Genomic DNA, 230,686 nt, shown 5'->3' on the forward strand with positions numbered 1-230,686 from the left:
GGGAACAGGCGTGTGGATCGAAGCAACCTCTCCGATCATCGCCAACAACACCTTTATTAACTGCGGACGGGAGGGCGTGTTTGCGACGGGCAACGCCACTCCAGAAGTCAGCGACAACGTTTTTCAGCAAAATGCAGCTAGCGGCATCTCCGTTGTTCGGAATGCGAAAGGTGAAATTCGCCGCAATGTTTTTCAGAAGACAGGCTACGGCATCGCCATCAGTGACAACGCAGCGCCATTGATTGTAGACAATCAGGTGTTTGAAAACCGTTCTGGCATCGTTCTCACGGGCAACTCTCGCCCGGTGCTGCGAAACAACCTGGTCGAGAGGAATACAAGCGACGGATTAGCAGTGGCTAACACAGCGCTACCTGACCTGGGCAAAGGGCAAGATCCGGGTGGCAATATCCTCCGCAGTAACGGTGAGTTTGACCTGCGTAATGCAACTTCAGTCAAGCTAACCTCCGTGGGCAATCAGCTCAATCCAATTCGGGTAAACGGGGCTGTAGATTTTGTGGCAAGTCAAGTTATTGCTCCAGCGCCATTACCGGCACCTTCACCCACGCCCGTTCCGCCTCGACCAACCACATCTACTCCGTCACCTGCACCTACGCCTACCCCTCGACCTACGCCGACACCTACACCCACGCCCGTGACTGGGGCAGTGAACCTGCCAGACATCCGGGGATATTGGGCAGAAGCCTTTATCCGGGGCTTAGTTGAGCGAGACATTATCAGCGGCTTCCCAGACGGCACCTTTAAGCCGGAGTTGAATATTACTCGCGCTCAGTATGCGGCGGCGATCGCCAAAGCCTTCAACGTGCCTATCAAACGGGCAAACCAAGCATTTGTCGATGTGGCAGCTAACTTTTGGGCAGCAGGTGCGATCGCCAAAGCTTACCAGATGGGCTTCTTGGCAGGCTTTCCCGATCGCACCTTTCGTCCCAACCAAAACCTGACGCGGATTCAGGCGATCGTTTCGCTGATTAACGGGCTGGAGCTGACGGGTGGCAATCCTAACTCGCTGGGCGTGTATCGCGATCGCGCCCAAATTCCCAGCTATGCCACAAACGCAGTCGCTACCGCTACTCAAAAGCGAATTGTGGTTAACCATCCCCAGGTTAGTCAGCTAGAGCCAATGGTTGATATCACCAGGGCTGAAGTTGCAGCGCTGATTTACCAAACGCTCGTCTCGGCAGGGCAGGCAAGGGCGATCGATTCTCCGTTCATTGTCAATCCTGATATCTCGGTGCCTTCCTTTGCTGACATTCAGCCGCACTGGTCATCCGACTTTGTCCGGGGGTTAGCTAGTCAGGGTGTGATCACGGGCTTTGCCGACGGCACCTTCAAACCTGACACAACCATGAATCGCGCTCAGTATGCAGCGCTTTTAGACAACACCTTTAACCCCATTGCCAAGCGAGCAGCAGCCGGTTTTAGTGATGTGTCTGCTGACTTTTGGGCGGCTGAGTCCATTCAGCGCGTTTACCGGGGGGGGCTAATGGCTGGCTTCCAAAACGGCACCTTCCTACCCAGCCAAAACGTCACGCGAATTCAGGTGTTGCTGGCTTTGACCAATGCCTTAGGACTGCCTGCCGGAAACACAGAGTTGTTGAATCGCTATGAGGATGCCGCAGCAATTCCGGCTCAGATGCAGGGGGCGATCGCCAGCGCTACCCAGGCTCAGCTTGTGGTGAACTATCCCCAGGTGAATCGGCTCAACCCCAACCGCGAAGCCACTCGTGGGGAAGTCGCAGCAATGGTTTATCAGGCAATGGTGCAGGCAGCGCGATCGCCCGCGATCGCCTCGTCCTACATCGTCGACCCCAATTCCAACGCCCCTGCGGGAGAGCAAGTCCCTATCGTTTCACCCACCCCTCCGGCTGCTTCTCCGACGCCAGCACCTACTCCAGCACCCACGCCGTTACCGGTGGTTTCCGTACGACCCACCCCCACCCCTTCTCCTGCGCCCGTTCCCGTCGCTACACCAAGACCCACCCCTTCTCCTGCGCCTATTCCCATTCCCGTTCCACTGCCTGTCATCCCCACGCCGCCTGTCGTTGCGCCTAGCCCATCTCCCGCACCCCCTGTTGCTGCACCCAGTCCAACTCCCACACCGCCCGTCGCTGCGCCAAGTCCAACGCCTGCACCGATTTCCATTCCGGTTCCGCCACCTGTTACTCCAACGCCTCCTGCCTCCCCATCTCCCGCTCCGACCCCAACCGCCGCCGCGATCCTCGTGGTGGTTGATCCGGGGCATGGCGGCAACGATCCGGGAGCGATCGGAATTGACGGTTTGCGCGAAAAAGATATTAACCTGTCGGTTGCTCAACAAATTGCTGAATTGTTGCAGCAGCAAGGCATCAGGGTTGTCATGACTCGCCCTGACGATCGCACGATAGAACTAGCACCCAGAGTTAACATTGCCGAACAAGCCAGGGCAAATCTATTTCTCAGCATTCATGCCAACGCGATTAGCCTTAGCCGACCGGAGGTGAACGGGTTAGAAACCTATCATTACCCCGGTTCTACGAGCGGTTCTCGCCTCGCCTCAGCAATTCACAGCAGCATCTTGGAGAGCATCACGGTTAAAGACCGGGGAGTGCGACAAGCCAACTTCTATGTGTTGAGGTATACCTCAATGCCCGCCACGCTGGTTGAGTTGGGCTTTGTGACAGGACAAGAAGATGCCGCAAAACTGGCTGACCCTGATCATCGCAGTCAATTAGCAAGGGCGATCGCCAGCGGCGCTCTGCAATACATTCGCCAGTACATTCAGCCAACTTTGACAAGCACTTGATTAGGTCGTGGGTGAGCCTGGAGCAGATCGGGAATGATTTTGGGGCGATCGCAAATGATCCCGAAGTGGTTAAGAGCGATTCCATTATGGTCGGGAATAATGCAGCGATAGTCGGCAACGATTCAGCGATGGTCGGGAATGGTTCAGCAACGGGCAGGAACGATTCGGCAACGGGCGGGAACAGTTCAGTGACAGTCGGGAACGATTCGGCAATGCCTGAGAGTGTTTCCGCTAGAAACCAAGACGATTTTTAAGCACGGTGCCGTTAGAGAAGAATGGTCGGTCGTATCCATGACAGAAAAACCTCTTTCAGAGCTCTGTTAATTTTTCCTCGATCGCAGCAAATGCAGATCTAGGAGGATTCCGACTACTCTAGAAGGAAGTGTAAATAAATCTTTTCCTTTGGCGTTGCCTTTACCTGAAGCGAAAAGCTGCCAATGCCTACCCATTTTTTCTCTAGCTAATGTCCGATTCCCTATCTCTGCGCGATCGCTATTTAGAACTGATTGATAAGATTGTTCAAGCTACGCTCAAGGGGCAAATTCGCTCCAAAGAGCAGGTTTACAAAATGCTAGTTGAGGGCGTGAGTCCAGGAACGGGCGAGATTTTTGAGCGATGTTTGGGCGATCGCATTGCTACGACTCAGCGCCAAACTGAAACGCAGGGGGATGAATTTAAGCAGGCAAAAGCGGTTCGTAGCTTACGAGCGTTGCAGACCATTCGGGGAGAATGGGAGCGTTGGCAAGAACAAAACCAGGCAACGGAAGCACTAACCCGGGCAATTCAGCAGATTGTCACCGCTGAAACAGGCGATCGCCTGCACACGTTCCTTAAGCTGACTGACCCCAATCGCGCTCAGGCGCTTACTCTGTCACAACTTCAGCGACTCGCAAAAACACTACAGCAGCAGAGCGCACAACCCGAAGCCACAACAGATGCCAACGCCCAGCAAGAATTGCAGCAGCTTTCTCAGGGTTTGACCCAGGGTTTAACCTCGTGGCAGCGATTGGAAGACCACCTGGTTAGCTGGATTTATGAGCAGGGACGGGGACAGCTTGGTTTTGAAGGAGTTCCCGGACAGCGTGGACCTTGGGCGCTTTGGGCAAAGCAAGTGAATAGCCCGATGCCTCAATCTCTGTTTCAAGCCCTGTCTCTGGAAAAATCGGTCGTGGAGTGGGCCGCGTCCCAGTCCACCAATCTAGATTTAAGTGCGCTGGTTGAGCTAGTCGTCGTCTTGCGGTGCCTTCAGCAAGGCTTAGTTAACTGGTTTGACAAGCTAGTTTATGACTCTAAAGTTGGGGCAAAGCTCTCAATTTCAACATTCCTAGCATTTGCGGTGATCTGGTCGCAGCTTGCAACGGGCATTCGTCAAGCTGCGATCGCTATTTCTCAGACCAATTTGGGCGATGGCTGTTCGCAGCTCACGCTTCAGATTTTGCGAACCTTTGCTCAGCGAGACTATTTCCCGCTCTATGGCGGCATTTTTGCTTCATTTTCAGGTGAGTATCTGCGAAATGCGTTGGACTATCTAGATGAGCCTCTGCGCCGAGCCGAAGGAACCCAGGAAAAGGCGAGAATTTTAACGCTGTTAGGCTATTCCTTCCGCGCTCAAGGTCGGGTCGAGCAGTCCGTCGCGTTTCACCAGCAAGCGCTCGAAGTGGCTCGTGAAGCAGGCGATCGCCCCTGTGAAGTTGCTAACCTCAACCATCTCAGTCGCACCTGTATAGCCCAAACCAGCTACGCCGAAGCGATTAACTACAGCCAGCGAGCAGTCATTCTCAGTCGGCAAGCAGGCGATCGCCTGGGAGAAGCAAACGCCCTGGCAAATCTGGGTTACAGCGAAGTATTTCAGGCACAGCAGCTTGAACAAGCCGAGCCAGAGGTTTACGAATCCGCGATCGATCGTCTCCAGCAAGGGCTACAACTTTCTGAGAAATTGGGCGATCGCCAGAGTCAAGCCCTTTGCCTTAGCAGTTTAGGAATTGTCCAAGTGGCACTAGATCAGGCTCAGGCAGCGATCGCCTACCTGGAAGGCGGCATCCAGGCAGCCCAATTTTCTGGCGACCTGTATCTGCAAGGTATCAACCTGGCTTATCTGGCAGAAGCTTACCATCGGCTGCAAAATCCGGCTCAAGCCATCCACGCCGGATGCTTAGGAATGTACCTGTTAGAGCAAATTGCCTCCAACACTTGGCGACAAACCGCAGGCTTGCTCACCGTGATTCGAGGACAACTGGGAGACGAAGCCTTTCAAACTAACCTGCAACAGCAGCGACCCGCCATCATCAGCGTCATTGGCGTAGATGGGTACGATCACCTCCCCACCTTGCTGGAGCGCTACAAAACCGAGTAGTTCTTGTACAGATGCAAAGATACAGATTTAGAATTTCACCAGGAAATTCTTGTAGGGGCGATTCGCGAATCGCCCCCACAAGGGGTTAAGGAATTCGTAGGTTGGGTTTCGCTACGCTCCACCCAACCTACGCCGCTAAACTCCAGCTAGAAGCGATCGCCAACATTAAAGATCACTTCACTATCCCCCTGATCATTCAGTCCAAACTCCAGCCGCACTGGTCCAAAGGGCGTTCGGGCGCGTAAACCTACTCCATAACCCAAACCGTCTCCCGGCTTGTCTCGAACTTCTGCGGGTTCACCCGGTACGTTGTCCCCCGTCCCTAAATCAGTTGCGTAGTCCACAAACAGCGTGCCACCGACATCAATATCTTCGTCAAAGGCAGTGAATCCAAAGATCGGAAAACGATATTCAGCCGTTCCCTGAAGGAAACTGCGACCCGTGCCAATTTCACCGCCACCATAACCCCGCACCGAGCCAGCCCCGCCCAGACTAAATGCTTCATAGGGCGGCAAGTCGCCGATAAATGTACCTCCCTGTACGTTCAGCACTAATGTGCGCGGACCTTCGGTGAAGCCAAACAGCGACAAGGGAATGAATCGGGTGTAGCTAGCAGCCAGACGGTTGAATAAGATATTGCCCTCGCCAATCGGAATTGATTGGTCAACGCCAACCCGTAATCGGTCGCCCTGAGTAGGATAGAGGCGCTCGTCCCGGCGATCGCGCACCGCCGAAAAGTTAAGCGTTAGCAAATCATCCTGTCCATCTTCGTTAAAGGTAAGCCGATTGCCCAACTCATCTTCAGGAGCAATGTCAGAGCTGAACGCCTCATCCCGCACCGAAATCCGCTGGTAAGACACTCCTAGCGCCGCCACAAAATCTGGCGCAAGCGGACGGAAAAATTCAACTCCACCGCCCAGCCGATGCACCCACGGATCTTCGCCATTGGGCAAATCAACCTCGCGATCGCCCTCATCAAATTCCGGTTCGATTCCCCGCTGATTAAACAGATTTATGGCATAACCCGTGCGGGATGAACTGCCCGCAATCCAGGGATCTCTAAAGTCCAAGTCAAACCCCAAGGTGTTTTCACCCGCTTCAACCCCTAGCGACAGCGTCTGATTATTACCCCCAATGTTTCGCAACCCAAACCGCACGCCACCTGCCGTCCCACCTGCCCGATTCGACAAAGGCAAAACGGTGACAGGACGGGCAGGGCCCTGAAGCGCAGTCGGCGCTGCCAGCGTTAACCCCGGCACGACGAAGAAGCGATCGCTTTCCAGCACATTCACAACCATGATCACCTGTCCATCTTCGGCAGGTTCTAACTCCAGCGTTGCCTGTCGCACAATACTCAGCCCGGTGACCCGCTCCAGCCCTTGTTGCGCTAAGTCTTGGCTGTAAGCGTCTCCTGGCTGCAAGTTAAACTCTCGCGTGATGATGAAAGGTCGCGTCGTTCCTTCAGTTGGCTGTCCGTCCTCATCTACAAATTGCACTTGAATATCCGCAATGGTGGCTCCTTCAACCGGTGGCGCAACTGTTTCACCTTCAGGTGGCAATTCTTCGGCTGGCTCTGGTTCTGTTTGCGGCGACAGTGGTTCTTCTGGAGGAAGAGTATCGATTGATTGAGTTAGTAAGGTTGAGGGAGAAGGGGGAATAGGCAATCGCCGCATCAACAAATCCTCTGCTCCAGCAGCAGCGGGTTGCAGAAGTGGTTGACTTGATTCACCTTCCAGCTCACCAACCGTTTGTGCCTGACTCATTTCAATAAACAATAGATTCGCAAATACGACTCCTCCCGCCACAAGCCCAAGAAACTTTAGATCCAATAACCGGCAGCACTGCACTCTGTTTCTTTCCATAAACTCCTCATCGACTCACACAACGACTGCGAACCAACGAACCCATCAAATTACGAAACCTGGCAAGTTAGACATTAAGCGCCATCACTTGCACCGATACGCAGATGTAATAAATCTCCTGCCTGCTACAAAACTGGGCAAAGTGTTGAACTCTCCTCTAAACTTTACAATCCTTGCTCCACGCCTCATACCTTAGAGGGATAAAAGTCTGATGTCTATTGAAATAGGTACAAGGTTCAATATTTCATGGAATATATCTACGACTGAATACAGATGGATCTAGCCAAGGGGTTTCGGAAGATGGTAGTGAATATTACATAGATAAATTCCATGCACGGTAATCAGGTTACACTTCCAAACCCTGACCTAGAGGCAAGCTGGAGAACAACCGCCCAGCTAACTAAAGCGGATTACGCTCAGGCGGAGCAACACTTTACTCATTTATTAGAAGTAGAAGATTTGGATCAAAATCTAGACCGCCATGTCGAGCGCGTTAATGCTTTTGAGCAAGTCTTAGATTTAGCGATTTCCGCAGCCTACCAGTCAGCAAACTGCTCTAACTTGGCCCGTCTATTTACACAGCGAATTTTGTATCGGATCAATCGCCTAAAGCTGTTTTGGTTTGATGATCTGCGAAATTACTGCAACGAACGCTCCGTTTATCTACAAGACGTGCGGGATCAGATTGAACTGTCCTGGCAGCAGTGGGAAGCCTCACAGCTATCGCTGGAAACGTTGCAAAATCTGGATGTTACCCAAGCACTAACCGACCGAGCCGCTGAGGATCTGGAGCCAGAGCTATCAGAAAATGGCAGATATTTTCAAGAGGAAATGCAAGAAGCAGGGTATCGTCGGTTGCTGGCGATCGCCTCTCTTGACGGCTTGGTAGAAGCCAGTCAACTATCCCGCACCTTGGGCGGCGTTAGCAACGAGATTCAATCTGTTCTAACTCGCCTGCTGGTAGAAGAATACGGAGCAGGTCGGCTCAACCGCAAACATTCCTCCTACTTCACCCGAATGCTAGAGGAATTAGACATGGAAACTGAGCCAGAAGCCTACTTCGGTCTGGTACCCTGGGAAGTTTTGGCAACAATCAACCACAGTTTCTTGCTATCTGAGCGCAAGCGGTACTTTTTGCGCTACGTAGGTGGATTGCTACACACAGAAATCTCGGTCCCTGCTGCCTTCAGCGTTTATAGCAACGCCGCCCAGCGGTTGGGGCTTTCAGAAAACGCTACGGGCTACTGGGATTTGCACATCAAAGTCGATAAATTGCATGGACGCTGGATGCTCGACGAGGTTGCTTTGCCACTGATTAACCAGTACCCCAATGATGCTTGGGAACTAGTGTTTGGCTATGACCAGCAAAAGCTAATGGGCGATCGCGCTGGAGCAGCAGTTGCGGCACTCTGCCGTGAAGCTGACCAAAATGCTTCTAAACGGTTCACCTAACCTGAAGCCAGCTTGTGAGCAAAGCGAGTTGTTTCAGGCAGCCGATACTTTGGAGTACAGGCAAGCACATATTCAATCGATGTTTCCAGACTGATTCGGTGTCCAGGCGAAATGTAAAGCGGTTTTGTGTTGGGACGCGTCCGCAAGACCGCTCCGATTGTTTCGCCTTTGTGTAGCAGGGCTACCCAACTTCCTTTTTGATCTGGCACCTCGCCATGTTTACCAAACAGCCGGGACTTTGCCACTCCGACAGTAGGCAAGTCTACCAACAGCCCTATGTGAGAGGCAATGCCCAATCGACGCGGATGGGCAATTCCCTGTCCGTCACAGAGCAGCAAGTCCGGTGTGATTGTGAGCTGCTCCAAGGCATCCAAAACGGCAGGCACTTCTCGGAAAGACAACAACCCAGGAATATAGGGAAACGAAGTGGGGCGGCGGGCGATCGCCTGCTCTTTCAACTCCAATTCAGGAAAACTCAAAACTGCTACCGCAGCACGAGTAGTGTCTCCATTATCCTCAAACCCCACATCAACTCCTGCGACAAAGTCCACAATACCGAGACAGTCGGTAGTGATCACCCGCTCTTTCAGGGATTGTTGGAGGGCGATCGCCTCCTCAGCCGTTTTTGCCCAATCATATTCTTGGTTAATCTTCATGGCGACCACCCTTCTCGTAGCCTTGCCCTCATTCAGGCACATAAAAAATAGGGGCAAGCGACTGCACTTAACCCCTACCAAACGTTATCCTAATTTGTCAGAACTCGGCCAAAAGCAATATTGAGTAAGCAGCAGACGACAATGGGCTTAAGCCCATTGTTTCGCGACAGACAACCTCCGTATTGGCTTAGCGACCGACCCCTACATAGCGGAAACCAACCGCTTCCAATGTTTCTTGATCCAGGAAGTTACGACCGTCAATCATCACTGGGTTGTTCATCAGCTTAGACATTTTGGCGTAGTCAAGCGTACGGAACTGTGCCCAGTCCGTTACGAGAACTAGTGCATCACAACCATCAGCCAAACGCTCTGGATCAGTTTCCACAATTACATTCGACAGCCCGTGACGCATTCCTGTTTGTGAAACCAGCGGGTCAAAAGCCTTAACCTTGGTGCCCAAACGGGACAAGTTTTCAATCAGGTCAAGTGCGGGTGCGTCTCGCATGTCGTCAGTGTCAGGCTTAAAGGTCAAGCCTAACAGTCCCACGGTCTTGCCTTTGAGAATTTTCAGGACTTGCTGAAGCTTCTCAATCGTGATCAGTCGTTGGCGCTGGTTGACACTGACAGCTGCCTTAAGCAGCTGTGCCTCGTAGCCGTAGTCATCTGCCGTATGAATTAGCGCTGAGACATCTTTGGGGAAACAAGATCCACCCCAGCCAATGCCTGCTTGCAAAAATTTGCTGCCGATGCGGGAATCCAAACCGATGCCTTTGGCGACTTGAGTGACATCCGCACCTACGCGATCGCAAATATTTGCGACTTCGTTGATGAAGCTAATCTTGGTCGCCAGGAAAGCATTTGAGGCATACTTCACCATTTCAGCCGAGCTGATGTCGGTGACAACTACAGGCACCGTTGGAAGAGATTGGTCTGCGGCGAACTGACGAGACACAATCGGAGCATACAGCTCTTTCATCATGGCGACCGCCTTCTGACTGTTGCTGCCCAAAACAATCCGGTCAGGATTGAAGGTATCGAATACCGCTGAACCTTCCCGCAGAAATTCTGGGTTGCTCACCACATCAAAGTCAGCTTCAACCTCAGATGGAGGCAATTCTTCTACAATCCCGCCAGCAGGAACCAGAGACTTTTGCCGCTCAGCAATGCCATCTAGTACAATCATTCGCACCCAGTCACCAGAACCAATGGGTACAGTTGACTTGTTTACAATTACTTTATAGCCGCCATTCAGGTTAGAGCCAATTCCACGGGCAACCGCCTCTACATAACGGGTGTCGCTCTCTCCAGTAGGCAAAGGAGGCGTGCCAACTGCAATAAATAAAACCTCGCCATGAGATACACCAGCAGCCAAATCGCTAGTAAACAAAATGCGCTGATCCTGAATTGCACTCTGCATCAGTTCTGATAAGCCAGGTTCAAAAATAGGGGATTGCCCTGACTGCATTAGTTTGACTTTCTCTTCATTGTTGTCAACGCAAATTACCTCGTGCCCGATGTGCGCTAAACAAACTCCGGTGACCAAGCCAACATATCCTGTACCAATGACACAAACACGCATAGGGGTGCATCCTCGCGAAAGAGCAGATTAGTGAAACAATGAGTGTGGAAAGAGCGGTAACTAATCCCTACCTAAAGATAGAAATTGTTATGTCTGAAGGTAAGGAATTGTCAGTAAACCTGACAATTCCTCAAAGGGATTACTTTGAAATTGGCTGAGGACTGCGATCGCCAATTCGAGTCCTAAAGTCTTCTACAGTTAATTGCAAACCCTCCTTCAAGGGAACTGTAGGCTGCCAGCCTAACCAGGTTTTGGCTCTGGTAATGTCTGGCTTGCGGCGACGGGGATCATCCTGTGGCAGAGTTTCAAATTTAATCTCTACATCAGGATTGACCATTTGCTGCACTGCTTGAGCCAACTGTAAAATCGTGTACTCATCCGGGTTGCCCAAGTTAACTGGACCCGTATGGTCACCATTCATCAACCGCATCAACCCTTCCACCAAGTCGGAGACGTAGCAGAAGCTGCGGGTTTGCGAACCTTCCCCATAGACCGTCAAAGGTTGATTTCTTAATGCTTGCACCACAAAATTGCTAACGACACGACCATCGTTTTCTAGCATTCTGGGTCCATAGGTGTTGAAAATTCGAGCAACGCGAATTTCTACGTCATTCTGGCGGTGGTAGTCGAATGCCAAGGTTTCCGCAACTCGCTTGCCCTCGTCGTAGCAACTGCGAATACCGATGGGATTAACGTTGCCACGATACTCTTCTGTCTGCGGATGAACCTCTGGATCACCATAGACTTCAGAAGTGGACGCTAATAAAAATCTAGCCTTGACTCGTTTTGCGAGTCCCAGCATATTCAGCGTTCCCATCACATTCGTTTTGATGGTTTTAACTGGGTTGTACTGATAATGTACCGGAGAAGCTGGGCAAGCCAGATGATAAATCTGATCCGCTTCTAACCGAATCGGCTCAGTGATGTCGTGACGAATCAACTCGAAGTAGGGATGATTCAACCAGCGGAGCAAGTTCCGCTTGTGACCTGTGTAGAAATTGTCTAAACAGATTACCTCATGCTCATCTTCGAGCAGGCGATCGATGAGGTGGGAGCCAATAAAACCCGCACCACCCGTGACTAGGATTCGCATAATTTTGCAGCTACAGTTATTTGAAGTAGGAGGGCTGAATTGTTCAAAATGGTCGCTAGACCTGCACCCTCGCCAGCCAGGATTTAAGCTTCAAGCTAACCTGGAATCAAAGTATCGTCCAGTCCTGACAATGTTGTTAGCGCTTTGTAAGCAACTTAACAGAGATTTAAGGTCTGATGAGGACATAGGGTGTATGGTTCACCAAATCTTCAACGCTCTATTAATCGTTGTTGAAGAATTTTACAAACTCAAGTTCCCCATGTCCGTTACAAATATGTAAGTGTCGAAAGGCTGATTTTGAAATCGAAAACAAAAATGGAGGATAGGCGATACTATCCTCCATTTTTTTCATTAACCTTCGTAGCTATAGCTACATATCTCAAGGCATCTAAAGCAGGAAGGGAATAAACCACTAAAGTTTTAGCACTGCCATAAATGCTTCTTGAGGTACGTCTACTGTCCCAATTGATTTCAAGCGTTTCTTACCCTTCGCCTGCTTTTGCAATAGTTTTTTCTTACGACTGATATCACCGCCATAACATTTAGCTAGTACATCTTTACGTAAAGCCGGAATGCTTTCACTGGCAATAACTCGACTGCCGATAGAGGCTTGAATCGGAATTTTAAACTGATGACGCGGGATCAGTTCTTTGAGCTTCTCGACCAATGCTTTGCCGACGTAATAAGCCTTGTCGCGGTGAACGATGGTCGCTAAGGGATCAACTGGATCACCATTGATTAGGATGTCCAGCTTGGCTAAGGGGTTCTCTCGGTAGCCAATCAGATGATATTCCATGCTGGCGTAACCTCGCGACCGCGACTTCATCTGGTCAAAAAAGTCAGTCACGACTTCTGCCAGAGGCAATTCGTAGGTTAGGGTAGTGCGTCCCTGAGCCAGATATTTCATGTCTTTAAAGTCACCGCGCCGATTTTGGCTTAGCTCCATCAAAGCTCCAACGAACTCCTCCGGCGTGATCATATCGACTTTGACGTAGGGTTCCTCAATTTTTTCACGCTGTTGAGGATCGGGCAGGAGACTGGGGTTGTCGATCATGACAACTTCACCATCAAGTTTAGTGACCTGATAGATCACAGATGGCGCTGTTGTGATTAGATCCAGCCCATATTCGCGCTCCAAGCGTTCCTGGACGATTTCCATGTGTAGCAGACCCAGGAAGCCACAGCGAAAGCCAAAGCCCATTGCGCTGGAGGTTTCCGGCTCATACTGCAAAGCGGCATCGCTGAGACGCAGCTTTTCGAGAGCTTCGCGTAAATCTTCAAACTGGTCTGCATCAGTGGGAAACAGCCCACAAAATACCATTGGCTTTGCTTCGGTATAGCCGGGCAGCATAGCCGAGGCAGGATTTTTTGCCTGGGTGATAGTATCACCGACGCGGGCATCTTCAACCGATTTGATGGCAGCGGCAATGTAGCCCACTTCGCCAGCGTGCAGCTCTTCGACCTGAAGTTGGGTTGGGGAAAGCACGCCCAATTCGTCAATTTCGTACTCTTTCTTGGATGCCATGAGCCGGATGCGATCGCCCTTCCTCACCGTTCCATCCATCACCCGGAAATAGACAATCACGCCCCGATAGCTGTCGTAATAGCTGTCAAAAATCAGGGCACGGAGCGGTTCCTCTACCGTATCTTGAGGTGGCGGCACCAGGTAGACAATTGACTCCAGAATTTCGTTAATTCCGATTCCTTCTTTGGCAGAGGCGAGAATTGCGCCGCTGCAATCGAGTCCAATAATCTCTTCAATTTCTGATTTGACTCGCTCGGGGTCAGCGCCAGGCAAATCAATTTTGTTTAACACTGGAATAATTTCCAGATTATGTTCTAACGCCAGGTAGACGTTTGCCAAGGTTTGCGCTTCTACCCCTTGGGAGGCATCAACCACGAGCAAGGCCCCTTCGCAAGCGGCAAGCGATCGCGACACCTCATAGGAAAAGTCAACGTGACCAGGGGTATCAATCAGATTTAGAACGTATTGCTGCCCATCTCTGGCGGTGTAGTTCATCCGAGCAGCTTGCAATTTGATGGTGATGCCCCGTTCTCGCTCCAACTCCATGTTGTCGAGAAACTGCTGCTTCATCTCGCGATCGCTCACAGTACCAGTTACCTGGAGCAAACGATCTGCCAGAGTAGACTTGCCGTGATCAATGTGGGCAATGATAGAAAAATTACGGATACGAGAGACGGGTACGTCAGTCATAGACCTCAGCAAACGAGCAAAAAATAAGAGTAGTAGATAAAGCAGGCTGCCACTTAAAAACTTTGGGACAAGTGTCTGCCTTTTAATCTTGCAACACAGATGAGGTAGCTTGCCCCTAATATCTGCCTGCAAAGCCTGTACTGACCTCGCCTAAATACCAAAGTTACTTAAAGTATTGTAATGCTTCCCTATCAATCAAGCATGTTTTAGCTTTTTATCAAGATTTTTAGCTAAGGGAGAACATGCAGAGTAAGCTTCTGACCTAATACTTCTCCCTAGCAAGGGTAAGATTGTGATCAGGGCCGACTAAGGCAGCTTAATTAGAATCCGTGATTCCATCCTAATTTGTAGTCTTGCCGAAGAGTGCAGCGTAGAATAACGAATTAGTGGAACTTGAAGTGTCCCGCGTCAAAAAGAGGACTTCTTTATTTTATGAATGAACCTGCTGCCAATTCTGAGCAGTTATCGAACAAAGTAAAGCTCTCAATCCAAATGGATGCTGAACTCCTGGACCAGATCAGCCATCTGACTAACGACCCCAGTAAGGTGATTGAGGTCGCTGTCAGGCAATGGTTGCGTGGGGGTGCGCGGCGAGATGACGACCTGACTCGGACACTACAACGTAATCCACCTGTTCCGCCACGGGGTGAGTGGAATGACTAAAAGCTATGTAAACTCAACTCAAACCAACCTGTGTTTGTAGGAAAGTTAGCTAGATTAGTGACTAGAAGTGACTAGAATTTGGTTAACAAAGTGGGTGACACTTCTCCAAATGCGGGTAAATTGGGTGAGGGTAAAAATCTAAATCCCGTTTCAAAGTTTTGATTTGGGTACAGGTATCTGCTGGTTGCATCTATCTTCAGCTAATTTAGGCAAATGCTTAATCCTTACATCTTGTAGTTTCCAGTTCTGCGCTGATGACTCCGCACAGTGATTCTATGCTTCCCCTGACTGAGTCTACAGACTTGATAGCTGGCAAAAAGCATGACGGCTGCTTAAATACTCCTGGCATTGACCTGGTTTTTACTCAGGATGTTACAGGTCAATATTTGTCGTTTTATTGGCGAGACGCATCTCACTACCATTTAGATTTAAGCCAAGTTGTTGGGCACCGAATTGGAGAAGCGTTTAGCCCAGTGGCGATCGCCCCTTATCTCAATCGAGTGCGGCACGTCCTAGAACACCTGACCCCTGAAAAATTTAACTACCCCTTCCGCTGCGCTGATCAACATCTGGTGTTTGACCTGACCATCAGCCCGATTTTGATGCCTCACGGCACAGCAACTAGTATCATCGTGACTGGGCGTTTACTCTACACTTGCCCAGAAAATCAGGCACTAGAGCTAATTGATTCTTTAGTTCATCCCGTTGCTATTGCGAACCCGGAACGATATCAAAAACTGCTGACCCAAGTTGCCTGGAACGTTCGCCGCACCCTCGACCTACAACTCATCTGGCAGCAGACTGTAAGCGGTCTGGGTGAAGCCCTTGCCGTGAGCCGCTGTCTGGTCTGCTCCTATCAACCGCTCGATACCGAAGTAGAAGTCGTTGCTGAATATTGCCAATCTGACGTTGAGTCAATGCTAGGTGCAAGGCTACAGCTAACCGAAGAACTTCATCTCGGTCAAGCCTTGGCAACGCTAAAGCCAGTTTTTTTGACCTGTACCGATCAGTCAATCAATCAAAACTACTCAGTCTTGACAGTTGCAACCTGCTACAAAGACCAGCCCAACGGGTTAATCATTCTGCACCAGTTTGACCAAAACCAGGCTTTAAGCGAAGTAGAAATCAGGCTGGTGCAGGAGCTTGCCGATCAGGTTGGCACAGATATTGCCCATGCCACCCTGTTTGCAGAAAGCCAAACACTTGCCGTTGAGTTGCAAGAGGCAAATGCCAGACTGTTGCAAAAGCATCGAGAACTGGAAGAAGCCCGCCATCAGGCAGAAGAAGCCTCTCGGCTGAAAAGCGAGTTCTTGGCCAACACCTCTCATGAACTGCGAACTCCCCTGAACGGCATGATCGGCTTTTTGAAGCTGATTATGGACGGCATGGCAGACGACCCAGCCGAGCAAAGCGAATTTATTCAGGAGGCTTACCATTCAGCCGTTCACTTGCTCAGCATTATCAATGACATTCTTGATATCGCCAAGATTGAAGCAGGTAAGATGGAGCTAGACCTGAATCCGGTCAAGCTAGACGATCTGCTCAGTGACGTAGAGAACTTTACTCGAACCCAAGCTCAACAGAAAAACTTGAGCTTTGAGATTCGCACCCCGGCAACCCGCGATGAAGTGATTTTGATGGGCAACTATCAGCGGTTGTTGCAAGTGATGCTCAACCTGGTTGGCAATGCTATCAAGTTTACCCATCAGGGCGGTGTGACGATTAGTGCTGAAGTAATCCACAAAAAAGTTGTTGTCCAAAACCAGGAGAAACCTGGCATGGTCAAGATTAGCGTTGCCGATACAGGCATTGGCGTTTCTCTGGAAAAGCAGGACAAACTGTTTCAATCTTTTAGCCAACTAGACGGCTCTCGCACACGCCAATATGGCGGCACAGGTTTAGGGTTAGCCATTTCGCAGAAACTTGTAGAAGCGATGAGCGGGGTGGTGAACTTCTACAGCATGGGCGAAGGGTTGGGTTCTACGGTCACGTTTACGGTGCCGCTCTATCAAGATCCTGTGATGACCTCCGCCCAGATTGGCAATGCAGCTGATTTATTGCTCTAGTAAATTATTGAATTTTGGGTGTGGATTTGAGGGCTGGAGCAATACCTTCGCGCTCAGATTTATCTTTGGTTTAGGTTATCCATTCAGCCAAAGCGCTATAGTGAGGGATTGCACGGAAGTTCAGAGTGTGTCAGAGTTTTAGCCATGACTATGGGAAAGCGAACACAAGCGGCAGAGCTAGAAGTCCGTCTGTTGCGAGAAGGAATTATTGAATCAAGGCATCACGTTCATGCGGTTGTGTGTGATGACCGGGGGCGGGTTTTGTCAGTGGCAGGGAACTCGGAGACGGCTGCTTTTGTTCGTTCGGCGTTGAAGCCTTTTCAAGCCCTGGCAGTGACGACGACGGGCACGATGGAGCGCTATAACCTGAGCGATCGCGACTTAGCAATTATCTGTAGCTCTCATAAAGGCACGATTGAGCAGGTCAGGCAGGTTTTTAACATTCTTTGGCGTGCTGACATCGATCCGTCAATGCTGCAATGCCCGATTCCTGAAGGAAAGCATAGCCCTTTGCAATACAACTGCTCTGGAAAACACGCTGGGATGTTAGCAGTTTGTCAGCAACGCAGCTGGTCGTTTAATAGTTATCTTCAGCGCAACCACCCAGTTCAGCGATTGATTCTGGGCAAAGTTGCTGAGTTGCTGCGAATGCCTGCAGAGGAATTTATCAGTGCTCACGATGACTGTGGCGCACCCACCTACTTTATGCAGCTAGGGCAAATGGCAACTTTGTATGCCCTGCTGGCTTCAAGAGACAACCTGGATATGGAACGCATTGTCCGAGCAATGACCCATCACCCAACGATGGTGGCAGGGGATGGCGAATTTGACACGGAGTTGATGCGTTTGTCAGAAGGGGAACTGGTAAGCAAGTCCGGTTCTGAAGGAATTCAGTGTATTGCCAGATTGGGCGAAGGGTTGGGGCTGGCGATCAAGGTGCTGGACGGGGCAAAGCGAGCCAAATACGCAGTAGCAATTCACATTTTGAAACAGATGGGCTGGATCAGTCCGACGATCGCTGAAACCCTATCAGAAACCTACATGACCCAGGGTAACTTTAAGCGATTAGATGTCGTTGGCGAGCTTTCTTTGCTCTGACCTGCAAAAAAAACAAAAAAAGAACACCACATTTGCAAATAACCTGCTATATTTAGAAAGGCGATGCGGGGTAGAGCAGCCTGGTAGCTCGTCGGGCTCATAACCCGAAGGTCAGTGGTTCAAATCCGCTCCCCGCCACCAAATAAACGAAAGCCCTGTAACTAAGAAGTTGCAGGGCTTTTGTGTATGAAAAATCATTAGCGATTTTGACCATTCCTCCAGAAGCAGGGCTGGGACTCAGTAGAATGAAAGTACTAGCGAAGGCAAACGCAGGATTGAGAGGCAAAGGTTAAATGGATTTTAAGCTGCGGAAACCCATTTTGGTGGGAGGGTTGGGGTTGACGGCTGGGGTTTGGTTACTGCACGGACTCAACCCTGGAGTTGCTGATTTTAGCGGTACTGCCATTTGGGGGGCACTTACTGTCAGTTCTGGCTTTTGGTGGCTACGCAAGCGATCGATCAAACCGCTCGACCTGACGGTTCCAGCGATACCTGTTGATCGGACTGCTGTAGAAAAAGCACTGTCCGCAGTTGAAACCTTAGTGAAGCAACTGGCAGCAGAAACTAACACAGGAACTCAGACTGCCGCTCTCACCAGCTTTCAGGAGAAACTGACCCAACTAACCGCCGAACTAGAACGCAATGAAATTCGTTTGGCGATCGCAGGCGGTCAATCTGTCGGTAAGACGGCTCTAACTCAATATCTGACTGAGAACTGGGTACCTCAATCCCAAAAGATTTCTATCAGCGACACCGTTGGACTGTTTGCTGAACCTGGAGAAGCTGGGGAAACGCTCGCACCAGAAGTTGATTCAGCCGATTTAGTGCTGTTCATCACGGCTAGCGATTTGACCAGCCCAGAGTATCAGACGATCCAGCAGTTGCTAACGCGACAGCAGCGAGTTTTGCTGCTGTTCAATAAACAGGATCAGTATTTGCCCGATGAGCGCCCGTTGGTGCTGCAACAGATTCGGGCACGGGTGCAAGGACAACTGGCTACAGAAGACGTGATGGCGATCGCCACTGCTCCTGCACCGGTTAAAGTGCGGCAATACCAGTCTGGAAGCGTTCAAGAGCGACTGGAGCAGCCTGCCGCTGATGTAGCTGGGTTAAGCGATCGCCTGACTCAAGTTTTGGCAGAAGAAGGTCAGCGATTAATCTTATCTACCGTGCTGCGTCAGGTCAATCTACTCCGACTTGATGTCCAGAATGCATTGAATCAGGTGAGACGCGATCGCGCCCTACCTCTAATTGAGCAGTCTCAGTGGATTGCTGCTGCTGCTGCCTTTGCCAACCCTGTCCCAAGTTTAGATTTGCTGGCGACTGCTGCAGTCAATACTCAACTGATTGTTGACTTGGGCGAGATTTATCAGCAAAAGTTCTCCTTGCAGCAGGCAAAAACAGCTACAGGTACGCTAGCTGACCTGATGGTTAAGCTGGGCTTGGTCGAGCTATCTGCTCAAGCGATCAGTCCTTTGCTCAAGAGCCATGCCGTCACCTTTGTAGCGGGTGGTTTGATGGAGGGACTGAGCGCTGCCTATCTGACTCGCTTAGCAGGGCTTAGCTTGATTGAGTATTTCCAGGAGCAAAGCTACGTCCTTGACCCCAATGCAGCCCCTTTCCAGGTTGATCGTTTGACTCAAAAACTGAAAGCCGTATTTCAGGACAACCAACGAACAGCTTTCCTCCAGGCTTTGGTGCAGCAGGGAATTAGCCGTCTTGCCCCAGCGCCAACGCCAGTGCTTCCTGGCAGTGCAGCTAAGTAACTGATGGCATTTCATAGAGTACGGCAGGCTAGTCAGCGATTGTTGATTAGCCTGCTGCTCGTTGAAGCGCTAATTTTGCTGGTTTATCTAAGCAGCATTCGGGCGACGGGCACGGCTTATCCGCCATTTGATTTTAATGGTCAGGCTACGGTGCCATCTTTGCTGCAAGCGCTGCATTTTTTGGCGATCGCTCTAATCATCCTATGGATATTAGGACAGCGATATTTTCACCGAGTTTCTCTTCAAAGATCAAACGGTTTTGCTCCAGGGAAACTATTTAGCCGCTCCCAAAAATCGCCTGCTCAAATTCCTTCTCTAGCTTTCCTCATTACCTTTGCAGTATTAGTTTTTTATGCCGCAATTGATGAAGTTTTCAAAATTCATTTGCAGCTTCATCGACTGCTAGCAGGTCAGAACTGGAAATGGCTTTATCTCGGTCTGTTTGCAGGCATCATGGTATGGCACTGTCGGAGTTTCATTCAACTTTGGCGGCACTCTCAAAGAGAAACTTACCTGGTCCTGCTGGGCATTGCGATTTTTGTCCTGGGTGGATATGGGTCTGAAATTCTTAAAGATTTTCTGCTTGATGCTGGCTCTTATCAGAGCATTGAACACGAAACATTTTGGGGATTACCAGTCGAAAACTTGAGAATTGCCTACGAAGAATTATCAGAATTGATTGGCGAGAATTTGATCCTTTACGCTTGTCTTCAGTTTGTTGGAAAGCGCCTAGAACTGGGGAAAGTCGTTTAATAGAGTTCTTGACAGTAAAACCTTGCTTTTTCCAGCAAAAGTGCTGCACTTTCTGCGTCTGACAAACCCGTGACATCAACACTATAAATCGGCACTTTCCGCTTTTCTAAATCGTATTGATAGGTTTTGTCGTAGTACTCCAAAATCAGGTCAAATGCTTCAGTAAGCTGACGCTGTTGGAGCAGGGCGATCGCCTGCTGAGTCCGCAATCCACCTAAACGCTTGCGAATTCGTTCCGTTGCACTAATCAACTCCTCGGTATCTGCTGAGCCGTACACCTCCACTAACAGCCCTAATCGCTCAGCACGCGGGCGAACCACCTGAATAATCGGAGCCTGCAGCATCTGCTGGAATAGCGGATCAGGCACACGGCACATGCCGATTCGACAGCTTTCGGCTTCAATCCAAATGGGTTGGGCTGGGTCAAAGTTAGACCAAGCGATCGCCACTCGATTCTCAAAATGCTCATTCGAGGGCTGCGGCGGCAGACCCAAACTACCAAAACTGCTGCCTCGATGACTTGCTAGTTGCTCCAGATCCAGGGTTTGTGCACCCTGGGCTGCCAAGGCGGTGAGAATGTTAGTTTTGCCAGTTCCCGTCATGCCGCCCAAGGTAATGATTGGCTTAGGCGTTTGGCAGGCGTTCAGCGCCCAATTGCGAAAAGTTTTATAGCCACCTTTTAGCGTAGAAACTTGGAATCCAGCCATCTCCAGCACCCAAGCGACGGCTCCGCTCCGCATTCCGCCACGCCAGCAGTGAATCCGAACCTGTTTGTCGGGTGCCAAGGCTTTTGCCTGGGTGATGAAGTTAACGAATTTTGGACCCGCGATCGCAAACCCCAACTCCACTGCCTGATCCCTTCCCTGCTGCTTATAACAAGTCCCCACCTGCGCCCGTTGTTCATCCGTAAACAGGGGAAAGCTTTCAGCCATGGGAATGTGCCCCTGAGCATACTCGCTAGGACTTCGCACGTCCAGGATGATGCCCTGTGCGTTCAGGAAATCGGAAATCGGGAGGGAGTGGGGCATGGAGGGGCTGGGGACTAAGGGTTAGGATTCTATAGAACGGCATCTGGCCCGCTCGCTAGTTCTACGTTAGGAGAACTTCAGAGATTACCCTATCTATTGACTATCGTAATGGGGAGTTTGCTCTGAGCGGAGGGAAGGACATTCCCGATAATGTGGCTATGAGGGTATCCCGCAGATTGCAGGCAGGCGAGACAGTCGCTAGCGCGATCGCCAGGAACAGCAGCCAGCAACCCACCCGATGTTTGGGGATCAAACAGCAGGGGAAATAGGGGATGACTACTTACCTGGTCGAGATTCTGAATTTGACGGGAGGCTTGAAGATTTTGAGCATAGAGAGAACTGACAATACCTTGCTGGAGCGTATTTTCTGCACCATCCATAACTGGGATCGCTTCCAGGTTTAATTCAACGGAAGCTTGGGAGGAGCGGAGCATTTCTGCCAGGTGTCCTATGAGCCCAAAACCAGTGATATCAGTGCAGGCGATCGCTCCACATTCCCGTAAACAGGCTGACGCGGCTTGATTAGAAAGCAACATAGACTGAATTGCAGCTTCGATCCAGCGTCCTTTTGCCTTCAGTTGCATATCAGCAGCAAACAGCGTCCCCGTACCCAGCGCTTTGGTCAGAATCAGGACATGTCCAGGCTTCATACCGCTCTTTCGTAACAGGCGATCGGGGTGAGCCAATCCATTGCATGACAGTCCAAACGCCAGATCTGGACCTTCACTGGTGTGTCCACCAACCAGGACAGCCTGAGCTTGATTGAGTGTTTTTACTGCACCTGAAAGCAGTTGATATAAAGTTTCTTCGAGTTTGGCTGGGGTGGCGTAGGGAAGAGTGGCGATCGCCAGCGCACTCTGTGGCTCAGCTCCCATTGCAAAGATGTCGCTTAAACAATGATTAGTGCTGATCTGCCCAAATAAGAAGGGATCGTCGATCAGCGCGCGAAAATAGTCCACCGTTTGCACCATTGCCTGCCCCACTGGCACCTGCACGACAGCAGCATCCTCAGCGGAATCCAGTCCAATCAATACGTCTTTTCGACTTGTCCAGGCTTGCTCCTGCTGAATGCGCTTTAGAGACTTCTCTAAGGTCGAACTGCCCACTTTGGAGCCACAGCCTGCACACGGCATAGAGGACGGGGAGTTGGAGATTGGGGAGTAGGGAGTAGGGATTGGGGGTTGGGGGTTAGGGACTGGCTCTCCCATTGGCTTGAGGTGAGTGAACTGGCGCATGAATTTGCGATCGATATGGTCTTTCCAGCGCCAGAGAAGGGGGGAGGGTCCGAAAGCAAAGGGACCACGGGAAGCGAGAGCGGCACGATCGCCCGTTCCTACTAGAATCAAGTACTTCTTCTGCGGAATAAATGGCTTGAGCGGTTTGTTTAGCAGCGCATTGCGGAGATTTTGAAATAGCGGTTTGCCCTGACGGACAGCAAACACACCTGCCTTGGGGCGTGAGTGGCTCACCATTGTAGCGACATCTCCAGCGGCAAACACCTGAGAATGAGAGACAGATTGCAGCGCGTCGTTGACCTGAATGAAGCCTTGGGCATCGGTTGCTAAGCCTGACTTGCTCAGCCAGGGAGCGGCGGCAGCTTGTGTCACCCAGAAAACGCGATCGCACTCCACGTCTAGCCCTGATTCACACCTGACCAAGCCTGGCTTGACTTCAGAAACGCTCTCTTGCAAGTGCAGCTTTAGTCCGCGATCGCTCAAAATCTTGCCTAACTGCTGACCCACCCAGGGATTGCGATCGGGCAACAGGCGACTACCCCGATGAAACAGGTGCAATTCCAAGTTGGTCAAAGGCTGTTCAGCAGCCTGATAAATCCGCTGTAGATGCGCCTGCACTGACAGTGCCAGTTCTACCCCACCTGCTCCCCCTCCGACGATGCCTAACCTAAGAGGCTGATGGGGAGTTTGGGTGACCGCTTCTACCAGTTGTTCCCAGTAATGCAGAAATTGGGAAATGGGTTTAACTGGGGTGGCGTGTTCTAAGGCTCCTGGAACAGGTGATGCAGTTGGCGTGCTGCCAATGTCGATGGAGAGCAGGTCAAAAGCTATCGGCGGACGGTTGGCACACAGCACTCGATTTTGCTCTAGATCTAAACCGATCGCTCGATCAATGACCATTTGCGCCTGAGCAAATTGGCTCAAAGGGCGCAGATCAATGTGGCAATCATCAAAGCTGTAAAGCCCTGCTACATAGCCAGGCAACATTCCTGAATAGGGCGTGTGGGCAACATCGGTTATTAGCGTCAACCGCACACCGGGCAGCGGCTTCATGCCAATTTTTTTGAGGGCGATCGCATGACTGTGCCCGCCTCCAACCAATACTAAATCTCGAACGATTGGCTGCGATCGCTGCTTTCCTGCTTCCACCAAACACTACCTCATTGGAGTTAAAAAGTTACTGAGTAATAAAACCTTTTCAAGGTTTCAGTAGTTTCACGCGTCGTTTTCATAAATTTTCTTCAAATAGCTTTAATCTTAGTACTTTTCTTCCGTATAAGTACGAGTTTTTGTGAGTAGAAATGAATTTTAATCGGCAGCAAAACAATGAAAATATTTTTTGAAAGATAAAACTTTCTTAGTATTTGTTATTAGGTATAATCAAAACTCATGTCATCGTTTGAACAATTTATAGCTAGATGCAATAAACTCAACAAAGACATGCCAAACTAACTCGAAGTGATCACACGATTCATAAAAGGCAGAGCTTTCAAGCTCTTATACGAGTTTAGGAGTAGTATTTAGGACAGATTTTTTATCGAAAAGAGGCCATTACATAGCTATGGGAATTGATACTTACTCTACAGTTTTAAAATATCTGGACTACTCGGCTCAATTTACTAGGTCGAACGGTCAACATAATTGATAACTGCGCCCAAAGATCCATTTTGGACATTTCTTACAATTAGGTTCTGATGGACAAAAAAATCATTTTGATCGCAGATGATGAACCTCAACTGAGGCTCTTGGTACGAACAACACTTGAGGACGAAGATTACGACATCTATGAAGCTGAAGATGGACAACAAGCCTTGGAAATTGCAGCTCAGATTAGCCCCGACCTATTTCTGCTGGACAACATGATGCCCGTGTTGGATGGGATTTCGGTGTGTAAAGCGCTTCGCGAAAACCCAACCTTTCGAGATCGCCCAATCATCATGCTGACTGCCAAATCACAGCAGCAAGACATTGCCATCGGTAAAGCTGCGGGAGTCAGTCACTATTTCACTAAACCCTTCAGCCCACTGGAGCTTCTGACATTGATCGAAGAAATTCTTGCTTGATAAGCGATACCCAATTAATGCCCATGATTGAGCAACTTTTTAGGTTCTGGTCTAGGCTGTCAATCCGTAGCAAAGGCACAGTCGTAATTGCTCTCCCCATCCTGTGCCTAGCGATCGCCATAGTAATCTCCAGCTTGCTCAGCCGACGAGTAGAACTAGCCGAACAGGAAGTTAAGCACACTCAAGAAGTGCAGCTACACTCCGAACAAATCCTGCGGCTCCTGGTAGACGCAGAAACAGGGGTGCGGGGCTATTTGCTAACTGGAAACTCAGAGTTTCTCGAACCTTACTCCAATGCTCAAGACAAGCTGCTAGATGCTGTTGAACAACTAGAGTCGCTCAGCCAACAAAACCCCAACCAGTTGAACCGAGTAGAGGTAATCTCTAAACTCGTTGATCAAAGGCTCGTCTCGCTTCAGCGTAATATAGCGCTGCTCAGTCCCTCTAGGGGTACTGCCGTGCTGGCAGCCGAGGGAGAACGCTTGCAGACGTTGATTCGAGGAAAGTCTGCAATGGACATGCTGCGTAAGAAGCTAGGGGAATTTATTGCTGTCGAAGAAAACCGGCTAGCAGAACGACAACAGATTTTAGAACAAGAAAGAGAACTGAGCAGAGCAGCGCTTTGGCTAGCTGGAATCATTGGCATCGTGGGGGGCTTGGGAGCCAATTATCTCTATACCGTTAGTGTTGTTCGCCGAATTCACCGACTCCAGCACAATGCCCTTGCGGTCGCAGCCGGAGAGGCTTTAGCTGAACCGATCCCAGGAGAGGACGAAATTAGCCAGTTGGATCAGGCACTTTATGCTACAGCCGATCAAATTTCCCAGAAACAGGATCGGCTGCAAGCTGCCAACCGTCAAATTGCTGAAGCAGCTCGAAAAGAAAAAGCATTGCTCGATAATTCGCTAGATGTGATTTGTTCAATCGATGGGGAAGGCCGCTTTGTAGAAGTCAGTCCAGCTTCTCTTAAGACTTGGGGCTATCTCCCCCATGAGCTAATTGGTCGGTTTTACGAAGAGTTTGTGGTGCCTGACGATCTGGAAAAAACGCGGGCGATCGCCACCGAAGCTCTTGCAGGTAAATCCATCTCAGGTTTTGAAAATCGCTACGTTCGCAAAGACGGCTCTTGGATAGACATTGTTTGGTCTGCCAGCTGGTCTACCACTGAACAACTGCTATTTTGCGTCGCCCGCAACAACACAGAGCGTAAAGAAGTCGAGCGACTGAAAAATGAATTTGTCTCTACAGTCAGCCATGAGCTGCGGACTCCGCTAACCAGTTTGCGCGGCTTTAGTGAAATCCTGTTGCGTAAAGCTTGCTCTCCTGAAAAGCAGCGGCAGTATCTCACCATCATCCAAAACGAAAGCAAGCGTTTGACCAATCTGATTAATGACTTTCTCGACCTTCAGCGGATTGAATCAGGCAAACAAAACTACGACTTTGCCCCAATTGACGTGGTACCTCTGCTACATGAGACAGTAGACCTATTTGCTGGAACAGATAAACTACACGTAATTCGAGTTGAAGCTCCAGATAGTTTGCCAGACGTAAAAGCAGATAGCGATCGCATCCGTCAGGTACTTTCCAACTTAGTCTCCAACGCCATCAAATACTCTCCAGATGGCGGAGAAGTCGTAATTTCTGCGGTTCAACAAGATGCCCTCGTCCAGATCAGCATCACCGACCGGGGAATGGGCATGGCACCCGAAGCAATGGCACGCCTTTTCACCAAGTTTTATCGCGTAGACAACGCCAACACCCGCAAGATTGGTGGAACGGGATTGGGGTTAGCGCTGGTCAAAGAGATTATCGAAGCTCATGACGGACAAGTCTGGGTAGAGAGCGAACTGGGACAAGGCAGCACCTTCTTCTTCACCTTGCCCCAAGCCATTCAGGGAGCCAAAGCCATTACAAATGGAAACCATTCCTCGGGGGCGATCGATATTTTGCTAGTCGAAGACGATACCTCTTTTACCGAACTTTTGCGAGAAGAATTTAGCCACACAGGTTTACACATCGTTTCCACCGCATTTGCAGAACAAGCTCTGGAACTGATTCAGCAACATTTACCCCGTTTGATATTTCTCGACATTTTGTTGGCTGGAGAAATGGACGGGTGGGACTTTCTCGTTGCCATTAAGGGCGATCGCCAACTTGCATCACTACCCGTTATGGTGATTACCATGACAGAACCAAACACTAAAGGACTTGTCTTTAAAGGTGCTGAATATTTGCCTAAAACGGCTGCTCCTGAAATGTTGCAGCAGGCAGTCGAACATTACTTACCGCAGTCCTCTAGCAAAGTTCTGTTAGTTGTGGATGATGATCCAAACTTCCGCCAGCAGGTGATTGATTCCCTCGATGAGACGGCAGACGTACACTTTATCGAAGCTGAAAACGGCAAACAGGCGCTTGAGTACATTCAGCAGCAGTTACCTGACCTGCTGATTCTCGATTTGCTGATGCCACAGATCAACGGGTTTGAAGTGCTGCAGTTCCTGCGTTCAGACCGAAATACACTCACGCTTCCAGTGTTAGTTATGACTGGGGCTGACCTGACTTCAGCCGAAAAAGCCTACCTCAAACAAGGGTTGGCAACCCTGGTTAGCAAACAGGCGGTCGGCACAGAAGCCTTGATTCAAATTGTTGAGCAAACACTAAGCGTTGTGGGGAGAGCGCGCGGGTGAGGGTCAACTGAGTTTACAGCTAGTCAATTAGTCTATAGATTATGGATATCTTGTTTGAGCAACAGGAATTCTAGCTGGTTTGTCATTTGTCGCTCGTCGCTTGTTTGCGTCTGCCAAGGACCAACGACTGATGACCAATGACGAATAACCAATGACCCCTTTAGTCAGGCAACGCAAGCTCTCATGGAAAAAACAGGAACCCCCATCGGCAGCTACGCTCCTGATTTTGAACTGCCGGGAATCGACGGCATGGTGCATCATCTAGCTCGCTACCTGGAGAAAGCTCCAGCAGTGGGCGTGATTTTTATGTGTAACCACTGCCCCTATGTGCAGCTATATCTGAGCCGTTTAAAGCAGATTCAGACCGATTTTCAGAGCCAGGGATTTACGTTAATTGGGATCAATGCCAATGACGATAAGCGCTATCCCGATGACAGTTTTGAGAATATGAAACAGTTTGCAGCAGCACAGCAGCTTAATTTTCCTTACTTACGTGACATCACCCAGGATGTTGCCAAAACCTTTGGAGCAGAGAGAACACCAGAAGCATTTTTGATCGACCGGTCAGGTATTCTCCGCTACAGTGGGCTGATTGATGACAGCCCTCAAGATCCAGATGCAGTTCGGGTGAGTTATTTACGGGATGCGATTGCCCAACTCTTAGCTCACGGCTCAGTTACAGTACCTTCCACCAATTCGGTCGGCTGCTCCGTGAAATGGCGGCAGTAAAAGTGGCTACCTAAATTTCACGGAATTACACCTGTGCTGTTATCTTAGGTGGAGCAACCTGAGTTAAAAATTGTCACTGCATGGGGATAACTTACCAGCGGGTTTTGTTGAAGCTGAGCGGTGAAGCACTGATGGGCGACCTTTCCTATGGGATCGACCCAAAAGTTGTGCAAGACATCGCTCAAGAGGTCGCAGCCGTCGTCGCAAACGGAGTGCAAGTCGCAATCGTCGTCGGTGGCGGCAACATCTTTCGTGGAGTCAAGGGCGCGGCAGCCGGAATGGATCGGGCAACGGCTGACTATATCGGCATGATTGCCACAGTGATGAACGCAATGACGCTGCAAGATGCACTAGAGCAAATTGGCGTTCCGACACGCGTCCAAACGGCGATTGAGATGCAGGAAGTAGCTGAACCCTACATTCGCCGTCGGGCAATTCGCCACTTGGAAAAGGGCAGGGTCGTAATCTTTGGAGCAGGGTCGGGCAACCCATTCTTCACCACAGATACGACAGCGGCACTGAGAGCGGCTGAGATCAACGCCGAGGTTGTCTTTAAGGCAACTAAGGTCGATGGAGTCTATGACTCTGATCCGAGAAAAAATCCAAATGCTCGCCGCTTTCAAACCCTGACCTACGGGCATGTGTTAACCCAAGACCTCCGCGTGATGGATGGCACGGCGATCGCTCTGTGCAAAGATAACGATATACCTATCATCGTGTTCGACCTTTCCGTTTCGGGGAATATTCGCCGAGCCGTGATGGGAGAACCGATTGGAACAATTGTGAGAGGTTCTTGTGAAATTAGCTGAAATTGAAAGCCAGATGCAGAAATCGATTGAAGCGACTCAGCGCTCCTTCAACACGATTCGTACTGGGCGAGCAAACGCAGCGATTTTAGATCGGGTGATGGTGGAATATTACGGCAGCCCCACGCCGCTCAAATCTCTGGCTGGTATCAACACCCCTGACGCTAGCACGATTACGATTCAACCTTACGACCGGGGTGCTTTGAATCTGATTGAGAAGGCCATTTCGCTGTCAGATATTGGCTTAACGCCGAATAATGATGGCTCCACCATTCGGTTAAACATTCCGCCATTGACGAGCGATCGCCGTAAAGAATTAGTCAAAGTTGCTGCTAAGTTTGCAGAAGAAGGCAAAGTCGCGATTCGGAACATTCGCCGAGATGCGATCGACGCAGTTCGCAAGCAAGAAAAAAGTAGCGAAATTTCGGAAGACGAGGCTCGTGATATCCAGGACAATATCCAGAAACTGACTGATAAGTACATTGCCAAAGTAGACACCCTTCTGGCTGAAAAAGAAGCCGATATCCTGAAGGTTTAACGACTCAAATCTTTATGCAACTTGCACCTGTGCATGACGCACCACGTAAGCGACATGCAGAGGATAGCCATGTGCATAAATTGCATCTACGCATTTGAGCGCAGCATCACGATTTTTGTAGGAGCGCAGAACCCGCTCTCTGCCGTTGGCGTATTGAATGCAAAGTTGCCAAATCATAGTCCTATCCTCGTGAATCACAACAGGCTTGGAATAAATGCTGTGGGCGATGGTTTCGCCACAGCCCACAGCATGAAGAAGGTCTAATCCTGGAAGTACCCTTTTGACTCAAGGTGACTTCATCAATCTTTCATACACAATCGTATAGGCTTCATCAGGACTTTGTACTCCGTGCAAATGTCCAATTTGATCTAAATCACAAGCACAATGCCTACCCCGTCACATACAAGGATTCACTGTCCGGCATTGCTTAGCACTGTCCGGATTTCTGGGTAAACAAAACGCATTGAAGATAAAGAACTGCATCAACTTCCTCGGAATCGAAGCATCGAAGCTGATTCTTCAACTCTCCTTCATGGAAGTTTCAGAAAACTTTTCGCTAAAAACGTGATCACAGCCAGCCTGGATTCTAGACTGTGAACTACGTAGTTTTGGGGTTGAGTAGCAGAATGCCCAGTGTAACTACCAGATCAATTTGGTGTACTAGGAGCTAGATTCAAAGCTTATGTTTGATTGCATTATTGTGGGCGCAGGGCCAGCCGGTGGCACTGCGGCATATCATCTGGCAAAGCGCGGACGCTCAGTCTTAGTGCTAGAAAAAGCTTCCCTGCCCCGCTATAAGCCTTGTGGCGGTGGCGTATCGCCACAAGTAGCTGAGTGGTTTGACTTCGACTTTAGCCCTGCGATTTCAATCAAGGTCAATGCGATTCGCTATACCTGGAAAATGGGCGATCCAGTCGAGGCAAAGCTAAAGGACTCAGAACCCATTTGGATGGTGCGGCGGGATGTATTTGACCATTTCCTCGTGCAGCAGGCGCAGAAGCAAGGCGCAGAACTCCGTGACAATACCGAAGTTACAGGAATTGAGTTTAAGAGTGACCACTGGCAAGTTAATACTGCAAATGGGCCCGTCACCGGACGCTACGTGATTGCAGCGGATGGAGCTAAAGGGTCAATGGCAAAATGGCTTGGTTTCAAAGACCGCAAACGCCGTTTTGCGGGAGCGCTAGAAGCCGAAGCAGCAGCCAATGTGAAAGACCCCGAATCTGCTCATTTTGAGTTTGGTATGGTCAAGAATGGCTATATCTGGAACTTCCCTAAGGCAGATGGCTACTCGATTGGTGTAGGCACCTTCCGGGGTGGTGAGCAGCAAGATTTCAAAGCAATCTTGACCGAATACGCTACCCTGTTTGGCATTGACCTTAAGACCACGCAGCAATATGGACATCCGCTTTGCTTGTGGGATGGCAACCAAAAGCTGCATACGCAAAACGCGCTACTAGCGGGTGAAGCTGCCTGTGTTGTTGATCCGTTTACTGCTGAAGGGATTCGTCCTTCTATCTTTACTGGGGTAAAGGCAGCAGAGGCAATTGATGGGGCGATCGCTGGGGACAAAAATGCCCTAGAACGCTATACCCAAGTCATTAGCGATGAATGGGGCGCTGATATGGTTTGGGCTCAACGCCTTGCCGGGATCTTTTACCGGGCACCTGGCATTGGCTATCGGGTAGGAGTCAAGCGCCCTTCCGCAACTGAGCGGATGGTCAAAATCTTGTGTGGCGAACTGCGTTATGCAGACGTTGCTAATCGAGCGATGAAGCGGCTAGGTGCGGGGCTAATTCCGGGTATGGGATAGGTTGCTACAGTTACCCTTCCACTACCGCAGTCCTTGAGGGCGTAGCATTCGGGCAGAAATTCTCAGTATGGTTCAGAGTTTATCTGCGGAATGCTACGCCCCTAGGCGAAGCTTAAATTTCAAACCTTTCAAGGTTGCTTAGAGGCTTCTAGTGCCAGAATCGCTTTCACTTCTTCAAGCAGTTGATCTTGTTGCAGGCGAATTGCTTCTAGTTGGTTCAGCAGATCGGCTAGCCGCTGGTTTTTGTCTGGTTCAGGAGCGGACTTAGGCAAGGTAGCAACCGTAAACAAACTAATGATGCTGCACCAGACCCAGTGAATCAGCCTCAGCGGGGCGTGAAGTAAAGCAACCCAGGCTTGCTGCACTAGGTTGGCGATCGCCCCAATCAGTCCCCACAGCAGCACCAACAGCAACAGCCCGATCACCAAAGCATAGAGCGGGTGCGTAATCAGCCACGCCAACATCGGGTGAGTTGTCAGCCAGTCTTGAAAGGAACCTAAGACAACGTTCTGCATTCCTTCTCCAAAAGCATTTCCCATACGTCCACCGCGCTGCATTGTTCCACCAATCATTCCATCCAGGGAGGTCCTAGCACTTGCTGCCGTTTCAGTTAGGGTTGCTTTAGTTTGATGAATAGGCTGGGCAATCGTCTGGGTTGCCTGCTCAGAAAAACTAGCAGCAGCGTTCTGAGCTTCTCCAAACATTGCTGTCAGCCGATCTGTGACCTGACTTTTGACCTTTGTCACCAAATTAATGCCCTGCTCCATAATTCCCCAACCTCCCTACTGCCATTATGCTAAGTAGTGCCCAATCCGCTCAATCTGGAATTTGTCTACTTCGTATTCCTTAAAGATTGCAAGTTAAACAAAACCCGATTTTGAAAGACGGTAGTGGCAAGATGAGGATTGATAGCTCTACCGTAAAATGTATTGAATGTTACAAAATATCACTTCCTAGCGGTGGTAGAAACATTCATGCTAGTAAGCGCATTAGTGAACCGAGTAAGGAGTGAAGGGATACATGAAAAAGGTTGAAGCAATTATTCGCCCTTTTAAGCTAGATGAAGTCAAGATTGCACTGGTAAATGCAGGCATTGTCGGCATGACCGTTTCTGAAGTTCGAGGATTTGGACGGCAAAAAGGACAGACCGAGCGCTATCGCGGTTCAGAGTATACAGTTGAATTTTTACAAAAACTGAAAGTCGAGATCGTTGTAGAGAATGATCAGGTTGACATGGTCGTCGAAAAAATTATCGTCGCTGCCCGCACTGGCGAAATTGGCGATGGCAAAATTTTCATCACGCCCGTGGACGAAATCATCCGCATTCGTACAGGCGAGAAAAACTTAGAAGCCATCTAAACACTAAAAGCCCTTTAAACAACACACTGCCCTTCCAGGGCATACTCTATTCCCTCTTGCCGAGACAGCGAGTTATCACATCTCGACAAGAGGGAAAATTGTGCCTGATTTTTTGGAGCGAGGCTTTCAGGCAGAAATTTTGTGTACCCGAATCGAAATTTGACTTGAAGGTTCTGCCCTACCAACTGAACTTGAACAGGCAAGGCGATTAGCCTTTAAAACAATTTCTACAAATGGAGAATTGCTATAGTTCAGTTCATATTCCATTGGTAGAACTTGATGCTGTTTGACTCTGCTCCTGATTTGGCAGCAATTGAGTTACGATTGCGGCAGCTTTTGCCTGCTAGCTTATATGCAGAAATTTGGGTTGAGCCGTTGCCCAATAGCTTAATGCGGGTGTTTGAGCATTTGCGAACGCTTCAACATGTTTTACACGGCTATATGCCCCGGCAGGTTCTAGAATTGCCGCCCTGTCCAGGTGAGGTGCGTTATTCCTGGCAAGAGGGCACGCTGTTATTCACTGACCTAGCAGGTTTTACCCCTCTAATGGAGGCAAACGCAGCCCACGGTCAGCAAGGCGCGCTGCTGCTGCTGGACATACTCAATCGCTATTTCTCCGAGATGGTCGAGATCGTAAGCAAATCAGGTGGCGATCTGCTTGAGTTCACAGGGGATGCAATACTGGTACAGTTTCTAGCTGACTCATATGAGAGTGATGCTGCTCAGGCAGTGCGAGCAGGCTTGCGAATGCAGCGGGCAATGGCTCATTTTAAGGATATAGAAACGCCTCAAGGCAAATTTTGTCTTGAAATGCGGGTGGGGATTCATACCGGACGCTTTCTTACAGCAGACATCGGCACACCGATGAGAATGGCGCATGTGCTATTGGGTAGTACGGTACAGCAAGCAAAATATGCGGAGGGGGCAGGTGAGGTAGGCAGAGTTTGTCTAACGGATAAGGTGGGCGATCGCCTTCGGAGCAAATTTCGGCTTGAGTCTCTGAATGCAGATCTCAATGCAGATCATGTCTTGGTCAAGGATGACCTCATGCTGGAGCAGCTAGGGGAATATGACATCACACCCAGTCGTCGCCGCCTTTCCAGCTCCCTCTTACTCGATCGCAGCCCACAAGGATTGATTGCTGAAATTCAAGAAGCAGTAAAGCGAATTGAGCCGCTTGCCAGCTATTTGTCCACGCCAATCCTCAATTTGTTAGTTGAAAGTGCTGCAAAACGCCAAATTTCACCAAATTTTCCAGAAGCTACCGTCGTTTTTGTTAATTTGGTTGGCTTTCCGGAGTCGATAGATAAAGCGACCTCAGATGAGGTTAAGGATGTAGTCGGCAGCTTTTCGCGCACGTTTGCCTTAGTTCATGCGGCAGTGCGATCGCATGGCGGCATTCTACAAAAAGTCACCTATCATCTGGTTGGGTCAGACGTTTTAATCTATTTTGGCGTTTTGGATGCTCACACGGATGACGCTGTGCGGGCAGCTAGAGCAGCTACAGCAATACAGGAAATCGTGATGAAACTGTCTACGCTGATGGTTGAAGGTCAACCTGCAGAAGTCACCTGCCGGATTGGAATTGCGTCTGGCTTTGTATTTGCTGCCGAGATTGGTGAACCCAGAGGCAGGCGAGAATTTAATATTCTCGGTGATCCCGTGAATACGGCAGCGCGATTGGCCATGCAGGCAACCCCCAATCAGATTTTGGTGACGGAGCAGGTTTATGGAGCGATCGCCCCCCAGTTCAGCGGTGAGCCATTAGGGAAGATCGCCCTCAAGGGCAAAGTTTTACCAACCGCTATCTTTGCCTTGCAAAGCCAGCTATAGAAGTACCGAAAAAGACGAGAAGGAGTGCGCCTTCTGCTCTAAAATCACGTCTAGAGTGACAGTCGAGGATCAGCGTTTGCTCATAATTTGCTGAGCGATCGCTTCCACAATTCGACTCAAGGGATGCTGAGGATATTTCACCGAAAATATGCCTGCGCTAGCCAGCACCATCATTTCATCAGAATGAGGCAAAACTCCAGCGACTACAGCACTATAAGCCTCCTCAACCTTTTGCTTGAGTAAATCAAAATCAAAGACGGTGGGCGCTTTGTTAACCACCATTAACAGCTTAGGAACTTCTAGCTTACGAGCCACATCCACCGTAACGGCCGTTCCTTGATAGTCCTGCTGATCGGGTCTCAAAATTAGCACCAGCACATCAGAAATGGTGATCGACAGCAACGTTTCCTCATTGAGTCCCGGATGCGTATCAATTAGCAGGTAGTCCAACCTCAACGCTTTAACCAGGTCTTGAAAGCCATCATTGAGCAATCCTACGTCATAGCCTTCTCGCAGCACCTTGGCAATTTCTCCAGCTTTGGCACTAGAAGGTACTAAGAAGAGCTTGCTGCGTTCAGTGCCTTTTCCCTCTAAGACTGAGGTGACATCATAGGCAACCTCCTGGATAGTACGGCGACCCCAAAGATAGTCATTGAGCGAGCGGTCAATCTGGTCTTCATCAAAACCAAAGAGAACATGAATTCCAGGAGATTGAATATCAGTATCGACCACACCAACCCGATAGCCATGACGGGCAATCGTTGCAGCCAGATTAGCGGTTGAATTGGACTTACCCGTTCCGCCACGGTAGGAATGGATCGAAACGATCATAGACATGGGTTTACCTCTAGCCGAAGGAAGTTGGAGACAACCGAATGCAGCTTACTGTGGCTAAAACAACCTATCTTCAATTTGGATCTGCTGCTAGCTCAACCTCAACATTCAAGTCAGTTCACCCTGATTCAGCCTAATCTGGTTTGATTCCCGAAAATCATTTTGAGAGTAGGTATTCCCAATTCAGAAAATTTTTCTGCAAGTCTCTACCTTGGTTGCGTGTAGCATCATAACGCCAATGTAATGCAAATTGGTAGACGTTACCCCTGCCCTTTTCTACCTTTAAGGACGTTAATCAGAAGGACTTTCAGCCAGGCGAATTGTTTGCCCTGAGTGATCTGTGTGCACAACATAAGCTCCATTAGGAGTGTTGAACACGATGCGGTATCCGGGTGTGATCATCTCAGCACAGAACTCTTCTGGACTGGGAACTCCTATGCAAGCGTTATTCCAATCTACTGGTTCAAACTGTTGTAGGGCGATCGCCTCACTGGTGATCGCCGTCTCCGCTGCCAAAAATGATTTTAGGCGCTCTGTTAATGCAGCAGGCAAAACCGTTACTGGGTTAGGAGATGTAGTTGTTGCCGTTGGAGATGGGACATCTGCCTCCAATGGAGCTGTCTCCGGGTCAACCGCATCTGAATTCAGTGCTGGACTACAGGCACTTACTAGTACCAACAGCACGAGCGTTAAGCAGACGACAATAATCTGGCGCATGGGAAACTTTGCCCTTTAGCTAAGGTGCATGTAAGCCAACGACTTACACCTACACCCTAAACCTTTGAGCCATTGCTTTAGGGAGGAATTTTAGAGGTAGAAACAATCCTTCTACCTCTAAAATTCCTCCCTAACCAAGCTGCTGATCAGCGCTGTCCAAAGTAGGTTTTGTAGATTTCGTGTGCAATCGGGACAGCCGTTACCCCACCGAAACCACCATTTTCAACGACTACTGCGATCGCAATCTGGGGATCATCCACTGGTCCATAGCCTACGAATACCGCATTGTCTTTTTGACCCGGTACTTCTGCAGTGCCCGTTTTGCCAGCCGTCAAAGGAATAGAACCATCATTTAGCCGACGAGCAGTTCCTTCCTGCACGGCTGCGACCAGTCCCACTCGAATAGCTTCAATGTTCTCTGGAGACAGCCCCGTTTCAACCCGTTCGTTGGCCATTGTTTCAGTTTGATTGCTCAGCAGATGAGGTTTGACCCGCCAGCCACCATTAGCGATCGCCGACACAAGAACTGTCATCTCAAGTGGTGTAACCTGCACCAAACCTTGACCGATAGACATACTTACTGTGTCGCCCGTATACCAGGGTTCGCCATACAGCTCCTCCTTTTGCTCTGGAGTAGGCACAGATCCTCGGCTGCCCCCATCTAGCCCCAAATCGGTGATCCCAACTCCTAAAGCTTCTGCCCAATGCGCGATTTGCTCTGGTCCAGCAGCAATGCCAACCTGGTAGAAAAAGGTATTGCTACTAACTGCCATCGCCTTGCGAAACCCAATCGGACCATAACCGCCGCTATGCTCGTTAAAAACAGTGCCGCCAACGTTAATCGAAGCGTAGGTATTCACGATAGAGTCTGGGGAAAATTTGCCCGACTGCAATCCCGCCGCCGCTGTAACAATTTTGAAGGTGCTGCCAGGAGGGTAACCCTGTAAAGCCCGATTCAAAAACGGCTGGCTTTCTCCGTTGAGTTGTTGCCACTCTGACTCTGTAACGCGACGGGTAAAGATATTGGGATCAAAGCTAGGACCGCTAGCGATCGCCAGCACTGCCCCCGTTTTTACATCCATTACCACCACTGCCCCTCGTCGTTGAGCAAGCGCTCGCTCAGCCGTCTGCTGTAAATCCAAATCCAGCGTTAGCCGCACCTGATTACCTGCCACAGCAGGGTCCGTACCCATCCAGCGTAATTCTTGCCCTCGTGCATTCACCTCAACCTTACGACTGCCCCAGCGACCGTCTAGCTCAGCGTTGGCTAACCGCTCGATCCCCATTTGCCCCACGATCATGCCATAGGGATAATCCGGGTTCTCCTTCAAGTCCTCCTCAGTCGCCTCGCCAATGTAGCCCAGCACGTGAGCTGCCAAATCGCCATGAGGATAATAGCGACTCGACTCGGCGATCGTTTCTACACCAGGAAACTGAGCCGACTGCTCAGCCAAAGCGACAAACGCACTTTGATTGAGTTGCTGAGTAATGCGGACAGGCATCGGTGAGTTGTAGCCCGCCTTCTCCAGTTGCTCAATGATTTCTGCGGCTGGCGTATTTAATAACGGGCTGAGGCGAGAAGCCGTCACCTGCCACTGTTCGGGTGACTGTTGACGCGGCCAAAGATATACCGAACGGGCCAACCGGTTGGCTGCAAACAGTTTCCCGTCGCGATCAGTAATATTGCCTCGATCAGAAGGAATCGGGATCAGTCGAACTCGATTTTGTTCTGCAAGGCGCTGGTTAAACTCGCCCTGAACTAACTGCAAATGGGTGAGACGCACCACAAATGCGCTCATGATTGCAGTCGTAAAAAGCATTAAAAATACTCCACGCCATACCAACTTATCCCGGCTGGCTGATCGCAGCAGGGAAGTTTTGGCAGAGCGTCTATCGGATGCATAAGAAATTCCACTAGCCATCTGCACTGCGTCCGCAAAATTTAGTGTACGGTGTCTTGGGATTTCACAAATTTCTCGGTTTGCGGTTAAATTTGCAGTTCCCTCGGGCACTTATATAGAAATTTTTAAGCCCCTTGCTTTGTTACCATCCCTCAATGAGTGATCCAAATCCGGATTTTTAGCGGTTAAGACACTGATGGGGGTTGCAAGTAGAGTACAAGACGAAGATTAAAACTTCGCTAAAACTTTTATCTTTGTCAGCTTGAGCTGGGCTTGCACCAATAAAACAGCACCCAGCAATTTTTAGGATAGGAAAGCACTAACTTCAAGGCGACAGGACTACTGTTGTTTCCCAATTCATAGCAGGTGTTTTACCCCAACGTCACCTGTTTTGCAGTTTCTGTTTCAGTTTTTCATGCATGGCTATCGCGTTCTCACACGTTAGAGCTAGAGGCAATGTGGGCAGTATGAAGAGGTAGTAGCCCTCATCCAACGCCGCACTTGGACATAAGCCATGAAAACTATCAAAGTGATACAGCCTGCTGGCATCCTAGACAGCACAAAAGCAACCGAAATTCGACGCGAGGTTGCTGATGTAGTGGAACAAAACGCAGGAATTGTATTGATCGACCTGAAAGACGTAACGTTTGTTGATAGTTCAGGCTTAGGTGCGCTGGTTGTCGCACTTAAAACAGTTCGAGCAGCAGGCGGCAAGCTCTACATCTGCTCAATCAATGATCAGGTGAAAATGCTATTTGAACTCACCAGTATGGATCGAGTGTTTGAGGTATTTACAGATCGAGCAGAGTTTAACCAGCAAGTCTTAACGACTTGTACTAATTCACTTTAGGCAGATTAATCAAAACGAACTCTAAGTAGGGATAAATCGTCATTAAAGGCTGCTTCGTTGCTGAGCAAATGAACTGTTTCTAACAGTTCATCCAGGTTAGAAGTATTTCCCTGCTTGGTTAGCAAATCAATGAACGGCTCTAGTCCCCAGATTTCTTCATTGGTTTGACGTATTTCATAAACGCCGTCACTAAACACATATAGATTACCGCCTACTGGAATCTCGCAACGGCTACTTGTAAAGGAAACGTCCGTTAACATGCCGACCGGTAGCGCTGGAGTTTTGAGCAACTGAACTTCTAACGCTCCATTTTCAGTGTTAGATGCCAAAACTGCGGGTGGATGTCCAGCACTCGCGTAGGTCATCTGACGTTTAGCCTGATTATAAACGCCGTACCAAATCGTGAAGTATTTCTCGTTCTGGCTATTCATTTGAAAGGTTTCGTTTAACCCTCGAAGAACATCATGGGGTTGGTAGAAGTTGACATCGGGTAAGGACTGCGATCGCAACAAATTTAATACTGCGATTGACGGTAAAGCTGCTCCTAATCCATGTCCTGAAACATCGAGTAGATAAATGACTAGATAGTCTGGGTCGAGCCAAAAATAGTCAAAACAATCTCCCCCCAACTGGCGAGAGGGGATGAACCGGGCATCGATAGAAATCTTGCCGACCAAGGGAGCAGGAAGCAGCGATCGCACGTATTCGGCTGCCTCTGCTAATTCTGCCTCTAGAAGTTGTTTTTGGGTTTGCAGGTCACGGGTAAGCTGGTGTAATCGCAGTCCAGCCCGCACTCTTGCCTGTAGCTCGGTCAGCTCAATTGGTTTAGCGAGAAAATCATCCGCGCCTGTATCCAAACCTTGAACACGGTCAGCTGTTGCACCGCGGGCGGTTAGTAGGATAAAAAATGTTGTGGAAAGCTCTAAGTTGGACTTGACCTGCCGACAAACTTCCAGTCCATCAATTCCGGGCATCATCCAGTCACAAATAATTAATGCTGGGTGGAGGTTTTGTGCCTGCTCTAACCCAGCTTCACCATTGTCCACTGTTGTAACAGTATGCCCTTGACCTTGGAGTGATTTTCTTAAAATTAATCTAATAATAGGATCGTCATCAATGACTAATATTTGTGCCATATAGCAGTCCTAAATCAAGTGTGAGATAAGTGATTTGTGAGAAGCGCGTTTCTCAGAGGTGTGCCTCTCACAATCCATTTAGGATTGCTATAGATCATTAACGTATAGCGCTCCGAGTTGATGTTTAAGGTTTGATTTTGCAAGACTATACACATTACGAAATGCCACGTTGTCAGCATTAGACATTTTTTTATATCAGGATGTTTTCAGTTGGAAGTCGTTAAACAGGCACATCTTCAAGTTAATACAGATCTTGGTGCGCTGACTCAAATTCTGTCTTGGTTTGATCAGTTTAACAGCGCTATTATTCCACCCTCGATCTGGCTACAGTGCCAGTTAGCTCTAGCAGAAGGTTTTACAAATGCAGTGCGCCATGCCCATAAAAACGCTCCTCAAGAGACACCGATCGATATAGAAATTACCTTGTTTGACCAACTACTGGAGATTCGTATCTGGGATGTTGGATCAGGGTTTGATTTAAACCAACAATTAAACCAGATGCCGCTAGAAGCCGATTCTGATGCAGAAGGAGGACGAGGCTTAAAGTTGATGCAACAACTATCAGATTCACTTACCTATACCCAAACTGGCGATCGCCGAAACTGTTTGCTTATTGCGAAGAAGTTTAGTGCCCCTGCTTAAGGGGTAATGACCCAACTCCAGTTCAGATTTTGGCTTCGACGAAGGCTCGAATTTTGTCAAGAGACAGTTCAATTTCTGCTAGAAAACGCTCAGGGGTTTGAAGCTGTTTTTGGCGAGCCTGCTGCTCTAGATGCTCCGCAGCAGCCTGCATGATTTTGGCACCCACGTTAGCACTGGCTCCCTTAATGTGATGGGCAGCCTGTTCAGCTTGCCACAGGTCTTGATTAGCGATCGCCCCTTTCAATGTTTCAAGGTGAATTTGGCTGTCTTCAACAAAAATTTGTAGTAGCTCCAGTTCAAATTCGCGGTTGCCGTCAGAGATTTGATGCAGATGCTTCCAGTTGAGTTGAGTGTTAAGGGCATCACGCGCCGCATCGGGCGTCGTTGACTGATCTTGCAGGGCAGCTGAATCTGTCAGAATGGCTTTTCCCCAACGATCTAACATGGCGGCTAATACATCCTTACGTACAGGTTTGCTCAAGTAATCGTCCATCCCAGCGGCGATCGCTCTCTCCTGGTCTTCTTGAAGCGCATTAGCAGTAACTGCAATAATCACAGTTTGACGTTGAGTTAGCCTTTCCTGCTCCATTTTACGAATCAGGCGAGTTGCTTCGTATCCATCCAGTATGGGCATTTGGCAATCCATCAAAACGATATCGTAATCGATCTGAGCGATCGCCTCTATAGCTGTTTGACCATTAGCAGCTAAATCTGCCTTAAATCCCAAACTGTTGAGTTGTTTTAACGTTACCTTCTGATTAACAACATTGTCTTCGACTAACAAAATTTTGAGGTTAGATTCAGCAGGCAATACAGCGACTGGACGCTCTGGCGGGACCTCCTGGGTAACTTCCTGTGGATTTTCGGTGCTGGCAAGACTGTCAGAGGCAAGAGATAGAAAACATTCCAAAAGCCGTGATTGTCTCACGGGTTTTACTAGATAGGCAGAAAAATCGAGTTCTAATGCCCGATGAACACCGGATGCCAAATCAACGGAGGTCATCATCATAACCAAGTGGGTATCTGCCAAAGTAGCGTCAGCTTTAATTTGTTGCGCTAGTGATTTTGCATCTATTTCTGGCATCTGAATGTCTAAGAGTGCCAGATTGTAGGGAGCATCAGACAGAGCACCTTGACGCAACTGTTGCAGAGCGATCGCCGCACTCTCAGCCTCAGTCACTTGCATTCCCCAAACCATTGCTTGATAGCGCAAAATTTTGCGATAGGTCGCATTGTCATCAACAATCAGCAGCCTTAACCCACTCAACACTTGAATCGTTTCTTTAGCGACAGGCGGAACAGGGGGAACTGTTTGCTTATCAAACGTAAGTGAAACCCAAAACTTTGACCCTTGCCCTAAGGTACTTTCCAGTCCAATTTGTCCACCCATCAATTCCACAAGCTGCCTAGAAATTGCCAATCCCAGTCCCGTTCCGCCATATTTGCGAGTCGTTGAAGCATCGACTTGAGAAAAGGGCTGAAACAGCCTTGCCTGAGATTCTGGCGCAATGCCAATGCCACTATCAAAGACGGAAAACATGACAGTTGCCGAAGACGGTGTTTCTGTTACTAATGCCGCTTGAATAACGACCTCTCCAACATCTGTAAATTTGATTGCATTGTTAACCAAATTGGTCAAAATCTGCCGCAGGCGGTTGGCATCACCGCGTAGATAAGTTGGCACATTGCGATAAATTAAAGTTGCAACTTCAACTCCTTTTTCGTGTGCCTTGGTTGCCAAAAGTTCAGCAACTTCTTCAACACAGTTCTTTAAATCAAAATCTAAAACTTCTAACTCCATTTCTCCAGCTTCTAATTTGGAGAAATCTAGAATTTGATTAATTAACATCAGCAGACTGTCACCGCTCATTTGAATCGTTTCTACGAAATCTTGCTGTTCAGGGTTGAGCTGAGAATCTAGCAACAAACCGGTCATGCCTAGAACAGCATTCATGGGTGTACGAATTTCATGACTGACGATCGCCAGAAATGCACTTTTCATTTGAGAGGCTTGCTCTGCTTCTTTGCGAGCTTGCTCTAGCGCCAGGTTTTGTTGTGCAAGCTGCTGCCGCTGCTGCACCTCTTGAGCCAGCAACCGTGCCTGAACAATTGCGATGCCTACATGGTTAGCAAGCTGTCCTAAAAATTCCACTTCAAAGCTCTGCCATTGGCGAGGTTGACCACACTGATGAGCAATCAGCAAGCCCCAAAGCTGATGACTAGCAAGAATTGGCACCACTAGGTTTGCCCGTACCTGAAAGCGGTCTAGCAAGGCGAAGTGGCAAGGGGTCAGGTTTGCCTGCTGGATGTCGTCAGCAGCCCAAATTCGCCCTTGATGGTATTGCTCGCCCTGCCCCTCTTTAAAGCAGGTATCTTCAATCAATTCGCCTAGCGCAGCTGTCCACGGCGGTTCTACTGATTCAACCACGACCCTGCCCATCCAATCAGGCTCAAAGCGATACATCAGTACCCGGTCAGCCCGAAGGAAGCGTCTGACCTCGGCTACAGTAGTGGTCAAAATCTTTTCCAGGTTAAGCGATTGACGAATACGGAGGGCGATGTCTGCGAGGAGCTGCGATCGCTGATTCTGACGCTGCAGTTCTGCTTCTGCTCGTCGTCGCTCTAAAACGCCGCCAATTCCTCCTGCCAACGCTAGCAGAGTAGATTCTTCGGCTTCAGACCATTGACGCTCAGAATGGCAATCGTCTAAGCCAATAAACCCATTGAAATTGCCGTTGACTAGAATGGGCACCACTAGAATAGACAAAACGCCCTGTGCTTTCAGTAGGGACTGTTCAGGGAATGGTAAATCTCTAACCAGAGTGGCGATCGTCTCGCCTCGGTGCAGTGTGTTGTACCAATAGCAGGACTCTTTGTAGGGCAAATTTTGTAGAGCCGGGTTGCCTAACTGAGCCAAGCTAGGATCTTGCGTCCATTCATGGCGAAGGCTGGTATGTAGCGATGATTTACCCGGTACCAGGTGGTTTTCAAAAATGCAAATCCGGTCAACCTCAGCAGCTTGTCCAAGAATCTGCAAGGCTTCGTCGAGCGCCAGGCTATAGTTTGTGCTGGTTAGAAGCTGGTTAGTGGCTCGCGCAACGCCCTGAAGCAGTTGACTCCATCGCCTCATTTCTAGTTCTGCCTGTTGGTGCTGCGTCATGCGATTAGCAAACAATTAGCAAAGTAGGCAAAAGCAACCCTTCTATACCGATAAGCTTTTTTCGAACGGGTACGAGCGTGGTTTTGCTGCTGCTTACATCAGTGATTAGGAGATTTAGATACAGATGAATTGCAATATAACGGGTCTATCCAAACCAAAACTTCACCTTTAAATCACTACTCTGATTCACCCATGCACCATGCAGCAACAACAAAGACAACACTCCAAATGAGCCACCTAGGAGGCTGAAACAAAGTTAGCAAATTTAGTGGTAAATAAGCTATTACATCTAATACCAGTAATCCCAAGAACAAGCTAAAAGCGAGCATGATTAGAGACATACAGGTTTAGCCTTCGTATTCAGTGTCAATTTCAATCTCTAGGGTGTCTTCATCGATGCGAACATAAAGAATATTGGGGCGACAACACACCTGACAGTCTTCGACATAGGACTGTTGGCTACCTGCACTTAAATCAATGAAAGTGAGGTTAGTCTCACCACAGTAGGCGCATCCATACTCTGCTGTATTCTGCATAAGGAATGATTTGATTTACCCAGAAGAATCAATTACCCGGGAAGAACGGGATCAAAAGTAACTAGTTTCAGATGATCAGGGTTCGCAATTAGTTCTTTGGCAAGTAGGTAACCAGCAATCGTCCAGGTTTGATATTTTCGTGCCTCTTTGCCGATTAGCCGTCCATCTGGTCCGTCGTAGTATTCGGGCCATTGGTCTAACACGAGTCGACGTTCTGCAATGGCGATCGCATGATGAGCCAATTCACCTCGGTCCATCTTTTTAGCTGCCGCCGTCAGCATCCAGAGCAGCACGGGCCAACTTCCGCCATTGTGGTAGGACCAGGGGCGATTTTTAGGATCAGCACCCGTAACTATTTTCCAATCTGTGTCTTCTAACGCTGGGTAGCAGAGCTTCATCGGCATGTGGCTGACCAAATCACTCCAGCGCAACTCAATCAAATTCAAAATTCTGTGAGATTGCTGCTCATCCACTAATGAAGTGATCACGGCTAGTAGATTTCCCAAAGAGAAAAAACGGCAGTCGAGTTGAGAAGGTCCCAGGTTACCTGCCAGATAGCCCCCTGCTTCCGGTAGCCAGTTTGCCAGCCGATAAAACGGAATGGAGTCGGAGTAAATGTTGAACTGGTTGAGTGCTTCTTCGCCATATTCCTCTACCTGAAAGCGGTAGATAACGTTGAGGCGATCGGAGTCGAGCCAGTAATTCTCCCGAATTTGTCTGAGCAAAGGTACCAGACGACTTTGGATCGCCTGAATCATAAATTGGTTTTCCGGGCTAGGAATCAAAAGCTCTAGGCTGGCTTGCAAGGCTGCATAAAACAGCGCTTGAATATCTAGAGGATGTCCGTAAAGCCCCATACGGCGATCGATCATGCCTGCACCGTCGGGAACTAGCACCATCGGGTACATGTCGAACCGAGTGACCAGGCAAAGCTCCAAGCTGAGGCGAATTCCTTCTTGAAAATCGGCTTGATGGGCTAGGTCGGTGTCTTGACTAGCAATGACATAGGCTCGGAGCAGGACAATCCACCACAGACAAGAATCTGCCGGTGCAACTCGACCGATCGCATGGTTACCAAAGTCTGCTTTTACGTATTCTTTGCCGCCTTGGGAAGCAATTTTGAAGCTGGCTGGCATCAATCCGCGACTGGGCTTTGAGCAGTCCAGCTGTCCTGTTTTGGGCTGCAATTTCAAAGTTTCTTCTAAGAAATTGCGAACGATGTCGGTTCTTCCTTTGATTAGAAAGACTAGCGCCGAGGAAACAAAATCTCGAATAAAGCACTGGTCGTAGTTCAATGCTGAGATGTCTGGATCGCAAGCGGCGATCGTGCCAACAGGACGACCCTGGTAATAAATAATTGAATGTTCAAGCGCGTCCCAGGCTTGTTCTACGATTAAACGATCGCTCAAGCGTTAGTCCTCTCTAAGCTACACACCAAGAAGTGTAGGCAATGCCTACTCTACAGATATACGACAAACTAAGAAGCTCATAGGTTTATGGTAAGGCGATCGCCCATTCAAATCGTTACAGACCCGGTTTAAACTGCTACGAACCAAACCTGCTATTTGTCAGGCAGGCGGCAGCGATCTTGAGTATTGCATTCAAGCCGCTTTTGGCGATCGACAACAAGGGTAGCTAAGTCTGCTCGTCCAGTCAAAGCCAATCGTTTGTCTGCCCAGATTTCATACAGCCAGTCAACCAAACGACCGACAATAGGCAACTTGGTGACCGCGTAAATCCAGCCGATTCCCAGAACTTCGTAGACTCGACGAAACACCTCAACGTTTTTGATCACCGTGCCGTCGGGCAACACAGCGTGAATGCGCCCCATTGCGGTTTCAAAGTCCACACCGCCATTGGCTTCGGGGGCATAATCATCAGCAGCAATATCAACAAACGCGACTCGACCGCGACCCGCATCTCGCTTTTGTAAAAAGTTCACTTCTCGTAAGCACAGCGGACACTCACCGTCATACAGCAGCTTAATCTGCCACGTCGGACCAGAGGATGCAGGAGGTGCTGTGGTCACTGTTGATTTTCGGGAGTTTGACGGAGACATAAGCAGACTTGGGGCTAACTGTTTCAATCAGGACGATAAGTATCTTTCTATAGTCTAACCTCACAAAACTTAACATTCAGCTCTAAGCAGTGCTGTTCATAACAGCGATCGCTAGCAAATTGACGAGCGCGAACCTACAGCCACTCCTTACCGTATGGAGACTGCTTCAACCAACCTAAGAATTGCGTTCGATCTTTTGCTGACATGTCTTGCAAGGCATCCATGACTCGTTCTGTGAAGGTTGCATTACCAAAATGCTCTTTCCCGATTCGGTGCAGTTCTCGCAGCAGCGTGTTTAGATGATGTTCTTGCCAGGAAGGAATTTGTAGCGATGCTAGTGGGTCAATCGTCAATAGCTGGTTAATTGCGGCAGGCGATTCGGTCTGAGGGAAGCGCCCCTGTTGAAAGACTGCTGTGATCTCTTTCTGAAATAAGCCGACTTGTCTGGCTCCCAGCAAATCTTCGATGTCGATGTACATCGCCTGCAACAATAACAAACACGCCTGGATGAAATGCGGTGTAGTTTCATCATCGGATTGAGCATCAGGATCAACCCCAAGCTGCTCCAGACGCACTTTGCCCCACACGCTATAGCGTTCAGGTTCTTCTAATAGGACGCAGGCTTTGCCCCGATTGTCGGTTAAATCTCGCCAAAAAGCTTTGGCTTCCTCTTCCTGGGAAGCGTTAAAGACGCTAATCAGACGAAAAGTTTGCCCCTGATATTGCAGGATTGGAATTTGCTGATCCCTTTTTGGATGCTGAACGCTTGAGATTTCAACATCCTGCCTCTTTAGGATAAACATGACGCTGCCAATTTACTCCTGTCAAGACTAGGGATACGGGGTAGACGCAAAACTCATTCAGGCAAGCCCTCCAGATGGAAAGTGCCGTCTAAATTGAGCTGATCGTGAACAGCGATCGCCTCAGTTAACTTTACTATCCCATCTAAAACTGATTTGAGTTGGTTTTCAGTGTACATCTGTTGTTGAACTATTCTGCAACTAACTCCTGTGTTAGAAGCTGAGATATTAGCTGAACCAATATAACGTTTGTTTTGATACTATATATTGGTTCGCGAAAAGGTTAGTACAGAGAAGTTTGGTTTCCCGATGTGTTCAGGGCAGCCATTGCAGCACCTTGGCACCAGTGAGCCTTCTTAGCCTGATTCGCTTCAATACATGCTCCAGTAGCTCAGGTGGATAGAGCAACTGCCTTCTAAGCAGTTGGTCGCTGGTTCGAGTCCAGCCTGGGGCGTTAGATTTGGGCGTGAAGGGTAATTCCTTTACCCCAATTTTCCTTACCTCATTCCCAAATTTGGCTAAACAGCGACTCGATACTCTTTTAGTGGAACTGAATCTCGCAGACTCCCGCCAGCAGGCCCAGCGGCTGATTCGGGCAGGGGAGGTGATGGTAAATCAGCAACTTGTTGACAAACCCGGAACTGAAGTGGAGGTTGCGGCTCAGATTCAGGTGAAGCAGCGATCGCCTTTTGTCTCTAGAGGCGGTGAAAAACTCGCAAGGGCACTCCAGGTTTTCCAGCTTCCAATTGCAGAGCGAATTTGCCTGGATGCAGGAATTTCTACAGGAGGCTTTACAGATTGTCTGCTCCAAGCTGGTGCAAAGCAGGTATATGGTGTAGACGTCGGCTATGGACAAGTCGCTTGGAGCCTGCGTCAGGATCAACGTGTGGTGCTGCGAGAGCGAACCAATCTGCGAAACCTGAAACCCGAAGAGCTTTATATTGCCGAGCAGCCCTATCCTGATCTGGGCGTTGCAGATGTTTCGTTTATTTCTTTAACTAAAATTTTGCCTGCACTGTGGCACCTGCTTCAGGCTCCACGAGAAGTGGTGCTGCTGGTCAAACCTCAATTTGAGGTTGGGCGAGAAAAGGTTGGGAAAAAAGGTGTTGTGCGAGACTTGCAGGATCAGGCAGGGGCGATCGCCCAAGTCCTAGATTCAGCTCAAGATTTGGGTTGGCAGTATCGTGGGTTAACCTGGTCACCGCTGTTAGGACCAGCCGGCAATATTGAATATCTGTTGTGGTTGCACATGGAAAGTTCAGCAGTAGCACCTACGCTAGCAGAAATTGAGCAGGTCACTAAAATCGCTCAGCAAGAGTTGAGAAAGTAGGGCGAGAAGATACTTAAGAAATGGCGAATGATCTTACGTGGCAATAGCAAGTAATGAATAAGCAATCACAAAATCTAGAATGCTGTATTTTCTTAAAAGGGCAAACGTAGCGCTAGACTAGGAGGCGATCGCAACTTTACACGAACTTTTTAAAATGTAGAGAACCCAATTCATGCTCTACACAATTTTGTTAGTGGGAGTTAAGCGATTCAGCCGATTAGTTTTAGAACAATTGTACAGAGAATTATAGATGTAACGGATTACTCAGACATTCAGCAATGACTCCACAAGAATTCAGAGAAGCCTATTTAGAATCGCAAAACGATCTGGGCAATCATCTCCAAACTCTCACAGATTTAACCTCGCAGTTTGAAGAATTAATTTCGCTTATTTCCGCAGACTACTCAAGGATGAACGAAGTAGTTGATGAATTTATTAGTCGCCAAGAGAGCCAGCAACAAGATGGAGGTCAGGCTTAGAGCTAGCAATTTCAGCATCAATTGCTTGGGTCAACGTGTTTAGATTGATTGGTTTATTCAAATATCGGCGTGCGCCTAAGTGCAAGGCTCTCAGCTTTTCTCTGCGGAACGTGAATGCAGAAACCACGATTACTGGAACGTTGTTCCATCCCGAATGGAGCAACTCTTCCAGTAACGCAAATCCATCTTTGTCAGGCAGCTTGAGATCGAGCAAAATAACGTGGGGTCTAAAACTTGCAATTGATTGTAGAAAGTTTGCCCCATTAGGAGAACTAAATACGGTGTATCCGTAATGCTCAAGCATATCTTGAGTCAAGAAACGATGATCATCGTTATCTTCAATAAAAAGAATGCGTTTCTCCATAACCCGATCTCAAGTGCTATGCCTTCACCCTAATTTACAGGTGAAACAAATAAATGGGCAAGTTGACTGATGTAATTAAGTGATCAGGCTGATGTATTGCCGAATACTTTAAACAATTCCGACGATCAAAAGAGAAACACATTCTTAATTTATCAAACTAAAGCGATCAAATCTGATCGTAATGAACTTATACCAATTCTTTGAGGACGCATATCTTGAAACGTGCCCCGCGTATGCAGGATACGTTCCAAGATATGCATCTTCATGTAGAAACGGTATTAATAGCTCTGGTTTTCTAAATCTCTTCGTTCCAAAGTCGCTCTAATTGATATTGCCAGGCTGCTAATATTTGTTCTCGTTGGGTTGCACTTTGGTCAATTTCTCCCATTACGCCTTCCTGATAAAACCGATCTAGCGTTTGCAAGGTCGTCTCCAAGGATTGCCCTTGAAGTTTGGCTGCTTGAACAATCTGACGAATTTGCGTTTCGGCAAGTCGATTAAAACTGGCTGATAGTCCTTGTTGTTGCAGTGTCAACAAGCGGGCGATCGCAGCCTTAAAATCTTCTGGCGTTAAGCTCGCTCGACTGTGTTGAAATACTCCCCAAAGTACGTTCTGGTGAAGGGCGTAACGCGTCTCCTGAGTTTCGTCAAAGTTGGCTTCGAGCAATTGCTCCAGGTAGGGAAGCGCTTCTTGAGCCGGGGCAATCGAGACAAGCGATCGCAGCCAGGATTGATCCTCGGACAGCAAAACCAGCAGGCGGACATTGTCTAACTGTACCTGCCAAGATTCAGGTTCAGAGATTTCAACTGCATGACCAAATAGCGCTTTTAGAGTATCGGTGATTTCTTGAGAAGTCATTTATCTTAATTTTTATCCTGCACTTTCATCTTATAAAGAGCGCGGGTAGACGGGTTAAACCGCCAGAAGGAGGACTTGATCCCTGCTCCCCTGGATTAGCCTCAACCATAGTGGTCAAAATGGTCTGCTGCGTGAATCGTTGCACAGTTCCAAAACAGCATTCATGCAGGAGCATGAATGCAGGAGCCCAAACAAAAAGCAAAGGGTGAGAGGTAATCCCTCCCACCCTCTGTTGTCATATATGGCTAAATAAACCTATACCAGCCATTCCTGAACGGCTTCCGCTTTGGTGTTCGTGTTGCGCTCTGGAGTCTCACGAGTAAACTTCATGTGAACTGAGCGGGTCTGCTCACCGTCAGCAGCGACTGCCATAATTGGGTAATCAATCAGCCCATCCTGGAAAGACATTTGGAAACGGAAAGTGCCATCGGGGTTGAGCTTGATGGGGCGACCACCAATGGTAACGGTTGCATCAGGCTCCGTTGCACCGTAGACGATAAGCTCCGCATCAGCAACCAACCAGAACTGGCGTGGGCGAATTGGAGGAGCCGAAGCAGAGAAGCCTACACCGGACATACCCACGCCAGACATATTCAACCCTGATGTAGTCGGAACAGCCCACATGCCAACACCCGACGGGAAGACGTAAGAGCTAATCGCCTGCTCAGGCACCTGCTGCATTGAGCCAAATAGCGATCCGGCAACTCGTTGAGCTTCGGCAGACTCAGCCATGCCAAAAATCTCATCGTAAATTGCGTTGCCATTAGTCATTACCCCTGCTGCTGCTGCTGCTGTTGCTGCCTGCTTGCTGGGAGGAGCAAGCTCGACGAATTGCTTGCCGCGCAGTTCCTCTTCCCAGGATACGCTGATGAACTGGTCGTCAATCCAGTCGGAGGGATAAACGGGAGGAATTCGCACGGGTGCAGAACGAGCCAGAATGAGCCAGCGGCCGTCACCTGCAATGTAGCCAATCTCAGCAACGTAGTCGCGATCGCTTACAGGGATGGGCAAATACCACTCCCGTGCCAGTTCATCACACTCGTACTGCTGCAGGCTGTGGGGTCTCTGGTAGTCCAGGTTGACATCGGTTACGTCATAAAAGCGTAATGCCAACCGATATCCACCCTGCCGACGTAGCTCCTCTTTGTGGCTACTGGGCACATCCCAATAGGTGTAAGCCCACTGGGGATCACGAGGCATCAGCACAATCCGGCTTTCGCCATAACCCTCTGGAAGATCAGCAAGTCCTTCATCTACGACTGCCAGCGAACCACCTGTGCGATCGGTCTGCCCTACGTCAAACTTTGCTGCTTCCACTTCTTCTTGTGCCTCCAAAATGCGGGGTGAACTTGGGGGATATTTAGCTTTTTGCGCTTCTTGAATTGAGGTCAACAACTGCTCTTTACGCATTCGACTGTAGCGAGATATGCCATATTCGCTAGCAATCTTGCGAAGTTGCCTTAGCGTCATTTCCTCTAGTGGTAGGCGTTCATTTGCCATGATTCGATCTCCGGTAGTTTCTATATCGGGTTGATTTGACCCTGAGTTATCCGTTCTGGCGGTGAACCACCTCATAGCCTTATGAATTCATAGACAACCGGATGCCAGGACTTTAAGTCTCAATAGGATAAGACAGGATTTTCTTCGGGATCAGGGGATCAGCCGTTAGGTTTATCTTGCAGAAAAATAATCAGGAGATCAAGGGGGGGCGATCGCCTGATTCTGGCTTGATCCACGGTTTTATCAGCCTGCACGGGATCAAAATGTCAGAATTTCATAACATTTACTCAAACGGGGGATCGTAGACGGGATCGAAAAATGTCATAAGAAATTGACTTTTGCTGTAAAGCTCCTCCAATAACAAGGGGATCACTGCTGATGCAGAAGTTGTGCAGAGAACCATTCCCTGCTGTAAGCTGCTCTAAAGCACATCAATCAACATCTGAATCTTTGAGTGAGAAGGCACAGCAAGGTAAGAACTCGGCTCCACCTAGGCATCGCATGATTAGTAGCGTTTTGTCCCCGGCGGTGCGCTTGTGGTTGCGATCGCAAGTCGAGCAGGTAGACCAGCTAGAGGTTGAAATTGAGGGGGGCGATCGCCAACTGCTCACCGGGCACATTCCTCAAGTCTCAATTTCGGCTCAGGGCGTAATTTATCAAGGGTTGCACCTTAGCTGCATTGATTTAACGGGGACAGGCATCCGAGTCAATTTGGGTCAAGTCATCAAAGGAAAACCGCTACGGCTTCTGGAAGTTGTGCCCGTTTGGGGGGAACTGTTGATGCGAGAAGCAGAGCTAAATGCCTCCTTGAAAGCTCCACTCCTGGCAAATGCAGTAACCGAATTTTTGGTGAATTTGCTGCGATCCAGTGATGCGTCCGGTTTAGCGGAGGGAGGCGAAGAGCAATCCCTGGATCTGCAAAATCTCAGTATTTTAATTGGCGCAAACCAGCTAACGTTAAGCGCAGACTTAATTTCTGTTAGCAGTGAAACAACGCTTCTGGTAATTCGTACCGGATTGGAGCAAGTCAGCGAACACGAGTTACAGCTTACTCATCCTCAATGGCTGCCTCACTTGCAGGCAAAGCGAGGATTACCCTTAAACGATCTGCATGGCTTCCTAATTGACCTGGGATCAGAAGTGGATATTGAAACGCTAACTTTAGAGCCTGGACAAATTTTTTGCCAGGGCAAAATCAACGTTATTCCTTAGCGAGACATCTACCCCAAAGTTCATTCTCAATTGGGCAGCAGAGGCAGCAGCAAAGTCACGAAATAGTAGACCAGTGGAGCCGTAAAAACATAGCTGTCTGCTCGGTCAAGAATGCCACCATGACCGGGGATCAACTGACCTGAGTCCTTCACACCAGCATCTCGCTTCATCATCGATTCGGTTAAGTCGCCCAACAAACTGGCAATACCAATCAGTAAGCCGAGCGCCATGCCAGAGAGCGGCCATCCCGTCCAACCCAGATACCATGCTCCTACAACCGCGACACCAACACTGCCCGCTACCCCGAACACGGCTCCTTCAACTGTCTTTTTAGGGCTGATGTCGGAAAGCCGGGTTTTTCCAAACAGCTTGCCAAAGACATAGGCTCCGATGTCTGCTGCCCAGATGCAGCCAAAGGCCAGCAGGGTCGTGGTTAGCCCAATGGGAAGATCGTTTAGGCTTTCGAGTGAGGTGGGAAAGTAGCCACCTAGAGGTAAATTGCTGACTTCAGCGTTACCTAGCGATCGCAACCGGACCCAGTAGCTAGGCAAATAGCCGCCATAGAACAATCCCAAAATTGAAGCAGAGATATCGGCGATCGTGGCAAACTTGGGCTGAAACAGTAGATAGAAACAAATGAAAGTTCCAGCAACGGGCAAAACCGCATCAGCCAGCGTTGTGGGATAGAACGTCGAAATAATCAAGAGTGCCTGACTGACTGCCAAAGTCGTCTTTGCGGCTGGAGCGATCCCCTTAGCCCGGACGAGTTGAAAATATTCCAGCTGCCCCAGGTAGATGATGATGCCAAAACCGAGGGTAAAGTACCATCCACCCAAAACAATCATCCCCAGAGCGAGGGCGATCGCAACAATAGCACTGAGGACACGAGACAGCGGCATAAGGGTTTTCTAATTAAGACAGTTTAAGTCCTAGCCTGATAAGACTTAACCTAACAACCATGATGAAGAGAAATTCAAAACAGATTCAAGTTAAGCCTGAGAAAACTCGGATTTGTGTTGTAACTTACATCTAAATCCAAGTTCTACAAGGCGAATTATTCCTTCTTATTAAGCCTAGATTAAACTGCTTTTGGCAATCCTTAACCGATTTCTCACTTCTAACTCTTAAACGGAGAGGGGGGGATTCGAACCCCCGTAAGGTTTCCCTTAAACAGATTTCGAGTCTGCCGCATTCAACCGCTCTGCCACCTCTCCAGGTGCATGGTTATTTTGTTGTCCAAGCCTTAACTATATTATCCGGTCTATCGTATTCTCGTCACAATCGATTCTGTAGTTTTGGCAAATATGGCGATCGCTATAGCTGTTATCAGAATTTCCATCTGCAGCAAGTTGAGCATCAAAGCCACTATTCATTAAGATGAGAACGGATGACAGCATAAGGGCATTCAGAAGCTAAGCCGTCGAGATTCACGTAAGGACTCACTTCACAATGGCAGAAGAAGCTAAATCAAACGCTGGAGAAAACAATTCCGAAGCAAAAACCACTGAACTTCCCGCCGATGGGAAGTCTGAAGCAGCTTTGACCGACGCAGCCGAAAAGCCAGCGGTGTCTGAAACGGCTCAGCGAGAAGAAGTTGCAAACCCTGCTGCGGGCAATGCTCACACTCCTGAAGTGGCAGAAGACAACGCACCCAGCTCAGATGAGCCAGAGGCAACTTCGCTTCCTTCTGCAAACAAGCCCGACGACGACCCAACTGGTCCAGAGCGCAAGCCGACCCCAGAGGATGCGAAAGAGAAAGCACCTGCCGATGAACCTGCTGCTAAAGCGGCTGGGGATAAACCCTCACCTGAAGAGAGAAAAGCCAAAGCAGCAGCAGCAAAGGCAGCTAAAGAAAAAGCCGCAGACGGAGATGGGGACGCCAAACCTGCTGCTAAGGCAAAGAAAGAAAAGCCGCCTGCCTTAGAAGACAAACCTTTTGCTGAGTTTATTAATCAGCACTTTTTGCCGACCCTAAAAGAGAATCTGACCAAGCAAGGGGTTCAAGACCTAGACCTGAAGTTTGAGAAACAGAAGATACCCGTTCCTGGGCTAGATGAAAATCCTGAGTGCTGGCAGGTGATTGGACGCTTACAGAGTGGCAAGCGCCAGTTCAATGTTGGCTTTTTGAAGGAAGATATTCAGGCTTCTAAGGTGTTTACCTATTCCGATAATGGCGGCAAGGCCAGTACGCTAGAGTCCTTTATGATTGACGAGCGAAGAGTTAATTTAGACTTGTTGGTGCTGTACACAGTGCAGCGACTCAACGCTCAGAAGTGGCTAGTCGGAAACTAAATCTTAGGACTAGATCCGGTGGATTAAGTAAAGACCCCAATTTTCAATGAATTGGGGTCTTTATTTATTGGAGTGGCGATCGCCCCACGTACCCATCTAAAGTTCAACAAAGTCGTAAAGCACAACTCCCGTAGTAGGGTCGTTTTCGATCGCCACATAGCCAGTTTTCGCCATTGCCCGCAGCGTGTTCTCCACGTCGGCAAAGTTGCATTCGGTATCTAGTACAGCTTGGGTCACCGACAGTTTGCCCCCTCTTGCCTCAGCCGCTTTCAGCAATTTGAGCATTAGCTGATCTTGGGTCAACAGCAAAGGTTTGGAATCAGGTGCCGATTGAACCAACGTTTCAATTGTTGGCTGGTAAGGCACCCCCATTGGCGACAAACCCAACTTGATTCTGGCTTTGGTGTTGTGCTCGTCAACCATATTGGGAATCAGAAAAAGATCCACGAGTTGCCCCACGCCAAATAAACCCCACGTACACATCCACAGAACGCCTGTGAAGATCTTTTTGTTATAGAGCCGATGGATTCCTGCTAGTCCAAATAGCCAGATCAGCCACAGCATATAACTGGTGCCCTTGTCATTCATGCTTTCAGCCCAGATAGGTTATCAGTTCCTTCAGTTTTAATGATAGAAACAACCCAATATTTTGTGCCCAATTCCTTGCTTTAGAGTTACAAACTGAATATAGCTGTCCTAAATTCTTTGCGAAATTACCGGAAATTCTACCTGGACTGGAGAGCGATGAAACCAATCTGGAGTTTTCTAATTGCCTGTAGTAGCGCAGCCCTGCTGTGCCCTACAGTGCAGGCAGCCCTTCCTGAGAAGCTTCTGGTTGAGCACCAATCCGCCGACGCGACCGTTACGCAACTCATCGACCCCATTGAGTTAGAACCGATCGCTGAGTCTACGCTACCTTCAACCGAGGCTCAAGTCGTAGAAGTTAATCCAGAACACCCTGCAATCAGCGATGGCGAACCGGAAATAAGCGATCTCCCATCCTCAGCAAGCAATCCTGAGATTCCAACTAACGAAGATGCCGTAGCACCTGACTCAGAGGTAGAAAACCCTGAACTAGAGCAAGCTGAATCTGTTGAGGCTGAGCCAAAACCCGATTTAGAGAACGGTGAGGCTCCTTCATCTACAGGTGAAGACGAGGATGCGATCGCTCCTGATTCCCCTACTGATGATCCGAATTCACCCAGCGAGGCAGAACCTGCAACTACTCTGGCTAACGAAGGTCGGCAACAGCTTTTGATCGAAGCCGATCGACTCTATCTGCAAGGGCAGTATGAACAGGCAGAATTTCTTTATCGCAAAGCAAAAGAGCCGTTTATCGCCGAGGCAGTGCGCGATCGCCCCGCTGCAATTTCTGATCCGGCGCTGTTGTCTCCTGCGGGTCAGGTCTATTGGCGGGAAGCTAACGCCGGACGAGAAGCAGAGCTATACACCCGATTGATGGTTCCCCTAGAGCTTTTGGTGGAGGAATACCCCGAGTTTATTCCCGGTCATCTGCTCCACGCCGAAGTTTTAGCCGAGCAAGACAAGCCCGAAGAGTCTCTGGCAGTCCTGGAGCGGGCAACAACGCTTTATCCAAATGAGCCAGAGTTGATTCAGGCACGAGTTGAAGCGCTGGCAGACAATGAGCGCTGGCTGGAAGCGTCGATCGCTGCCCGACAATTTGCGCTGCTCAATCCTGAGCGCCCAGATGTAGCTGAGTTTCAGACATTAGCCGATCAGCATTTAGAAGAGTTTCAAGAGCGAACACGGAGTCGGTTGAGGGGAAATGCGATCGCCAACTTCGTCACGGGGGCAGCCAGCTTCGTTCTCACCGGCAATCTATTTGGTCCTTTGTCGGCAATTGAAACAACCGTCTTGATGCTGCGCGGCGAGTCTGCGGTAGGTGAAAGCATCGCTAATCAAGCTACACGTCAGCTAGAGCTAGTTGAAGATGAAGCCATCGTTGCTTACGTGAATGAACTGGGACAACGGCTAGCAGAGGTTAGCGGTCGAGATGACTTTGAGTATGAATTTTACGTCGTTCAAGACGAAACGCTAAACGCTTTTGCGCTTCCTGGTGGCAAAATTTTCGTCAATGCTGGAGCTATTTTAGAAGCCAATTCTGAAGCAGAACTAGCTGGTTTGCTGGCTCATGAACTGTCTCACGCCGTTCTTTCACACGGTTTTCAGCTTGTCACCAGCGGTAACTTGACCGCCAATCTGCTGCAATTCATTCCCTATGGCGGCTATGCCGCAAACCTGGCAGTACTGAGCTACAGCCGCGACATGGAGCGTCAAGCCGATGCCCTTGGCACTCGCATCCTGGCGACTTCGGGCTATGCGGCTGACGGATTACGCAACCTGATGATCACGCTGGAAGAAGCAGAAGAAGAAAGCCTGCCGTTTATCTGGCTCTCGTCTCACCCTGATGCCGACGAACGAATTGAAAATATCGAAACGCAGATTGAACTCAACGGCTACAACCGCTACACCTATGAGGGCGTGGAGCGGCATCAGGCAATGCAGCAACGGGTTGAACAACTGCTCCTAGCACCCGATGAGGCTAAATAAATGAAATTTGTCTTGCCCGACCCTTCTGATTTATTAGAAACCGACAAAACTAGACTGAAAAGCTTAGGAGAAGTCACCTTCTACGAAGAGATGCCTGCAACCGAAGAAGAGGTGATTCAAAGAATCGACGGTGCAGAATTGATTGCCTTAAGCTGGATTGACATCACCGAAAATATCATCAAGAGCAATCCCAACTTAAAGTACATCGTGGTTTTAGCAGTTGGCTATGACCAGATTGATCTTCAAGCCGCAAGCGCAGCAAATATTAAAGTCATCAACTGTCCAACTCACAATGCTCTAGCAGTCGCAGAATATACGATTGGGCTAATCTTTACTGTGACGCGTAGAATCCTGGAAGCAAATTTATTTTTGCGAGAAGGAAGCTGGAGTCAGCAGCGATTTCGCGGGGTAGAGTTGCGGGGCAAAAAGCTAGGGCTAATCGGTTACGGAAACAGCGGTCGAGAAGTGGAAAAGCTAGCGATCGCCCTCGGCATGGAAGTTGAGCACGCCACCTCCAAAACTTCTTCAGGCGATCTCGACCAGCTAATTGCAACCTCTGACATTCTCAGCCTGCATCTGCCGTTAACGGAACAGTCCAGACATTTGATTGACGAAAGGCGGCTCAATTTGTTGAAGCCCTCAGCCTATTTGATTAACACCGCTAGAGGGGCGATCGTCGATCAGCAAGCGTTGATTAAAATCTTGAATCAGAAGCGCATCGCTGGAGCTGCACTCGACGTATTTGAAGATGAGCCAGTTTCAGGACTGCCAACTCGAGAAATGCTGGAGCTAATCAGACTCGGTAATGTTGTTGCCACGCCTCACATTGCTTACAACAGTGAAGAAATGGCAGCAAGATTGGGAGCAGAATTAATCGCAAATATTCAGGCTTGCATCGAAGGCAAGCCGGTTAATGTGGTGAATTAATATCACCTAACTCTAAACTTGTAGGTTGGGTGAAGCATAGCGGAACCCAACAACTGTGCTTGCCTAAATTGTGTTGGGTTCCGCATTCGCTCCACCCAACCTACGCAATGACGAAGATGATGCAATTCTGAGAGGGCGTAGCATTCGGGCAAGGATTGGGTTGAAAACCACAAATATAGCTGCCGAATGCCACGCCCCTACGAGATATTACACGCCCTAACCTTACTTCAATACTCTACGACTGGGCGTGATTTGCTGTTTCAATCCTTTTTTCGTGAGCGATTTGAGCAAACTTGCCATTTACATGACCGTTGTTATTTCGCGGCTGAATTACTCCATATCCTCCATGATTCCGCTCATAGATCACATTAATCTCGCCTGTTTCTAAGTTGCGGAACATGTAAAAATCGTGGTCTACCAGTTCTAATTGCTCCAACGCTTCATCAAGCGTCATTGGAGGCATTGCAAAGTATTTGGTGCGAACCACTTCACCCGGAAGCTCAGGAGTGCGATCTTTGATTAAATCGGCTTCAACAGGTTGCTCGCTCACTACGTCTGCTGTCTTCAGGGGAGCGTGAACTTTTGCTTGCCGTTTCTCCTTATATTTCCGCAGTTGCCGAGCAATTTTGTTTGCAACCAGATCAATGCTGGCGTAAAGGTTTTCGCTGCTTTCTTCGGCTCGAACGACTGTACCGTTTGCGTAAATCGTGACTTCAGCGGTTTGTTTGGGGTTTATCCGAGGGTTGCGGGCTACCGATAAATGCACATCAACTTCAGTGGTTAAACTTTGAAAATGATTGACTGCCTTTTCAATCTTCTGATGTACATACTCATGAATCGAATCGGTGATTTCGATGTTTTTGCCCTGGATAACAAGCTTCATGGAGTCGCCTCCCCTAAGTGTTTAGGTTATGTTTTCACCCTAGCACTTTGTATTCTGGAGAACAGTGTCGTTTAAAATGTTTTGCATCCGTTGATAATTCTTGATTGAATCAGCGTCATTTTTAGTTGAATTTGTGTCAATTCACCCTTGATTTCAAAAATGGACTTGGGTACACTTGCGATCGCTTCATTAACTGATACTCGTTCCCGTCGGTGTTTGCTCTACAAACCGGGACTTGTACCCTACTCAACGGCTTTGTCATGGCAGCGATCGCTTGTAGCAGAGCGACGTAACCAACCTGACCTAGATGACGTACTGCTACTGCTAGAACATCCGCCTGTCTACACGCTGGGTCAAGGCGCTACTCTAGATTTTTTGAAGTTTGACCCAGACACATCAGATATAGAAGTTTGTCGGGTCGAGCGTGGTGGTGAAGTGACTTACCATTGCCCCGGTCAAATCGTTGGCTATCCAGTTTTGAACCTGCGCTACTACCAGCAAGACTTGCACTGGTATCTACGCCAGCTAGAGGAAGTGTTGCTCCGAGTACTTGCAGCCTACGGTCTACAGGGTGAACGAGTGCCAGGGTTAACCGGAGTATGGTTGGAAGGACGTAAAGTTGGGGCGATTGGCATTAAAGTTAGCCGTTGGATTACAATGCACGGCTTCGCGCTGAATGTTTATCCTGACTTGCAAGGGTTTAATCAAATTGTCCCCTGCGGTATTGCCGATAAACCCGTTGGCAGCTTGGCACAGTTTCTTCCTACTGTTGACCTCGATCAGGTTCACCAGCAGGTTGCTGCCTCCTTTGCAGAGGTATTCAACGTTCAGTTTCAGGAAATGCGGATGAAAGGACTTGAACCTTCACTTCTTGCGAAACTAGAACCTAAATCTAGCGCGTCTACCAATTCCGCCACATCCGCATGAATCTAGCTTAGATATCTTAGCAAAAGAAAGCCAACGTTGCTGAACCTAAAAGGTGAATTTGGGTATGGCAACAGTTTTACTTCTTTACTTCCATGCTCAGATTGGAATTCTGGGCAGTATTTAGATTAGGAAGACGGGGAGCGCAGAATTACTTTGAGAAGCCATTAAAAAAGGGAGAGCCATTAAAACGACTCTCCCTACCATCAGGGTGCATCTACTTAGCGTATTATGGCACTAAAGGGGTGGGGGGTGTCACCCCCCAAAACGAGTTTTTCAGGAAAAGTTTTGTAAAGATCAGAAAAACCGCTGCATGGGGTGAGGGGTTTGACCCCTCATTTTAGATTTTGCCCAAAAAATTCCAGGGATGGTGGTAGTTTCCCTGGAATTTCACTAAATCTTGAGTTTACTTGAGTTTGAACAATCTAACCGTTTAATTTCTGGGTGAGAAGCTGGTTGGTCAGCTTTGGATCAGCTCTTCCACCCGTTTGTTTCATCACCTGCCCGACAAAGAAGCCCAGCAGCTTAGTCTTACCACCCCGATATTTAGCCAGTTCGTCGGGATTGGCAGCAATCACAGCATCAATCGCTGCTTCGAGAGCACCTGTGTCCGAGATTTGGGTTAGCCCTTTGCTTTCTACCAACTTTTTAGCAGAGCCGCCATTCACCAACAGTTCAGGCAGAATGTCTTTGCCAATTTTGTTGCTGATTGTGTTGCTTTCGATCAGTTCAACCAGTTCTGCCAAGGTTTCGGGCTGGAGGGGAATTTCGCTAATGCTGAGCCGCTTTTCATTCAGGTAGGCGCTGATGTCGCCCATGATCCAATTAGCAGCGAGCTTGGGATTAGCTTTGGCAGCAGTGGCAGCTTCAAAGTATTCGGCGATCGCCCGATCATCCGTCAGCACTCGCGCATCATAGGCAGATAATCCTAACTCGCTCTGATAGCGTTCGCGCTTTTTGGCAGGCAATTCAGGAAGTTGCGATCGCCATTCTTCCAACTGCTCAGCGGTCACCTCAATCGGCCCTAAATCTGGCTCAGGGAAATAACGGTAGTCGCTTGATCCTTCCTTAATCCTCATGCTGATCGTGCGTTGGGAGCCTTCTTCCCACAGCCGCGTTTCTTGCAAAATCCGTTCGCCAGATTCGATCGCCTCGATTTGCCGCTCAATCTCGTAGTTGATCGCCCGTTCGATTGCGTTGAACGAGTTCATGTTCTTGATTTCGACCTTGGTGCCAAATTCTTCCTGTCCGACGGGACGCACTGAGATATTCACGTCGCAACGCAATGAGCCTTCCTGCATGTTGCCGTCGCTCACACCCAGGTAGCGCAAAATTCGCCGCAACTCTTGAGCATACTCAGCCGCCTCTTGCCCAGAGCGCATGTCCGGCTCGGAGACGATTTCGACCAGCGGTACGCCCGTGCGGTTGTAGTCTACGAGGGAATGGGTAGAACCAGAGAGGCGATCGCTGCCTCCATGCACCAGTTTGCCTGCGTCTTCTTCCATGTGCAGGCGCGTGATGCCGATGCGCTTGCGGACTAGAGTGCCATCTTTATCTTCAACATCAACCTCTAGCCAACCGTGTTCGGCGATCGGCAGGTCATACTGCGAAATTTGGTAGTTTTTGGGCAGGTCAGGGTAGAAGTACTGCTTTCGGTCAAATTTGCTGTAGGGCGCGATCTGGCAATTCAATGCCAAACCCGCTTTGACGGCATATTCCAACACCCTTTGATTGAGCACAGGCAGCACTCCCGGCATTCCCATACAAATCGGACAAACATTGGTGTTGGGAGGCGTGCCAAATTCGGTAGAACAGTTACAGAAAATTTTCGTGTCAGTTTTGAGTTGACAGTGGGTTTCTAACCCAATAACTGCTTCATATTGGGTCTTAACCGGAGCAGCAGTTGTCATGATTACTTTTTAGCTAGGCAGTGATTGGGTCTATTTTAGCCCGTAAGGGGAAGAGGGAGGGGCTAAAGAGGGGCTGGGGGCTAGGGGCTGGGGACTAGGGAAAAAGGCAAGTGACTGAAAGGGAAGGAGAAATGATGCGATGTGCAACTAAATTCCTGGAAGCTCTAGTTTCTTGTGGAGCAGGCATCTTGCCTGCTTGGATTTGGACGGGCAAGATGCCCATCCCACAACCCTAGCCCCTAGCCCCTAACTTAGTTTCAATTTCTGAAAATTTACCGACAGATCTTGTAGGGACAGTTAGGCTATCGATTAACCTCTTGTCCTGCCCTTTACATTCCGTGATCTTATGGCGAAGGAACTGGCAATTCGTACTCGCGGGCTGACCAAACAGTTTGACCGTCAGGTTGCCGTAAATGACATCGATTTAGAAATTGAGGCTGGAGAAGTTTATGGACTAATCGGACCGAATGGCGCAGGGAAAACGACTCTGATTCGGATGTTGGCAACGGCAGAGGAGCCAACGACAGGAGAGATTTTGATTAATGGCGATCGCCTCCTGCGCGATAAAACCAACGCTCACATCAAGCAACGGATTGGTTACCTGCCAGATGACTTCCCGCTTTATGATGACCTGACCGTTTGGGATTATCTAGACTATTTTGCGCGAATGTATAAGCTGCGGCAGCCCCACCGCAATCGTCGTTTGCATGAAGTGCTAAACCTGGTGCAGCTTGCGCCAAAGCGAAATAGCCTGATTGCAACCCTGTCGCGAGGCATGAAACAGCGCCTTAGCCTGGCCCGCACGATTATCCACGAACCGATTTTGCTGTTGCTGGATGAGCCAGTTTCGGGGCTTGACCCGATCGCCCGGATGCAGTTTCGCGAAATCATCAAAGTGCTGCAAGAGGCGGGGATGACAATCTTGATTTCGTCCCACGTGCTGAGCGACCTGGCAGAACTTTGTACCTCGATCGGGATTATGGAGTTAGGCTATCTGGTAGAAAGCGCGCCCCTGCAAGAACTCTACCGTCGCTTGAGCCGTCAGCAAATTCTCATTTCAACGCTCGGCAAGCTGGATGCACTCCGGCAAAACTTGAGAAGCCATCCCCAGGTGGAGAACGTAGAAGTTTTGCCTGGAACCCAAACCGTCAGAGTGCAATTTTCGGGAGAGCCAAAGGAATCTGCACTGTTGCTGCGATCGCTCGTCGGCGCAGGCATTCCAATCAATGACTTTCACTGTGTTCGCGAAGATTTAGAAACTATCTTCCTCAAGCTGGGGCATCAACAAGCATCGTGACATCATAAGCGACGAGAATTTTCTGCATTCACCCATGACTTAACGACGATTTAACAACCAGCTCAAGTGTCTATCCCTCATCCTTCATCTCTCATCCTTAACCTATGCGTCTTAATCTGCTAGACCAAATCGGCGACTGGAATCCTCAGCTATTTCGAGAACTTAAGGGTCGGCTCAAGTCCCGCAATGTTTTGATTGCGATCGGCTTGTCGCTGATGGCTCAGTTTCTTCTACTCAACTTTTTCAACAATCAGCTTCCTAATCTCAGTAGGACTTACAGCAAATACTGCACTGAGTATGACCCCGCCAGCTATGGATGTCTCAAACAGGGCGGGGACTATTTAATTGATTGGATGATGTGGTGGAGAGACATCTTCATCGCCTTAAACTGGGGCATCATCCTGGTGTTAATGCTGGCTGGGGTCTATCTGCTAATCAATGACCTCGACCAGGAAGAACGGCGCGGAACGCTGAATTTTATTCGTCTCAGTCCCCAGCGGAGCCGTAGCCTACTGACAGGCAAACTGTTAGGAGTTCCGGTGTTGCTTTACCTGGCAGTCGGCGCAATTGTGCCACTGCATCTATTTGTGGGAATGCAAGCGGATGTACCGACCGTTTTTACGGCGAGCTATTACCTGATGCTGTTTGCAGGTTGTTATTTTCTGTATAGCGCTGCGCTGCTGGGTGGCTTTATGGGTAAGCTGCAAGGCGGCATTGGTGGAATTCAGATTACGACTGGAACGGCTTTCCTGGGCGTATTTCTGACCGCCTTTTTATTCATCCCAAACTACTTTCTCTGGAATGTGTTAACCGTCTGGAGCCGCTTTTCTCAATATGTTATTGGCAGCAGCACGGGAACAAGCTCAGTGCAGTGGTTTTACATTCCGCTGGAGCAGAGTTTGATCCTTTCGCACGGGTTTACTCTGTTTGCCCTGGGCATTGGAAGTTACTGGATTTGGCAAGCGCTAGACCGCTGTTTTCATAGCCCTGGGGCAACCTTGCTGAGCAAGCGACAAAGCTATGGGCTGATGATCAGCTTTCAGGTGTTGATGCTGGGATTCTTTATACGCGATTGGGGGCAATATGCTTACGATGATTCTGGGTTTTTCATTGCTCAGGTTGCCGTAGTTTCTAGTGCCAATCTGGTGCTGTTTTTGGTGTTGATTGCCATGCTGTCAGCTCACCGTCAAACATTGCTAGATTGGGCACGCTATCGTCACTTTGAGCGAAGCAGCCTGCAAATCGGGTCAGCACAAACCACGACGGGTTCCACTCGGCAACGTTCGTCAATGTGGCAAGACCTGATCTGGGGTGAAAAGAGTCCGGCTGTGGTGGCGATCGCCATCAACATGCTGATCACGGCGGCAATTCTGCTGCCCTGGATCATCTTCCACCCAGAGGGCGTGGAGAAATGGACGGTTGTGACTGGGTTGGTCATCAGTCTGAACCTGATTGCTATCTATGCATCGATTGCCCAACTGACCCTGATGATGAAAAATCAACGGCGTGGTTGGTGGGCAATGAGTGCAGTTGCGCTGGCGATCGGACTACCCCTCCTTGCAGGTGTGATCCTCTACGCCGAGTTCGGTTCAGGTACGGCAACTGCACTACTGTTGTTCTCACCTATGCACTGGGTTTGCCTGGCTCAAGGTGCGCCTGCCTTTATGCCGCTACTGGCGATTGTGGGGCAGTGGGGGGCGATCGTATTGCTCAATGCTCAGCTTGCCAAGAATCTGAAGCGGGTAGGTGCGTCAGAGTCGAAACCGCTGCTGGCTGGAGTCAAGTAGTCCACATTCTAAAACTACTGGGTTGGGGGTTAGAGGCTTGCACTCTGACCCCCAAGTTTTTATGGCTCAATCAATATTTTTGCTGAGGTTTGGCGTAGGGATTGGATGGTGGCGATCGCCACCTCAGCCGCCTGGTCAATTTCTGCTTCTGTATTGAATTTACCAATGCCAAACCGAATTGAGGCAAAGGCTAATTCCTCGGAGCGTCCTAACGCGGATAGCACATGAGAAGGTTCGATCTTGGCGGCAGAGCAAGCAGACCCTGAAGAGACGGCAATAGTAGACTGCAATCCCAATAGCAGCGCCTGCCCATCTACACCCGCGACGCTGATGTTCAGGTTTCCGGGTAAACGTTGGGTTGAATGTCCGTTGAGGTAAATGCCCGGAAGCTCACTCAGGCGCTGCCAGAGGCGATCGCGCAGTTGAATTTGCCGTTGGGATTCTGTCTCCAATTCTGCTAATCCCAACTCCACTGCTTTGGCAAAACCGACAATCTGCGGTGGGTACAGCGTTCCCGCTCGCATTCCTCGCTCTTGCCCACCGCCGTGCAGTTGTGCTGCCAGTTGCACTCTCGGTTGACGGCGACGCACATATAGCGCCCCAATTCCCTTAGGTCCGTAGACTTTGTGTGCAGTCAGAGACATCAGGTCAATCTGCATTGTCTCTACGTCGAGGGGAATTTTGGCGATCGCCTGAGCCGCATCGGTGTGAAACAATACGCCTCGACTACGGCACATTGCCCCAATTTCTGCCAAAGGCTGCAACACTCCAATTTCGTTATTTGCTACCATTACCGACACCAAAATGGTGTCCGGTCGAAAAGCCTGCTCCAGTTCTTTCAGGTCAACCAAACCATCCGGCTGAACAGGTAGAAACGTCACCTCAAAGCCAAGTGACTGCAAATAGCGACAGGGGTCTAGAACCGCGCTGTGTTCGGTTTGCACAGTGATGAGATGTCGTCCCTGCGAAAAGTAAGCTTCTGCTACGCCCTTGATTGCCAAGTTGTTGGCTTCTGTTGCACCGCTGGTGAAGATGATTTCTTCGGGGGTAGTGGCGATCGCCTCAGCCAAAATTTCTCGTGACTGCTTAACCGCTGCCTCTGCTGCCCAGCCATACAGATGAGTGGTGCTACCAGGGTTACCAAAATGCTCTGTAAAGTAAGGCAACATTGCCTCTAGCACTCGTGGATCAACCGGCGTGGTAGCGTGACAGTCTAAGTAGATGGGGCGTTGCACAATAATTCCTGCGATCGGTTTGTCATCTAATACCGATCTAAACAAATTTCAGGGCAATTGATGACAAGCAGGGTATTTCACGAAACGTCCGATCGACGATTTGTCCGGATCGCAATTCGATATGACAAACACCAGTTGCCTAATGAAAAAGTGGAGGCGCAATGCACCTCCACCTCATTTAACGCCCACTGTTAGGAATGTCTGCTATTGAAGCAAACGTTTGTTCGCTCTAATAGCGGCATGTCATTAACCTGCAACTTCTTTAGTTACGTCCGCCTGGAGTGCGTCCACCTTCATCGTTGCTGCCACCGCGAGGCTGTGAGTTGCCAGGGTCACAACCCTCTGCACCATTACCGATGCCCTGGTTGCAATTCTGACGACCAGAGTTATCATCGTCGTCGTCGCGGTCATCATCGTCGCTATCGTCGTCGCCATCATCACCCTCGTCATCGTCATCGTCGCTGTCGTCATCACTGTCGTTATCGCGCTCTTCGAGATCGTCGTCACTGTCATCATCGTCATCTGATGTTGTGACAACGTAAGGCGATGAAATTTCGGTAACACTGCCTGTGCTGAAGAGTGCTTGGTAGATGAAAACAGCAACCTCTGAACGGGTAGCAACACGGCTAAGGCTGAGCACGCGAGTTTCTGGATAGTTCACCACAATGCCTTGCTCGGTCAGCGCTGCAAGCAGACTACGAGTTTCGGAGGAACTAATGGTCGAAACATCGGTGTAGTAAGCCAGCGTTGTATCGACAGAACTGCTAGAGGAAAGCCGTAAACCTCGGGCGATCGCCAGCAGCACATCCGCACGAGTCAAACTCCGCGTCGGGTTAAACTCGTTGTCGTCATCCAAGCTCAAAAAGCCCATCTCATAAGCTTCTTGAATTGCGGTGTAAGCCCAATAGGATGAAGATACATCCCTGAAGTTGACTGCATCCCGCACGTCCCGCAGCTCAAAAGCACGACGCAGCATTGCCGCAAACTGAGCTTTAGTGACGGGTTGGTCAGGGCGGAAGGTGCCATCGGGGAAACCTTCGATGATTTCCAGAGCAGCCAGTTCGCTAATAAACTCACTTGCCCAATAGTTGGAGGCAACATCGCGGAAGCTAACCCGTGTGCTTTGACGAGCAATCAACTGCGCCCTGCGAATTGCGGTAGCGGATTCATTCAGTAGAACAAGGCTGCCCGTCTCGTTGGTGTGGTAGACCCAGACCTGCTGTTGACTGCGTGCCACAACTACCCAGCCCGGAACAAGCGCTTCGGTGCAGGCGTTGTTGCTAGGCAAGCCTAAGCAACCATCTGACCAAACTTTACGACGCACTTCGACGATCTCTAAGTTCGTGACTTCACCCGAATATTGTCGGGCGATCGCCTGCAGCACAGAAGACCGCACTGATTCTGAAAAACCAGTCTGACTTACACTAACCGCAGTCCGTTCAGTTGTGACGCTGCCAGAAGTGCCGCCCGAAACTCCAGTGACTTGTCCCTCGGTTCTCGTTTCAGTTCTTGTTTCAGTTCTCGTTTCGGTGTAGACGCTAGCCGTCCGGGTTTCGGTTGCTGCCACATCCAGAACGACAACAGAACCGGATTCATCCGTGCGGTAAACCCAGGTTTGCTCGTCAGATTCAACAACAACCCGCCATCCGGAAACGAGTGCTTGAAGGCATGAATCTGCAGGGCCACCCAATCCTAAACAACCATCCGTCCAAGTTTCTTGACGAGCTTCTACAATTCGCAGCTCAGAAATGGCTACTCCTGACTGAGTAGAGATTGCTCGGTAAACCGATTCGCGAACTGAATCAGGCAACTCACCATCAGATTCTGCGTCATCGTCGTCAGATTCATCATCATCGGATTCTGAGCCATCGTCACTGTCATCAGATTCCGAATCATCGTCATCATTGTCATTGGATTCTGAGTCATCGTTGTCAGATTCCGAATCATCATTGTCATCATCGGATTCCGACATTGCAACATCGTTGCTGACTTCTGTGAATGAACCTGCTAGCTCAAAGCTGCCTGCCTCGGTTTGAAACTTAATGGGGAAGGAGGCAAGAGAAACGCTGGGCGTTGCACCAAAGTCGCCTGCAATTTCTAAACGGAAAGAGTCTTCGCTGCTACCCGACTGTAGCCCCTGCATGATGGAGCCACCGCTACAGTTGTTGGCTGCGTAGATGCAAACATTGATGTCTTTGAAACCACCGGGAAAGTTTTGCTGGTTCTGATTGATGACGACGGTTTCAAATGTTGCGGTGTTACCCTCGATCACGCTCAAAGCAACGTCCGTCGCAGTGGGGGTGATGCCAAAGCCAAAGCTGGTAATCGCAGCCTGAAAGGAACTGGCAGTTTCGTTGTTAATGCTTACGTCTAGCACCAGGCGATTGGACGTTAGCTCAACCACTTCAAAAACTGCCGTCGCTGTAAGTTGGGGAATGTCTGCGTTAGCAGGTAGCACCCAACTTACGGGAAATCTTTGACCTACATCCGTTGCAGTTATTCCGACCTCATATAGCGATTGACCCGATGGGTTGCCTGCTGTTTCGCCAGACTGAGTTTCAAAATCAAAAGCAAGGGCAGGTGTTGGCAAGAGAGCCAGAGCAGTAAGCCCTGAGAGCACCAAAATCACCTTACTAATCGCACTGACAGCCAAAATTCGCTTTTTCGCCACGCTCACACCTCGTAAACAGGTAATGTTTGCCTAGTCGAGTGGTGTGACGAAAGCTACTGAATAGCTTGTTCCTCAGTTAAAGAATATTAAAGAAAACTTTACGACTACAGTCTCAAACAGCGAATTGCTTCCAACATTCCTCTTGCTTTATTCAGGGTTTCTTCATACTCTTTTTCCGGTTCGGAGTCAGCAACCAATCCTGCGCCTGCCTGAACGCTGACCATATGGGTGCCGTCAGACTGGCTACGAACCACCATTGTGCGAATGGCGATCGCCGTATTCAAATTTCCCTCAAAGTCGTAGTAACCATAGACTCCTGAGTAAGGACCACGCCGACACGATTCCAGGTCATGGATGATTTCCATTGCCCGAATTTTGGGTGCGCCGCTGACTGTCCCTGCCGGGAAGCAGGCTTTGAGCAAATCCCAAGCTGTTTTACGGGGTGCTAGTTCACCAATCACGTTGCTGACAATGTGCATGACGTGAGAATAGCGCTCGATTACCATCAGCTCATCAACTGTTACCGTGCCGCTGGCGCAAACTCGCCCTAGGTCATTTCGCCCCAGGTCTACCAGCATGACGTGTTCAGCAACTTCTTTAGGGTCTTGCAGCAAGTCCTGAGCCAGAGCTGCATCTTCTTCAGGAGTTTTGCCGCGAGGACGGGTTCCGGCGATCGGACGCAGGGTCGCGATCATGGGCTGGTCAGGCTGGGGCGATCGCTCTACCTTGACCATGACTTCAGGGCTAGAGCCAATAATCTGCCAGTCGTGGAAGTGAAAATACGCCATGTAAGGCGACGGATTGATCAACCGCAAAGAGCGATACAGCGCAAACGGATCGCCCTTAAACTGCGTCGAAAGCCGCTGCGAAATTACTACCTGAAAAATGTCGCCTGCCTGGATATGAGCCTTGGCTTTTTCCACGTTGGCGCAAAATTCAGCCTTTGAAACATTGCTGGTGTAGTCAAGCTGCGGCCGCTCTGCATCACTAGGCGGTGTCCACTCCAAAATCGTGTCTTGGTGAGATAACGGCAACTGGAGCTTGTCCACAAGCTGTGTTACTCGGTTGCAGGCTTGCTGGTAGGCTTGCTGCAAATCGGTTTGCGGGTCGCGCAGGTCAGCATAGGCGATCGCCCAAATTTTGCGCTGCACCTGATCAAAAATCAGCAGATGGTCAATCTGCATCCACAGCCCATCCGGCAAGTCAGTCTCCTCAACCGGGTAAACGGGTACTCGTGGCTCAATCCAATTGATCAGTTCGTAGCCCCAAAAGCCAAGTAATCCGCCAATTCCGGGGGGCAGTTGAGGCAGGTCGACAGGATGATAGGGTTCAAGGCACTGGGCAAGGGTTGCAAAAGGGTCGCCCTCGAAGGTATGGCGATCGCCCCCCCGATGAGTTTGAATTGTCTGATTGCCTCTAGCCTCCAAAATCCACAGCGGATCACAACCCAGCAGGCTGTATCGAGCCAGTTTTTCCCCACCCTCAACCGACTCCAGCAAAAAGCTGTAGGGCTGTCCTGCACAGACCTTGTACCACGCAGATACCGGAGTTTCTAAATCAGCAACCCACTCCTGGTAAACCGGAACAAAATTACCTTGCTGTGCGAGTTCAGAAAATTGAGCAAAATCAGGAAAAATCATGCGTCCCTACTGGCGATTTGAGCTGATTTGGATATCCTATCGCAACAAAACAAAGGGGCAGGTTTTACCCTGCCCCAACCAAGAAGCTATTGATCAAGTCCACAGCCAAAGACTAGCAGGACGCTACGTGTACTAGACCTCGTAGGTTTTGTTGCCGCTAAATTTGATTGAGGCAGGCTCTGGGTTGCTGCCAATGTTGCGGTCGTTCTTGCCAACATAAGGACGACCGGGATTCACCTTCTCAGGGAAAACGCCATCCTTAGGATGCAGATACTGAATCTCACCGCTTGGGAAAATGCGGTAGATCTTGTAGTTATCGATTTTGGGCTTGAACTTATTGCGAAGCTGCGCTCCTAGAGCGATGCAATACTCTTTACGAGCTAGATACAGCAGGTTATCTCCCTCCTGCATCGTTGCAGCGCCACCAGTTGGCATTTCAAATACCTGCGCTTTGGGGCTAGTCCAGGTAATTGCATATTTTTCTTCTACTTCAGCTTTGGTCAGCAAGCCACCTGTGCTGCCGCCAAACAGGGGAGTTTGTCCAGTAAGAGTTTCTGCCATGAATTTGTCTCTGAACATTTTTTGGCATCGTATCACCGCGAGTTCACCCAAATCTCGACTTCTTGAGGAACTGTTACAGAAGTTATGAATTATGAGTGATGGGTTATAAGTTATGAAGAGTTATGAAGTTTGAATTTATGCCGAACCCCAAGAGGCGGGAATTTGGGCCCCCAACTCAAAACTCATAACCTAAAGTTCGTAACTCTTAACTCCTAACTCACTCCAACTGCGGCATCATTTCCAACGTCCCCAGTCCTAACTCTTTAGGAGAGAGCGATCGCGTTTCAAACAGCGCCATCATATCTTTGAACTCAGGCTTGCCTCTAGATGCCCCTTTTAGCCCTCTGGCAATCACCAAACCACAGAATCCCTTGGTTTTCTTGCAGCGCTGATCCCATTTTTTGCGGGCTGCGATGTGAACGGGGTCATCTTCCTCAAATTCACCAAACAGATGCATTTCACCATTTTGGGTTTTGAGGATGCCTAAATCGTAAGACTTGTCTGCTAGTGGATCTTTCCCAGGGTTAAAGCAAATAGACTCTAAGCCGCCTGCTGCTTGCAGTTGTTCAATCAGGGCGATCGCCTTGGGACGGGACGTCTGAATCAAAATTACCGGGAACCCATCCGCCTTGGTGGGAAACTCCTCCTCAGCAGGCTGATGATGCTTGGCTCCCAGGCGCAGATACTCCACCACCTCCCAAGACATTGCCCCCAAGCTAAAGAAGGCATCCGATGGAATCAGGTCGTCGCGCAGAACAGGAGCTTGATTTTGCAAAACCTCATACAGGTCGTCAAAGTCAGAGTCAGTAGACATCTGAAACAGTTCTTCTGCCAAATCAGGCATCGTGGCGACCGTAACTGACACTTTGGTCTTGGAATGGGCAGAATCAGGAACGCGATAACGGCTAGAAAGAGCGGGAAACTCTCCTGTGTTGAGCGTCTTTTGGTGCTGCTGAAGAAATCGATGCAGCGCGGTCAGCGCAACTAAGACGGCGATCGCTTCTTCTTCATACAGAGAAGGGCGTAGCCCCTCCAAAGGGTGCAAGTTGCCGAACGATGGACGAATGCCCATTTCGACAAACGCTCCATCCATTTCTTCGTCAGCCTCTTCAAACCCTTCTGAATCCTCAAGCTGATCAAACGTGACAAAGAAACAGTCCTGCTCCAAAAATGCTTCCTCCATGCGCTTGGGGGAATCATTGGCAAGGAGCACCTGCTGCCGAAAGTGCTTCAGCGAATCCAGAGAGCGATACATCAGAATGCCATATTCGACTCCTAGCATCCCCAATATGGAGACATACAGCGTTCCGACATCGCCATAGTTCAACTCAATGGAGAGAATTTTTTCCTCGTCTAGCGCCTCCCAAGGGGCATCGTTCCAGATAGCAAGCGCTGCCTCCATTAACGTTTCTGCCTGCTCTGGCGGAAGCTGCGGTTGTCTGGACGTAGCGATTTCTTGCAGCCCCCGAAAGATTTCGTCAATCAGCGGCAGGGTTTGCACATAGTCAATGGTGATGCCTAAGTCTTGCAGCACTCCCCGCAAAAAAAACTGAATTTCGCGATTACACACGACAATCTTTTGGGGACGACCCGGACTGACCGAAGCATGAGGGGTCTCCATTGCCCGGATCAGCGTTCGCACAATCGCTTCTGGTCCAGTTTCAGCAGGCACCACATCCATTGCTCTCACCATTGCCTCACTGCCATCTACCCAGAGAATGCATTCTCCTCGCATATTTGCATCTGGCTCGATACTGGCTGCTACCCGGGGGGAAATAGCGCGGCGATCGCCCTCCCACACGCTAGGAAGCTGACGTAGCTGCTGGAGGCGGCGGCGGGTAGAGCGATTGAGAGCAGTCATAGACCAACCAATTGATTGAGTGATTAGTGTGGGTTTAGATGAAACGCTAAGCCTGAAAGCAAGAATCAGTCTTAAGTGGGCTTAGCAAACCCAGGACGTGAGGGCATAGACATTCATCTTAAACATTGAATGACCTTCTCTAACCTCTTTTATCAGCGCATCTGATAGAGGGAGTTGACCTGAAGACCACCGCACCAGCCAAAGATTGCCTCAAATCCGCTACGATCAGGATAATAGATGCAGGAACATAAAGTAATTCAACCTGACTCTGCACGGTCAATTCGCAGGATTGAAAACTTTGACAGGGCACGTTTGATAGCACTAAGGAGTCTCTAATACCCATGACACAAGCAACCCAGTCTCAACAACGGGGCATTCAGATGACTGAGACAGCCCTAAACCATGTCCTGATGCTACGGGAAAGGCAAGGCAAGGATCTCTGCTTGCGAGTTGGAGTGAGGCAGGGAGGCTGCTCTGGAATGTCTTACATGATGGACTTCGAAGACGCTAGCAATATTAGAGAAAGTGATGAAGTGTACGACTATGAAGGGTTCAAAGTAGTCTGTGACCCTAAGAGTATGCTTTATCTCTATGGTTTGGTTTTAGACTACAGCGACGCAATGATTGGTGGCGGCTTCCAGTTCACTAACCCCAACGCTAATCAGACCTGCGGCTGCGGCAAGTCCTTTTCTTGACATGTGTGGCTGATTTAATTTTTGAAAGGGTAGTTTATGAAAGCACCCGCCCTGAGGGCGGGTGCTTTCATAAACTACCCAGAATTGCTGTAGCGTTTAAGTTTAAAGAGTTAAATTGGGACGCTGTATGACTGAGGTTACAGTTGAAACGTTGTTCGATCAAGGCATTGAGCGGTATCACGCAGGCGACCCTCCTGCAACGTTGATTCCGGTCTTTAAAGAGGTGTGCGATCGCGCCCCTAAGAGTAGTCCTGCCTGGACGTGTCTAGCCTGGCTGTATTTGCTAGACAGCAAGCCGACACAGGCTTACAAAGCTGCTCAAAAGGCAGTTAAGCTGAATCCTCAAGATCCGCAGGCGCGAGTTAATTTGGCGATCGCCATGCTGGAAACAGCTCAAAAAGGGGTTCGACAGCACGTAGAAGTGGCTGAACAACTGATCATGGCTGTACCCGAGCTGCGTGACGAAGTTAAACAGAATGTTGAAGAAGGGTTAAGCAGAAAACCAGACTGGAAAAGCCTGAACCGAGTGAAGGAATGGCTGTTTGGCAGCTAGCTCAAGCTTTTGCACAAACTGCTTGCAAAAGTAAGGCAACTCGTTGATACATCCTAAAAACGCCGATTAACCTCAGAGTTGGTCGGCGTTTTGGCTGTCAAAGCACAGCATTTCTGTTATTTCGAGATTGTAATCTTAAGCTCAAAATAATTTAATGATAGATCTGAAAACCTAATGATAAGATTCGATGAAGTGAACGATGAGCTGTTCTTATCGCTATTCGTTGCATCAGAGCTTTTAAAAAATTCAAGGAGTTGTTAACTATGGTCACTCACAACGTTGAAGTGAAGCCGGATACTCGTAATCACAAAGGATTTTTTGTTCAAGAAGCGTCTTACAAGTTCATGGGCATTGATCAATCGGGTTGGGCGTTGATTTGCATTGACGATGCAACTTGCCACTATGTAGATCCAGATAATTTGCAGCTTTCAGAAGAATCTAACGAATTAGTCTAAGCAGGCTTTTACAAGCTTTCATGAGTACTTTTGTTTTCTGCTTCTACTAATGTGGCTGTTCTTCTCAGAGAGTGCAGCCATATTTTTTTGCTAATCTGATGACTGGCATTGTTTTTCACTTTTAAGCAACGAACTCTTTACACTCGGTCTACTCATCTTTAAGCTCAAATTATTCACAGATTTGATGAAAGACAAACTTTTAAACTGGCTAAATCAGGCTTTAATGCTAAACATTTTTTTAGTTTTGTTTAGCTTTTTTTGGCTGGCGATCGCTGTTCTAGGACGCTCTTTAAATATCCCTCTTGGGTTAGATCTTTGGTACAAACTGTGGGAACCTGTCTTTACACCTTCCATCGGAATCTTAATGGGAGGTGCAATCCTCAGCGGTGTGATTAGTTGGGTCAACAAACGTTTGGATTCTCAATCTAACTGACCAATTTGCCTCAGAGGATGTTTGTGAAGTTTAATCTGCGATCCAAAAACCTGTAGGGCGTAGCGTTCAGGTCAGAATTTCTAGAACGTGCGAGGGTTCATCGGCAGGATACTAGGCTCCTCAGGAGGACGTTCGCTATTTTTCAGATTTCCTTTAAGGAAAAGTTTTTATACCCACTTTGGTAGTGTTGTGCATTTAGCAGCCTGTGATACGGTTTATGGCTGATCGTCCTGAGGGCGACTCGCATTTACCGTAGTTTTTGATACTTCTCCATTTGTGGAACTTCCATTTAAGTCGGGAATTCTACAGTACTAACCACCGTTTTCACCTGGTTTTTATTCAGGTTCAGTTTTCTTATGAAGAAAAGTCTTTTAACGCTGCTAGCGGTTTCAGGTTTGCTGATTTCTCCGATCGCTTCACCTCAGCAAGCTGCCCTGGCGCAACGGGTTGTCGATGTCAGCCCCGATGTGAATAGTCAAAACGTGCCGCCTGACACTTCCATCTCGGGTCAATTTGACACGAGCAACACGCCCGCGGTTGACCTCAACTCTGTGCGAATTCTCGTCAATGGACAGGATGTCACCAATCGCAGTACGGTGACGCGGAACTTCTTTAGCTACCGTCCTACTCAACCTTTGCCTCCGGGTCAATCACGAGTGCAAATTGACTACCGTAACGCCAACGGTGAACAGCGTAGTGTCAACTGGGCATTCACCGTGCAGCAACCTCAAGCTGCGGTGCAGGTTAGCTCAGTTACGCACAATGCTGCCAGTAACCCACTTGGCCCAGGCACCACATTTTTGGCAACTATTAATGGCACGCCCGGTTCACAGGCTGCAGTTTTGTTGATTCAAGATGGACGCACTGTGCGAGAGCTACAGGCTCAGGAAGTTTCCTCTGGCGTGTATGTAGCAACGCTAAACATACAGTCGAGCGATCGCCTGAATGAAGGAATTGTCGTCGGTCGCCTGCGTCGCCAAAACCAAACTACCTTTGGAGCTGCCTCTCAACCCGTCGTGTTTAACCCCAATGCTGGCGGAACGGCTGTAGTACCAGACAGCAGTGGCTCAACGGGCAACACTGGAGGTAATACTGGAGGCAACACTGGATCGGGCAATACTGGAGGCAACACTGGATCGGGCAACACTGGAGGTAATACTGGAGGTAACACTGGAGGCAACACGGGCAGCACAACCCAGCAGCTTCAACCCAGCTTTACCAGTCACCGTAATGGGGGTGAAGTCAGCGGCAGCGGTTTCACACTGGTGGGTCAAACTCGCCCCAATGCCACTGTCGATGTGCGGGTCACGTCCAGAGTCTCGGTGCTGGGTGTCGTTAACCTGGGCGGACAAACTCTGCTTGACGAAGAAGTCACCGCTGACCGAAATGGACGCTTTGAAGTAGAGGTTCCCGGACCTCGCATTCCTGTCCCCGGAACCCGCTACACCGTTCGTGCTGCGGCTAGCCTCAATAATGAGACAAGCCGACCTACCGAAATCACACTGACTCAGGATTGAGGGTACAAAAAGTTTAAAAGATCGAGGCGGAAGTGTAGTGCTGCTATGCTTCCGTCTCGATCTTTTGAAATGTAATACCACTTCTAAAAATTAGAGCTACAGATGGAAGGGCACCCCGCTTCGCGGGGTGCCCTTCCATCTGTAGCTTGTTTTTGTAGAAACGGTATACAGTTGGCAAAGCGATAGAACAGCGATCGCCCCTTTTCCTACTGCACTAGCTTAATGATGTGGGCACCACGCCTCACAGGAATGGAACGCTCCAGTTTTTCCAATGAGGGTGACTCCCCTCGATGTAGTTGCCAGAAGTCAACACTTCCCCCGTCGTGGGCTGAATCGTGGTAGTCAAACACAGCAACCGCTAAGTAGTTTCCAGATGCGTCAAAGGTAATGCCCTCTGGCAGAATGCCTTCAAAGGGAGTTGTACTGTGCGAAGTTAAACGTCCGTTCTCAGGATTGAGACTCAGGAGCGTTAGGGAACTATCTCGCGTCAGGCGTGGATTGTCGATAGGCAGATAGCTTGCCTCCATATTCAGCGAAACGACAAACTGACCATCTGGACTAATGGCAAACTCCTCAGCACTACCGCCAACCGGAGCAGTAGCAACAATTTGATGAACAACCTCGTTGTTGGAATTTGCGGTGTCGGCAAAGCGAATCACACTGAGGTAACTGTAGGTAGCGCCAACATATTGCAGCTCCACATCATCACCCCAAAGTAGATTGGTCACAATAAAATGTCGTCCATCTGGTGTGAAGTGCCCAACCCCAGGAAGTTTCCCAGTCATGATTGAGTTACCCCAAGCTCGAATTTGGGGGCGATCGCGGTTGGTGCGATCGACTTCGTAAAATGCCGTTTCGTTGGTTTCAGCAAAGGTGACACCCAAAAAACGCCCCGACGGATGCCACTCAATATGAGAAGCGTTTGCTTCCGGGTCATTGAGTCCTGGAAGCGTTTGAAAAATGGGAGTTCCCAATTCACCATTCTCAAAAGGAATGAAGGCGATCGGTCGTGCCGGATCACGTAAACTCACAACCAACAAATCACCATTGGGGTGAACTGCAACGGGCCGGGGTTCATTGCCAATATCAAGCTGATCGACAACTTGTGGCTGTTGTAGATTGCTCAAACTAACAACAGTTAATCGTTGACCCGAAGGAATTTCAGAACGCAGCGTTGCACCTTCGGGAGCAGGTGCAAAGGTTTCTGTGATAAAGGCAAACTGACCATCAGGCGTAAAAGCTAAGTTGTTGGGCCACCCCATTACAGAGTTGCTGACGGGTAAGCTGATAGGTGTAACGGCTTCATTGCCCAGCGGAAGCAACGTTAGGGTATCGATCATCTCAGGGGTGCGGTGCGAAGCAGTTCCCCGTGCGGGGTAACCGCCCAACTGCCCATCAATATAGGCTGATGCTTCCATATCAGCATCGGACAATACCGCTAAGAACCGACCTTGAAAATCAAAGTTGTGGAGTTGAGTTTGCGCCAAGGATGCCTGTGCAATTCCCAGAATCACAGTTGAGAAAAGACTCACTGCGGTCAATTGATTGAACCTCATAGTTTCTAGCTATTGTCTCTATCTGTTTGTCGTTTGCAAGTCAGAATGTTGTGGGAAATTTACGGTGCAACCACAACTTGGTGAGAGCCATGCGGAACGTTAATTCGTCCGACATATTCCAGGTTGGGAGCAGGTTCCTGGCTAATGCGCCAAACTTCTAGCCCACCGCCTGGTTCCTCCGAATTGAGATATTCAAAGGTGGCGACAATGAGATGTTCACCTGTAGCATCAAAGGTGAGTCCTTCTGGTAAAACTCCTTCAAAGGCAAAATCTGCCGCTTTTGCCAACTGCCCAGATACCGCATCAAAAGCAAATAGAGAAACCGTAGCGTCGCGAGTAAACCGAGGAGAATCGGTTGGCAATGCCGTATCTCGCATATTGGCAGTTGCAACCAAGGTGCCATCAGGGCTGATCGCAATCCCTTCAGAGGACTGAGCACTGGCAACGGTTGTAATAACCTGATGGTAAGCAGTGTGATTTTCTGAAGCAGAATCATCCACATCCAGACGAATCACCGATACAGTGCTGGGTTCACTTGGCAATCGTCCTTCTAGTGAATCTGCTGTAAAATCACGTTTCCAGTTAGCCGTGATGAAGTGTTTGCCGTCTGGGGTAAGGCGTCCGCTGTAGGGGTCAACATCTACCGCAACTGGATTTCCCCAGAGCGATAGATTAGCTTCGCCTGTAGAATCTTGAGTGAACCGCAAAAACACGATTCGGTTTTGGCGATAGAGATTGACTACCAAATATTCACCAGAAGGATGCCATTCCACATAGCTGGCGTTGAGCGGGCCTTCTGCCGCTGGAATGCCCAATGATTCCAACGAAATATTCATAGGTTCTCCCAAGCTGGAATCTTGCACAGGAACCAGTTGCAGTACTTCAGACTCACTAGAATCAGTGGCGATCGCTACCCACTTCCCCTCTGGATGCACATCGATCGCTTCTGGGAAATGTCCAACCTCAATCCGACTAAGCACTCGAGGTTGCCGAGGATCAGTTAAATCAACCTGGCTAAGAAAACGCCCTGCTAGTAGATCGCTTCGAGTTGTTGCTCCTACTGGACGTTGCCCCATATACTCAACCACATAAGCAGTACGCCCATCTGGGGAAAGAGCCAGCGTTTCTGGTGGTCCATTCACCGAGTTGGACACCTCCACTGAAACCCGTTCTCCATCAAACGGCAGGGGAATCAATGTCAGCGCATCTCGATAGCGCGAATCAGCACCCGGAATGCGTCCATCCACATAAGTGCTAGCAAAGAAGTCACCATCTGAAATTACTGCAAGAAATTGCCCTTGCAAGTCAAACCGTGTTTGGGATTGCACCTGCCTGATAGATAAAGCCGCGATCGCGAGTAAACTCATTCCTGCGATCGCATAAAACTGTTTTTTTCTCACCAATCCTTTCCTCAAGTTTTAAGTTGCGGGAACATAGCTTCAGGTTCACAAGGGGTGCGTCCAGCGCGATCGCAAAACGCTGTTTGCGCCTGCTGAGTTTGCAATGATGCCTCTAGTAGCGGCTTTGTTTAGTAGCGGCTTTGTTAGGGTGAAATCTGTTGCTGGAAATGGCGCACGACAACGATGACAACTACTGAAAGAACCGTGAACTTTCTAGAAGCAAACCTACAATTCTCAATATGCACGGGCAACAATAATGCTGTCCAATGCTTTTTGAGCCCGTATTAATAACAAAAAGTTATTATGGAACTTCACTCGCTGCGCTACTTCGTAGCAGTTGCCGAAGAACTTCACTTCAGCCGAGCCGCTGCCCGCTGGCACATCACGCAGCCAGCATTGAGTCGGCAAATTCGCCTGCTAGAAGAAGAGCTAGGAATCACACTACTGCGGCGAACCAAACGAACAGTAGAACTCACCGAAGCGGGCGCAACGTTTCTCCCCGAAGTTCGCAAAGCTTTACAGCAAATTGAGTCTGCAATCCAGGTAGCACAACGAGCCGCACGGGGCGAAGTTGGTTCTCTGCGAATTGCATTTGCAGCCTCAGCAATGTATATCGTTTTGCCCAAAATCTTGCAGCAGTTCCGCGCCCTCTACCCTAATGTCAAGCTAGAGATGACCGAACTCTGCACCCTCGATCAAATCGAGGCGCTTCGCACTGAAACAGTTGATGTTGGGCTATTGCACCCGCCCATCGATGCCCCCTTTCTCAGCCTTTACCCATTGCAAGGAGAAAAGTTAGTCGTTGCTTTGCCCGAAGCTCACCCCTTATCTCAGCAAAAACAACTTTCGCTAAAAACCCTCGCCAGTGAGCCGTTTATCCTCCATCCGCGCTATGAAGGGCCAATCTTATATGACCAAATCCTGGCTCTCTGTAGGCAAGCAGGGTTTGAGCCTCACATCGTTCACGAAGAAATCAAACATCAAACGCGAATCGGTTTAGTTGCCGCCGGAATCGGAATCGCCTTTGTGCCGGAAAGTTCACAACAATCTAGCTCGTCGGGTGTATCCTACTGTGCGATCGCAGGTGACGCACCCACACTCCAGCTAGCTGCTGCCTGGCGAACTGAACAGGTGTCTCCAGTCCTCCAAGAATTTCTACAAATTACTCAACAGGTGGCAGTGCAAGGGAACTGAGATTATCAAAGCTGACTTCTCCAAGAAGCGATCGCCTCTTGAGCCGCAGTATGAGCAGGCGTATTAGCAGGAACCAATGCAGCCGTCTGTACCGCACTGTTTAACCGACCCCGATCTGCACGAGAACGAGCCAAATCGAGAATTGCTTGGCTCCATTCACCGATCAACTGCTGCGCCTCATTATGCAAAGGCTGGTTGGCGGGAATTTGACGCGCAATGGTAATCGCCCGATTGTAAGAAGAAGCCTGGTTTCGACGAATTAAGCTTCGTGCCTGCTGCAAAGTTTCCTGGTTGGCTTGCTGCTGCTGCCATCGGGCAATTGATTGTTGCGCGGCTAAGTAAACTTCTGGGCTACTAGACGGAACCAAACGGGCAGCAGCGATCGCAGAATTCAAATTTCCTTGTCCGGCTCTTCCTTCAGCCAGGTCTAGAATGACTTGGCTCCAAGTTGCAATACTCTGCTGGGCTTGTTGATACAAGGGTTGTCCGGGTCGAACCTGACGGGCAATAATGATCGCCTGACTAAAATCAGAAGCCTGATTAGTTGCATTCAGCGCTCTAGAGCGGCTTAACACGGCTCTGGCATTGTTCAAAACCGCTTGATTTCGCTGGCGTGCCTGGTTTAGTGCCTGTTCTGCTTCAGTTCGCAGTTGAGTGTAGTTTTCTGTGCGCTGTTCAGTTGGGATCTGGTCAAGCAGGGCGATCGCCTCTTCCTGGCGCTGATTTTGCAGAGCAGCACGAGCATTGCCTAGCGTTGCAGGGGGTGTAGACTGTCCTTCCCCATTTTCAGCGGTAGGAGAGGATTGTTCTGAGTTCGGTAACGCTCCGGCATCAGGAGACTCTGGCGCAGCCATAAACGAGCTTGCTCCCTCTGACGAAGCATCAGGGGAAGGAGCAGGTGCTAGCGGAGAGGATGTTTCTGGGTCAGCAGGGCTGGAATTAACACTTGAAGTGGCAGCTTCAATTCCGTCAGAGCCGTCGGAATCTTCAGAAGCCACCTCCGGAGCAGGGAAAAATGAATTTCGCAAGGCGGCCCAGTTGCTCAGCAGGACGCCCAAAAATAGCAACAGCACTGCCACACTGCCCCACAGCCGCACCCTTTGCCAAAACACATCGTCTGACTCAGACTCAACGTCTTCATAGGCTACATCGACTGAGGTAACTGAAGCAGGGCTATTTGTTCCTTTGCCATTGAGCGTTTCAGCGTTACCGTTGAGGGTTTCGGGTGTCAAAACCGGATCAAGATCATCTGCAACAGAAGGCTGTGTTGGATAAACAATTAGGCTTTGAGAAGGGCTAATCGACGAAGTGGTTGGTAAATCACTTGCTACAAAATCAGGACTGTAATCTGCTCCAACTTTGGCGATCGCCTGCTGCGGCAAAATCAGCTGATGTCTTTGCTCAACCGGAATAATGGCTAAGGGCTGCTGTTTGGGTCGCCAATGGTAGTCACTTAGGGCAGGCAGGCGATCGCTCAAGTAATGAGCCAGCGAGTCAGGCGTGATGCAGCCGCGATAGCGCAATCCTTCTAATAGCGCTGCCGTGAATAGCCCTTGACGCAGAGCCAGCGTTTCATGGGAAGTCTGCTCGGGTTGACAAGACAACAGCGTTGCAATGCCGTAAGTGTCTGCCAAAGCAATAGTTTGCTCACCAATGCCTTCGCCCGCTAGAGCATTTTTGCTGCGATTCATGTCTAGCGTTAGCAAAATTTTGTCAGTTGGCGCTGCTTTTAACAGCTTAAACACTTCCTCAACGGCAATTCCTGTAGTAGCTACCTGCTCCGGATCGCCATCAATCGGCATCAGATAGTCTTGCCCTTCAAACTGCATCCCGTAGCCGCTGAAAAAGCACCAGAGGAAGCCACCTGCTGGCAATTGCTCCTGACACAGTTGAGTGACGTAGTCGCGAATATTCTCTCGATTAGGATAAATTGCACCCCGCTCAACCTTCGCGTCGGAGTCAATCAGCATCAAACACTGATCAGGAGCAAAACCTGCTTCACCTACCCAAAAGTCGCGCATTGCCCGTGCGTCGCGCTGGGCATAAATTAGCGGTTGGAAGAACTTATACTGATTGATGCCAATTGCGATCGCCCAGTAACTTGTCATTACAGATGCCCCAAATAAGTACTAAATAGGGTGCCCAGAAGATAACACAAATAAGTGGTTTATCGGCAAAAATCTACCTGATTTTGAGGCAAGGTCTGAGCCAAAAAATTAGAAGAGGATTAGAAGGCGTGCCGTTCACTATTGCTCTGAGTCTGGTTGCCACCTCAAGTTAGTGATGATTGATTTCGACTAGATCTGAATATAAACTTTCGCAGTTCACTAAAGTCAAGAATCTTCTTTAAGGAGCATGACTGAGCATTCTCATATCGTTATCTTCTGCATATATGGCAACGCCAAATTAAACCTGTCCCGAGAGAGCTTGCCATGACTTTTCAGCTTTGGAGGAATCTACTGTGGAATTCTTGAAGTCTGTTTCCATACAAGGGAATGTTCAAGTTAAATCCTGCTTTTGCTTGGGTTTAGGAAGGGCAATCGCCCCTGTTATGGCAACTGTTTTAGGGTTGTCCAGTGGAGTCTTGCTAGTGGAAGCGATCGTCCCCCAAGCTGTCCACGCTCAAACCAATCAAGTTAGCGTCTCCCTCCAGCGCCAACCTAACGAAAGTTTTGAAACACTGATCAACCGGGCAGAAGCCGCTGCTAGAGCAACTGCGCAGCAAAACTTTGCAAGCAGCGCAACGAGTGGTGTAGCCGTCACGGTTCTAGGTGAAAGTGCTGGTTTAGTAGCTCCTCTTTTGTCCCTAGAAGTCAACCGCGACAATTGGCGTAGCCGCCCAGACCCACAGCAATGGGCAACCTACTACAGCGATGCCAGAACCCTACTAGGCTTCGAGAGCCTTGCTCCTGCTACCGCTGCACAGCCCACCCCAGCGGTACCAACCCAATCCACAGCAGACTCCAACAACCCAACGACACCCGAGCCAACCGCTCAAACTCCCGCAACTGCTCCTGCGACCACAATTGTCATTCCACCTAATGCCCAGGTTAGTCCTACGACTCAACCCACTTCGGGAACTTCTTCACAGACACCTCCAGGCAACATCACTCCAGGTGAGCCTCAGCAAGCTCCAGGCACCCCAGGCACTCAACCCAGCAATACACTCAATCAACAACCCGCAGGACAATCTGGGAGCAACACAGGCGATCCCCAGCAGCCTGCTCTTGGAGATCCCAGCGTTGGAGAAGACACCAGCGACACCGCTCCCCCAACTCAAAACGATATTCAGCAACCTGAAATAGGAGATCCCAGCGTTGGCGATCAAAACACTACGAATGAAGCTCCTCAAACTGAAGTAGATACTCCTGGAAGCGTTCCTTCACCCGGGCCCGTTGGGGTACCCGAGGTTTACGATCCAGGACCAATTGGGGTACCTCGTTCAGGGGTTGGGAAATAGCGTGAAAAACAGACTATAATCGAAAGGTTGTAAAATTTCGGCAATCACGGTCATGGCTCAGCCTAAGAAGAAAACGTCCAAGTCTAAGCGAGACAAGCGCAAAGCGACCTGGAAGCGCAAAGCAACGTTGCAAGCTCAAAAAGCTCTCTCGCTCGGTAAGTCAATCCTGACTGGGCGCTCTGCTAGCTTTGTCTATCCCGAAAAAGAAGAAGAAGAGGAAGAATAAGCGACGGCAATTTTTGCTGTTGGCTTAGCTTTCAAAGGCAGTTCAATAAAGCTATTGCCGCTTAAAGAGCTGCTGCACATAAAACGACTTAGAAGGTTTGTCCCGCGCACTGCACAGGGCAAACCTTTTGGTTTTTAGGAATTGGGTATCGAGTACGGTGAGTCGAGCGATCGCTCAATAGGTCTAAGTTCTATAGAAGAAAGTCCTATAAAAGTTGGACAAATTCTTCAGAGAGTAACTTCAGCGGCTAATTTTGCTACACAGTTAGATAGAAGATGGAATGATTGCCTACCATCCTTATATGCCGCTACTCTAAACCACTATGCTGGGAAAATTTTTTCAAAAGCCAGGTCCCGAGCTACAAGATCGCGTACCTCCAGGACAACACCTGACCAAAGGGTTTCCCGTGTTGACCTACGGGCAAACCCCGACCGTCAATTCTGAAGATTGGCAGTTTAAGGTTTGGGGCCTAGCTAAATCGGTTACATTTAGCTGGTCAGACTTCATGCAGATGCCTCAAAGCGACTTTACGGCTGACTTTCACTGCGTTACCACCTGGTCAAAGCTAGACGTGCAGTGGACTGGAGTAAAAGTAACAGATTTTATCAAGCATATAGAAATTGCCCCCAAAGCTGCCCACATCCTGGAGCACTGCTACGGCGGATACACCACCAACATTGCCCTTGACGATTTTCTGCGAGAAGAAAATTTCTTCGCTCACACGCTTTTCGGTGAACCACTTCCCCCAGACCACGGCGGGCCGATGCGGCTGGTGGTGCCTCACCTATATGCCTGGAAGAGCGCCAAGTGGATCAATGGCTTAGAGTTTCTTGATCACGAAGAACTGGGATTTTGGGAGCGGAATGGCTACCATCGCCGAGGTGAACCCTGGGCCGAAGAGCGCTACAGTGGGCGATTCTCTTAGTTCTGAATGCACCAGGTCAGTAGTTTTACTCTCTTCCTGTTTAAAGATCAGGTACTAAAAGATTCAGGAATACACCTCTGAATCTTTTAGTGGGAAAGGAGAAGGAGCAGGTTCTCCGGGAGAGCTTGACTCAAGGCAAATGCCAAAATGGCGCTGCCAACGGGGACAGTCAAGTTATCAATGCCAAATTTGGAGAAAGCTTCTAAGCCTGTTGCGGTAATGGCGATCGCTCCTGCAATCAGCCAGGTTTGCCAGATATTTCCTTGAACACTGAGCAAAATTAGGCTAGTGACGAGATAGCTGGCGATCGCCATCGTCAGCGACCCCTCCCAGCTTTTTTCAATTCCCCACAGTTTGTAGCGATGCTGTCCCCAGCGTTGCCCCACCAGCGCTGCCAGTCCATCTCCCCAGGTCATAACCAGAATGCCTATCACTGCATACTGAGGTTGCTGCTGCCAAAAAACGGCAATCAGAACGCCAATGCTAACTGCATAGAAGAACGTTCCCAAACTTTTACGCCCAACGCTGTTAAGGCTGGGCAGTAGAGAAACTCGGTAGGAGAGGAGCGTCACTGCACTGAACAATATCGACGCAGCAATTCCTACCCATGCTGGAATTTGGAGCCACCAAGCCAGCAGAATAACATTACCCGTGCCGATGTGAATGACCTTTCGGACTGCCTCTGGCTCTGCCCATCTTGAGCGATTTAGGGCTTCTGCCGACAGCAAAACAACTCCTAACCAGACTGCAACGATCAGTAGTTGCAGCCAGAGGGCTGGCGCAGATTCTAACCAGGAAGTTGAACTCACCAAAAGCTGAAGCGTTAGAACAAGAAAAGATTGCTGTTTTTCACTTTAATGGATTTGGCGTGATGCGGGTCATTCTCAATCCAGAGTTATTCCCTCTCAGCCTCCGTTATACTGATTCTTAAGCTTTGTTTAATTTTATGTCTGCCCAAACTCCCTCTATCCAGTTTTTTGAAGGCGTTCCTGAAACACTTAGCGATGTCAGCCTCCGAAAAAACCGCACTTCTGGCATTCGCAGTGTGCTGCTGGTGTTTCAAGAACTGAAATCACTGGAAAGGTTCAGGAGCTACACCAAAAGGTTCACAAACTCTGTTCGCTTAACCGATGAGGAAGGCGAAATTAACATAGAACCGTCCTCTGTACAGTTTGTTTTTGGCGGACCAGAAGGGGATGATTTGAAGCGGGTAGAGTGCAAGTTTGAGATTGATCGAGAAGACCACTGGGAGCGGTTTATGCGCTTTATGCACCGCTACGCAGAGGCAAACGGTATGGTTTATGGGGAAGTTTCATGAAAGTAGCAGTGACGGGTGCAACCGGATTTGTCGGCACTCGATTGGTAGAGCGACTCAACGCCGAAGGACACACAGTTGTGGTGCTGACCCGCAGTCTCGAGCGAGGCAAGCAAGTCTTTCCCGCTGCAGCATTTCCAAATGTGGAAGTATTTGCTTACACGCCATTGGAGTCAGGTGAGTGGCAAGCCGTGATTTCGGGCTGTGATGGCGTGGTCAATTTGGCAGGAGAGCCGATCGCCGAAGGACGCTGGACACCACAGCGCAAGCAAACTATTCTCGACAGCCGCAAGGTCGGAACTGAGAAGATTGTAGAAGCGATCGCCCGAGCAAATCCTAAACCCTCAGTGCTGGTTAACTCCTCAGCAGTCGGCTACTACGGCACTAGCGAAACAGCAACCTTTGATGAGAGCAGCCCAGCAGCGGATGATTTCCTGGCGCAGGTCTGTCAAGCTTGGGAAGCTTCTGCCAGCAAAGTGAAAGAGAGTGGCACACGGCTAGTCATTTTACGCACAGGTATTGTGTTGGGAATGGGCGGAGCAATCGCCAAAATGCTGCCACCCTTTCAACTCTTTGCAGGCGGTCCGCTTGGCAGTGGTCGCCAGTGGGTTTCCTGGATTCATCGAGAAGATTTGGTGAACCTCATTCTGAGTGCTTTGACTCAGCCAAGCATGGAGGGAACATTCAACGCCACCGCACCTAACCCGGTTCACATGTCTGAACTTTGCAATACCTTGGGGGAAGTGCTAAATCGTCCTTCCTGGCTCCCCGTACCTGACTTTGCGCTAGAAGCTCTGCTGGGAGACGCTGCCATTGTGGTACTAGAAGGTCAGAAGGTTTTGCCCAAGCAAACACAGGCTTCTGGCTTCAAATATCAGTACCCTTTAGTGAAACAGGCAATACAGGAAATTGTTCAAAAGGTTTAGCACTACTGCTGACCAATAAAACTCGCGACTGTAGAAACCCGTTTAGACGGGTTTCTCTTTTATGGCTGTAGTTTAACCACTACGCTAAGCTCAAATGATTTGCCTTCGCCTGTTAGATCGCTTAATCTTCGATTTGCTTAGCAGAAACTTCTACCGCCTCAACGTCAACTGTGCCAGGAGGGGTAAGACGGTGAAAGCGCCGCTTCTCCATCTTTAAAGGTTCACTACAATTAGGACAACGCAACTGCATTCCGTTAATGGCAGTGAAACTGTAGCTACACACCGGGCAATTGTCTTCAACCAGATTGCGCTGCAACCACCAGCGGAAGCCCAAGAAAGCGATCGCCGGAGTAATCAAAAGCAACCCAATCAGGATCACAAAAGATTTGACTAGCCAGCCCAGCCCAATTGCACCCAATAGCCAGACAACTGCAAATATAGTGAGCCAAAAGCTAAAGCCAGATAGGTTTAGCTGTAGGTTTCTGTAGCTGTTTTGGTTCACAGTAATCTCCTTCAATCAGCCAGACCAACTAGATTTTGCATTTGCTCCCTTCCAAGGTGGCAACCTTGACAAGAATCAAACGCTCTCCAGACCTTCCTTCAGGATAGGATATCTGGCTGGCCAATGACAGGAAGAATCTTGTCAGTCAAGCTAACTCCTCACTGGCTAGACTGCAAGAGATGATGGAGTTTGTGAGTCAAAGCATCTCGACCAAACAGGGCGATCGCCTGCTCCCTTAGCCACGCGCCATCACAACGGCGATCGGAGGGCACACCGTTCACCTGGTCGCAGCCTTTGAACATTTCAATACAGGCATGAGCAACTGCCTCCGGATTTCGGTGGGGTACCTGCCAGCCCAGTTTGCCATCCTGGAGCGGATCAGCAGAGCCATCTGCATCACCTGACAGCACAGGTACACCGCAAGCCATCGCTTCCAGATACACAATGCCAAAGCCCTCTTGTGACGGCATTACATAGGCATCTGCAAGCCGATAATGCTCGACTAATGCTTCAGTTGGCACAAATCCGGCAAAAACAACCTGATCTTCAACTCCCAGATCCTTCGCTAGCTGAGCCAATCGAGGTTGATCATCGCCGCGTCCAATTACCAGATACTTGACTTCTGGAAAAACCTGAGCAATCGCAGGTAGCGCCCGAATCGTCACATCTACACCTTTGTAAATGTCTCCAGACCACAGCCGCGCTACGGTCATCAGCACCTTGTGATCGACCAAATCATACTGCTTTAGCAACGCTTCAGATTTAGCTCCAGGTGTGAAGTAGTCTCCATTTACAACGCAAGGTAAAAATTTCACCTTGTTTGGGTTAAGTCCGTTTGCCTCGCAAGCGCGATCGCGGCTGTAACGACTGATGGTCCAAATCTGGTCAGCATGGTGCAGTGCTTCACGATCTCGCTTAGGTAAGGTTGTCCATACCTCTTTGCCATAGGTCAGTACCGTGTAGGGAATGCCCAAAGGACGACACAGCCATTGCACCAGCGGAGCTAGATTCACGTGACCACAAAATACTCGCTGCGGTCGGTGTTGCACCAGATAAACGAGTAGGGCGATCGCCAGGCGAATGCGTCCTAACCTCGGGGACTTTGTTCTCAGGTATCTAAACCTGAAAGACCGCGTAGCAAAAGGATTTGAGCAATCCTGTCCATCTCGCAGGAGAAATACGTCGGCTTCGGGAACGTCAGTTAGCTCTGAATAGCTGCGAAAGATATCCTTGACGTAAGACTGAATGCCACCCTCTCGCGCAAAAATTTCCAGAAAAATAAACAGATAGGGAGCAGCAGCGATCGCAGGGCTGGGTTCTTTGAGAGAGTTGCGCTGAGTCACAGGTGGGTTCGTCAAATTGCTTATAAGTGGTTAGGGAGCAGCAGGAGTAACTGCACCTGATTTCAGGCGCTCCAGATCCTTCAAAACCATTTCTTGAATTAGTGCCTCAAAGCTGACTTGAGGTTGCCAGTTCAAGTTCTGTTTGGCTTTAGCAGGATTGGCGACTAAGTGAAAATGCTCGTCGGTACGAATCAGCTTCGGATCGACGTTGACATATTCTGCCCAATTTAGGTCTACACAAGCAAAAGCCGCCGCCACAAGTTGCTCGACGCTATGCAGTTGCCCTGTACCAATCACATAGTCTTCGGGTGTTTTGGCTTGCAGCATCCGCCACATTGCCTCAACGTGATCTCCGGCATAGCCCCAGTCACGCTTAGCTTGTAGGTTCCCCATCTCCAGGCGATTGCTTAACCCCAACTTGATTGATGCGACAGCTAGAGCAACTTTGCGCGTAACAAAATTGGGAGGACGGAGCGGAGACTCATGGTTATACAAAATGCCGCTACAGGCAAACAAACCATATCGCTGGCGATGATGCACCATTGTCCAATGGGCGTGTACCTTTGCTGCCGCATAGGGGTTCATCGGACGGAAGGGCGTGTTTTCGTCCTGGGGCGACTGATCAACCTGCCCAAACATCTCTGAACTGCTTGCCTGGTAAAACCGCGTAGCTAAGCCAACCTGTCGCACGGCTGACAGCAGGCGAGTTGCAGTGCCTGTGACCAAGTCCAGCGTCCCTAACGGATCAGACCAGGAAGCAGGGACAAAGCTAGGAGCCGCTAAATTGTAAATCTCGTCGGGTCGAAGCTGCTCGACAGCTTCCAGGAGAGCTGCACTGTCAGTTAAAGCAACAGAGTACACTTCTACCTGCCCTGCCAGGTCGCCCAACTTAGCTAAATTACTTTGCCGCTGCGGAGGAATTAGCCCCACTACACGATAGCCGTGCTTTAAAAGCAAACGGCTCAAGTAATAACCATCTTGACCCGTGATTCCTGTGATTAGAGCTGTCTTCGACATGCGTTCACTTTATCTCCATCACGCCGCCCGCACGACCAGCAATGATTTAGATAGGTGAATCTCTTTAGCAGAAACGATCGCTGGTAGCTGCTAAATCGTAGCAAACTCCCCTTCAAACTCAATCCCGAAACCTACTGGATTAACCGAATCTTTGTATCCAACTGAGAAAAATATCGCTAAAGCTTTATCAGCCCGTTATATCTGGTTAGCCCTTGTCAGGCACAGTTTGTTCTTTGGTTGCGTGTTTGACGATTAATAAGCAATTTCTATTGTCTGGCGATCGCTCATAAACTACATAATCAGCCAACCGCCTGAGCAAAAACCAGCCATAGCCCCCCTGCCGCAAAGTACCAGGTTCAGGCTCTTCTAAAACATCCGGGTTGAAAGGCTTGCCCTGATCCCAAATGCGAATCTCCATCCGGTCATTCCAGAGACACAAATCGATCTCAATTGTCGTTTCTGAAGGAAGCTCGTGATGAGCGTGACGCACCGCATTCGTAAATCCTTCAGTCAAAGCCAGATTCATCGGATAATGCTGCTCTTTGAGCCAAAACGACTTGGCAGCATATCGCAGACAAAACTGGTCGAACCACTCCTGGATGTGCGTCAAGACGCTCAAATCACTCTTAACGATTAAATGATCGTGCTGCAACATGCCCACACTCAGCCAGGACTCAAATTCCACTGAGCTTAAGTAGCCAATTTTTTGATTAGTTGCCTACTTAGCCGCATTGTTAGCAATAAAATGATGTCTTAGTCAACAGGTTAGAACACATTTTTCAGTTAAAAGCTGCAGGTTCAAAACGCATAACGCCTGCGTTGCCCTACTGGAGATGCACCCACATCCCAATAAACCAACACAGGCGTAAAAGAGCATTCTAAACAACTTTAGAACCAGAAAATCTGGAAAGCCCAGCTTTCTCTTAGAACAGGCCCCAAGTTAGGGATTTGTCAATTGGGAAAGTTGCACCCACTCCCAGCCAAATCGTGACGAGCGTACCAAACAGAAACACGCTGGTCGCGATTGGACGACGGAAAGGATTCTGAAACTTGTTAACACTCTCAACGAAAGGAACAAGGATCATGCCCAATGGGACAGATGCCATCGCCGCAACACCCAACAGCTTGTTAGGCAGAATACGGAGAATCTGGAATACGGGGTAGAGATACCACTCTGGCAGAATTTCCAGAGGAGTTGCGAAGGGATTAGCAGGCTCTCCAGTCAGGGCTGGGTCCAGGACAGCTAGGGCGACGCAGCAAGCAATCGTTCCCAGAATTACAACGGGGAAGATGTAGAGCAGGTCGTTTGGCCAAGCGGGTTCACCATAATAGTTGTGACCCATGCCCTTCTTGAGTTTTTCGCGCAATGCGGGATCGCTAAGATCCGGCTTTTTAACAGTTGCCATAGCCTATGGTGTTCTCCTTTGGGTCTGAGACAGGAAGTAAAGAAAGGTTAAGCAGTGCCGTTCAACAATTACAGCCTAGTTTACCGAAATCAGAGAATCAACATCTGCCACCCAAGGATACAATTTGCCAACCTTGTGAGGTCTGAAACCTACAAGGGGCCAGAAATACCCTGCTTGCGGATCATCAAGAAGTGCAACAGCATGAAGACTGCAATCAGCCAGGGTAAAACAAAGGTGTGAGCGCTGTAGTAGCGGGTTAGCGTTGCTTGTCCCACACTGGAGCCACCCCGTAACATATCAGCAATCAATGTACCTACAACAGGAATCGCTTCGGGAACACCAGAGACGATTTTGACTGCCCAGTACCCAATTTGATCCCAGGGCAGGGAGTAGCCGGTTACACCGAAGGAGACAGTGATTACAGCGAGAATAACGCCGGTTACCCAAGTCAACTCACGGGGTTTCTTGAAACCACCCGTCAGATAAACCCGGAAGGTGTGCAGGATCATCATCAGCACCATCATGCTGGCAGACCAGCGGTGAATGGAGCGAATCAGCCAACCAAAGCTAACGTCGGTCATCAAATACTGAACTGACTCGAACGCCTCTGCTACAGTCGGACGGTAATAAAAGGTCATTGCAAATCCAGTCGCAAACTGGATTAGGAAACAGGTCAGGGTAATTCCACCCAGGCAATAGAAGATATTAACGTGGGGAGGGACGTATTTGCTGCTGATGTCATCAGCCAGTGCCTGAATTTCCAGGCGCTCCTCAAACCACTGGTAAGCTTTCGAGTCGGTTACCTGCTTAGTAAACATGAAGCAAGAGTTCCAAAAAATGTGTTGCTGTCAATAGAAAATGTAACATAGCCGTTGGGTAGATTTCACGGTCGAAACCTTCTCTTGGGCAGAGGTTAGGCGATTTTAGGTTCAGACTTGCTACTATCTTGCTACTATGTTCTCTTTAACTTTCGTAGCTGAGGCTTAAGGATAGGGATCAGACGTTTCGAGATTTGCGCTGACTCAGTCAGCTTGTGGCAACAAGTCTTTACTTAAGTTTAAGATCTGCTTTATGAGAAAACAGTTTTTTCGAATCGGGCTGCTTTTAGCATTGTCGGTTTTGATAGTGTTGGGCAGTTGGATTCCAGTCGCAAATGCTTTTACTGAAGAGCAGAAGTTGCTCAGTGAGGTCTGGCGGATTGTAGACCGAGCCTACGTAGATGACACGTTTAACCACCAAAACTGGTGGTTTGTACGGCAGCGGGCGCTGAAGCAACCTTTAGAGAACCGGGAGCAAACTTATACTGCTATTCAGCAGATGCTAGCGAGTTTGAACGACCCGTTTACTCGGTTGCTTAAGCCTGACCAATATCGCAGCTTGCAAACCAATACGTCTGGAGAATTGACGGGCGTAGGCTTACAAATTGCCCAAGATGGGGAAACTGGTGAACTACGGGTAATTGCACCGATTGAAGGATCTCCGGCGGATCAAGCGGGAATTCAACCCCGCGATCGCATCCTGGAAATTGACGGTTCCTCGACTGCAACTTTGACGCTAGACGAGGCAGCAGCGCGAATGCGGGGACCGATTGGCAGTGAGGTCACCCTGAAGGTAGGGCGATCGGAATCTGAATCAATAGAGGTAAAGCTAGTGCGCGATCGCATCAGTTTGAACCCAGTGTATGCAGAGTTGCGTTCCCAATCAGAAGGAAAGGCGATCGGCTACATTCGGCTGAACCAATTCAACGCCAACGCAACGGCTGAACTTGCCCATGCAGTGAGCCAGTTGGAAGCAGAAGGCGCAGAAGGTTATGTTCTGGATTTACGCAACAATCCGGGTGGGCTGTTGCAGGCAGGCATCGAAATTGCTCGACTCTGGTTGGAGCAGGGAACAGTTGTCTACACAGTCAACCGCCAGGGGATTCAAGACAGTTTTGACGCGACTGGGCAGGCAATTACCGATGACCCGCTAGTGGTTCTAGTCAACCAGGGAACTGCTAGTGCCAGCGAGATCTTGGCAGGTGCATTGCAGGACAACGGACGGGCTTTGCTGGTCGGAGAAAAAACCTTTGGGAAAGGGCTGATTCAATCGCTGTTTAACCTATCGGATGGTTCTGGGCTAGCAGTGACGATCGCCAAATATGAGACTCCAAATCACCATGACATTAATCGTCAAGGCATCGTGCCGGATTTGGTTGTTTCCCTCGACCCAATTACTCGTGACCAGGTCGGTACGGTCGCCGATCGCCAATATCAAGCTGCGGTAGATGTGTTGACTCAGCAAACGGTGGTTGCAGGTGCAGCCTAACGCAGGGCGAACCTATCACGACCCCTTGCATGGGGCGATCGCCCTTGATCAAAGTGACCCAGTTGAGGCGCTGCTGATTCGGCTGATCGACACTCCAGCCTTTCAACGGTTGCGCCGAATTCGGCAGCTTGGTCCAGCCAGCCTCACCTTTCACGGGGCAGAAGGGTCACGGTTTACCCATTCTTTAGGCGTGATGGCGATCGCCCGTCGCGCCTTTGATCGCATTGCTCATCACTACCCGCTGCTCAAACCTTACCGAGCAACCGTACTTTGTGCAGCCCTACTGCATGACGTAGGGCATGGGCCGTTCAGCCACACCTGCGAAGATATCTTTGGCTGTCACCACGAGTACTGGACAGGACGCATCTTGCGAGAATCTGCTCCTGTGAGGCAGTTGTTAGATGAGTTTGAGCCTAACTTATTGAACCAGCTTCAGCAGGTTTACCAGAAACAGCATCCTGTGCCGCTAGTGTGGCAGTTGGTTTCTAGCCAGTTAGATTGCGATCGCCTGGACTATTTAATGCGCGACAGTTACTTTACTGGAGCCAGCTACGGCAAGCTAGACCTCGATCGCATCCTCATGGCAATGAGCTATGACCCCGTGAGTCAGCAGCTTGTAGTTGCACGAAAAGGGATGGCGGCGATCGAGCATTACCTGATTGTCCGCTACTTTATGTACGCTCAGGTTTACAACCATCCCAAGAATGTTGCAGCAACTTGGGTGCTAGAACACGCCTTCAAACGAGCGCGAGAACAGCTAGCCCTGAGTAATTTGCAGGCAGATGAAGTCGTCACGGCATGGCTTCAGGAGGACTGCGACCAACTGTCCCTGACGCAGTATCTAGATGCCGATGACGGTGTGTTTGTCTATCATCTACACCGCTGGCAACATCATACCGACCCGGTTTTAGCAGACTTGTGCCGCCGCTTTTTAAATCGGGATTTACTCAAAGCTTTAGATATCACGCATTTAGAAACCACACAGCAGGCTCAACTGTTGCAACGGGTGCAGGGTTGGTTCGCAAAAACGGGCATTTCACCCCTTTCCCAAACCCAGTACTATGCAGGGCTTCGCACGGCTTTGAGTCACGGCTACACGCTTTATCAACGCGGCATCAAGTTGGCAACAGATACAGGATTGCAAGAAATTAGCGATCAGTCACCCTTAGTGAAAACACTCATTCAGCCTTGGCAACGGACTTGGCTACTCTACCCACGTGAGCTTGACCCAGCATTACTTATAACGGCTTAAAAAGCTGGTACGGCACTGAGGCAACTGTCTTTGCAGGGGAATCTGAATCGTAAACTCAGCCCCTTGACCAGGGGTAGAGCAGCACTGCAACTGCCCCTGATGATTACCGACAATGACTTGATAGCTTACTGATAGCCCCAGTCCTGTGCCTTCACCGATCGCCTTCGTGGTAAAAAACGGATCGAACAGCCGCGCTTTAACCTGCTCCGAAAAACCTGTTCCGTTATCTGAAATTTGCACAATTGCGCGATCGCCCTTCAGTAAGGTTTGAATCCAGATCTTAGGAGACTGCCATTCTCCTGGCTGACCTTCCCTCAGATGCCATTCTTCTGAAACATTCCATTTTTGTTCTAGCGCTTCGATTGCATTCAGCAGGATATTCATAAAGACTTGATTGAGTTGCTTAGCATAGCACTCTACTAGCGGCAGATCGCCATAATCTTTGACAACCTGAATCGCTGGATGCAGATCATTAGCTTGGAGCCGATTTTCCAACAGCATAAGCGTACTCTCGATGCCTTCGTGAATGTTGACCGCCTTGAGGTCTGCCTCATTCAGACGGGAGAAATTGCAAAGTGACAAGATCAACTGGTGAATTCGTTCCGAGCCAACTTTCATCGACGAAAATAGCTTTGGCAGATCTTCCAACAAAAAGTTCAGATCAGCGGACTCCGTCTTTGCCAAGATTTCGGCTGACGGTTGAGGATAGTGTTTTTGGTAAAGCCGAATCAGATTCAGCAAGTCCTGGATGTGGCTATCAGCATGAGTCAAATTGCCAGAGATGAAGTTAACGGGATTATTGATTTCGTGAGCAATTCCAGCGACAAGCTGGCTCAGGCTAGATATCTTTTCGCTCTGCACAAGCTGTGCCTGAGTCTGCTGCAGTTCAGCCAGGGTGCTTTTTAGTTGTTCAGCTTGGTTGCGGTATTTTGCTTCAGACTGACGCAAAATCGCTTCCGTTTGCTTGCGTTCGGTGACATTCTCAAACATTCCCAGGATGTAGCACCCATTTCCCTGAGGGCTATGGATGAGCGTTGCGGTGAGATTTACCCAGAGGGTTTCCTGATTTTGCTTGAGGTAGCGCTTCTCAGTTTGGTAATTGGCGATCGCTCCCGCTATCAGTTGTTCGAACAGGTGGCAGTTCTGGTTCCAGTCGTCCGAGTGGGTGATTTCTTGCACTGTCTTTGCTTCTAGCTCGGCACTGGTGTAGCCCAGCATTTCACACAACGCATGGTTAACTTTCATGATTTGACCGCTGCTGATGTTAGCGATCGCCATCCCAATCGGCGCATCTTCAAACACCTTGCGAAACCGCTCTTCTTGAAGCAGCGCTTGCTCTATGCGATCGCGCTCAATAATATTAGCGGTCAGTCTGCGCCAGAGTAGCCAGATTACCAGCCCAAACAGCGTCCCCAAACTGAGCAGCGACAATCCTAAATAGCGCAAGCTCAGCGCCCCCTGTTGATAAATAACTCTGGGCATATCTGCCCGCAGTAGCAAGGTGGGCTGCTCCTGGATGTCTTCGATTAGAACGTAACCTGCGATCGCATCGGAATCTAAAGGCTGTATCCAGTTGGATTGCCCATTGAATAAAGCGGTACGAGCAGCCTCAAAATCAGGGGGTAGTGATCCAGCGATCTGACGCAGGTCGAGCGAAACGCGGGTCACCTCAGACAAACGTGATACCTCAGCCGCATCTAAGTAGCGCCCCATCACCAGAGTGCCGCGACTTGGTCCTTCCAGATTGCTAGTCAGCACCGAATGTGCCGCTATCAGCATTGGACCATCTGGCAACAGCACAATGCCAGAATGTGGTTTGCCATCAGCATGATGAAGAATGCCGCTGTCTACAACGGCATCTTGCACAGACTGAGAAACAGAAGTGATGTTAGAGCTAATTGGATCACGCCTTTGGCTGAAGATAACTTGCTCCGAAGGACGCGCCATCAAAATGAGATGAAGGTTAAAGCTTTCCCACATCGCTTGATTGAGATTTAGCTTGACATAATCTGAATCTCTATTAGTGATGAACGCGTAAGTATCATCCCAAACCGCGTAGTCTCGTACAGTAGTACTAAGGATTTCAAAATCCTGCTTCAGCGCATCTAAAGCTCGCTCCAGGTTTTGATGCATTGCCTGAGCTTCTACGCGCTCGAAGCCGTGCAACAAAATTGCAGATGAAACAGAGAACATCGTACCTGCTGCACTCAATAGCGTTATTGCAATCACCAGCGGTAGGTGTGTGCGCTGAGTCGCTTGCCTAAACTTAAAGCGATTGCGTTTCGGGGTTAGTTTAAATAAAGAACTGCCTAAGTACACAGCATTTTATAAAGTGAAGGGTTAGAAACGATTCGTTTCAGTCAGCAGAGGTGGAGCCAGCGATCTACCAAAGACAACCCACCCTATCTACTACTCTCTTGCGTTTTACGTTACCGGAGAGATGCGCCCCTCAATCAGTCAGTCATGCTATTGAAAATAACTTTACTATTTACCTATTCTGCTTACTACGCAGATCCTACTACGTCTGTTCAGCAAAGACTCCGTATATGTGCTGAAAATGTCGTGATCTAACTCAGGGAACGTGCTAGTTCTTGCTCCAAAGACCTTGATTCCTATCAAATTTAGGGCTACGAGATGCTGCTTATCTAGCTTCTTTGGAAGCTTTCAAACGGTTGTAGTGTATCCCTTTCAGCCAGGTCAAAAATACAGGAAAGGCAAACAGGAATTCAAAAATATTCTTTCACTCCCAGGAAAATTGGAGATTAGAAATTTCGATAAAGATGGGATGAAGTTCTAATCAAGTCTTTGGTTTTAGCGATCGCTGTGGATCTATCAAAACCATCACACGCTTCTCAACCATAGCGACCTGCTCTGCTCAAAATGAGGAACAACCGTTTTGGCAGTAGAGGTTAGTAGAATGGTGGCGATCGCACTCAACTTTGGATTTGCTCTATTGGTGCTGCTGGTATTTGGACTGCTGCAATGGCTGCACATTCCAACAGGCAGCTTCCTCGACTGGATTATTGGCATTGCTGTCTTTGAATGGCTATTAGTGATTGTGACAGTGCCCTGGAACGTCCATTTCGACGCAAAGGAAGTGTTAGCTGAGGCAGACCAATCTGAAGAAAAAGGAATTGAGGTAAACGTCAAGCAAGTCGAATACGCCGCAAAAGTAGCTCAAGCTTCGCTCTGGGTAGCGATCGCCCTTCACCTGATTTCTGCGGTTGGACTCTACACCCTAGCTGCCAATGGTATTAGTGCGATCGGCTACATCGGTTCTGGGGCAGCATTGTTGCTCACAGTGCTGCGTCCAGCAGCCAGAACTTACCAGTATCTAGCAATGCGGCTGACAATGATTCGCCAGCAGATAAAGTATCCACGCGAGGACGTGCTAGAACTGCGCGCTTGCGTCTTCACGCTTGAAGAAACTATCAAACGCCTGGAAGAACAGCTTAATCCTAATGAGTCAACCTCCTGGGTATCGACCCAGCAGCGAGATTTAGAAGCCACCCGCCAGCAGTGCATTCGTCTAGATGCTCAACTACGAGAACTACAGGCAACCAACCAAGCAGAGCACGAGCGAATCATGAGAGAAGCAAAGGGGGCGATCGCTCAACTCAGCACCGACGGTCAATTTCTAGAACATGTGCGCGAAATTATTCGCTTTTTTAAGACGGCCTAACTCCTATCAGGCTGTATTAACCGTGAGCTGATTTACAAATTTTTAAGTGGTGTTACCAATCGACTTGTTGTTTTTACAACTCGTTGTTGATCGATCAGAAATATCGGGAATGTTATGAACATCTCCAGAGTTTAGATGTCTTCGCCGAGCCAACTTGCTTCCGGGCGATCGCCCTCACCTCTAGAGAAATGCCGGTCTATGTATTAGAAAGTCGGGCATTTTCAGATTCTACTAACACAACGTATTTCGTAGGTAACTAAACATGGCTGTTGAAAAAGTAAACTCCTCCTCTAGCTTGGCTGAAGTTGTTGATCGCATCCTCGACAAAGGCATCGTTGTTGACGCATGGGTTCGCGTTTCCCTTGTTGGAATCGAACTGCTAGCTATTGAAGCTCGCGTCGTGATCGCTTCCGTAGAAACCTACTTAAAGTATGCCGAAGCAGTCGGTTTGACCACTCAAGCTGCCGTTCCCGCCTCCTAGAAAATCCCCAGAATTGGGGAGCTACTCCGGCTCCCCTCTTTCTCTTGGGTCAAATAAATTTAACTGAACTTCTCTTAATCGATTAAATCAATCAAACCATAACCATTAATTCCTAGCCTCGCAGGAGGAGATTTTTGTGATTGCGCTCAAAGATTTATGGCAAGAACAACGTCAACAGCGTCAGCAAGAAATAGCCCAACGTCAGCAGCAGGTGCGTGAGACCCTAGCCGCATTTCAACAACAGCGCCAACAAAGTGCCGCCCAACTGCGAGATGATCTGAGCCTATTTCAGCTTGGCTTGCAGCAAGAAACTCAAGTTTTTCTGGGTCATCTCAGCGATCGCCGACAAGTTCAGGCTCAAGAATTGGCTCAGGAGCTATACAACTTTCACATCGATTTGAATCAATCTGTGGCTTCTTTGCGGCAAGAGTTAAAGATTAAAGTTCAAGCCATTCAGGCAGAAGTTCAACTGTTGCTGGAAACAAATCAGCAGCGACGGGCGCAAGTCCAGATACAGTTAGCTCAAGACTTAGCCGCCTTTATGGAATCGCTCCATTCAGAAGTTCAGACCTACCTTTCTGAATTGGAATTGATGCGCCAAGACCGGGCAAATCAGCTACAGCAAGAACTTGAGCAAAATCGGGCTAAACGGCTTGCCGAAATGACCGCGCTGCGAACCGAATTGCGCGACTACTGCACCAGCTTACGAACAATGATCTGGGGTAATAGTAGCTCTGGTGCCAATTCCGAACTGAGTTCTGCTGCATCAAATAGCATTTCACCTATTGCAGATTCGGTGACGATCGCCCTTACTCCAGCCTTACCCACTGCACCAGTTCGACCTCAACCCATTCAGGTCACATCAGTCCCTCAAGCGTTGAATTCGCTGCAAAAAGACCCGGTGCAGCTAGAAGAAGAAATCTACTATCACATCTACCAGGTGCAAGGGGCACGCCTCACCGAGCTTGAAAACGCATTAGGCATCAATCGCTTTCAAGCCGTGGATGCACTCCGCTCCTTAATTAAGAAAGGATTAGTAACCCAGCGCGATCGCGTCTATCTGATTCAAGAGGAAGCAAGCCTGTGACCACCGTTCTCCAAGCCCGCCCCCGCCGCTTTGTCAGCACTCCCTCAGTCGAGCGAGTCGCAACGAGAGCTTTACGATATCTCCAGTCCGGCTTCTCTGTCCATCTGCGCGGACCTGCCGGAACTGGCAAAACCACCCTGGCACTTCACCTGGCAGATTTGCTTAGTCGTCCCATCATGCTGATTTTCGGCGACGACGAGTTCAAAACCTCCGACCTGATTGGCAACCAGACCGGCTACACCCGCAAAAAAGTAGTCGATAACTACATTCACAGTGTCGTCAAAGTTGAGGACGAACTGCGGCAAAACTGGGTTGACTCTCGCCTGACTCTTGCCTGCCGAGAAGGATTCACCCTAGTTTATGACGAGTTCAACCGCTCTCGCCCGGAAGTCAACAACGTGCTGCTATCGGCACTAGAAGAAAAGCTGCTGGTGCTGCCTCCTAGCGGTAATCGCAACGAATACATTCGAGTTAATCCTCATTTTCGCGCCATCTTCACCTCAAATCCAGAAGAGTATTGTGGTGTTCATGAAACGCAGGATGCCTTGCTCGATCGCCTGGTAACAATCAACATGCCAGAGCCGGACGAGTTAACCCAGCAAGAAATTGTGGTACAAAAAACTGGCATCGATCGAGAAAGCGCTGCAATCATCGTCAGCCTAGTTAAAGCATTTCGGATTAAGACTGGAGCAGAAAAAACTTCAGGCTTGCGGTCTTGCCTGATGGTAGGCAAGGTCTGCCATGAGCACGAGATCCTGGTGATGCCCGAAAACCCCGAATTCCGCGACATTTGTCACGATGTTCTGCTCTCTCGCACGGGGCGATCGCTAGCCGAATCTACTCAATTGCTCTGGGACCTATTTAACGAACTCATTTGCCCTGAGCTTGACCCCGCTGACCTGTTAGAAGATTGCGATCTGTCACAGCCTGAGACTCTGATCTTTAGTCCTCAGCCTCAAGCACATCCAGAAGTTGAGGTGCTGTCAGGTGAATTGACAAAACAGTCCGCTTTGGCAAACGGCAATAAGCAGGATGAGTCAAATCTAGAAATTGACGAACTTTCGACTTTCACTAACACAGAGTCAAGCGTCCCGTTTGAGTGGGAAGTTTATGAGTATTTGCAGGAATTTCAGGACGCTCGAATTGCCCAAATTGAGGCAGCTTTAGGAATTAATCGCTACCAAGTGGTGACGGCACTGCGATCGCTAACCGAACAGGGAATTCAGTTTAATTCCAGCATTGCTGAAACAATCTCTGCCTACCAAATCCACATTACCAGCGAGGATGAAGTATGACTGTAACTCAAGCTCGTCCTATGGCTGGTGGAAATAGCGGCAATCGGGCAATTGGCACGTCTACTTCAGGTTCCACTCTGGCAGATGTCCTCGAACGGGTTCTTGACAAAGGCATTGTAATTGCCGGGGATATTTCTGTCTCGGTAGGGTCTACAGAACTGTTGAGCATTCGCATTCGCCTGCTAATCTCATCAGTAGACAAAGCCAAAGAAATGGGAATCAACTGGTGGGAAAATGACCCTTATCTGAGCGGGCAGTCGCGCCAATTGCTTGAGGCAAACCAACAGCTTCAGGCAAGAATTGAGAGCCTGGAAACAGAATTGCGATCGCTGAAAGCGGCTGAAAACTTAGCCTGAGAATCTAGCAAGTTGAGGACTGAAAAGGATGATTACGCTTAGAACCATGAAGCAGATCGCCACTAGTCGAACGATTCCTAGCTTTCGGGCTTGTCGATCGTTGGGGCGATCGCACCTCCTTTCTGAGCAAGGACGAATTGCGACTGCACAATCCGAAATGCTTGATCAGGAGTCCCTTCGCCAATGGCGTAACCAGCAGTGGCAACACAAATCTCAGCAAGCGCCAACCCGCCAGCGTTAAGCTTACGTCATGGCTTCTTCTGATTCTCCGATTCAACTCACACCTGAAAGCTCCCTTCCTGAGCAAAGTGGAGCCAACTCGGGTTTGGCTCCCTTGCTACTGACGGTGGTTGAGCTAGTGCGGCAACTCATGGAGGCTCAGATAATCCGCCGCATGGAAGCAAAAGAACTGAGCGACGAAGATTTAGAACGAGCCGCAGACAGCCTGCGAAAGCTAGAGGAACAAGTCGTCCAGCTTTGCGAAATTTTTGAAATTGACCCAGCAGATCTAAATATCGACTTAGGCGAGATCGGGACGTTACTTCCCAAGTCAAATGGGTACTATCCAGGTGAGGCTTCAGCGAACCCATCCATTCTGGAACTGTTAGACCGACTGCTCAATACAGGAGTGGTGGTGGAAGGAGAAGTTGACTTAGGACTGGCTCAACTCAACCTGATCCACGCCAAATTGCAGTTAGTGCTGACCTCCAAGCCAATTTAGTAAGCCAGCGCAGCTTCGTCTGTCTGAAGGGGTTTTCATTATGAGAAACGGTTTATATCTCTACGGCATTTTCCCCGCTCCAGGACCAACAAATTTGCATCTAGAGGGGTTAGACCGTCAGCCTGTACAGACTCATGCAATTGACGAGTTCGTCTTCTTGTATTCAGAAGCTCAGCAAGAAAGGTATTTAGCCAGCCGTCGCAACCTGTTAGGACATGAGAAAGTGCTGGAGCAGGCAATGGAGAAGGGATATCGAACCCTGTTGCCGCTACAGTTTGGGCTGATTATTGAAAACTGGGAAACGGTCAATCAGCAGCTTATTGTGCCACAGGGTCAGGGTTTAGGCGAACTGTTTAACAAGCTGGACGGACGGCGCGAAGTCGGCATAAAAGTATTTTGGGATGCAAGTGCTGAATTGGAAGCATTGCTCCAGGAAGATCAAGGTTTGCTGGCGGAGCGCGATCGCCTCGAAGGAAAATCCCTCAGCATGGATCAGGTCGTGCAAATTGGGCAGTCCATCGAGCAGGCGATGGCAAACCGCAAACAGAGCATCATCGAGGTTTTCCAGGGAACCCTCAATTCATTGGCGATCGATGTCGTAGAAAACGATGCAATGACCGACGCAATGATTTATAACGCCGCTTACCTGATTCCTTGGGATGAGGAAACCTACTTTAGCCAGCAGGTTGAGGCCCTCGATCAGCAGTTTGATGAGCGGCTCCGCATCCGCTACAACAGCTTCACCGCTCCGTTTAACTTTGTCCAACTTAATTGAGGCAATCCATGTTTCTTGATCTTCTCCTGACACCGATTACAGCTCCCATCAGTGGCATTGCCTGGGTCGGCAATAAAGTTCTAGAGCAGGCAAACGCAGCCCTAGATGATAAGGAAAACTTGAGCAAACAGTTGCTGTCACTCCAACTCGCCTTCGACATGGGCGAAGTTCCTGAAGAGGAATTTGAAATCCAGGAAGAGGAACTGCTGTTGGCAATTCAAGCGCTAGAAGATGAAGCTAGAGCAGCAGAACAGGAACTTGAGTAGATAAAATTCTTGTTACGAGGCTTCCCCTTATCATGCAGCTCCAGAGGCCCTGCCTCCTAATGAGGCGATCGCCGATCACGTCTCACTCCGGCTTGGGAATCGCTTCAGAGAAGCTCCAAATTCTTCAACTACCAACAGAGAAGCTAGAGCTTCCAAACCAATATTTCAAGCTGGAGATTGGAAACGAGCAAATAAACAAATCTGTTTCCCAACACGGGTAAGGGCGTGGCTTCGGCAGATAGACCTCAAAACAAACTGAAAGCCTTTGCTCGAATGCTACGCCCTTACAAGGACACTCGCTACTGTTCAGAAGGTGGTGCGAATCTAATATTCGAGGAATAGGGTATTGAAGGTATCCGGTGGAGAGGGAGCGATCGCCATCTTCGCCGTTTTCACAGATGATCGAATTGTTGGTTCTGCGGCAACAGTCGGCACTTCTTCTCGCATCTGCTGCACGTTGTTTTCAAGTTCAGCAACCTGATCGTCTAAAACTGCAATTCGGTCTGAAATTTGCTGTCGTCGCTGTTCAAGGCTCTGCAATTCTTGCTGAAGTCGCTTCTTCTCAATCACCAACTTGTACAAATCAAGAAATGCGGTTGCCTCTGTTTTTGGGCGAGGCATGGTGCTGATTTTGGGGCGAATCGTGCCTTTGGCAGAAGGGCGGTGCATAGGTAATCGCAATAGCTCAATTTTCCTCTAGTGTTCCCACCGTAAAGCAGGGCTACCGCGCCCAAAGTTTTGTAACGTCGTGTTTTCAGCTACAGTTCCCTCAGCCAGACTGGCAAACAATTGGGGTTTGAATAGTTGGTGGAATTTCTGCTAACCGCAACGCCAGATTTGAATGTTGCTTTGATATGAAAACCCGAATTATTGTCTGTGGTTTAGGTCGAACTGGCTATAAAATTTTCTCCTTGTTGAAGCAGCAGGGTGCTTTAGTCGTGGGGATTAGCGACTCCCCGGTGGAAGTCTTGCGCGAACAGCTGCACGGTCTAGATGTAGATCATGAAGCCGATGTGGTAGTCGGAGATCTGCGCTCGGCTGGAACGCTTTTGGCAGCAGGGGTTAAGGAAGCTCATACGCTGGTGCTGGCAACCCGCGATGATGCGTTGAATCTGGCAGTTCTGATTCAAGCAAGGGTGCTAAATCCTCGAATTCGGATTATTAGCCGTTTGTTTAATACCAGTTTGGGCGATCGCCTTGACCACACCCTACCTGACCACGCCAGCATGAGCGTCGCTGCTCTATCTGCGCCAGTATTTGCCTTTGCCGCGATGGGCAATCGGGCGATCGGGCAGTTGCGATTATTTCACCAGATCTGGCCGATTCACGAGGAGCACATCGACGAAACGCATCCCTGGAAGGGACGGAAGCTAGCCGATCTATGGGAAGACCGTTCTCGCATGTTGATTTACTACTTGCCCGTGGATAGCAGATTGGATCTAATATCTGCGGTGGTTGAGGATCAGTCTTTGCGGGTGGGCGATCGCCTGATTGTTGCAACTCAGCCCAGTGTTCGCAACTTTCGTAAAACCTTTAAGCAAAAGTTTTCGGAGTTTTTGCTTGGTCTGCGGCAGTTTCAGCAGCAGGTTCAGCCTACCGTTGTCGTGATGTTAGTGCTATTGGCGACGATTTTTGGTGCAACCCTGACTTACACAGCAGTAAACCTGCAAACCACACCCATAGATGCCCTGTACTTTTCTGTAGGAATGATTACGGGAGCTGGGGGCAACGAAGGTGTTGTGGAACATGCTCCTGCAAGTATCAAAGTTTTTACTGTGGTCATGATGCTGGTCGGCGCGGCAGTTACTGGAATTTGCTACGCGCTGCTGAATGACTTTGTTTTGGGGACCCGGTTTAAGCAGCTTTGGAACACGAGCCGCATTCCCCATAGTCAGCACTACATCATCTGTGGGTTAGATGGAGTCGGGGTACAAATCGTCAACTACCTTCACGCTAATGGCTGTGAGATTGTGGTGATTGAGCCTGACCCTAACAATCGGTTTTTGAATGTTGCCCATTCGCTCAAAGTGCCGGTGATTCAGGGAGATGCTAGCGTCTTAGCAACTTTGGAGTCAGCTAACGTTGCTGAAGCTGAAGCCCTTTTAGCCGTTACCAGCGATGATGTGGCTAACCTGGAAATTGCCCTAACTGCCAAGGGACTTGCTCCTAAATTACCTGTGATCGTCCGCAACCAAGATCCCCAATTTGCGCCACTGGCTCAGCAAGTATTTGACTTTGAGGCGGTTCTGAGCCCAGCCGAACTTGCGGCTCCTTCTTTTGCAGCCGCCGCCCTGGGTGGAAGAGTCTTGGGAAATGGGATGACGGCTGATAGTTTGTGGGTAGCACTAGCGACCATCATTACACCAGGGCATCCTTTTTGTGGTCGGCGAGTGAAAGAAGCAGCGATGACGGCTGATTTTGTACCGCTTTATCTTGAAACTCGCTGCCAAACTATTCATGGATGGGATTTGCTAGAAGTTAGTCTAGATGCAGGAGATGTTTTGTATCTAACGGTGCCCGCTACCTATTTAGAGCAGCTTTGGCGTGTCAACCCGCCTCCGTTGGCGATGCAGCTTAACTACTAATGACTAATGCTTCCTCTTCAACGGAAAAACGCCACACTCAGCAGCAACCCTGGCTTTTAACTCTCTGGACAATCCTGGTTTACGCTTTTCTGTATTTGCCGATCGCCACTCTTATCTTCATCAGTTTTAATGATTCGGCAATTCTGTCGCTGCCGTTTAAGGGATTCACTGTTAACTGGTATGAGATGGCGTTTGGCGATCGCTCCCTGCGTCTCTCCCTCTGGAATTCGCTGCAAGTAGCAGCAATGGCAACCCTTTTGGCAATTGGATTTGGGCTGCTAGCTGCTTTTGCAATTTACCGCTATCAATTCTTCGGCAAAACCAGTTTTCGGATTGCGTTAAATTTGCCCATTCTGTTGCCTGGAGTGGTCACAGGAGTGGCAATGCTGGCTTACTTCTCTAGCCTAGGGCTTGAGCTTTCCTTGTGGACAGTGATTTTAGGGCACGCCGTATTTGGGCTGCCGGTGGCGCTAGGGCCAATTTTGACGCGACTGTCTCAGTTTCCTCGGGGCCTAGAGGAAGCTGCCTACGATTTGGGAGCAAAACCAGCCCAAGTTTTTCGCGGTGTAATCTTCCCTTACATTCGCAGTGCGATCGTTTCAGGGGCGCTGCTGGCGTTCACATTATCGTTTGATGAGGTGGTCGTGACGATTTTTCTGACTGGGCGAGACAATACATTGCCCATGGAAATCTGGGGCAGATTGCGAACAGACATTACCCCAGAAATCGCCGCAGTTGCGACACTGGTATTAATAGCAAGTACGGGGATTGTGTTGCTGAGTCAGTGGGTTGTGGGAAGGGATGAGGGATGAAGAATGAGGGATGGTAGCGTTGTTTATTTGGAAGGGGTGAGTAAGATTTACCCGACGGCAGCGGGGGAAATTTTTGCAGCGCGGGATGTGACGATTGACGTGCAGCCCGGAGAGTTTTACTCACTGTTGGGGTCGAGCGGGTCTGGCAAAACAACAACTTTGCGGTTGATTGGGGGATTTGAGATTCCTGAGTATGGACGAGTTTGGATTGGCGGAGAGGAGGTGACGGAGCAGCCTCCCTATCAGCGTAATGTGCATACCGTGTTTCAAAGCTATGCCCTGTTTCCGCATTTGACGGTGGCTGAGAATATTGCCTATCCGCTGCGAATTGCCAAAACTAATCGGGCTGAAGTTGCTGAGCGGGTGGAGGAATCGTTGCGGATGTTTCAGTTAAAAGGAATGGGCGATCGCCGTCCTTCACAACTTTCTGGCGGACAGCAACAGCGAGTTGCCCTGGCAAGGGCGTTGATCAGCCGTCCCAAAGTGTTACTCCTGGACGAACCGCTGTCTGCCCTGGATGCCAAAATTCGGGAGGAAGTGCGTCAGGAGCTACGCGATCTGCAAAAGCAAACAAATCTTACCTTCATCTACGTGACTCACGACCAGGAGGAAGCGCTAGCGCTGTCCGATCGCATTGCCGTGATGCACAACGGTCAAGTGCAGCAAATTGGCACTCCTAAGCAAATTTATGATCGCCCCACTTCGCTGTTTGTAGCTCAGTTCATTGGTAAAGCCAATTTTCTCAGAGGCACAGTTCTAGAAGCAAACGGAGAAACGGCTGCTGTTGAGGTTAGCGGAACAAAGATTTGGGCAGCTTCACCAGGGCGATCGCCCACTATTGGCGACGCTGTAACCCTGATGGTTCGTCCAGAACGACTGTGCCTGGGTGAAACTGCTAAGACTACTAAAGCAGACAATCAACTTTCTGGCAAAGTTGCTAGTGTTACCTATGTTGGTCAACTCGTTGAACTCAAGGTCGAAACGCCCATCGGATTACTCACCGTCACTCAACTCAGCTCAACCGCAGACCTCAGCCCCGAACAGTCCCTTTCCTGGAATGCTAACGACTGCATCCTTCTCCCTGATTGATACGGAATCCTATTTCCTAAAGAAGCACTATTTGGTGTGCGGGCGAAGCATTCGGCAAAAGAATTGTGCTTCAGTTGCAAGGATTGTAACCGAATGCTTCGCCCCTACCGATATCGCTACTCTACAAATTTTGCACTTTGAATTTTTAACTCTTCATTGATTCAAGAGGTTTTTATGGACAAGCTGATTCATTATCCAATGGTGATTGGAGAAGAACTCGTCTCTACAGGCAGCGAAGATCTAATTGATCCTGCAACTGGACAAGTGTTTGCAACGGTTGCTTTGGGAAGTAAGGCAGATGTTGATCAGGCGGTGGCGATCGCTAAACAAGCGCAAGTCGCCTGGGCCGCCCTTTCCTATGGAGAACGCAGCGCAGCACTGCTGAAACTATGTGATGCCCTAGAAGCTAAAAGCGAAGAATTGGCAAGGCTGGAAAGCCAAAATTCTGGTAAGCCGCTGAAACTAACTGTTGAAGGCGACATTCCCTTTGCGATCGACAACCTGCGCTACTTTGCCTCAGTGCTGCGTCGGCAAGAAGGCACCGCTGCCGGAAGCTACATCGGCGGCTACACCAGTATGATTCGGCGTGAACCCATCGGTGTAGTCGGTGCAATTACCCCCTGGAACTATCCCTTCATGATGGCAATTTGGAAGCTTGGGCCAGCCCTGGCAGCAGGCAACGCCGTTGTAATTAAGCCCGCACCCAATACGCCTGTCACTACGATTGAACTGGCTAAGATTGCCCTCGACTCTGGCTTCCCTGCTGGATTGATCAACGTCGTCACGGGGGGAGCCGAGGTTGGTGAAGCAATTTGTACCCATCCCAACACCCGTATGATCAGCTTCACGGGCAGTACTCGCACGGGTAAGCGCATCGCCGAACTCGCCAGCCCAATGGTCAAACGCGTCACCCTAGAATTGGGCGGCAAAGCACCTTTTGTCGTCTTTGCTGATGCGGACGTTGAGGCAGCAGCGCATGGGGCAGTAGCAGCTTCCTACGTCAACAGCGGGCAAGACTGCACTGCTGCCACTCGAATTTATGTGCAAAACGAGGCATTTGACCAGTTCCTCAGCCGCTTTATTGATCTGTCCAAACAGGTGAAGGTCGGTAACCCGTTCGAGGAAGGAACAGATATCGGTCCGCTGGTCAGCGAACCTCAGCGACTCAAGGTCAAAGGCTATGTCGAAGAAGCCCGTCAGCAAGGAATTAAAGTCGCCTTGGGTGGTGAACTGCCGGAGAGCGAAGGTTTTTACTACCCGCCGACTATCCTGGTGGATGCGCCCGAAGATGCAAACTGTGTTCGTGAAGAAATCTTTGGTCCAGTCGTGGTAGTCAATCGCTTCTCAGACGAGGCTGAGGCAATTAAGTTGGCAAACAATACGCCCTACGGATTGGCAGGCAGCGTTTGGACGCTTAACGTGCAGCGAGCCATGCGAATGTCAGCAGCGATGGAGTGCGGTACGGTCTGGGTCAATGACCACATCCCGATCGCCAGTGAAATGCCTCATGGCGGTTTCAAGGAAAGTGGCATTGGCAAGGATATGTCCTACTACGCGCTGGAGGAATACACCGTCGTCAAGCATGTTGTGTTTGACAACACTGGAGAACAGCGCAAACCCTGGCACGCTGTTGTTTTAGGAGAAGCAAATTAGAATAATTTTCTAACTTTGCCGAAAACTTTCCTGATAGAAGGGGTGTATAGGGAATAAAGGAATGGTAGATGCACCCTGATTTAATCCCTGGCTTCGGCTGGGGATTTTCTTTTTGTAGGTTGGGTGAAGTGCAGCGGAACCCAACACCGGGATACCTGCGATTGTTAGGGTTCGCTTTGCTTCACCCAACCTACAGCTTTAAAGATGGAACCAGCCTCTAGGATAGACTTGAGGGGATGCGAGAAATAGTTTGACCTTGGGGCTGTATGACTACTCGACCAGAGGTAATCAAGCAAAGTGAGTTGCTGAATCAGCTAGTGCTTGACCGCAACAGCCTGGAAGAATTAGGACGAGTCGAAGTGCTGTGGATGCATCCTCCTAAGCATCAAGTGTTGGGGTTTGTCTGCAAGTCGGGCTTCTTGGGAGCTAAAAAGACAGCATTTAAGCTAGCCCAACTTTCAACCTTGGGTACAAACGGGGTTTTGACCCAAGGGCAGCCAGAAGAAACAGATGCCGATAAGGTACGAAAGCTGGAATCTGTGATTGGTCACGAGATTTGGAGCGATGCAGGCAACAAAATCGGCAGAATCACTGATTATTTGTTTAACCTGAAAACGGGGGCGATTACGCAATACCTGTTTATCTCCAGCGGTTGGGGCGGCATTGCAGGGGATGTGTATCAGCTTCCGCCTACACAAATTTTGAGCGTTGGCAGTAAGCGAGTGCTGGTTTCAGAAACCACGGCTCATAAATGTGCGCTGTATCGGGAAGGCATTAAGCAAAGGCTGACGAAGGCCGGGGACGTGCTGAAGGAGGATTATGTGCAGGCAACCCAGGAGTGGCGATCGCTCACCCAACGCGCCCAATCTGCTACTGGAGGAGCCAAAGAACGGCTACAAACGTTAGCAGAACAGGCAAAAGAACGTGCCCATTTCCTCTCTCAGCAGGCAAAGGAAAGGGCGCAAACGTTTAGCGAACAGATTAAAGCAGAATCTCAAACCATAGCTCAACAGGCAAAGGAAAAAAGCCAAACCCTAGCAGAACAGCTTAAAGAAAGGACTCAAACACTAGGCAAACAGGTAGAAGAAGGTATTCAAACACTAACCGTTCAGGCTGAAGAAATCTTTGATCCGGATGTGAAACACGCCTCAAGCAGTTCACCACCAGCACCAGACACAACTCCATCAGATTCAACGATTCCTTCAAATGAGGCAAAGGCAGTAGATTCAGATTATTGGGGCGATCGCTCCGATGAACCAGATCAATCTGCTCAATCTGATCAACCTATTGATGACGATGATGAACCTTGGATCTGAGGCTGATCAGAATTGGCTGAGGGCTTTTGTGAAATACCCTGTGAAATCTAGACAAAAAAGGCGCACTGGTTCCAGTGCGCCTGTAGATTCATGCTTCAACTAAGCTTAGATGCAAGCTTTAGTAAGCTCCACTTTTATTTAGGACTGCCTGAATCGTTTTCCAGATGAGGGCAATGTCGTAGCCAATTGACCACTTTGTCTGGTAGGCGATGTCCATTTTGACGATGTCTTCAAAATCCTCGACGGTAGAGCGCCCGTTAGCCTGCCATTCCCCGGTGATTCCAGGTCTAACCAGTAGACGCTTGTAGTGATGGCGCTTGTACTTCATCACTTCATCTACGGTTGGGGGACGGGTGCCAACTAAACTCATTTCCCCTTTGAGAACATTCCAAAATTGGGGCAATTCATCCAGGCTAGTACGGCGTAAGAAGCGACCGACTCTGGTGACGCGGGGGTCATTGCGGTTTTTGAAAATGCTGCCCTTTGCCTGATTGTGAACCAGGTGCTTTAGAGCATCAGCTTCGATAACCATTGAGCGAAACTTCCAAATGCGGAAGGTGTTGCCGTTCAGTCCACAACGGATTTGGCTGTAGAAGATTGGGCCAGGGTTATCAAACTGGACGGCGATCGCCACTGGGATTGCCACAAGGGCAGTGATTGCTAGACCAACCAGCGCTCCCAGGATATCAATCAGGCGCTTAGCCTTACTATTTACAGAAGGATGCACCTCTGCGGAAGAGGCAATGATCTCATTCAAGTGAGTCAGCGCAGGTGAGTGAGTTAACAAGGAAGAAGGAGGGTTGGAAGTGGTAATCACGATTCGTGGTCATCTCCTCTACAGGTCAGTCGGCTGAAAGTCAACCTTCTGTAAATATAAAAGGCAACTCTTGGATCAAGCCAGGGAAATAGGTTGCATTTGCCCAATCTTTGAACTGGATTGGAGTTTTATAAAGTTCTAATGTACTGAACTTCCGTAAAAAACTGCTTTTGCCAAGGTTAAATCTAGGGTTTGGCAAATAAAAATTGTATAAGCGCTATGGCGTAATGTCTAATCACTCCACGGCATTGCTCAACTCGCTCAGTTGGATTTGGACATAGACCTTTAGTGCGAATGGGGGCACGGCTAAGCCGCGCCCCCATTCGCACTTCAAAAAATGATTCATGCAGGAAGTCTATTTTTACGCTCAACAGCACCCTCTATTGAGGCTTATTCCTGAGTAGAAACGCTCAGCCCAACGGTGAGAGGCTCTGACAGCTTTTGGTGGGTGCTGGCTGTAATGGTGCTGAGATAACTGCGGAAGTGATTCCACTGCTGGTAATTAGGACGATAGGTTTGGCTGTCGAGCTTTTGGAACAATGGAGCTGCCAGTAGCATTTGGTAATCTGGATTTTGCTTGGATTGTTGAGCGAGCAAATCAGCGTGCTTTTCAGTGGGCACCAAACCAGGAGGAAGATGTCCTTCTAGAAGAGCCAGGATGTGCAAACGGCAAGCTTGAGTATTGATACCCCGCCGTTCTAGCATCTGCATGATTTGAGAGAGGGAGAGGGGTTGGTCAGGAAATGCTCTGAGCAATTCCATCAACAGGAAATAGTCGCTGTATTGCTGCCGGGGTAAGTTGAGTACCTGGGGATGAAGAGGTAAGGTTGCTAGCCCATACGCAACTCGGCTACAGGTAGGAAGGCGGCTTTCCTGGGTGGAACCAGCCCGACTGTTAGTGTAGGTGTCTTGAATGATGGTGGCATTTGGCAGCTTTTGCCTGAGCCAGCGGGCGATCGCCCCAAAGGAAGCTGTACCACCCGTACAAACCACTTGATTAATCGATTGAATCGGTACACCACTCTGAGTCAGCAAAGCATTTAATTCTCGGTTTAGCCGCTGAATGTACGGCAGGAGCACACGGCTACCCAACTCTCGGCGCATCACCGTCCACTGCTGATCGCCCAATTCTAGATTGAACCGATCTTGCTGCTGCAAAATGAGTTTCAGGTATCTTGCAGCGTCCAGTAGGCTTTGACCCATGGGTAAGCTTTCAAGCCGCTGCTGTAGCCGCTGTCGGTTGACGGGGTCTGGCTCTCCAGTAGAGGGCAGAGTTAAGTTTTCTAGTTCTAAACTTGCCCAGGTCATGGTTTCAGAATTAGATTCGGTTGGTTGCCAGTGCCAGCCATCTACAAATGCACGAGATTTAGGAGTTTGTCCTGAGCTAAACGTGTAACCTTCAGAAGCAGTGTCAGAACGACGGGGTTGGCGTGACCAGGTGGGATACAACAGTTGGCAAATGATGTCCTGGTCGAGCGCTTTTCCGGCATAGGGAAGGCTGCGTAAGGTGAAATCTTGGTAGGTGAGATTTTGCAGAGCGCTAGGCAAGTCAACGAGTGCCATCTCAGTCACACTTGCTCCAGCGCTAATTACCAGGGTGCTGCCTTGCCAATCGGTGTTGTAGAGGTAGGGTTTTTGAGAAAGATTGTTGGGCAGTACAACGGCTCGACCGTCTGAACTGCGTAGTCCCGATAGGAGAGTGGCGATCGCATCTTCAATAAAGAAGATTTGCTCTGGATGGGCAACCAATCTGGCTCCCAGTACTGCTTCTCGAATGTTGAAGCTGTAGGTATCTGACCAATGGGCGGGGTAGCCCATGACTACACCAGCAAGCTGCCGTAGAGCAGTCTGGAACGTTGCTGCATCTAGTCCAACGGCTGCACAGCTTAGAGCTGAGTGCGCGGGAGTAGACAAGCGATGATGACTGAGGGTCGCCAACAGCGTTTGTAACGCCTGGTGCAGCCAACTCATCTCTAGCTGATGCTGATCAGACCACTGTAAAACAGGCTCCCAGCCTGATGTTTGAGGAGAATAATGGGGAACGCCAATACTCAGATAGGGCTTAAAGTCCCGCAGCAATAGCCTCCAAGAATCTGCGTCGAAGTTTGCATCGCCAGACTGGTTGCGCTGGTTAAGGTCAAGGGCGAGAGAGCCAATTGCGACTGAGGTGACGGCAGCCTGATCCTGGTTTGGGGATGGCAGATTGGGATCTATTGGAGTGTCGCGTCCGGTTGATAGATAGGCGATCGCAGGCAACCGAAAAGACTTATCTGCGACGAAGCCGCCCTGATCTTGGGGTCGTGCCTCTGACCAATAGATGGGGTAAAGTTCGCAGGTTGAGCGGTTGAGCAAAACGGCAGAAATACCGGTTGTGCCAAAATCGATTCCTAGATACCAGTCTTTAGCAACTGGTTCTTCGGCTGATTCTCCAGATGGTGGAATTTCACCTTGCAGTCCTGACTCCAAACCTGATAGCCCAAAACCAGGATCAAGCAATGCAATATCAGGGAAGGGGTTAGCATCATCCAATCTGGCAGCAGGAAGGTCAGATGGGTCAAAATCAGCAGGAAGGCGATCGCTCCAATCGTCTACTCCCTCTTCTTCCGAGATTTCGGTAGGAGCTTCAGGAATATCAATAGGCGCTTCGACTGACAATTCAGCCGAAATGTTATCTGCCGAGGCAATTGTCGAATCAGTCAGACCATTCTCTAATGTGAACTCAAGCTCTACTTCAGGGATTATCTCTGGCTCTAGCTCAGGTAACTCAAGTTCTGCCTCAGGGACTGGCTCTAGCTCAGGTAACTCAAGTTCTGCTCCAGAAACTATCTCTGTCTCTAGCTCAGGCAACTCAAGCTCCACAGCCCCCTCTATAGCACTGGGGTAACTTAGGTTGTCATCTAAACTGTCATCTGGCAGGACTTCGAGCTCTGTTTCTGGCCCAGGTTCGGTGACTGAGTCTAAGGTCAGTTCTGCAAACTCTGCATCCGCAAAATTTACATCCGTAAACTCTAAATCAGGTTCAGATACCTCCGTCAGGTCTGAATTTAGAGTTTTTTTTTCAGCGTCTTCAGGGTCTGTTGGTTCTATTCCCAAAAAATCAAGATCAGGAGAGGAAATTGCTTCAGGTCCAGACTCCACTTCAAAAGATGTCAGATCTGTTGCAGAGCCATACTCTACGTCAGGCAGATCTAATGAGTCTAAGTCGGCGGTGTATAAATCGGTTGTAGATCCATACTCGACAGGCGGAACTGCTTCTAGAAAATCAAAATCTAAATCAGTTGCAGAGCCATACTCAACAGACGGTTCGGGTTCAGCAAAAACATTCTCTAGCGTCCAATCTTCAGAAGCAGCCTGCAGTTCTGGAGATGGCTCAAAGTCAGTAGATAGGTCAAGCTCATCAGAGGGTGCTGCGGAAGATTGTGATTCTGCTTCAGAAACCTCTTCAAATAGACTATCCAGTCCTTCCAGGGTGAACGTATCAGGTTCTTCTTGGATATTTGGTTGCTCTGGTTCTAGATTTTCAAAGTCCGCAAAGTCCAACACTGCTGAGCTGGATTCATCGAGCGGATCAGACGGACTAGGAGAAACAGGCACATCGTCCGGAGCAGCAACCTCTTGAACAAAATCATTTAAGGTCAGCTCTTGGATTTCAACTGAGGGTTGGGCAGTTTCGGAACCCGGCAGGTCGAATAGCCCCTCCAGAGTTGTTTCACTCGTCCAGGAAGAATTTGGGGGTTCTGTAAACTGAAGCTCATCCTGCTCGGTCGGCACATATTCTCCCTCTGGAAGGGGTGCTGCATCGAGGTCATCTGGAGGTAGCGCAAACAAGTCTTCTAGCGCAAGGTCGTAGTCGGGCTGGGAAGATTCTGCTGAGCTTTGCTCAAGTGACGGGTCAAATACGTCAGAAGTTTCTGTCTCTGAAGGGGGGGGTGGCGGAGCCGCAGTATCGACTTCAGCGATCGCAAACAGTTCTTCTAAGGTGGTTTCTCGTTGAGACGAAGCTGGGGAAGTTAGATCTTCAAAATCATCAGCTAGCAGATCATCTTCTAGTTCTAGATCTGATTCGGTGGATAAATCAGGCTCAGGGCTAAACAGATCGGACAGGGTCGTGTTCTGATCCAGCAGTGGCAGTTCTGTACTCAATCCACCAGTAAAGGAGCCGCTAGTAAAGGTATCTAATTCTCGATCGCCAAAATCTCCTAGCTCCTCGTCCTCAAATGAGCTAATTTCCTGATCGGCGACTTCAGCAGCAAGAGCTTCTTGATAGGAAAGCAAATCCGATAAATCTGAGGTATCGGGGAAAAACAGATCGTCAATCGTGTCGGGTGTTTCAGAAGAACTAGAGAGAGTCACATCAGGGGAGACGATCGCCTCAATTGAGTCTTCGGGTAAAGGCTCAACGACAGGTTCAACTGCCTCGAGCTCTGGTTCTAGGAAATCTGTATCTTCTAAAAGTGGCTCTGGAGCTAGTGCTGGAGGTGGCTCGACCGCAGGTTCTGTTTCATCCCAGTCTACGAAGGTCCAATCTGGTGACTCGGTCGTTTCTAAATCTGCTTCTAAGGCAGAAAGGTTGCTGCCCTGCAAACCTTCTAGATTAGATAGGTCAGCCGTCAACTGCTCAAGGACATCTGGATCGAGCTGAAGATCAACGCGAGGATCGGTTTGAGATTCTTCGGTCACCAGCAAGTCTTCATCGGGAGCGGCCGTGATGTAGGTATCTTCAACGGGAGCAATCGCCTCAGGCTGAACTGTGAGCTCAGGTTGTATCTCAGGCTCAACTTCAGCAGGAGTCGAGCCCAGCAAATCAGACAGATTAGCAATCGTATCTATTTCATCTGGAGGGGTGGGTTGTGACTGAGGCGGAGGTAATAATTCTTCTGTGACATCCTCAGATTCATCTTCTACAACAGGCAGAATTTCCTCATCTGCCAAAGACATCTCTGGAACTTCGGCAGAAATGCTGTCCGGTTCACTCAACAAATCAGTTTCACTCAACAGATCGGTTTCACTCAACAAATCGGTCAGTGGAAAATCTTCTAGCCCCAAGTCGAACGGAAAGTCTTCTAAGGATTGGTCTGTTGAAGTTTCATCCACCAGAACCTCTGGCGGAAGGGAAAGCAGTGTATCGTCGACTGACTCAGATGGATCGCCCAACCCACCAAATAGTTCATCGCTCAGTTCGCTGCTGAGAAATGCATCGTCTAGGGGAGCAATCGCCTGTTCACTGCTTTCATTCACCAGATCTCCAGGAATATTTGCTTCTTGCACTGGCTCTGGGGAAGTCGGCGTAGCGATCGGCTCAACGCCTAAACCAGCCGCTAATTCACTGGGAGAAAGGTCAGTTAGTCGAGCTTCAGACTGTTCAGCAGCGGCATTCTCACCTGCACCGAATATGTTCTGATAGAAATCATCAAGCTGGTTGTAAAGGTTGTCGGGTGAGGCAACAGGTGCCGCAGACATTTCCACCGAATCTGTTGGGGGCAATTCAGATTCATCTTCGTCAGGCGGTTCGGGAACAATCGCTGACTCTAAAATGGCAGGCGTTGACTCTGGCTCGTCTTCAACAGGCTCTTCATGCAGTTCAACACTAAGCTGATTGAGCAGATCGAGGGCTGAATCCAAATCGGCGATCTGTGGTTCTGAAGCTGCGGCTGTGAGATTTGTCTCATTGGCATCAGCAGCAGGAGGCTCATCAAACGGAAACTCAAATTGATCGTTCTGAAACAGAGTAGTATTCTCTGCTGACGAAGACTCTGGAAAAGTGGATATCCCTGCTTCAGTCAGTTGAAAGTCCTCACCGACCTGGAATGCTGTAGTGTCATCAGCATCAGGGGGAACCTCCAAGGGCAAATCATCTAGCTCAAAGGTCAGCAGGTCAAGATCTTCTAGTTCGGCATCAGTAACAGGGTTAACGGAAGCCGCAGAAGCAGACATTGAGTCTTCTAAGTTAGTTTGCTCCGAAGTCTGATCTGAAGCTGTGGAAGGAGCGATCTCATTCAGTTCATTCAATAACTTGTCAATTTCAGCATCACTCACCTGCTCAGTAGAGAGTTGATCTGCTGAAGTTAATTGGTCTTCTCCAGTTACCTGACCAGGTTGGGGTAGGGTGTCCTCGACCGTATCGGTGGGGGTTATTCCAGATGAGACTGGTTGATCGACTCCTTGTAGAGTTGGGCGCGGCTCCCAATCAGTTGTTTCAATTGAAGATTGAAGGTAAGAAGAAGCTCCTCGTCCCAATTCTCCAGCCAAGCGGCTCATCAAGGCGGCAAACATAGCCTCACCCTGCTGCCCAAAGCCGTGCATTCGCTCAAGCCCCTGCCCTAGAGATTCTTGATAGCTCTTTACACTATCCTGGAGCGAGTCAAACACAACCCTAAGGGTAGTGTCTAGCTTAAGAATCAGTTGGTCTGACTGAGACTGGATCGCTTGCAACTGTTTCAGGCGTTGAGCGGGGGTCAACAAAGACTGAGACGATACTTCTAAATCACCCTCCTCATCCGCCGCTCCCAAAGCCATTTCTGCATTGTCAGATTCCAGGCTGGCTACCATTTGGGTCATTTGCCCAGCCAAGTCTTCTCGCAAACGTGCCCTTAAGGTTTGGAAAAACTCATCAGATTGGGGCAACGCATATTGCTGTCGCTCGGCTTCAAGCTGTTTGATCTCCTGAACTAAGCTCTCTCGCCGCTGGCTCATCTCCTCAATGTCTGAGCGCAATGGCTGCATCACGTTTGCCCGCAAATAGCTCATCTCCTCCAAGACAGCCTGCAAAACTTGCTGTGCTGATTCTACAGTTGCGCCCTGTCCTGGTTGCGGCTGACCGCCCAACGATGCTGAAGCACCATAAGCAACTAGATCACCACCCGTACTACTTGGCTCAAATTCTGGCGCAGACACCTGTTGTTGAAGAGCAATTAAATAGTTGCGAGTTTGCTCTAAAACTTGACGTTGTTGGGTTGCGTCTCCGGACATAACCCAAGGCAACCGAGGACTGGCTTTACCCAATACTCTATCGATGTCATTAATCAGTGCTTGAATTTGAGCTTTTTGAGGAGTCACAATAAAATCCCTGACTAAAATGATGCAGGTCTGTAGGAGCCAAAACAGGGCCACCGCTACTGCTTTAAATATTAGGGCTAGATCTTTCAGAAGTAGCAGAGAAGCCATTCTGAAGATACATGGACTGTCGAGTTTGCTGAAAGACTTTCAGTTTCTTCAGTCAAATTGATCAAATCAAGTTGCTGACGTAACTTGGCTTAACACTGCCTCGATTCTAAAGCGATGAAGTTTAGTCTATGAGGAGTTGCAGTCTATCGTTACTCAGTTTATATCTAGCTTCTGGAAACAGGTACTATGCGCGCGAAATGCAACACATTTTCACCTAAGGTCTGATTCATCTCACAAACTATAGCAGCCCTAAATGATTTGTGAGATGGCTTATGAAAATTTGGGCAAATCAAGCCTCTTTTATTCTCACCAACCTTTTGGAGGTTGCTGTATGGGCGGCTATATGGCAGATGCACGGTGTTAAAGATATTAACTGATGGCTGAGTTTGTGGCATGGCGATCGCCATCTAAGTAAGTTCTATCTCTTTACTTAGAAGATCAGCCCAGTTGTTGATCAAACAAACGCGCAACTTCTTCTAAAAAACTTATCAACTGTGGAAGTCATCTAGCTTTCTGTAAAATTATGTTAACTTAACCCCACAGTTGTGATTTGCTCACCCCTTGCCCATGTCGCGTCGCCTTCTGCTCCATCTTCTCTTTGTTTGTTGCTTCACGCTAATCACTCTCGGCTTTACACCATCTGCCCTGGCTTTGGGCGGAACGCAGCCACCGCTCGACCAGCCTGCCCCAGGATTTACTTTGCCAACCAATACAGGTGATGGTGAAATTTCGCTATCTGACTATCGCGGGCAGTGGGTTGTAGTTTATTTCTATCCCAAAGATTTCACGTCCGGTTGCACGTTAGAGGCGCGTCGGTTTCAGCAAGATCTACCTCAGTATCAGGAAAGGAATACGCAGATTTTAGGTATCAGTGCCGATGATGTCGATTCTCATGCTGAGTTTTGTGACGCTGAGGGTCTGCGGTTCCCGCTGTTGGCTGACGTAGACGGTGCAGTTAGCAAGGCATACGGTTCCTGGCTGGGTTACGTTTCGCTGCGGCACACCTACTTAGTTGACCAAGAAGGCATTTTGCGGGAGCGCTACATTGGCGTACAGCCAGCAATTCACAGCACTGAAGTGCTGACTCGACTGGACGAATTACAGGGAGTTGCTTCCAGCGCTGCATGAGCTGTAGAAGTTATTCCTTTTCTGAGGTTGACAAAAACTGAGGACGGGCGGTTTGGGTTTGGGTGAGTAGCTGCTGCACTGAATCCCAATCTGACTGCTCAATTTGGGTAATGACCTGATCAAGCTGGTGACGGTAGGCGTGGAGCGATCGCACCAGTTCATCTTGGTTGAATTGCGCCATCATTCTGCCCAATTCGGGGTTGCCGCCCCCAACGCGGCTAGTGTCTCGAAAGCCAGAACTAGCGATCGATTGAGCTAAAGCTAAGACTTCTGCACGGGATTCACTCAAGCAGGCCGCAATCAGGCTAGCGCTGACCATTACAGGCAGGTGAGAAATCCAGGCAACTGCCCGATCGTGAGCTTCAGGAGAACAGTGGTAAACCTGCGCTTGGAGCGATCGCGCCAGTTCTGCCACAGTTTCTACAGCTTTAGCGGGGGTACTGTCGATCGGGGTGAGTACGTAAGGTCGGTTGACGAATAAACCTGTCAGAGCCGCATTCAGTCCACTCTCGGCGGTGCCTGCCATTGGGTGTCCGCCTACGAAATTTTGCCAGTGGGGGGCGATCGCCTCGACCACCGATCCCTTGACCGAACCTACATCGGTGAGGATGGTGCTGGAGGAAAGATGAGGGAGCAGTTGCGTCACGGTAGATTCGATTGCTCCCAGTGGCGTGCAAAGAAATACTACATCTGCTTTTGCCATGAGTGCCAAGTCGGGACTGGCGTGATCGACGATTTGACGGGCGATCGCCTGCTCACAGGTTTCAGGACGACGGCTGACTCCAAAAATCGTGTGCTGATGCCGCAAATCCAACGCTAGCGATCCGCCAATTAAACCCAGCCCAACAATCCCAATATTCATAACCAATCCATTCAGTGAGACTGATTTGATTTTTGTGTAAATGCGGGCAGAATGCCCGCATTTACACAAAAATCTGAATACACTCATTCAGTCAGGTGGACTTAATGGTAGCGGATGGCGAGTCTTAGGGTTTGTGTCACAATGAAGTTCATTCGTTAGTGGAAAAACTCCAGGCTCGTGATTGAGGTAGAAGTCCACCAGCAACTCCGCGCTTTCCTGCGAGAGCAGGGCGAACCCTATTGGCCGCACCATTTGACGATGGCTCGGCTAGTTGCCCGTGCATTGCGCTTGGGGCGGAGTGCGTTGATTCAAGCGGGGACTCCTTCTGGCTATCATGGGCGCTACCGCCTTAGCTACTTGATGCCTGCTTTGCTGTGGCAAGGCTCTGCAATTTTGGTAGTACCCGAAGTCGTACAGCAGCGGCTCCTGATGGTTGAGATTCCGCGCCTGAGACAGTGGATTCCGACTCACAAGGCAATTCAGACGGGCGATCGCTGGCCCAGCAAAGATTTTGAAGGGCTGCTGCTGACGTCTCCTCAGTCCTGGTTGACCGATCGGCTGTTTGCTCAGGGCCGCTTTCCTGATAGCATTCCCACCCTTCTAGACGGCGTAGATGATTTAGAAATCTGGGCACGCGATTTGTTGACCGTCAACATTCAGCCGCAGGATTGGGATCAACTAATGCTGGCGTGCCCTGACCAGGCAGAACTGATTCGTGATGCCAGAGTGCAACTAACGCGCTCGATCTTTCAACATCCTGCTAATCCTTATAATTGCTATCTGGTTGAACCGCCAGAACTGGAGATTTTGCACTCGCTACATGAAGCTTTACAAACTGCTAGTGCGGCATCTATTGGGCTGGATGGTGTAGTCGCAGAGCAAAAGGAAAAGGAGAATGAGCGGCGATCGCGCTGTCTGCCTAAAACCTGGAATCACTTCTGGCGAGGCTTGCAGTCCGAAAACCAATTCACCTGGACAGAAATTGCTAGACGGCAAGGTCAATTTTCTCTCCACTGTGGTCCAGCAGAAGTGGCGACCGCATTAACCCCCATCTGGACAAAACAGCCTGTCGTGCTGATCGGCGGTGCCCTGGACTTAGAGCCAGAAGCAACTATGTATCGGCAGCGCGTCGGTTTAGAAGATCTGACCTGCATCAAGTTTTCACCCGATCGCCAGAATGAGCTAATTCAGCTTTACCTCCCTGATGGGCTGCCCATGCCTAACACACCTCATTTCCAGCCTGCGCTGATGCAGGAGATGCGAGAGCTTCTAGGACTCAGCACGGTCGGGCAAGGTCTGACCGTTGTACTGATTGGCGATGTACCGCTGAAAGCTCAGGTTGGTTCAGTATTAGCGGCCGAGTTTGGTTCACGGGTTCAAGTTGAAAAAACTTGCCTTGATGATCACGGCATTTTGGTTACAGGTTGGGAATTTTGGCGACAAAATCAAGCCGTCTTGCCTGCGCCTCATCTGCTGGTGATTGCCACATTACCGATTCCCTCTTTGGAAGAACCGCTAGTGGCGGGTCGAGTGGCTTATTACAAGAAGCATCGCCAAGACTGGTTCCGACTTTATCTCTTGCCCGAAGCGCTGAGCGAATTGCAGCGGGCGATCGCCCCTGTGCGTGAATCCCAAGGCGTTGTTGCCCTGCTCGACAACCGAGTCAACCATCGCAGTTACGGACATCAAGTGCTTTCAGCCCTGAGTCCCCTCGCCCGTATCGACTATGTCGATCCCGGATTGTTTACTCAACTAGACTATTCCATGTTTGACTAGCGTTTCAAAATAGGCAGCATTAAAGGGAATTGGCATTAACTCAAAACTTCTTTACTTTCATTCTCCCTTTACCCACAGCGATCGCTCCTGACAAAACGTTATTATCAGCATCAGACTACGTTTAGTGAGACTCGATGGGATAGAGACATGGGAGACGCAAAACGCCGCAAGGAATCTCTGGGGGATAAGTACGGACAGGAAGAGAATATCCTTTCGTGGCTGCCGATCAAAAAGAGTCAAGCCCGCCAATTTGTCAACCTCAGTACCCGTGGCGCATGGGTTGGGATTGGTCTTTTGGTTGCTTACTGGGTTGTGGTTCGATTCCTTGGTCCTAGTTTGGGCTGGTGGGAAGTCAACTGAGTATGGCTCAGCGGTAATGAGTACCTGATACTAATCTCCCTAGGGCGTGTTTTAAAAGCCTGGGATGAATGCCCTAACCTTGAAGATCCCCTTAATTCCCCCTTTTCAAGGAGAACTCTGAGCGGTTTAGTTCCCTCCTTTTTAAGGAGGGTTAAGGAGAATCAAAAGGTTTTAAAACACTGCCTAATGACCACACTGCTCGATCACCCTCGATTAGTTGAACTTCAAGTGAGGTTATAGGGATGTCTAGTAACTTCTGTGAAGTTGCAGTAAAGCTACAGATAGATGAATAAAGATTAAGTAAATTCTTGATCTCTTGGTCTTTGCTTAACCTCAATACACCTCTACTTAACCTCAACTCGATAGCTTCATGAAGGGTTCCCGCAAATTCATGGATAGGGAGAAACTTCATGACTATCTACAAGTTCATAAGACCCTCAGTTTTGACTGCGGGTGTCATTAGTCTGGTCGGTTTGCTGAGTTCTGATCCGGCGCAGGCGTTTACACTGACGCTTCTGCAAAACAATGATGCTGAGTCTAGGCTTTTGCCTGCTGGCGACAATGGTGAGATTGCAGGAGCTGCCCGATTTACTACGCTGATTAATCAGCTAAGAGCAAGCGCAACCACAGATGCAGTCGTCACAATTGCCTCTGGCGACAACATTCTGCCAGGAACAACTTTCAATGCCAGTCTTGAGGATGGCGTGTTTTACGACGCTGCTGTCTTAGATGCAGTTGGCTACGATGCGATCGCCCTCGGCAACCACGACTTTGATTTTGGACCAGAAATTCTGGCTGACTTCATCAGTAGCGATCAGTTCAGTACTCCTGTGCCCTTCTTGGCAGCAAACTTAGACTTCAGCGGTGAACCACAGCTTCAAGCGTTGGTTGATCAAGGACGAGTTGCTAGTAGCGTAATCGTCGAAAAAGGCGGAGAGAGAATCGGTATCATCGGAGCCATCACGCCTGAACTTCCCTTCATCTCCAGTCCTCGCAATGTAACTGTCGAAAATCCTAACGATGTTGCCGCAGAAGTGCAGGCAGAGATTAATGCTCTAGAAGCTCAAGGTGTTAACAAAATCATTTTGACGACACAGCTACAGTCCATTAACAATGACGTAGCGCTTGCCTCAGAATTGAGCGGCATTGATGTGATTGTCTCTGGGGGCGGTCAAGAACTATTGGCAAATCCTGGCAACCCTCTGTTACCTGCTGACACTACCACGGCACCCTTTGGACCTTTCCCGTTAGAAGCAACGAATGCTGATGGTGATGCGATTCCTGTAGTCACGACGACAGGAGGATATGAGTATGTTGGGCAACTTGAGATTGAATTTGACGATGCCGGGAAGGTAGTTTCCTTTAACGGTAGCCCTGTTCGTGTTTTTGCAGAAGATGGGATTGCGCCTGACCCCAGTGTACAAGCGGAGGCGATCGCGCCTGTTCAGGAATCTGTTGAAGCGTTGGCAGAAAACGTCCTGGCAACCAGCGAAGTAGACTTGAACGGACAGCGAGGCGACTTCACTGCTGGGACACCTGGAGTAAGAACCCAAGAAACCAACTTGGGCAACCTGATTGCTGACGCCCTACTTGCAACAGGCACAGACCTGGCAGATGATTTTGGCGTTGAGGCTCCTACCATTGCTCTGCAGAATGGAGGCGGACTTCGGAACAACTCCATCATCTCAGCAGGTGATTTTACAGAGTTAGATACTTTCAACATTCTGCCGTTTGCAAACTTCGTCAGCATCGTGCCAGATGTCAGTGCAGAGCGACTTAAACTGATTCTGGAAAATGCTGTTTCAAATGTTGAAAATACAGACGGACGGTTTGCCCAAATCTCTGGATTTAAGTTTGCCTATGATCTGACGGGTACAGCCCAGGTTACAGATGATATAACAGGTGAGATTACAACCACTGGCACACGCGTCAAGACTGTGATTTTGAACGACGGCACTGTGATTGTGGAAGACGGGCAAGTTGTCTCTGGCGCACCCAACATTTCTATTGCAACAATCGACTTCTTAGCTAGAGGTGGGGATGAATATCCCTTTGGTGGTGCTGATTTTATCAACTTGGGCACTACCTACCAGCAAGCTCTTGAAGATTATGTAAGCAGCGTGCTGAGCGGTGAAGTTACCGCAGAAGACTATTCTGAAGATGCAAGCACTCGCATCTTTGTCGGTGAAATTCCCACGGATCAAATTCCGACTGAGCCAGGTGAACCTGGGGAACCCGGTGAACCCGGTGAACCCGGTGAACCTGGTGATCCAAGTGTCTCCGTGCCAGAACCCACTTCTGCACTGGCGATGCTAATGTTTGGAGCGCTAGGTGCAGGTTCCCTCTGGCAGCGCAAGCGCAAAGCTTAAGAGGTTTTGCAGGAATTTTTCACCTTTGTGGGGTGAGTGTCTATTCACTCTTATTAGGGCGTTGCTAGCTGCAAGGTAATTTCTTTTCTCTTCCTAATACCCGGTAGATTACCGGGTATTTCTCTTTCTGCTGGTAGAGCAGTGTTTTGGCTATCTTAAAGCCGATATGCGATCGCCTTCACAGCACAATAAATTGCCATCTCAACAAAGCTTCAGATTGCTTATCCGAGAAATATTGATTCGTCAACCGAGAACTGCTTTATACTGCGGTATTTATCAGGAAATGCTTCAGTTCCTGTTGAAGTAACTAGAACCGGGCTATGTTCAAGTCCACATTCATCCACACTCCAGAATCCACAACTAGAAGGTACGTTTTTATGAACAGATGGCTGCAACCTAAAAAACTAGGTTTCATGCTGGCGATGACGGTTGCTTTTGGCGGCTCACTACTTGCGCTACCCCGTCAAGCTCACGCTGATGAAATTTTTCGGCAGCAGGGCACGATTCAACCTGCCCAAAATGAGTACACTTTTTCGGGCACTGAAGGTCAAACAGTCACCATCAACCTGACTAGCGCCGATTTCGATACGACCTTAGCCCTGGTGGGTCCGGGTGAGCAAGAAATTGCCTTTAACGATGATTTCGGCGGTAGCCTAAATTCTCGAATTATTGCAACTTTACCTAGCAACGGTGAGTACCGAGTCATTGTGCGCTCTTTTGCCGGAAACGGTGGAGCATACACGGTTACAGTGAATCCTGCGACAGAGTACGAGCAAGCTTACGCTTCAGCAACAACGCTATATCAAGCAGGCAGCTTTACTGAGGCGATCGCCGCCTTTGGGGAAGCGATCGAGATTGACCCGGTTGAGCCCTCTGCCTACATTGATCGCGGCAATGCTTACCTCGCAACAGGAGAGAATACCGAAGCAGCGATCGCTGATTTTGAGCGGGCAGCCGACCTGTACGAAGAGCGGGGAGAAGTGGACTCAGCTCAGTCTTACCGAGACTACGTTCAGTTTCTCCAGTCGTCTCCTCCTCCTGAGCCGATGCCTTTTTAAGAGGGACTCTCTACATCCATTTCCCCTAACCATCACAAGACTCATTTGAGGCTACTTTTCATGATTGACCAACTCCGGCTCAGAAAAATTGGTGTATTGATGGCTGCTGCAACCTTGCTCAGTGGCACATTGTTGTTACCTGCGTACCCGGCTCGTGCCCAAGCTTTGCTAGAGCAGGAGGGAACATTACGTTCGTCTGAAGGCGAACATACTTTCTCTGGAGAAGCAGGACAGTCTGTGATGATCACCGTCACCAGCCCAGACTTTGATACGACGCTGACACTGCTCGACCCCAATGGAGCAGAAATTGCCTATAACGACGACTATGCTCGCGGACTAAATTCTACAATTGTCTACACATTGCCAACCAGCGGCACCTACAAAGTGGTTGCGCGTTCTCTCTCTGGCACAGGCGGTAGCTATGAACTGGTAGTTGCTGATGCGACCGCTTATGACCAAGCTTATTACCGGGGTATCGCCGCTCGACAGGAAGGCAACTATGCAGCAGCGATCGCCGCTTTTGATGAAGCAATTCGGATTGACTCTAGCCAGCCTGCAATTCATCTAGACCGGGCAGATGTACTCCAAGCGCAAGCTCAACAGCTTCGTCCCGAAGAGCGTGAGGCGATCGTAGAGAGCTACGAACGGGCGATCGAGCTTTATGAGCAAGCAGGTGACACAGCAAATGCCCAACTGGTTCGCGAACAACTGACGTACTTAGAGACACCACAGTACTAACCGTTCAGTTTAGTTTTCACCATTGCCTGAATTTTTTGTCCGTCAGCCCGACCTTTGAGTTGCTGCATCACGGGGCCCATCACCTTCCCCATATCTTTTGCAGAACTGGCTCCAGTTCTAGAAATTACTTCATCGATTACCTGGCTCACTTCCTCGTCTGAGAGTTGTTGAGGCAGGTATTCTTCTATGATGGTGAGTTCTTGGGCTTCTTGATCGGCTAAATCAGTTCGTCCAGCCTTTTGATATTGTTCGATTGAGTCTCGTCGCTGTTTGGCAAGCTGGGCAAGCACTTCAAGCTCTTGAGTTTCGTTTAGTTCGGTTTGCCCTTGAGGACGAACACTCACTTCTTTTTCTAGCAATACTTTTTTGATACTGCGAACCGTTTCCAGGCGAGTCTTATCTTTCGCCTTCATCGCCGTTTTGATATCTTCTGTAATTCGATCTTTTAGACTCATCGGTTTCTCGTAGTTATTCAAGTAAGCGATCTACTTCAGAGAATATATCCCTGCAAGACTAGCACAACTATATTGGACATTTGACGCGATCGCCCTTACACCTGATATCAACAATTGGCTTCGATCACGTTTCTGGCGACTTCACAAAAGCCCTCTGCTTCAGCGGCATGGGTAACAAAGGCAGGCTGATGAATCAGGCGATCGCGATAGTGCAGCACATTTGCTACACCGACCGAGAGGGGAAAGCGATCGCTATCAAACAGGCTCTCATCATTAGGACTGTCACCAATGGTTAGCACCTGCTCAGGTTGCACATCAGCAAAATAATGCTGCAAAACATGAGTGAGAGCGATCGCTTTATCCTGATGCAGCGTTTTAATGTGACATTGCACAGTGCTATAGGTAAAGCTCCAACCTTGAGCCTGACAGCGATCGCTCAAAAACTGTAATTCCGTCTCGGTGAGTTTTTGGATATCAAATGTCCAGTCGGTGAGGCGAAAGCGGTTATCGCTCGATTCTTGCAAATGCGGAAAGTGAGCTTGCAGGTCTGCAAAGGTCTGGGCTAGCTTTTGACGGTGCTTAACCAGATCGGAAATGGGCACAATCATCTCGCTGATATCGGGCTGAAAGTAAGCTAAACCGCCATTCTCGGCGACCGCTCCTACAACGGGTAGATAACTCACCAGTCCATTTACCCAACCCGCTGAACGCCCCGTCACAATGAGAACTGAGATGTTAGCGATCGCCAGTTCTTGCAGGGCTTGCAGCAAGTTTGGTGTAAACTTTCCCTGCTGAGTTAGCGTACCGTCCATGTCGGTCGCAATCAGGCGAACCTGCTTTAGTTTGTTCTGGGAAGCTTGAGATAGAGGAATAAGTGGCATTTGTTCCCTATCCCTTCGCTCCAACCGCTCCCAATCCTAGCAACACCCCTTCAAACAATTTTCTGCCGTCTGTATTGCCCAAGGCTGGGTCGGATGCTCTTTCAGGGTGAGGCATCATCCCCAGCACGTTTCCCTGACGGTTACAGATGCCAGCAATGTTGTTAAGAGAGCCGTTGCAATTGGATGCTGGGGTTACTGCACTAGAGGCATCGCAATAGCGGAATAGCACCTGTCCGTTGGCTTCTAGCGCTGACAGGGTGTCTGCATCGGCGTAGTAGCAGCCTTCACCGTGAGCAATCGGCAAGGTAATAACTTGCCCTTTTTGATATGCCTGTGTCCAGGGCAGATCGGTGCGCTCTACTTTGAGGGAGACGCGATCGCAAATAAAGTGCAAATCGCGATTTCGCATCAGCGCTCCGGGCAATAGTCCAGCTTCGGTCAACACCTGAAAGCCATTGCAAATTCCCATCACCAGCTTGCCTTGTTCTGCGTGACGCACGGTAGCTTGCAGAGCGGGTGAAAAGCGGGCGATCGCCCCACAGCGCAAATAATCACCATAGCTAAAGCCACCCGGAATGATAATCACATCCAGGTCTGACAGGTCGCTTTCCTCATGCCACACCATTCGGGTTGGCTGATTTAGCAAATCCCGCATCACCATGGCTACGTCGCGATCGCAATTAGAACCAGGAAAAACAATCACACCAAATTTCATAAACTCTTAGCCTCTGCCGTTTCTAGTAATTCAAACCGATAATTTTCAATCACTGGATTCGCCAGCAGTTGGTCACACATCCGATCAAGCTGCTGTTTGGCGGAGGCTTCATCTGCGGCGGTCAGGGTTAGCTCAACGTATTTGCCGATTCTGATGCGCTCAACGTTGTCGTAGCCGAGATGCTTTAGCCCCGACTGCACGGCCGTACCCGCCGGATCGAGAACTGAAGGGCGAAGCGTAACATAGATTCGAGCCTGGTAAGTTTGAGTCACAGTTTTTCTTGGAGCAACTTTGAGAAACGGGTTCTGCTAAGCATCTTAGGGCTTAACGACGACAGTTGTACCCACTGCGACCTGAGCAAACATCGCTTCAATGTCTCGGTTTAGCATTCGGACACAGCCGTGGGAAATTGCCTGTCCAATGCCGTCTTCCTGGTTGGTGCCGTGGAACCCGATTTGGCTACTATCATCTGCCCAAAAGCCAATCCAGCGCGAACCCAACGGGTTGTCTGGTCCAGGCGGAATCACCTGCTTGGTAATGGGGTGCTGCCAGTTTGGGCGAGGCTCCATGTCGGTCACGCGAAACGTGCCCGTTGGCGTTTCCCAACCTGCCTGCCCCACTGCTACGGGGTAGGTGGCGTGCAGTTTGTCCTGTTTGTAAACCGAAACTTCGCGATCGCTCAAATCGATGACTAAACGAACGGTTCTTGCTGCCGCAGTCGAAACGTTTGCATGAGCGGCAAGCATCCTTGTCTCTGATGCAGAACCGGGAAGTTTAATACTAAATGAGGCAGGCGAACCCACTTGCCACTGCGCCGCAATCAATAAACTTGCGGTGGCAAAGCTGAGAAACATAAAGCTGCGAGAGAGGAGTTCGTTCCTTGCCATTAACCCTATCCAGGTCAGTAACCCTTACCTACTAGGTTGCCTCAAAAAATAGGGTTTTGGCAAAGATCAAGGCTCAGTCTACGGGCTGAACCATTGCTCTAAAACCGCTTCTGTTCAGCATTTGGGCCGCTTCATCAGCAAGGGAGCGATCGCCAAATGCCCCTGCCTGCATCATCGTTCGACCGTTGGCATAGGTACGGAACGCACCCGGAACGACCGATCGCACTTCTGACTGCATACTCTCACTATCCGCCTCCACCAAGACTCGATAGCGCACAAACGCCGCGCCGCCGCTGTAGCTGCCACTGCCCAAGATGCTGGTGCGATTGTAAGAACTGTTTGCCGCCGATACAGTTGGCAAACTGCCGATGTTGCCAACTGGAATATTTCCACTCGGCACAGGCAACAGGTTGGCAGAACGCACCGGATTTGCTGCCCTGGGAGCTACAGGAGCCTGAGCAGGAGTCGGCGTACCGCTAGCCGGAGGGGGCACCGGAATCTCAATAGGAGCATCAGTTGCAGTTGCAGTCCGGTTGGAAGGGGCACCGGGCGATCGCTCTGGTGAACGGCTCACCACAACTTCTCGCATCGGTTGCGCTGCCGGGGCGGATGTAGAAGAACTGGAAGGCGGCAGCACGGGAATTTCAATTGGCGCATCTGTAGCAGGGACAGTTGCCGCAGTTGTCCGGGCAGGCACCTGGGGTCGGACAGCTTGCCCAGGTCGGACAGTCTGCTCAGGTCGGACAGCTGGAGCAGATTGGGTAGTCTGTCCGGGTCGAGCAGGGGACTGGTTCCGAGCAGGGGGTGTTACTTGAGTTGATGGTGGCGGTACCGGAATTTCGACTGCATCAGCAGTGCTGGGAATAGCTACATTCGGGCGAATTGCTGCTGGAGTAGGGGGTTGGGCTGAAATGGCGGAAGGTTGGGAAGCTGAAGGTCGAGAGACAGGAGGTCGGGCAACTGAAGATTGAGAAGCTGGAGGCTGAGAAGTCGGAGGCTGAGAGAGTGTGACTGCTGGTGCAGATTCTAAATTTGGTAAGGCTGAAAAGCCTGCCTCTGAGTTAGGTGGAGCCGTTGGACGAGTGGCAACGGGGGAGGGTGCAGGTTGACTCACAGGAGCAGGAGCCGACGAGGTTGTAGAAGATGAAGTTGCAGGTGGGATCGCAGACGGCACAGGGAGGGGCTGGCGTGCAACGGGTACAGGACGGGCAGCAGGAGCAACAGGAGCAGGAGCAACGCCAGTCAAATCAACTCGTCCGGTGGTGCGATCGCTCGCTACCTGATTGCCAAATGCTGGAATTTCTTGACTGGTCGCACTAGCGTTTACGTCCTGACGGGCATTGTCACGAAATTGGTTGTTGCCTGGTTCGTTTGCTGTGCCTAAGTCAGGAAAAGATTGGGCGATCGCCACCAGTCCATCCCGTCGGTTGGACTCAATTACGTTGTCTCGCAGCGTCGGACGGGCATTTTCTTGCACCACAATGCCGTCCTGATTTTGACGAATTTGATTGCCGACGATTAGCGGCGCTGCATTCTCGTTTACGTTGATGCCAAATCCGGTTCGTTCAAACACGTTTTCTCGAATTTCCGGACGAGACGTGCCATAAACGGTGATGCCATTTGCCCCATTTTGAACAAAAGCATTGCCACGAATCACCGGAGCGCTATTTCCGGTTACTGAAATGCCGTCGTGGCTGCTGCCCGTGAAAGTATTGTTGTTCACAGTCGGGCTGCTCGACTCAATCCACAGCCCATAACCGCGAGGGTTAGGATTCATCACAGTGACTCCCGTTAACACTGCTTCGTCTTCGCCCAAAATTGTCACGTTCTGGCTAGCAGAAGTCCGGCTGAGAAACGTTCCTCCGCCCTGAATCACAATTCCTCGTCCCCTTGCTCCCGGCTCTCCTTGAATCGTCACACCGGATTTCAGCTCAAGTGGAAAGGTTTCTCCTGACTCAGCGCTGTAAGTTCCTGGTGACAGCAAAATGACTGTGTTGGATTGTGCATTCTGCAGTGCCTGGGTAATCGTTCGCAGGGCGCTTTGCTGGCTGCTGCCGTTATTGCTATCGTTGCCCAAAGTCGGGTTGACGAATAACAGATTCGCTGAGCTTGGAGCCGATGCTTGAGCAATCTCAATCGAGTTTGGTTGGGTTTGGGGAATGGTTTGGGCTTGAGTGCTGAGGGGGGCGATCGCACTCACACCCCCCATGCCAATTACAACTGCGGCAACCCACCCTAACTGCACCAGCGCTCGAACGGGCAACATCGATACGCTAAAGAACATATCTTGCGGATTGGGGCAACAAACAACGCTCATTAACTGTCCTCCCGACACCAGGAACCATCGGCACCACAACAAACGGCAGACTTACCATCTGATCACGATTGCAACAGTTTTAATACATTCAGCGCCAATCAGCTAGAGGTTTTTGTAACTTTTTTGCAACTAGAAACAATCACCATCAATTAGCAAATTCCGTTCGGCTGTTAGGATGAGTAATTAATAGGAATGTTGTGATGGGTGAGACACATAGCCAGCAAAAGCTCTCGGAGTCTGCGATCTACCGAATTTTAGATGCCAATTTAGACCGCGCCCGTGAAGGGTTGAGAATCGTTGAAGAATGGTGTCGATTTGGGTTAAATAGCACCAAATTCACCGACGAGTGTAAGCATCTGCGGCAGGAGTTAGCACGCTGGCACAGTTTTGAAATTCGCACGGCACGAGACACCCCAGGCGACCCAGGAACAGAACTAACCCACCCGCAAGAAGAACAGCGTTCTAGCTTGCGAGACGTATTGGTGGCTAATTTCTGCCGTATTCAGGAAGCCCTACGGGTACTGGAGGAATATGGCAAGGTCTATCATGCTGACCTGTCAGCCGCCTGTAAGCAGATTCGCTATCGGGTCTACACACTCGAAAGCGACCTGATGGGACATCAGCGACATCAGAAATTGAGGCGATCGCACCTCTACCTCGTCACCTCTCCCGCTGACAATCTCTTCTCAGTCGTTGAAGCTGCCCTTCAGGGTGGGCTAAGCCTGGTGCAGTACCGCGATAAAAACGCAGATGACACCACCCGCATTCACACCGCCGAAAAGCTGAAGCAAATCTGTCACCGTTACGACGCCCTGTTCATCATGAATGATCGGGTTGACTTAGCTTTAGCTGTAGACGCAGACGGAGTGCATTTAGGACAACAAGACATTCCCATTTCGTTAGCTCGACAAATTTTAGGGCCGCAGCGCCTAGTAGGACGTTCTACGACCAATCCAGATGAACTGCATCGGGCATTGCGAGAAGGCGCAGACTATGTTGGCGTTGGGCCAGTTTACGAGACTCCTACTAAAGCGGGTAAAGCTGCCGCAGGTCCGGAATACGTTCGCTACGCAGCTGAACATGCTCGCATTCCCTGGTTTGCGATCGGCGGCATTGACACTGACAACTTGAGTGAAGTGCTGTCTGCCCGTGCAGAACGAGTTGCTGTAGTTCGTTCCATCATGCAGGCAGAGCAGCCCACCTTAATCACCCAATACTTTGTCTCCCAGCTAGCCCGAATCCAAACAATTCGAGAAAGCGATACTCGCAGTCATGTTCATTGATCAGAATCATTCAGGCATTGATTTAGGCCATGTCTAACGCTTCTAATTCAAACTCTATTTCGCTGCAAGTGAATGGGGAGCCGAAAGCCTGTGCGCCTCATACTCCGTTGCCCCAATTTTTGGAACAGTTAAACATGAATCCGCGCCTGGTAGCAGTGGAGTATAACGGCGAGATTTTGCACCGCCAGTTTTGGCAGGAAACGGAAATTCAAGAGGGCGATCGCCTTGAGATTGTCACCATCGTTGGCGGTGGCTAAATGCAAAACCAGCAAATTTTCCTAGAGATTCCTCAGTCTATACGGGTACGGTTATCCACCTAAAATCTGCCTTAAGCTTGCTTCCTGTAAGGCTTAGAAGGCGATACAGTAAAGAGGTGGTGACTTGTAACGATTGCTTAACAAGCAGTTCATTAAATGGGTCCTCACCCTTGGGTGGTGGAGCTGGATTCTTCCAGGTAACCGTGAACAAGAGTTTCTAGCCCGTTGCTAGTTGTCTCAATAAGTTGCGAAAACATAAAGAACACCTAAGAAAACCACTGGAAGAGCCAGAGCCAAATATAGTTTTAAATTCAGCTTGGATAGGCACAGTCTTATGTACAAGAAACTGTTTGCACTGATCAAACCCCTTCTCAAACCGTTACTCCTCGCTAGCTTAGTCATTACCCTGGTTTTCAGTCAGGCAGATGGTGCCCTAGCAGCTAGAGGTGGTCGTATTGGCGGCGGTAGCTTTAGAGCTGCACCGAGCCGCACCTATGCACCCCCGAGCCGCACCTATGCTCCTCCAGGTGGTGGATACTATCCTGGTGGCGGTTTTGGCTTCCCCTTCATCATCCCCTTCTTTGGCGTGGGCGGTGGTTTTGGCGGTTTGTTCTCAATTTTGATTTTCCTGTCAGTTGCCAGCTTCCTGGTTCGCAGCTTCCGTCAAATTCAGGGTGGTGAAGACGGAATAGGCTATAGCAGCAGCAGTCCCTCAATCTCGGTCGCCCGGGTGCAGGTGGGTCTCCTAGCAAATGCTCGAACCCTGCAAACTGACTTCGATCGCATTGCCAGATCAGCCGACACAGGCTCCTCTGAGGGCTTAGCTCAAGTTCTTCAAGAGACAACCCTGTCTCTCATGCGCCATCCCGAATACTGGGTTTATGGTGCGGCTGAAAATCAGCAGGCCCGTCTGGAAGCGGCTGAGGCTCAGTTCAATCGCTTGGCTCTGGCAGAGCGCAGCAAGTTTAGCGAGGAAACGCTCTCTAACGTTAACAACCAGCTTCGACAAGCAAGTCAAAGTGCGTTAGTTAAGGCTGAACCAGGTGGCGAATTAGTTCAGGCAGCACCGGGCGAATACATCGTCGCCACACTCCTAGTTGCTACCCAGAACAAGTTGCAGCTCCCTGCTGTGAACAACACGCAAGACCTGCGCCGTGCCTTAAGCCAGATTGGAGCGATTCCTAGTGAGCAGCTTTTGGCGGTTGAGGTTCTTTGGACTCCTCAGGACGAGAACGATACGCTCTCCTCTGAAGATCTGTTGACCGAATATCCTGACCTGAAGTTGATCTAATCTAGTTCAGGTAATGCAAAACCGGGGATTGTAGAGCTATAGCTTTCTACAATCCCCGGTTTTATATCTAGCGAGGGCGGCGATCGCCCCGATACCATCTCACAATCTTCTCTGGCGAAATTCCCAGTAAATAAGCCGCAATAATCACCTGGTTAAGCAGCGTTGTTCTTATAACCCCTAGCTTTTCCCAGCGTCGGGCTGAGGTGAGGACTGAGGCAGGGGTGATCGCCACCTTCCCCTTTCGGCGCAGCCGCCGAACTAACTCAAAATCTTCCATGATTGGCAGTTCTGGAAAGCTGCCAAAGTGATGAAAAGTTTCTGCTCTAAGAAATAGTGCCTGATCGCCATAGGGCATTTGGAAGTAGCGCGATCGCATATTTACCCCCCACTCCACCAACCTGAGTCCTGGATTCTGCCCGTCAATCCTCAGCGCGAACGCCCCGGCGATCGTTTTGGGTTGAGCTAACGTTTGGCAGATCAGACCAGCGAATTCCTTTGGCAACCGAGTATCGGCATGGAGAAACAGCAAAATCTCCCCGCTTGCGGCTCTTGCCCCAGCGTTCATTTGATAGGCTCTCCCTGGTCTTGAGTGAATGACGCGATCGCCCAAAGATTTCACAATTTCAACGGTTCGATCATGACTGCCGCCATCCACAACGATAATTTCAATGATAGAACTGCGAATCTGGTCGAGGATCTGCTGAATCACATTTGCCTCATTCAGCACTGGGATAATGATGGAAATCTTGGGAGAAGAGAAACGATTCTGTGAATGCCTCACGCTTGGGTTGCCTCCCAGATGGGTAGGTCTTCTGGGTGATCAACATCGGTGAGGGGAGCGAGAGTGGCGATCGCCAATTCCTTCGCCTCTGCAGCAGTCATCGTTTGCCAAAAAACTTGGTCAGTTCCCCAATCAATTCCGCTAAATAGCTCTGGAATCAAGGAACGCAGCCCAATCAAATAGTAGCCCCCATCGGTTGCTGGACCTAAGACCAAATCGTGATCCTGCAATGCCTGAAACGCTTGTGCTAGCGTGGCAGAATCCAGTTCAGGACAATCTATCCCAATCGTCACAACATGCTTGCTACCCGTCTCAAATGCAGACTGAAACGCAAGCCGCATTCGTTCTCCTAGATCACCTGAAGCCTGGGGCTGATAGCTCCAGCGAGAACCAAGCCAGTCTTGCATGAGGGAGCGATCGCCTCCCGCAAATCTAATTTCCACAGATAGAGGGGAATTTAACCTGTCCTGCTGCTGAGCTAGCTTCTCCACCCGTTTCAGAGTGAATTCTGTCATCTGCCGCTGAAGTGCGGCCGCGCCCGCTGCCCCTAAGGCTGGAATTAAGCGAGTTTTAGTTTTGCCAACTTCTGGATATCGGGTAAAAACTATCAGATGGTTTGTCTCTGTCAACTTAATCCTGATTTCATTCTTAAACAGCAGTGTATTTACCCTAGATGAGTTTTAGCTGAAAATGAGCCCTGTCTGCGCCTTTTCGCTGCTTACCCAAACAATTCTCGATGAGCAGCTTGGCGATCGCTCATGGCAAAATTTTAAGTAAACTGAAGAGCTTGCCCCTTTACTTTCCCACTTCCTTCATGACTGCAACCAACTTGCCCAGCCAATACGACCCCTCCTTGACTGAAGCTAAATGGCAACAGCACTGGGAGGAAGATCAGGTCTTTAAAGCAGACCCCAATCAACCGGGTGAGCCGTATTGCGTCGTGATTCCGCCGCCCAACGTCACAGGCAGCTTGCACATGGGTCACGCCTTTGAAAATGCCCTGATCGATACGCTGGTGCGCTATCACCGGATGATCGGGCACAATACTCTGTGGCTACCGGGAACTGACCACGCCAGCATTGCGGTGCAAACAATCCTAGAGCGGGAGTTGCGATCGCAAGGCAAAACCCGTGACGAGGTCGGACGCGAAGCCTTCCTGGAACGGGCTTGGGAATGGAAGAAAGAATCAGGCGGCACCATCGTGGGACAACTGCGGCGGCTAGGCGTTTCCGTAGATTGGTCACGCGAACGCTTCACGATGGATGAGGGTCTTTCCAAAGCAGTCCTGGAAGCCTTCTCACGTCTCTACAACGAAGGGCTAATCTATCGCGGCCAATATTTGGTGAACTGGTGTCCTGCCAGCCAATCTGCCGTGTCTGACTTGGAGGTGGAAAATCAGGAAGTCAACGGGCACCTCTGGCATTTCCGCTATCCGCTGACGGACGGCTCCGGTTCTGTTGAAGTGGCAACCACTCGCCCTGAGACAATGCTGGGCGATACTGCTGTAGCGGTCAATCCCAAGGACGAGCGCTATAAGCATCTGGTAGGCAAGACGCTGACACTGCCAATTATGGGGCGTGAAATTCCGATTATTGCAGATGAATACGTCGATTCCAGCTTTGGTACGGGCTGTGTGAAAATCACACCAGCCCACGACCTGAATGACTTTGAGATGGGCAAACGCCACAACCTGCCTTTCATCAACATCATGAACAAGGACGGGTCACTTAACGCCAACGCAGGCCCATTTGAGGGACAGGATCGGTTTGAGGCAAGGAAGAACGTGGTGAAGCGCCTGGAAGAGGAAGGCTTCCTGGTGAAAGTAGAGGACTATCGCCACACAGTGCCCTATAGCGATCGCGGCAAAGTCCCCATCGAGCCGCTGCTGTCTACCCAGTGGTTTGTCAAAATTCGCCCTATGGCAGACCGAGCGCTGGAATTTCTCGATCAGCAGGATGATCCCGTTTTCGTACCCGAACGCTGGACGAAGGTGTATCGGGATTGGTTGGTTAGCCTGAAAGACTGGTGCATTTCTCGCCAGCTCTGGTGGGGGCACCAAATTCCCGCCTGGTACGCAATCAATGAAACCGACGGGCAGATTACTGACAACACGCCCTTTGTCGTCGCCACCAGCGAAGCAAATGCTTGGGAGCAGGCACGACAGCAATTTGGCGATGACGTTCAGCTTGCCCAAGACCCTGATGTGCTGGATACCTGGTTTTCATCCGGTTTATGGCCCTTCTCAACCATGGGCTGGCCTGAGCAAACACCCGACCTAGAGCGCTATTACCCCACCACAACGCTGGTTACAGGATTTGACATCATCTTTTTCTGGGTGGCGCGGATGACGATGATGGCAGGGCACTTTACCGGAAAGATGCCGTTCAGTACGGTTTACATTCACGGTCTGGTACGGGATGAAAACAACAAAAAGATGTCGAAGTCAGCAAATAACGGCATTGACCCGCTGATTCTGATCGACAAATACGGCACTGATGCACTGCGCTACACGCTGATTCGAGAAGTAGCGGGTGCAGGGCAAGACATTCGCCTGGAATATAACCGCAAGACCGACGAATCGGTTTCAGTCGAGGCATCGCGCAACTTTACCAACAAGCTGTGGAATGCTTCTCGGTTTGTGATGATGAATCTGGACGGCAAAACGCCAGAGCAGTTGGGCAAACCTCAAGCGGATGAGTTGGAATTGAGCGATCGCTGGATTCTCTCTCGCTACAACCAGGTAGTTCGCCAAACTCGCGACGACATCGACAACTACGGTTTGGGTGAAGCCGCCAAAGGACTGTATGAGTTCATCTGGGGCGATTTCTGCGACTGGTACATTGAGCTAGTCAAGTCCAGACTGTTCAAGGCACAGTCGGCAGAAGTCAGCCCAGCCGAGCTGAAATCTAGGGAAATTGCTCAGCAGACGCTGGCCCATGTGCTAGACGGCATCCTGCGGCTGCTGCATCCGTTTATGCCGCACATCACCGAGGAAGTTTGGCATACGCTCACGCAGGCCGAAGAAAATCGGTACTTGGCACTTCAGGCTTACCCTGAAGTAGACGAAAGCCTGATTGATGCTGATCTGGAAGCGCAGTTTGACCTATTAATTGGCACCATTCGCACGGTTCGCAACTTGCGGGCTGAGGCAGACATCAAGCCAGGGGTAAAGATTCAAACGAACTTGCAGACAGAGAGCGATCGCGAACAGCAAATCCTTACCGCAGGGCAGGACTACATCAAAGACCTAGCCAAAGTTGAGAATTTGACCATTGAAGCGATCGAACGTCCTGTGGTTCCACGTCCGCTCAAACCTAGCACCCAGACACTCAGTCCGTACCGCAAACCGGCGATCGCTCTGGGATTAATTCTGGCGCTGCTGATTGTCGTCAAAGTTACACTGGGTGTGCTGGATGCTGTAGATAGCCTGCTGCTGATCTCGCCCTTCCTGGAGCTGATTGGGTTAGGGTATACCATCTGGTTTATCTACCGCTTCTTGATCCGTGCGACCGACCGTCAGGGCTTTGCCGAACAACTCGACGCAGTGACAGCGCAAGTTGCAGGCAAAATGTCGTCATCTTCCAATCCTCAAGAGCCTCTGCCACAACCCATAACTCCCACCCAAACGCTGACGGTCGAAAAGCTGCCCCAGCAGCAGATGATCGCCGGAGTCGTGGGCACGGTGCAGGTTCTCATTCCGCTGGAAGGCGTAGTGGATGTAGAAGCGCTGCAAGCTAAGCTGAAAAAGGATTTAGCGAAAGCAGAGTCCGAAAGCCAGATCCTGCGCGATCGCCTCAGCAATCCTAAATTTGTTGATAAAGCTCCGGCAGATGTGGTTCAGGCAGCCAGGAATTCACTCGCTGAGGCGGAGAAGCAGGCAGAGATTTTGCGCGATCGCATCAGCCGTCTCTAACCCTGTGATGGTTGTGGCTTTCACTGAGTAGGGTTAGTCTTCAGAAAACATCAGGCTCCCTTAATAAATTCAGTAAGCCACACCATTTAATCCGGATCAGGTCCCGCTAAGGTGTTAAAGGGTGGTTGTAAGCATCAGGTAATTCCCCTGCTTCTTATAAATGGCTTCCCTCGACTCCACTCGAATATCTTCACAGAATCGAGACATCTTTAGCTGGGTGTCAGACAAGATATGAAGATATACTGTCATTCAAGAATTGGTTAATCTTGTTGCTGAAATGCTCTATTTGGCTCAGGTGCAGGAAAAAGACGCTGTCGGCAAGACGAAACTGCAACTGCTTGCATACCAAAAAGCCGAACATGCCTGGGCAATTTTCTCTGAAGAAGATAATACTGTCTATGCAGAGGGATGTGATCTGGGTAAAGGGGCACTTTTACTAGTTCAGCTGAATGATTTGCGACAAGTTGAAAACATCCAGGATGCAGCAGACTGGCTGACTGAAATCATTCAGCAATATCTAGCAACGGGTGTAACCCCAGAAATTTTGCAGCAGGAAGTACAGCGGGCCGAACAGTGGCGACAATCACTCACGCTACAGAGCCAGGAGCTTGGGCGACGTGCTCTAGAAATGGAAGCTCGGCGTGACCAGATTCAAGAGCTAGAAGAAAACCTGAAGCGAGAAAAAAAGCAGCTTGAGCTTGAAAAAAAGCAAATTCAAGACCTGTTAGAACTAAAAGCTCAGCGTGACCAAATTCTAGAGCTGGAAGAAACTTTGAAGCAAGAAAAAAACCAACTTGAGTACGAAAAAAAGCAGCTTGAGCTGAAAGCCGCTCAGCTCAAGACCAATACTTCAGCAAACTAAGCCTAACTAAAAGCGGCGCAAAACTCCATAAATCAGCCAGACAGCCATTGCTCGGAGATAATGGCTAGCCCGAAAAGTGCCAGCAGAGGTAATCGCTTCTGGTGTGCGAAACTGTAGCCCGTTTTCATAAACTTGCCGGACTACAGCTTCGGTAATTTGAAACGCCTCATCTTTCATATCCATCTGTACCAGGAAGGCAGCCAAGCCAAAATTGATGCCTGTCCAAACTTCTAGCGGATGAGTGTCCTTGGGATTAACGGGAGAACCATCTGGTCTGACTCCATTCGCTGCGCCAAATTTGCCATCGTGAAATTTGAGGAAGCAAGCCTCGTAAACTGCTTCTAAAGCAGATCGAACACAACCGGTAGGCACAACGTCAGGCAGTTTTAACAGGCGGGCATAAAACTGTCCGCAAAGCTGATCTGCCATCACGACATCAGAACCACTGCCACTATCGAGACGGTAGTACTGTCCGTTCCAGAGTTTCTCCTGATAGAGGGGGCGGGATTGAGTGAGCCAAGTCTGGTAGGTGGAAATTAGGGATTGGGGGTTAGGGATTAGGGATTGGGGATTGGCTGGATCTGATTGCTGCAAGAGTTGACCAATGGCGATCGCCGCCTCTAGTGCCGTAATCCACAGTCCGCCACAGTAAGCGCTAACTCCCTGTAACCGCCAGTCATCGAAGGTTTGGTCGGGCGCACCAGAGTTTTCGGGAATGCCATCGTTATCCAGGTCAAAGGTTTTGAGGTAGGCGATCGCCCGCTCAATTGCGGGCCAGCACTCTATCAAAAATTCATAATCCGTACTACCCGTTAAAACAAAATTTCGGTAAACCTGCAAAACGAAGTCACAGCCCAAATCCTTCCACAGGTTGCAGTCTTGATAGCTAGTGTAGTTAGTCTTTTCCCAAGGATGTTCGTTGGGTGCGCCCAAGTCATGGGGCGTAGCGTTTTCAGCTTTGCGAACGGCGATCGGACTTTCTGCCCCAATCGTGTAGTAGTAGCCAATCACACGCGGCGTATCGTCTGCTGCCGGAATAGCTCTCGCAAAAGCTCTCAGCACCGATTTGTCTAGCTCCGGCCAGAGCATCATTAGCGCAAAAGAACCGTAGAGCCTCACATCCAGGCTTTCATACCAACGGTAGTCAAGACATTCCAACACCGCAAACTGACCTACTGGATCGCGATCGCTTGCTGCACTCCAGAGCGTCCCGCCGCTAGTCAAGTCATAAAGCTCATTAAACAGCGCCATCTTGAACCAGTCGGGCAAATCCTGGTCATTCAAAATCGGCTGCTGCCAAGTCTGAATTTGCTGCTGCCAAGTGGGGTATAAGTCGAGAGCAGTCTGAGCGATCGCCCAGGCAGTCTTGCCGCTAGTTCCAAAGAAGTCTGTGTAGCGACGAAAATAATTAATCCCAGTGGCAAACTCCGTTACCGGAAAATCCCAACTCAACACAAACGGAATTTTTCGGTTTTCACCCGGAGCCAGAGTAAAACGAACGGCGATCGCCACGCCAACCTGCTCACCATCAGCAGCCGGAGTTGGATCATCTACACTTTGCAGCGAACCATCCTTAGAGAATGACTGCCAGAGTTCTGCTCCATCTCCAGCCGGGTTCCAGCGAGTATTGTAAAAGGTTTCTGCATTAGGGTTTGTTAGGGTGGCGATCGCCCACTGTCCATCGCCTTCTTGAGGTGTTTCCTGGCGATCGGACTGATCCATTAAGCAGCCTGCAAAGTGGCGATCGCTTTTCCACTGGTTAGAATTGCCGTTGCTCTCACCTAAACGCGGCTGATATTGATAAACTGGGCTACCGTCATCCCGCACCTGCACCTTGGGCGACTTGAGCATATTTGTAAACCAACCTGCCATGTTTTGCCAGGTCAGCATAATGCTCAGCGTTAGCGGTCGGTCAGTCGGATTGTGTGCCGTCCACTCAAAAATGGCGATCGGATAGCTCGTCTCCTGATAATTCTTCGCCCAAACTGGCGAAAACTGCTCGCAAGTCAGCGTCGCCTGAAACACATTCTGATAAACAAACCAACTTCGTGGATAGAGCGCATGATACTCCCCTGTCGTGCTAGCTTCCGCCCGATCGGGATACCACTGCCACGCGCTCAAACTGCCATCGTTAGGTGCCTGAGTACAGAGCGCATAAGCTTCAGCAGTTTGACCCTCTGCTTGTTCAAACACACTGAATTGGCAAGCGGGCATCGATTGAAACACGTGCTCTCCGCCATCGATGTGCCAGAGATTAAAATCTCCTCGCGAAGAACGACCAATACAGCCAGCCCCAAACCCACCCAGAGGCATTCCATGCCAGGGACCATCGTCCAAATTACTCTCGTAGCGAACCTTATAGGGCGAGTCCCACCCTTGACCAATCGGACGCTTCCAGGAACAGGCAGGAATTTCAGCAGGCAAATGCAAATTTTTCATCTCAAAATTCTACCGCCCAACCTTCCCTTCCTCTTCAGCATTGCTTAACAATTGAATGATTTTGAACGCAAAGCTGAAAGTTTACATTCAAAATCATCCCAAGAATAAGCAAGCCTTGCTCATCCTTCATCTCTTATCTCTTCCTCTCCCCTCTCTTGCAACGATTGCCATCCCGCCAACCACAACTCCCTATCCTTAAGCTGTTTTGCATTCAGCCAAAAGCGAACCGATGGGTCACAGGCTGCAACCATCTCAGCAAACACCCAACGTCCCTCATTTTTACGATTAACCACCTGAAAGTGCCGCCAACCCCAAGTCGTTTGTTGGGCTGTCCATCTAGAACCTACAAGGTAAGGAAATTTCTGTTTCTTAGGCATCTATCTACTTAGCGTGATGTCCCCCTCAGTGACAATGCCATATTTAGAGAAAGCAGGAGAGCAAGCGTCAACAGCAGACATTGACTCAAAAATTTCAAAATATGGTCATTCTAGAACCAATTAAGTCTAAAAACTATTCAGTTCCTCGACCAGGGGGAGTATGGCTACTGGGTGTTCTGCTTTCAATGACAGGTATTGTACTGATGGGTGTGGGTGGCTTCACAACCTTAACCTGTCACCGTCAAGCTTCGCTTATGGCAGACACGACTTCCGACGGAGTCTGTAAGCTAACAACCTATAGACCTCTCGCTTCTACCACTCAAGAAATAGCGCTAACCGATTTACACGAAGCAAAGCTGGCACAACTACACCGCCATCATTACCACGTTGGCTATCAAGTTGTTTTGCTTACCCATGCAGGCGAAATTCCTTTGACCAGCTCTTCCCCAACACAACGAGACTGGAAAACTGAGGTAACGGAAGATATCAACCGATTTCTCCAAACTCCTGAGCGGGTAAAGTTGCAGCTACAGCTTGAGAACCAATCCTGGGCAGGCACCTTTGGCTTTTCACTAGCTGTAATTGGGACGGGAGCCGGACTTTTTGCTAAGCAGCTTAAAGCGCTTCAACCCAGTACAGGTACGACTCAGCAGAAATAAGCTTAGGTTGAGACATTTTTGTAGACTATTGTCCTTTTTTTGCCGAGATTCATTAGAATGGCTGAATCTGGTTAGGCTATTTATCACAACAAACTCTGCCTAAAACCTCGTTAACCTTGTAAGTATCGTTTAATTTTTAGGACACCACCTTGGTTGGACTATTATGAAACGCTGACTTTTCTAGAAAGGGCGATACCAATTAGCACCTTTCGCAACAAGAATTCAGATCAAGGCGTGCAAATTTTGTGAGAAAAGCTACAATCGGAGACATCTTTGCGAAACTCGCAGGGCAAATTACATCTTGGTGCCTCTACCCGATGCTGAATGTCTTGGGAGAAGTATGCCTTGTTGATTACTGTGTGCTAAATCCAAAGCACTGGTTCTCTTGCTGATTGGTATGGGCGAGAGCGAAATCTCCGCCTACACTAAATTAGAAATCTGAATAGCAAGAGTCCAATTATCGTCTAAGAAAATTCATGAACATTCCTCCATCAAAAGAGGCAGTTCATGTTATCCTTCTGTTTTTTACAAGCCTTTGACTTTTGACCTAAGGAGCATGAGGAGCGCGGCATGACCCAGGCTAACGACGTACTCGAAACCATTGACCAGCCCGAAAGCGAGCTAGAGCTTTTGATTGAGGACGGAGATGATCGAGACGAAATCTTTGATGCTCAGCCTGATGAAGAGGATGGAAAGGTCACTAAAGGAAAGACCAACCGTCGTCGGGCACAAGCAAAAAAGAAACACTACACTGAGGATTCGATCCGGCTCTATTTACAGGAAATCGGTCGAATTCGACTCCTGAGAGCAGACGAAGAAATTGAACTTGCTCGTAAGATTGCAGATTTACTTGAGCTTGAAAGAATTCGTGAGCAGCTTGTTCAGGATCTGGAGCGTGAGCCTTTCGACAAAGAATGGGCTAGCGCGGTTGATATGCCTCTCCCTGCTTTTCGGCATCGCCTGCATGTAGGTCGCCGGGCAAAGGACAAGATGGTTCAGTCAAACCTTCGATTGGTGGTTTCGATCGCCAAAAAGTACATGAACCGGGGTCTTTCCTTCCAGGACTTAATTCAGGAAGGCAGCTTAGGTTTGATTCGGGCGGCTGAAAAGTTCGACCATGAAAAGGGTTACAAGTTTTCCACCTACGCAACCTGGTGGATTCGTCAGGCAATTACACGGGCGATCGCTGATCAATCTCGTACCATTCGTCTTCCCGTCCACCTCTACGAAACCATTTCTCGAATTAAGAAAACTACAAAATTGCTTTCTCAAGAAATGGGACGGAAGCCTACCGAGGAAGAAATTGCAACTCGGATGGAAATGACGATTGAGAAACTGCGCTTTATTGCTAAGTCGGCTCAATTGCCCATCTCCCTAGAAACTCCGATCGGTAAGGAAGAAGATTCTCGCCTGGGCGACTTTATCGAGTCTGATGGTGAAACCCCTGAAGATCAAGTTTCTAAGAACTTGCTGCGGGAAGACCTGGAAAGCGTTTTGGGCACCCTGAGCCCGCGTGAGCGTGATGTGTTGCGCCTACGTTATGGTCTAGACGACGGACGGATGAAGACCCTGGAAGAAATCGGTCAAATCTTCAACGTCACCCGTGAGCGGATTCGTCAGATTGAAGCAAAAGCGCTTCGGAAGTTACGTCATCCAAACCGCAACAGCGTTTTGAAGGAATATATCCGTTAAGAACTTGTCTGGAAGTAGGGAGATGTACCTCCCTATTTGACGTTCCAAGGAATAAAAAAGTGCCCCTACATTCGTGGGGGCACTTTTCTTGTAGCTTTGCAATTACCTGACTTGCAGTGCAAGCAGCGCCTGGATAGACACTACATCAGTCCCCAAAAATGAAGCACACCTTGACCAGAGACATATTCAAGGATGACAGCAGAAGCGAAGCCGATCATCGCTAGACGACCGTTCCAAGTTTCGGCTCCACGAGTGAAGCCCCAGTTCCATGCGTTGCGGTTATCGTTCTGCATAACTTGAACTCCAATTTGCAATAGTTCGCCGACCTTTGTTAACTAATGTAACCACCAGCTTTGTAAGTCGCAACAATCTACCGGGCAGCTTCATGCATATTTCGTCTACAAGTGCTTTAGATGAAAATGCGCTTTGGTGCAGTGTGTGCAAGATCGGAGAGTGCAAAATTGGAGAACTGGATCGGGAGTAGTCTAATGGTGGGCGATCGCCTCTCCCGTCCGGGCGTCAAATAAGTGGATTTTGTCGGTGGCGATCGCTAGCCATAGTTCTTCTCCCAACCTGACCCTTCGGTCTGGCTCGACTCGCGCTCTTAAAACGGTTGGCTCAGATGGAGTAGCAGATTCGATTAAATTTAAGACCAGTTGAGTCTCATTACCCAGCGCTTCAAGCCGCTCTACTCGAACGGGAATGTTTTTGGGAGCGGCAACGCTAAGGCTCAGGTGTTCGGGACGGATGCCAAGTGTGAGCGATCGCCCATCATATTGACTCAGTGCAGTTTCCCAGCTTTGAGGGAGAGTTAGCCGAAACTGCGGATGGGTTATCAGGAGCGGTGCCTTGACCTGAACGGGCAAAAAATTCATCTGCGGTGAACCGATGAACTCTGCCACAAACCGATTGGCAGGTCGGTTGTAGAGTTCTAGCGGCGCAGCAATTTGCTGAATTTGCCCGGCGTTCATCACGGCAATGCGATCGCCCATCGTCATGGCTTCAACCTGGTCGTGGGTGACGTAAATGGTTGTGGTACCCAGCTTGCGCTGAAGGTTGACGATTTGGGCACGGGTTTCGGTACGGAGCTTGGCATCCAGGTTAGACAACGGCTCGTCCATCAAAAACACTTGAGGGTTTCGTGCCATTGCCCGTCCCAAAGCAACCCGCTGTTTTTGTCCGCCTGAAAGCTGTTTTGGCAGGCGATCGAGCAGCGGTTCAATTTGCAAGATTTGGGCAACGGTGCGAATTCGTCGATCAATTTCCCGCTCCTGCTGCGACCAGTAGCGCAATTGTTTTGGCAGGGGACGGGTAAGCGTGGTCAAAAAAGTTTCTGTCCAGGCAAAGCGATTGGTTTGAGCTTCGGCATTTAGAGTTTGAGATGAAGCAGAGTTGTGCACTGCCTTCGTGCGGCGTAGCCCAAATGCCAGGTTGTCGTAAACCGTCATGTGGGGATAGAGCGCATAGTTTTGGAACACCATGGCGATGTCGCGTTGCTTGGGCGGCAGGTCATTGACCTGGTGATCGCCTACCCAGATATTGCCACCCGTTACTTGCTCCAATCCGGCAATCAGTCTCAGTAGAGTACTTTTGCCACAACCGGATGGTCCCACCAACACCATAAATTCGCCATCCTTGACCTCCAGGTTGATGCGTCGTAAGACATTCACCATTGAAGCGGTCGTTGGCGTTTCAGCCAGTGCTTCTTCGACAGGCGGCACGAGAGCGCCTGCCGCCACAAAGCTAGTTTGTCTGCTTTGATGCCGGAGAAAACTTTTGTAGACGTTCTCTAGAACAACCTGCGCCACAGTGAACCCACGCTTAGTGTTTAGTGTTTCAGCTTATTTTCCCCTATTGCTTCAAAAAATAGCCTTGCTGTCTGAAAAGTAGTAGCGGCATCTATCTGAATAACCTGACAAAACCTCTCTTTAGGGGGGTCAACCCTTATACACATGGCCGGACGAGTTCACCTGAATGAGTGCTTACACTGAGAGGTGACTCAGCTATTGTGAGGGTGCAACTTGATAAGGCCGGTTACGGAAAGCGTTACGAAGCGGCTGAATCTAATTTAGTTGAGTTAGTCTCACAGTTCTGGCAGGTAAAAATTGAGTCTAACGCCAGCCAAGACTTGAGCAAACCGACCACTAGTTTCATTCAAAATGCGATCGAATTCATTACGTGCTTCTACATTTTTTGCTGATCAGACGGAAATTGAGGCGGAGATTCTAAAGAATCATTCTCATTCGGCTGTTTGAGCAAAAAGCTACCGATCAGGGTGTCACTTTGGTGTTTAACATTCGCTTTTTAGGAGTGACCCATGCTTCTCATGGAAAAGAAACTGCTTACCGGCGCAAGAGCAGAGGACGAAGGTTCTGGTTTGTGTCTGGTGATTCAGCTTGGAGATGGAATTAGAGTGCAGTATGCCGTTGAGAATAAGCAAGAGGCGGTTGCCCTCTACACTTACTATTCTCAAATGCACCCGCACCTAAGCCACCAAATTTCCCAGAAGTAATGATTTCGAGCGATCGCAGCTTTAACTAGAATTTCTCACCTAGAGCCTTTCACTAAGACTCTTCGGAGTCCATGCCATCGCTTTGCTCATCAGTTCTGGATGACACAATCGTTACGGTCACGACTTTTTCACGCCTGTTGGACTTAAAGAGGCGATCGCCCCCGCCATCTTTGCCCTCTACCGCAACCTTTGCTAAAGGCAACAGCACCAATCGATCTGCGTCTGTTAGCAGCGTTGCATCTGTTCCCGGTAGCGCAGGGGTAATTCCGACTAACGTATCGGTCTTAGTGGCAAACTGGATTGCCTGAAGTCCCAAATCTCCACAGTTAGCGAGCCGCAAGGCGCTAACAGGCATTCGTTTTCCATAGCCGTTAGCCGAAACCAGGAAGACTTCATCCTTGACTTGGAGTGCTACACAGCCAACCAACCTTTCCTGCTTGCCTAATCGAATTGCGGCTGAGCCTTGTGCAGTACGGCTTTGAACTGGGATCTGCTGATCACTCACTTCAAATCGCAGCATTCGACCACCTGACGTTGCCAGAACAAGATGTTCTCCGGCTTCGACGGGAATGACGTACAGTAGCTCGTCGCCCTCTTTGAGTTTGAGAGCAGTCAGTCCACGTCCAGTCAGGTTAGCAAACTCCGATAGAGGCAGGCGTTTGATTCTGCCTTGACGGGTCAGCAGGATCAGGTCGTGATTGGCGATCGCATCAGACACAATAAACTGATCAATGATGGTTTCTGGATCACCATGCGCTGCCGATGGCAAAAGCGTAATCAGTGGCGTTCCCTTGGAGTTTCTAGGCGTTTGGGGAATGTCGCCCACTAGAGTGGTATAAGCTTTACCGCTGCGAGTCAGGATCAGTAGTTCTTGCTTGGTCGTTGCAGTCTGTACCTTAACGGTAAAATCTCCCTCGATTAGCGTTGCGCCATTCTGAGTTTCCTGAGACTGCTGTCGCTTATAGGCTCTTGGAGTCAAGCGACGGACATAGCCTCGGTGGGTAAATTCTAAAACGACTTCTTGCTCAGTCTCGACTTCTGCAACTGTCGTTTCTGCCAGACGCTTTGATTCTTTAGCTCGTTCTGCTTCGGTTTGAATGCGGGTACGGCGTTGGTCAGCGTACTTGCGCTTGAGAGTACGCAGGTCTTTTTTTAGCGCCTTGAGTAACTCTCGCCGATTGTTGAGCAGTTCGCGTAGCTCTTGCATTCGCTGAGTCAGTTGGTCAAAATTGTCTTGCAGTTTTTGCCGCTCTAGCCCGGTGAGACGGCGTAGAGGCATGGCAAGAATTGCGTCAGCTTGGCGATCGCTAAACTCAAATCGCTCTTGAAGCGTCAGCTTAGCTGTGCTGCCGTCTGGTGCATTCCGCAAAATTTCAATGACTGCATCCAGATTCTCCAAAGCAGTTAGCGAACCTTCCAGTAAGTGAACTTCGCTTTCAGCTTTTTGCAACTCATAGGTGTACTGACGAGTGAGCGTTTCTTCCCGAAAAGTGAGGAAGTGCTGCAGCAAGTCGCGCAGGGTCATCTGGCGAGGCTGCCCGTCCGTCAGAGCCAGCAAAATTACGCCAAAGTTGCTCTGGAGCGGCGTGAGTTTGTAGAGTTTGTCAAGAATTCGCTGTGCTTGTGCTTCACGCTTGAGCTCAATTACGACGCGCATTCCGTCGCGATCGCTCTCATCTCGAATGTCGGCGATTCCCTCGATTCTGCCCTGGTTAACTAACTCAGCAATTTTCTCAATCCAGGCAGCTTTATTCACCTGGTAGGGTAGCTCCGTGATGATGATCGCATTCCGGCGGTGCCGCCCTCGACCCACCTGCACATCCTCAAACTGAGCAATTCCTCGAATGGGAATGCTGCCTCGTCCGGTCAGGTAGGCTTCTCGAATGCCTTCAGTACCGACAATTTCCCCACCCGTGGGAAAGTCTGGTCCGGGAATCAGCGAGAGCAACTGTTCGTCAGACAAATCGGGGCGATCGATCAGCGCAATTAAACCATCAATCACCTCTCCCAAGTTGTGAGGCGGAATGTTGGTCGCCATACCTACCGCAATGCCAGAGGAGCCATTCAGTAGCAGGAAAGGCAATTGGGCTGGCAGGACGATGGGTTCTTGTTGAGAGTTGTCAAAGTTGCCAATGAAGTTAACGGTCGCTTCCCCAATTTCGGTCAGCAGCGCTTCGTTGCCAATGGAGGCAAGCCGCGTTTCGGTGTAGCGCATTGCGGCTGGCGGGTCGTTGTCTACGGAGCCAAAGTTGCCGTGACCTGCCAGCAGCGGATAGCGACTAGAGAAATCCTGCACCATTCGCACCAGGGCATCGTAAACAGCCTGGTCGCCGTGCGGGTGATATTTACCCAACACGTCTCCAACGACGCGGGCACATTTGCGGTAAGGGCGATCGGGGGTCAAACCCAGTTCGTGCATAGCGTAGAGAATGCGCCGATGTACGGGTTTAAGCCCATCTCGCACGTCGGGCAGGGCACGACCTACGATTACACTCATGGCGTATTCTAAGTACGACCGCTGCACCTCCGTATGCAGTGCGGTTGCAATTACTTGTCCTGAGGGGAGCATGTCAAGCTGCTTAGCCATGAGTTCTTTTCCTTCTGAAATTCCGAATCACTTGTCCTGTAACTGTCCTACAAGCTCAGTAAGCTAATTTAGGCGATCGCAAACAATAGGTCTGTGTAAATATCTTGCAAAGATAGAGATTAAGGTATAAAGGGTTGGCTAGTTTCACTAACTTGGCTGAGCGGTTTAAGGTAAATTTCGCAGTAGTATCAAACCGTAGGGCTTGAACATGCTTCATCCTGAGATTAACTAAAAAGGAAAGCGCCATGAAAACTGTTTTAATTGTGGAGGATGACTTGATCAATGCTCGTGTTTTCTCCAAGATTTTGACCAAACGCGGTGGATTAGCGGTTAAACATACAGAAAACGTGGATGAAGTCATGGAAATTGCCCACGCTAGGGGAGCAGATATCATTCTGATGGATGTTTCTCTGTCTCGCAGTGTTTACCAGGGTAAACCTGTAGACGGCATTAAAATCACCCAGATGTTGAAGGCTGATCCTCAAACCGCTAGCTTACCAATCATTCTGGTCACTGCTCACGCAATGGAGGGCGATCGCGAAAACTTTTTGAAGCAGAGCGGTGCTGATGACTACATCTCCAAACCCGTAGTAGATCATCAGAAATTTGTTGATCAGATCGTGGCATTGCTACCTAACAAGTAAGTACCCTTGTACTATTTTGCCAAGATTTTGGCAACTTATTGGGGCAATTTCAGGAAACTCCAGGGCAATCGTACAAGTCAGCTTGAATAACGCAATAAACCTGAAAAAGATTTGAGAGTGAGGATGACAATTTGAACGGGTATCGTCGGCTGTGGCTGACAGTTCTCTTAGGGGTGGGACTGGCAGTGGCACTGATTGGACATTCTTTGCCCCCAGTTAGCGCTCAATCTACCCTTCCGTTCACCTCTCCCACAACAGAACTGCGCGGAGTCTGGCTAACTAACATTGACAGCGATGTTTTGTTCTCCAGAGAAAACCTGGGGCGAGCAATTCAACGATTGAAGCGGCTGAACTTTAATACGATCTATCCCACCGTTTGGAATTGGGGCTACACGCTTTACCCCAGTCGGGTGGCAGAACGAGTCGTGGGGCGATCGATTGATCCGCATCCAGGACTTGCTAGAAGAGACATGTTGGCTGAAGCCGTCATTCGGGGTCATCGGCGTGGAATGACCGTGATTCCCTGGATTGAGTTTGGGCTGATGGCACCCGCAGACTCCGATTTGGTTAGTCGTCATCCTGATTGGGTGACGAATCGGCTGGACGGCAGTCAAATCATCTACGAAGGAACTCACCCGCGAGTTTGGCTCAACCCGACTCACCTAGAAGTGCGGCAAATGCTGCTGGATCTGGTTAACGAAATTGTCACCAATTACGACGTAGACGGTATTCAGTTTGATGACCATTTTGGAATGCCCGTGGAGCTAGGGTATGACCCTTACACCGTGCGGCTTTACCAGCAGGAACACGGGGGCAGTTTGCCGCCTAATGATCCTCATGATTTAGAGTGGGTCAGATGGCGAGCAGATAAGATTACTAGCTTGATGACTGAGGTTTTCCGCACGGTCAAAGCGCGAAAGCCACGCGCTATCGTTTCTTTGTCGCCTAACCCCTGGGAATTTGCCTACGAAACATACTTGCAGGATTGGTTCACCTGGGAGCGGCGAGGGCTGATCGAAGAGCTAATCGTTCAGGTCTATCGAGATGATTTTGAGCGGTTTACGAGTGAGCTACAGCGTCCAGAAATTCAGCTTGCCAAATCTCACATTCCTGTTGGTATTGGCGTTTTGACTGGGTTGAGAAATCGTCCGGTCAGCATGGAGCAAATTCAAACTCAGGTACAGGCTGTCCGAGAGCATCAGTTTGCTGGCGTTTCGTTCTTTTTCTATGAAACGCTGGGCGATCGCGATGCTGACTTCCGTTCACTATTTCGCCAGCCTGTAACTCGTCCTAGAGTGGGCTAGTGCCTTCTTACAAAGAGAGGGTGTGGGCTAAGCCCACGCCCTCTCTTTGTACAAATAGCTCTTAAGAAAGGGCATCCCGCCCTGCGGGATGCCCTTTCTTATAGGAATAGTATTACTGGGGAGGAGTAGACTGGTTTGGCACTGTACCGTCGGGTACAGGAATAGCTCCTCCTGGCACAATTTCGACGGTCGTTGCACTAGTGCCGCTGAGTTGAGCCAAAGTCGCCTGAAGTTGAGGCAGTCGCAGGAGAGCTTGAGTATCGTTGAGCAAGCGATCGCCCCAAAGCTGTTCTCGCAAAAATTCTACATCGGCGTATCGATCATCTTGGCGGAGAGCGGTTTCTGCTTGCTGAACGGCCGCTTCTACATTACCTTGACCGTAAGTCACGACGGCGATCGCAAACTGAGGCTCTGGCTGGTTTGCATCAACTTCTAAGGCTGCCTGCCATTTTTCTAATGCCCCTTCAACATCGCCCATCTCATACAGAACCAAGCCAATGTTATTTGTAGCAGGCCAAAAAGCCTCGTCTAGCTCTACTGCCCTTTCGTATTGGGCGATCGCCTGGTCAAACTGATTTAGCTTGTAGTAGGCATTGCCCAGGTCAAACAGCGCACCTGGCACTTCCGCGTCAAGCGCCAACCCCGACCGCAGGTATTCCACCGAGCGGTTGTAGTCTTCTAGTTGAAAGTAAGCTGAGCCAAGCGCAAACAAAATTGCTGCATTCTCTGGGTCTAGCCGCCGCGCCCGCTGCAAAGCCGAAATGCCCTTGTTTAGATCTAGCGTTTCGGGGGTCAGGTAGAGACTTCCCAATAATGACCAGATCTGAGCATTTTCGGGAGCCAACTGAGTGGCAAGCTGCGCTCTGGACAACGCTGGTTCATACTGCTGAAACTGTGCAAGCTGTGCTGCTTCTTGAGCCAAGCTCAAGCCCTGCTGCTCAAGCTGCTCAACCTCTAAAGGCACAATGTGGGGAACTAAAGCCTGTCCATATACTGGTTGAGCAGCGCCCCACAAACCAGCTAGAACCAGGAAGGAAAGCAAAGAAATACGCTTAAGCACAATTTGACTAGAATTACGAGGGTTTTCAGCTAGCTTAAATCATCTACCTGCGATCGTGAAAGAAAATTCATAGATGGGGGACTCCCCAAACTTGCTCTTGCATTCCGCCTCAACATCGCGGGCTTGATGCGGCGGAGGGCAGACGCGGGGAAGCGCTGATCCCATTCCTCGTCAGAAAGTTCAGCCAGTTCTGTCAGTTTTGGAGATACATTCTGGGGATATGGCTGAAATTCAGCTACATCCGTAGGTTGGGCAAAGCGCTGATTCCAGGGGCAAACGTCTTGGCAGATGTCACAACCTGCAACCCAGCCCTGGAGTTGAGGGGCAATCGCCTCTGGCAATTCTTCAGCACGGTTTTCGATAGTGTGATAGGCAATGCAGCGGTTGGCATCGACGACAAAAGGTTGGGCGATCGCTCCCGTAGGACAAGCCTCAATACATCGAGTGCAGGTGCCACAGTGCTGAGTGTGAGGGCGATCGCTTGTTAATTCCAGATTGGTCAACACTTCTCCCAAAAACACCCAGGAGCCATACTCCCGCGTGATCACATTGCTATTTTTGGCAATCCAGCCGATTCCGGCTCTTTCTGCCCAGACCTTGTCTTGAACAGGACCCGTATCAGCGTAAGGTCGAGCCTGAACCCCTTCAGCTTGAGCCTCTAGCCAGCTAGCCAGCGCCTTCAACTTTTTGTGCATCACCTTGTGATAGTCTCGCCCCCAACCATAGCGAGAAATTTTGGCATATTCCTCACCGTCCGGGCGGACGTGAGGAGTGTAATAGTTCAGCGCCACGCAGATGACCGACTTTGCGGTGGGCATAACCCGATGAATGTCTTGCCGTTTGGGATTTTTCATCCAGTCCATCTCTGCCTGGTAGCCTTGCGCTAACCAGCGGTCTAAAGCCTCATTACTTGCAGCATCTAGAAGCTTTGCCGTTGGACTATCGGTGGTTTGTGCTGGCACTACAGCAGCAATTCCTACCTTATGAAAGCCTAAATCCAGAGCTGTTTGCTTGATGGAAGCGCAGTCTACAGCCGGGGGAGCGACAGGAGTAGGGCTGTTTAAATCCATAATTCTTCTAAAGGCATCTGATCTGTAACGTTGCAAGCAAATGTTTCATAACGAGTAGCTTCAGGTTATGCCCTTGGCTAAACGCTAATAGCCACTTCTATGGGATTCTCAGCGCTAATACTAAGCTAGCGTTTGTCACTCCGTTGGTTGATTAGGGTTTGATTTAACTGCGATCGCATCAACACCAAAATGCGGTTAAGAGTCGTGAGATTAGCAAGATCTCTTAGCAAGATCTCTCGGATGGAGCAAGCGATCGCCTGTTCCGTCTGATATTTTTGCCTTAATGCTCAGCACCAAGATGCTGTATAAGAAGCCCTAACTGGAAAAACCTTGAGGAGCCTTAGCAATGACTGTTACGCCTGAGACAATTCCACCCACTGAACAAACTATTTCAGGTATCTCAGAGCCAGTCATTTATCGCTATTTTGAGACTCTAAATTCAACAGACTTTCAGGCAACGGCTGCTTTGTTTGCCATAGATGGGGTGATGCATCCTCCGTTTGACGAAGACCAGGTCGGAGGAGAGGCGATCGCCAATTATCTACAAGCAGAAGCGAAAGGAATGAAGTTTCATCCGCGTCAGGGCATCTTCGAGACCCTGGAGGACGGAACTCACTACAAAATCACGGGCAAAGTACAAACCCCTGTGTTTAGCGTGAATGTTAACTGGCTATTTGTGCTGAACGCTCAGTCAGAAATTCTCTCAGTCAAAATCAAGCTGCTAGCATCTCCCCAAGAGCTATTGGGCATGAAGCAATAGAGGCAACAATAGCAATACCTGATTTTTAGAGACTGCGATCCTTAAAGGGTCGCAATCTTTTTCCGGATTGAGCGGAAATAGGTTTGGGAATACTAGTGACTTACCTTGACTCACCTGAAGCTAGCAGCACAATCATTGCAATGTTTTGCCAGCACTGATTTGTCTGTTGAAGTGACAAGACCCTAGCATTCGGTTTCCCAACTCCGTTTCATGCTGTATATTCAGCTACGACATGAATCGATTGCTAGCTACGGGTTAAGTTCACTCTAACGATGAAAACTGCGCTTTCAGACTAGTTTGTCAAAGAGCAGTGCGTCAGATAGATTGTCAGAGCACCAATTCATTAAAACTTTCGCAATCGAAAATCGTAACTCTAAAATCCCAAATAGTTCAGAATCTGATTGCGAAATTGCTAAGGTAGAGCGATCGCCCAACTCAAGCCCCTCACCAACGCCCCTACAAACCGTTCCTCAGCTACTCCTACACATTAGCGGAGGCGATCGCCCGACAACGATAACGCAACAACGACGATTAGCAACCGTTAAACAACCTACTAGACACTGAACGTCTCTATACCAAGCGACAAGACTAGAGCAACGAGGAGAACCTGAGACCGTGAGATTTGAACGAATAATTCCCAGTCTTCTGGGTATTGTGGGCGCTTTGATTATCGCTTCTCCAGCAGAGGCGGCTCGACTGCAATTCTGGCGCTTTAATCCAAGTCAGAATCAGCTCGTCTTCACTACAGATAGCGGCGTGCAGCCCAGGGCGCAACTTATTTCTAACCCAACTCGGTTAGTGATCGACCTACCAGGAACCACCCTGGGCAACTCAAACTTGAGTCAGCTTGTAGGTGGTGGAGTGCGCGAGGTCCGCGTTGGACAATTTGATGCACAGACTGCCCGCATTGTGATTGAGCTTGACCCTGGATACACGCTCGACCCACAGCAGGTGCAGGTACGAGGAGCAACACCCACCCAATGGACCGTGCAACTGCCAACACCTGAGCGAGTTGAATCTCCTCCCTCAGTGACCACTCAGCCTCCCAGTGAATCTACTCCCCAAGAAAGTTCTCCATCGGTTTCAGGAGCAGCCACTCAGCTAGAAAATGTGCGAGTGACCCCCGACGGTTTTTTCCTTCGCACCAGCGGGGCAGTACCAGAAATTGAAGTCGATCGCAGTCGTAACCGTCGCGAACTCTATTTTGACCTGGAAAACACGGCAGTTTCATCTCAACTGGCAGCCGAAATTCCGGTAGGTCGTTTTGGCGTAGAGCAAATTCAAATCAGTCAACTTGAATCTGACCCACCCACTGCCAGAGTCACCCTTGAGCTATCCGATCCAAACATCGATTGGGAAGCCACAGCCAGCGAATTTGGTGGAGTTGTGCTGATTCCGACCAGTGGCTTTGCTAGAGAAGACGAACCCCCCAGCGTTGCCCCTCCCGTTGCCCAAGCTGCTCCCGCAGAACCTGCCACTATCGAAGGCATTCAACTAAGCAACAACTCTCAACTGTTGATTCAGGCGAATCAGCCACTGACCTATACATCGGGATGGGATCGAGCAACGGCCGATTATCAAATTACGATTCCGAATGCAAGACTTGCTAATAACGTCGACAGTCCTCAATTAGACGCGAGCAGCCCGTTGCGACGAGTTCGTTTACGGCAAGAGGACAACGACACCGTTGTGATTTCGGTGCAGCCTGCCGCTGGCGTAAACATTAGCGGAGTCAATCAGCCCAGCCAACAGTTGCTTTCATTGGAACTGCAACGGGCAGGGCAGCGCCCCCCTGGTGGCAATCCAGTTCCTGTTACGCCTCCCCGTGCTGGCTATCCACCCACTGATTTGCCAGGTGTACCCAACAGTCGCATTGTCGTGGTAGTCGATCCGGGACATGGCGGTCCTGATCCAGGTGCAATTGGCATTAACGGTATCCGCGAGAAAGATATTGTGCTGCCGATCGCCCTGGAAGTTGCCTCTCTGCTAGAGCAACAAGGCATTCAAGTTGTGCTGACTCGGCAGGATGACCGTGACCTGGATCTAGAACCCCGTGTCCAGATTGCTGAACGGTCCAACGCCAACCTGTTTGTCAGTATTCATGCTAACGCCATCAGCATGAGCCGCCCTGACGTGAATGGCATAGAAACTTACTATTACTCGAATAATGGTTTGCGACTCGCACAAGTGATTCACGCGAGTGTGGTGCAAAATACCGGTTCAGCGGATCGAGGAGTACGGCAGGCAAGGTTTTATGTTATTCGAAATACTTCTATGCCAGCAATTTTGGTAGAAACTGGATTTGTAACGGGGCGAGATGATGCCCCACGTCTAGGTGATCCGGCATACCGTAGCCAGATGGCAGGAGCGATCGCCCGTGGCATTCTTCTCTATGTTCAGCAAAACTTTTAGATAAAGCTTTACAACTTTTAACTGTAGGCTTTACTGTGTTCACAGCTTTTTCTGTGTTTAATTCCCTGTGTCTAACTCTTCTAAAACCCATCCTTGCTCTGAAGCAACAGACTCCCAACTCGGTATTCACTCTCTGGCTGGTTCCAAGCGCTCTCCAATCGACCCTCTAGCAAATCTGGGAACCAATTCTCAACGCGCCAGAATTGGTGTATTTGACAGTGGGGTAGGGGGGCTGACTGTCCTGAGAGAAATGTATCGCCAGTTGCCCAACGAGTCGATTTTGTATGTGGGCGACACTGCGAGAGTGCCCTACGGCAATCGCTCTGCGGCAGAAATTCTCCAGTTTGCCCGAGAAATTCTGACCTGGCTGTGTCAGCAAGGTGTGAAAATGATCGTCGTCGCTTGCAACACCAGCGATGCGATCGCGATTGATCAGCTCTGTGCTGAAATCGAAGTGCCAATTCTGCGCCTAATTTTGTCAGGGGCACGGGCTGCCGTTCAGCAAGGCAAGCGCGTTGGCGTAATTGCGACACCTGCAACCACAGCCAGTAATGCCTACCGTCTGGCAATTTTAGAAGCAGACAGCACGGTTCAAGTCTGGCAAGTAGGTTGTCCAGAGTTTGTGCCGCTGATTGAGCAAAACCAGATTCACACTCCCTACACTAGAGCGATCGCACTGGAATATCTCACGCCCCTACTAGAGCAAAACATCGACACGCTCGTGTACGGCTGTACCCACTATCCTCATCTCTCGCCAATCTTAAGAACTCTTCTGCCGCCCTCCGTTCAGCTCGTTGATCCGGCTGTGCATGTGGTGGCTGCTGCCGCTCAAGAGCTAGACCTGCTAGGGCTAAAGAGCACTCGTCCACCTTTGCCAACTCGCTTTTGTGTCAGTGGCAATCCCGATCATTTCAGGCAGGTTTCAGTTCAGTGGTTAGGCTGTACGCCTCTTGTTGAGCAAGTGAACCTGACTGAGACAGTCGGGGTCTAACGCAGGTCAGCATAATGCCGAAGCAACGCTATCGTACATCTGTACGAAGAGAATGAATTGGTGTACAATCTGTCTCCAGATAGTTGCGATAAATGTTCAGTCTTAAGAGAAGTGACGGCGATCGCTCCGCCTCCTGAACACACGGCACAACCCTTACTCAGCGCAGTGCTGAGATGAGCAGAGTACTCAAGCCTGTAAGCGTTGTACAAGCATCAGCAGCAGATAAACCGCTAAAAGGTAGCCTGCTGCCAAGACTGGGATGATGAATGGAATACCGTTGTACGTCATAATTAGCAGCCTAGTAAAGTCAGAGTTCAAACTAAACAAAATTAAGCCAAAGCCTAAGCTCTGCGCTTTCAATTAGATATTTTGTCTCCGTCCTCCCAAAGCCATGCCATGCAGGATGCAACCTAAAGGACACATCTAACAGGAGACTCGTTCCGAGAGAACAGCCATTTCAGACTGCCAGCGGCAATCCAAATCTGGATAATTGATGAACTAACCTGGCTAGCTTTAATTGGAAAGTAGATAGGCACAGCAAGAGGAGCGCAAAATTAGAACCCCTTATACCCTTGCCGCTACTTCAAAATTGCCGTAGCCCTATTCGTGTTAAGTTCGAAAACTTTTAAATCTCTATAAAAATCCTAGCACAGGATTTTGGTTTTCAATAGGGCATTCTTTCATGGACTTAATAAATCTACATGAGGCTGGAATAGGCTTTTTCACAAGGTTAGACAATCAAAACTGGACTGGGACAGCCGGGTTCCTAAGAACATTTTTGCTAAGTACTTATGCTTATTAAAATACTGCTTTGGGGAGTTGTAAAACATCTGTCGAACATCAACTCCAATCCGAAATAAAAGACGCAATCGAACTATGACAAAACAAACTGCTTATAACGAGCACTTATATAAAGCTCACTGCTAACTCAGATGTGATTAAATCCGAGCAAGGGAACTAGTAACACACTCTAATTAGCCTGATTAGCCGTTTGAGGGTAGACTCTTACTGCTATCAATATTCTGAAATCCCCTCCAGGAGATAGAAAACTCTAGAACCCAGACTTTGTTCTTTCAGATGCAGAAGGCTTGCCTTAGAATAGAGCTAAGATATGTAAAATTTTGTAATCTAACGCCTGAAGCGGCTCATTCATGACCTCAGCGACCTCTCTCTTTTCACCAGTTGAAGCGGATCTGCGCCTGCTCACAGAAAATTTGAAAAACCTGGTTGGTGAACGTCATCCTATTTTGTATGCTGCCGCAGAACACCTGTTTGGGGCAGGAGGAAAGCGCCTCAGACCCGCCATCGTTCTGCTGATTTCTCGCGCTACGATGCCTGAACAAGATATTTCTCCTAAGCATCGTCGGTTGGCTGAAATTACCGAGATGATTCACACTGCCAGTCTGGTACATGATGATGTGGTAGATGAGTCTGATGTAAGACGCGGTGTGCCGACGGTTCACAGTAGTTTTGGCAACCGAGTTGCGGTACTTGCAGGAGATTTTCTGTTTGCTCAGTCTTCCTGGTATCTGGCAAATTTGGATAATTTGGCAGTTGTGAAACTGCTGTCTGAAGTAATCATGGACTTGGCAGAGGGTGAGATTCTCCAAGGCTTGAGTTGCTTTGAAGCAAACCTATCGATTGAGGCGTATTTAGAGAAAAGCTATTACAAAACGGCTTCTCTGATTGCTAATAGCGCGAAAGCAGCGGGGCTGTTGAGCGGTGTGTCTGCTGAGCTAGCGATGCATCTATATAGTTATGGTCGTCATATTGGTTTGGCGTTTCAAGTTGTGGATGATATTTTAGATTTCACGGGTTCGATAGAATCTTTGGGTAAGCCTGCTGGGTCTGATTTGAAGAGCGGCAATCTAACTGCACCTGCTCTCTATGCCTTGGAAGAAAAGCCCTATCTGGAGTCCTTAATTGAGCGAGAGTTTGCTCAGGATGGAGATTTAGAGCAGGCGATCGCCTTAATCAAAGACAGCCAGGGAATTGAGCGTTCTCGCGAATTAGCTGCTCAGCACGCTCATGCGGCAGTTCAACACTTGAGTGACTTGCCTCATTCAGAATCTCGCCAAACACTGATTAATCTAGCGGATTACGTTCTTAGCCGCTTGTATTAGGTCAATCCTGTATTAGGTCAATACAGGATGTTACGTCTATATCAAATCTCTGCTTCGGACTCAGTTGCAGCAGTTTGGATGTAGGCGATCGCCAGAGGCGTAATTTTCTGTACAACCTGATCGATCACCGTGTGGTCTAAATCTGTCCACACTCTCGGCTGCCCAAACACGCAAGGCTGCAAAATGCCCCATAGCTGACCATCCTGGCAAAGGTGAGCGTGAATCAGGGCGCGATGACCAAATTCTCGCTGCTCAAATGCCACATTAACCACTTTGGGGTCAGCAGTTTCTACGTCTTCGACAAAAACGGATGCTTCAGTGCGGAGGGCCGCGGCAAAGAGCGGGTCTTCTTCAGGTAAAGACTCTGGCTCAGCTTTCCAATCTGAGTCTAGGACGGTGGGAATTTCGTCGCTGCGAATCCAGCAGTAAGGCACCATGCCCACCTTGCTTTCTGGGTTGCGGAGATAGAGAAAGCAGCGATCGCACTCCAGGACCTTTCCGAGTGCGGGTAGCAAAGCCGAAAAAACGGCATCTGGCTCATCTGGGAGCCACACGTCTTGTAAGTTAGTTTGAAGAGTTGGGCTAGACATAGGTGATGAGGAGACAGGGTAAAAAGCGAAGTATCGAGATGTTTGAACGATGCGATCGCTTTACACCGTAGCGTCTTTACTCAAACTTCAAACTCTATCGTGTGGCGGAAGAGTTATGGTAGCGTTGCGGTTCAAATTCTTTGCTCAACGGTTTTCAGAATTGAATGCTGACATTAACCGGATTCAGGTCATTCAGCTCCGAAATGACATTCTGAGGACTTGTGAAACTTTGAGCAATGGCTTTGAGTCAGCAAGTGCAACCCTCACCCCCCTTGTATTGCTGTGCGGCGTTACTTTTTGTTCTTAATGAAGCAAGTTTTTAGACCCATCGGGCAGTGCCTTACAACGGCTGTTGTAACCTCTGCGATGCTCGAAAGCTATGCGTTACCCCTTCTGGCTAACCCAAATGCCAACTTTTCTCCCCCTCAACCTGCAGAAAGTAGCGACTCAACAGTTCAGACTAATGCTGCACCGCTGATTCAGCCTGAAGTGGTTGCACCGCCAGAGACAGTAGTCGTACCGCCTGCTTTGACAGAAATCAGAGTTGAACCGACTTCAGCAAGTGCAGCAGATGTAGCTCCTGTAGCTGAACCGTCTGCTGACCAGAACAGTACTGTTGGAGAAACTTCACCAGCAGAATCGGGCAGCAGTCAGAGCAATACCAACTCTGGCACTGACACAGAGACGAATGCTGGTTCTGTACCTGAAGAAGCTGGGCCAACTCAAATTGCTGAGCCAGCAGAAGCAGAGGCGATCGCCAACGCTGTAGCTCTGGAGTCTGCAAGACAAGAACTGGCAGGGAAACTAGAAGCAATCGTTGAGCAAGATAAACCCGAACGCGAAGCAGAATTTCGCCAAAACTTAGTTATCTCAGCACTTCACTATGCTGAAGTAGGGGAGTTTGACCAGGCGCGTCAGGTGGCCCAGCATCCTGCTCTACCTACAGAGATCCAAACTGAGGTCCTGACCAAAATTGCAGAAATCGAAGCAGTAGCAGTTCAGCAGCCACAGACCGAAACAGCGGAAAGTGATGCGATCGCTCAAGCACCCACGACCCTTGCCCCCTTAAGCTATCCAGTTGCAGGCTATTCCAATATTGGCGCTCGGACCCTGCCTCCTGGGTTGGCTGGGTATCAGGGCGATCGCTGTCTGGTTCCTGCTGTGACTCCGGCAGCAGACAGCTCAACGGAAATTTTCGTCAACCTGAGCGGAATCAAGCTTGCTGCTACCCCCTCCACCCTTACACCTGACCAGCAGCTTGCTTCGCTGCTCACCGTCTCAAATGCGGCGAACGAGACCATCAACTTGATTCAAAGTTCCAAGGTGGAGAAGCTGCAACTGGGTCAAGTTTCTCAAGAACCCATTGCTCTCTCGACAGAGAACAGTTTCTCTCAAGAAATTGAGTCTGAAGAAACGGCATCTGCAGATGTAGGTCTCCACAAGCCGAGTGCTGAGCGCTGGGGTGAGGTTAAACTAGACCGTGTCGTAGGTTCGACCTTAGACAACTTGCTGAATAAAGTCGGCATTACCACCATTCCTGCTGTTTTTGACTCCATGTTTCTAGGACAGACTTATCTGTCTGCTAGCGAATTTGAGCAAGCCCAGCAGACTATACCAATGCCTTCAACTGAGGTTTCGTCTGAAAGGATGGAATCACTGAATGGTGAACCCAATCTAGAAGCTAACTCAGCAGCCCTGCCAGACATCACTGTTCCTAGCATGTCTATCGCCGACCCGACACGGGCGATCGCCCTGGGACAGTCCTCACCCTTAGAAGGAGTAGATAAAGGGTTTGGCAAGGTCAATGCGATCGCCCCTCTGCAGTATGCAAACTGGCAAAAACCTGAAGCTGAAAATCCCTTTGCAGTGCTGGCAGCGTCTACAGGCAGCATCAACTGTGCTGTTGCACCAGGACGCTTCACAGGCTATTCCGTCACCACTGCCGTGAGTCAGCAATTCAGTAGAATCGGGCTGGCGTTTCCGCTCCCCATTCCGGCAGCACTAACTTCTGCCTTTGGCTGGCGCATCCACCCCATTTCGGGCGATCGCCGCTTCCATGCAGGGGTTGACCTGGGCGCACCACAAGGTACTCCTGTAGTTGCTGCTGTGTCCGGTCGGGTTGCCGTTGCCGACTACATGGGCGGCTACGGTCTAACCGTTGTGCTAGAAAATCAGGACGTAGCACTCCGCAACCTCTATGCTCACCTGTCTGGCATTGCCGTACAACCTGGAGCCTGGATTGAACAAGGCAGCGTCATTGGTTGGGTGGGCAGCACAGGTAACTCCACCGGTCCACACTTACACTTTGAGGCGCAACAACTCACTGCCAATGGTTGGGTTGCAGTTGACCCTCTAGCCAGTGGAGCGCTCACCGTCGCCAGAGCACAGCAGTAAGAACTTAAAGAAAAGAGGGAGCAGGACAAAGCTCTACTCCCTCTTTTCTTGGTAGCTTTGGTAGCTACAGCTATAGTTGGATGGCTGTAGAACTCAAGAGGCGTTCTAATGCGATCGCAGTTTGAATACGGAACTCTGACTGACTCCAAAGATGCTCAGCAGCTAGGAGCAATTTTAGAACAGTGCTTTAGTAGTCCACCGGGTAGCAGTGAGACTTACTTCAAGCGAGTTGGGCTAGAAAACTTTCGCGCTTTGCGAGCTTCAGGGCAACTAGCAGGTGGACTGGCAACGCTGCCAATGGGACAGTGGTTTGGCAACCAGCGAGTCCCAATGGTTGGCATCGCGGCGGTTGGCATTGCCCCGGAGTATCGCGGCTCAGGTGCAGCGATCGCCCTGATGCAGCACACTTTGCAAGACCTGCATGTTAACGGAGCGGCTCTTTCGGCACTGTATCCAGCAGCTCAGCAGCTTTACCGCAAAGCTGGCTATGAGCAAGGTGGCAGCTTTTGCACCTGGGAAATTCCGGCTAAAGCCATTCAGGTGAAGGAGCGATCGCTGCTACCCATTCAACCAATTCATTCTCCAACTGCTGAAGTATTTCAAGTGCTTAGTCAGCAGCAATCCCAGACAAACAACGGTAACCTGGATCGGCATCCTGCCGTTTGGGAGGAAATTCTCAAACCCGATGCCCCAGAAGCAGTTTATGCCTACCTGTTTGGAGAAACCGCTCAGCCTGAAGGCCACATCATCTTTAGTCAAAAGCAAATCAACCACAGTGCTACCCTAGTGGTGCTAGATTGGGCAGTCCTCACACCATCGGCCGGGTACAGCTTCTGGAAGTTTTTAGCCAACCACCGTTCCCAGATTGAAAAAGTGCGGTGGCGCAGCTCTATCATTGACCCGCTTACCCTATTGCTGCCAGAACAATTCGCCAAACTGCACGAGTCTGACCGCTGGCTGCTGCGGATTGTGAATATAACCAGTGCCTTAGAGAAGCGGGGTTATCCCCCTACGGCTGAAGCTGAACTGCATCTGGACGTTCAAGATGAATTGCTGCCGGACAACAGCGGCAAGTTTATTCTCTCAGTCGCCAATGGACAAGGGACTGTCACCCGAGGGGGCAAAGGGGAGTTGCGGTTAGACATTCGCAGCTTAGCGCCCCTCTACACAGGCTTGTTTTCGCCGCACGAGCTACAGTTTTTAGGGCAGTTAGAAGCAACAGAGGAAGCGATCGCCACCGCAACCCAGCTATTTACAGGTTCCCATCCCTGGCTGCGCGATTTCTTTTAGAGGGAAAAATTTCGCAAAAAAGAATCCACCCCAAAGGATGGATTCTTTTGCGATCGGAGCGGCGGGATTTGAACCCACGACCCCTACTACCCCAAAGTAGTGCGCTACCAAGCTGCGCTACGCCCCGATGTCGCTTAACAAGCATAGCATAATGATGGGCATTGAGCAGCGCTTAGGGAAAGCTTCAAAAGACTTTTAAGACCTGAGTTGCCTGAAGCAGTGCAGGTACAGCCTGCTCTGACCAGTATCCTTCTGCACGACGACCCGAAAGCAACATTAAACGCAAACTAAAAGCTTGAGGGTACCCCTCTGCCTCCAGCCACAGCAAATCGCTTTCAACCTCACAGCTAACCTTTTCCTCGTCCATTAGTTCTTCCGCAATGCGGCTCACTGCTTCTGCTAACTTTGCAGCCAGACGACAGAAATCATTTAGCTCTGCCTCAGTCAACTCAATTGCCCAATCATCTCCTCCAACTAAACCCCGAAACTCAGAGGCATCAGCATCCCAGCCTAGCCGCCAGCCAGAGCCACTTTTTACTTGACGGACCATCTTATAGCACTGTACGTATCTGTATTGAGCAACTCGTTGGTTAGGGCAGCAACAGCTGGGCATCTCCCGGACGAGGTTGAAGGATTGTTGGGTTATTGCTGGGGGTAGAAGGCGTCGGAGTCACTTCTTCTGAATCGGCAGGAAGCTCAGGAGCCGTCGTCGTACTCGCTTCACTGCTAAAGATAGTTACCAGTGCGTTAACCAAAGCATCTCTCTGAGCGCGATTGAGGCTGCGAATTACAGCCACATCACCCTCCATCGGATTAACGGTTAGAGTATCTCCACCAGGGTACAGTTCTGCTCGTACCCAGTCATTTTCACCCAGGTAGTCTGCCATTGTCAGTTTCCAATCAAGCCGATAGTTGGGTGGACGGCTCTTGGTATAGAGGTGATAGCGAATCAATCGACTGACTAGCGTATTGTTAGGGCTAGGGTCTCCCGTGCGGGCATTGACGTAATGATTTTCTAGTGGCAACTCTGGGATGAGTTGGTAAACCTGCTGCCAGGGTTCAGTTGCACCAGGTAACCCACCAGGAATTTGCTGGGCGATCGCAGGTTGCCCACCCCATTGCGCTGACCACTGCCGCTGCTGAGCAGCAAACTCTGGCGCAGGCATCAGGGCAAATAGACTAACCAAACTTGCGGTTGTCAGCAGGGCGATCGCAAACCTAACTACTCGCCTAGGAACTACTTTAGATTGAGTCATCATGACCGATATGGAAGTTGCTAACTTCTATTATGTCGAACTACAAGAACTGTCTGGACTTTTAAAGTTGATGAGGATGTTTGAGAAGTCTAGTTTGCAACCTATAAGTGTGTAAGGTGAATAGCAGTCAGACAAGAACTCTCAGTCTACCTATTTCAAGTTCGATCTACTAAATGCTATGCCCTCCCAGGGGATATTTGCACTTTTCGGACCTTCTTTAGCTAAACTTTTAAGGTTAATAAAGGGTTAAATAAGTGGAGTGTTCTACTTAAATTAAGCATTTAGAGGTGATTCTGTTTTCAAGTTAAGAGCTATCTTTTAAGATAACTGCAATGCTGTTCTCTAAATATTTTGAGAATGTAAGTTGCCCCTTACAAACCCCTTAAGGAAAAAGCTATCACCTATTTCAAATAAGATGACAAATCCTCAAATGCCAAAAGCTGAGGGCAAACGGATTCTATTGGTTGAGGACGACGACGCAAATCGACAACTAATGGAGGACTATCTTGATCACCATGATTATGTAGTGAGTAGTATTGCCACAGGTCTTGATTTCTTACAAATCGTGATAGATTTTCAGCCTGACCTGATTCTGCTGGATCTAAAACTTCCTGATATCAGCGGCTATCTGTTGCTGGAGCAACTTCAGGCAAGCTCTATGTTTTCGCGCATTCCAGTCATTGTCATATCAGCTTTTGCCTTTCGGGCAGAGCAAAAACGTGCCCTAGAACTAGGCGCACGACAGTACTTTATTAAGCCCCTCAATTTGATGAATCTCAGACAGTCAATAGAACAGGAAATTGACCCTTAATCTCGTTATTTAAGCAATTACTTCCGTTTTGGTGCCCGTCTTCTCAGATTTTTGAGTTGCTGACGCAATCGCGTTAGGTTAGGCGATCGCCCTCCATAGCGCCAGCTCACGTAAGCATCCGAAATTTCCTCAATCACTGTGGCATGGTTAGGCGAATGGTGAGGTTGAATTTGACGGGCATACTCAAGTGGAGTTTGAGTTGATGGTTTGCGAAAACCTTGAATCGCCAACCAATGCAGCATTTGTTGATAGATTGCCTCCATTGGCGGAAGCCGAGTCAGCCAATAACGGTAGCGCAACATCCGCCAACCACTCCAACTGAGCCAGCCTAGGAAGCTGAGTCCTGTGACTACTGCCAATCCCAGTAGCAGCCCCACCCATCCTCTAGAAAAGAGCGAAACGACCCAGCGAATCAGTCCACCAAGGCTGCTGGCAATCCAACCAAACAGTTGATTGAGCAACCCTGAGACTGGGGAGGGTAGCCATCCGGCAACCCAGTTCCAAAACTGCTTCAAAACACTAAACACTTGATAGTCTTCGATCGAAGGCGGCACCACTTCATGTCCGGGAATTGGGTCAAAGGCAAACCAGCCATAACCTGGAAATAAAACTTCCGTGACCGTATAGGCATCAGTGTTGCGAATAACGTAAAACCCAGTGAAGGGGTTGTATTCTCCTGGACCAAATCCGGCTGCCAGTCTTGCTGGAATGCCAATCGATCGAAGCATCATCGTTAAAGTAGTCGAAAAGTGATCTGGGTAGCCACCCTGGTAACGAAACAAGAAGGCTTCTACCAAATCCTCATCTTCTTCTAGAAACGGCAACTCTGGTTGAACGGTGTAGTTCTGCTTAAGGTATTGAGCCAGATAAAGAGCTTGCTCAGATGGAGCAGTAACTGGATTAGGGGCTGCTGCCAAAATTTCTTGGGTGCGTTGGCGAACTCGGTCGGCGATCGCCTCTGGCACTTCTAGATAATAGTCACGAATGGTTTTGGAATAATCGGTGGATGCCTTTTGCAATAAAGTGCGATCGCGATAAGGCACCTCTGAGATTACGGTGTAGGTAACCCCTTCTACCAGTTGAACGGGCGATCGCAATCCTCCTTCTGCATCAATCGCCAACTCTTCGGTAGGAAAGTAAATCTGTCTAGGTTCATGCAGCACCGGAACCAGATTCGTCAGGTCAGAAATGATTGTGTAAGTTTGGATCACTTCGCGAGTGCGAGTGTTGACTGACAACCAGGGTGCAACAGACCAGGGAATGTAGAACTGCAACGACCAACCGGGTCGTCTGAGCGTCTCGATCTGCTCTTCGCTGTTACGAGAAATTTCCCAACCTTGCCCGGTGTAGCGATCAAACGCCAATACACGCCAAAATCCTTCTGCTTGAGAGCGAACCCGCATTACAACTTGAGGCTCTAGCTCCCCACGCAGGTTCTGATTAATTTGACTGTTAAAGCCGTAGTAAAGGTTGTCATCAATTTTTCCAGGCCCTTGTCCAGTACCTTCTCCTGTGCCGCCACCCGTACCTTCTCCATTGCCGCCTCGAACATAGCCAGGGTTAATGATGTTGCTTGTGTCAAATTCGCCGTCAAATTCAATGAGGGAACTAACGGGAAACGTCCGCAGCTGATAGCCTGGAAGACGCGGTAAAAAGGCAAAAATTGTTAACCCCAGCGCAACGGTCACCAGCAAAAATAGACTGAGACGCTTGAGTGAAAGTTCAATTCCAATCCGGCGAAAGCTGCGAGAGGGCTGCAATCCCAAACGGGAGCGATAGTCGAGAATAAGTGTTGGAAGAGCGATCGCCAAAAACAGCAACAGCAGTGGGGCAAAGGCAAGAGTTTGGCTGAGCGTACCGCCGACCCCAATCAAGATCAGCCCAATCATCATCGAGTAGCCCAGATCTTTGCGTCTGGGCAAGTCAAAGCTGTGGAACACCTGAAGCTGAATCAGTAGCTCAGCCAGCGCCAACCGGGTATCGTTTGGCTCATTAAGCAACTGCACAAAGAAGGCCGCCAGGGCAACCAACATGGCGATCGCAATGCAAAACTTTACCGGGACGTTGCGACTGCGACGACGATAGTAGCTCCAGGTTGCGCCAACAATACTTAACGGCACAGCCCAAAGACTCAACCCCGCCCAGTTTGCGACATCCAGCGAGGCAACATCTGTGGCGATGATGCCAACCGTCACTAAAAGCTGCACCAATACACGCAGCGGGATTGAGTCTTCTGGCTCTGGCAGAGGTAAATCTCGCAGCCGTTGCCACTGAGCGCGAATTAACTTTTGAGGCAATCGCTTAGGAGGAGCGGTAGCAGGCATGGAGGGAATTAGGGATTGGGTGTGAGGGGTTGGGAGTAGAAAACTCTTTTATACCCTACACCCTATATCCTGTAACCCTCACTTGCATTACTCCGCTTCAGTGACAAACCGAATGGCAAAGACCAGCGGAGACAGGTTTGCCCCATCCAGGCGAACTTCCAGGCGATTGGTTTGTCCTGGTTCTGGGTCAGGGATTTCAACGCTGAGGCTGCCAGGGTTAGACCGCTGGGCGATCGCCTCGGCATCAGCACCTTGAAACTGGAGACTACCAGGGCAAGGTAACACACCTTGTACCCGCAGTCGTCCTGTGCTGATTTGGTACTCAGCCGTGAGCGTCAATGCTCCTGCTGCGGTCTGCCACTGGCGCTCTATTTGAGGTTGGCTGGGCGACACGGTCAGCGTTAGAGATTCGATAATTTCACGAGCAGCAATCAGCGACAACGCCATGCGTTGAGCCGGAGTTGCAACATCATAGTCGCTCGGAAAACCTTCCTGGAGGCGAGACGGTTGGGAAGCCACAGCCGCAGAACGGCTGGGCGAAGCAAGTACCAATCCGGCTAACTGGTTGAGCGCGTTAGACTGCCCTGGAAACAGGGATTCTACCGCCTGGACTAACTTTGCACCTTCCCGCAGTGAAGTTTGCACCACTTCCTGGCACTGCTCTAGCAAATTTGCCAGAATGGTTTCAGGCATGGGAATGGGAAGGCTGAGATTTTGAAGCTGAGTCGTCCAAAAATAAGCCGGAACTACGTCAGGTGTCGCTGAGTCGAAGTACTCGCAAACCTCTGTCTCCCAGGGGAATAGAGGAGGCTTGTGTTCGATTTCAGCCCGTAAACGGCGCTGAATCAAAGCATGAAAACGATCTTGCACGGCAGGTCTATCTCCCGATTCAAATAATTGACTCTCTCCAGGGGAAAATGAGTACCCTGAAAAGAAAAAACGATTCGATCCGTTGAATTGGCTTGGCGGGATGCTAACCTCTTCCGAATCGAGTGGATCTGAGTCATTTAATTGCTGCTCGGCTGCCCCAAACTTATCTAAACCAGTCTCTTGACTAGAATCCCCTGATGGCCTTGAAAAGTTTGGATTAGGTTCCTGTAGCAGCCAAGCCAGCAAGTTTTTTATGGCTTCTGTATCCCTATTCATCGGTTGATGCACCTGCTCCGGATACTAAATTATTTCGTATTTCCCAAGCTTGCTCTAATAGTTTCGACCATTGTTTCTGAACCTGTGTGGCAGTGCAGCCCAAGGCTTGGGCGATCGCCCCATCAGCTAACCTCTTTTGCTTTAAGCGCAAAAGCTCAAGCTGTTGTGGTGTAATTCTATCCTGGAGTAATTGCCACTGCTGTGGCGTTAAACCAAAGTTACGTTCTAGGTCGGCTTCTAGCCATTGATGCACCAATTCCCAGTGATGCGAGAGCGCAAACCGGATCAGATGATACTTAAACCGCTGCTGAAGATAATCTCGCTGGCGGGGCGTGAGCTTGAGAATTGCCTCAATTTCATTCGCAGGCAAGTCTTGTAGTCTCAACGCAAAGTAGTCTGCACAGTCGGTCTGCTGCCGCTCTTCCAGGTAGTTCATCAATTCTGCAATGACTGCATGACGCAGCACATCCTCCGCAGGTTCAGGTTCTTGAGCCACCATTTGCTCTCGCACCTGCTGCACTGAGGCAGTTCCCCAACCCCGCTCATTTTCACCGGACATGCCTTCGGCGGCTTGCTCCATATCCACGGAGGTTTCGGGCGGCTGCTGCTGGGAGAAGGTCTGTGCCCGCAGAATGATGAGCTGCTGACTGCGACGACCCGGCAATGGAATCCGCCGTTTGCCATAGCGCTCGGTGAAAGCCATGTATTCAGACAGTTCCAGGAGCGATCGCGGCCGATAGGTCGCGGGCATCTGGTTTTCTCGTCGAAACGCGTTCAGCGCTTCAATATAGAAACCCTGGAGGAAGTCTTCAATCAGCGTTAGCCGAGCCTGATAGCTGGACTGCACCTGGGGTGGGGTAATGTAGCGGTAAATCACTGCACTCAGGGTACTGTGCAGTTCTACCCGTCCCCGCTGGGAGCCTAGCTGATAGTACTTCAAACATTGCTTCGAGCGATGTCGAGCTAATGTGACTGACCAGGTTTCTACTTCTCCAGAGGCTTGAATACGCCTACTTTCTGAACAAATACGGGTGACTTCCCCCGTGAGCCGGGTGGCAACATCTCGACAGTTCTGCTCAGACGCTTGAGTGGACTGTTTTAATTCATCAAACAGTAGGTTAAAAATCGCCTCCACGCTCTAGACGTTCTCCCCCTGACGGTAAATTGCTACAAAGAAGCTAACACAATCAAACGCGATCGCCACTATATCTGATCCCCCTCATTCACCAGAATCCGGACTAAATGGCACAGTTTTTGGCACTTAATTCTGCTTTGCAAGCAATTGGCAAGGATTAATCAGCCGTTGCAAGTATAGACTACTCCAACTTTTTTTGATGGGAATAGTCTATAGAAGGATGTGTTTGAATGACAAAAGTGCAGCTGTAGAAAGGCGATCGCTTCTGACTGAATCAGTCTAGACTGGGAAGGCAGGAGCCTTTTGCCACCGTCATCATGGACTTAGACCAGCAACTTCAGGAACTGATTGACCATGCGCCCCCTGACGGCACAACTCCGGGAATTGTTCAAACCATTGCACCTGCACTCAAGCTGATTGCAGCCCAGCTTAAGCACCTCGAATATTACGTTCTGCAAACTCTTGATCAGGGTTGGGTAATGACAACGTTGAGCAACCGCAATCAGCCCGATGTTGAGAAAAATGTCATTTACGCTTTTCCTACTCTTAAAGATGCGGCTTCTGGACCGAATTCACCCAAGAATCCAGAGGTGATTGTAATTCCCGTGCCCGTCACGCATATTTTGTTTCAGATGATGGCGATGAAGTCAGCAGATAGCATCATCTTTTTTGACACACCTGGCAATCTTGCTAGCGGCGTTGAGGTGAAGCGGACAGACTTACAGAATGTGATTCAATTGCAGTGGCAGCAGTCCCAACCAGCCCCTCAAGTGCCTCCTGACATTGCATAACCAGTCAATTGCTTAACCAGTCATTTAGGTAACTTCGAGAATGACCATTCGACCTTTCCACCTTGCTTTTCCCGTTAAAGATTTAGAAGCAACCAGAACTTTTTATGAGCAGGTTTTAGGCTGCACCATTGGTAGAACTTCTGACAAATGGATTGACTTTAACCTGTTTGGTCATCAGGTCACTGCGCATCTTAGCCCTGGCGAAGTAAGGGATGCTCAGGCAAATCAGGTTGACAACAAGAACGTGCCTGTGCGTCACTGGGGCGTGATTCTTGAGATGGAGCAGTGGAAGGAACTGGCTGAACGCCTGAAGCAGCAAAACATTCAGTTCGTCATCGAACCCTACGTTCGTTTTAAGGGAGAAGTAGGAGAGCAAGCTACTCTGTTTTTCCTTGACCCCAGTGGCAATGCGTTAGAATTCAAAGCCTTCCAGCACGACGAATCAATTTTTGCCTCCTAAAATCGTAGGTTGGGTGAAGCAAAGCGGAACCCAACGCCAAAATGCTTGCGATAGTGAGTTTTGCTGTATTTCATTCCTATTAGCTGTTTGCAGCTCATTCCCCCTAAGGGCGTAGCATTCGGGCAAGAATCTTTGGTTTGCTTCAAGGTTTATCTGCCGAATGCTGCGCCCCACAATAGGCGGTTGCTATTTAACCTTCTTCAAGTCAGAATTGCCCCACCCATAAGGCGACGATAGCGGTAGGTGAGTTCGGCTTTCATTAGTGACCAGCGATCCAAAGTGGGGTCTTTTTCAATCACTTTCTCTGCGGCTTCTCTGGCAAGTTCCAGCACTTCCTGATCTTCGACCAAACTAGCCAAGGCAAAATCGGGTAGACCTGATTGGCGGGTGCCCAACACTTCACCGGGTCCGCGAAAGCGCATATCCATTTCGGAGATAAAGAAGCCATCCTGGGATTGCTCTAGCACTTTTAGCCGCTGACGAGCTGTTTCGTTTTTAGAACTGCTCATTAGCAGGCAAAAGGACTGCGCTGCTCCTCGCCCGACCCGCCCCCGCAGTTGGTGAAGTTGGGAAAGTCCGAACCGCTCGGCGTGTTCAATCAGCATTACGGTGGCATTAGGAACGTCTACGCCAACTTCTACAACGGTGGTAGAAACCAAAATTTGGCTGTGGTTGTCCCGAAATTGGTTGATTGCTTCGTCCTTCTCAGCGGAAGTCATGCGTCCGTGCAGCAGACCGACCTGAAATTCAGGGAAGATGGTTTCCTGGAGCCGCTGATGTTCGTCGATCGCAGAGCGCAGGTCTAGCTTTTCAGATTCTTCGACCAACGGCAGTACAACGTAGACCTGCCTGCCCTGAGCGATTTCGCGGCGGATCAGGTCGTAGGCATGGGAGCGATCGCTTCCTCCCAAAACAGTTGTCTGAATTGCCTTACGTCCGGGCGGCAGTTCATCAATCTGGCTTACATCCAAGTCACCATGCATTGTCAGTGCTAACGTTCGGGGAATCGGAGTCGCTGTCATCGTCAACACGTGAGGATGATCTCCCTTTTGCTGAAGTCTAGCCCGCTGCTGTACGCCAAATCGATGCTGTTCATCAATTACGACCAGCCCAAGTTGCTGAAACTGAACCGGATCTTCAATTAGCGCATGAGTGCCGACCAATAGCGGTAGCGCTCCAGTTTCCAGATCTGCGTGAATTTGCCTGCGTTTGGCAGTTTTAGTAGAGCCAGTGAGCAATTCTACGGGCAGGTGCAGCAGGTTAAACCAACTGACCAACTTGCGGTAGTGCTGCTCTGCCAAAACTTCCGTAGGAGCCATCAGCGCTGCCTGGAAGCCCGACTGAATTGCTGCCAAAATTGCCACCACTGCCACTACCGTTTTGCCAGAGCCGACATCTCCCTGCACCAGACGATTCATCGGAGCAGGCTTTTGCAGATCGTTGAGGATATCGTTGACAACGCGCTGTTGAGCATCGGTGAAAGTGAAAGGCAAAACCTGATAGAAATTGTTAATTAGCTCACCCGTTGGCGCGAGAATAGCGGTAGTTTGCTCCTGACGCTGATTCATTCGACGTTTGAGCAAACCCAGTTGCAGATAAAAGAATTCGTCGAACACAAGTCGGCGACGGGCAGCATCCAAAGCTTCACCGCTAGGGGGAAAGTGAATGTGGGCGATCGCCTCCTGCACTCCAATCAGCCCATACTTATCGCGCAATGCTTCTGGCAACGGGTCTTGCAGGTTTGCCGCTGCTGGAATCGCTGCAACCACCGCTCGTCTCACTAGATCTGCTGCAACTCCCTCCGTCAACGAGTAAATGGGGACAACCCGCCCCACTTTCATCGATTCGATGGAACTGCCTGCATGGTCAATCACCTCAATTTGCGGGTCATCCAGCGTTACGCCGTACTTACTTTTTTTCACTAGCCCGGATGCCGCAACTACCGCACCAGGAGGATACATCCGCTTTTGCTGCTCTTGCCAACCGCGATTACGGTAACGAGTTCCGGCAAAAAATTTGCTGAGCTTAATTTGTCCTGTATGGTCGCGCACGATTAGCTCGAAAATGGTCAACTTGGCATTGCGCGGACTGTTGAAACAGGTGCAGCGCTTCACCGTGCCAACCAGCGTTACCGTTTCGCCCTCTGCCGCATCTCGAATGTTGACTTGGCGGGCGTAGTCAATATGGTCACGCGGGTAATAGTAGAGCAAATCCCGCACAGTAAAAATTTCTAGCTTTGCCAGTCGCTCGCTGTTCTTCGCACCGATTCCCGGCAAGTAAGTAACTGCCTGATCAAGCTCAATTTTGGTTCTTGGCTCAACTAGCGGAGCCGTACGAGGTAGCTTAGTTTTGGTCTTGGTTGCCTGAGAAGTTCTTGCAGAAGATTTTGAGCTGTGAAGATTCTCTGCCGAAGCTTCTTCCCCTTCCCCTAATCCCTGATCCCCCTTCCCCGACTCTAATTCCCGCCGCACCTGATATAGCGTTCGCCTTGTGTCTGCAACGAGATGTTGGCGTTGAGCAAAGGATAGGTCTGAATAGCTGGCAAAGCGGGTGGCGATCGCCTGCAAGCGCTGCTGTTCGGCGGGAGGCAACTCTACGGGCGGTCGATTCAGACTGAGGTTGAGAAATTCACTGAAGCGGTACTGGTTGCCCACCAGGTCATTGAAGCCTCGTTCAGCTTCAACGGACAAAGCTTTTTGCAATCGCAGCCAATCCATTTGTGCAATGCTTCCTCAAATGCAATTATTCCTCAAACCAGCTTGATCTCCAGGCATCTTCTGCTTCGGCGATCGCCCGTTCTCGCTGCTTTTTCTGATATTGTCGCCCCAACTGAACCAGTCGAGCCAAAAGGCTACGAATTTTGCTGCGCCAAGTCGAAAGGGTCGCATCGCTAAATTCAATCTCTGATAACCTTAGTTGAATCGCAATAATGTGAGTGACAGCAGATTCTTCCTCGTCATCGTCGTCTGTCTCTACCAGCAGATTCAGTAAGTTTGGCGGTCCGGAGACGGCTTCTGTCGCCAGTCCTGACTTGGCAGCCACTTCCAGAACAGGCTCAGGCAACTTGTCAGGCAGAATGGAGGCTTTTTGAAGCAGGCGATTTGCGGCGTGAGAAAGGGTTTGCAGCATTTCCACGATACCCTCTTCGATCCGCTCTTCCCAGTAGGCAATTGCCTCTGGGCTATCCAGAACGTCAATCGTTGCAGTCGGTTTCTGCTCTTCAGCGATCGGTGATTCCTCTTCAGAAGCAGACGTTACCTCAGGCGGTACATAAGCTTGAAATTCGGACTGTTCCGCTGAAACCTGATTTAAAGGCAGTTCTAACGGCTCAAACCCTGAAGGTTGAGGTTCTAAAGGCTGAGATTCTGAAATTTGGAATTCTAAGGTTTGAAATTCTGGAGTTTGAAGTTCTGCAACCGAAGCTTGAGGACTGTCAGGTGTGTCTGTTGCTTCCGTCTCATCGAAGTCCGTCTCATCGGATGCCATAGGATCAGACTTCACTTCATCAGACTCGACCTCATCTTCATCTATCTCATCTTCTTCCTCATCCGCAGAGGCGACTTCCAGATAGGCAGCTTCAATTAGTTCAACTAGTTGAACTTGGGCTTGCTGAACTAGCTTTTGCAGCGACTGCTGGAGATTTTGCCGCTGGCTAAAGGACAGTTTCAAAAAGCGCTCAGGATAGCCCTTAGTGCAAATGTGGTAGCTAGCCAGGATTAGCTGCTGGCGCACAGACTGCCCTAATTTGGTGAGATATTGATGGTAGGTGTCGTGAAATTCTTGGGCGATCGCCCTCACCCTCTCATCTAAAGCAGCAATATCTTGCTCAATTCGTTCAACTGCTCCCGCCATAGCCCTAAGCTCTCAAACCATTTCTAGAAAAACTACAAAAAAGACAGGTCATCAGCATCGCTAGACCTGCCTTTTTTACAACTCACGATTGGGATGCAAACCCAAATCCCTTGACCTAACGTAGCTAGCTGTTAAGCAGTACCCGTTTGGGCAGCAACTTCAGCCGCAAAATCGCTTTCTTCCTTCTCAATCCCTTCACCCAACACAAAACGAGAAAACCGGCGTACCTGAATGTTTTCACCCAGTTGAGCTACGTTTTGCTTAACTAGCTCTTCTACCGTGATGCTCTGATCTTTAATGTAGGGCTGGTCCAACAGAGATAGCTCTTTCAGGCGCTTCTCAATCCGCCCCTGAACAATCTTTTCGCGAATGTTAGCTGGCTTATTAGATAGGTCATCTCTGCCCATCTCAATCGCCTTTTCTTTTTCCGCAATTTCAGCCGGGATATCGCTCACCTTGACGTATTCAACGTTAGGAGTTGCGGCAATCTGCATTGCGATGTTTTGTACTAGCTCTTTGAAAGCCTGGTTCCGAGCTACAAAGTCGGTCTGGCAGTTTACTTCTACCAAAACGCCGACTCGTCCGCCCGTGTGAATGTAGCTGCCAACCAGTCCTTCTGCAGCAACCTTTCCAGCTTTCTTCTCAGCGGAGGTAATGCCCTTTTGTCGGAGCCATTCCGCTGCTTTGGTCATATCACCCTCGGTTTCTTGGAGGGCTTTTTTGCAGTCCATCATGCCTGCGCCCGTCTTTTCGCGCAGTTCCTTGACGAGTTTTGCAGATATCTCCGCCATTGTGCTTAGATCCCTCTACTTTAAAAATTTTGAGTTTTGAATTTTGAGTTTCGAGTAGTGCATGAAATCAAAACCCGAAACTCATCACTCAAAACTTACATGGACTAATCTTGCGATTCCTCTTCTTCCTCTTCGTCGGGGAAGTCACTCTCGTCGTATTCGTAGTCTCCCTCGGCACCTTCGTAATCCTCAAAGTCTTCTTCGGCTTCTAGCTGACCGTGACGGCCTTCATAGATTGCATCGGCTAAGCGACCCACTATTAGCTTAATGGACCGGATTGCATCATCGTTAGCGGGAATCGGAATATCTACAACATCAGGGTCGCAATTGGTGTCTAACAGCGAAACAATGGGAATTCCCAGTTTTTCGCATTCCTGGACAGCGTTGTATTCCCGCTTTTGGTCAACGATCAGTACGATGTCAGGAACTTTCCGCATCGCCTTGATGCCGCCGAGATACTTTTGCAGCTTCTCAAGCTCCCGGCGCAGCACAGATGCTTCTTTTTTAGGTAGAAGATCAAGCGCTCCGGTTTCCTGCCGACGCTCCAGTTCCTTAAGCCGATCAACGCGAGTTTTAATCGTCGCCCAGTTGGTTAGCATTCCGCCCAACCAACGCTGGTTGACATAGTAGGAACCGCAACGGGCTGCTTCTTGAGCAACGATCCCGGCTGCTTGGCGCTTGGTGCCCACAAATAAGACTTTTTTGCCTTGCTCAGAGGCAGTGCGCATGTAGGTGTAGGCCGATTCCATTAGCTGGGCGGTTTGCACCAAGTCAATGATGTGAACCCCATTTCGAGCCGTGTAGATGAAGGGCGACATCTTGGGATTCCAACGGCGAGTCTGGTGCCCAAAGTGAACTCCGGACTCCAAAAGTTGAGCCAAAGAAACGACTGGCATAAATTTTCCGAACTCCTTTCGGGTTATTCCTCCATCCGGGAGCATTTCTGAAAGTCAGAAACACCCGAAAACCCAGATGTGCGAATTTAGACAACTGTTCTAGGGTAGCACACAAAGTCCAACGGGCTGAAAGTCTATGCTGGAAAAGATAAGTGCGATCGCCCCCTTTCCTAAATGCCTGATTCTAGACGTGATCCCCAGACTCGATTCTGGGAAATGGTAGCCAACACGCCCCGCCTGGTTCGCCTGGTTTGGGATGCTGCTCCTCGCTGGCTGTTGCTCAATTTAGCCATTACTATACTGGGTGCCCTGATTCCAGTCGCACAACTCTACGTCAGCAAGCTAATTGTCGATCGGGTAATTAGTAGCCTGGGAAAACCTGACACCGACTGGATACCGCTTATTACCTTGGTGGGATTGGGCTTAGGGTTAGCCTGCCTGCAAGGGGGGTTGAGCAAATCAAAAGAGTATGTGTCTCGCATTTTGAATGACGAGTTTACGCTTCACGCCAACCATGTGTTGCTCCAGCAAGCAGTGCGGCTTGACCTGGCACACTATGAACTGCCGGATTTTTATGACACGCTCAGTCGTGCCCAGCAGAGCGGCAGCACTTACCCCGTCCGCGTTTTAGGAACGCTGAACTCCTTGATTGGGCAGGTCGTCAGCTTTGCCGGACTGCTAACCTTGCTGCTGAGTTTTAGCCCAGTAATTATGATGCTGCTGTTGCTCACTTCGGTGCCTGCCTTTTGGGTGGGGATCAGTTTTTCGGGACGGCGATTTTGGATGTTGCGTCACCAAACCCAGAGCGGGCGGTTAGCAGACTACCTGCAAACGGTGCTGCTCAACCAGAAATATGTGAAGGAAGTACGACTGTTTAACCTGAGCCAACATTTGCTTGACCAGTGGCAAACGATTCGGGCTGGCTTTAATGAAGAGTCGAGGGCACTGGCAGCTAAGCAAAACTCGGTGCGCTTTGGAATTGGGGCGATCGCCAGTTTGGGCTTTTACGCAGCCTATGCCTGGGTAATTGTTCAAACGGTGCGAGGAGTGATTACAGTCGGCGATCTGACCATGTACTCTGGGGCGTTTCAGCAAGCGCAAACTCTGCTTCAGAGCATTTTGGAAAATGTGGCGCTGACCTACGAATACAACCTCTACGTGTCGCAGTTCTTTGAATTTCTCAACCTCAAGCCCGAAGTTGTTAGCCCGCCAAATTCTCTCGCTTTTCCTAACCCAATGCGGAAGGGGCTGCAATTACGAAACGTTACCTTCACCTATCCAGGGGCAACAGAACCAACATTACGCAACCTGAATTTAACCGTCAGTCCTGGAGAAAGCATTGCCCTGGTCGGGATCAATGGCGCAGGTAAAACCACGCTGCTTAAGCTTTTAACCCGATTCTATGATCTGGATTCTGGCGAAATCACTGTGGATGGCATTCCACTTCCCAGATTTGACTTGACTGACCTGCGGCGCAACATCGGCGTGATCTTTCAAGACTTTGCCCGCTACGACCTGAGTGTGCAGGACAACATCGGTTTTGGCGATTTGCGCGAACACACCAACCAACCGCGCATTCAGCAAGCCGCTAAAGATGCTGGGGCCGCTGAGATTATTGACAAGTTGGATTATGGCTACCAGACCATGCTGGGCAAGATCTTTCCGAATGGCACCGATCTCTCAGGTGGTCAGTGGCAAAAGGTGGGATTGGCGCGGGCATTTATGACCCCGGCGCAGATTTTGATCTTGGATGAACCGACAGCGGCTTTGGATGCGATCGCCGAATACGACTTATTCCAGCGATTTCGCCAACTCACCCAGGGCAAAATGACCTTTCTAGTCAGCCACCGTTTCTCTACCGTTCGCATGGCCGATCGCATCGTCGTCCTGGAACACGGTCGAATTGTCGAAATGGGCAGTCACGATGAGCTGATGGAACAGGGCGGACTCTATGAGCAAATGTTTAGCCTTCAGGCATCGAGTTATCAAGAAGGATAATGGGCAGAAAGCACAGAGGGGCAAACAGTCGTTTGCCCCTCTACGCAGAATTTCCAACTGCTTAACGACTAGTTTCTGAAATCTCGTGAACCTTGGTAGCCAGATGCATCAGCTAGCTGTTCCAGGGTTTGGGTACCACCGTAGTACTCCCCGTTGATTTCCCAGGTGGGATAGCCCGCCACATTATCAGAATTAGCTTGACAAAGAGCAGTCTGCGGATTTTGACCGCCCGGATCGCATTCTATGTAGGTAATCTGGGCCGCGGCCTCTTTCCCAAACAGTTGCTTTTGGTCGTTGCAGTGAGGGCACCACCAGGCTCCATACATCTTGGCTCCAATATCGGTAAGATGTTGAGCTAGAGCAATTTCAGATTGACCAGAAGTAGTAGTAATTGGGTCTCCGGGTTCGCCAGGAACTGACGAGGTTTCTGCGGTCACCGGGTTGTTAATACCGGAGTAAATTCCCAGCGTTCCAACCAGAGTCACCATACTGACCAGAACACCAGTGAACATAACTTGTCCTACATCGTCCCAGGAACGTCCCAACAGCGTCAGTGCCAGCAAGCTAACACTAAGGACAGCAGAGGTAATGCAGTATGGACAAACTGCCTGAATTTCGGCTGCCAACAGATACATCAGGTAAGCGCTGAATACTGTCATGGCAGCCGCTCCCACAAACAGCAATTGCCACGTCCAGTTCTCTAGGTTTTGGCGAAGTTCACGATTTCTATCGGGACTAATGGCGAGCGGAGCCAGCGCCATTATGCCCATGCTGGTGTATGCCAGGAAGCCAAACAGGGTTAGGGGTAGTCCAAAAACAGTTGCGTAAGGGCTGGACAGCACCTGACCACATCCAGCAGCACAGGAAGCAGGATCGCCTAACAGCTTGAGGGCAGTAAGGTAAGCTGTTCCCAACGCACCCACTGAGGCGATCGCCGCAATCAGGTACCGAGCATTGCGCTGAATCCAGGGGGCTTCACGTCGGCGGCTTGTACGACTCATAAGGTTTCACTCTAAAACTTGCGTCAAGGTTGTCTTAAAGACCACAATTTGAACCAGTCTGACTGATCTATTCTGGCTCAAACTGCCTCAGTACGTAATACCAATTCTCTCCAAGGCTGCATAACCCTATTCCAAATAAGACGGAACTGCAACCGACGAAATTGGCTGAGACTGAGCCTTCTCTGAAACGCTGCGTCGCATCGCTTCAACAAACTGGCTGACGCGAATCGGGTCAATCGGCTGCTCGATCTTGCCGCGACGTTTGAGCGAACTGGAGACAATTACACCACTAGCCGCCTGAATTAGTCGTGGAATATTTTCCCAAGTTGCCCCACTGCCTATGAATACAGGAGTTCCATTGGCGGCAGCGCTGGCTAGCTCCAGATCTTCCAGGCTAGGTGGGCTACCTGTTGCCCAGCCCGATAGAATCACGCCATCTGCCAACCCCCGCTCGATCGTCTCCTGCACAGCCGTCGTCAGGTTGGGGGAACCTAGCGGACGGGCATGTTTGACCAGCACGTCTGCCAAAATTTTTACATCACTGCCCAACTCACGTCGATAGCGTAACAGTTGGTGAGCTTGCCCCTCGATCAATCCCTGGTCGGTTGCCATAACACCGGTCAGGACGTTGACGCGGATAAATTGAGCATTGACGCAAGTGGCGATCGCCAGTGCGCTTCGAGCATCATTTCGCAGTACATTAATCCCGATTGGCAGCGTTACCATGTGCATCAGCCGTTGCACCACCAAGCTCATGGCGCTCACAACTGCGGGATCAACACAATCCTTGGCAAATGGCGCATCAAAAAAGTTTTCTACGATGATGCCATCTACCCCACCCGAAGCAAGTGCAGTCGCTTCTTGCTCAGCTCGGTCGATAACGGCTTTGAGACTCCCGCCCCACCGAGGAGAAGTGGGTAGGGGCAAAAGGTGAACAACACCAATAACAGGATTTGCGGTCTTGAAAATCTGATTTAAGTCCACGTTTCTAGAATCGGACTCAGTGCTATTGAACAGTTGGTAAAAAAGATGCACGAACGATCTTTGGTCGTTTGCGCTTACAACCTACTCTAACAGCGAATGCACCCGTGCAAATAGTCCATCCTCAATCGGCAAGCTGCTAAATTTGCGACTCTTTCAGAACGTGATGTCCAAACGACAATAGACTTAAAGCACTGCACCCACCCAGAGTTAGACAATAAGGTTGAATAATTTGAGATTTGTGTAGTTATGTTGTGCAATCTGCGTTAAGATGGCAACAGCAGCCTCGATAGATGCGATTGCGATTTAGTGATATCTGTTTAGCACTGAGTGTTTCAAAGAGCGTTTAAGCTTGAACGTTTAACACTGAGAAATGTAGATATCCCGATGTAGGGGCTGGTTTATAGATTGAGCGATCGCCACATACTCGCACCTGAAACTCTTATTCACCCCTAATCACTGAACGTTAACTGCATGGGCAACAAGCCAGTCATCGCCGTCTCCCACTTGGGCTGCGAAAAAAACAGAATAGACACCGAACATATGCTGGGACTGCTAGTCGGTGCAGGCTATGAGGTAGACAGCAATGAGGAACTGGCGGATTTCGTCATCGTCAACACCTGTAGCTTCATCCAGGCAGCACGAGAAGAGTCTGTCCGCACCCTGGTAGAATTAGCAGAAGCAGACAAAAAGATTGTGATCACAGGCTGCATGGCACAGCACTTTCAGCAAGAGCTGTTGGATGAATTGCCTGAGGCCGTTGCAGTTGTTGGGACTGGAGACTATCACAAAATTGTTGAGGTGCTCCAACGGGCTGAAGCCGGAGAGCGCGTCAAAGAGGTTTCTGCCGAGCCAGTTTACATTGCTGATGAAACAACTCCTCGCTATCGCACAACGACCGAAGGAGTTGCTTATCTGCGTGTAGCAGAAGGGTGCGACTATCGATGTGCGTTTTGCATCATTCCTCACCTGAGGGGGAAGCAGCGATCGCGCTCCATTGAGTCCATCGTCGCAGAAGCCAAACAGTTTGCCGCAGAAGGGGTGCAGGAGATCATTCTGATTTCTCAAATTACCACCAACTACGGTTTAGACCTCTATGGCGAACCCAAGCTTGCTGAGTTATTGCGAGCTTTGGGCGAGGTCGATGTTCCCTGGATTCGGATGCACTATGCCTATCCGACCGGATTAACCCCCAAAGTCATTGAAGCAATCCAGGAAACGCCCAACGTTCTTCCGTATCTAGACTTGCCGCTTCAGCACTCTCACCCAGAAGTGCTGCGGGCAATGAACCGCCCCTGGCAAGGACAGGTAAATGATGTCATCATTGAACGGATCAAAGCAGCATTGCCCCAAGCTGTTTTACGAACGACCTTCATTGTGGGCTTCCCTGGCGAAACTGAACTGCATTTTGAACATTTGATGCAGTTCGTCCAACGGCATCAGTTTGACCATGTTGGCGTGTTTACCTTCTCTCCCGAAGAAGGTACGCCTGCACACTCTCTGCCTAACCAACTGCCCCAAACCGTAATGGAGGCAAGGCGAGATGCGCTGATGCAAATTCAGCAGCCGATTTCTCTTCAACGGAATCAGGCTGAGATTGACAAAGTTGTTGATGTCTTGATTGAACAAGAAAATCCGCAAACCGGAGAACTCATTGGCCGGTCTGCCCGATTTGCCCCAGAGGTAGATGGATTGGTTTACGTTCAGGGAGAAGCGCGGTTGGGATCAATCGTGCCAGTAGCGGTTACCGCTGCTGATATCTACGACCTTTACGGTTACGTCGCTGACACCAAAACGCAATTGAGAGGCGCGCTCAGCCGTGTCTCTACAAGTACATTCTAAGGAGACTCGATGACCCTTTCCTTCAATAGCTTAGGTCTGTCTGAGGCGCGTGTGCGTCTTCTCGAAAAGCTGGGTTTCACAGCCCCAACTACTATTCAGGCACAAGCGATCCCCCACCTTCTTTCAGGTCGAGATGTAGTAGGTCAGGCACAGACAGGCACAGGCAAAACTGCCGCCTTCTCCCTACCACTACTAGAGCAAATTGACGTTAGCAATTCTGCAACTCAGGCTCTGATTCTGACCCCGACTCGTGAGTTGGCAGTTCAAGTTTGCCAATCTATTCGCAGTTTCTCGGAAGACCGTAGACTTCACATCATGGCTGTCTATGGTGGACAAGCGATCGATCGCCAGATTCAACGGCTTCATCGCGGTGTTCAAATCATTGTCGGTACACCTGGACGAGTACTTGACCTGCTCAGCCGAGGCGACCTGAAGCTCAACCAGTTGAATTGGCTCGTTCTAGACGAAGCCGATGAAATGCTCAATATGGGCTTTATTCAGGACGTTGAGAAGATCCTGAGTCAGGCTCCCGGAGAGCGGCAGACTGCGTTTTTCTCAGCCACAATGGAGCCTTCGATTCGGGAATTAGCGACCAAGTTTTTGCGATCGCCCGTTACGGTTACCGTTGAGCAGCCTAAAGCTGCCCCCACCCGCATCAACCAGATTGCTTACATGGTGCCACGCGGCTGGACAAAAGCTAGAGCTTTGCAGCCCATTTTGGAATTGGAAGATCCCGAATCAGCGCTGATTTTCGTTCGCACCCGTCGCGCGGCGGCTGAATTGACCCGTCAGCTACAGGCTGCTGGTCATAGTGTTGATGAATATCACGGCGACCTCAGCCAATCTCAGCGAGAGCGTCTATTGCTGCGCTTCCGTCAGCGTCAGGTGCGCTGGGTAGTAGCAACCGACATTGCTGCCCGGGGACTGCACGTCGAAGACCTGACCCACGTTGTCAACTATGACCTGCCTGATAGCGTCGAGAACTATGTTCACCGCATCGGTCGGACTGGACGTGCTGGTAAAGAGGGAACTGCGATCTCGATCGTTCAACCCCTTGATAAGCGCAAGCTAAAAGACATCGAGCGGCACATTCGCCAGCGCCTTGAGCTTGGCACGATCCCCACTCGCGCTCAGATTGAAGCACAACACCTGGAGAAATTGCAGACTCAAGTCCGCGAAGCACTTTCGGGTGAACGGATGGCATCCTTCTTGCCAATCGTGGCAAAGCTGAGTGAGGAGTATGATCCCCACACAATCGCCGCTGCTGCATTGCAAATGGCCTATGACCAGACTCGCCCTGCTTGGATGCGTGTTGATCAAGGCTTCTCTGAAGATGCGATGAGCGACGAGCCAAGACGCGGTTCTAGAGACAGGGACAGAGATAGAGATAGAGATAGGGACAGAGAGCAGCCCGTTAAATCGAAACCGATTAAGCGATCGCAGCACACCTCTGCTTCTCCTCAGAAGTAAGATTGAATAATGGCTAACTAGTAATGGGTAATGGGTTGTTGTGATCCATTACCCATTATTTGTAAGAAGTGACAAACGTTGAGTGTAGGCATTGCTCACTCGACTGAGTAACTTCCAACAATAAGGAGATGGGGATCAGGTGCTTTCAAAGGAACTGCTTAGCTACTATCGTCAGGTCAGCCAGCAAACGCTGACAGTAGTTGATGTAGAAACAACAGGAAGCATTGCCACCGCAAATCGAATTACTGAAATATCGGTTCTGCAAGCAACTCTGGCAGAAGGGGTTTTGCACCAACAAACTGATTTAATCAATCCTGAAACTCCGATCCCTGAAAAAATTGTTCAGTTCACGGGGATCACCCAAGAAATGGTCAGTCAGGCTCCTGTAGCAGCTGATGTGTTGCCATCCTACCTTCCTCTTTTGAGTGAAGGAGTCCTGACGGCGCACAACCTGGAATTTGACTATCCGTTTTTGCGGGCAGAGTTTGCCCGAATGGGAAAAGCTTTTATCCGTCCTGAAGACCAGCAGCTTTGTACCGTGCAGCTTTCGCGCCTGATGCTGCCCGATTTGCCGTCACGCAGCTTGCCTAATCTGGTGAGATATTTTCAGTTTAAGGTCGGCAAATCTCATCGGGCTGAGGCAGATACCCTTGCCTGCTGGCTGTTGGCGGAACGGTTGCTCACCGAAATTGTAAATGAGCCAGATGAGTTGCTGTTAGCTCGTTTTGCTAAGCAGAGAATTCCTCTGAAGTACGTCGCTAAACTGTTGGACTGCTCCTCAAAAACAGCTCAATCTCGACTTGAAGCAGCTGGGATTCATTCTCGTAAAGTAGGGCGCGGCAGAGACGTGACAACGATGTATCAGCGAGGCGAAGTGGAGCAGTTTTTTTACGACCAGCAGGGAGATAGTCAGTTGTCAATGCTGTAAGCCACTTCAAGGCAACAGACTCAGCTGAGTTACACCATCTGATGTTTTTGATTTCTTCGATCGCCTCTTAGATTGGTGGGGCTTGATCTCCACGTGCGCCACAAACCAGGTACGAAGAGCGATCGCCCCTTCTATATCCAACGCATCTAAGTCGAGCGGCAACGGAAACATATCAATATCCGGCAACTTTGCCCAACCGATCTCACTATTAAATCGCTCTGCCCCGAACGGGATCACCGATTTGGGCAGTCGTGCCAAATGCGGGATCACGTTTTCCTGGTTCATAAAAATCTGACGCTGTTGCTGAAGCTGCTGTACTCGTCGCTGACGAGCCGCTTTGTACTTCAGGATAGGAGCAGGATAACCCTTGATCCCCAAAGGGGAACCTAGCGCGGCAGCGGGTAACTTTGCCAGTTCTGGCACCCATTGTTTGATAAATGCACCCTCGGGATCACAGCGATCAACGGTAACTTGCTCTGAGTTGTAAATTCTTGTCCAGGTTTTATCGACGCAGTGCGTTACACCCGCTTGCATCGCCCATTGATAGTGGTCAATCGGACAATCGCCGTCAATAAGATGATGCATAAAGTGCAGTGCGCCAAACCGCCAGTCCATTCCCAGCAAAGCGATCGCCCATTCCCAACTCCCTCCACCGACTCTGATATTCTAATGGCGTTGAATTCCAAAGGCTTAACGTGCAAACCGATCGACTTTCTCAGCAAATCCAGTTCATCATCGAAATTGACAAGCTTAAGGGAATTTTGCGCCAGACTTTATTAGTTGATGAATCGCGGCGAGAAAACAGTGCAGAACATTCCTGGCATCTGGCACTGATGGCAGTTTTGCTAATTGAGTATGCGCCTGCGGGGGTTGACCTGCTCTCTGCGATCAAGATGCTGCTGATCCACGATCTGGTTGAAATCGATGCGGGAGATACGTTTTGCTACGACTTACAGGGAAACGAAACTAAGGCAGAACGAGAAATACAGGCGGCGACTCGGCTGTTTGGGCTATTACCACCAGAACAAAGCGTTGAGTTGAAGAAAATTTGGCAAGAATTTGAGGCGCAAGAAACCGCTACAGCGAAATTTGCAGCCGCTCTAGATCGCTTGCAGCCTGTATTGCATAATCAGCAAACGAGAGGGGGCACCTGGCAAATCCACAACATTCATCGCGCTCAGGTTCAGCAGCGGGTCAGCCCCATTGAAACAGGTGCACCTGAGCTATGGCCATTTGTGCAGAAGTTGTTGGACGACTGCGTTGCAGCAGGCTATCTCTCCCCCGCCTGAGTCCCGTTCAGGTTATCCTGGATTTCGGTAGAAAAAAGCCATCTTATGCCTTGGTTTGTCAAAATTGAAAAGGGTATCGTAGACAAATCTACTTTTGATTGCTCTGTTCCCGCTCACAAATCTTACGTCAAAGACCTGATTGCCAAAGGACATGAAGCACGGACAGGTTATTGGGCGGAGTTTGGCGGTGGAATGCTGTTATTTAAGGCAGATTCACTAGAACAGGCAAAGGCGATCGTTGCTCAAGATCCCTTAGTCCAAAATGGTTGCGTCGCTTATGAATTACACGAGTGGCGCATTGTAGTTGAGTAAATTTATCTCTCCACAGCGTGCGTAATGAGTGATAGTAGTGACGGTTACAAAATTGTTAGCGATAATCGCCAGGCCCGTTTTCTCTATGAGATTTTAGAGACTTACGAAGCAGGGATTGAGCTAAGGGGAACCGAAGTTAAGTCGATTCGGCAGGGCAAGATTAACCTGCGAGATGGCTATGCGTTGATTCGTAATGGTGAAGCATGGCTATACAACGTGCATATTTCACCGCACGAAAGTGCCAGTCAGATATTCAATCATGATCCACGTCGCACTCGGAAGCTGCTGCTGCACAGGCAGGAGATTCGTAAGCTGATTGGGCAAGTTGAGCAAAAAGGACTGACTCTAGTGCCGTTGAAGGTTTACCTCAAACGGGGCTGGCTGAAGGTAACGATCGCCTTGGGCAGAGGTAAGAAGCTGCACGACAAGCGCGAAGACCTGAAACGTAAGCAGGAGAAGCGCGAAATCGATCGGGCAGTAAAGAATTACTAGGCGTTAGGCTGCTTCAGCATTCTCAAAAGTTTGGTCTTCAACGATCGCCCTTGACGGCATGTAGTAGCTAGCAATCAGCGCCACCATCAACCACCACAGGGTGCTGACTTGGGGGCGGTACCAAACTGTATCGACTAAGCCGTGGGCCAACATTCCGCAGAGAGTGGCGATTGCTGCCATTAACCAGAATCCTTCACGGCTGTTGAATTTACGGAGTCGCCGAAGTTGAAGCCAGCCCTGATTGAGCGTGACTAACAGCAGCCAGATGAAGCAGCTCAGTCCAATGAAACCAGTTTCGACTGCAATTTCTAGGAAGACGGAGTAGGCACTTAAAGCCGTGTAGCCTGCTCGCTGATAGCGTGGATAAACCCGATTAAAAGCTTCGTTGCCAGGACCAATTCCTAGTATGGGGCGATCGCGAATCATATTCTGAACCGCAGCCCAAACATTGAGGCGGAAGTTATTGCTGCTGTCTTCCCGCCCGGCAAAGATACTGAGGAAGCGATCGCGCAGTTGAGGAACCGAAAATACGGACACAATTACAAACGCAGTCGAAACGCCCAACACAATCGGAATTGCCCAGGGTCGCCAGACTCGCGGTAAATAGACGCTGTACCAGTAAACCAGCAAGATCATCAGCACAAAGCCAGCGATCACAAAGCCGATCCATCCGCCCCGACTAAAGGTCAAAACCAGACAGGCGGAATTGACCAGCGCCATCACGACTGCCAATGCCTTAGGCAGCCAGCCCTTCCAGGCAAAAACTGCTGCGGCGCTAAGCATCGAGGCAGGCAACAGATAAGCGGCTAACAGGTTTGGATTACCTAGATAGCTGTAGACCCGAGTTGTGCCCGCTAGCGTAGATTCGGCATCGACCCAAGTTGCCAGGGCTGCTGCTCCAAAAAACCATTGCCGGATGCCGCCGACACCCACTACCAGAGCAGTTAGTAGGTAGCCTGTGATCAGCAAAGAACGGAGTCGGGGCGATCGCAGCACTTTTGCCAGCAACACAAACAGCAGCAGATACAGCGTTAGTTTAATTAGCCCTGAAAGAGCATCTGCTCTAACGGGTGAAATGGCTGTGGCGATTACTGCAATTCCCCAGTAGAGCAATACCAGCAGGTGAATCGGGGTCAACCCCGTTCCTGATTCATCGGAAAGGGTTAACAACACCCAAAATCCGGCACAGGCGATCAGCAAAACCCCAATGAGTGTAGTTGAGACGAAGGGTGCGAAGGCAAGAACGGCGATCGCCAACAGCGTCCCAATCAAGTCTGCCTGCTGCATCAGCCAGCTACTTCGCCGCCATTCTCTTAGTAGCCCAACTAGCCGATGTGCATAGCTCGCATCGCCCCAACGGGCAGGCGATAAATTTGTCAAAGTAATCTGTTGCCAGACATTCATAAAAGATGTTGTGAGGTGTTGCGTGATGCGGCGTTGAACTCAAAAGACTTGCTGTTGTAGCTTCTTCATCATGTGTTTTAGAGAATATATCACCGTTTGAGACCCGAGGTGGATTTGAGATCTCGTGTTCAAACAGACAATTGAGGCACAGTGTATGACTAGCTAACCTGCAACTGGCGACCGTTGAAACAAGACGATCAGGACTGCGGTGATGGTGCAGTTTGTCCACCTTGTAATTAATCTGCAATAGCGCGACTTCCAACCGAACTATTTTGGAGGTAGAACTTCTCCTATTGCAGAATAGCCCTGGGTAAAAGCACAAGTTAGATTTGCTGAGTCAGAGTGACTGATTTGAGTTGATCCACAACTTGATCCAACCCTACAGCACGGGATGCTTTAAATAGCAGGCGATCGCCCGGTTTCACAAAGCTCTTGAGTCTCTCCAAAAGTGCCGCATGACTGAGAAATTTTTCCACTGGCACTGTTTTTGCACCTGCTGCCATTGCTTCAGACTCTGCCTCTTCCGCCAAAATCAGCAGATGATCCAGACGAAGCTGATGGACAACGGTACCAACTTGATGGTGCAGCTCTAGAGAGCGATCGCCCAGTTCTTTCATCGTGCCTAAAACTGCGATATGACGCTGTCCTGGTGTTTGAGCCAGCAGGTGTAATGCTGCTGTCATTGATTCCACGCCTGCGTTGTATGTTTCATCCAGGATGACGATGTCATTAGGCAAGTTATACCGCTGTGCCCGTCCTTTTGGTAATTCCAGGGTCAACCCTTGGGTCAGTGGCGTCCAGTTGACCTGAAGCACCTGAGCAACAGCCAGTGCCGCTAAATAATTCAGCGCATTATGGCGACCAGGCAGAGGCAGCGGGAATGCCATTTCACCAACTTGGAGGGTTTGCGAGTCGAGTAGTTGCCCCTGTACGTCTCCTCCCTCCAGCCCAAAGGTGACTGTTTTTCCTTGCCATACCTGTGCTGCTGTTTCGAGCAAACGGATATTGTCGTGGTTGAGAATGGCGATCCCCGTCGAGGGCATTTCTGCCAGCAGTTCACATTTTGCATTGGCGATCGCTTGCTCAGAACCAAGCCGCTCAATGTGTGCAGTGCCAACGTTAGTAATTACAGCAATATCAGGTCGGGCAATCTGGGTGAGTAAAGCAATTTCGCCGCTGCCTCTCATTCCCATCTCGATGACGGCATAATCATGATCTTGCCCAAGCTGAAGCAGCGTTTTAGGTACCCCAATCTCATTGTTGTAGTTTGCCTGAGTTTTCAGTACGCATCCTTGAGTCGCTAAGACAGCCGCAATTAATTCTTTGGTCGTAGTTTTGCCTACAGAGCCAGTTACCGCAACCACTGGGATCGTGAACTGCTCGCGCCACCAGCGGGCGATCGCCTGATAAGCTGCCAGCGTATCCTCAACGACTAGCAGCGGTATTTCTGTATGTGTACCTAATCCCGATATCACCGACTGCCGGTCGACAATTGTGGCGATCGAGCCTTGCTGAAGGGCTGCCTCAACAAATGTGTGTCCGTCAAACTGTTCGCCCCGTAGCGCCAAAAACAGTTCTCCTGCTCCGATATGGCGGCTGTCGGTTGTAATTCCCATCGCAATTTTTGCTAGTTCAGGCTCTGCTAGATTGAGCGGCTCTGCATCCAAAACTTCAACCAGTTGAGCAAGACTTGCACCAAAAGACATGCACTAAATCCTAAAACGGCTAGATGTGATCATACCGCTCCCCCAGACACCCTAAGACCTGGGTTTGAAGCTGTTTTATTTGGGAAGAAGCGTAGTCCTTCCTCGATAAAAGCAGGCTTCTAGAAGAAGCCCTAAAAATAAATTTGGGCAAAGATCGCGTTGTAGAGTTGTCAGACTATCCAAAGTTACATGAACATGGATAAATACTAAAACGGCGATCGAGTGGATAGGTTAAAACATGAGAGCAGGTAAACTGGTTGTTTTCACTGGACCAAGTGGCGTAGGCAAAGGCACGCTGCTGCGATCGCTTTTGCGTCGTCATCCCGACCTTTACTTTTCCATCTCCGTCACGACTCGTGCTCCGCGTCCCGGTGAGGTAGATGGACAACACTATTACTTTGTCAGCCGCCCTCAGTTTGACCAGATGGTTGCAGAAGGTGAATTGCTGGAGTGGGCTGAGTTTGCAGGTAATTGTTACGGCACTCCTCGTCGTCCAGTTGAGCAACAGATTCAGCAAGGGCGCTGGGTCGTGCTAGAAATCGAGCTAGAAGGGGCCAGGCAAATTCGCCAAACCTTTCCTGACGCACTGCGAATTTTTATCTTGCCGCCTTCATTGCAGGAATTAGAAAATCGCCTGCGCGATCGCGCCCAAGATTCAGAGCAGGCAATTTTGCGGCGGCTGAAACGAGCAGAAGCAGAACTCGAAGCAGTAGACGAATTTGACTTTCAGGTCGTTAACGACAACCTCGAAAAAGCGTTGGATCGGCTGGAAGCTGCTCTATTTTCTGCAGCAGCAATTTAGTTTTGGTTGTGAGTCATAGGGCATTGCCATTAGCGCAGTGCTCCATGACTCATTGAAAAATTCTTCAGCTATCGACCTTTTCAATATGCTTGCGAATATCATTTAAATCAATATAGCGATCCGTAGCATTGCGGAGTTCTCTAGCAATCATTCCTTCTGTGGATACTACAGTGATATGTGTATTCTTGGAACGCAGTAACTCGATCGCTCGCTCAAAATCGCCATCGCCGCTAAACAAAATGACGCGATCATATTGATCGACGGTATTAAACATGTCTACAACAATTTCAATATCTAAATTTGCTTTTTGCGAATAGCGGCCGGAATTATCGTCGTAATACTCTTTGAGAATTTTGTAACGGACAGTATATCCCAGGCTAATTAAAGCATCCCGAAAACCCCGTTGATCCTGCGGATCTTTTAGCCCGGTATACCAGAAGGCATTAACTAGCATTACATCAGGATCGTTCGTAAAATGCGATAACACCCTCCTGGGATCAAAAAACCAACCATTTTTTTGTTGAGCGTAGAACATATTGTTCCCGTCCACAAAGATCGAAAGACGGTTCATAGAAATAGACATAGAAACTTAGACCTAAAATTTTATAGCGGAGAGTTCGGCTAGAATGTTCAGTCCTAGCAGTTCGCTTTTAGAAACCTGCTAAATCTAATACTTTTGGCTCTATAAGTTAAATAACTAGGCTATGACCAAAGTATTCTAGCCCATCGATACTCAAGGCTATTGAGCCTTTTGATGCATCTGACTAAAAGCTGATTTTGCCCTGCGCTCGCAGCCTATTTGAGCTAACTGTAGCCATTGATGCTAACTGCAGCTATCGATCAATCTATTGAGTCTTGATTTAAAAATAAGTCTGCCTAAATTCGGATAGCAGAGCCGATTTATGTCATGTACAAAAATTGCTCCTGCCGTTTGCGATCGCCCATACGAACACAAGTTTGCTGATATTTTCCATATCCATCTGTAGTATCTGTAAGAGATAGGTTAGTAGATTGGTCTAGAAATTCTGCTACTAGAAAAGTAGCTATAGCGCACCTTTATTATAGGTATTTTATCCTGCTTCCTTCAAAGTCAGGAATTTTTTGGGATTGGAGTCAGCTGATGATGAAACTAGATTATTTTTAGATGTGAAAATTTAGCTTTCAGTTCCCAAAAGGGGGCAATCAAAGACTTTTCTGAGCAAAATGCAAACGCTCCTTACAGATCATCGGGAGAATTTCCTTAAAGATAAGAGCACCAATCGCTCCAGCTACCCGGATAAAGCTTTGCGTCTCTAATACCCGTCATCTCCAAGGAAAACAAATTGACACAAGCGGTGACCCCTGACCCGCAGTAGACAATGATCTCTTCTACATGCGCTAGCTCTGCCCAGTGCTGCTGTTGCTCAGCCAGAGAACGAACTTGCCCCTCACTCGTTGTCACCATTTGCCAGGGATAGTTGACGGCTCCTGGAATATGTCCTGCGATTGGGTCAATTGGTTCGCGTTCTCCTCGATAGCGATCGCCCTCCCGAGAGTCAACCAAAACAACTCCGGGACGATCTTTGCGCGATTTTACAGCTTCAATGTCGAGGATGCGATCGCCCTGTACGTGGGGCACAAAATTTCCCACTTTGGGTTCTGGGATGGCATCGCTGGCCGGATAATTTGCCTGCCAATTGCTAAAGCCACCCTCTAAAATTACGACATGCTCGTGTCCTAAGTAGCGTAATAGCCACCAAAAACGGGCAGCAAAGGCAAAGCGGGAATCATCATAAGCAACCACCAGAGTTGGTTCACCTAAGTTTTCCGAATCAGGATTTTCCGAACTGCCATTGCTTGAATGGACTCCAATCGCTCTCAGCTTTTCTGTCAGAGTGCCCACATCGGGTAGGGGATGCCGCCCACCATGCTGACCAACGGGACCAGACAGATCCCGATTCAGGTCAAAATAGTATGCACCCGGAATGTGGCTTTCCTGGTACTGGCGTTGTCCTAACTCTGGATCAGCTAGCGAGAATCGGCAGTCGGCGATCGCCACCTGAGGATCATCCAAATGCTCATACAGCCATTCCGCAGAAACAACCCCACTCACTAACTGATCTCGGTGATCAATATCCATATTTCATAACCGTTTAATCCAAGCTGATATTCTAAACCGCATGGCTGCGGTTACAACAGCGATGCAAGATGGTAAATTTCCAGCCTCAACTAACGGCAGACGGTTCGTTCACCTTCTTTTCAGCCGAATTTGACGAAGCCTTTCACAGTCGTCAGGGGGCAAGACTAGAAGCTGAGCAAAAGTTCATTCAACCGACCCAATTAGCGCTAAAGGCACAGCAGCCAACGGTCAGCATTCTCGATGTTTGTTATGGATTAGGCTACAACACAGCTGCTGCGTTAGAAACGATTTGGGCAGTCAATCCGGCTTGCCAGGTAGAGTGGGTCGGGCTGGAACTAAACCCAGAGGTTTCCAAAGCAGCGATCGCCCACAACTTGCTAGCGGGTTGGGCTGATCCGATTCCGCAACTGTTGAATGCGATCGCCGCTGATCTGAAGTGGAAAAGCGATCGTCTGCACGCTCAACTGCTGCTGGGTGATGCACGCCAAACGATTCAACGAATTCGTCAGGCTGGTTTCCGCGCTGATGCAATTTTCCTTGATCCCTTCTCTCCACCCCACTGTCCCCAGCTTTGGACAGTAGAATTTTTGGCGCATGTCGCGGGCTGTCTCAAGCCTGATGGAAAATTAGCAACTTACTCCTGTGCAGCAGCCGTGCGAACTGCGTTAGTCGAGGCAGGTCTGCAAATTAGCTCAACTCCAGGAGTGGGAAGGCGATCGCCCGGTACCCTCGCCAGTTTTGCCCCCCTGCCAACCCTATCTGTTCAAGACCGGGAACATCTGCTAACGCGGGCTGCTATTCCCTATCGAGATCCAACCCTTACCGCCACCGCGTCAGAGATCCTGCAACAGCGGCAAATCGAACAACAAACCTGCTCATTAGAATCAACCTCTCAGTGGAAGAAAAGGTGGTGGGGAAAGGATGAGCAATGAAAGAAGGATATTAAAAATAATACACTTCGCCAATTCCCTATGAAATCTGATGCGTCTAATCCCCGGTTTTTTGTTGCGCTATTGCCACCGTTGGAGGTTCAGGAGTATGCCAGTCAGGTGATTCAGGAGTTGGGCGATCGCTACCAGACGCGCACTTCCAAATCTCCGCCCCATGTCACTTTACAACCGCCTTTCCAATGGCAACTCCAGCACATTGCTCGGCTAGAACAGGCTTTAAGGGAATTTGCTAACCAGCAGTCACAGGTGCCAGTTGCTCTGTCTGGATTTGGAGCGTTTGCACCGCGAGTTCTCTATATCAACGTGCTAAAGACGGTCGAACTGCTGGCGCTACAAACAGCTTTGGCAACCCATTTAGAGGAAACGCTAGAGATTGTTGATCCCAAATCTAATCGCGCCTTTTCGCCCCATCTCACCGTTGCCTCTCGAAATCTCACCCGACAAACGTTTAAGCAAGCCTGGACAGAGTTGCAAATGCGCCAGGTAGAGTTTGAGTTTGTGGGCGATCGCCTTACTCTTTTGATCCACGACGGTCAACGCTGGCAAATTCGGTCAGAATTTCCGTTTCATCTGTAATTTCTGAGATTTTTTGTCCACAGAGGTTGACATTCAGGCTGAAAACCGTAACAATAGATACAGAAATAAATCGTTCATCTCTCTCGAAGCTTGTCGAAAACGCTGAGTTAGGGAGACGGAAGTAGGGACTTATCCCGAAGGAACGCGCCTCATCACCACAACTACTTGGAGGCGACTTATATGAAACTTACCTATCGCGGTGTCAGCTACGACTACAACCCACCCACAGTAGAGTTTAGCCACAGTGACACGGTTGGCAAGTATCGCGGTTTAGACGTTCGATTCCGCAATCCCAAAAAAGTTCCTGTTCTGCAAGCCACGCTGGATCTGCTTTATCGCGGCGTTGCATACCAAACTAATCCATCTACCCCTGTAGTCAACCACACTGAAGAGCGGGCAGTTGCTTCCGTTGGGGCGGCTGTTGCTGCTGACTCCAAGCTAGTTCCTGCTACGGTTGCTTCGACTGACGATCGGGCTCGTTCTTTGATGATGGGTCATCACCGTTTGATCAAGCAACGTCAGCAAGTAATGCTGAGCCGTCTTGCTACTGAAGTTGGGCTGACTGCGGCTGATGCATCCCACTACTGGAATCACATCCAGGGCAAAGTACACCCTGGCTTCTCCGCCACTTACGATCGTAGCCATGCTGCACTCAGCTAAGTGCCGATAGATTCTCTCAAACAACAAGCTGATGAGGCACCCCTGACCGGGGTGCTTTTTTTAGTTGATTCGTATTCCTAACTCAACAGTTAGGGCTGAGATCAATAAGAGTGGGGTTAGCCAGTCTCCCCATTGCACATAGAGCGATCGCGTTTGGCGACGATAAATTGTGTCGGCATGAATTTCATAGATGTTGTTGTCGGAGAGCCAGCGAGTTTTACCATGCGGATCGACGATGCCGGAATAGCCCGTGTTAGTCACTCTTGCTGCCCAGCGATCGGTTTCGATCGCCCGCATTACATCCTGTGCATGATGCTGAAACATCATCGTCGAGCTGTAGGGATCGTTGTTGGACGCCGTTAAGATAAATTCTCCGCCGTTTGCCGCCTGCACTCGAAACAGCTTGGAAAATGCGGACTCATAACAAATACCTGCGATCGCCCTACCGACAGGGGTGTCAAACTGCTGCTCTAGCGCCCCTGGAATCATGCTGGCTTCTACAGGCGAAAGGCGATTAATCAGGCTACCCAAAAATTGCCCGAAGGGAATGTACTCACCCAAGGGCACAAGTTTGACTTTGTTGTAGCGCCCAACCATTTCGCCGTTACCTGCGATCGCAAATAAGCTTTGAGTAATCTGCTCGTCCTGCCTGCCAAAACTGCCCAAAATCAACGGCACTCCCCGGTTTAGCAACGACTGGTAAACGGGATTGCTTTGATAAATTGACGGCATCCAGTAAATTGGCAGAGCGCCCTCCGGGGTGAAGACAATATCGACGTTCTGGTCGGCGAGGATGTCATATCCCGTCATGTAAGCGTTGAAAGCTCGGCGCACTCCTTCTTCGTAGAGCTTGATGCGCGTAGGAACGTTGCCCTGAATCAGCCCAACTCTCACCGCAGTTTCCGGGGGTTGGGTTAAGGGACGGCTATACAGGCTAAATCCAAGCAGGTGCAGACCGAGAAGGAGGGTAGCAGCGATCGCCAGATAGAGCTTTGCAGAAGTATCAGAGGATGAAGTATGAGCGTGGGAGGGTAGCGGCTCAGGAGGGTGAGAACGGGCTAGCCATGCTTCAGCAAGCAAACCATTAACCGCAACAATGGCAGCCGTTGCTGCCGATGGTCCTGTAAGTTGTCCCAGATGCAGAATCAGCAGATTGTGTGGGCTTTGAGTGTAAGAAAGGGATGTCCACCACAGTGCTCCTGAACTCCAGATGCCTTCTAAAACACACCAAACAGCGACACCCATTAAAACGCGGACAAGTGGCAAGAACCTAGCGTTGGCTGCCCGCGGGTTGCTCCGCTCAAGCAACTTAAAGCTTCCTGCCCATATCAAAACCAGTAATGCTCCCCAAGCTGTAATGAAAAGCCAGCAGAATAGGGCGATCGCTAAACTTGCCAGCCAGGGAACACCCATCCAGGTTAGTGGATGTAACCCCGTGATCCATGACAAAGCCAGCCCATGAAACCCAAGCCCCCAGACAAAGCCAAGAGCAAGTTTTGACTTAAGGCTGGAAGACTTGGCAACTAGAACCCATAAAGGAACCAGAGCAACCCAAGCTAAAAACCAAGCGTTGACTGGGGCAGGAGTTAGCCCCATCAGAACGCCACCGATCAATGCAAAGGCAATTGGGACGTATCTGGGAAATTTGGGGATCAGGAATCGAAATGACTTTAATCGTAGCTTCCCAACTCTAAACACAGGTCACTCCCTAGCTCCTAACCCCCAATCCTCAATCCCTATTCTCCTTCCTCTAACTCGGCTTCATTTAGAGGTGGCACCAATGCCACAGCGGCGATCGCATCCTCTTCATCCAAACGCTGCACCCTCACTCCAGTTGCCATACGCGACTGACGTGGGATTGCACTCACCGCCTGACGAATAATGATGCCGCGACTCGTCACCATCATCAGCTCATCATCTTCACCTACGACTTGCAGTGCAGCCAGGCGATCGTCTGCCTTGCGGAATTTGATTGCCCGCAAACCCATTCCAGCACGGTTTTGTAAGCGGAATTGCGAAACAGGAACCCGTTTGCCTAACCCACCCATCGTAATTACCAGTGCCCAAGGGCCTTGGTTGCGAGGTAACTCTACATCCAGTTCTTCCGTTTCCAACTCTGCCTCAACCTCAATCGCTTCAGCGGATTCAGCAACGGTTTCAACCAAGCTGTCTACCACCTGACTGGGCAGGATGTCCATGCTGATTAGCTCATCGCCCTTACGCAGCGACATCGCCCTTACACCTCGCGTTGGTCTACCCAAGGGGCGCAACTGTTCATGGTCTGAGCGAAAGTGAATCGCCATCCCCTGACGTGATCCGATAATGATGCTGTCGGCAGCACCAGCACGACGCACCCAGCGCAACTGGTCGCCTTCCTCCAGTGAAATAGCAATCAAGCCATTGGCTCGAATGTTGCTAAATGCTGATAGCTGCGTTTTTTTGATGTAGCCATTCTGGGTCAGCATCACCAGATAATTGTCATCGCTGAACTCGGTGACCGGGACGATAGAAGTAATCTTTTCATTCCGCGGGATCGGCAGCATTTGGACAACGGGAACACCCCGTGCAGTCCGAGATGCGGTAGGAATTTGGTAAGCCTTGAGGCAGTAAGCGACACCGCGATCACTAAAGAACAAAACGCTGTCGTGGTCGCAGCAGGTGAGGAAATGCTCAACCCCATCGTCTTCCTTCATGCGGGTGCCTGACTTACCGCGAGTCGCCCGACTTTGCGCCTCAAACGTATTCACAGGCATCCGCTTGATGTAGCCCTGCTCGGTGAGCAAAATGATCGCTTGCTCATTAGCAATTAAGTCAATGTCACCAATTTCACCATCTGCCCGTTCAATCACCGTGCGACGGGGGGAAGAGTGGGTTGCTTTTAGCTCATTAACTTCAGTTTCGACAATTTGCAGAATGCGTTCGCGTCGCGCCAAGATGTCTTGCAGGTCAGCAATGCGGGATTGCAGGTCGTCGTGTTCCTGCTGGATCTTTTCGGCTTCCAAAGCAGTCAATCGGCGCAACTGCATCTGCAAAATTGCGTCTGCCTGTGCTTCTGAGAGTCCGTAAGAGTCGATCAACTCCTGTTTTGCCATTGGAGCATCGGCTGCATGACGAATCAGGTTAATGATTGCATCCAGGTTTTCCAGCGCAATCAGCAGACCTTGCAGCAAGTGATCCCGTTCTTCTGCCTTACGCAGTTCGTACTGAGTGCGGCGGGTAATCGTCTCAATCCGAAAGTCCAGGAATACTTGAAGGAATTGCTTGAGACTGAGAAGCTGCGGTTCGCCGTTCACCAGCGCCAGCATGTTCACTCCAAAGTTTGCCTGGAGGGGAGTTTGCTTGTAGAGGTTGTTGAGAACAACGCGAGGATAAGCGTCACGCTTTAGCTCAATGACGATTCTCATGCCGTCGCGATCGCTCTCATCCCGAATATCAGAAATGCCTTCTAGCCTGCGCTCGTTCACCATTTCAGCAATTCTTTCGATCATTGCTGCTTTATTGGTTTGAAAAGGCAATTCGGTGATGATAATTGCTTCCCGATCAGGGCGACCCCGATGCTCAATCGTCTCGATCGAGGCTACACCACGCATCGTGACAGAGCCGCGCCCAGTCGTGTAGGCTTCTCGAATGCCAGTCGTACCCAAAATTTGACCACCCGTTGGGAAATCAGGCCCGGGAATGTATTGCATCAGCCCCACATCAGTGATGTCAGGATCGTGCACTAGCGCAATCACGCCGTCGATCAGTTCGCTCAGGTTGTGGGGTGGAATATTAGTCGCCATGCCCACTGCGATCCCAGAGGAGCCATTGAGCAAAAGCTGAGGAATCCGGGCAGGTAGCACAATTGGCTCCTGCTGAGAGCCATCAAAGTTGTCAATGAAATCAACCGTTTCAGACTCGATGTCTCGCAGCAGCGCGTTGGTGGTGAGCGTCTGCAAGCGACACTCGGTATATCGCATCGCCGCTGGCGGATCGTTGTCGATAGAGCCAAAGTTGCCATGCCCGTTGATCAAGGGCGATCGCATCGAAAAGTTTTGCGCCATTCGCACTAGCGCATCGTAAACCGCCGTATCGCCATGTGGGTGATATTTACCTAAAACTTCCCCAACCACACGGGCGCACTTCCGAAACGGTCGGTCGGGCGTTAAACCCAACTCATGCATGGCATAGAGAATTCGACGATGGACAGGCTTAAGACCATCCCTGGCATCTGGCAGCGCCCGTCCTACGATTACGCTCATGGCGTATTCCAAATAAGACCGGGACATCTCAATCCGCAGATCCGTGGGAATAATCCGCTCCTGAGTCGGCTCCTGGGAGAAGGTCATACGGTAAAAAACTCCAAAAACGTAAGCTTTCGGCAGCTAATAGCTGAAAAAGTGAAGATAAGGCTGCCTTTGTGCTGAATAAATGCCAATTTTTGTTGCTTAGCTATACAATTTTAGCACATTTTTGATATCCTTCTGGGTCCAACAGCAACACCGGAAAGCCTTGCAAATTGGGAAGTCTAGCGAACCTGGCTACATTGCTATCTGTCTTGCTAGACTCGACTCGGACAGGACTTAAAATTCTCTAGGCTCCAATAGCTTGATGGACTGCCTGTAGGGTTTGTTGCAGGTTCATGAATCCTGCTGCTAACTGCTTGCTGATCTAAAACTTTTTCCTGAAAGGAGCCGCTCTGCCCATGCTAGATTTAGCCGTTTGCTCTGCGCTTCCCGTCAGTTCGTGGATAGCCTTCACTAAATTAATCTCGCAGTGGTTGATGCATCCTGTGCGGATCACCCTGGGGTTGGTGATTCTGTTGGGATTCGCTCAACTTCTGTTGCGTCGCCGTCAACGGCGCATCTTGAATCTGACGATCGCCTCCCTCCTGCTAATCTACGGTCTGGCGATCGCCCCACCTAGCGTCAATCTGGCAGAGAAGGTGCTGGTAAGCTTACTGCCTCAAGACACTGGAGCTAACGCTGATGCGATTGTGATTTTGGGTAGGGGTTCAGTACTCAGTCCAAGTCGAGTTGAGCTGGCTGCCGAACTCTGGCAGGCTGACAGAGCGCCGTTGATTTTTACTAGCGGCATGGGTGATTCCCCCGCAATGCTGAAAATGCTGGAGGAACAAGGAATTCCAGATGCTGCCTTGGATGGAGAGGGCTGCTCTCAAACCACGCGAGAAAACGCTCTATTTACGGTAGAAGCACTCCGACCCAAGGGAATTACACGCATTTTGCTGATTACAGACTCCCCTCACATGCTGCGATCGCTTCTCACCTTTCAAAGCGTAGGATTTGAAGTGACCCCAATTCCTAGCCCTGTACCGAGAGAAGTTGGGCGACGCGGCAAAGCAACGCTAGTCTTACGAGAATATGCAGGGCTTGTCACCTACGGGTTGAGGGGACGGTTCTTTCCACCGGAAACGAGAGCCAGCCTAGAAAGACTCATTCCCATCATCTGAGCCAGATTTCGCTGATTACGGCACAACGGCGATGCACTCAATTTCTACCCGCACGTCTTTAGGCAAGCGGGACACTTCAACGCAGGCACGAGCGGGAGCTGTTGCTTCATCAAAGTGTTGAGCGTAGACCGCATTCATTGCAGCAAAGTCGTTCATATCTGCGAGAAATACGGTGGTTTTAACCACATCCTCAAGGGTCGATCCGGCAGCTTCAAGAATTGCTTTCAGGTTGGCGATCGCCCGCTCGGTCTGCTCGGCAACTGCTTCCCCGACAATTTGACCTGTTACTGGATCAAGCGGAATTTGCCCAGCTACAAAGACTAGCTGTCCCGTTGCAGCGATCGCCTGATTGTATGGGCCAACTGGAGCGGGAGCCTGATCCGTTTGAATAATTTTTCGCGCCATAGATTCAAAAATAGTTTGAGATTTGATGAGATCGAGGTTGATCAACCTGGAATTTGGAGCCGAGGACGTATCTGATAAAGACGGTAATTCCAGTAGTCTTTGAGGATGCGATCGTGGTCAAAGCACAAATTCTGAGGAACTTCCCAAGGTAAAAAAAGCTTGAGGCTCTTAGCATCGTCCTGGGCAGTTGGCTCCCCACTGGCAGTCGCAATAAACACGATACTTAGCGTATGCTGACGAGGATCGCGTCCTGGATCAGAATACACCTGAAACTGCTCAATTAGCTCTACTGTTAAACCCGTTTCTTCTAACGCTTCGCGCTGAGCTGCCGTCTCGACTGACTCTCCATAATCTACGAACCCACCTGGGATTGCCCAACCATGCGGCGGATTGAGCCGCTCGATCAAAACGATGGGGCGAAAGGGGCGATCGCGCATCTCAATGATGATGTCAACGGTGGGGGTTGGATTTCTGTAAGCCACAGTTCTTGCCTTTAACGTTCAGCGCGCAACAACCGCTTTACCGTTTGAACCATTTCTGGCGGATGAAATGGTTTGGTGATGTAGGCATCTGCGCCCTGCTTCATCCCCCAATAGCGGTCAAATTCCTCGCTTTTGGTGGAACAAATTAACACTGGAATGCTCTGTGTTTTGGGTCCATTCTTAATCCAGCGGCAAAGCTCATAGCCGTTCATCTCCGGCATAATCAAATCTGTGATGACCAAGTCTGGAAACTTTGCCTGAATTTGCTGCTTTGCCTCTAAGCCATTAGTCGCTTCAAGTACGCTCATACCGCTGTCGATGAGGAGTTCTGAGAGCATATGGCGCACCGTTTGGCTATCGTCCACAACCAGGACTGTAGTCATAAATCCTTACTTGGCTTTAGGATACGTGAATCAAGAGGGTAATCCCCAGCAAAGTCTTCTCAGCAAAAGCTGCGTACCGGGATGCCCCCCGATAGTATTCCCGCAAATCTCCTAAAGTTGCTGCTTAAAGAGCTATTTCTTGATCAGGATACTCTCTTACTCTACCACCAGTGGCGATCGCCTCACATCAGCACCACTACGGCTCAGCAACTAACCCTTCTTTCAGTTAGCCGTTCCACCGAAGCCTCAATCCCCTTTGCCCCTAGCACACATTTACCATTGATAAAAAATCAGCCCTGCAAGCCATTCTCAAACTTGCAGGGCTGATTTTCAAGCTCACTTAGAAGATACCCCCAGGGGAATTCGAATCCCCGTCGCCTCCGTGAAAGGGAGGTGTCCTAGGCCTCTAGACGATGGGGGCTTGCTTTAAGTGAACCTTAATTAAGATAACGAAGGTTACTGATTCTGTCAACTCCCCAGTTAAAACTAATTGAATTAAGCTTCTGGAGCCTTCCTGCCTGGGTTGCGAGTCGCTGTGGCTGGATGCCGCTAATCAATTTGTACAGGCTGTACAGGATTTGGTCTTTCTGTGGGGCAAGGGAAAGGTTTTGCAAATGTGAAAGCTGTGGCTGAATCTCCGTGCTGCGAGAGGTATTCCAACCTGGCTTTACCTTCTTCTACAGTTGGCAGGTGACCTGCCGGAACCCACCACATGGCGAAGTGTTCTCCCTGGTATTTCTCAAACCACTGGCGGCGACGCACAAAAAACTCACTATGCAGACTTTGATAAACGTAAGTTTTTAGCTGGTTTACACTTTGCCAGACCGAGAGATTGATCAACATTTTCGGGTCAGGATAGGCTCGAATCTGAGTTGCGTTGCCGGATGAGGATTGTAGCCGCCAAACAAAACCTGGGCTTTGATCGGCGATCGCATTCACCTGATCTAGTGCAGTCGCAAACTCAGTCATGATTGGGTCATTGAGGGGCGCTTTCATCAAAGCAATATTGATCTGAGCGAGATGATGCTGTTGGGATGCGTTAGATTCTGCTGGGGTCATGGTTTATCGCGTGGAAAACACTTGACCACAAGTATTTAAGAATCGGGGCTAGTTTGTCTTGAATGATATTGACATTCAGCAGTGGCTATCTGGCGATATTGACCAGGAGTGACTCCTACAATGCGCTTAAAGTGACGATTGAGATGACTTTGATCAGACATACCAACGGCGATCGCCACTTCTGCAAGGGTCATTTCCTGGCTTAAAAGCTGTTTTGCCTTCTCTACTCGCACCTGATTCAAATAGGTATAGGGTGGCATTCCGATAGCCTGACAAAAGATGCGAATTAAGTAAGAACGGTTTAAGCCCGTGAGGTTTGCCAATTGTTCTAGTGAAATATTGGCACTGAGATTGTCATGCAAATATTCTTTTACTAATTGAATAGCTCGATGCTCTTGCGGATTGCGAAAGGACGGAACTTTAACAGCCGCGTAATGAGCCAGAATTTCTGATAAAACTTTTACGAATAGAGATTGTTGTTCTAATCGATCTGGCGATCGCTCTAGTGCTACATGCAGCGCAAGAATCTGTTTAGCTAAAGTCTCATCTTTAATGACCGCATCTCTAAAGTGAGGAAATTCTTTTATCTGAAGCTCACTCGCAATTTGCTGCACACTATCGATGTTGGCATACAGCATTCGATAAGAAAGTGGTTGTTCTTCAGCGGAATAGCCAGTATGAACCTCCTCTGGATTCATCAAAACAATGCTTTTAGGAGGGGCAAGGTAGCTGGAACCACGATAATAGTTTCCACCCACTCCAGCCTCAATCAAACCAATCGAATAACTTGAATGAGAGTGACGAGCATAGCTGTAGTGAATCGCCGTCGCTCGAAATAACTCCAAGTTACCTAACTCTGGAGCTATCCAAAATTTTGTCTTCCGATGGGTTAAGTCAGTCATACCTAGAAGAACAAGTTGGCTGTTTCAGAGTTTCACATCGTCAAGGAAGTAGTACAGACACCCTAACCCCCCTTGCGTGTTCCTATTTACTTCTTGGGATAGTTCCAGTGGTCGTTTTAGTTTCCTACTATAGGTGCATCAAAAATTTCTCTTATTGATCAAGCGCTACTCGTGAGATGGTTACAGGTTAGCAAGGCTAATAATATTTATTGTTCTGGAGGAGATTTCAATGCAGTGCGATCGCCAACGTGTTAATTTCCGGTTGCTTGGTGCTGCAAGTGCCGTGTTAGCGGGAACCGGGGCAGTTTCTCCGGCTCTAGCATCTGAGTTGATTGCCCAAGTCAATAGCTGCCCTGGTGTATTTTACGAAGAGCCCTTCAACAATACCGTTGCTCCACCTCAAGGGTGCCCTCCCAATGCTGCCAGCAGCCAAGTGCCAGGGGACCCTGAGACTCTGGTAGCTCCTGACCAAGCGGCTCCAAGTCCCAGTGACACCACGAGTTTTCCTCCTACGCCAGAGCAAATTGAAGAACCTGTGACAGCAGTCATTCCTGTAAATGGAGCAGTCAGCGTCAGGCTGATCAATTCAACGGCTGCTGTAATCCGCTATCAGGTGATTGAAGACACAGAGTTGCGATCGCTTGCAGGCGACTCGGAGGTGACATTGCAACAGTTAGCGACTCCGATCACAATCACGTTTTACAGAGAAGATAGAGGGCTGTTGACCGTGACTCCTGTGGCGATCGCCGAGCCTGGCGTGTTGGAAGTCACTTTAGATGAAACCACAGATTTGGGTGAAGATGAAACTGCCCTGGTGATTCAAGAAACAGGTTCAGTGTTCTTGAATTAAGTTACGTTTGCCCTGAATGTTGGGTTTCGCCTGGCTCCACCCAACCTACATCAGAAGAGGTGAAAACCTTTAGGATTAGGATTTCTGCGATACGAACCTTCTTCAAAATTACTCGGTTTTGTGAGAGATAGAAGGGATGCACAGCGCTCTTTTTGTCTCTCTCATTTTTACATTTCTACAGCAACAGGAAACACCTGGCATCAATCTAGAGTCTGCTCTAAAAGTTGATTCTTGATGAAACGCACAAAAAATCCAACCCCTTCCACCAGCTTTGAGGCGCACTTCAGCAGGTAGATTTTGCAGAAGATTGTCCGGTAGAGTGTCTATGGGTGCGTATCAATAGAAACAGCAGCATGAAGCAATTGTGAAGTGGTAGGGTAATGGGCAGAAAAAAAGCACCTGTTTCGGACGCTGCAACCGCACCCCGCGATCGCACTCAACCAGGAAAGACAACAAAAAGCTTCCAGAAATTTCGGTTGAGTACCTGGGGACATGGCTTAACCGGAGCATGGGTACTGATGGCGGCAGCGACGACTGCCCTGAACTTAGGAATTGTTGATCTCTTAGAGCGGCAGGTACAAGCTCTTTTCTTTGAAGTGAGAGGGGCGATCGCAGCTCCTCCAGAAGTTGTGATTTTGGCGATCGACGAAACGTCTTTGGCACAGCAGGAATTCTATCAAACCGATCCGGATAAATATTCCTATCTAGAGCCAATTCAAAGCTGGCCCTGGCAGCGCTCAGCCTATGCCCAGGTGATTGATAAGCTGATGGCGGCAGGTGCTCGGTCGGTTTCACTCGATATCATCTTCTCAGCACCGAGTAGCTACGGTGAAGTGGATGACCAGCAGTTTGCTCAATCGCTTCAGCAACACGCAGAACGGGTAGTGCTAGCCGCCCAATATAACGATGTAGAAACACCACAGGGCTTTACGACACAATTGACCTCGCCCTTGGCGTTGTTTCAACATCACCCTAATCAGGCTGGCTCGATTAATTTCTTTATGGAACCTGATGGCAAAATCCATCGATTTGGCAATCAGTTTCTTGTTGAGTTGATCCAAAATTCTCCAGCGAATGAGGCAGAGGCTTATCGAGAATTGGCTGCGACCACTCCCACATTTGTGGATGCAACCCTTCGGGCAGCTCAGGTTGAGTATCCTACACCTAGAGGGAAACACATCTTTTTCTATGGACCGAGCCAAACGTTTGAGCACATTCCTTTTTGGTATGTGTTAGATCCGACAACTTGGGAGACTACCCTGCAATCGGGTGAGTATTTCAAAAACAAAATCGTTCTAGTTGGGTCAACCGCAGCGGTACATCAAGATTTTCATGCTGCTCCTTTTTCTAAAAGCTGGCTCTACTCTGAACCAATGGCTGGAGTTGAGATTCACGCTAATGCGATCGCCTCTCTATTGCAAGGGCGATCGCTAGCAGAAGCATTACCCCAAGCCCCACTGCGAGGACTGGTTCTGCTAATTGGCTTAACTGGGGCTGGATTGCTGCTGAGCCGCCCCCGTCAGCCTGCAATGCGCTGGGTCTGGGCAATGGGAATGACGATCGCTTGGGGAGGCATTAGCTATATTGCATTTACTTATGGTCAGCTGATTTTACCAACGGCTATTCCGGTAGGGGCGATCGCCCTGAGCGGCTTTTCTCAACTCATGGCAGGCTCCGTCAAAGAACAACAGCGAAAACAACACCTGCGCGACACGCTAAAACAATACGCCACTTCCCCCATTGTCCAGGAAATTATTAGCCAGCAAGATGACTTACAGGATCTAATCCAAGAGCGAGAACAAGCGCTTTCGGGCAAAGTATTACACGATCGCTACAAGATTGTTAAAGTTCTCGGTTCTGGTGGCTTTAGCGAAACTTATATTGCTGAAGATATGAAGCGATCGGGCAGTGCACCCTGTGTGGTGAAACAGTTGAGAATTGCCAGCGATAATCTGGATACTCTGAAGCTAGCCCGAAGGCTGTTTGCGACCGAAGCCGAAACCCTAGAACGGTTGGGGCAACACGATCAAATTCCCTCGTTCCTGAATTCATTTGAGGAAGATCAGGAGTTTTATCTGGTTCAAGAATTTGTAGCAGGACAGCCACTCTCTAATGAGTTCAACTCTCGTGTTCCCTTACCTGAATCAAAGGTAGTTGTAATCCTACAAGATCTCCTGCGTGTGCTGGAGTTTGTTCACAGTCAGGGCGTGATCCACCGTGACTTGAAACCCTCAAACATTATCCGGCGCAAGTCAGACAATCGACTCGTTCTCATTGACTTTGGTATTGCTAAAAGAATTACAACTCAGCTAGCTGACGTTGAGCGCAACACTAAGTTTACGGTGGCGGTGGGTACTCCAGGCTATATGCCTAATGAACAGTCTGCTGGGCGACCTCACTTTAACAGTGACATTTATGCTTTAGGCATGATTGCGATCGAAGCTTTAACGGGGCAACCTCCTCACATGCTCAATCATGATGGCATGACAGGCGAAGTGATTTGGCGCAAGCAGGCACCTCAGGTTAGTTCTGAGTGTGCTGATGTATTAACCAAGATGGTGCGCTACGACTTTACTCAACGTTATACGTCAGTCCGCCAAGTGCATGAAGCATTGAAACAACTACCCATTGTCTTAAACTCAGTTGTGGCGACTGCTCAACTAGAAGAGGGTTCCACTGCCATCTTTGAACAGGCAGACACTGCTATGTTGACGCAGGAAGACACTGCCGTCTTTGAGCAAGCAGATACCGCTATCTTTGAGCAAGCAGACATTACTGTGTCACCTGAAGATTCTAAGCAAGGTTCTTTAGAAGACTTGACTAAAGTAAAAGCAGAAGACACTGCGCCGCTGCCTGAGAACTAGATATAGCAGTGCTTAAGATACATTCACTTCATGTTCTTTTGGTGAAGAAGAAGGGGAGCGATCGCCTCTAACGTAAAACTTCCGCATGATTACTGAGCAACATCCATAATGCGGTACAAGGTTTTGTTATTCTAAGAAAACGACACGGGTGCTTACGCCGTAAATTCTCTGAGTTACATCTTTAATTAGTTCTAAAAAATAAAAATTTACAGAAAAATTCTGTGCTTCTACTGAAAAAAGGAAAGAAAAGTGGGTGCTTCTGTCCGGAGACACGCTTTGTGCTGTGGAAAGAGGTTTTCAGAGCCACTTGAAGAGTTTGTGTTTTGCAAAGCGTGAAGTGCTTTGTACTTCAGCGAATGGAGACTGCCAATGTTCAGTCGTATTACTCCCGTAATTGCTGCACTCGTATGCAGCTTGATGTTTTTACCGACGGAAGTCCACGCTCAGACGGTTCTAAGGCGGGCAGTCATTGAGGCAGTTCGAAATCGGGTTCAACTGCTGCCTCAGAGCCAGTCTTCCCGTAATGCTCGCATTTCTGACGTACTCACTCCTGGAGACGGGCTTTCAACTGCCCGCTCATCTTCGGCAGAGCTCCGGTTTAATGATGGTTCTTTAGGAAGGTTGGGACAACAGGTCGTGTTCCGGTTTTCATCTGGAACACGCAATTTTGAGCTTTCTAACGGAACGGTTTTGCTGCTGATTCCACCGGGACAAGGCAGAACCAACATCCGCACACCCAACGCAGCAGCTGGAATTCAAGGTTCTGCTCTATTTGTTCGCTACATTCCTGAGACAGACACCACGATTGTAGGTGCTCTAACCGATAGCGGGATTGAAGTATCTAACCAAGATGGCTCTCAAACGCAAGAGCTTCGGGGTGGTCAACTCGCAGTGGCAGTGGGCGATCGCCTAGAAGGGGTTTATGACTTTGACCTCACTACCTTTTATGAATCGAGTGAGCTAGTTCGTGGGCTCACTCCAACTGAAGTTTTAGAAACTCCTGATCAAGCGATCGCCCCCGTTCAAGAGGAAATGCGGGCCGCAGTTAGCGCTCAACCTCCTCTCTCAGACGCAGAGGTAATCGAGAACCCTGAGTTTGTGCGCTCGCCACAGCAGGGTGAACAGCCCACCGCAACAACTCCTGATACACCTGCTAATTCCTCATCTGATCCTACTAACCCACCTACCAATTCAGGAACAAATAATACACCTCCAGGCAGAGACTCTATTGAACAGGAGCCAAACGTTACTCCTGATCGGAATGCTGGCGAGATTATCACCACTCCAGTTACTGACAGGCTTCCAGTACAAGACCCAACCGTTCGAGATGTAGTTCCCCAACAGGGCCGAAGCGACGATCGTCCTACTCCTGGGAACAACCCACCCGGACAAGGGCAGACACCTCCTGGTAATGGCAACGGTAACGGCAACGGCAATGGGAATGGCAATGGTAATGGCAACGGTAACGGCAATGGCAACGGGAATGACAACGGTAACGGCAATGGCGGGGGACGCCCTGTCATAAACATTCCCAATGACAGAGATGGTCGGGATGATGACGACCGTCCTGGAAATGATGACGATGATGACCGTCCCGGAAATGGCAACGGGAATGGTAACGGCAACGGCAACGGTAACAACGGCAACGGCAATGGCAACGGTAACGGTAACAACGGCAACGGCAACGGCAATGGCAACGGTAACGGTAACAACGGCAACGGCAACGGCAATGGCAACGGTAACGGTAACAACGGCAACGGCAACGGCAATGGCGGGGGACGCCCTGTTATAGACGTTCCCAATGATAGAGATGGTCGAGATGATGACGACCGTCCTGGAAATGATGACGATGACCGTCCTGACAATGATGATGATGACCGTCCTGGAATTCCTGGCAACGGGAATGGCAACAGCGACGACCGTCCTGGGAATGGCAACGGGAATGGCAACGGGAATGGCAACGGGAATGGCAACGGGAATGGCAACGGGAATGGCAACGGGAATGGCAACGGGAATGGGAATGGCAACAGCGACGACCGTCCTGGAAATGGCAATGGCAACGGGAATGGCAACAGTGGCAGCCGCCCTGGAAACGGTAATGGGAACGGCACCGGTAACGGCAACAGTGACAACCGCCCTGGAAACGGTAATGGGAACGGCAACAATCGCCCTGTCATCAATATCCCCAACAACAGAGATGGTCGAGATGAAGAACGCTCTGAGAATGACAACAACGACCGTCTCAGCAACGATGACCGCCTTGGCAACGGCATTGGCATTGGCAATCAGGACAGATGAGCGGAGACCAGCTTTGAGTTAAGTAACGTGGGGACAGACTATTTCCTGATATAAAAGCTGGCAGTGTCCAACTTTTATATCAGGAAATAGTCTGCCTGATCGGATTAACCATCCCCAGATATGTTTTTTGAAATGGAAGAATTTAACCGGTGTTTTTAAGACGCAGCCGAATTTGGAGAGAGTTTAATGCTCCTCAAACATCTATCTCGGCAAACAGGAAAGCTCCTACCTACCAGCACAAGCAATCCGCACCTCTAGACTTTAATCTCCTGAAGTTACCAATTTTCTGGATTGCTTTTGTCTACAACAGTGCTGCTTATGCTGTTCCCAAAACTGCTCCACCTGACTCACTCATTACACCTCACGTTGAGGGGCAGTCACCTTCCAGACAAACTGCTGTAGACAAGGCGATCGCCAATCCCAAGGTTGAGTCACTTCAGATGCCATTTAGGGGTCAAGTAGCACCTCCCGAAATGATTACTCAATCCAGGGTTGGACGACCTGAAACAGAAGCTTTCGTCTCAGAAGAAAATTCTGAAGTCAATACCACTGGAGCTAGCGACCCAGAATTAGGAGTCTTGCGGCTGCGGGAACAGGAATTGCAGCAGACAGTACCGACTGAACCATCAGCTGAACCAGACTTAGTCCCAACTAATGAACAAGAACTACAGCAGACACTACCGGCTGAACCACCATCTGAACCAGACCCAGCCCTAACTAATGAGCAAGTTGACGAGTCAGAAGGTGATGAAGAACTGGGAATTCTGAGATTACGAGAACAAGAGTTGGAGCAGATCGAGACTCAGTCAGATTCTCCTGCTGAAACTGTTTTCTTCATCGGTCGGTTGAGCTACTTTAAGAGCGACAACATTTTGTTAGACCGACTTGACCCGATTGAGGATGAGCTAATCAGCCTCAGTGCTACGCTTTTAGCAGCTCCCCGTCTTGGACCAGATACACTATTGCTTGCTTCGGTAGAAGGTGGGCTAGTCCACTACAACGAACTGTCAGAACTGGACTATCGAGAGTTGGAGTTTAGAGCTAGCCTTCGCCAGTTTTTGTCGGCTCGTACTTATGGTGAGATTGGTTGGAGCAATCAGCAGCTTTTTGATGATGGCGATCGCTTCTTCAATGATCACTCTCTGCGGCTAACCCTGGCACGACGCGACCCGTTAGCCTCCGATCTAAGACTGGATAGTTTCTATCAACTGCGGTTAGGGTTTGCAGACCCAAGCGATCGCAGCCGCATCACCAACACTGTAGGCGTTGGACTCAATTACAACCTTCAGCCTGACCTCCAAGTCGGGTTAGATTACCAACTCACCCTAACTAACTTTACCCAACAAGATCGAGAAGATCTTTACAACCAGGTTGTGGCGCAGTTGAGTTACGACCTTTCTCGCAACAGCCGTATTATTCTATTTGGCGGAGTGAGCTTTGGTGACTCATCTGACTCAGATGTTGATTTCAACAGCGCAATTTTTGGTGCTTCAATTGATGTGAATGTGCCATTGTTTTAGGGGCTCAAAACTTCTAGGGGTTCAAAATGAGGATGATACTGTTCTCACTTTAGGGGAACAAGCTGTACCTCCCTCATTCCTCATCCTTTCCCGGTGATTGCTGAAGAATCCCGTGAATCAAACCCTCCATTCGATCGACTCGTTCTCGCAAGAGATTCATTTGGGGTTGAGTTTCCTCGACCACCCAGTTACTCAGGTCTGATTCGATCCACTTTGAGAGGTGAGAAATTGCCTGGAGCGGTGACTTCAAATCATAGCAAGCTACATAAACGGACTGTAGTTCTGCTTTTGTTTTGGTTAAAGCAGTATCGAGGCGATTCAGTTCATTAGATTGCCGTTGTAGCTCTGCCTCTGCCTGCTCTTTTGCAGTGATATCGTGAATCACGACAATATGGCGATCGTTAACCGGGATGTCGCTCACCGAAACTTCTATAGGGAAGGGAGTTCCAGCCTTATGTTTACCCATTCCTTTTTGCTGACGGACAGGCTGAAAGAGCTTGCCCGTGATCGTTTTTGGAACAATCTGGTTTTGGTCATCCTGGGCGATCGCCTCTCCATTCTCATCTGACAAGGGCAACAACACACTGATCTCTTTACCCTTTACTTCGGCTGGCTCATAGCCAAACATTTGCATTGCTGCTTGGTTAAAGGTTTCGATCTGTCCCTGCTGGTTAAGTGTAATAATGCCATCAACTACATTGGCAGCGATCGCCTGCGTCAAACTCTCACTTTCCTGAAGCTGTTTGGTTCGCTCTTGCAATTCTTGAGAGAGGCGATTTAAGAAATACCAGGCTGCGGCAGAACTCAAGATGCCAATACTAGCCGCTATAGCTAAAACGAGTATGAGCGATCGCTGTTGTTCTAGCTGCTGGTTTTGCTCATCTAAAAGTTGGGGTGTGTCAGTTTCAGCAGTTGTCTGATCGGTTGGGCGATCTGACACCGATTGCTGTCTGATCCAGAGCGACCAGATCAACGGCACCGTCAAGCAGATCACTGGAATTGCCAGAAACATTGCGCCCCATTGCCGGGTAGAAAGGCTACCAACATCTCGTTGTCTGGAAAAGTGAGTTTGCATGTTAAGTCCTACACAGCCCTGAACGTCTTGACCCTGTATAACAGAATTTTGCTCCGAGGGCTGCTGAACATCTGTGGTAATTATGACGTTCTGATTAGCCAGGACGGCAAACGGCACCCGGTAAGTGATCGGGGTTAATTTCAATCACCAGGTCTACCAGGTGTGGATTGTGTCGCAGCGGAGTGATGAATAGGTCAGGGTGCAGCGATCGCCAGAAATAGCTGACAAATTGCTCAATTTCTAAATCTGTCATGCCCGATCGCCCCGTTGCTTTCATTTGTTGCTCCGCTTGCTGTCGCCACTGTTGACTGAGGCGGTAATCTTTTGGATAAAGCAAGATCAGAGCGTCAAGCAATTCCCAAAGTGGTAGATACTCATGCAATCGCTGATTGATCTCGCAGGCAAAGGCGCGATCGTCAGGGCTGACAATGGGTAGCGGTGCAGTTTCAAACAAAGCTGGGTCAATGGGTCGCACACCGACAAACCAACCCTCAAACAAAACGATGTCTACTCCGGCTACGGTTTCTGGATCGGTGCGATCGCCTGCTCCATTCCAGGCAGATTTGTCAAACCGGGGAATCTGCACGGGCTGGGATGGCTCAGCTAAACGCAACTGTTGCAGAGTAGTCAAGCCTAGCTGAATGTCATGAGTTCCCGGTGGTCCACGCCAGCGCAAACGCGGGTCTGCTTGTTGAAGCTGGAGGCGATCGCTATAGGTTTTGTACAGATCATCGAGTGACAAACTGCATACTCGATAGCCCAAGTGCTTTAGAATCAGGGCCAAAATGGCTGCTAGCGTCGTTTTTCCAGTTCCCTGTCCGCCCAAGATGCCTTGAATCAGGGGACGTTCTAACTGACGGCGTTTTTCGGCAAGCTCAATTGCCAGAGGTAGCCATAGATTCCACAGGGTTTCTAGCGAACAGGTCTGCCAACCTAAGTGGGTTCGGCAAAAGGAGTCGAATTCGGGATAAATCTGCTGGAGTAGGTGCGATCGCTGCTGCACAACAGATTTCACATTAGCCGCAGTTACTCCAAAAGCGTTGAACAGTGGCTTATCTGCTAAAAGCAAAGTTTCTAACTGTGTTTCTCCCGGTGGAGTTAGAGACGTGGAACGCCCCACCGCTAAGAGTTCCAATATGCAAGTGAGCTTAGTATGCTCCAACTCCCGTGCTCCTTTACCTACATCGGCTACTTACATCGGCTTAGCAATGCCAAGCTCTCTTTCAAGTCGCCTGAACATAAACCTAGTCAAACCAATACCCAATCATAAACCTGGAGCTTGTACACAATGTAAGCATTTCATAACCTGAATTGCTTCATGCTGAATAGCAGTTTGTTAAAAAATTTCTTTTTATTTTGAATTTTGTCAACCTGTTTAGCCGACTAGCTAAAAGTTCTATTTACTAAAAGTACGGGCCAACAAAAAGCCCCTGTGTCATACGTCACCGACTGTGGCAGGTTTTGTCAGTTTTGTATAGCTCTGCATAAATCTGCACCCACATTATCTCTTTGTACCTCCCAGGAGGGAAAAATGGTCTATGTCCCTAGCCCGCGTCCAGTTGCAAAGTTTACTCACTTTCAAGATGCAGAACAGATTATTAATAAGCTGAAAAAGTATGGCTTTTATAACGTTCACCTTTCCGTTATCCCTTTGAGCGCAGATGAGCAGGGTCATGAAGTAAGCCTGCAACCCAGAGCTGAAGACGAAATTCAGGCACGAGTCACAGGCGCGACTCTGGCAGGGACGCTATTGGGCGCTGTAGGAGGCTGTATGGCAGGGCTTGGTTTCTTGGCTATTCCCGGAGTTGGGTTACTTCTTGCAGTTGGAACGGTCCAAGCAACCTTGTTAGGAACGATTGCAGGTGCCGGAGTTGGAGCAACGGGTTGCGGCTTACTCGAAACGATGACCTGTCATCGCCTTGCTCAACAGAATGCTTTGTTAGAGCTCTCTTGTCCTTCCCGATATGAATATGTAGTGCTGGTTGATGGCAACGAAGTCGAAGTGAGACAAATCGAAGCCATTATTAGGCAGCTGTACTTAAATGAGGACATTCACATTAAGCATCCCGCTTTTGTGTTTCAATCCGCTGACCTGGGGTGAACTAGAATACTCCATACCACCCCAAAATCATCGGCTTCTCGTAGTGGTGGCTAGCGAGATACGCTCGCTTAACGACTGGCAGACCGAGTGGGCGTTCTAATGAGGAGCTGATATCGACCTCTGCTGTTGCTGTCAAAGCCGTTTGCAATCACGGTGTAAGTACCATCAACAGGTAGGCTAACGTTTAGCGTGGAGTTGAGATTGTCTTGGGAAACGTCATCATGTTGCCCAACAATTTGCTCTTGGGGGTCGAGCAAGATGAGAAATGTATCGAAGTCAGCGCTCTCTAAATCAATCGCTACAGACTGTCCGGCCCGCCCTTCAAAGGTGTGTTCGTCGTACAGGCTACCGTCCTGAGGCAACACGAGATCTCCTTCTTCAAGTGCGCCTTGAATATCTAGTATTATTTGCTCATTGCTCTGATTTTGCTTTGTGTTGGGCAGAGTTTGAGCGGAAGGGGCGATCGCCTTTATCATATTTCCGCTTAACCCACTGGGCTGTTTTTGAGACAGAGCAACGCTGCCAAGTCCACCTATGAGTAAGGTCATCAACAGCGTGATTAGGCTAATAGAACCAATTTTATGAAACCGCATGAGTAAATTTTCCTATCAACAGGTTTACAACAACTGCTGTAATTGAACACCCCGACCTATATGACCTTTCACAAAAACCATTGCAAGGCTTAAATTGCAAGGCTTAAGTTACTCTTCAGGTTAACACTTATGGCATTTGTCTATTTGCGAACCGTGTTTTTCCAAGACACGGATGCGGCTGGAGTCGTTTATTTTACTAACATCTTATCAATGTGCCACGAGGCTTATGAAGCTTCTCTGGCAGCAGCAGGCGTTGATTTGAAACAATTTTTTGGTAAAGCAAAAACTGCATTTCCGATCGCTCATGCGAGTGTCGATTTTTTCCGCCCGATGTTTTGTGGCGATCGCCTCGCTATCCAAATGCAGCCCAAACAGACCAAGCCAGACGAATTTGAAATTACTTATCACCTATTTGCGGCGAAGGCTAACAGTTCACCTGATCTATCCGTCCTGCCTGCCAGCCTATCAAGAGCGTTGAGCAGACACGTTTGCATTGATTCGGCTAGCAGAACCCGCAGTCCTTTATCAGCAGAAATCATTCACTGGCTGGATCAGTGGAGCGAGTAGCCAACCAATCAACAGCGATTTGGCGTAGCTGCTCTCGATTGATCTTTCCTTGAGCGTTACGGGGCAAAGATTTGACGTCGATCCAGTATTTAGGCTGTTTGAATTTGCTGAGCCGATCGCTCAGGGCGAGTCGCAAACTATCCGCAGAAATGGCTGAATTTTTCGGGATATAAACTGCGGTTATGACTTGTCCCCAATGGCGATCGTTTAGCCCCAGCACCGCTACATCTGCAACACATTTCGTTGCCCGAATTGCTGCCTCTACCTCAATTGGAAATACATTTTCTCCACCCGTAATAATCTTGTCATTGTTTCGCCCGACGACATGTAATTCGCCTTGCTCATCCAAAAAACCCAAATCATCTAGCCTGAATGTCTCTCCAAAACCCGGTTCAGGGTAATAACCCAAGGCAAGGGAATCAGCTTGAACTGTGATTTGACCTAATTGGTTTGCTCCTAAAGGCAGGTTGGCATCCCAGATAGTGATCCGAGCATGAGGTAAAACTTTTCCACAGTGACTCTGATTTGCCAAAAACTGATCTGGCTTTAACGTCGCAATTTGAGCCGCAGTTTCCGTCATGCCATAGGTTGGAGCCAGTCGGATCTGATGCTTTCGGGCAACTTGCAGCAAATCAGCCCAGGCTGGGGCACCTCCCAACAGCACAGTGTGGAACTGTGTAAGCCAGTCTCTCGAATGAGAATCATGTAATAGTCGCTGGAGTTGAGTTGGTACTAGAGAGATAAAAAACTCTGCCGGATCAATCTCTCTCATTTCTCTTTCGATTGCTTTGAAAGGCACAATCACCAGTTTTCCCCCCGTGGTAAATGAGCGTAAGAATTGCATCAACCCACTCACGTGATAAAGCGGCAATACACAAAAGGAATTGATCTGATTCGTCTGGAAATACTGCTGGAACCCTTGCACCGCAGCCATTAACGTTTGCCAGGTGTGAATTGCAAACCGGATTTTACCGGACGACCCACCTGTTGGAATCATGATCCATCCTGATTGAGCGTGATGGGATTCTGTAGTTAAGCTAGGTGTAAGGTTTTTAAGGGATATATCTGGAAAAGCAGGTAAACTGCAAGTTACTCGATCTGCCTCTCCCCAGATTAAATCGGGCTGAACCAGGCTCAGAACTTGCTCCCACTCTGCTTTAACCCAGCCAGGATTGCTTAAAAAGACGGGATAGTTTGCGCTACAAGCGGCAATAAAACGAGCCAAGAAGCGAATTGGATCTGGCTCAACTAACAAAAGTTTAGGTAAATTACCTGAAGCCTTAAGTGAGTGTAATTCTGCTAAAAACTGTGTAACCAGTTCTGCAAATTTCTCACTATCACATCCACCTAACCAGTCATTTGCGGTTTGATGGGGCAAATAGGTTAGGGGGGTCATAAGATTTTGCTTGGCTACTACTTCTGAAAAGATACATTCTCAAAAGACGCTTGCCAATCTTCTGCGAACCAATGTTCAGTGCCAAAACCGATCGCTCTGGAGGGAGGTGGGAGATTAGCAATTAGCTTTGTTTCGATGAAACGCCGGGCGATCGCCGTCTCAAACACGGACGACCACACCACATCAGGCTCATAGGTTCGACAAAACTGACGCAAACGACCTGGAGAACCTGCGATCGCTGCTTTCACGACAAAAATTCCGCGCCAGCCCTGCTGGTAACACTGCTGCATTTGCGCTAGCGTGGCGACCGATTCGTCTAGGGCGAGCGGCGTTTGGAAGCGATCGCTCAGTTTCAACAGTTGGTCAAACTGACTGACGGGTAAAGGCTGCTCTAAAAATTCAACTCCAACGCTATCAGCTACCTCTAGCCAGGTACAGGCTTGCTGCCAGTTTAGTCCTGCATTGGCATCAAGTCGCAGTTTGGCAGTGGAAGGTAAAGCATGTACCAGTTGAGTGAACACCTGTAATTCTTCCGCTACAGGCGCTACACCAATTTTCCACTTAAATGTGCGGCTCCCTTGACTCCAAAGCGGCTCCCAGGCAGACAGAGCAGCTTTTCCTGTGGGTAAAAGGCTGCTGTAGGTGAGGGTAGGATTGGATTTTGCCAAACTGCTGTCATCCAAACTTTCCCAGGCAGACTCAAAGCCAAACTGACAGGCAGGCAAACTATCTGGAATCGAGAAAATAGTGTCTATCGTAATTTGCTCAGGTAGCTGCTGACAAAACGCCAACGCCTGAGATAAGCTCTCACTGCCAAACCATTCAATCGGGGCAATTTCACCTAGTCCAACTTGCCCTTCAGCATCAGTCAGTTGCAACAAAATCCCCTGGCGATCGCTCCACAGACCATGACTAGTGAGTAACGGTTGTCGAAAACGACGGCTATAGGGGCGATAGTTCAGTCGATATTGCATTCGGAGAAGGTATTTCTCTTTAACGAGAAAATCGGTCGCTATCCTGCGCCCAATAGTCAGAACAGGTCATGGCTTCTGCTTTTAGTGCTTTATCTGGATGTACCGCACATTTAAGGTAAGGATTGGAGCCAAAGAAGCGACAGTTTGAGCAGGGTAATTGCTTTAATTTTGGAGAAGGAGGAACGTAACTGTGCGTCAGTTTCCAGGTAAGCGATCGCCTCAAAGCCAGTACAACCCCAGCTAAAGCAATCAATACAACCGGTGCTGCCCAAAACCCCTGTACGGGCATTTCTACATCGTTAACAGGTATTTGTCTATCAGAAACTTCGTTCAGATTCATCTCTCGGTCTGCAGTACTCTCAAGTACCCCATAGTGACTAGACATTGCCGTTCGCATCCCTGTAATGTTGCCCTTGAGTCTACTTGTGGTTGTATCCCAAAGGAGAGACTCACTACTTCTTTCGACAGTTGGGTTCAGCTATTGGCTTTCTCCTCCAAAAGACAGATCTGTTGATTTTACTTGTCCTTCAGAGTTTACTCCGCCTCGAATCCCCTTACCTCTAAGGTAGCCGAGTTGAGATAGAGGATCGGGCGATCGCTTCACAATTGTTTGAATTTTTACAGTATTTGACTTCCTGTGTTTCTATCCAGGGACGGGGAAAGATAGGGTAACTATGTGCTGGTCAATTCCTTCCCCTAATCATTACTTATATGAATCTGCGGTTGACTTTAGATAAATCAGTTGTATCGCTTTCGGTATTGATACTAGTAGCTGGATGTGTAAACTCAGCGTCATCTGTTTCGACAGATTCTTCTCCAACTGCATCCGTTTCACCAGCTTCTACCGATGCAAAACCCAATTTGGAATCTGGTGCTGATTCGCCCACAGGCACATCTGAAAGCAGTTCATTTCAAGCAGCGTTGGATACAGGGATGAGCGCAGCGATCGCGGCTCAAACTGCAGTTTCCCAAGACGACTGGAATTTAGTAGCTAGTCGCTGGCAAAGAGCGATCGCCCAGTTAGAGACTATTCCTACATCAGCTGCGAACTATGAGAGGGTTCAGCAAAAGATTGCGGAATATCGACGCAATATGATGGTGGCTCAGCTACGGGCACAAGGGCACGTGGCAGCAGTCCCCACTCCGTCTGTCACCTCATCAACTCCTACAGCAGCAACACCAAACTCAGGACATTCTCAGCTCGCTAAACCTCAAACTGCTAGAACTCAGACAACCGAATCCCTGTGTCGATCAGCCAGCCCCTCTGGACAGCCACAACTAGAACTTAGCCAGCTCCAGTTTTATCGAGATGGGTTTGAGCCGGATGGTGATTTTTTAGTTGGCTGTCTGACCAATAACAGCGATCAAGCGGTCAGAGCAGCAGGCTTAAGCTACGGTTACTCTGGCGGAAACGTGATGGGAGGAGGAATAGGTTCTCTGGTCTTTCCATCTGAAGTCATCCAACCCGGACAAACAGTCGGATTTAGAAGCGATTTCACTGTTCATAGAGAGGCATTCCAGGTACAACTATCTTCTTTAAACTGGTGTTGGGAGCAGGACAATATTTGTTTCATGCAGCGTCAAATGTCTCTATCAACTACAGTGAGTCGTTGAATCAAGAGTGACTTGCTCCTGATTATCCCTTTCTTGTTGTGGAGTAGGTCTACTATGAAAATTCTGGTTCTCAATGCTGGGTCGAGTAGCCAAAAAAGCTGTCTGTACGAGATAGCGGATGACGGGCTACCCAACCAATCACCGTTGCCATTGTGGGAAGCAAAGGTCGATTGGACTCATCACTCAGGGTTTGCAGAAATCGAGGTCAAAACGGCGAAAGGGAAAACGCTGCAAACCGAAATTTCGGCAGATCGAGCGGCGGCGATCGCTCATGTTCTGGATACGCTCTGGAGCGGCTCAACCCAGGTAATTACCCAAGCTTCTGAGATCGATGTGGTGGGGCATCGAGTTGTACATGGTGGGCAAGAGTATCAGCAAAGTGTGTTGATTGACAAACCCGTGAAAGAGGCGATCGCTCGACTCATTTCTCTGGCTCCTGCTCACAATCCAGCTAACTTGGAGGGAATTGAGGCGATCGAGAAAACCCTGGGCGATCGGATTCCTCAAGTTGCTGTCTTTGACACTGCATTTCATGCTCAAATCCCTGCTGCTGCGGCAACCTATCCGATTCCCTATGAATGGTTTGAACAGGGAGTCCGGCGCTATGGGTTCCACGGTATCAGCCATCAATATTGCGCTGAGCGGGCGGCTCACATCTTAGGGCGAGATTTCAAAAACCTGCGTTTAATTACCTGCCATCTGGGAAACGGGTGCTCTCTTACCGCTATCCGTGATGGGCACAGTATAGATACGACAATGGGCTTTACGCCGCTTGAAGGCTTAATGATGGGTACCCGCTCTGGTTCTGTTGATCCGGGTATTTTAATTCACCTGATGCGTCAGGAAGGCTACACCGTTGACCAGATGGATCAGATGTTAAACAAAGAGTCGGGGCTAAAGGGCGTTTCTGGCATATCGGCAGATATGCGGCAGATTGATCAGGCGATCGCCCAGGGCAACACTCGCGCTCAGCTAGCATTTGATATCTATATCCATCGCCTACGTTCCTCAATTGGCGCAATGTTGGCTAGTTTGGGCGGGTTGGATGCTCTCATTTTTACGGCTGGTGTAGGCGAAAACTCCGCTGCAATTCGGGCGGCTGCCTGTGAAGGATTTACCTTTTTAGGCTTAAACATTGACGCTGAGAAAAACACTCACTCCCCAGCCGATCAGGACATTGCGACCGTTGATTCAGCGGTACGAGTGTTAGTGATTCACACTGAGGAGGATTGGGCGATCGCCCAACAGTGCTGGCACTTGCTTAAGGGAGCCTGATGTCTGTTTTGAGGACTGGTTTTTCCAAATGTTGCTCTGGATGCTCAAGTTCCGTAAAACCTAATTTGCGGTAAAACGGTTGAGCAGTATGAGTCACCAGCAGCCACCGTCGCAAACTTTGAAGCTCTGGATGAGCCAAAATCACCTCAACAAGCCATTGTCCCAAACCGTTTCCCCGAAACGATTCCACAACAAAAACATCTGCAAGATAGGCAAAAGTCACATAGTCAGTCAAGACACGCGCAAAACCAACTAATTGCGTATCTCGATACAGTCCAAAGGGCAAACTGTGATCAATGGACTTTTTGACTGCCTCAAAAGAGCGACCGATCGCCCAGTATGAATGATTCGCCAAAAAATTATGGATCTCTTGCAAATCAAGTCGTTGGCGATCGGTGCTAATTGTGTATTCTTCGCGATGCCATTCCTGAACCATAGAAGAATTAATACTGATACCAGTTTAAACAGATTTCGCGACACATCAATTTCTGTAAGGGTGCACAGCAGTGCGCCCCTACCCATATCTGCAACATCCTCAAATCAAGTTGGTGTAACTTGAATGAAAATGCACGGATTACAGTAACTTGCAACCTACAACACTATAGCAATCTCTGTCTATCGCTGGATCTAAGCCTGTTTTTGAATAGGAAATCGTAGCTTTTAAGTTCAAAATATACCTCTGTTAAGCAATACTCAATCCTTATCATTGCTGAAGCTTTTAGAATCAAGAGGTTACTGACGATAATGCCTTGAATATGACGACGGGAATTTGGGTATTGGGCGACCAGCTTTGGATGGAGCAAGCAGCATTGCAAAGCTGCGTTGAGGAAGAGCGATCGCCCGTTATCCTGATTGAGTCCCGAAATTGGGCACAGCAGCGCCCTTACCATCAGCAAAAACTAGTGTTGGTCTGGTCAGCAATGCGTCACTTTGCCGAAGAATTGCGGCAGGCGGGCTGGTCAGTTGCCTATGAGAGTGCAGACGATTTTGCAACACCTTTAAATCAATGGGTGAAAGCAAATGGTGTCACCGAGTTGCGGGTGATGATGCCAAGCGATCGCCCTTTTCTTCACCTCATCCAATCCCTAGAGTTGTCCTGCAAACTCACCTTTATCCCCAACAATCGCTTTCTCTGGACAAAAGAGGAGTTTAGGAAATGGGCAAAAGGGCGAAAAAACCTATTAATGGAATTCTTTTATCGAGAAGGACGCAAGCGCTTTCAGGTTTTGATGGAAGGTAGCCAACCTACTGGAGGTGAGTGGAACTTTGATAAACAAAACCGCAAACCACCCAAAAGTAAACTCAAAACCCCTACTCCACTTTGGTTTGAGCCAGATGATATTACTCAGGCAGTAATCGATTGGGTTAAGTCCGAAAAAATTTCCACCTACGGCAACGTTGAACCGTTCCGCTGGGGCGTAACCCGTCAGCAAGCGCTACAAGTGCTGGAAGTATTTACTCAGGAAAGGTTACCAACCTTTGGACCCTATCAAGACGCAATGGTGACAGGCGAAGAAACGATGTGGCACGCGCTGCTTTCCCCATATCTGAATCTGGGATTATTGCAGCCGCTAGAAGTGATTCGGGCTGCGGAACGGGCCTTTTATCAGCATGATTTAGATTTGAATAGCGCGGAGGGCTTTATCCGCCAAGTTTTGGGTTGGCGCGAGTACATGCATGGCTTGTATACCTATGTGGAAGATGACTACCCTCAACGCAACTGGTTTAACCATACTCAACCTCTACCAGAGTTTTTTTGGGATGCAGACAAAACCGATATGAATTGTCTACATCAAACGCTGAAGCAGGTAGAAAACTTAGGCTATGCTCATCACATTCAGCGACTGATGGTATTAAGTAACTTCTCACTAATTGCCGGGCTGTCACCTCAAGAGGTTGAAAGCTGGTTTCACTCTGCTTTTATTGATGCCTACGATTGGGTAATGCAGACGAATGTGATTGGTATGGGTCTATTTGCCGATGGCGGCATTCTCGCCTCAAAGCCTTACGCCGCCTCAGCCAATTACATCAACAAAATGAGCGATTACTGTAAGGGATGTGTTTACAAGGCAGGCGATCGCACAGGTGAAAAAGCCTGTCCCTTCAACTTTTTTTACTGGGATTTTCTTGCTCGTCACCGTGACAAATTAAACTCTCAGGGAAGGATGAACTTCATTCTAGCAAACCTCAATAAAATGCCAGCCGCAGAGCTACAGGCAATTCGAGAGAAAGCAGCAGAGTGGCACCAAACCCACTAGAAGTTAAAGCCGAATTCTAATCATTGCTCTATTGCTCAAAATGGTCAAAGGTGAGCGGAGCAAGCTAAATCTTTACAAAAGATTTATGAGCAATAGTGTTTTTGTTTTTTCTCAAAAAGATGCTCTCTGTACTTGATGCTTTCCTCAAAACACTAGCTAGCCTTACTACTGATTATTGAGCTTAATCCTCTCAGCAATCTGTCGCAAATAATGGTTAACATCTGTCCGGAGATAGAAATCATGAGGAAGATTCTCTTAACGAAGCTATGCTTTGCAATTTCCGTTTTATCCGCTTATCCAGCTTATGGAATTACTGAGGTTGAACCCAATAATTCCTTTATTGATCGTCAAGTTTTACCATCCGATGCAGCAAGTGTAAATGGTTCTATAAGCCCTGGTGACGTAGACTTTTTTACATTTACAGGACTTGAAGCTGGTGCAAGCTTTGTTGCTGAGTTTATCCAAGGTAATTTCGACTCAATTCTAGGACGTCTAGATGATGAAGGTAATCTTTTAGGAACAGATGATGATGGGGGAGATAGACCACTCTCAAGACTCTCTGGAATAGTGCCTGAGAGTGGAAATGTCAATTTAGGTTTAACTGGATTTTCAGATTTTTCTTTGGTCGGAGACCATTTCGAGTCGGGCGACTATGAGTTATCCGTCAATACATTTCCTTCTGTCAATCTCGACTATTCAGTTACTGAAGTTCCATTTGTATTTGAAGATATTTCTACAACAGGAACCCGTGTACTCGCTGGTGCCGACGATGAAACGGTTTCCGCCGAATTGGGATTCACGTTCAATTTCTTTGGGCAAGACTTTAACAGCATCTCTTGGAGTCCCAATGGTCTTCTAACGTTTGGTGGGTCAAGCGGCCAATTCGCCAACGTCAACTTATTGAGTGAAGAATCTGACGATTTGCCAATTATTGCACCGTTATGGGATGACTGGCAGTTCTTCTCTCCTGGTACAGATGCTAGCTATCTCCAAGCTTTAGGTGAGTCAGGACAACAGCGCTTCATTATTCAATGGAACCTTGCCGAAGGTTTTCCTGATTCTCCGAGCGCTGTTACTTTCCAAACAGTTCTTTTTGAGGAAAGTAATGAAATTTTGTTCTCTTATCTAGATGTGGACTCCGAAGACTTTCGAGCCTTTGGAAATGACGCAACCATTGGTATCCGTGATGCATTTGGTAGTCAAAGAGGTGAGGTCCTGCAGTTTTCTTTCAATACACCTGCTATTAGGAATCGGCAAGCGTTGCTCTTTAGCCCTGAGGTGGTTTCTGAACCAGTACCTGAGCCTGCTTCCTTACTTGGGCTTTTTGCGTTTGGAATGCTTGGTGCTGGCTCTATACTGACGCGCAAATCACAAAAGTAAGATTGCATCTACACAGTTGCAATGGTTGAGCTATCGATGTTTTTAGCCTTAGGCTATTTTCTTTGAAGGAAAGTTAGCCTAAGGCAATTCAAGCATTAAACGATAGTAGCGATCGCCCTCTCCAAACTTTAGCCTTCAAACCTCATCTGGAAAATCGTTCTGAAATATTTTTTTGACTACCCCTCTAGCGTTACTAAATCCCCCGTCTAAATAGACTGCGCCAATAATTGCCTCTAGCGTTTCAGCTAATACATAGGGTTGCTCGTTTGCCCGCATTTTCTTTTCGCCCACCCCAAGTTTAATAAACAGCCCAACTTCTAAAACTTTGCCCAGCTGAGCCAAGTTTTCTTCCCGCTCTAGCTCAATTCTTCTAGTTGTGATTTCTTGCCTGGAGTTGCAGCCCGATCGCACTAAAAATTCGGTCAAGACCGTCTTTAGAACGCTATCTCCCAGCGTGCGATAAATTTCCTGATCTTCATGGATCTGGTTCTGCTGTTTTTGCTCCAGTGCATAGGCTTTGCGGGTCAAAGCTCGGTTGAGCAAGCGTTTATCAAAAAAGAAATATCCTAAATTTTGTTCCAGACTCATGGCTTAGCTTAGATAAAGCTGAATAAACTGCTGAGCCGCATCAGGATTAATCTGCTTCAGAGCTTTGACGATTTCAACGATGGTTTCTGGGGCAGGTTCCTCCTGCTCATGCAGCCACATAAAGAGTGTAGATCGATCAATGCCAGAAGCCAAAGCTAGTCGACTTTGGCTGATGCTGTAGGTCTCTAGAACCTGCTTGAGTGATTTATTTGCCTTTCCCATGCTCTCAGTGTCATCAGAGAATCTTGTGGTGGCGATCGCCACACTGATACATTTCAGAACACAGGCTTTTGCTCATACTTTCAGGATTTTGCAGCGAGAATGGGCTAAAGTTAGGGCGATACTTGTGCCGAAAACGCTGTCCGCTGGGGTGATTAGATGGCTAGTCAACTTGCTCAACGAATGCCGCTCGTGAGCGTGGTGATTCCGACCTATAACTGCGATCGCTACATCGTTCAGGCGATCGAGAGCGTCCTGAATCAGACCTACAGCAACTCTGAAATCATTGTCGTTGACGACGGCTCTACCGACCAAACCCAGCATGTACTGAAGCCCTATCTCAACCGCATCCGCTATATTCACCAGGAAAATCAGGGCGTATCGGCTGCCCGTAACCTCGGAATTCAAGCAGCCAAGGGTGAATTTGTTGCTTTCCTGGACGCAGACGATTTTTTCCTTCCCGACAAATTAGCTGACCAGGTTGCCTGCTTTGAAGCAAAACCCTCGTTGGGTGTAGTCTCCAGCGGTTGGTACATGGTTGATGAACAGGGCAAGGACATCATTGCAGAACATAAACCTTGGCTAGGACTGCCGCACCTCAACCTGGAAACCTGGTTACTGTGGCGACCCGTTCTGCCCAGCGCTCTGATGCTGCGGCGCAAATGGCTGGAAGCAGGCGCATTCGACACGCGGCTCAGCTATGCGGAGGACGCAGAACTGTTAATTCGTTTGGCTGCGATGGGCTGTGAATCGGCTTGGATAGAGAAACTATCTCTAGGCTATCGGCGGCACTCCAGCAGCGCTACCAGCCACCAAAATGTGTTGAAGCAAGCAGAATCCTTTGACGCAATTTATGAAAGCTTTTTTGCTCAACCTGACTTACCTAAGTCTATTTCTAAGCTAGAAAGAGCGGCCCATTACAATTATTTAGTTTGGCTAGGCTGGCGATTCTACCAAACTTCTCAACTGAGCAAAATGTCAGAATATTTGCGTCGTGCGTTGCTTTATTCGCCCTATTTACCTTCAGCAACTGTGTCTAATTGGGTGCAATCCTTCAGCGATTATGCACTCGGTTCTGGGGAAGAATTGGACGCTCATGCACTCAGTAACTTACCCGAATGGAAGCAGTTAACGCATATCGTTCTAACTCAAAAAACACCTAGAGTTAGTGTGATTATTCCAGCCTATAACTGTGCTGAATATATTGCTGAAACGATCGAAAGCGTACTGAATCAAACCTATAGCGACTACGAAATCATTGTGGTGGATGATGGCTCCACAGACGCAACTCGGGAGGTGGCAAAGGCGTATGGCGATCGCCTCCAATACGTCTATCAACAAAACCAGGGAGCAGCAGCAGCCCGTAATCGGGGTATGCGATTAGCTAGGGGTGAACTGATTGCTTTCCTGGATGGAGATGATCTATTTTCACCCGATAAATTAGCCGTTCAGGTTGCTTACTTCGATGCCAATCCATCCGTAGGTATGGTCAAAACGGGTTGGCAAATAATCGACCAGCAAGGAAAATTTGTTTCCACTGTAGAACCGTGGCACTACGCGCCCAAACTCGATTTAGCCACACTGGTACTTTATAAAGTCTCTCGTCCTAGCGCCTTGATGGTCCATCGAGACTGGTGTG

At 49.4% G+C, this 230,686-nt stretch carries 198 protein-coding genes, 6 tRNA genes, 2 pseudogenes and 1 riboswitch (2 of these 207 cut by a window edge); of the genes and pseudogenes, 107 read left to right on the plus strand and 99 right to left on the minus strand.

The features are described 5' to 3' along the window. The 3 genes from H6F93_RS26395 to H6F93_RS26405 all read left to right on the plus strand — a co-directional run. Positions 1–2,800, plus strand: the 3' portion of a protein-coding gene (locus H6F93_RS26395) for an N-acetylmuramoyl-L-alanine amidase (RefSeq protein ID WP_190687413.1). 359 nt of this gene lie to the left of the window's left edge; 2,800 of the gene's 3,159 nt are visible here — the last part of the coding sequence; its start codon lies off the left edge, out of view; it ends in the stop codon at positions 2,798–2,800. Positions 2,801–2,811: 11 nt separating this feature from the next. After that, entirely contained in the window at positions 2,812–3,054 is a 243-nt protein-coding gene (locus H6F93_RS26400) for a hypothetical protein (RefSeq protein ID WP_190687416.1), read from the plus strand. Between the two features lie 209 nt (positions 3,055–3,263). Further along, positions 3,264–5,153: a tetratricopeptide repeat protein gene (locus tag H6F93_RS26405; RefSeq protein ID WP_190687418.1), complete on the plus strand. Its 1,890-nt coding sequence runs from the start codon at positions 3,264–3,266 to the stop codon at positions 5,151–5,153. 146 nt (positions 5,154–5,299) lie between these two features. Here H6F93_RS26405 and H6F93_RS26410 read toward each other — a convergent pair whose 3' ends face one another. Then, positions 5,300–7,015 carry a BamA/TamA family outer membrane protein gene (locus tag H6F93_RS26410; protein WP_242043622.1) on the minus strand — a complete coding sequence of 572 codons (1,716 nt, stop codon included), beginning with the start codon at positions 7,013–7,015 and terminating at the stop codon, positions 5,300–5,302. Positions 7,016–7,345: 330 nt separating this feature from the next. Between H6F93_RS26410 and H6F93_RS26415 the strand changes: the two genes are divergently transcribed. Then, entirely contained in the window at positions 7,346–8,467 is a 1,122-nt protein-coding gene (locus H6F93_RS26415) for an iron-containing redox enzyme family protein (RefSeq protein WP_190645147.1), read from the plus strand. Here H6F93_RS26415 and nfi read toward each other — a convergent pair. The 4 genes from nfi to lepA all read right to left on the minus strand — a co-directional run bounded on the left by nfi (position 8,464) and on the right by lepA (position 14,010). Continuing rightward, positions 8,464–9,123 (minus strand): deoxyribonuclease V, encoded by a 660-nt coding sequence (gene nfi / locus H6F93_RS26420; RefSeq protein ID WP_190687420.1) that lies wholly within the window; start codon positions 9,121–9,123, stop codon positions 8,464–8,466. The two genes, H6F93_RS26415 and nfi, sit on opposite strands and share 4 nt — an antisense overlap. A 187-nt stretch (positions 9,124–9,310) precedes the next feature. After that, positions 9,311–10,702 carry a UDP-glucose dehydrogenase family protein gene (locus H6F93_RS26425; protein WP_190645145.1) on the minus strand — a complete coding sequence of 464 codons (1,392 nt, stop codon included), beginning with the start codon at positions 10,700–10,702 and terminating at the stop codon, positions 9,311–9,313. A 139-nt stretch (positions 10,703–10,841) separates the two neighbouring features. Continuing rightward, complete coding sequence (locus H6F93_RS26430; RefSeq protein WP_190645144.1) at positions 10,842–11,795, minus strand: UDP-glucuronic acid decarboxylase family protein; 954 nt, start codon at positions 11,793–11,795, stop codon at positions 10,842–10,844. Between the two features lie 412 nt (positions 11,796–12,207). Further along, positions 12,208–14,010: a translation elongation factor 4 gene (lepA, locus tag H6F93_RS26435; RefSeq protein WP_190687422.1), complete on the minus strand. Its 1,803-nt coding sequence runs from the start codon at positions 14,008–14,010 to the stop codon at positions 12,208–12,210. 432 nt (positions 14,011–14,442) lie between these two features. On the opposite strand from lepA, the gene H6F93_RS26440 reads away from it, so the two are divergent. The 6 genes from H6F93_RS26440 to H6F93_RS26465 all read left to right on the plus strand — a co-directional run bounded on the left by H6F93_RS26440 (position 14,443) and on the right by H6F93_RS26465 (position 20,356). Further along, a complete protein-coding gene (locus tag H6F93_RS26440; RefSeq protein WP_190687426.1) occupies positions 14,443–14,673 on the plus strand; it encodes a hypothetical protein in 231 nt (76 codons plus the stop codon). A 275-nt stretch (positions 14,674–14,948) separates the two neighbouring features. Next, positions 14,949–16,739 carry an ATP-binding protein gene (locus H6F93_RS26445; protein WP_199314053.1) on the plus strand — a complete coding sequence of 597 codons (1,791 nt, stop codon included), beginning with the start codon at positions 14,949–14,951 and terminating at the stop codon, positions 16,737–16,739. A gap of 144 nt (positions 16,740–16,883) precedes the next feature. Continuing rightward, entirely contained in the window at positions 16,884–17,837 is a 954-nt protein-coding gene (locus H6F93_RS26450; RefSeq protein ID WP_190645140.1) for an asparaginase, read from the plus strand. 64 nt (positions 17,838–17,901) lie between these two features. Further along, positions 17,902–17,978: transfer RNA gene (locus tag H6F93_RS26455), tRNA-Met, on the plus strand. Between the two features lie 152 nt (positions 17,979–18,130). Further along, a complete protein-coding gene (locus tag H6F93_RS26460) occupies positions 18,131–19,603 on the plus strand; it encodes a slr1306 family protein (RefSeq protein ID WP_190687430.1) in 1,473 nt (490 codons plus the stop codon). 3 nt (positions 19,604–19,606) lie between these two features. Next, positions 19,607–20,356, plus strand: a complete 750-nt coding sequence (locus tag H6F93_RS26465) for a DUF8692 domain-containing protein (RefSeq protein WP_190687433.1) — start codon at positions 19,607–19,609, stop codon at positions 20,354–20,356. On the opposite strand, the gene mnmH is transcribed toward H6F93_RS26465, so the two are convergent. Both mnmH and H6F93_RS26475 read right to left on the minus strand, forming a co-directional pair. Next, a complete protein-coding gene (gene mnmH / locus H6F93_RS26470; RefSeq protein ID WP_190687436.1) occupies positions 20,353–21,384 on the minus strand; it encodes a tRNA 2-selenouridine(34) synthase MnmH in 1,032 nt (343 codons plus the stop codon). The two genes, H6F93_RS26465 and mnmH, sit on opposite strands and share 4 nt — an antisense overlap. Before the next feature lie 89 nt (positions 21,385–21,473). Then, complete coding sequence (locus H6F93_RS26475; RefSeq protein WP_347277358.1) at positions 21,474–23,768, minus strand: slr1591 family oxidoreductase; 2,295 nt, start codon at positions 23,766–23,768, stop codon at positions 21,474–21,476. A gap of 545 nt (positions 23,769–24,313) precedes the next feature. Between H6F93_RS26475 and H6F93_RS26480 the strand changes: the two genes are divergently transcribed. The 5 genes from H6F93_RS26480 to frr all read left to right on the plus strand — a co-directional run bounded on the left by H6F93_RS26480 (position 24,314) and on the right by frr (position 29,442). Continuing rightward, on the plus strand, positions 24,314–24,682 hold the full coding sequence (locus H6F93_RS26480) for a response regulator transcription factor (protein WP_190645136.1): 369 nt from the start codon (positions 24,314–24,316) through the stop codon (positions 24,680–24,682). 23 nt (positions 24,683–24,705) lie between these two features. After that, the gene (locus tag H6F93_RS26485; RefSeq protein WP_190687439.1) at positions 24,706–27,369 is read left to right on the plus strand and encodes a response regulator; all 2,664 of its coding nucleotides are present in this window, start codon (positions 24,706–24,708) and stop codon (positions 27,367–27,369) included. Between the two features lie 183 nt (positions 27,370–27,552). Beyond that, the gene (locus tag H6F93_RS26490) at positions 27,553–28,098 is read left to right on the plus strand and encodes a thioredoxin family protein (RefSeq protein ID WP_190687442.1); all 546 of its coding nucleotides are present in this window, start codon (positions 27,553–27,555) and stop codon (positions 28,096–28,098) included. Between the two features lie 80 nt (positions 28,099–28,178). Next, positions 28,179–28,907, plus strand: coding sequence for a UMP kinase (pyrH, locus tag H6F93_RS26495; RefSeq protein WP_190645133.1), 729 nt, complete (start codon positions 28,179–28,181; stop codon positions 28,905–28,907). Continuing rightward, positions 28,894–29,442, plus strand: coding sequence for a ribosome recycling factor (gene frr / locus H6F93_RS26500; RefSeq protein ID WP_190687446.1), 549 nt, complete (start codon positions 28,894–28,896; stop codon positions 29,440–29,442). The genes pyrH and frr overlap by 14 nt, the downstream gene beginning before the upstream one ends. Before the next feature lie 12 nt (positions 29,443–29,454). On the opposite strand, the gene H6F93_RS26505 is transcribed toward frr, so the two are convergent. Further along, positions 29,455–29,619, minus strand: a complete 165-nt coding sequence (locus tag H6F93_RS26505) for a family 2 glycosyl transferase (RefSeq protein ID WP_190645131.1) — start codon at positions 29,617–29,619, stop codon at positions 29,455–29,457. A gap of 505 nt (positions 29,620–30,124) precedes the next feature. On the opposite strand from H6F93_RS26505, the gene H6F93_RS26510 reads away from it, so the two are divergent. Beyond that, positions 30,125–31,255 carry a geranylgeranyl reductase family protein gene (locus tag H6F93_RS26510; protein ID WP_190645130.1) on the plus strand — a complete coding sequence of 377 codons (1,131 nt, stop codon included), beginning with the start codon at positions 30,125–30,127 and terminating at the stop codon, positions 31,253–31,255. Positions 31,256–31,383: 128 nt separating this feature from the next. Here the strand turns inward: H6F93_RS26510 and H6F93_RS26515 are convergent, their stop codons facing one another. Then, positions 31,384–32,022: a hypothetical protein gene (locus tag H6F93_RS26515; protein ID WP_190645129.1), complete on the minus strand. Its 639-nt coding sequence runs from the start codon at positions 32,020–32,022 to the stop codon at positions 31,384–31,386. A gap of 253 nt (positions 32,023–32,275) precedes the next feature. Between H6F93_RS26515 and H6F93_RS26520 the strand changes: the two genes are divergently transcribed. Continuing rightward, positions 32,276–32,614 carry a P-II family nitrogen regulator gene (locus H6F93_RS26520; protein WP_190645128.1) on the plus strand — a complete coding sequence of 113 codons (339 nt, stop codon included), beginning with the start codon at positions 32,276–32,278 and terminating at the stop codon, positions 32,612–32,614. A gap of 279 nt (positions 32,615–32,893) precedes the next feature. Then, positions 32,894–34,447, plus strand: coding sequence for an adenylate/guanylate cyclase domain-containing protein (locus tag H6F93_RS26525; RefSeq protein WP_190687450.1), 1,554 nt, complete (start codon positions 32,894–32,896; stop codon positions 34,445–34,447). Between the two features lie 69 nt (positions 34,448–34,516). Here H6F93_RS26525 and H6F93_RS26530 read toward each other — a convergent pair whose 3' ends face one another. From H6F93_RS26530 to mrdA, 3 genes are all read right to left on the minus strand, one after another. Further along, positions 34,517–35,284, minus strand: coding sequence for a MinD/ParA family ATP-binding protein (locus H6F93_RS26530; protein ID WP_190645126.1), 768 nt, complete (start codon positions 35,282–35,284; stop codon positions 34,517–34,519). A gap of 288 nt (positions 35,285–35,572) precedes the next feature. Next, a complete protein-coding gene (locus H6F93_RS26535) occupies positions 35,573–35,998 on the minus strand; it encodes a DUF8738 domain-containing protein (RefSeq protein ID WP_190687452.1) in 426 nt (141 codons plus the stop codon). 146 nt (positions 35,999–36,144) lie between these two features. Next, positions 36,145–37,920: a penicillin-binding protein 2 gene (gene mrdA, locus H6F93_RS26540; protein WP_190687454.1), complete on the minus strand. Its 1,776-nt coding sequence runs from the start codon at positions 37,918–37,920 to the stop codon at positions 36,145–36,147. Between the two features lie 493 nt (positions 37,921–38,413). On the opposite strand from mrdA, the gene H6F93_RS26545 reads away from it, so the two are divergent. Beyond that, positions 38,414–38,749 (plus strand): STAS domain-containing protein, encoded by a 336-nt coding sequence (locus H6F93_RS26545; RefSeq protein ID WP_190687456.1) that lies wholly within the window; start codon positions 38,414–38,416, stop codon positions 38,747–38,749. Positions 38,750–38,754: 5 nt separating this feature from the next. On the opposite strand, the gene H6F93_RS26550 is transcribed toward H6F93_RS26545, so the two are convergent. Beyond that, the gene (locus H6F93_RS26550; protein WP_190687458.1) at positions 38,755–39,885 is read right to left on the minus strand and encodes a PP2C family protein-serine/threonine phosphatase; all 1,131 of its coding nucleotides are present in this window, start codon (positions 39,883–39,885) and stop codon (positions 38,755–38,757) included. A gap of 210 nt (positions 39,886–40,095) precedes the next feature. Between H6F93_RS26550 and H6F93_RS26555 the strand changes: the two genes are divergently transcribed. Next, on the plus strand, positions 40,096–40,527 hold the full coding sequence (locus H6F93_RS26555; protein ID WP_190687460.1) for an ATP-binding protein: 432 nt from the start codon (positions 40,096–40,098) through the stop codon (positions 40,525–40,527). A gap of 22 nt (positions 40,528–40,549) precedes the next feature. Here the strand turns inward: H6F93_RS26555 and H6F93_RS26560 are convergent, their stop codons facing one another. From H6F93_RS26560 to H6F93_RS34835, 6 genes are all read right to left on the minus strand, one after another. After that, a complete protein-coding gene (locus H6F93_RS26560; protein WP_190687462.1) occupies positions 40,550–43,687 on the minus strand; it encodes a hybrid sensor histidine kinase/response regulator in 3,138 nt (1,045 codons plus the stop codon). 347 nt (positions 43,688–44,034) lie between these two features. Then, a complete protein-coding gene (locus H6F93_RS26565; protein ID WP_190645119.1) occupies positions 44,035–44,223 on the minus strand; it encodes a CPXCG motif-containing cysteine-rich protein in 189 nt (62 codons plus the stop codon). Positions 44,224–44,255: 32 nt separating this feature from the next. Continuing rightward, complete coding sequence (locus H6F93_RS26570) at positions 44,256–45,632, minus strand: glycoside hydrolase 100 family protein (RefSeq protein ID WP_190687466.1); 1,377 nt, start codon at positions 45,630–45,632, stop codon at positions 44,256–44,258. Positions 45,633–45,784: 152 nt separating this feature from the next. Then, complete coding sequence (locus H6F93_RS26575; protein WP_524538022.1) at positions 45,785–46,252, minus strand: thiol-disulfide oxidoreductase DCC family protein; 468 nt, start codon at positions 46,250–46,252, stop codon at positions 45,785–45,787. 164 nt (positions 46,253–46,416) lie between these two features. Next, positions 46,417–47,085 (minus strand): Npun_F0813 family protein, encoded by a 669-nt coding sequence (locus H6F93_RS26580; protein ID WP_190645116.1) that lies wholly within the window; start codon positions 47,083–47,085, stop codon positions 46,417–46,419. Between the two features lie 53 nt (positions 47,086–47,138). Next, positions 47,139–47,261: a hypothetical protein gene (locus tag H6F93_RS34835; RefSeq protein ID WP_277881968.1), complete on the minus strand. Its 123-nt coding sequence runs from the start codon at positions 47,259–47,261 to the stop codon at positions 47,139–47,141. Between the two features lie 201 nt (positions 47,262–47,462). On the opposite strand from H6F93_RS34835, the gene H6F93_RS26585 reads away from it, so the two are divergent. Together H6F93_RS26585 and H6F93_RS26590 are read left to right on the plus strand one after the other, a co-directional pair. Further along, positions 47,463–47,536: transfer RNA gene (locus H6F93_RS26585), tRNA-Arg, on the plus strand. 60 nt (positions 47,537–47,596) lie between these two features. Further along, positions 47,597–48,412 carry a TlyA family RNA methyltransferase gene (locus tag H6F93_RS26590; RefSeq protein WP_190687475.1) on the plus strand — a complete coding sequence of 272 codons (816 nt, stop codon included), beginning with the start codon at positions 47,597–47,599 and terminating at the stop codon, positions 48,410–48,412. 435 nt (positions 48,413–48,847) lie between these two features. Here the strand turns inward: H6F93_RS26590 and H6F93_RS26595 are convergent, their stop codons facing one another. The 3 genes from H6F93_RS26595 to H6F93_RS26605 form a co-directional block, all read right to left on the minus strand. After that, complete coding sequence (locus H6F93_RS26595) at positions 48,848–49,255, minus strand: response regulator (protein ID WP_190687478.1); 408 nt, start codon at positions 49,253–49,255, stop codon at positions 48,848–48,850. Between the two features lie 295 nt (positions 49,256–49,550). Further along, complete coding sequence (locus H6F93_RS26600) at positions 49,551–50,114, minus strand: hypothetical protein (protein ID WP_190687481.1); 564 nt, start codon at positions 50,112–50,114, stop codon at positions 49,551–49,553. A 255-nt stretch (positions 50,115–50,369) separates the two neighbouring features. Then, complete coding sequence (locus H6F93_RS26605; RefSeq protein WP_190687484.1) at positions 50,370–51,614, minus strand: DUF4912 domain-containing protein; 1,245 nt, start codon at positions 51,612–51,614, stop codon at positions 50,370–50,372. A gap of 501 nt (positions 51,615–52,115) precedes the next feature. Between H6F93_RS26605 and H6F93_RS26610 the strand changes: the two genes are divergently transcribed. After that, positions 52,116–52,826 carry an LmeA family phospholipid-binding protein gene (locus H6F93_RS26610; RefSeq protein ID WP_199314054.1) on the plus strand — a complete coding sequence of 237 codons (711 nt, stop codon included), beginning with the start codon at positions 52,116–52,118 and terminating at the stop codon, positions 52,824–52,826. 26 nt (positions 52,827–52,852) lie between these two features. On the opposite strand, the gene H6F93_RS26615 is transcribed toward H6F93_RS26610, so the two are convergent. Beyond that, positions 52,853–53,725, minus strand: coding sequence for a phosphatidate cytidylyltransferase (locus H6F93_RS26615; protein WP_190645110.1), 873 nt, complete (start codon positions 53,723–53,725; stop codon positions 52,853–52,855). A gap of 230 nt (positions 53,726–53,955) precedes the next feature. Then, positions 53,956–54,040, minus strand: a tRNA-Ser gene (locus tag H6F93_RS26620). 235 nt (positions 54,041–54,275) lie between these two features. Between H6F93_RS26620 and H6F93_RS26625 the strand changes: the two genes are divergently transcribed. Next, on the plus strand, positions 54,276–55,118 hold the full coding sequence (locus H6F93_RS26625) for a DUF2996 domain-containing protein (RefSeq protein WP_190687491.1): 843 nt from the start codon (positions 54,276–54,278) through the stop codon (positions 55,116–55,118). Positions 55,119–55,214: 96 nt separating this feature from the next. Here H6F93_RS26625 and H6F93_RS26630 read toward each other — a convergent pair whose 3' ends face one another. Next, on the minus strand, positions 55,215–55,706 hold the full coding sequence (locus tag H6F93_RS26630) for an NINE protein (protein WP_190645108.1): 492 nt from the start codon (positions 55,704–55,706) through the stop codon (positions 55,215–55,217). 156 nt (positions 55,707–55,862) lie between these two features. Here H6F93_RS26630 and H6F93_RS26635 point away from each other — a divergent pair, with 156 nt between their 5' ends. Further along, positions 55,863–57,689 (plus strand): M48 family metallopeptidase, encoded by a 1,827-nt coding sequence (locus tag H6F93_RS26635; RefSeq protein ID WP_190687494.1) that lies wholly within the window; start codon positions 55,863–55,865, stop codon positions 57,687–57,689. Beyond that, positions 57,690–58,616 (plus strand): 2-hydroxyacid dehydrogenase, encoded by a 927-nt coding sequence (locus H6F93_RS26640; protein WP_190687497.1) that lies wholly within the window; start codon positions 57,690–57,692, stop codon positions 58,614–58,616. A 235-nt stretch (positions 58,617–58,851) separates the two neighbouring features. Here H6F93_RS26640 and hpf read toward each other — a convergent pair whose 3' ends face one another. Next, the gene (gene hpf / locus H6F93_RS26645) at positions 58,852–59,499 is read right to left on the minus strand and encodes a ribosome hibernation-promoting factor, HPF/YfiA family (RefSeq protein ID WP_190687500.1); all 648 of its coding nucleotides are present in this window, start codon (positions 59,497–59,499) and stop codon (positions 58,852–58,854) included. A gap of 159 nt (positions 59,500–59,658) precedes the next feature. On the opposite strand from hpf, the pseudogene lipB reads away from it, so the two are divergent. After that, positions 59,659–60,270, plus strand: a pseudogene (lipB, locus tag H6F93_RS26650) (lipoyl(octanoyl) transferase LipB); the annotation flags it as partial. Positions 60,271–60,340: 70 nt separating this feature from the next. Here the strand turns inward: lipB and H6F93_RS26655 are convergent. Continuing rightward, positions 60,341–60,422 (minus strand) — tRNA-Leu (locus tag H6F93_RS26655). Positions 60,423–60,848: 426 nt separating this feature from the next. Continuing rightward, positions 60,849–62,333, minus strand: a complete 1,485-nt coding sequence (gene gatB / locus H6F93_RS26660; protein WP_190645104.1) for an Asp-tRNA(Asn)/Glu-tRNA(Gln) amidotransferase subunit GatB — start codon at positions 62,331–62,333, stop codon at positions 60,849–60,851. Between the two features lie 346 nt (positions 62,334–62,679). Here gatB and H6F93_RS26665 point away from each other — a divergent pair, with 346 nt between their 5' ends. Next, positions 62,680–63,630 carry an ABC transporter ATP-binding protein gene (locus tag H6F93_RS26665; RefSeq protein ID WP_190687502.1) on the plus strand — a complete coding sequence of 317 codons (951 nt, stop codon included), beginning with the start codon at positions 62,680–62,682 and terminating at the stop codon, positions 63,628–63,630. A gap of 104 nt (positions 63,631–63,734) precedes the next feature. After that, positions 63,735–65,417, plus strand: a complete 1,683-nt coding sequence (locus H6F93_RS26670; protein WP_190687505.1) for an ABC transporter permease — start codon at positions 63,735–63,737, stop codon at positions 65,415–65,417. Between the two features lie 59 nt (positions 65,418–65,476). On the opposite strand, the gene H6F93_RS26675 is transcribed toward H6F93_RS26670, so the two are convergent. The 5 genes from H6F93_RS26675 to H6F93_RS26695 form a co-directional block, all read right to left on the minus strand. Then, positions 65,477–66,697, minus strand: a complete 1,221-nt coding sequence (locus H6F93_RS26675; protein WP_199314055.1) for a cysteine desulfurase family protein — start codon at positions 66,695–66,697, stop codon at positions 65,477–65,479. A gap of 217 nt (positions 66,698–66,914) precedes the next feature. After that, entirely contained in the window at positions 66,915–69,323 is a 2,409-nt protein-coding gene (locus H6F93_RS26680; RefSeq protein WP_190687508.1) for a cistern family PEP-CTERM protein, read from the minus strand. A 104-nt stretch (positions 69,324–69,427) separates the two neighbouring features. Next, positions 69,428–70,963: an anthranilate synthase component I gene (gene trpE / locus H6F93_RS26685; RefSeq protein ID WP_190687510.1), complete on the minus strand. Its 1,536-nt coding sequence runs from the start codon at positions 70,961–70,963 to the stop codon at positions 69,428–69,430. A gap of 132 nt (positions 70,964–71,095) precedes the next feature. Next, on the minus strand, positions 71,096–71,524 hold the full coding sequence (locus H6F93_RS26690) for a photosystem I reaction center subunit II PsaD (protein ID WP_190643645.1): 429 nt from the start codon (positions 71,522–71,524) through the stop codon (positions 71,096–71,098). Between the two features lie 217 nt (positions 71,525–71,741). Continuing rightward, entirely contained in the window at positions 71,742–73,385 is a 1,644-nt protein-coding gene (locus H6F93_RS26695) for a DUF6930 domain-containing protein (RefSeq protein ID WP_190687513.1), read from the minus strand. 341 nt (positions 73,386–73,726) lie between these two features. Between H6F93_RS26695 and H6F93_RS26700 the strand changes: the two genes are divergently transcribed. The 5 genes from H6F93_RS26700 (at position 73,727) to H6F93_RS26720 (ending at position 77,038) form a co-directional block, all read left to right on the plus strand. Then, the gene (locus tag H6F93_RS26700; protein WP_190643643.1) at positions 73,727–74,080 is read left to right on the plus strand and encodes a HesB/IscA family protein; all 354 of its coding nucleotides are present in this window, start codon (positions 73,727–73,729) and stop codon (positions 74,078–74,080) included. Positions 74,081–74,207: 127 nt separating this feature from the next. Continuing rightward, positions 74,208–74,633 carry a tetratricopeptide repeat protein gene (locus tag H6F93_RS26705; RefSeq protein WP_190687516.1) on the plus strand — a complete coding sequence of 142 codons (426 nt, stop codon included), beginning with the start codon at positions 74,208–74,210 and terminating at the stop codon, positions 74,631–74,633. A 263-nt stretch (positions 74,634–74,896) separates the two neighbouring features. Beyond that, a complete protein-coding gene (locus tag H6F93_RS26710; protein ID WP_190643641.1) occupies positions 74,897–75,088 on the plus strand; it encodes a hypothetical protein in 192 nt (63 codons plus the stop codon). A gap of 184 nt (positions 75,089–75,272) precedes the next feature. After that, on the plus strand, positions 75,273–75,521 hold the full coding sequence (locus tag H6F93_RS26715; protein WP_190643640.1) for a DUF8620 family protein: 249 nt from the start codon (positions 75,273–75,275) through the stop codon (positions 75,519–75,521). A gap of 356 nt (positions 75,522–75,877) precedes the next feature. Next, positions 75,878–77,038, plus strand: coding sequence for a hypothetical protein (locus H6F93_RS26720; RefSeq protein WP_190687519.1), 1,161 nt, complete (start codon positions 75,878–75,880; stop codon positions 77,036–77,038). A 206-nt stretch (positions 77,039–77,244) separates the two neighbouring features. Here the strand turns inward: H6F93_RS26720 and H6F93_RS26725 are convergent, their stop codons facing one another. Both H6F93_RS26725 and H6F93_RS35465 read right to left on the minus strand, forming a co-directional pair. Next, on the minus strand, positions 77,245–78,594 hold the full coding sequence (locus H6F93_RS26725) for a beta-propeller fold lactonase family protein (protein WP_190687522.1): 1,350 nt from the start codon (positions 78,592–78,594) through the stop codon (positions 77,245–77,247). 59 nt (positions 78,595–78,653) lie between these two features. Beyond that, entirely contained in the window at positions 78,654–79,994 is a 1,341-nt protein-coding gene (locus H6F93_RS35465) for a lactonase family protein (RefSeq protein WP_190687525.1), read from the minus strand. A 303-nt stretch (positions 79,995–80,297) separates the two neighbouring features. Between H6F93_RS35465 and H6F93_RS26735 the strand changes: the two genes are divergently transcribed. Next, complete coding sequence (locus H6F93_RS26735; RefSeq protein WP_190687530.1) at positions 80,298–81,188, plus strand: LysR family transcriptional regulator; 891 nt, start codon at positions 80,298–80,300, stop codon at positions 81,186–81,188. Between the two features lie 5 nt (positions 81,189–81,193). On the opposite strand, the gene H6F93_RS26740 is transcribed toward H6F93_RS26735, so the two are convergent. After that, positions 81,194–83,296, minus strand: a complete 2,103-nt coding sequence (locus H6F93_RS26740; protein WP_190687534.1) for a caspase family protein — start codon at positions 83,294–83,296, stop codon at positions 81,194–81,196. A gap of 443 nt (positions 83,297–83,739) precedes the next feature. Between H6F93_RS26740 and H6F93_RS26745 the strand changes: the two genes are divergently transcribed. The 3 genes from H6F93_RS26745 (at position 83,740) to H6F93_RS26755 (ending at position 85,799) form a co-directional block, all read left to right on the plus strand. Next, positions 83,740–84,648, plus strand: coding sequence for a hypothetical protein (locus H6F93_RS26745; protein WP_190687538.1), 909 nt, complete (start codon positions 83,740–83,742; stop codon positions 84,646–84,648). A gap of 52 nt (positions 84,649–84,700) precedes the next feature. Next, on the plus strand, positions 84,701–84,874 hold the full coding sequence (locus H6F93_RS26750) for a 50S ribosomal protein L32 (protein ID WP_190643633.1): 174 nt from the start codon (positions 84,701–84,703) through the stop codon (positions 84,872–84,874). A 322-nt stretch (positions 84,875–85,196) separates the two neighbouring features. Beyond that, complete coding sequence (locus H6F93_RS26755) at positions 85,197–85,799, plus strand: sulfite oxidase-like oxidoreductase (protein ID WP_190687543.1); 603 nt, start codon at positions 85,197–85,199, stop codon at positions 85,797–85,799. A gap of 86 nt (positions 85,800–85,885) precedes the next feature. On the opposite strand, the gene H6F93_RS26760 is transcribed toward H6F93_RS26755, so the two are convergent. Continuing rightward, the gene (locus H6F93_RS26760; RefSeq protein ID WP_524538023.1) at positions 85,886–86,608 is read right to left on the minus strand and encodes a diacylglycerol/polyprenol kinase family protein; all 723 of its coding nucleotides are present in this window, start codon (positions 86,606–86,608) and stop codon (positions 85,886–85,888) included. A 137-nt stretch (positions 86,609–86,745) separates the two neighbouring features. Here H6F93_RS26760 and psb28 point away from each other — a divergent pair, with 137 nt between their 5' ends. Beyond that, positions 86,746–87,117, plus strand: coding sequence for a photosystem II reaction center protein Psb28 (gene psb28, locus H6F93_RS26765; RefSeq protein WP_190687549.1), 372 nt, complete (start codon positions 86,746–86,748; stop codon positions 87,115–87,117). Further along, complete coding sequence (thyD, locus tag H6F93_RS26770) at positions 87,114–88,040, plus strand: thylakoid membrane protein ThyD (protein ID WP_190687552.1); 927 nt, start codon at positions 87,114–87,116, stop codon at positions 88,038–88,040. Before psb28 ends, thyD begins: the two co-directional genes overlap by 4 nt. A 121-nt stretch (positions 88,041–88,161) precedes the next feature. Here the strand turns inward: thyD and H6F93_RS26775 are convergent, their stop codons facing one another. From H6F93_RS26775 to petB, 6 genes are all read right to left on the minus strand, one after another. After that, positions 88,162–88,542 carry a hypothetical protein gene (locus tag H6F93_RS26775; protein WP_190687555.1) on the minus strand — a complete coding sequence of 127 codons (381 nt, stop codon included), beginning with the start codon at positions 88,540–88,542 and terminating at the stop codon, positions 88,162–88,164. A 158-nt stretch (positions 88,543–88,700) separates the two neighbouring features. Continuing rightward, positions 88,701–89,900: a glycosyltransferase family 4 protein gene (locus H6F93_RS26780; protein ID WP_199314057.1), complete on the minus strand. Its 1,200-nt coding sequence runs from the start codon at positions 89,898–89,900 to the stop codon at positions 88,701–88,703. 15 nt (positions 89,901–89,915) lie between these two features. Then, positions 89,916–90,902: a GDP-mannose 4,6-dehydratase gene (locus tag H6F93_RS26785; RefSeq protein ID WP_190687558.1), complete on the minus strand. Its 987-nt coding sequence runs from the start codon at positions 90,900–90,902 to the stop codon at positions 89,916–89,918. Between the two features lie 205 nt (positions 90,903–91,107). Then, positions 91,108–91,587: an ATP-binding protein gene (locus tag H6F93_RS26790; protein ID WP_524538024.1), complete on the minus strand. Its 480-nt coding sequence runs from the start codon at positions 91,585–91,587 to the stop codon at positions 91,108–91,110. A 238-nt stretch (positions 91,588–91,825) separates the two neighbouring features. Further along, positions 91,826–92,308, minus strand: a complete 483-nt coding sequence (gene petD / locus H6F93_RS26795) for a cytochrome b6-f complex subunit IV (protein WP_190643625.1) — start codon at positions 92,306–92,308, stop codon at positions 91,826–91,828. A 149-nt stretch (positions 92,309–92,457) separates the two neighbouring features. Next, a complete protein-coding gene (petB, locus tag H6F93_RS26800; protein ID WP_190643624.1) occupies positions 92,458–93,126 on the minus strand; it encodes a cytochrome b6 in 669 nt (222 codons plus the stop codon). Between the two features lie 253 nt (positions 93,127–93,379). Here petB and ctpA point away from each other — a divergent pair, with 253 nt between their 5' ends. Further along, positions 93,380–94,615, plus strand: a complete 1,236-nt coding sequence (ctpA, locus tag H6F93_RS26805) for a carboxyl-terminal processing protease CtpA (RefSeq protein ID WP_190643623.1) — start codon at positions 93,380–93,382, stop codon at positions 94,613–94,615. Beyond that, a complete protein-coding gene (locus H6F93_RS26810) occupies positions 94,605–95,867 on the plus strand; it encodes an HD domain-containing protein (protein ID WP_190687561.1) in 1,263 nt (420 codons plus the stop codon). The genes ctpA and H6F93_RS26810 overlap by 11 nt, the downstream gene beginning before the upstream one ends. Here the strand turns inward: H6F93_RS26810 and H6F93_RS26815 are convergent. Further along, entirely contained in the window at positions 95,850–98,060 is a 2,211-nt protein-coding gene (locus tag H6F93_RS26815; RefSeq protein ID WP_190687564.1) for a CHASE4 domain-containing protein, read from the minus strand. The two genes, H6F93_RS26810 and H6F93_RS26815, sit on opposite strands and share 18 nt — an antisense overlap. A 703-nt stretch (positions 98,061–98,763) precedes the next feature. On the opposite strand from H6F93_RS26815, the gene H6F93_RS26820 reads away from it, so the two are divergent. The 10 genes from H6F93_RS26820 to H6F93_RS26865 all read left to right on the plus strand — a co-directional run bounded on the left by H6F93_RS26820 (position 98,764) and on the right by H6F93_RS26865 (position 104,530). Beyond that, positions 98,764–99,549 carry a hypothetical protein gene (locus tag H6F93_RS26820; RefSeq protein ID WP_242043623.1) on the plus strand — a complete coding sequence of 262 codons (786 nt, stop codon included), beginning with the start codon at positions 98,764–98,766 and terminating at the stop codon, positions 99,547–99,549. Positions 99,550–99,632: 83 nt separating this feature from the next. Further along, complete coding sequence (locus H6F93_RS26825; RefSeq protein ID WP_190687566.1) at positions 99,633–99,809, plus strand: hypothetical protein; 177 nt, start codon at positions 99,633–99,635, stop codon at positions 99,807–99,809. Positions 99,810–99,811: 2 nt separating this feature from the next. Beyond that, on the plus strand, positions 99,812–100,030 hold the full coding sequence (gvpJ, locus tag H6F93_RS26830) for a gas vesicle structural protein GvpA (RefSeq protein ID WP_190643620.1): 219 nt from the start codon (positions 99,812–99,814) through the stop codon (positions 100,028–100,030). Positions 100,031–100,166: 136 nt separating this feature from the next. Continuing rightward, positions 100,167–101,117: a gas vesicle protein GvpC gene (gene gvpC, locus H6F93_RS26835; RefSeq protein WP_190687569.1), complete on the plus strand. Its 951-nt coding sequence runs from the start codon at positions 100,167–100,169 to the stop codon at positions 101,115–101,117. Then, complete coding sequence (gene gvpN / locus H6F93_RS26840; protein WP_190687572.1) at positions 101,114–102,412, plus strand: gas vesicle protein GvpN; 1,299 nt, start codon at positions 101,114–101,116, stop codon at positions 102,410–102,412. The genes gvpC and gvpN overlap by 4 nt, the downstream gene beginning before the upstream one ends. Continuing rightward, positions 102,409–102,768: a gas vesicle protein gene (gene gvpJ / locus H6F93_RS26845; protein WP_190687575.1), complete on the plus strand. Its 360-nt coding sequence runs from the start codon at positions 102,409–102,411 to the stop codon at positions 102,766–102,768. The genes gvpN and gvpJ (H6F93_RS26845) overlap by 4 nt, the downstream gene beginning before the upstream one ends. A 28-nt stretch (positions 102,769–102,796) precedes the next feature. Further along, positions 102,797–103,009 carry a hypothetical protein gene (locus H6F93_RS26850; protein WP_190687579.1) on the plus strand — a complete coding sequence of 71 codons (213 nt, stop codon included), beginning with the start codon at positions 102,797–102,799 and terminating at the stop codon, positions 103,007–103,009. A 9-nt stretch (positions 103,010–103,018) separates the two neighbouring features. Next, entirely contained in the window at positions 103,019–103,489 is a 471-nt protein-coding gene (gvpJ, locus tag H6F93_RS26855) for a gas vesicle protein K (protein ID WP_190687583.1), read from the plus strand. Positions 103,490–103,529: 40 nt separating this feature from the next. Next, positions 103,530–104,264 carry a gas vesicle protein GvpF gene (gene gvpF, locus H6F93_RS26860; RefSeq protein ID WP_190687586.1) on the plus strand — a complete coding sequence of 245 codons (735 nt, stop codon included), beginning with the start codon at positions 103,530–103,532 and terminating at the stop codon, positions 104,262–104,264. 8 nt (positions 104,265–104,272) lie between these two features. Further along, entirely contained in the window at positions 104,273–104,530 is a 258-nt protein-coding gene (locus H6F93_RS26865; protein WP_190687590.1) for a gas vesicle protein GvpG, read from the plus strand. Positions 104,531–104,854: 324 nt separating this feature from the next. Here the strand turns inward: H6F93_RS26865 and H6F93_RS26870 are convergent, their stop codons facing one another. Continuing rightward, on the minus strand, positions 104,855–105,199 hold the full coding sequence (locus tag H6F93_RS26870) for a hypothetical protein (RefSeq protein WP_190687593.1): 345 nt from the start codon (positions 105,197–105,199) through the stop codon (positions 104,855–104,857). A 185-nt stretch (positions 105,200–105,384) separates the two neighbouring features. Here H6F93_RS26870 and H6F93_RS26875 point away from each other — a divergent pair, with 185 nt between their 5' ends. The 5 genes from H6F93_RS26875 (at position 105,385) to H6F93_RS26895 (ending at position 111,985) form a co-directional block, all read left to right on the plus strand. Then, on the plus strand, positions 105,385–107,115 hold the full coding sequence (locus tag H6F93_RS26875) for a potassium channel family protein (RefSeq protein WP_190687596.1): 1,731 nt from the start codon (positions 105,385–105,387) through the stop codon (positions 107,113–107,115). After that, positions 107,115–107,927 (plus strand): ABC transporter permease, encoded by an 813-nt coding sequence (locus H6F93_RS26880; protein ID WP_190687600.1) that lies wholly within the window; start codon positions 107,115–107,117, stop codon positions 107,925–107,927. Before H6F93_RS26875 ends, H6F93_RS26880 begins: the two co-directional genes overlap by 1 nt. Before the next feature lie 3 nt (positions 107,928–107,930). Then, entirely contained in the window at positions 107,931–109,016 is a 1,086-nt protein-coding gene (locus H6F93_RS26885; RefSeq protein ID WP_190687603.1) for an ABC transporter ATP-binding protein, read from the plus strand. 174 nt (positions 109,017–109,190) lie between these two features. Next, on the plus strand, positions 109,191–110,669 hold the full coding sequence (locus tag H6F93_RS26890) for an aminobutyraldehyde dehydrogenase (protein ID WP_190687606.1): 1,479 nt from the start codon (positions 109,191–109,193) through the stop codon (positions 110,667–110,669). Between the two features lie 266 nt (positions 110,670–110,935). Continuing rightward, on the plus strand, positions 110,936–111,985 hold the full coding sequence (locus H6F93_RS26895) for a PRC-barrel domain-containing protein (RefSeq protein ID WP_190687610.1): 1,050 nt from the start codon (positions 110,936–110,938) through the stop codon (positions 111,983–111,985). 118 nt (positions 111,986–112,103) lie between these two features. Here the strand turns inward: H6F93_RS26895 and H6F93_RS26900 are convergent, their stop codons facing one another. Both H6F93_RS26900 and H6F93_RS26905 read right to left on the minus strand, forming a co-directional pair. Further along, a complete protein-coding gene (locus tag H6F93_RS26900) occupies positions 112,104–112,802 on the minus strand; it encodes a sugar transferase (RefSeq protein WP_190641414.1) in 699 nt (232 codons plus the stop codon). A gap of 390 nt (positions 112,803–113,192) precedes the next feature. Then, complete coding sequence (locus H6F93_RS26905; RefSeq protein ID WP_190687613.1) at positions 113,193–119,858, minus strand: coiled-coil domain-containing protein; 6,666 nt, start codon at positions 119,856–119,858, stop codon at positions 113,193–113,195. A gap of 675 nt (positions 119,859–120,533) precedes the next feature. Between H6F93_RS26905 and H6F93_RS26910 the strand changes: the two genes are divergently transcribed. Next, positions 120,534–121,094, plus strand: coding sequence for a peroxiredoxin (locus H6F93_RS26910; RefSeq protein ID WP_190687616.1), 561 nt, complete (start codon positions 120,534–120,536; stop codon positions 121,092–121,094). Between the two features lie 10 nt (positions 121,095–121,104). Here the strand turns inward: H6F93_RS26910 and H6F93_RS26915 are convergent, their stop codons facing one another. Then, positions 121,105–121,956 carry a prephenate/arogenate dehydrogenase gene (locus H6F93_RS26915; protein WP_190687619.1) on the minus strand — a complete coding sequence of 284 codons (852 nt, stop codon included), beginning with the start codon at positions 121,954–121,956 and terminating at the stop codon, positions 121,105–121,107. Positions 121,957–122,133: 177 nt separating this feature from the next. On the opposite strand from H6F93_RS26915, the gene H6F93_RS26920 reads away from it, so the two are divergent. The 5 genes from H6F93_RS26920 (at position 122,134) to H6F93_RS26940 (ending at position 128,257) form a co-directional block, all read left to right on the plus strand. Continuing rightward, entirely contained in the window at positions 122,134–123,732 is a 1,599-nt protein-coding gene (locus tag H6F93_RS26920; protein WP_190687622.1) for a helicase C-terminal domain-containing protein, read from the plus strand. A gap of 147 nt (positions 123,733–123,879) precedes the next feature. After that, entirely contained in the window at positions 123,880–124,092 is a 213-nt protein-coding gene (locus H6F93_RS26925; RefSeq protein ID WP_190687625.1) for a DUF2839 domain-containing protein, read from the plus strand. A 410-nt stretch (positions 124,093–124,502) separates the two neighbouring features. Further along, entirely contained in the window at positions 124,503–126,461 is a 1,959-nt protein-coding gene (locus H6F93_RS26930; RefSeq protein ID WP_190687628.1) for a bifunctional metallophosphatase/5'-nucleotidase, read from the plus strand. 377 nt (positions 126,462–126,838) lie between these two features. Beyond that, entirely contained in the window at positions 126,839–127,519 is a 681-nt protein-coding gene (locus tag H6F93_RS26935; protein WP_190687631.1) for a tetratricopeptide repeat protein, read from the plus strand. A 60-nt stretch (positions 127,520–127,579) separates the two neighbouring features. After that, on the plus strand, positions 127,580–128,257 hold the full coding sequence (locus tag H6F93_RS26940) for a PPC domain-containing protein (protein ID WP_190641406.1): 678 nt from the start codon (positions 127,580–127,582) through the stop codon (positions 128,255–128,257). On the opposite strand, the gene H6F93_RS26945 is transcribed toward H6F93_RS26940, so the two are convergent. From H6F93_RS26945 to H6F93_RS26970, 6 genes are all read right to left on the minus strand, one after another. Beyond that, on the minus strand, positions 128,254–128,712 hold the full coding sequence (locus H6F93_RS26945) for a GatB/YqeY domain-containing protein (RefSeq protein ID WP_190641405.1): 459 nt from the start codon (positions 128,710–128,712) through the stop codon (positions 128,254–128,256). The two genes, H6F93_RS26940 and H6F93_RS26945, sit on opposite strands and share 4 nt — an antisense overlap. Before the next feature lie 107 nt (positions 128,713–128,819). Further along, on the minus strand, positions 128,820–129,593 hold the full coding sequence (locus H6F93_RS26950; RefSeq protein WP_190687634.1) for an HAD family hydrolase: 774 nt from the start codon (positions 129,591–129,593) through the stop codon (positions 128,820–128,822). Positions 129,594–129,600: 7 nt separating this feature from the next. Beyond that, positions 129,601–130,308 (minus strand): phosphoribosylformylglycinamidine synthase subunit PurQ, encoded by a 708-nt coding sequence (gene purQ, locus H6F93_RS26955; RefSeq protein WP_190687636.1) that lies wholly within the window; start codon positions 130,306–130,308, stop codon positions 129,601–129,603. Next, on the minus strand, positions 130,305–130,580 hold the full coding sequence (gene purS, locus H6F93_RS26960; protein WP_190641402.1) for a phosphoribosylformylglycinamidine synthase subunit PurS: 276 nt from the start codon (positions 130,578–130,580) through the stop codon (positions 130,305–130,307). Before purS ends, purQ begins: the two co-directional genes overlap by 4 nt. 45 nt (positions 130,581–130,625) lie before the next feature. Then, positions 130,626–131,195, minus strand: coding sequence for a L,D-transpeptidase family protein (locus H6F93_RS26965; RefSeq protein WP_190687638.1), 570 nt, complete (start codon positions 131,193–131,195; stop codon positions 130,626–130,628). Between the two features lie 73 nt (positions 131,196–131,268). After that, complete coding sequence (locus tag H6F93_RS26970; RefSeq protein ID WP_199314059.1) at positions 131,269–133,512, minus strand: DUF1565 domain-containing protein; 2,244 nt, start codon at positions 133,510–133,512, stop codon at positions 131,269–131,271. A gap of 200 nt (positions 133,513–133,712) precedes the next feature. Here H6F93_RS26970 and H6F93_RS26975 point away from each other — a divergent pair, with 200 nt between their 5' ends. The 3 genes from H6F93_RS26975 to H6F93_RS26985 all read left to right on the plus strand — a co-directional run bounded on the left by H6F93_RS26975 (position 133,713) and on the right by H6F93_RS26985 (position 136,343). After that, positions 133,713–134,795, plus strand: coding sequence for a thiamine phosphate synthase (locus H6F93_RS26975; protein ID WP_190641400.1), 1,083 nt, complete (start codon positions 133,713–133,715; stop codon positions 134,793–134,795). Positions 134,796–134,824: 29 nt separating this feature from the next. Next, the gene (thiS, locus tag H6F93_RS26980) at positions 134,825–135,052 is read left to right on the plus strand and encodes a sulfur carrier protein ThiS (RefSeq protein ID WP_190641399.1); all 228 of its coding nucleotides are present in this window, start codon (positions 134,825–134,827) and stop codon (positions 135,050–135,052) included. A gap of 334 nt (positions 135,053–135,386) precedes the next feature. After that, complete coding sequence (locus tag H6F93_RS26985) at positions 135,387–136,343, plus strand: DUF1517 domain-containing protein (protein WP_190641398.1); 957 nt, start codon at positions 135,387–135,389, stop codon at positions 136,341–136,343. 67 nt (positions 136,344–136,410) lie between these two features. Here the strand turns inward: H6F93_RS26985 and H6F93_RS34275 are convergent, their stop codons facing one another. Beyond that, the gene (locus H6F93_RS34275; RefSeq protein WP_190687641.1) at positions 136,411–137,124 is read right to left on the minus strand and encodes a TIGR04283 family arsenosugar biosynthesis glycosyltransferase; all 714 of its coding nucleotides are present in this window, start codon (positions 137,122–137,124) and stop codon (positions 136,411–136,413) included. Next, the gene (locus H6F93_RS34280) at positions 137,121–137,753 is read right to left on the minus strand and encodes a TIGR04282 family arsenosugar biosynthesis glycosyltransferase (RefSeq protein WP_242043624.1); all 633 of its coding nucleotides are present in this window, start codon (positions 137,751–137,753) and stop codon (positions 137,121–137,123) included. Before H6F93_RS34280 ends, H6F93_RS34275 begins: the two co-directional genes overlap by 4 nt. 185 nt (positions 137,754–137,938) lie before the next feature. Between H6F93_RS34280 and H6F93_RS27000 the strand changes: the two genes are divergently transcribed. After that, positions 137,939–141,037: a valine--tRNA ligase gene (locus H6F93_RS27000; protein WP_190687644.1), complete on the plus strand. Its 3,099-nt coding sequence runs from the start codon at positions 137,939–137,941 to the stop codon at positions 141,035–141,037. Positions 141,038–141,293: 256 nt separating this feature from the next. After that, on the plus strand, positions 141,294–141,899 hold the full coding sequence (locus H6F93_RS27005) for an HmpF-related protein (protein ID WP_199314061.1): 606 nt from the start codon (positions 141,294–141,296) through the stop codon (positions 141,897–141,899). Positions 141,900–141,905: 6 nt separating this feature from the next. Here H6F93_RS27005 and H6F93_RS27010 read toward each other — a convergent pair whose 3' ends face one another. Both H6F93_RS27010 and H6F93_RS27015 read right to left on the minus strand, forming a co-directional pair. Beyond that, positions 141,906–144,338, minus strand: a complete 2,433-nt coding sequence (locus H6F93_RS27010) for a GH116 family glycosyl hydrolase (RefSeq protein ID WP_190687648.1) — start codon at positions 144,336–144,338, stop codon at positions 141,906–141,908. 119 nt (positions 144,339–144,457) lie between these two features. After that, the gene (locus tag H6F93_RS27015) at positions 144,458–144,715 is read right to left on the minus strand and encodes a TIGR02450 family Trp-rich protein (RefSeq protein WP_190687651.1); all 258 of its coding nucleotides are present in this window, start codon (positions 144,713–144,715) and stop codon (positions 144,458–144,460) included. A 185-nt stretch (positions 144,716–144,900) separates the two neighbouring features. Between H6F93_RS27015 and H6F93_RS27020 the strand changes: the two genes are divergently transcribed. Then, positions 144,901–145,374: a hypothetical protein gene (locus H6F93_RS27020; RefSeq protein WP_190687654.1), complete on the plus strand. Its 474-nt coding sequence runs from the start codon at positions 144,901–144,903 to the stop codon at positions 145,372–145,374. Between the two features lie 570 nt (positions 145,375–145,944). Next, positions 145,945–147,066, plus strand: coding sequence for an RNA polymerase sigma factor RpoD (gene rpoD / locus H6F93_RS27025; protein WP_190641392.1), 1,122 nt, complete (start codon positions 145,945–145,947; stop codon positions 147,064–147,066). Between the two features lie 140 nt (positions 147,067–147,206). Here rpoD and H6F93_RS27030 read toward each other — a convergent pair whose 3' ends face one another. The 3 genes and pseudogenes from H6F93_RS27030 to H6F93_RS35950 form a co-directional block, all read right to left on the minus strand. Then, entirely contained in the window at positions 147,207–147,359 is a 153-nt protein-coding gene (locus H6F93_RS27030) for a CAB/ELIP/HLIP family chlorophyll-binding protein (RefSeq protein WP_190641391.1), read from the minus strand. 192 nt (positions 147,360–147,551) lie between these two features. Beyond that, positions 147,552–148,214, minus strand: coding sequence for an ABC transporter ATP-binding protein (locus H6F93_RS35945; protein WP_524538028.1), 663 nt, complete (start codon positions 148,212–148,214; stop codon positions 147,552–147,554). Between the two features lie 18 nt (positions 148,215–148,232). After that, positions 148,233–148,688: pseudogene (locus H6F93_RS35950) on the minus strand (ATP-binding cassette domain-containing protein); the annotation flags it as partial. A gap of 704 nt (positions 148,689–149,392) precedes the next feature. Between H6F93_RS35950 and H6F93_RS27040 the strand changes: the two are divergent. Beyond that, positions 149,393–149,578, plus strand: a complete 186-nt coding sequence (locus tag H6F93_RS27040; RefSeq protein ID WP_190641390.1) for a hypothetical protein — start codon at positions 149,393–149,395, stop codon at positions 149,576–149,578. A 52-nt stretch (positions 149,579–149,630) separates the two neighbouring features. Here H6F93_RS27040 and gyrA (H6F93_RS27045) read toward each other — a convergent pair whose 3' ends face one another. After that, complete coding sequence (gene gyrA, locus H6F93_RS27045) at positions 149,631–152,165, minus strand: DNA gyrase subunit A (protein WP_190687658.1); 2,535 nt, start codon at positions 152,163–152,165, stop codon at positions 149,631–149,633. A 245-nt stretch (positions 152,166–152,410) separates the two neighbouring features. On the opposite strand from gyrA (H6F93_RS27045), the gene H6F93_RS27050 reads away from it, so the two are divergent. Together H6F93_RS27050 and H6F93_RS27055 are read left to right on the plus strand one after the other, a co-directional pair. Continuing rightward, positions 152,411–152,809: a response regulator gene (locus tag H6F93_RS27050; protein ID WP_190687662.1), complete on the plus strand. Its 399-nt coding sequence runs from the start codon at positions 152,411–152,413 to the stop codon at positions 152,807–152,809. A gap of 131 nt (positions 152,810–152,940) precedes the next feature. Further along, positions 152,941–154,113, plus strand: a complete 1,173-nt coding sequence (locus H6F93_RS27055) for a glycoside hydrolase family 10-like protein (RefSeq protein WP_190687665.1) — start codon at positions 152,941–152,943, stop codon at positions 154,111–154,113. A gap of 112 nt (positions 154,114–154,225) precedes the next feature. Here H6F93_RS27055 and H6F93_RS27060 read toward each other — a convergent pair whose 3' ends face one another. Further along, positions 154,226–155,173: a tetratricopeptide repeat protein gene (locus H6F93_RS27060; RefSeq protein WP_190687668.1), complete on the minus strand. Its 948-nt coding sequence runs from the start codon at positions 155,171–155,173 to the stop codon at positions 154,226–154,228. Positions 155,174–155,202: 29 nt separating this feature from the next. Beyond that, on the minus strand, positions 155,203–156,243 hold the full coding sequence (queG, locus tag H6F93_RS27065) for a tRNA epoxyqueuosine(34) reductase QueG (protein WP_190687671.1): 1,041 nt from the start codon (positions 156,241–156,243) through the stop codon (positions 155,203–155,205). A gap of 346 nt (positions 156,244–156,589) precedes the next feature. On the opposite strand from queG, the gene H6F93_RS27070 reads away from it, so the two are divergent. The 4 genes from H6F93_RS27070 (at position 156,590) to sds (ending at position 162,529) form a co-directional block, all read left to right on the plus strand. Continuing rightward, complete coding sequence (locus H6F93_RS27070) at positions 156,590–157,003, plus strand: ketosteroid isomerase family protein (protein ID WP_190687674.1); 414 nt, start codon at positions 156,590–156,592, stop codon at positions 157,001–157,003. A gap of 615 nt (positions 157,004–157,618) precedes the next feature. Further along, a complete protein-coding gene (locus tag H6F93_RS27075) occupies positions 157,619–159,415 on the plus strand; it encodes an N-acetylmuramoyl-L-alanine amidase (RefSeq protein WP_190687678.1) in 1,797 nt (598 codons plus the stop codon). 67 nt (positions 159,416–159,482) lie between these two features. Further along, positions 159,483–160,406, plus strand: a complete 924-nt coding sequence (murI, locus tag H6F93_RS27080; RefSeq protein ID WP_524538025.1) for a glutamate racemase — start codon at positions 159,483–159,485, stop codon at positions 160,404–160,406. Between the two features lie 1,151 nt (positions 160,407–161,557). Continuing rightward, positions 161,558–162,529, plus strand: a complete 972-nt coding sequence (gene sds, locus H6F93_RS27085) for a solanesyl diphosphate synthase (RefSeq protein WP_190641382.1) — start codon at positions 161,558–161,560, stop codon at positions 162,527–162,529. A 41-nt stretch (positions 162,530–162,570) separates the two neighbouring features. Here sds and H6F93_RS27090 read toward each other — a convergent pair whose 3' ends face one another. Further along, positions 162,571–163,119: a GAF domain-containing protein gene (locus H6F93_RS27090; RefSeq protein WP_190687682.1), complete on the minus strand. Its 549-nt coding sequence runs from the start codon at positions 163,117–163,119 to the stop codon at positions 162,571–162,573. 115 nt (positions 163,120–163,234) lie between these two features. Between H6F93_RS27090 and H6F93_RS27095 the strand changes: the two genes are divergently transcribed. From H6F93_RS27095 to H6F93_RS27105, 3 genes are all read left to right on the plus strand, one after another. Next, positions 163,235–163,426 carry a hypothetical protein gene (locus tag H6F93_RS27095; protein ID WP_206755779.1) on the plus strand — a complete coding sequence of 64 codons (192 nt, stop codon included), beginning with the start codon at positions 163,235–163,237 and terminating at the stop codon, positions 163,424–163,426. A 59-nt stretch (positions 163,427–163,485) separates the two neighbouring features. Beyond that, positions 163,486–165,513 (plus strand): M23 family metallopeptidase, encoded by a 2,028-nt coding sequence (locus tag H6F93_RS34285; protein ID WP_242043625.1) that lies wholly within the window; start codon positions 163,486–163,488, stop codon positions 165,511–165,513. Between the two features lie 108 nt (positions 165,514–165,621). After that, positions 165,622–166,803 carry a GNAT family N-acetyltransferase gene (locus tag H6F93_RS27105; RefSeq protein ID WP_190641379.1) on the plus strand — a complete coding sequence of 394 codons (1,182 nt, stop codon included), beginning with the start codon at positions 165,622–165,624 and terminating at the stop codon, positions 166,801–166,803. A 53-nt stretch (positions 166,804–166,856) separates the two neighbouring features. Here H6F93_RS27105 and H6F93_RS27110 read toward each other — a convergent pair. The 3 genes from H6F93_RS27110 to H6F93_RS27120 form a co-directional block, all read right to left on the minus strand. Next, a tRNA-Pro gene (locus H6F93_RS27110) sits at positions 166,857–166,930 on the minus strand. Between the two features lie 57 nt (positions 166,931–166,987). Then, complete coding sequence (locus tag H6F93_RS27115) at positions 166,988–167,353, minus strand: DUF1818 family protein (protein ID WP_190687689.1); 366 nt, start codon at positions 167,351–167,353, stop codon at positions 166,988–166,990. A 40-nt stretch (positions 167,354–167,393) separates the two neighbouring features. Then, the gene (locus tag H6F93_RS27120) at positions 167,394–168,062 is read right to left on the minus strand and encodes a hypothetical protein (RefSeq protein ID WP_190687692.1); all 669 of its coding nucleotides are present in this window, start codon (positions 168,060–168,062) and stop codon (positions 167,394–167,396) included. A gap of 412 nt (positions 168,063–168,474) precedes the next feature. Here H6F93_RS27120 and H6F93_RS27125 point away from each other — a divergent pair, with 412 nt between their 5' ends. Next, on the plus strand, positions 168,475–168,870 hold the full coding sequence (locus H6F93_RS27125; RefSeq protein ID WP_190641377.1) for a response regulator: 396 nt from the start codon (positions 168,475–168,477) through the stop codon (positions 168,868–168,870). Between the two features lie 17 nt (positions 168,871–168,887). Here H6F93_RS27125 and H6F93_RS27130 read toward each other — a convergent pair whose 3' ends face one another. From H6F93_RS27130 to hetZ, 3 genes are all read right to left on the minus strand, one after another. Then, positions 168,888–171,194: a transglutaminase TgpA family protein gene (locus H6F93_RS27130; protein ID WP_190687696.1), complete on the minus strand. Its 2,307-nt coding sequence runs from the start codon at positions 171,192–171,194 to the stop codon at positions 168,888–168,890. A gap of 87 nt (positions 171,195–171,281) precedes the next feature. Continuing rightward, positions 171,282–172,064 carry a hypothetical protein gene (locus H6F93_RS27135; RefSeq protein ID WP_199314063.1) on the minus strand — a complete coding sequence of 261 codons (783 nt, stop codon included), beginning with the start codon at positions 172,062–172,064 and terminating at the stop codon, positions 171,282–171,284. Between the two features lie 268 nt (positions 172,065–172,332). Next, positions 172,333–173,475 (minus strand): heterocyst differentiation protein HetZ, encoded by a 1,143-nt coding sequence (gene hetZ / locus H6F93_RS27140; RefSeq protein ID WP_190641374.1) that lies wholly within the window; start codon positions 173,473–173,475, stop codon positions 172,333–172,335. A 317-nt stretch (positions 173,476–173,792) separates the two neighbouring features. Here hetZ and H6F93_RS27145 point away from each other — a divergent pair, with 317 nt between their 5' ends. Both H6F93_RS27145 and H6F93_RS27150 read left to right on the plus strand, forming a co-directional pair. Next, positions 173,793–174,266, plus strand: coding sequence for a hypothetical protein (locus tag H6F93_RS27145; RefSeq protein WP_190641373.1), 474 nt, complete (start codon positions 173,793–173,795; stop codon positions 174,264–174,266). A gap of 40 nt (positions 174,267–174,306) precedes the next feature. Further along, entirely contained in the window at positions 174,307–174,726 is a 420-nt protein-coding gene (locus tag H6F93_RS27150) for a VOC family protein (RefSeq protein WP_190687702.1), read from the plus strand. Between the two features lie 200 nt (positions 174,727–174,926). Here H6F93_RS27150 and recG read toward each other — a convergent pair whose 3' ends face one another. The 4 genes from recG to rpsB all read right to left on the minus strand — a co-directional run bounded on the left by recG (position 174,927) and on the right by rpsB (position 180,265). Then, entirely contained in the window at positions 174,927–177,443 is a 2,517-nt protein-coding gene (gene recG / locus H6F93_RS27155) for an ATP-dependent DNA helicase RecG (protein ID WP_190687706.1), read from the minus strand. Between the two features lie 25 nt (positions 177,444–177,468). Beyond that, on the minus strand, positions 177,469–178,578 hold the full coding sequence (locus H6F93_RS27160) for a primosomal protein (protein WP_190687708.1): 1,110 nt from the start codon (positions 178,576–178,578) through the stop codon (positions 177,469–177,471). 131 nt (positions 178,579–178,709) lie between these two features. Further along, the gene (tsf, locus tag H6F93_RS27165) at positions 178,710–179,369 is read right to left on the minus strand and encodes a translation elongation factor Ts (RefSeq protein WP_190641369.1); all 660 of its coding nucleotides are present in this window, start codon (positions 179,367–179,369) and stop codon (positions 178,710–178,712) included. Positions 179,370–179,473: 104 nt separating this feature from the next. After that, positions 179,474–180,265 carry a 30S ribosomal protein S2 gene (rpsB, locus tag H6F93_RS27170; protein WP_190641368.1) on the minus strand — a complete coding sequence of 264 codons (792 nt, stop codon included), beginning with the start codon at positions 180,263–180,265 and terminating at the stop codon, positions 179,474–179,476. 174 nt (positions 180,266–180,439) lie between these two features. Here rpsB and H6F93_RS27175 point away from each other — a divergent pair, with 174 nt between their 5' ends. Continuing rightward, positions 180,440–182,263: an ABC transporter ATP-binding protein gene (locus H6F93_RS27175; RefSeq protein WP_190687712.1), complete on the plus strand. Its 1,824-nt coding sequence runs from the start codon at positions 180,440–180,442 to the stop codon at positions 182,261–182,263. Positions 182,264–182,331: 68 nt separating this feature from the next. Here the strand turns inward: H6F93_RS27175 and H6F93_RS27180 are convergent, their stop codons facing one another. Further along, the gene (locus H6F93_RS27180; RefSeq protein ID WP_190687716.1) at positions 182,332–183,264 is read right to left on the minus strand and encodes a vitamin K epoxide reductase family protein; all 933 of its coding nucleotides are present in this window, start codon (positions 183,262–183,264) and stop codon (positions 182,332–182,334) included. 126 nt (positions 183,265–183,390) lie between these two features. Continuing rightward, positions 183,391–184,248, minus strand: a complete 858-nt coding sequence (gene btpA / locus H6F93_RS27185) for a photosystem I biogenesis protein BtpA (RefSeq protein ID WP_190687718.1) — start codon at positions 184,246–184,248, stop codon at positions 183,391–183,393. A gap of 471 nt (positions 184,249–184,719) precedes the next feature. On the opposite strand from btpA, the gene rimO reads away from it, so the two are divergent. The 3 genes from rimO (at position 184,720) to H6F93_RS27200 (ending at position 188,485) form a co-directional block, all read left to right on the plus strand. After that, positions 184,720–186,087 (plus strand): 30S ribosomal protein S12 methylthiotransferase RimO, encoded by a 1,368-nt coding sequence (gene rimO, locus H6F93_RS27190; RefSeq protein WP_190687721.1) that lies wholly within the window; start codon positions 184,720–184,722, stop codon positions 186,085–186,087. A 9-nt stretch (positions 186,088–186,096) separates the two neighbouring features. Then, positions 186,097–187,557, plus strand: a complete 1,461-nt coding sequence (locus tag H6F93_RS27195; protein ID WP_190687724.1) for a DEAD/DEAH box helicase — start codon at positions 186,097–186,099, stop codon at positions 187,555–187,557. 139 nt (positions 187,558–187,696) lie between these two features. Continuing rightward, positions 187,697–188,485 carry an exonuclease domain-containing protein gene (locus H6F93_RS27200; RefSeq protein WP_190687727.1) on the plus strand — a complete coding sequence of 263 codons (789 nt, stop codon included), beginning with the start codon at positions 187,697–187,699 and terminating at the stop codon, positions 188,483–188,485. A 6-nt stretch (positions 188,486–188,491) separates the two neighbouring features. Here H6F93_RS27200 and H6F93_RS27205 read toward each other — a convergent pair whose 3' ends face one another. After that, positions 188,492–189,100, minus strand: a complete 609-nt coding sequence (locus tag H6F93_RS27205) for an FAD-binding domain-containing protein (RefSeq protein WP_190687730.1) — start codon at positions 189,098–189,100, stop codon at positions 188,492–188,494. Positions 189,101–189,180: 80 nt separating this feature from the next. On the opposite strand from H6F93_RS27205, the gene H6F93_RS27210 reads away from it, so the two are divergent. The 3 genes from H6F93_RS27210 to smpB are packed head-to-tail and all read left to right on the plus strand — an operon-like array spanning position 189,181 to position 190,578. Then, a complete protein-coding gene (locus H6F93_RS27210) occupies positions 189,181–189,774 on the plus strand; it encodes an HD domain-containing protein (protein ID WP_190687733.1) in 594 nt (197 codons plus the stop codon). A 45-nt stretch (positions 189,775–189,819) separates the two neighbouring features. Continuing rightward, positions 189,820–190,086, plus strand: coding sequence for a YciI family protein (locus tag H6F93_RS27215; RefSeq protein ID WP_190687735.1), 267 nt, complete (start codon positions 189,820–189,822; stop codon positions 190,084–190,086). A 24-nt stretch (positions 190,087–190,110) separates the two neighbouring features. Beyond that, positions 190,111–190,578 (plus strand): SsrA-binding protein SmpB, encoded by a 468-nt coding sequence (smpB, locus tag H6F93_RS27220; RefSeq protein ID WP_190687738.1) that lies wholly within the window; start codon positions 190,111–190,113, stop codon positions 190,576–190,578. Positions 190,579–190,581: 3 nt separating this feature from the next. Here smpB and H6F93_RS27225 read toward each other — a convergent pair whose 3' ends face one another. Both H6F93_RS27225 and H6F93_RS27230 read right to left on the minus strand, forming a co-directional pair. Further along, entirely contained in the window at positions 190,582–191,982 is a 1,401-nt protein-coding gene (locus tag H6F93_RS27225; RefSeq protein ID WP_190641357.1) for an IctB family putative bicarbonate transporter, read from the minus strand. A gap of 323 nt (positions 191,983–192,305) precedes the next feature. After that, positions 192,306–193,688, minus strand: a complete 1,383-nt coding sequence (locus tag H6F93_RS27230; RefSeq protein ID WP_190687742.1) for a UDP-N-acetylmuramoyl-tripeptide--D-alanyl-D-alanine ligase — start codon at positions 193,686–193,688, stop codon at positions 192,306–192,308. Between the two features lie 238 nt (positions 193,689–193,926). Between H6F93_RS27230 and gmk the strand changes: the two genes are divergently transcribed. Continuing rightward, a complete protein-coding gene (gene gmk / locus H6F93_RS27235; protein WP_190641355.1) occupies positions 193,927–194,490 on the plus strand; it encodes a guanylate kinase in 564 nt (187 codons plus the stop codon). Between the two features lie 64 nt (positions 194,491–194,554). Here gmk and labA read toward each other — a convergent pair whose 3' ends face one another. Together labA and H6F93_RS27245 are read right to left on the minus strand one after the other, a co-directional pair. Continuing rightward, positions 194,555–195,073, minus strand: a complete 519-nt coding sequence (gene labA, locus H6F93_RS27240; RefSeq protein ID WP_190641354.1) for a low amplitude/bright protein LabA — start codon at positions 195,071–195,073, stop codon at positions 194,555–194,557. 657 nt (positions 195,074–195,730) lie between these two features. Next, complete coding sequence (locus H6F93_RS27245; protein ID WP_190687745.1) at positions 195,731–196,609, minus strand: sulfurtransferase; 879 nt, start codon at positions 196,607–196,609, stop codon at positions 195,731–195,733. Between the two features lie 68 nt (positions 196,610–196,677). Between H6F93_RS27245 and H6F93_RS27250 the strand changes: the two genes are divergently transcribed. The 3 genes from H6F93_RS27250 (at position 196,678) to gifA (ending at position 198,795) form a co-directional block, all read left to right on the plus strand. Continuing rightward, positions 196,678–197,541: a tRNA (5-methylaminomethyl-2-thiouridine)(34)-methyltransferase MnmD gene (locus tag H6F93_RS27250; RefSeq protein ID WP_190687748.1), complete on the plus strand. Its 864-nt coding sequence runs from the start codon at positions 196,678–196,680 to the stop codon at positions 197,539–197,541. A 39-nt stretch (positions 197,542–197,580) separates the two neighbouring features. Further along, positions 197,581–198,135, plus strand: a complete 555-nt coding sequence (locus H6F93_RS27255; protein ID WP_190687751.1) for a 2'-5' RNA ligase family protein — start codon at positions 197,581–197,583, stop codon at positions 198,133–198,135. Positions 198,136–198,204: 69 nt separating this feature from the next. Continuing rightward, positions 198,205–198,284: riboswitch (Glutamine riboswitch) on the plus strand. Positions 198,285–198,315: 31 nt separating this feature from the next. Further along, positions 198,316–198,795, plus strand: a complete 480-nt coding sequence (gifA, locus tag H6F93_RS27260; protein WP_190687753.1) for a glutamine synthetase inactivation factor IF7A — start codon at positions 198,316–198,318, stop codon at positions 198,793–198,795. Positions 198,796–198,855: 60 nt separating this feature from the next. Here the strand turns inward: gifA and lnt are convergent, their stop codons facing one another. Further along, the gene (gene lnt, locus H6F93_RS27265; protein ID WP_524538026.1) at positions 198,856–200,493 is read right to left on the minus strand and encodes an apolipoprotein N-acyltransferase; all 1,638 of its coding nucleotides are present in this window, start codon (positions 200,491–200,493) and stop codon (positions 198,856–198,858) included. Between the two features lie 38 nt (positions 200,494–200,531). Beyond that, a complete protein-coding gene (gyrA, locus tag H6F93_RS27270) occupies positions 200,532–203,123 on the minus strand; it encodes a DNA gyrase subunit A (protein ID WP_190641349.1) in 2,592 nt (863 codons plus the stop codon). Between the two features lie 434 nt (positions 203,124–203,557). Here gyrA (H6F93_RS27270) and H6F93_RS27275 point away from each other — a divergent pair, with 434 nt between their 5' ends. After that, positions 203,558–204,244 (plus strand): YdcF family protein, encoded by a 687-nt coding sequence (locus H6F93_RS27275; RefSeq protein WP_199333425.1) that lies wholly within the window; start codon positions 203,558–203,560, stop codon positions 204,242–204,244. 15 nt (positions 204,245–204,259) lie between these two features. On the opposite strand, the gene H6F93_RS27280 is transcribed toward H6F93_RS27275, so the two are convergent. Genes H6F93_RS27280 through H6F93_RS27290 form a run of 3 tightly spaced genes read right to left on the minus strand, consistent with a single transcriptional unit; the run spans position 204,260 to position 205,514 of the window. After that, positions 204,260–204,649, minus strand: coding sequence for a RidA family protein (locus tag H6F93_RS27280; protein ID WP_190687756.1), 390 nt, complete (start codon positions 204,647–204,649; stop codon positions 204,260–204,262). Positions 204,650–204,690: 41 nt separating this feature from the next. Beyond that, entirely contained in the window at positions 204,691–205,131 is a 441-nt protein-coding gene (locus H6F93_RS27285; protein ID WP_190687759.1) for an NUDIX domain-containing protein, read from the minus strand. An 11-nt stretch (positions 205,132–205,142) separates the two neighbouring features. Then, positions 205,143–205,514, minus strand: coding sequence for a response regulator (locus H6F93_RS27290; RefSeq protein WP_190641345.1), 372 nt, complete (start codon positions 205,512–205,514; stop codon positions 205,143–205,145). Positions 205,515–205,595: 81 nt separating this feature from the next. On the opposite strand from H6F93_RS27290, the gene H6F93_RS27295 reads away from it, so the two are divergent. Further along, the gene (locus tag H6F93_RS27295; protein WP_190687762.1) at positions 205,596–205,841 is read left to right on the plus strand and encodes a hypothetical protein; all 246 of its coding nucleotides are present in this window, start codon (positions 205,596–205,598) and stop codon (positions 205,839–205,841) included. A 21-nt stretch (positions 205,842–205,862) separates the two neighbouring features. Here the strand turns inward: H6F93_RS27295 and H6F93_RS27300 are convergent. The 3 genes from H6F93_RS27300 to H6F93_RS27310 all read right to left on the minus strand — a co-directional run bounded on the left by H6F93_RS27300 (position 205,863) and on the right by H6F93_RS27310 (position 207,475). Further along, positions 205,863–205,935, minus strand: a tRNA-Glu gene (locus H6F93_RS27300). Positions 205,936–206,063: 128 nt separating this feature from the next. Further along, positions 206,064–206,573, minus strand: a complete 510-nt coding sequence (locus tag H6F93_RS27305; RefSeq protein ID WP_190687765.1) for a DUF3291 domain-containing protein — start codon at positions 206,571–206,573, stop codon at positions 206,064–206,066. Between the two features lie 35 nt (positions 206,574–206,608). Further along, positions 206,609–207,475, minus strand: a complete 867-nt coding sequence (locus tag H6F93_RS27310; RefSeq protein WP_190687768.1) for an AraC family transcriptional regulator — start codon at positions 207,473–207,475, stop codon at positions 206,609–206,611. A gap of 229 nt (positions 207,476–207,704) precedes the next feature. On the opposite strand from H6F93_RS27310, the gene H6F93_RS27315 reads away from it, so the two are divergent. From H6F93_RS27315 to H6F93_RS27330, 4 genes are all read left to right on the plus strand, one after another. Beyond that, positions 207,705–208,325 (plus strand): hypothetical protein, encoded by a 621-nt coding sequence (locus H6F93_RS27315; RefSeq protein WP_190687771.1) that lies wholly within the window; start codon positions 207,705–207,707, stop codon positions 208,323–208,325. Positions 208,326–208,705: 380 nt separating this feature from the next. Continuing rightward, entirely contained in the window at positions 208,706–211,189 is a 2,484-nt protein-coding gene (locus tag H6F93_RS27320; RefSeq protein WP_190687773.1) for a serine/threonine-protein kinase, read from the plus strand. Between the two features lie 369 nt (positions 211,190–211,558). Further along, the gene (locus H6F93_RS27325; protein ID WP_199314065.1) at positions 211,559–213,487 is read left to right on the plus strand and encodes a FecR family protein; all 1,929 of its coding nucleotides are present in this window, start codon (positions 211,559–211,561) and stop codon (positions 213,485–213,487) included. Positions 213,488–213,636: 149 nt separating this feature from the next. Next, positions 213,637–215,007: an outer membrane beta-barrel protein gene (locus tag H6F93_RS27330; protein WP_190687776.1), complete on the plus strand. Its 1,371-nt coding sequence runs from the start codon at positions 213,637–213,639 to the stop codon at positions 215,005–215,007. 73 nt (positions 215,008–215,080) lie between these two features. Here the strand turns inward: H6F93_RS27330 and H6F93_RS27335 are convergent, their stop codons facing one another. Continuing rightward, a complete protein-coding gene (locus tag H6F93_RS27335) occupies positions 215,081–216,226 on the minus strand; it encodes a PAS domain S-box protein (RefSeq protein WP_190687778.1) in 1,146 nt (381 codons plus the stop codon). Then, positions 216,177–217,202, minus strand: coding sequence for a glycerate kinase (locus H6F93_RS27340; RefSeq protein ID WP_347277360.1), 1,026 nt, complete (start codon positions 217,200–217,202; stop codon positions 216,177–216,179). Before H6F93_RS27340 ends, H6F93_RS27335 begins: the two co-directional genes overlap by 50 nt. Before the next feature lie 411 nt (positions 217,203–217,613). Here H6F93_RS27340 and H6F93_RS27345 point away from each other — a divergent pair, with 411 nt between their 5' ends. After that, positions 217,614–218,183, plus strand: a complete 570-nt coding sequence (locus H6F93_RS27345) for a hypothetical protein (RefSeq protein WP_190687781.1) — start codon at positions 217,614–217,616, stop codon at positions 218,181–218,183. 68 nt (positions 218,184–218,251) lie between these two features. Here the strand turns inward: H6F93_RS27345 and H6F93_RS27350 are convergent, their stop codons facing one another. Next, on the minus strand, positions 218,252–218,776 hold the full coding sequence (locus H6F93_RS27350) for a PPC domain-containing protein (RefSeq protein WP_190687783.1): 525 nt from the start codon (positions 218,774–218,776) through the stop codon (positions 218,252–218,254). 129 nt (positions 218,777–218,905) lie between these two features. On the opposite strand from H6F93_RS27350, the gene H6F93_RS27355 reads away from it, so the two are divergent. After that, positions 218,906–219,343, plus strand: a complete 438-nt coding sequence (locus tag H6F93_RS27355; protein ID WP_190687787.1) for an acyl-CoA thioesterase — start codon at positions 218,906–218,908, stop codon at positions 219,341–219,343. Here the strand turns inward: H6F93_RS27355 and H6F93_RS27360 are convergent. From H6F93_RS27360 to H6F93_RS27370, 3 genes are read right to left on the minus strand one after another with little or no spacing between them, the layout of a single operon-like run. Beyond that, positions 219,312–220,739: a 2-succinylbenzoate--CoA ligase gene (locus tag H6F93_RS27360; RefSeq protein ID WP_190687790.1), complete on the minus strand. Its 1,428-nt coding sequence runs from the start codon at positions 220,737–220,739 to the stop codon at positions 219,312–219,314. The two genes, H6F93_RS27355 and H6F93_RS27360, sit on opposite strands and share 32 nt — an antisense overlap. A 17-nt stretch (positions 220,740–220,756) precedes the next feature. Beyond that, on the minus strand, positions 220,757–221,713 hold the full coding sequence (locus H6F93_RS27365) for an o-succinylbenzoate synthase (RefSeq protein ID WP_190687794.1): 957 nt from the start codon (positions 221,711–221,713) through the stop codon (positions 220,757–220,759). A gap of 19 nt (positions 221,714–221,732) precedes the next feature. Beyond that, a complete protein-coding gene (locus H6F93_RS27370; RefSeq protein ID WP_190641331.1) occupies positions 221,733–222,053 on the minus strand; it encodes a hypothetical protein in 321 nt (106 codons plus the stop codon). A 371-nt stretch (positions 222,054–222,424) separates the two neighbouring features. Here H6F93_RS27370 and H6F93_RS27375 point away from each other — a divergent pair, with 371 nt between their 5' ends. Both H6F93_RS27375 and H6F93_RS27380 read left to right on the plus strand, forming a co-directional pair. Continuing rightward, on the plus strand, positions 222,425–223,327 hold the full coding sequence (locus H6F93_RS27375) for a hypothetical protein (RefSeq protein ID WP_190687797.1): 903 nt from the start codon (positions 222,425–222,427) through the stop codon (positions 223,325–223,327). Positions 223,328–223,381: 54 nt separating this feature from the next. Further along, positions 223,382–224,602 carry an acetate kinase gene (locus H6F93_RS27380; RefSeq protein WP_190687800.1) on the plus strand — a complete coding sequence of 407 codons (1,221 nt, stop codon included), beginning with the start codon at positions 223,382–223,384 and terminating at the stop codon, positions 224,600–224,602. Here H6F93_RS27380 and H6F93_RS27385 read toward each other — a convergent pair. After that, complete coding sequence (locus H6F93_RS27385) at positions 224,589–225,038, minus strand: GNAT family N-acetyltransferase (protein ID WP_190687803.1); 450 nt, start codon at positions 225,036–225,038, stop codon at positions 224,589–224,591. The two genes, H6F93_RS27380 and H6F93_RS27385, sit on opposite strands and share 14 nt — an antisense overlap. 319 nt (positions 225,039–225,357) lie before the next feature. Here H6F93_RS27385 and H6F93_RS27390 point away from each other — a divergent pair, with 319 nt between their 5' ends. Together H6F93_RS27390 and H6F93_RS27395 are read left to right on the plus strand one after the other, a co-directional pair. Then, complete coding sequence (locus H6F93_RS27390) at positions 225,358–226,860, plus strand: cryptochrome/photolyase family protein (protein ID WP_190687817.1); 1,503 nt, start codon at positions 225,358–225,360, stop codon at positions 226,858–226,860. A 240-nt stretch (positions 226,861–227,100) separates the two neighbouring features. Continuing rightward, a complete protein-coding gene (locus H6F93_RS27395; protein ID WP_190687820.1) occupies positions 227,101–228,240 on the plus strand; it encodes an NIDO-like domain-containing protein in 1,140 nt (379 codons plus the stop codon). 135 nt (positions 228,241–228,375) lie between these two features. Here H6F93_RS27395 and H6F93_RS27400 read toward each other — a convergent pair whose 3' ends face one another. Then, positions 228,376–228,828, minus strand: a complete 453-nt coding sequence (locus tag H6F93_RS27400; RefSeq protein ID WP_190687823.1) for a ribonuclease III domain-containing protein — start codon at positions 228,826–228,828, stop codon at positions 228,376–228,378. A 3-nt stretch (positions 228,829–228,831) separates the two neighbouring features. Further along, complete coding sequence (locus H6F93_RS27405) at positions 228,832–229,050, minus strand: helix-turn-helix domain-containing protein (protein ID WP_190687826.1); 219 nt, start codon at positions 229,048–229,050, stop codon at positions 228,832–228,834. Positions 229,051–229,206: 156 nt separating this feature from the next. On the opposite strand from H6F93_RS27405, the gene H6F93_RS27410 reads away from it, so the two are divergent. Next, positions 229,207–230,686, plus strand: partial view of a glycosyltransferase family 2 protein gene (locus tag H6F93_RS27410; protein ID WP_190687829.1) — the 5' portion only. 512 nt of this gene lie beyond the right edge of the window; only the first 1,480 of its 1,992 coding nucleotides appear in the window; the start codon lies at positions 229,207–229,209; its stop codon lies beyond the right edge, outside the window.

The organism is Leptolyngbya sp. FACHB-671 (genome assembly GCF_014695745.1).
Taxonomy (GTDB): Bacteria; Cyanobacteriota; Cyanobacteriia; order Elainellales; family Elainellaceae; genus JAAUTN01.

Bases quoted from the DNA above. Each gene is read 5' to 3' on its own strand.
- H6F93_RS26405 (WP_190687418.1), top strand. From the start codon at position 3,264: ATGTCCGATTCCCTATCTCTGCGCGATCGCTATTTAGAACTGATTGAT.
- H6F93_RS26410 (WP_242043622.1), bottom strand. From the start codon at position 7,015: ATGGAAAGAAACAGAGTGCAGTGCTGCCGGTTATTGGATCTAAAGTTT.
- H6F93_RS26415 (WP_190645147.1), top strand. From the start codon at position 7,346: ATGCACGGTAATCAGGTTACACTTCCAAACCCTGACCTAGAGGCAAGC.
- nfi (WP_190687420.1), bottom strand. From the start codon at position 9,123: ATGAAGATTAACCAAGAATATGATTGGGCAAAAACGGCTGAGGAGGCG.
- H6F93_RS26425 (WP_190645145.1), bottom strand. From the start codon at position 10,702: ATGCGTGTTTGTGTCATTGGTACAGGATATGTTGGCTTGGTCACCGGA.
- H6F93_RS26430 (WP_190645144.1), bottom strand. From the start codon at position 11,795: ATGCGAATCCTAGTCACGGGTGGTGCGGGTTTTATTGGCTCCCACCTC.
- lepA (WP_190687422.1), bottom strand. From the start codon at position 14,010: ATGACTGACGTACCCGTCTCTCGTATCCGTAATTTTTCTATCATTGCC.
- H6F93_RS26440 (WP_190687426.1), top strand. From the start codon at position 14,443: ATGAATGAACCTGCTGCCAATTCTGAGCAGTTATCGAACAAAGTAAAG.
- H6F93_RS26445 (WP_199314053.1), top strand. From the start codon at position 14,949: ATGCTTCCCCTGACTGAGTCTACAGACTTGATAGCTGGCAAAAAGCAT.
- H6F93_RS26450 (WP_190645140.1), top strand. From the start codon at position 16,884: ATGACTATGGGAAAGCGAACACAAGCGGCAGAGCTAGAAGTCCGTCTG.
- H6F93_RS26460 (WP_190687430.1), top strand. From the start codon at position 18,131: ATGGATTTTAAGCTGCGGAAACCCATTTTGGTGGGAGGGTTGGGGTTG.
- H6F93_RS26465 (WP_190687433.1), top strand. From the start codon at position 19,607: ATGGCATTTCATAGAGTACGGCAGGCTAGTCAGCGATTGTTGATTAGC.
- mnmH (WP_190687436.1), bottom strand. From the start codon at position 21,384: ATGCCCCACTCCCTCCCGATTTCCGATTTCCTGAACGCACAGGGCATC.
- H6F93_RS26480 (WP_190645136.1), top strand. From the start codon at position 24,314: ATGGACAAAAAAATCATTTTGATCGCAGATGATGAACCTCAACTGAGG.
- H6F93_RS26485 (WP_190687439.1), top strand. From the start codon at position 24,706: ATGATTGAGCAACTTTTTAGGTTCTGGTCTAGGCTGTCAATCCGTAGC.
- H6F93_RS26490 (WP_190687442.1), top strand. From the start codon at position 27,553: ATGGAAAAAACAGGAACCCCCATCGGCAGCTACGCTCCTGATTTTGAA.
- pyrH (WP_190645133.1), top strand. From the start codon at position 28,179: ATGGGGATAACTTACCAGCGGGTTTTGTTGAAGCTGAGCGGTGAAGCA.
- H6F93_RS26505 (WP_190645131.1), bottom strand. From the start codon at position 29,619: ATGATTTGGCAACTTTGCATTCAATACGCCAACGGCAGAGAGCGGGTT.
- H6F93_RS26510 (WP_190645130.1), top strand. From the start codon at position 30,125: ATGTTTGATTGCATTATTGTGGGCGCAGGGCCAGCCGGTGGCACTGCG.
- H6F93_RS26515 (WP_190645129.1), bottom strand. From the start codon at position 32,022: ATGGAGCAGGGCATTAATTTGGTGACAAAGGTCAAAAGTCAGGTCACA.
- H6F93_RS26520 (WP_190645128.1), top strand. From the start codon at position 32,276: ATGAAAAAGGTTGAAGCAATTATTCGCCCTTTTAAGCTAGATGAAGTC.
- H6F93_RS26525 (WP_190687450.1), top strand. From the start codon at position 32,894: ATGCTGTTTGACTCTGCTCCTGATTTGGCAGCAATTGAGTTACGATTG.
- H6F93_RS26530 (WP_190645126.1), bottom strand. From the start codon at position 35,284: ATGTCTATGATCGTTTCGATCCATTCCTACCGTGGCGGAACGGGTAAG.
- H6F93_RS26535 (WP_190687452.1), bottom strand. From the start codon at position 35,998: ATGCGCCAGATTATTGTCGTCTGCTTAACGCTCGTGCTGTTGGTACTA.
- mrdA (WP_190687454.1), bottom strand. From the start codon at position 37,920: ATGGCTAGTGGAATTTCTTATGCATCCGATAGACGCTCTGCCAAAACT.
- H6F93_RS26545 (WP_190687456.1), top strand. From the start codon at position 38,414: ATGAAAACTATCAAAGTGATACAGCCTGCTGGCATCCTAGACAGCACA.
- H6F93_RS26550 (WP_190687458.1), bottom strand. From the start codon at position 39,885: ATGGCACAAATATTAGTCATTGATGACGATCCTATTATTAGATTAATT.
- H6F93_RS26560 (WP_190687462.1), bottom strand. From the start codon at position 43,687: ATGACGCAGCACCAACAGGCAGAACTAGAAATGAGGCGATGGAGTCAA.
- H6F93_RS26565 (WP_190645119.1), bottom strand. From the start codon at position 44,223: ATGCAGAATACAGCAGAGTATGGATGCGCCTACTGTGGTGAGACTAAC.
- H6F93_RS26580 (WP_190645116.1), bottom strand. From the start codon at position 47,085: ATGTTTATCCTAAAGAGGCAGGATGTTGAAATCTCAAGCGTTCAGCAT.
- H6F93_RS34835 (WP_277881968.1), bottom strand. From the start codon at position 47,261: ATGTACACTGAAAACCAACTCAAATCAGTTTTAGATGGGATAGTAAAG.
- H6F93_RS26595 (WP_190687478.1), bottom strand. From the start codon at position 49,255: ATGGAGAAACGCATTCTTTTTATTGAAGATAACGATGATCATCGTTTC.
- H6F93_RS26600 (WP_190687481.1), bottom strand. From the start codon at position 50,114: ATGACTTCTCAAGAAATCACCGATACTCTAAAAGCGCTATTTGGTCAT.
- H6F93_RS26605 (WP_190687484.1), bottom strand. From the start codon at position 51,614: ATGGCAAATGAACGCCTACCACTAGAGGAAATGACGCTAAGGCAACTT.
- H6F93_RS26610 (WP_199314054.1), top strand. From the start codon at position 52,116: ATGATTAGTAGCGTTTTGTCCCCGGCGGTGCGCTTGTGGTTGCGATCG.
- H6F93_RS26615 (WP_190645110.1), bottom strand. From the start codon at position 53,725: ATGCCGCTGTCTCGTGTCCTCAGTGCTATTGTTGCGATCGCCCTCGCT.
- H6F93_RS26625 (WP_190687491.1), top strand. From the start codon at position 54,276: ATGGCAGAAGAAGCTAAATCAAACGCTGGAGAAAACAATTCCGAAGCA.
- H6F93_RS26630 (WP_190645108.1), bottom strand. From the start codon at position 55,706: ATGAATGACAAGGGCACCAGTTATATGCTGTGGCTGATCTGGCTATTT.
- H6F93_RS26635 (WP_190687494.1), top strand. From the start codon at position 55,863: ATGAAACCAATCTGGAGTTTTCTAATTGCCTGTAGTAGCGCAGCCCTG.
- H6F93_RS26640 (WP_190687497.1), top strand. From the start codon at position 57,690: ATGAAATTTGTCTTGCCCGACCCTTCTGATTTATTAGAAACCGACAAA.
- hpf (WP_190687500.1), bottom strand. From the start codon at position 59,499: ATGAAGCTTGTTATCCAGGGCAAAAACATCGAAATCACCGATTCGATT.
- gatB (WP_190645104.1), bottom strand. From the start codon at position 62,333: ATGACAACTGCTGCTCCGGTTAAGACCCAATATGAAGCAGTTATTGGG.
- H6F93_RS26665 (WP_190687502.1), top strand. From the start codon at position 62,680: ATGGCGAAGGAACTGGCAATTCGTACTCGCGGGCTGACCAAACAGTTT.
- H6F93_RS26670 (WP_190687505.1), top strand. From the start codon at position 63,735: ATGCGTCTTAATCTGCTAGACCAAATCGGCGACTGGAATCCTCAGCTA.
- trpE (WP_190687510.1), bottom strand. From the start codon at position 70,963: ATGATTTTTCCTGATTTTGCTCAATTTTCTGAACTCGCACAGCAAGGT.
- H6F93_RS26690 (WP_190643645.1), bottom strand. From the start codon at position 71,524: ATGGCAGAAACTCTTACTGGACAAACTCCCCTGTTTGGCGGCAGCACA.
- H6F93_RS26695 (WP_190687513.1), bottom strand. From the start codon at position 73,385: ATGACTGCTCTCAATCGCTCTACCCGCCGCCGCCTCCAGCAGCTACGT.
- H6F93_RS26700 (WP_190643643.1), top strand. From the start codon at position 73,727: ATGACACAAGCAACCCAGTCTCAACAACGGGGCATTCAGATGACTGAG.
- H6F93_RS26705 (WP_190687516.1), top strand. From the start codon at position 74,208: ATGACTGAGGTTACAGTTGAAACGTTGTTCGATCAAGGCATTGAGCGG.
- H6F93_RS26710 (WP_190643641.1), top strand. From the start codon at position 74,897: ATGGTCACTCACAACGTTGAAGTGAAGCCGGATACTCGTAATCACAAA.
- H6F93_RS26715 (WP_190643640.1), top strand. From the start codon at position 75,273: ATGAAAGACAAACTTTTAAACTGGCTAAATCAGGCTTTAATGCTAAAC.
- H6F93_RS26720 (WP_190687519.1), top strand. From the start codon at position 75,878: ATGAAGAAAAGTCTTTTAACGCTGCTAGCGGTTTCAGGTTTGCTGATT.
- H6F93_RS26725 (WP_190687522.1), bottom strand. From the start codon at position 78,594: ATGAGGTTCAATCAATTGACCGCAGTGAGTCTTTTCTCAACTGTGATT.
- H6F93_RS26735 (WP_190687530.1), top strand. From the start codon at position 80,298: ATGGAACTTCACTCGCTGCGCTACTTCGTAGCAGTTGCCGAAGAACTT.
- H6F93_RS26740 (WP_190687534.1), bottom strand. From the start codon at position 83,296: ATGACAAGTTACTGGGCGATCGCAATTGGCATCAATCAGTATAAGTTC.
- H6F93_RS26745 (WP_190687538.1), top strand. From the start codon at position 83,740: ATGGCAACTGTTTTAGGGTTGTCCAGTGGAGTCTTGCTAGTGGAAGCG.
- H6F93_RS26750 (WP_190643633.1), top strand. From the start codon at position 84,701: ATGGCTCAGCCTAAGAAGAAAACGTCCAAGTCTAAGCGAGACAAGCGC.
- H6F93_RS26755 (WP_190687543.1), top strand. From the start codon at position 85,197: ATGCTGGGAAAATTTTTTCAAAAGCCAGGTCCCGAGCTACAAGATCGC.
- psb28 (WP_190687549.1), top strand. From the start codon at position 86,746: ATGTCTGCCCAAACTCCCTCTATCCAGTTTTTTGAAGGCGTTCCTGAA.
- thyD (WP_190687552.1), top strand. From the start codon at position 87,114: ATGAAAGTAGCAGTGACGGGTGCAACCGGATTTGTCGGCACTCGATTG.
- H6F93_RS26785 (WP_190687558.1), bottom strand. From the start codon at position 90,902: ATGTCGAAGACAGCTCTAATCACAGGAATCACGGGTCAAGATGGTTAT.
- petD (WP_190643625.1), bottom strand. From the start codon at position 92,308: ATGGCAACTGTTAAAAAGCCGGATCTTAGCGATCCCGCATTGCGCGAA.
- petB (WP_190643624.1), bottom strand. From the start codon at position 93,126: ATGTTTACTAAGCAGGTAACCGACTCGAAAGCTTACCAGTGGTTTGAG.
- ctpA (WP_190643623.1), top strand. From the start codon at position 93,380: ATGAGAAAACAGTTTTTTCGAATCGGGCTGCTTTTAGCATTGTCGGTT.
- H6F93_RS26815 (WP_190687564.1), bottom strand. From the start codon at position 98,060: ATGTTCTCTGTTTCATCTGCAATTTTGTTGCACGGCTTCGAGCGCGTA.
- gvpJ (WP_190643620.1), top strand. From the start codon at position 99,812: ATGGCTGTTGAAAAAGTAAACTCCTCCTCTAGCTTGGCTGAAGTTGTT.
- gvpJ (WP_190687575.1), top strand. From the start codon at position 102,409: ATGACTGTAACTCAAGCTCGTCCTATGGCTGGTGGAAATAGCGGCAAT.
- H6F93_RS26850 (WP_190687579.1), top strand. From the start codon at position 102,797: ATGATTACGCTTAGAACCATGAAGCAGATCGCCACTAGTCGAACGATT.
- gvpJ (WP_190687583.1), top strand. From the start codon at position 103,019: ATGGCTTCTTCTGATTCTCCGATTCAACTCACACCTGAAAGCTCCCTT.
- gvpF (WP_190687586.1), top strand. From the start codon at position 103,530: ATGAGAAACGGTTTATATCTCTACGGCATTTTCCCCGCTCCAGGACCA.
- H6F93_RS26865 (WP_190687590.1), top strand. From the start codon at position 104,273: ATGTTTCTTGATCTTCTCCTGACACCGATTACAGCTCCCATCAGTGGC.
- H6F93_RS26870 (WP_190687593.1), bottom strand. From the start codon at position 105,199: ATGCACCGCCCTTCTGCCAAAGGCACGATTCGCCCCAAAATCAGCACC.
- H6F93_RS26875 (WP_190687596.1), top strand. From the start codon at position 105,385: ATGAAAACCCGAATTATTGTCTGTGGTTTAGGTCGAACTGGCTATAAA.
- H6F93_RS26880 (WP_190687600.1), top strand. From the start codon at position 107,115: ATGACTAATGCTTCCTCTTCAACGGAAAAACGCCACACTCAGCAGCAA.
- H6F93_RS26885 (WP_190687603.1), top strand. From the start codon at position 107,931: ATGAGGGATGGTAGCGTTGTTTATTTGGAAGGGGTGAGTAAGATTTAC.
- H6F93_RS26890 (WP_190687606.1), top strand. From the start codon at position 109,191: ATGGACAAGCTGATTCATTATCCAATGGTGATTGGAGAAGAACTCGTC.
- H6F93_RS26895 (WP_190687610.1), top strand. From the start codon at position 110,936: ATGACTACTCGACCAGAGGTAATCAAGCAAAGTGAGTTGCTGAATCAG.
- H6F93_RS26910 (WP_190687616.1), top strand. From the start codon at position 120,534: ATGTCGCGTCGCCTTCTGCTCCATCTTCTCTTTGTTTGTTGCTTCACG.
- H6F93_RS26915 (WP_190687619.1), bottom strand. From the start codon at position 121,956: ATGAATATTGGGATTGTTGGGCTGGGTTTAATTGGCGGATCGCTAGCG.
- H6F93_RS26925 (WP_190687625.1), top strand. From the start codon at position 123,880: ATGGGAGACGCAAAACGCCGCAAGGAATCTCTGGGGGATAAGTACGGA.
- H6F93_RS26930 (WP_190687628.1), top strand. From the start codon at position 124,503: ATGACTATCTACAAGTTCATAAGACCCTCAGTTTTGACTGCGGGTGTC.
- H6F93_RS26935 (WP_190687631.1), top strand. From the start codon at position 126,839: ATGAACAGATGGCTGCAACCTAAAAAACTAGGTTTCATGCTGGCGATG.
- H6F93_RS26940 (WP_190641406.1), top strand. From the start codon at position 127,580: ATGATTGACCAACTCCGGCTCAGAAAAATTGGTGTATTGATGGCTGCT.
- H6F93_RS26945 (WP_190641405.1), bottom strand. From the start codon at position 128,712: ATGAGTCTAAAAGATCGAATTACAGAAGATATCAAAACGGCGATGAAG.
- H6F93_RS26950 (WP_190687634.1), bottom strand. From the start codon at position 129,593: ATGCCACTTATTCCTCTATCTCAAGCTTCCCAGAACAAACTAAAGCAG.
- purQ (WP_190687636.1), bottom strand. From the start codon at position 130,308: ATGAAATTTGGTGTGATTGTTTTTCCTGGTTCTAATTGCGATCGCGAC.
- H6F93_RS26965 (WP_190687638.1), bottom strand. From the start codon at position 131,195: ATGGCAAGGAACGAACTCCTCTCTCGCAGCTTTATGTTTCTCAGCTTT.
- H6F93_RS26970 (WP_199314059.1), bottom strand. From the start codon at position 133,512: ATGAGCGTTGTTTGTTGCCCCAATCCGCAAGATATGTTCTTTAGCGTA.
- H6F93_RS26975 (WP_190641400.1), top strand. From the start codon at position 133,713: ATGGGTGAGACACATAGCCAGCAAAAGCTCTCGGAGTCTGCGATCTAC.
- thiS (WP_190641399.1), top strand. From the start codon at position 134,825: ATGTCTAACGCTTCTAATTCAAACTCTATTTCGCTGCAAGTGAATGGG.
- H6F93_RS26985 (WP_190641398.1), top strand. From the start codon at position 135,387: ATGTACAAGAAACTGTTTGCACTGATCAAACCCCTTCTCAAACCGTTA.
- H6F93_RS27000 (WP_190687644.1), top strand. From the start codon at position 137,939: ATGACTGCAACCAACTTGCCCAGCCAATACGACCCCTCCTTGACTGAA.
- H6F93_RS27010 (WP_190687648.1), bottom strand. From the start codon at position 144,338: ATGAAAAATTTGCATTTGCCTGCTGAAATTCCTGCCTGTTCCTGGAAG.
- H6F93_RS27015 (WP_190687651.1), bottom strand. From the start codon at position 144,715: ATGCCTAAGAAACAGAAATTTCCTTACCTTGTAGGTTCTAGATGGACA.
- H6F93_RS27020 (WP_190687654.1), top strand. From the start codon at position 144,901: ATGACAGGTATTGTACTGATGGGTGTGGGTGGCTTCACAACCTTAACC.
- rpoD (WP_190641392.1), top strand. From the start codon at position 145,945: ATGACCCAGGCTAACGACGTACTCGAAACCATTGACCAGCCCGAAAGC.
- H6F93_RS27030 (WP_190641391.1), bottom strand. From the start codon at position 147,359: ATGCAGAACGATAACCGCAACGCATGGAACTGGGGCTTCACTCGTGGA.
- H6F93_RS35945 (WP_524538028.1), bottom strand. From the start codon at position 148,214: ATGGCACGAAACCCTCAAGTGTTTTTGATGGACGAGCCGTTGTCTAAC.
- H6F93_RS27040 (WP_190641390.1), top strand. From the start codon at position 149,393: ATGGAAAAGAAACTGCTTACCGGCGCAAGAGCAGAGGACGAAGGTTCT.
- gyrA (WP_190687658.1), bottom strand. From the start codon at position 152,165: ATGGCTAAGCAGCTTGACATGCTCCCCTCAGGACAAGTAATTGCAACC.
- H6F93_RS27050 (WP_190687662.1), top strand. From the start codon at position 152,411: ATGAAAACTGTTTTAATTGTGGAGGATGACTTGATCAATGCTCGTGTT.
- queG (WP_190687671.1), bottom strand. From the start codon at position 156,243: ATGGATTTAAACAGCCCTACTCCTGTCGCTCCCCCGGCTGTAGACTGC.
- H6F93_RS27070 (WP_190687674.1), top strand. From the start codon at position 156,590: ATGACTGTTACGCCTGAGACAATTCCACCCACTGAACAAACTATTTCA.
- sds (WP_190641382.1), top strand. From the start codon at position 161,558: ATGACCTCAGCGACCTCTCTCTTTTCACCAGTTGAAGCGGATCTGCGC.
- H6F93_RS27090 (WP_190687682.1), bottom strand. From the start codon at position 163,119: ATGTCTAGCCCAACTCTTCAAACTAACTTACAAGACGTGTGGCTCCCA.
- H6F93_RS27095 (WP_206755779.1), top strand. From the start codon at position 163,235: ATGGTAGCGTTGCGGTTCAAATTCTTTGCTCAACGGTTTTCAGAATTG.
- H6F93_RS34285 (WP_242043625.1), top strand. From the start codon at position 163,486: ATGCTCGAAAGCTATGCGTTACCCCTTCTGGCTAACCCAAATGCCAAC.
- H6F93_RS27105 (WP_190641379.1), top strand. From the start codon at position 165,622: ATGCGATCGCAGTTTGAATACGGAACTCTGACTGACTCCAAAGATGCT.
- H6F93_RS27115 (WP_190687689.1), bottom strand. From the start codon at position 167,353: ATGGTCCGTCAAGTAAAAAGTGGCTCTGGCTGGCGGCTAGGCTGGGAT.
- H6F93_RS27120 (WP_190687692.1), bottom strand. From the start codon at position 168,062: ATGATGACTCAATCTAAAGTAGTTCCTAGGCGAGTAGTTAGGTTTGCG.
- H6F93_RS27125 (WP_190641377.1), top strand. From the start codon at position 168,475: ATGACAAATCCTCAAATGCCAAAAGCTGAGGGCAAACGGATTCTATTG.
- H6F93_RS27130 (WP_190687696.1), bottom strand. From the start codon at position 171,194: ATGCCTGCTACCGCTCCTCCTAAGCGATTGCCTCAAAAGTTAATTCGC.
- H6F93_RS27145 (WP_190641373.1), top strand. From the start codon at position 173,793: ATGGACTTAGACCAGCAACTTCAGGAACTGATTGACCATGCGCCCCCT.
- H6F93_RS27150 (WP_190687702.1), top strand. From the start codon at position 174,307: ATGACCATTCGACCTTTCCACCTTGCTTTTCCCGTTAAAGATTTAGAA.
- recG (WP_190687706.1), bottom strand. From the start codon at position 177,443: ATGGATTGGCTGCGATTGCAAAAAGCTTTGTCCGTTGAAGCTGAACGA.
- H6F93_RS27160 (WP_190687708.1), bottom strand. From the start codon at position 178,578: ATGGCGGGAGCAGTTGAACGAATTGAGCAAGATATTGCTGCTTTAGAT.
- tsf (WP_190641369.1), bottom strand. From the start codon at position 179,369: ATGGCGGAGATATCTGCAAAACTCGTCAAGGAACTGCGCGAAAAGACG.
- rpsB (WP_190641368.1), bottom strand. From the start codon at position 180,265: ATGCCAGTCGTTTCTTTGGCTCAACTTTTGGAGTCCGGAGTTCACTTT.
- H6F93_RS27175 (WP_190687712.1), top strand. From the start codon at position 180,440: ATGCCTGATTCTAGACGTGATCCCCAGACTCGATTCTGGGAAATGGTA.
- H6F93_RS27180 (WP_190687716.1), bottom strand. From the start codon at position 183,264: ATGAGTCGTACAAGCCGCCGACGTGAAGCCCCCTGGATTCAGCGCAAT.
- rimO (WP_190687721.1), top strand. From the start codon at position 184,720: ATGGGCAACAAGCCAGTCATCGCCGTCTCCCACTTGGGCTGCGAAAAA.
- H6F93_RS27195 (WP_190687724.1), top strand. From the start codon at position 186,097: ATGACCCTTTCCTTCAATAGCTTAGGTCTGTCTGAGGCGCGTGTGCGT.
- H6F93_RS27205 (WP_190687730.1), bottom strand. From the start codon at position 189,100: ATGGACTGGCGGTTTGGCGCACTGCACTTTATGCATCATCTTATTGAC.
- H6F93_RS27215 (WP_190687735.1), top strand. From the start codon at position 189,820: ATGCCTTGGTTTGTCAAAATTGAAAAGGGTATCGTAGACAAATCTACT.
- smpB (WP_190687738.1), top strand. From the start codon at position 190,111: ATGAGTGATAGTAGTGACGGTTACAAAATTGTTAGCGATAATCGCCAG.
- H6F93_RS27225 (WP_190641357.1), bottom strand. From the start codon at position 191,982: ATGAATGTCTGGCAACAGATTACTTTGACAAATTTATCGCCTGCCCGT.
- H6F93_RS27230 (WP_190687742.1), bottom strand. From the start codon at position 193,688: ATGTCTTTTGGTGCAAGTCTTGCTCAACTGGTTGAAGTTTTGGATGCA.
- gmk (WP_190641355.1), top strand. From the start codon at position 193,927: ATGAGAGCAGGTAAACTGGTTGTTTTCACTGGACCAAGTGGCGTAGGC.
- labA (WP_190641354.1), bottom strand. From the start codon at position 195,073: ATGTCTATTTCTATGAACCGTCTTTCGATCTTTGTGGACGGGAACAAT.
- H6F93_RS27245 (WP_190687745.1), bottom strand. From the start codon at position 196,609: ATGGATATTGATCACCGAGATCAGTTAGTGAGTGGGGTTGTTTCTGCG.
- H6F93_RS27250 (WP_190687748.1), top strand. From the start codon at position 196,678: ATGGTAAATTTCCAGCCTCAACTAACGGCAGACGGTTCGTTCACCTTC.
- H6F93_RS27255 (WP_190687751.1), top strand. From the start codon at position 197,581: ATGAAATCTGATGCGTCTAATCCCCGGTTTTTTGTTGCGCTATTGCCA.
- gifA (WP_190687753.1), top strand. From the start codon at position 198,316: ATGAAACTTACCTATCGCGGTGTCAGCTACGACTACAACCCACCCACA.
- gyrA (WP_190641349.1), bottom strand. From the start codon at position 203,123: ATGACCTTCTCCCAGGAGCCGACTCAGGAGCGGATTATTCCCACGGAT.
- H6F93_RS27275 (WP_199333425.1), top strand. From the start codon at position 203,558: ATGCATCCTGTGCGGATCACCCTGGGGTTGGTGATTCTGTTGGGATTC.
- H6F93_RS27280 (WP_190687756.1), bottom strand. From the start codon at position 204,649: ATGGCGCGAAAAATTATTCAAACGGATCAGGCTCCCGCTCCAGTTGGC.
- H6F93_RS27290 (WP_190641345.1), bottom strand. From the start codon at position 205,514: ATGACTACAGTCCTGGTTGTGGACGATAGCCAAACGGTGCGCCATATG.
- H6F93_RS27295 (WP_190687762.1), top strand. From the start codon at position 205,596: ATGCCCCCCGATAGTATTCCCGCAAATCTCCTAAAGTTGCTGCTTAAA.
- H6F93_RS27305 (WP_190687765.1), bottom strand. From the start codon at position 206,573: ATGACCCCAGCAGAATCTAACGCATCCCAACAGCATCATCTCGCTCAG.
- H6F93_RS27310 (WP_190687768.1), bottom strand. From the start codon at position 207,475: ATGACTGACTTAACCCATCGGAAGACAAAATTTTGGATAGCTCCAGAG.
- H6F93_RS27315 (WP_190687771.1), top strand. From the start codon at position 207,705: ATGCAGTGCGATCGCCAACGTGTTAATTTCCGGTTGCTTGGTGCTGCA.
- H6F93_RS27320 (WP_190687773.1), top strand. From the start codon at position 208,706: ATGGGCAGAAAAAAAGCACCTGTTTCGGACGCTGCAACCGCACCCCGC.
- H6F93_RS27325 (WP_199314065.1), top strand. From the start codon at position 211,559: ATGTTCAGTCGTATTACTCCCGTAATTGCTGCACTCGTATGCAGCTTG.
- H6F93_RS27345 (WP_190687781.1), top strand. From the start codon at position 217,614: ATGGTCTATGTCCCTAGCCCGCGTCCAGTTGCAAAGTTTACTCACTTT.
- H6F93_RS27350 (WP_190687783.1), bottom strand. From the start codon at position 218,776: ATGCGGTTTCATAAAATTGGTTCTATTAGCCTAATCACGCTGTTGATG.
- H6F93_RS27355 (WP_190687787.1), top strand. From the start codon at position 218,906: ATGGCATTTGTCTATTTGCGAACCGTGTTTTTCCAAGACACGGATGCG.
- H6F93_RS27360 (WP_190687790.1), bottom strand. From the start codon at position 220,739: ATGACCCCCCTAACCTATTTGCCCCATCAAACCGCAAATGACTGGTTA.
- H6F93_RS27365 (WP_190687794.1), bottom strand. From the start codon at position 221,713: ATGCAATATCGACTGAACTATCGCCCCTATAGCCGTCGTTTTCGACAA.
- H6F93_RS27370 (WP_190641331.1), bottom strand. From the start codon at position 222,053: ATGAATCTGAACGAAGTTTCTGATAGACAAATACCTGTTAACGATGTA.
- H6F93_RS27375 (WP_190687797.1), top strand. From the start codon at position 222,425: ATGAATCTGCGGTTGACTTTAGATAAATCAGTTGTATCGCTTTCGGTA.
- H6F93_RS27380 (WP_190687800.1), top strand. From the start codon at position 223,382: ATGAAAATTCTGGTTCTCAATGCTGGGTCGAGTAGCCAAAAAAGCTGT.
- H6F93_RS27385 (WP_190687803.1), bottom strand. From the start codon at position 225,038: ATGGTTCAGGAATGGCATCGCGAAGAATACACAATTAGCACCGATCGC.
- H6F93_RS27390 (WP_190687817.1), top strand. From the start codon at position 225,358: ATGACGACGGGAATTTGGGTATTGGGCGACCAGCTTTGGATGGAGCAA.
- H6F93_RS27395 (WP_190687820.1), top strand. From the start codon at position 227,101: ATGAGGAAGATTCTCTTAACGAAGCTATGCTTTGCAATTTCCGTTTTA.
- H6F93_RS27400 (WP_190687823.1), bottom strand. From the start codon at position 228,828: ATGAGTCTGGAACAAAATTTAGGATATTTCTTTTTTGATAAACGCTTG.
- H6F93_RS27405 (WP_190687826.1), bottom strand. From the start codon at position 229,050: ATGGGAAAGGCAAATAAATCACTCAAGCAGGTTCTAGAGACCTACAGC.